Below are 230,686 nucleotides of genomic sequence, written 5' to 3' on the forward strand. Positions count from 1 at the left end.
AAGCGGTACTTAAGAATAATTTTTTCATTGGTTTTTGTTTTAGTGTTTTTATTGATTAATAATTTAATCAAATTCTAATTATATACGTAAATAATTAAGTATTTGGATGACAGCACCTTTGTTCTTTTCAATATAAACCGAATTATTTTTCCCTGTTTCCAGTCTTTTGCTTTGATTTTTAATTAATTCAATTAAAATTTCATCAAATTCTTTTTGATTAGAAATAGAAAACATACCGTGATTATCAATCAAAGCTTGGGCTTCAGGAAATTTAGAATGATTATTTCCAATAATAATAGGAACTCCAAAAACAGCTGGTTCTAAAGTGTTGTGTAAGCCAGAATTTCCTAGAGCACCTCCAACATAAGCGATGTCGGCATAATTATATATTTTAGTTAGAATTCCAATAGTATCTATAATAAATACCTTCGCATCAGTTATATTAACACTTTCTTTTTCTGAAAACAAAACAGTTTTTACATTCAGTTTGTTTTTTAAATTAGTTATTTGAGCGCTTTTGATATTATGAGGAGCAATAATAAATTTTACATCATTTAATGAATTGGAGTTTATATAATTAATAAATAAATCTTCTCCTTCTGGCCAAGTACTACCCGCAACAACGCATAGTTTATCTTGTTTAAATTCCGAAATAAAATTTAATGTATTGTCTTGCTCTAACTGGCTATAAACACGATCAAACCGAGTATCTCCAGAAACGGTAACGTTTTTATAATTTATCGATTCAAGTAATTGTTTTGAACTTTCGTTTTGAGTAAAAATATGTTCGAAAGCAAAAAGAGCTTCTCTTAATTGTTTGCCATAAAACTTGAAAAACGATTGATTTTTTCTAAAGGCAGCAGAAATTAAAATAGCACGTAATTTCCTTTCTTTTAATTGCTTTAAAAAATTTGGCCAAATATCATATTTAACAAATACGGTAAGTTCTGGATTAACAATGTCTAAAAATAATTTTGCGTTTTTTTTAGTGTCTAATGGCAGGTACACAACAACATCTGCAATAGGTGTATGTTTTCTTATTTCGTAACCAGAAGGAGAAAAAAAGCTAAGTACAATTTTATGGTTTGCATAATGTTGTCTAAGCGCTTTAAAGACAGGTAGACCTTGTTCATATTCTCCTAAAGAGGCACAATGAAACCATAGTGTTTTATCGTTCTTGGTTAATTTGTTTTTTAGTATATCAAAGGTATTTGAGCGCCCAATATTACCTTTTCTTATTTTCGAATTAAAAGGTGAGACACATTCTAATCCAAAATGTGTTAAATGTATGCCTATGTTGTATAATAAACTCAAATTTTTTATTTGTTGCTAAAATACATTTCTTTAAAATAATTTCTTTATTAAATTAATATTATTCATAAATGTTTCATTGGTTAACGTTATTGAATTTCGTAATTTCGTAAGCTACAAATCACCCGATAAAGGGTTTTCATTAAAAGAGTCTTAATTACTGAATTTAGACTATAATTTTTTTTAGATGAAGAAAATTCAAATGGTTGACCTAAAAGGTCAATATGAAGGAATTAAAGACGTGGTAAACACATCTATCCAAGAAGTTTTAGAAACAACATCATTTATAAATGGACCTAAGGTCCATCAATTTCAAAAGAATTTAGAGCAATACTTAGGCGTAAAACATGTCATTCCATGTGCAAATGGTACAGATGCATTACAAATAGCTATGATGGGTCTAGGTTTAAAACCAGGTGATGAGGTTATTACTGCCGATTTTACATTTGCTGCAACCGTTGAGGTTATTGCTTTACTTAATTTAACACCTGTTTTGGTTGATGTTAATGAAGATGATTTTAATATAAGTATTGAAGCCATTGAAAAAGCTATTACTCCTAAAACCAAAGCAATAGTGCCTGTACACTTGTTTGGACAGTGTGCTAATATGGAGGCGATTATGGAATTAGCAAAAGCCCATAATTTATATGTAATTGAAGACAATGCACAAGCTATTGGTGCTAACTACACATACAAAGATGGTTCTAAAGCTAAGGCTGGTACTATTGGGCATGTAGCATCTACGTCATTTTTTCCATCAAAAAACTTAGGTTGTTATGGTGATGGTGGTGCTATATTTACAAATGATGACGATTTAGCTCATACCATAAGAGGTATTGTAAATCATGGGATGTATGAACGTTATCATCATGATGTTGTTGGAGTTAATTCCAGACTAGATAGTATTCAAGCGGGCGTTTTAGATGCTAAATTACCAAATTTAGATACTTATAATAAAGCAAGGCAAAACGCTGCTAGAAAATACAATAAAGCATTTCAAGGTATTGATGCTATTATTACTCCAAAAGTATCCAATGGATGTACTGATATTTGCGATACTTGCGATTGTCATGTCTTTCATCAATATACATTAAAAATAAAAGGAGTAGATAGAGATGCATTAGTAAAGCATTTAAATGAAAAAGATATTCCTTGTGGCGTTTATTATCCAATTCCGCTTCATAATCAAAAAGCTTATGCAGACGAACGTTATAATGAAGCAGATTTTACTGTAACCAATCTGTTGGTTAAAGAGGTTATATCGTTACCTATGCATACCGAATTGGATGATGACCAAATAGATTACATAACTTCAACAATTATAAACTTTATAAATGGATAAAATTTTAGTTACTGGCGGATTAGGCTTTATTGGATCTCATACCGTTGTAGAATTACAAAATGAAGGCTACGAGGTTGTTATTATTGACGATTTATCAAATTCTTCAATAGATGTTTTAGATGGTATAACAGCCATAACAGGTAAAATGCCAACTTTTGAAAAAATTGATCTAAAAAATAAGTTAGACGTAGAGAATTTTTTTCAACGCCATAGTGATGTAAAAGGAGTGATTCATTTTGCTGCTAGTAAAGCTGTTGGAGAAAGTGTTAAAGAACCTTTGTTGTATTATGAAAATAATATAAGCACCTTGGTTTATATTCTTAAAGAATTAAAAAAATTACCTGAGGCAAGTTTTATTTTTAGCTCATCTTGTACTGTTTATGGACAGGCGGATGAATTACCAATAACAGAAAACGCACCTGTAAAGCAAGCTGAATCGCCTTATGGAAATACAAAACAAATAGGAGAAGAGATTATTAGCGATACCTGTAAAGTAACACCATCATTAAAAGCGATTGCATTACGATATTTTAATCCAGTTGGGGCTCATGAATCTGTTGAGATAGGAGAATTACCGATAGGAGTTCCTCAAAATTTAGTGCCGTTTATTACTCAAACCGCCATTGGTCTTCGTGAACAATTGTCTGTTTTTGGTGATGATTACCCAACTCCAGATGGTACTTGTATTCGTGATTATATTCATGTGGTCGATTTAGCCAAAGCACACGTTATTGCATTGGGGCGTTTACTTAATAATAAGAACAAAGAAAATTACGAAACGTTTAACTTAGGAACAGGAACAGGTAGTTCTGTTTTAGAAGTTGTTCAAGCTTTTGAGAAGGTTTCTGGTAAAAAATTGAATTATAAAATTGTAGATAGGAGAGAAGGCGATATTATTTCGGCGTATGCTGATACCAAAAAAGCTAATGAAGAGTTAGGTTGGAAAACCGAATTGTCTTTAGATGATGCAATGCGTTCTGCTTGGAAGTGGGAGCAGAAAGTTAGAAGCAAGTAGTGTAATTGATATTTATAAATTAAAAAAGGCTATCTAAAATTATTTTAGATAGCCTTTTTTAGTGTCATTTTATTTTATGATTGTTCTTTCTTCTTCCTAAAACTAACAATAACTAAAATTATCATACCTGTTGTAACCGATAAATCAGCCATATTAAAAATGCCTGTTCTAAGAACATCGTTTAGTCTTATATAAAAGAAATCTGTAACAGATCCAAAAGCTACTCGATCAAAAACATTAGCTATACCGCCACCAATAATACTTGCAAAAGCAAAAAGTGACCAGTTGTCTAAGTTTTTGTCTTTTAAAATATATCGTAAAATATAGCCTAAAACAACAATAGGTAAAATAAGTAATAGTATGATTCTTAAGGTTGGGTTTAAATCACTTCCCATACCAAGAAAAGCACCTTCGTTTTCTACATTATGAAGAGAAAAGTACTCGCCAATAAGGTTTATTACTTCTTTTGAATCTATATATTTTCTAACAATAATTTTAGAGATTTGATCGATTACGATAGTAACAATTATTGTTGAAAAGATATAGAGCGATCTTTTAGATAAGGTCATTAGTTATTAGTTTCAAAAGTTGCAGAAACAGTTTCAGACGTTCTGTTAATTTTCTTTACTAAGCCTTGTAATACTTTTCCTGGACCAACTTCGGTAAATAGTGAAGCGCCATCTGCTATCATTTGCTGTACAGATTGTGTCCATCTTACAGGAGCCGTTAATTGAGAAATTAAATTTGCTTTAATAGCCATTTCATCAGTTATAGCACTTGCTGTTACATTTTGATAAATTGGACAGTTTGGTTTGCTAAATGTTGTATTTTCAATAGCAGCAGCTAACTCTTCGCGAGCCGGTTCCATTAGTGGTGAGTGAAATGCGCCTCCAACAGGTAGTACTAAAGCACGACGTGCTCCAGCTTCTTTTAAACTTTCACAAGCTCTGTTAATAGCATCAACTTCACCAGAAATAACTAATTGTCCAGGGCAGTTATAGTTAGCAGCTACAACAATACCTTCAGTTTCAGTACATATTTTTTCAACAATAGCATCTTCCAAACCTAAAACGGCTGCCATAGTACTTGGCTGTAATTCACACGCTTTTTGCATCGCTAAAGCACGCTGCGATACTAATTTTAAACCGTCTTTAAAGTTTAAAGCGCCATTAGCTACTAAGGCTGAAAATTCTCCTAGGGAATGACCGGCAACCATATCTGGTTTAAAGCTGTCTCCTAAAGTTTTAGCTAGAATTACAGAATGTAAAAATATAGCGGGTTGGGTTACTTTAGTTTCTTTTAAAGCTTCAGCAGTACCTTCAAACATAATATCAGTGATATTGAAACCAAGAATTTCATTGGCTTGTTCAAATAGTTCTTGTGCTAAAGTGGAATTTTCATAAAGGTCTAAACCCATTCCTGAGAATTGTGCACCTTGACCTGGAAATATATATGCGTTCATAGTTGGTTTGTTTTTAGAGCTGCAAAAATAAGAATTTTATAAGACTTTAAAGATATGAAGAATTACTTTGTGAAATAGTTGTTACGCAGAGTTATACAGAGTTATTGGAGTTTCACAGAGGAGTCGATATTAAATATTAAACTATGGATTTTGATTAGTGAAATAACAACAAAGATTAATACTATTTTTTTATAATTACAGTTACAAACCAACAATAGCTGCTTCGGCGCATCGTTCTCCATCCATAGCTGCCGATACAATACCACCAGCGTAACCACCGCCTTCGCCACATGGAAATAAACCTTCAATTTGCGGGTGTTCTAATTGTTCGTTTCTAGGAATACAAACAGGAGATGAGGTTCTAGATTCTACACCAACAATATTTGCTTCTTCGGTATAATAACCTTTCATTTTTTGCCCGAAAGCAGCAAAGCCTTTTCTAAGTCTGCTACCTATTAATTTAGGTAAAAGCGAATGTAATGGTGCCGAATTTAATCCTGGTTGATAAGAGGTAGGATTTAAATCTGCTGACAATCTGCCTTCAACAAAATCGGTTAAACGTTGTGCTGGTGCTACTTGACTTCTACCACCTGCAGTAAATGCCATACGTTCAAGATTTTTTTGATATTCTAAACCTTTTAAAGGACCAAATTGTTCGTATTTAGGCAAATCTCTATGTACATCAATTTCTACTACTATACCAGAGTTTGCATATAAATTATTTCGTTTGGAAGGTGACATCCCATTTACTACTACTTCGCCATTTGCAGTTGCTGCAGGTACAATAAATCCGCCTGGGCACATACAAAAAGAATATACACCACGTTCGTTAACCTGTTGTACTAAGCTGTACGAAGCAGCTGGTAATAACTCATGACGATTACCGCTACAATGATATTGAATAGAGTCAATTATATGTTGCGGATGTTCAACACGAACACCCATAGCAAACGATTTTGCTTCTAATGCAATTTCTTTTTTATGAAGTAAATAAAAGATATCTCTTGCCGAATGACCGGTTGCTAAAATAACACGGTTAGCAACCATTTCTTCACCATTTAATAATTGAATGGCTTGTATTTTATTGTTTTTAACGGTGAAGTCTGTAACTCGTGTTTCAAAATGTACCTCGCCACCATGCCTTAAAATAGTTTCTCTTATATTCTGAACCACTTTTGGGAGTTTGTTAGTCCCTATATGTGGGTGTGCATCTACTAAAATTTGGTCGGTGGCACCATGAAATACTAAGTTTTCAAATATGCGTCTAACATCACCACGTTTTAAACTTCGGGTGTATAGTTTACCATCGCTATAAGTTCCTGCACCACCTTCACCAAAGCAATAATTAGAATCTTCGTTAACAAAATGGTCTTGATTGATGGCTTTTAAATCGCGACGACGGTCCTTTACATTTTTACCACGTTCTAATACAATAGGTTTAAAACCAAGTTCTATACAACGTAAAGCAGCATACATGCCTGCTGGTCCAAACCCGATAATATGAATGGGTTTTGCTTTTGAAACATCTTTATAATCAAATTTGTATTCTGAAGTTTTAGGTAATACTTCTCTAATATAAACGGCTACTTTATAATTGAAGATAATTTTAGGTTTTCGGGCATCAATAGACTTCCTAAGTACTTTTACGCCTGTAATATCTTCTTTGTCAATATCTAATGCAAGTGCCGATTTTATTACTAAAATATCACTGCGTTCTTCTTCTTTAAGTGAAATACGAAGTTGAAGTTCTTTTACCATAATGCAAAATTAAACAAATAGTAGCATTTAGATATTTATTTTCTTCAAATTAAGCTTTGAAGTAAGGATGTAAATGATTGGAAATAAATACTTTAATTGTTTTTACTAATAATTTAAGGATTTAATCAATTGACAATGAGTCTCTTGTGAAGTTATTTTTAATTAATCTAAATAAATATTGTGTATAGGTATTTAGTTTTTTAGATTTGTCCAATAATTTATAATCAATCTAAATAATAATGAAAAATACGCTTCGAATTTTATTAGTAGTTCTATTTTTTGGTCTTCAAATACATGCTCAAGAAACTAAAAATATTAACGGAAAAGTCTTCTCTACATCAAAGCAACCTATTGAAGGTGCTACGCTTATTACAGAGCATTCATAACTAAATTTTCTATACCCAAGGAAATGAATTAAATGAATGTTACATATGACCTATAAAAAACAATAATTATAAACACATGAAAACAAAACAGCTAAGAGCTATTCATAGAGATTTAGGCTATTTTTATGTCGGACTTATTATTTCATTTGCCTTTTCTGGTATTTTAATGAATCATCGCAGTACTTGGCATCCCGATAAATATACGACGGAGATTAAGGAGATTCAAGTACAATTACCTGAAAACAAAAGTGATATTTCTGATACTTTTGTTGAGAATTTGGCTAATAGTTTACACATAGACGATAAGCTAAAAAGACACATGGTAAGAAGAGGGGCATTGCGCTTAATGTTTAATAATACCGAGGTTGAAATTGATGTAAAGACAGGTAAAGGTGAAATAATTTCGTTTATAAAAACACCATTTATTAGTCAGACTATGATTTTGCATAAAACCAATTCTAATTGGTGGATTTATTATTCTGATATTTTCGGAATTTCCTTAATCATTATAGCCGTTACAGGTATACTACTTATAAATAAAGGGAAGTTTTCTTTTAAGAATAGAGGTTGGAAACTTGCTTTAGCGGGTCTTGTTTTTCCTATTGTGTTTTTATTGTGTTTTTTGTGAAAGAATTAAACAATTCATTTATTTAAAGAAGGAGGCGATAAGTATGTTTTAAAAAAATCATAAAGTATATTTAAATCTTTTGATGTTTGAGGTACTGAATGTCCCGTTCCATAATTAATAAGTGTTGACGTAGGCACTTTTAGTGAATCTAATTTTGCTTTAAAATGAATAAATTGATCTTGATAGTAAGGTGCATCGTCTGTATTGTGAAAAAACAAAGTAGGAGCAGTAGCCGATGATTCAACCAAATAAGAAGCGCCCATAGTTTCCCATAGTTCAAAATTATCTTCTAGACTACCCCAAGCCCATTCGCATCGGGATTCTAAATTAGAGTCGCCATCATCTGTAGTATTGTAAATTTGAGTGTAATCAAAAACTCCAGGACCTAATGCAGCAGCTTGTATATCATCAGAAACACCTATATTAAAGCCTGCATTCTCAAATTCAGGAACAGATTTATCTCCAATAGCTAAAGATCCAGCAGTGGAGCCTCTAGAAAATCCGTAAACCCCAATATTTCCAGATAAGCCTAATTCATCACTCATTTTACGTAAAGTACGAATAGCAGACTTTATTTTTTGAGTGGCATCAGGATTCGTTTGATATGATTTATAAGTGTCGTTTTTGCCATTTACAGGTTTACCGCTTCCCCAAGGGCAATATTTTGGATGATCGGCAATAGCCCAAGCCATGCCATGTGCGGGTAGACCATCTAAAAAAGAATCGTTAAAACCTGCAAAAGTATATGGTAAAAACATTCGTAAATCTTTATGAGCATCAGTAAGTTGCCCTTTATCACTATCATAAGTTGCGTAACTATTACTGTATGAGAAAGATAAAATGGTAGGTGCCGTTACCGAAGCATTTGCAGGATAGATAATATCCATTCGTAACTCGTCTCCTTTAGTATATTCTTTAGGCGTATTATAAATTTTAGGATTGTCTATAAAATAAGGGACATCTCGTGAAATTCTATAACCTTCAAACAATACATACGATTTGTTAAGAGAGCAGTTTGTATATCCACAGAATGATTTGTTAGCAATATCATTATTAATGGCAATAATATCTTGGTTTATGCTTGTTGCCGAAGCTTTTTTATCGTGATTATAATCGAGTTCAATAACGCGATAGCCTTGAGATAGTAACCAAGCTACATCTTCATCATTTGTGTTTTGTCCTATTTTTTCAAACCCTAAATTTTTAAGATATATAACGGTTATATAGTTGCCAGTAAAATCTTTTAAAGGTGATTTGGATTCTCTTATTTTACATGGAATATCAGAGCTTATAACTTTGCTTGTCCATTTTTTTGTTGAAGAACAAGAAGTAAGAGATAAAAATAGAAGTATATAACAAATTGTTAATAATTGAAATCGTGATGATATTGCTTTTATCATTTATAAAAATTAACAGAAACTATTTCCTTTCATAAGTCAAAAATGAAAATTCATAATCATGTTTTTCGTCTTTTTTATGAAATGTATTTGCTGTTTCTTTCCAAATAGTTGTGTCTATTTTTGGGAAAAAAGTATCAGCTTCAAAATTTTCATGTATCCGGGTTAGTTCAATTTTATCGGCAATAGCTAGTGCTTGTTTGTAAATTTCTCCTCCACCAATTACAAAGGGTTGCAATTCATTTTTTGTAACATCAATTGCAGCTTCTAAACTGTTAACAACAATGACGCCTTCTGGCACTTTGTAATCTGCTTGTCTTGTAATAACTATGTGGGTTCTATTTGGTAGAGGCTTTGGGAAACTTTCAAAAGTTTTACGTCCCATAATAATATGGTGTCCGTTAGTAAGATTTTTAAAGCGTTTTAAATCGTCACTTAAATGCCAAATTAATTTGTTTCCTTTTCCAATGGCATCATTTTCTGCAGCAGCAACAATAATAGTAAGTTCAGACTTTCTTTCCGGATTAAGCGATTCATTATAAATTTCGCTTTTAGCAATATGAGGCATTTCTCTTTTAAGTTCAGTTTTAAGTTTTTCTATTTTTATTTTTTGTTTTGCTACTAGTTTTTCAAGTTGTTCTTGTTCCCAAGCCTTACCCATGAATTTATGAGTTATAAAAACATTGAAAATGTGGTAGATTAAAAAGAAAAGCCAAATAAGTATAGCAAAAACAAACCAATCAATATCAAATGGTTTAAATTTTTCACCAATTTTTAAAACGGTATTGGCAAGAATTAAAAAGACAGCACCTATTAAAAAAATAACAAAGTGAATGTATAAACGCTTTTTTTGTTTAATACGTTTTTGAGCATTTTGTATAAGCTCTAACTGGTCTTTATCTATTTGTGGGACTATTTTCTTTTTTCCGAACATATTACTAAAATAATGATTGTAAAGTTAAAGTTTTTTGATGACATGTTTAAGTTTAAATTAAGGCTTTAAAATATTGAAATACCGAAAACGTTTTCGGTTAAAAAGTGCTGAAAATCAGTTAAAAACAAGATTTAGCCACTGATAATATTACAATTTACTTCTTGTTTTTTTTTAATTCATAAAATTAAGGCAAGGCTATATTAACAAATCGATAATTCTTTATCCTAAAGCCATTAAAATGAATTTTCTCAGAAATTGTTTTCTAAATTTGTACTATAAACAACACGTAAAACATTTAAATTATGGCTATTAAAAAACAATACTTAAAAAGCAAACCAGTTTGTAAAGTTACTTTTTCTATACTTGCTGAGGAAGCGAAAAAAGCTTCTGTTATTGGAAGTTTTAATGAATGGAATACTAAAGCAACGCCTCTTAAAAAATTAAAAAACGGAACTTTTAAAGCAACTGTAGATTTAGATGCTGATAGTTCTTATGAATATAAATATGTTGTAGACGGTGCTTATGTTAATGATGATGCTGCCGATGCCTATGCATGGAATGATTACGCTGCAGCTGAAAATAGTGTAGTAAACGTTTAGTTAAATCCTGAGAAATTAAACGAAAAGGACTTTCATTTAGGAGAGTCCTTTTTTTAATTTTTCTTTTTTCTGCTTTTTTTTGAGCTATTATCAACCATAAAATTAATTGGTAAAGAGTAAGGTACTGTTACAGGTTTGCCTCTTTGAATTCCAGGTCTTTCCATGTCAGGAATTAATTTTATAACACGAATAGCTTCTTTTTCTAGTTCAGGGTGGGGTGCTCTTGAACTAATTTCTGTAACTTTTCCATGTTTGTCGATTTTAAAAATTACATTAATTTTTACCAGTCCATTAGGTAAACCAATTTTATTTGCTATTCTAATATTGAAATTTTTTGAAATAAGTTCTGAGATTTTATAACTCATGCATTTTTTTATTTCTGCATTAGAAAGAGTTTTATCACAACCCTTATAAACAGGAACATTTTCAATTACCTCAAAAACTAGCTCTGGATTTTCTTTTATTTCATTTTCTTGTGCAATAATAGAAGAGCTAATCAAAATTATAAGTAATGTATAGATATATTTCATTTCAATTTTAAACTGCCACAATACCTTTAATATGTGGGTGTGGATTATAATCTTCTAATGTGAAATCTTCAAAAGTAAAATCTAAAATATCTTTTACATTAGGATTTATTTTCATTTTTGGTAATGGACGTAAGTCTCTAGATAATTGTAATTCCAACTGCTCAAAATGATTGCTATAAATGTGAGCATCACCAAAGGTATGAATAAATTCTCCTGCTTCATAGCCACATACTTGAGCCATCATCATGGTAAATAATGCGTATGACGCAATGTTGAAAGGAACGCCTAAAAAGATATCGGCACTTCGTTGATAAAGTTGGCATGATAATTTTCCATTGGCAACATAAAATTGAAAAAATGCATGACAAGGCGGAAGTGCAGCTTTACCATTTGCCACATTTTCATCAAAAGATTTTGAAGTATCTGGGAGCACTGAAGGGTTCCATGCAGATACTAACATTCTTCGGCTATTTGGATTGTTTTTTAAAGTATCAATAACTTCTTTAATTTGGTCGACTTCATCGCTATTCCAATTACGCCATTGATGACCATAAACAGGTCCAAGATCACCATTTTTATCTGCCCAATCATTCCAAATACGTACACCGTTTTCAGTTAAGTACTTAATATTAGTATCGCCTTTTAAAAACCAAAGCAGTTCGTATATAATAGATTTTAAATGTAGTTTTTTTGTAGTAACCATTGGGAAACCTTCACTTAAATCAAATCGCATCTGATAACCAAAAACGCTTTTAGTTCCCGTTCCTGTTCTATCTCCTTTTTCATTTCCGTTCTCTAAAACGTGTTTTACTAAGTCGTGATATTGCTTCATAATATTCCACATGAAAATGTGGATCTTTTTTAATTAAACTTGATTTTGTAATCGAAATCTTTACTAAAAGGTGTTTCGACTGCGTTCAGCATGACAAAATGCTGACGATAAAAATAGATAAAATATGGAAAGGTGAGGGGTCGTTTTTCAAATAAAATATTAGAAAGTTATCAACGATTTTAATTTGTGTTTAGGGTTCCCCTTTGGGGGATTAAAGGGGCTTATTATCCTATTATCATTCCTGCAATTGTAGCAGAAATTAAAGACGCAATAGTACCACCAATTAAAGCTTTCATACCAAATTTAGATAGGGTTTTGCGTTGCCCAGGTGCTAATGAACCAATGCCTCCTATTTGAATACCAATAGAAGCAAAATTAGCAAAGCCACATAGCATATAAGTTGCCATGATTATTGATTTTTCATAGGTCAAATGAATAGTGCTGGCAGCGTTTTTTAAATCTGCTAGCTGTATGTATCCTATAAATTCACTAGCGGCTAATTTAATACCTAAAAGCTGCCCCATTAAAGCCATATCTTCGCTTGCAACACCAATAAGCCACATAAGAGGTGCAAAGGCGTAGCCTAAAATAAGTTCTAGAGAAAGACTTTCGTAAGATGTATTGTTTGCAACCCAACTATTAACGGAAGATATATCTCCTACCCACCCTAAAATACCATTAAACATAGCAATAAAAGCGACAAAAACTAAAAGCATGGCGCCAACATTTACGGCAAGTTTAAGTCCTTCAGTAGTACCATTGGCAATAGCATCTAAAAAGTTAGAACCAATTTTATCTTGTGAAACAGAAACATCTGTATTTACATTTTCTGTTTGAGGGTATAATATTTTTGAAATAACGATAGCTCCAGGAGCTGCCATTACTGAGGCTGCTAATAAATGTTTTGCATAAAATAATCTTAAAACAGGATCGTCACCTCCAAGAAAGCCAATATAGGCAGCGAGTACAGCGCCAGCTACAGTAGCCATACCTCCAATCATTACTAAAAGCATTTCTGACTTATTCATTTTTTCTAAATAAGCCTTAATTAAAAGAGGTGCTTCGGTTTGACCTAAAAAGATATTTCCAGCAACGCTTAAACTTTCTGCTCCAGATATTTTTAAAGCTTTAGAAAGTAACCAAGCCATGCCTTTAACTACTTTTTGAATGATGCCTAAATAAAATAAAACTGAAGTTAATGCCGAAAAGAATATAATGGTTGGTAATACTTGAAATGCGAAAATGAATCCAAAAGTATCCATATCAACCACTAAACCTTCAAATAAAAATTTACTTCCAGCTCTTGTAAAATCTAAAACACTAACAAACAAGGCTCCTATAAATTCAAAAATGATTTTTATAAATTCAACTTTTAATACGCCTATTGCAATTAGTAATTGAAAAGCTAAACCAATACCAACAATTTTCCAATTAATAGCTTTTCTATTACTACTAAATAGAAAAGCAACAAAAATGAGTGACAGCATCCCTAAAATACCACGCCATAAGCTATTAATACTAAAGCCTTGACTAGGAATGATGATATTTGTAAAGTCCTTTATGTTAGATGACTCAGCAGTATTCTCAATTGTTGTTTCAAGATTACTTGTTTGAATTGAATCTGATACTAATGCTTGAGATGTTAATACATTTTCGACGGAATCAATCTGTACTGTTTTATCTAAATCTTGTGCTATAATCGATGAAGTTGAAACTAAAAAGATAACAGCAAAAAATAAAAACAGTTTTTTCATATTTTAATATAAAGAATTACTCTCGTTTGGAGATTTCATCGCGAATGCTTGCTGCTTTTTCATAATCTTCATTAGCAACAGCTTCGTTTAATAAGTTGTTAAGTTCTTCTAAGCTTTTGCTTTTGAAATTTTCGCGTGGTTCGTTTGGTTCTAACTCATTTGCAACCAATTCGTCCATTAATATACTGTCTTGAGTTTCTTCATTCTCCTCTTCTTTTTTAGGATTCACTTTTAAGTAAATACCTGCTTTATCAAGAATGTTTTTATAAGTAAAAATAGGTGCTTGAAAACGTAATGCTAAAGCAATAGCGTCACTAGTTCTAGCATCAATTATTTCTTCAATTTTATCACGTTCGCAAATTAAACTTGAGTAAAATACACCATCAACAAGTTTGTGAATAATGACTTGTTTTACTACAATATCAAACCGATCTGCAAAATTTTTAAATAAATCGTGAGTTAATGGTCTTGGTGGGCTAATTTCTTTTTCTAAGGCTATAGCTATAGATTGTGCTTCAAATGCTCCAATAACTATAGGGAGTTTACGATCGCCATCTTCCTCGTTTAAAATCAGGGCGTAAGCACCATTTTGGGTTTGGCTATACGATATTCCTTTTATGTTTAATTTTACTAAGCTCATAATTTATGAAAACGCAAAGAACTGTTTAAATTAGGACTTTACCAAACCACCTAAGGCAGATTTATGAATAAAAATGCTAATTTAAACAGTTCAATACTAAACCAACTAATTTATGAAAAATAATTTATTGTTGGGCTTTAAAAGTCTTTAATTTTTCGATAAGTTGTGGTACAACTTCAAAAGCATCACCAACAACACCGTAGTCTGCAGCTTTAAAGAAAGGGGCTTCGGGATCGGTATTTATAACAACTTTTACTTTTGATGCATTTATACCAGCTAAATGCTGAATAGCTCCAGAAATACCAATGGCTATATATAAATTAGATGCTACAGGTTTTCCTGTTTGTCCAACATGTTCGCCGTGTGGTCTCCAACCTAAATCTGATACTGGTTTAGAGCAAGCTGTGGCAGCACCTAAAACATCTGCAAGTTCTTCAATCATTCCCCAGTTTTCAGGACCTTTTAATCCGCGCCCTCCAGAAACTACAATGTCGGCATCTGCAATAGTTACTTTATCGGTTGCTTTGTCTACTGATTCAACAGTAACTCCTAAATTAGAAATTGAAGGCGAAAAATCTTCCGCGGAAGCGCTACCTGTATCTTCAACTATTCCGAATGAATTGTTTGATACCCCTACTATTTTAATATCGGTATTAATTTGTAACGTTTCAAAAGCTTTATTAGTAAATGCAGGACGTTTAACTGTAAAAGGAGAAGTGCTAGTTGGGGCTTCAATAACGTTTGAAGCATAACCAGCATTTAAACCTACTGCTAAAAGAGGAGCTAAATATTTGCTGTTGGCACTAGAACTTACTACAACTACTTTTGTGCCTTCTTTTTCGGCTGCCTGTTTAATAGCTTCGGCGTAGCCATTAGCATTAAATTTTTCTAACGCCGCATTTTTTATACTTAAAACCTTATCAACACCATAGTTTCCTAATACTGAGGTGTCATCAACATTTAAAGCAACAGCAGTTACTGTAGTGCCCAATTGAGTTGCAACAGCTTTAGCATAAGATGCTACTTCAAATGCTGTTTTTTTAAATTTTCCTTGTTCTGATTCTGTATATACTAAAACTGACATACTATGATTATTTTTTTGTTATTCTCATGAAAACGAGAACCTTATTAATTTTTCTGTTAGCATTAAGAGACCTTGAAATAAATTCAGGGTAATTTAGCAAGCTAAATCACTTTTGCTTCATTATGAAGTAAATTTATTAACTCATCTAAATTATCTGGCGATACTAATTTTATAGCACCTTTAGGAGCTGGTTTCTCAAAGGAAACAGAACTTGTTTCTGTACTAGTTTCTATAGGTTCTAAAACTGTTAGTGGTTTTTGGCGTGCCATCATAATACCTCTCATATTTGGTATGCGTAAATCACTTTCTTCTACTAATCCTTTTTGACCACCAATTACTAAAGGCAAACTTGTTGATACGGTTTCTTTACCGCCATCAATTTCTCTAATAGCTTTTACCGAAGTACCATCTACGTCAAGATTTATACAGTTGTTTACAAAATTAGCTTGTATTAATCCAGCAATCATACCAGGAACCATACCGCCATTATAATCTATGGATTCACGACCTGCAATAACAAGATCGTAAGCCCCTTCTTTTGCAACATTGGCAATTTGTTTTGCAACCGAAAAACCATCACTTGCAGGTGTGTTTACGCGTATAGCTGCATCGGCACCAATAGCTAAAGCTTTTCTAAGCGTAGGTTCTGTTTCTGCTCCTCCAACATTTACTACAGTAACATGAGCACCCTGTTTTTCCTTAAACCACATGGCGCGTGTTAAACCAAACTCATCATTTGGATTAATAACGAACTGTACACCATTGGTATCAAATTTAGTGTCTCCATCGGTAAAATTAATTTTTGATGTGGTGTCGGGAACATGACTAATACACACTAATATTTTCATAATCTTTATATCTTAAATAACTTATTTTTTTCAATATGCGAAGTTAATTATTTTATTCTGATTATTTACTATGCATGCATAGTAAATTTTTGTTTAATAGAGAATTAGTCAGTTTCAAAAGACGAATTATTGTATTTTTATTTCATAAAGAGTTCTTTTGGTAACAATTTGGAGTAAAATGTAAAAAAGAATTAAGACTAATATAAAGTAGGATATCCTCATAATTTGAGTGTTATATCTGTAAAAACAACAAAAACTTTCTTGTGGGCAATTTTACTGTTTATTTTTATGGTAAAATATTATCAATAATTCCTATTTTTGCAATTCGAATTAAAAACAATCTTAATGAAGACAATTCAATTTAGAGAGGCTATTTGTGAAGCCATGAGTGAAGAAATGCGCAGAGATGAAAGCGTTTATTTAATGGGTGAAGAAGTTGCTGAGTATAACGGTGCTTACAAAGCATCAAAAGGAATGTTAGATGAGTTTGGTGCAAAACGTGTAATCGATACACCAATTGCCGAACTTGGTTTTGCAGGTATAGCTGTTGGTTCTACAATGACAGGTAATAGACCTATTGTAGAATACATGACCTTTAACTTCTCTTTGGTTGGAATTGATCAAATTATAAACAATGCTGCAAAAATCAGACAAATGTCTGGTGGGCAATTTAAATGTCCGATTGTATTTCGTGGACCTACAGGTTCTGCAGGACAATTAGGAGCTACTCACTCTCAAGCTTTTGAAAGTTGGTTTGCTAATACGCCTGGTTTAAAAGTTGTGGTACCATCTAATCCTTACGATGCTAAAGGTTTATTAAAAGCCGCTATTCGTGATGATGATCCAGTTATTTTTATGGAAAGTGAGCAAATGTATGGCGATAAAGGCGAAGTGCCAGAAGGCGAATATATTATTCCGTTAGGAGTTGCAGATATAAAAAGAGAAGGAACCGATGTTACTATTGTGTCTTTTGGTAAAATTATAAAAGAAGCATATAAAGCTGCAGACGAATTAGAAAGAGAAGGCATTTCTTGTGAGATTATAGATTTACGTACCGTGAAGCCTATGGATAGAAAAGCTATTTTAGATTCGGTTAAAAAAACGAATCGTTTAGTTATTTTAGAAGAAGCATGGCCGTTTGGAAATGTTGCTACCGAAATTACTTATCTAGTGCAAAGTGAAGCATTTGATTATTTAGATGCTCCAATTGTTAAAATTAATACTGCAGATACACCTGCACCTTACTCACCAGTTTTATTAGCAGAATGGTTGCCTAATAAGGACGAAGTTATAAAAGCTGTTAAAAAAGTATTGTACAAATAAATTAGTGTATTTTTACGTTATATAAACTTCATTAGCACAATTGTTGATGGAGTTTTTTTATATTATGAATTTAAGATTACTTATTACATTTTTATTTTTTGGAATTTTATCTGCCTTTGCACAAACCAAAGTTAGTGGTTATGTGTTTGATGAATATAACGAACCTGTTTCTTTTGCAAACGTCATATTCAAAGGCTCCACTCATGGAACTATAACCGATGAAAACGGAAAGTTTTATTTAGAATCTGATGAGACTTGGAATACTTTAAGCGTGTCATTTATAGGCTACGAAACTTTAAATATTTCATTAACAAAAAAAGTGAATTACGATTTAAAGTTTACACTTAAAGAGGAAGCTGGGCAATTAGATGCGGTTGTTATAGTTTCTGGAAAGCAATCTAAAAAGAACAATCCTGCCATTGATTTGCTTAGAAAAATATGGGAACACAAACGTAAAAACGGGTTAATTTTATATAAGCAATACGAATACGATAAGTATGAAAAAGTAGAGTTTGATATTAATACTATTGATAGTGCTCTAATAAAAAGTAAGCTGTTTAGAGGTATGGAGTTCGTTTTTGAACAGGTTGATACATCTAATGTTACAGGTAAAACCTATTTACCCATGTTTATTAACGAAGCGGCTTCAAAAGTATATGGCGATAATACTATTAATAAAGAAAAGGAAGTTTTAAAAGGAAATAAAAACTCAGGATTTAGTGATAATCAAGTTATTATTGATTTTGTAGACGATTTGTATTCAGACTATAATGTGTATGATAATTATTTACAGTTTTTCGATAAAAGTTTTGTTAGTCCGTTATCAAAAACAGGAATAAGTACTTATAATTATGTTTTAAGTGACAGTGCGTTTATTGATAATAAATGGTGTTACAATATTATCTATTATCCAAGGCGTAAAAATGAATTGACTTTTAAAGGCAATTTTTGGGTAGCCGATTCAACCTATGCTATTAAAGAAATTAACCTTCAAGCATCAAAAAGTGCCAACATAAACTGGGTAAAAGATATTTATATAGAGCAAGAATTTGAAGTTTTAAATGATTCGCTATTTCTGGTAAAACGCGATTATATGATGTCTGATTTTGCATTTAGCAAAAAGGAAAAATCTCGTGGTATTTATGGTAAGCGAACTACGCTATTTAATAATTATAAATTTGATATAGAGAAAGATAAAAAATTCTATGACGAAGAAGTTTATAATTATGATCAAGATATTTATGATAGAGATGATACCTTTTGGGCCGATAATAGGTTAGAGGATTTAAATAAAGACGAACAAGGCGTTTATAAAATGTTGGACACCTTAAAAACGGTTAAAAAATTTAAACGCCTTTACAACTTAGGAAGTATTTTATCATCTGGTTATATAGAATTTAATTCATTGCCATTAGATTATGGGCCTATTTTTTCAACTTTTGGTTATAACCAAGTTGAAGGACTGCGTTTACGTGTAGGTGGGCGTACTTATTTTGGTAGAAACGATCTTTGGAGGTTGCAAGGGTTTTTAGCCTATGGGTTTGATGATGATAAATTTAAATATGGTATTTCAGGAAAGTGGTTATTGGATAAAAAAAGCCGATTGATAATTTCTGGAGGGAATAGGCGCGATGTTGAGCAAATAGGTGCCAGTTTAACGACAAGCACCGATGTTTTAGGTCGTAGTTTAGCCTCGTCTTCGGTTGTTGGAACAGGCGCAAATGATAAGCTAACATCTATTAATTTAACCAGTTTAGCAGTAGAGTTAGAACCTTTGCGGAATCTTATTTTTAGATTAAGCGGAAATTACCGAACCTTAGAGTCGGCATCACCAACCTTTAGTTTAGATTATAATAGTCCAACAGGTGTTGCATCTGAAATAAAACAATTTGAAACCGCAATGTCATTATCTTATTTTCCAAAACGAAAAATGACAGGTTTCGGAGTAGAACGTCTTAATGCAAACGATGATTATGCGCGGGTTTTTGCACAGGTAAGTCGAGGTGATAAAAGTATGTTTAATAGCGATTTCGATTATACAAAATTACAATTTTCGTATACTCAGCCTATACAAGTTGGTGGTTTTGGTAGATTAACAACAAGTCTTGAAGCAGGTAAAACTATTGGAGAAGTGCCTTTGGGCTTGTTAAGTGTTATTCCAGGAAATCAATCGTATTTCTCAATTTATAATACGTTTTCACAGTTAGATTTTTACGAGTTTGTATCAGATACCTATGTGTCTATGCATTTAGAACATAATTTTAACGGACGTTTATTTTCTAGAATTCCATTCTTAAGAAAACTTAATTTACGTGAAATTGTTAGTTTACGTGGCGTTTGGGGAGAAATCTCGGATGAAAATATAGCGCTTAATACCACTAATAACCCCAATACTATTCCTTTAATAGCACCAAGCGATACCATGTATTATGAATACAGTTTAGGTGTTGGAAACATTTTTAAAATATTTAGAATAGACTTTAATTTTAGAGGCAACTATTTAGATAAAATTAAAAATCCTGATGCCCGTAAATTTGGTGTTACAGGTACTTTTGGATTTTATTTTTAGGAAGGTTTGTTTATTAGTTTTCTATACCTGTGTAGTTAAGCAACTAATTTGGTAATTAATTTTAGGTGTAGGGATTTCGTTATTTTTTTCAGTATACTGTAATTGAACTTTTTTACTGTTTAGCCTTTATTTCAGATTCTAAAAGTTTAAGAATCTCTTTGTTCAAGCCCATACAATCATTATATCTGTCCTTTACGGTGTTAAAAAACATGATTTGGTTTTCTATTCTATTTTCAAATTCAGGTAATTTTAGCATTTGGTTATTGTTAATAGAAAAGCCTGATTGTGGCAATTCTATATTCAAGCTGTTATTGAAACCTATAACTTTATCAACATTCAACCAGCTACCATTTTTCATAATAAAATCAATCAAGGCAAAATCAGATTTTTCAGAAGCGTCTTCCCTTAAAGTCAATTCATTTAATTTACTAGGCCATGAAGATAACAGATTTCGTAATGCACTATTTTTTATTAAACCAAGGTTTCCTGAACTGATTAAGTCATTTAAGAATCCGTTTTTAGCAACGTAATCTGGGGATGCTGCCGCATCATTTAAGTATTTGTCCAAAATAAAATCTTCTTTATACCTTTTTCCAGTATGGCTAAGTATGAGTAAGCAAGACTTAATGTTTTTCGTGTTCACACTATCAATTTGAATTAACTCAGATAAATTAAAATCAAAATCTTCTTTTAAGTTTTTTAAAGCTTCTAATTCTAATTTGTTTCGGGCCGAATTTTGATTCCAATTATTGATTGTCAAGGCTATTAAAATTCCAATAACAACAAGTACAATTTCTCCGATTGCATATTTAATATATTTTCCAGTTTTGCCTTCTGAAAGTAAGTTTTGTCGAATTTTTCTAAAGAATTTCATCATTGGTCATTGATTGATCATATATGAAGTGTATCTAGATAATATGAAATCGTTTTAATGTTTTATATTACTTTTTAAACGAAGGTAGTGGAAATTTTTTGCAAAATCAATTAGCTATAACGATTCAATAAAAATGAATTCTCACTCTTTTTGAATTTTATATAATCAAATTCTAATTTGTTTTCAAAATTTGGAAACCATTGTTTGTCATGTCAGTATCGGCAAATTCAAAATTTTAGAGTAAATATACTTTAGAGTCTTAATAAATGTTTTAGGCTTTTAATAATACATGAAAATCTATATTATTATTGTTGTTTTAAGTTTATGGGTTCAGTACATTTGCAACCCTAAATAGTAAGAATAAAATGAGCAAAGAAGAAATATTAACCTTTGATGTATTAATAGAAATACCAAAAGGAAGTAGAAATAAATACGAATACGATTTTACTTTACATAAAATCCGTTTCGATCGTATGTTGTTTTCATCCATGATGTACCCTGGTGATTATGGGTTTATTCCAGAAACGCTTGCATTAGATCAAGATCCTTTAGATGTATTGGTTATGGGAACAGAACCTACTTACCCTATGGTAGTTATGGAAGTAAGACCTATAGGTGTATTTCATATGACGGATGAAAAAGGACCTGATGAAAAAATTATTTGTGTACCTGTATCAGATCCTATTTGGAGTAACAATAAAGATATTAGTGATTTAAATCCGCATAGATTAAAAGAAATTGAACACTTTTTTCAAGTATATAAGGATTTAGAGAAGAGAAAAAGTAGATACAGGAGGATGGGGCAATGCAGAAGAAGCTGTTAAAATTTATCACGAATGTGTAGAGCGTTATGAAAATAGCGAGCATAAGAAAAAACGCACGTTCACAATCTAATTATCATATTCTTAAAATAATGATATATAAATGAACCATCTTTAGTTAAAGGTGGTTTTTTTTATCACTTATATTTCCCTATTTTTAGCCTCATTAAAAAATATATTAACTTTTAAACTAACTAACTAATATGGAATTAATAGTAAAATTTTTACCGTTGTTTGGAGTTCTTGCACTTGTATTTGTATTTATAAAAAGTGCTTGGGTAACTAAACAAGATCAAGGTGATGAAAAAATGATAAGAATTGCTAAAAACATTGCAGATGGTGCCATGTCTTTTCTTAAAGCAGAATACAAAATATTGTCAATTTTTGTAGTTGCAGTAGCTATCTTATTATATTTTAAAGGAAATGCAGAAATGGGATCGAACGGTATGGTTGCTGTGTCATTTATAGTTGGTGCAATATGCTCTGCTTTGGCTGGTTTTATTGGTATGAAAGTAGCAACTAAGGCTAACGTAAGAACAACTAGTGCAGCTAGAACTTCTTTAGGGAAAGCTTTAGAAGTCGCTTTTGCTGGAGGTGCTGTTATGGGATTGGGTGTTGTTGGTTTGGGCGTTTTAGGCTTGAGTGGTTTATTTATGATTTATCAAAACATATGGAGTGGCCCAGAGAATTTGTCGTTAGTACTTAATGTGCTTTCTGGATTTTCACTTGGAGCATCGTCTATCGCTTTATTTGCACGTGTAGGTGGTGGTATTTATACTAAAGCGGCCGATGTAGGTGCCGATTTAGTTGGAAAAGTTGAAGCGGGTATTCCAGAAGATCATCCTCTTAACCCTGCAACTATTGCAGATAATGTTGGAGATAATGTTGGAGATGTTGCTGGAATGGGAGCCGATTTATTTGAATCTTACGTAGGTTCTATTATAGGAACTATGGTTTTAGGTGCTTTTATTATTACACCAGATTTTGCTGGTTTAGGTGCTGTTTATTTACCCTTAGTTTTGGCTGCCGTAGGAATTATTATGTCAATTATAGGAACATTCTTTGTTCGCGTTAAAGATGGCGGAAATCCACAAACTGCATTAAATATTGGAGAATTTGGATCTGCAGGACTTATGGTTATAGCATCTTATTTTATAATTAATGCTTTAATACCAGAATCTGTAGAAGGTTTACCTTCTGGAGCAATGGGTGTATTTTGGGCAACTATTGCAGGTTTAGTGGCAGGTTTAGCTGTTGGTAAAGTAACTGAATATTATACTGGTACAGGTAAAGGACCTGTAAACTCTATTGTTAGACAATCTGAAACAGGTGCGGCAACCAATATTATTGCTGGTTTAGGTATTGGAATGATGAGTACAGCAATTCCAATTTTATTAATAGCTGCAGCTATTTTAGTTTCTCATCATTTTGCAGGATTATATGGTATTGCTATTGCTGCCGTTGGTATGTTAGCAAATACAGGTATTCAACTAGCGGTTGATGCTTACGGTCCAATTTCAGATAATGCTGGAGGTATAGCTGAAATGGCAGAATTACCTAGTGAAGTTCGTGAGCGTACCGATAAATTAGATGCTGTTGGTAATACAACTGCTGCTATTGGTAAAGGTTTTGCTATTGCTTCTGCGGCGTTAACAGCTTTAGCTTTATTTGCTGCTTTTATGAAAACTGCTGGTGTAACAGCTATTGATGTATCTCAACCAGATATTATGGCAGGTTTGTTAGTTGGAGGTATGTTGCCATTTGTGTTTTCAGCCTTATCAATGAATGCCGTTGGTCGTGCTGCTATGGCAATGATAGAAGAAGTACGTCGCCAATTTAGAGATATTCCTCAATTAAAAGCGGCTTTAGAAGTAATGAGAGCTGTTGATTCAGATATGTCTAAAGCGACAAAAGAGCAAAGAGCTATTTTTGATGCAGCAGATGGTTATGCCGAATATGACAAGTGTGTAGATATTTCAACAAAAGCTTCTATTAGAGAAATGGTATTACCAGGTTTATTAGCTATTGCAGTTCCTGTTGCTGTTGGATTTATTGGAGGAGCAGAAATGCTTGGGGGCTTACTAGCAGGTGTTACTACTTGTGGTGTACTTATGGCTATTTTTCAATCGAATGCTGGTGGTGCTTGGGATAATGCGAAAAAAACTATAGAAGAACAAGGTAAAAAAGGTACCGATGCTCATAAAGCCGCTGTTGTTGGTGATACGGTAGGCGATCCTTTTAAAGATACTTCTGGGCCTTCTTTAAATATTTTATTAAAATTAATGTCGGTTGTAGCCTTGGTTATCGCGCCTAGTATTGCTTTAGATTCCGAAGTGGTTACAGCTTATGTTTCTGAAGGAAATGATACGGAGTTAGTAGCGATTTCTAAAGAAGTTAAAGTGGATATGATTAATAATGAAGATGGTACTGTAAAAGCTGTAGTAACTACGGTAACTACTGAGAATGGTGAAAAATCGACGACTTATGAAACGTTTGAAGGTGCTGAAGCTGAAGTGAAAGCGGCTGTTGATGCTTTAAAATCAAACGATAAGATAGTTAGTGTAGAAGTGAAAAAAGATATTGAACAAGAGGTGATTAATTAAGTCTCTTAAAACTATATACCAAAAAAACCACGCTATTAGCGTGGTTTTTTTGGTATATAGTTTTGCGTTAAGGATAGAAGCGGCATCCTTTTGTTTTCTTTTAGAATAAAACGAACTTAAAAAAAAGTTTATGACTTTTTATGGATTCCTGCCTTCGCAGGAATGACAAAACAAAAGATATAGCGAATAGCCTGACCAAGCTTTTTTGCTTGGGAACGCCATAATAAACATAATTTGTTAATTAAAATAAGCCATTAATTTCGGCATCAATAGTATTTATAACGCTTCCTAAGTCTTCTGGGTTGTCTACAAAATCTAAATCGTCAACATCTATTATTAATAGTTTTCCTTTGGTATAGCCATGTATCCAGGCCTCATAACGTTCATTTAACCTGCTTAAATAATCAATACTTATAGAGTTTTCGTAATCGCGTCCGCGTTTGTGTATTTGCTTTACTAAATTGGGTATGGTGCTGCGTAAGTAAATTAAAACATCGGGTCCTTTTACTAAAGATTCCATTAAATCGAAAAGTGATTTGTAGTTTTCATAATCACGATTGGTCATTAACCCCATAGCATGTAAATTGGGAGCAAAAATATGCGCATCTTCATAGATGGTCCTATCTTGAATAATGTCTTTACCACTTTGACGAATTTGTAAAACTTGACGAAACCTACTGTTTAGAAAGTACACTTGTAAATTAAAACTCCAACGCTCCATTTGATTGTAAAAATCGTCAAGATATGGGTTGTCTACAACATCTTCAAGTTGTGCTTCCCATTTATAATGTTTTGCTAGTAATTTAGTGAGAGTTGTTTTTCCAGCTCCAATATTTCCGGCAATAGCAATATGCATAATCTCAGATGGTTTTTATTTTGTATTTGTAAATGGTTTCATTGTCGTAAATATACAAGGTTTCGTTGATTACAAAAAACTGTTTAATTAATAAATTTGGAGTTGATATAGGAATAGGGTTTCCTGTATTTTTTTTCAAATAGTATAATGTGTTATCTTTTTTTAAAACAATATTTTGATTGCTTTCTGCTAAAGAGGTAAAACCATCGTTTTCCATTTTTTTTAATAAGCTTCCAAAATAATTATATACATATAGATACTTTTTGGTGAGTAGCCAACAGGTATTGTAATTACTTTTTAAGTCTAAAACTTCGGTCTGGATAGGTAATGTTTGAGTTCTTGAGCTATTTGTTTTATAATCGTAAAGTTCAAGTTGTTGTGTGTCTTGATTAAATATCCAAATGGTGTTGTCGTATCCTGTTGTAATATGAGAAACATTTTTATAATCAGAAATGGTGTTGAAATCAATTTTAAATATTTCGGCTAGTCTATTGTCTAGAATGATAACCGTATTAAAATCTTTGTAAAAAAGATTGATTTTTAATGGGTTAAAAGGATTAGCGCTTTCTAGATTACCTAATTGTAAATTGTTATAGGTTATTGTTTTGTTTGTGTTTGCTTTATTGAAAATATTATTATTAATGTAGTATTGGGTGTTAAAATTGTCGACTGCAACAAGTGTTTCAACCTGAAGTGATGATTTTTTAATAAATATAGGCTCAATAATTTCTTGAGAAAAAATTGAAGATGACAAAAATAAAAAGAAGTATACTAGATGTTGCATGCGACTAGAAAAATACAAAAATCAAACCAATTTATAGCATATTAGTTTTTTAGCAGCATTTATTATTTTTTATGAACATTTTTACGCTTCATGATTAAACTAAGTCGTGTGATTTTAGTCTAAATACAATCTAAATATTAGTTTAATATCTAAAAAACATTATTGTCTATGCAATTCAATTCTTTAAAAACAGTAATAACGTGTTTATTGCTTTTTGTTTCCTTAGCTTCTTTTTCTCAAAATGATTTTCAAGGAAAAGCGTTCTATGAATCAAAAACCACCGTAGATATGAACAATTTTGGTGGTGGACAATTAAGCGAGGAACGTAAAAAACAAATTGCTGATCGTATGAAAGGCGCTTTAGAAAAAACTTTCATTTTAACTTTTAATCAATCAGAATCTGTATATAAAGAAGAAGAAAAATTAGAAGCGCCAGGACAAGGAGGCGGTATGCGTTTTGGAATGATGACTGGAGCAGGAGGTACACAATATAAAAACGTAAAAGAGCAAAAGGTTTTAAAAGAACAAGATTTTTTTGGAAAACAGTTTTTAATAAATGATAGTTTACAAAAGTTAGAATGGGAATTAGGTGCCGAAACAAAAACTATTGGAAAATATACTTGCTTTAAAGCAACTGCAATTAAGACTGTTGAAGGTTTTGATATGACTCGTTTTAGAAGAAGAGATGACAATGAAAAACCAAAAGATTCTACAAATACTAAAAATGAAGAAACTAAAGATGCTGATGCTCCTAGAGAAATAGAGGTTACGGCTTGGTATACACCACAAATACCAATTAATCAAGGACCCGACGTGTATTGGGGTTTGCCTGGGTTAATTTTAGAAATTAGTGCCGATAGAACCACTATTTTATGTTCTAAAATAATATTAAACCCTTCAGAAAAAGAAACCATAAAAGTGCCATCAAAAGGTAAAGAAGTTACTCAAAAGGAGTATGATGCCATTGTAAAGAGAAAAAACTGAGGAAATGCGCGAGATGTTTAGGAGCCGCGGAGGTCGTGGGGGCGGAAGACCTAGGTAGTAATTAAGTCAATCAATCTAAATAAAAATGAAAAAAACAGCCTTATTAATGCTGCTTTTAGTAGCTGGTTCTGCCTTTTCTCAAATAAAAATAGAAGGTGTTGTAAAGGACAGTATAGGAGAGCCGCTTGAGTTAGCAAATGTTATTGCCATAAACCAAGAAACTCAAAAATTAGATTCATACGGTATTACAAATTCAGATGGTCGCTATAAATTGTCCGTAGAAAAAAATACGAGTTACAAATTACAGGTGAGCTATATCGGTATGAAAACGGGACAAGAAGATATAAAAACGTTAGAGACCAATATTACTCAGGGTTTTTCATTACAAAATGATAATACTTTAGATGAAATTGAATTGGTTTACGAAATGCCAGTAACTATAAAAGGCGATACCATTGTTTATAATGCCGATTCTTTTAATAAAGGAACAGAAAGAAAATTAGCTGATGTTCTTAAAAATTTACCAGGAGTTGAAATTAATGATGACGGACAAATAGAGGTTGAAGGAAAAACGGTTGGTAAAGTAATGGTTGATGGAAAAGATTTTTTTGATGGCGATTCTAAATTAGCCACAGAAAATATTCCTGCGAATGCCGTTGATAAAGTACAAGTACTTAAAAATTATGCTGAGGTTGGTCAGTTAAGTGGTGTCACTAATAATCAAGATAATATTGCCATTAATATTAAATTAAAAGAAGGTAAAAAGAATTTTTGGTTTGGTAATATCACAGCAGGAGGCGGAACGTCAGATAAAAACGAGCTGTATTTATTGCAACCAAAATTATTTTATTACAGTCCAGAATACAGTATTAATATTATTACAGATTTAAATAATTTAGGAGAAGTCGCGTTTTCGCGTCGCGATTATTTCAATTTTACAGGTGGTTTTAGAAACCCGAGTCGAAGTAGCGGTACTAATATTAATTTGGGGAGTAATAATTTAGGGTTTTTAACAGCGCAAAACAATAGAGCTAAAGATATTAATACCAAGTTTGGAGCAGCTAATTTCAGCTGGTCGCCTAATAAAGCTTTAGATTTAAGCGGATTTGCTATTTTTTCTAATAGTAAAACCGAATTACAGGAAAATAGAGATATTCAATACACCAATAAAGATTTAGGAATTCCAGACGAAAGTACCGAAAGTAACACGTTACAGCGTAGTGATTTAGGTATGGTGAAATTATCGGCTAAATATAAACCGAACGTTAATAATCAATTAGATTATGATATTTTAGGTCGTATATCAAAAGAATCGCAGGATCAAGATTTTTTCTCTACAGTTAATGGTAGTATCGCTCAGTTAGAAAATTCAAGCCCATATAGTATTAACCAAAATTTAAACTATTACTATACGCTTAATGAAACGAATATTTTTGCTTTAGAAGTTCAACATTTATTACAAGATGAAGATCCGTTTTATAATGCTATTTTAGAAGATAAAGATAATTATGAAGGAACTGCAAATAATTTAGGTTTAGACGGTGCTCAAATAGGCTATAATATTGGTCAAGATAAACGTGTAAAGTCTAATCAAATGGATACCAAGTTAGATTATTGGAATATACTGAATAATAAAAGTGATATTAATTTTACCGTTGGAACGATACTAAGTAGTCAACAATTTGATTCTGATATTTTTCAGTTTTTAGATAATGATTCAAGGTTTAATCCAACTCCAACAATTAATGATGGATTAGACTTTAACGCTATTAAATATAATTTTAGTGATATTTATTTAGGAGCTCATTACAGGCTGAAATCAGGAATTTTTACATTCACTCCAGGAGTTTCTGCCCATGCTTATAGTGCAAAAAACACTCAGTTTAATACCACAGTTACCGATAATTTTTTCAGATTATTACCCGATTTTAATATGCGTATGCAGTTGAAAAAGAGTGAGCAAATAACTTTAAATTACCGTATGCAAACTCAATTTACAGATGTTTCCAAGTTCGCTCAAGGTTTGGTGTTAAACAGTTATAGTTCTTTGTTTTCGGGTAGTCCAGATTTAGAAAGCGCGCTATCTCATAACGTAAACCTGTCTTATTTCAGTTTTAATATGTTTAATTATACGAATGTTTTTGCAAGTCTTAATTACAATAAAAGTATAGATAATATTAGAAACACATCTATTTTTGAACCAGGAAGTGTTGTGCGAGTTAGTTCGCCTTTTAATTCTGGATTTGCTGATGAAAGTGCCAGTGCTAATGCAAGATTTCAGCGAACTTTTGGTAAATTAAGAGCTTCGGTAAGAGGAAATTTAAATTACTCTAAGTTTAACCAGTTTGTTCAAAATGTACAATCTGTGAGTGAGAGTTTTTCTCAAACCTATAGAACTGAATTACGAACAAATTTTAAAACAGCACCTAATATTGAATTAGGGTATCGTTATACTATTCAGGATAATAATCAAGGAAATAGAGACTCTAAGTTTTATACAAAATCGCCATCGGTAGAATTTGATGCACTTATATTTAAATCATTTACATTAAAATCTGATTACTCCTATAATAATTTTAGTGATAATGATAAAACCATTAATAGTTACGAATTTTGGAACGCCTCATTAGCTTACAGAAAGGATAAAGATGCTAAGTTAGAATACGAAATTAAAGCTACTAACTTGTTCAATACCAAGGCTCAAAATAATACGAGTACAAGTGCGGTTTCGGTTAGTGCTACCGAGTATTTTATACAACCATTATTTGTCTCGTTTAGATTGCGATACGAATTGTAAAAATTGCAAGTTTTATTTTGCATACTTAATAAACTATAATATATTTGCCCTCGGTTTTGGGGAGATACTCAAGCGGCCAACGAGGGCAGACTGTAAATCTGCTGACTACGTCTTCGCAGGTTCGAATCCTGCTCTCCCCACTTAAACTTAAAAAGTCTGCAATTATGCAGACTTTTTTGATTTGTGATTTTAAAAGGTTCGTTTAACGTTTAAGCTATGAGTAGTGTGGAGGCAAGGAAACCTTTTTCGTTTCCGTCTACGCACGTAGCAAAAGCTTTTTGTTTTGGTTTATTTTTTTATCGTTAGAGAAAATCCTAAAGATTTTGCGGACATTTTAAATATACGCTTACTTTGGATTAAACACCAAACTCCGCATTATTTATAGGTATTGTTGTAAAGCGTTATATTTTCATTGCCGCCATTTGTTTATATAAGAACTCTTGAATTTCTTGGTTATGTCTAGTTTTTGCAGTTCCACTAATTCTTCCATTTTTTTCCATTTCCGATATTTCATCTTCCTTTTTTGGAAAAGGAAAGCGACCAGCCCAGCTAGTGTAACTTTGAAAATTGTTTAAAAGTTCAATTTCTTTTTCAGACAACTCTATTTTATAATGGTTTACTATATCCATGTAACCATGACCATCGGTATTTTTTGATTTCCATTGATTCATAAATTCCTTAAATGAAGAAATTTGACCACACAGAATATTGTCCTTTTCCTCAAATAAAGCTCTAGCTTTTAAAATTAATTCCAAACTAACTGCATACATAAGCATACTACCTCTAAACAAGCCAAGTGCATGAATTCGTTCATTTTGTTCCCTAATTTGCATAACTTCTTTTCCTTTTTCGAACGAATCATCAGCAGCAAGTTTTAGACTTAAAGCGTGTTCTTCATAAGTTAACCATGAAAGTGAAGGCCTTATCTCGAAGTATTTTTTGATGCTCAATATTTTCTAAATTTTGGAATTGGTTTTAATTCTTTACAACTACGTTGATATGAAATCGTTTTAATGTTTTTATATTATATGTCAAACGAAGTTAGCTATTTTTTTCTGACAAAGTCAAGTTGGGCAATACAAAAAGACTGCCACAATCTAGCTGTCTTTTTATGAGATATTAAAGTTTTTTAGAAAGACCTGCTTCTGTCCGTTCAACTGGTTTAATGGTGCCATCTTCATTAAAATATAAATATTCAGCGCAAATTTTACGTTGCTTTTTATTGCAATCAAATTCGGTGTCTACCCATCGGTGGTAAAATAAAATCCACTGACCGTTAAATTTAACAATAGAATGGTGATTGTTACTGGCGTTTTCCTCATTCATAATCTCTCCTTGGTATTTCCATGGACCTTTTGGTGAATTAGAAGTGTAGTAGGTGAGGACTCTATTATCTTCTGGCATGGTATAATAGTAAATGCCATTTCTTTTAAAAACCCAAGGACCTTCTCTTTTAGGTTTGTAGCCACCCATATCCATTTTATAAAGTTCTCCTTTTACGCTAAGTAAATCGTCTGCCATTTCAGCAACTAAATAATCGCCACCACCATTAAAATAGATATAACCTTTATCATCATCATCTATAAAAAGACAAGGATCGTTTGCATAGGGCTCTGTCCAAAGTGGTTTTCCAATAGCATCTTTAAATGGACCTGTTGGTGAATCGCTCACAGCAATGCCTAAACCCATCCATTTGGTGCTGTTTTTAGGGTTTTTACGATCTTTAAACCCCGTTCCAACAGGAAAGCAGAAATAATATTTTCCGTTTTTATAAGCGGCATCTGGAGCCCAAGCAAAATTATCAGCCCATGATAAATCGTCAACTGAAAGACATGCACCATGGTCGGTCCAGTTTATTAAATCGCCAGACGAAAAAACATGCCAATCTTTCATCCAAAAGTCTTCTTGACAAGGCTCGTCATGAGACGCATATATATACATTTTGCCATCTTTCCATACGTGAGCCGATGGATCTGCCGTTAATATGTCACTACCAAAATTTAATGGGTTTTGTGAGAAACATGTTGAGGTTAGTAATACATAAATCCATATTGTTTTAATTTTAAACAGTTTCATTTTATTTAATTTTAGTTGGTTTTGAAATTTAATAAATTAGATTCTTTTAGTTTTTGCACCACTAATTTCTTTTTGCAAATGATCTAAATACAAAATACCATTTAGATGGTCTATTTCATGCTGAAAAATAACAGAGGTGAAATCTTCAATCATTTCTGTTTTATGCTCACCTTGCATAGTATCGTATTCTATTAAAATAGCGTAAGCTCTGTTGTTAAGTGTATCCGTTCTATTTGGGATTGATAAACAACCTTCTTTACAGGTTTGTTTCTTTTTAGAATATTTTGTGATTTTTGGGTTTAAATAGACTTCAAACGGAAAGTTTTCTTTATCAAAGCGTTGTACCCAGATAATGTTTTTTAAAACACCTACTTGTGGCGCTGCGATACCAACACCCATTGATATACTATCTCTAACGGTAGCATACAACCGTTTTACAAATGTTTGTAATATGTCATCGTTTGGATTGGATTTTATAAAAGTGCTTTTTGTTCTAAGTAATAGAGAGTCTTTTACGTTGTTAATTTTGTAGACACGCATAGGTGTTATGCTATCGGCACTCATAATCAATTTAATTTCTTCAGTAGAAAAAGAGTTTTCAATAATATTTTTAGTGCTAGAACAGCCAAAAATCAAAAAAAAGGAGAATATTAAAAAGATTAATTTCTTCATCTAAGTTAGATAATTAAATGTCGATTATCGACTTACCATTCATTGATTCTATTGGAATCTAATTTAATAAAAATAAAGATTAAAATAGTAAAAGCCCAAAGGCCTGAGCCACCATAGCTAAAAAGAGGTAATGGAATACCAATGGTAGGGATTAATCCCATAACCATACCTATATTTATAAGAAAGTGTATAAATACAATAGAGGCAACACCATAACCGTAAACGCGACTAAATTGAGATTTTTGCAATTCGGCTAAATGAAGTATACGCAATAAGAGTAAAACAAAAACGATAACGACAAAAGTACTTCCTAAAAAACCCCATTCTTCGCCAACGGTACTAAAAATATAATCGGTATGTTGTTCTGGCACAAATTTACCTGTGGTACGCGTACCTTCCATAAAACCTTTGCCGGAGAATCCGCCAGAGCTTATCGCTTTTTCAGATTCATTTAAATTATAGGCAAATGTTTTTTTCATTTGTTGCAGTTTAGCGGGGTCTTTTTCTAAACGTAACCACAAACTTATTCTGTCTTTCTGATGGGGTTGTAATATACTTTGATAAAAGAATTTCACACCAAATGAAATAATTATTGAAACTATTAAAATGAAAATGGATTGGAGAAATGGTGGTTTTTTCTTTTGAAGAAAACGAGATCCCAAAATAAGAATAGTGGTAATGATAGAAGTTATTAATGCTCCAAATTTTAAAGATAAAAGCGATAAAATGATAACCGAAATTCCAATAATTAGATAGTGTTTTGGTAAACCCTCTCGGTATAAAACAAAAAAGAAAGCGCCATAAACAATAGTACTACCTGTGTCATTTTGTAACAACACTAATAGTGCAGGAGTTATAATGATAACAAATACTTGAATTTGATCTTTTAGTGATTTAATATTGGTATTTAAATCGCTAATGTATTTTGACACAGCAAGTGCTGTAGCTGTTTTTGCGAATTCACTAGGTTGAATGGTCATACCTCCTATACCGTACCATGACGTTGCGCCATTTACATTTTTACCAAATATAAACAGCCCTACTAACGAGAGCATGGATATGATATATATAATACTGGAAAAGCGTTCATAAAATTTTGCGTCAATAGATAATAAAATAATTATTAATGCAAACGTTAAAAAAATAAAGATAAGTTGCTTACCATAAGATTGAGAAAAATCTAAATAGTCTATAGTTTCACCTGTATGAGAAGCCGATATAATATTTAACCATCCAAAACCTACTAAAAGAAAAAAAGAATGATGGTTATCCAATCAAATTTAAAATGCCTGTTAGTTGTTCTAACCATTAATTTTGCGGTTTATTTATTTCTTTTAAAAGGCTTTTTAGTCTATTATATTCTTGATCATCAACAATTTGTAATATTGCTTTATCATTTATATTGAAAGGTTTTCCAGAATATGGTTTAGCATATTCATCTTCTAAGCTATGTTTTAAAATCCATTCTTCTAAATCTTTTCTAGTAATATGTCCTTTTATATGTTTTTCTATAAGTAGACTTGCCATTTTTCCAGCAAACCGACTTCCCCAATAGCCATTTTCCACAAAAACGGCAATTGCTATTTTAGGGTTGTCTTTTGGTGCAAATGCCACAAAAATAGAATGATCTGTTAGTTGTGTTCTTAGGCTATCAATAACAGCAAAGTTTTCTACAGTCCCTGTTTTTCCACAAATATCAATATCTTTTACTTGTAAAAATGACGCAGTACCCTTTTTGTAAACTTGAAGCATGCCTTCTATAACGGGTTCAAAATTTTCTTTGTCTATGGTGGTTTGCTTTGGCTTTGTAAATTGATCTGGAAGGGTTTCTCCTTTTATATCTTTTATTATGTGTGGTGTGTAATAATGACCTCTATTTGCTATAGCAGCAATCATATTTGCTAATTGTATGGGGGTTGTAGCAACTTCACCTTGTCCTATAGCATTAGAAATGGTATATGTAGAATAAAATGTTTTAGGGTAAATATGCTTATAATAATCTCGATCTGGGATCCTACCTTTTTGTCCAACAAATAAATCGTTGTTTAAAAATTGACCTAACCCAAAACTTTTTGCATGTTTACTCCAATTATTAATACCATGTGATGCGTTGCCATCCTTATCTAAAATTTTACGATAAGTTGTTGCGAAATATGCATTGCAGGACCTTTGAATACCTGTAATCATATTGTTTCTAGTACCGTAGTTACAATGGCATTTCATAAAACGATTACCATATTTATAACCTTTATAGCAGGTAACTGTTTCGTTTGGAGAAATAACACCTTCTTGTAAACCAATTAGTGCATTCATTAATTTAAAAGGTGAACCAGGTTCGTATACGCCTTGTAAACTTCTATTAAAAAGTGGGTTTGCTTTATCGTCGTTATAAAGTTTTGTGAAATTTTTAGAGCGGTCTCTACCTACTAACAAGTTAGGGTCGTAGGTAGGAGCTGCAACCATAGTAAGTATTTCTCCTGTACTTGGTTCAATAGCAATGATACCACCGCGTTTATTTTGCATAAGCAATTCACCGTATGCTTGAAGCTGTGCATCAATGGTAATGGTAATATCTTTTCCTTGTTCAGGGATGGTGTCAAATTTTCCATTTTTATAGGGACCTATATTTCTATTAAATCGGTCTTTTTGTATAAATTTAATACCTTTAGCACCACGTAATGTTTTTTCATAAGAGGCTTCAATACCTTGTCTGCCAATTAAATCGCCCATTTTGTAATAGGCATCCTTGTTAATATCTCTATTGTTTACTTCACCAATATCACCTAAAACATTAGCACCAATAGTAGTCTCATAATGTCTTAAAGAACGTTTTTGAATATAAAAGCCAGTATACTTGCGCATTTTTTCTTGTAATACGGCATAGTCTTCCTTAGAAAGTTGAGGTACAAAAACCGATGGTAATCTAGGAGAATAATTTCTAGCTTTATTATAAGTTTTAATAAACTGATTTTTGTCAATTTTTAATAAATCACAAAACTCAAGCGTGTCTAAAGTTTCTACTTCTCGAGGAATCACCATAACATCGTATGATGGTTCATTAGCGACTAAAAGGCTGCCGTTTCTGTCGTAAACAAAGCCTCTTTTAGGATAATCATAAACGGTTCTAATAGCATTGTCATCATACAAACTATGCTCATCATAAGAATATATTTGTAAATAAAAGAGCCTTGATATAAATAGAAGCCCGACAAAAATTATAGAAAAGAAAAGTAAAAATTGTCTCATTTAGTTTTTCTACTAAAAATAATAGTTATTAACATGCATAATAAAATAGTAAATATACTTGAGAATAACGTTTTTTGAAGGATTAAAATTATCTTAGAGACGCTAAATATTTCTAAATAAAATAAAACAGTATGATGTATTATTGTTAGTAATGAGATATAAACAAGTTTTGAACCAAATTCTAAATTTTCAAACTTAAGCGCATAGTTCTCATATTGAACTCCAAAAGAAAATCTTAATAATACAGGCCTGGCATATGCTATTAATACCGAAGCTGCCGCGTGAATACCACCAGAATCTGAAAATAAATCGATAGATAAGCCTAATAAAAAGCTTAGTAAAATAAATAAAATACGATTGTTTTTAGTTGGATATAAAACAATAAATAAAACGTAAATATATGGGTTTATATAGCCTAAAAAGTTAACGTGGTTACATATTAAAACTTGAATAAGAATTAAAACAAAAAAACGGATGCTATTTATTGAAACGACACTGTTCATTTAGTTTGTATTTAACAAGTTGGTGATTTCATCGGTGTCTAAGTTTTCTATAATATAGACATGCTCAATATTAGTCATATCGTTAAATAGTGCTACATTGATCTCATAATAATTTTCGGCAGCATCTAGTTTAAAATCTTTAATAGTACCAACAGGAATTCCTTTAGGAAAAATTGAAGAACGTCCTGAGGTAATAATTGTGTCACCTTCAATAACAGGCGCTATTTTTTCAACATCAATTAATTGAATGATGTTTGGTGATTTTCCGTTCCAAACCAAAGACCCAAAATGATTTGTTTTTTTTAATTGAACACTAATCTTACTAGTGGTGTTTAAAATAGAAACTACTGTTGCGTAATTAGAGCTTGTTTCATCAATAATGCCTAAAATACCTTTACTAGTAATAACACCAAAATCTTGCTTAATACTATCTTTTTTTCCTTTATCAATTAATAGGATATTGTTTGTTTGCGAGTAGTTGTTTCTTAAAATGTTACCTGTAATTAACTTGTAATTATTGTTAAAAGAAATACTGTCAATATAAGTAGAGTCTTTATTGTTTTTAGTATTGTATAATAATGATTTTAATTTTTTATTTTCTTCTGCCAGCAGTTCATTTTGAGACTTTAAATTAAAATAGTCTGAAATGTTATTTAAAGAATTATAGATGCCTCCAGTTAAAAAATTAGCCGAATTTATAAATTTACTTTTGTGGTAAGAATGTGACTGAATGGTAAATAAAATAGAAATAGAAAACAGCAACAAGAATAACAAAAAGGTTTTGTTTCTTATTATAAAATTTATAATCTGTTGCATGCGTTATTAGCCTGTTTTATGCTTTTATTTTATCAATACACTTTTGTATTTAGGTAGGTTTTTAAGTGTAATACCAGTACCTCTAACAACAGCCCTTAAAGGGTCTTCTGCAATGTAAACAGGTAAATCTGTTTTTTGTGATAAACGTTTATCTAAACCACGAAGCATTGAGCCTCCACCAGCTAAATAAATACCTGTATTGTAAATATCGGCAGCTAATTCTGGAGGTGTTTGCGATAGGGTTTCCATAACCGCATCTTCTATTCGTAATATAGATTTATCTAAAGCTTTTGCAATTTCTCTATATGAGATAGATACTTGTTTTGGTTTTCCTGTTAATAAATCACGCCCTTGAACACTCATGTCTTCTGGAGGTAATTCTAAATCTTCTGTTGCGGCACCAATTTGAATTTTTATTTTTTCAGCAGTACGTTCACCAACATATAAATTATGTTGTGTTCGCATGTAGTAAACAATGTCGTTAGTAAATACGTCTCCTGCAATTTTAACCGATTTATCACATACAATACCACCAAGAGCAATTACTGCTATTTCGGTTGTACCACCTCCTATGTCAACAATCATATTTCCTTTAGGCTGCATGATATCTACCCCAATACCAATGGCCGCCGCCATAGGCTCGTGTATTAAATAAACCTCTTTACCATTAACACGCTCACAAGATTCTTTTACAGCACGCATTTCAACTTCAGTTATGCCTGATGGAATACAAACAACCATTCTTAGTGCTGGTGTAAAAAATTTCTTTTTTAAAGCAGGAATGTTTTTAATAAACATACTTATCATTTGCTCAGAAGCATCAAAATCGGCAATAACACCATCTTTTAATGGGCGAATGGTTTTAATGTTTTCATGGGTTTTTCCTTGCATTAAACTGGCCTCTTGTCCAACGGCTATTATTTTACCAGAAACTCTGTCTCTAGCAACTATAGAAGGGGAGTCAACAACTACTTTGTCATTGTGTATTATAAGAGTATTTGCAGTACCTAAATCTATTGCAATATCTTCACTTAGGAAGTCAAAAAAGCCCATGTGCTATAAGTAAATTTTAGAGGTTTAAAAACTAATCTTGTAAATGTAATAAAAGTTGAGAAATATATTCGTTTTTATTGATATGGATATGTCTTTGAAGATTAATCTTTTAAAAACCTGATGATTTTATCGGTTTTTTTATTCTCACTTATGCTAAAAGAACATGTAGCATAAGTGAGAATTATATTTTGGAGTGATTTATTAATGTTTGAAATGACGTGTTCCAGTCATTACCATAGCCACACCATTTTCATTACAATAATCAATGCTTAATTGGTCTTTAATAGAACCTCCTGGTTGAATAACGGCAGTAATACCAGCGTTTTTAGCAATCTCAACGCAATCAGGAAATGGAAAAAATGCATCACTTGCCATAGCAGCACCGTTTAAATCAAATTTAAAAGTTTGTGCTTTATGTATCGCTTGTTCTAAAGCATCAACGCGACTTGTTTGCCCTGTTCCAGCAGCAAGTAGTTGATTGTTTTTAGTCAATACAATTGTGTTAGATTTTGTATGCTTACAAATTTTTGAAGCAAAAATTAAATCGTTTAATTCGCTTTCAGTCGGATTGGTATTTGTTACATTTTTTAAACCTTCAATAGTATCTGTAACATTATTTCTGTCTTGTAATAAAACACCATTTAAACAACTTCTAACATTCATTTTTGGCATTTCAATATCATGAAGCGTTAAAATGATTCTGTTCTTTTTGCCTTTAAGAATTTCTAAAGCATCAGCGGCATAACTAGGTGCAATTACAACTTCACAAAATAATCCATGAATTTCTTCAGCAGTAGCTAAATCAATTTCTGTATTACTAATTAAAACACCACCAAAAGCAGATACAGGGTCGCCAGCTAATGCATCAATATAAGCTTGATGTAAAGTGTCTCTTTGAGCTAAACCACAAGCGTTATTATGTTTTAAAATAGCAAATGTTGGGGCGTCGTTTTTAAATTCTAAAATTAAATTAACAGCAGCATCAACATCTAAAAGGTTATTATAGCTTAATTCTTTACCATGAAGTTTTGTGAAAATTTCATCAAAATTCCCAAAGAAAAAGCCTCTTTGGTGTGGGTTTTCACCGTAGCGCAACACTTTCCCTTTTGTTTCACTTATTTTTAAAGCAGCTTCATCATGGTTTTTGTTGAAGTAGTTAAAAATAGCAGTATCGTAATGAGATGATACGTTAAATGCTTTTCCAGCAAAACGTTTTCTGTTTTCTTCAGAAATACTTCCGTTATTTTCTGAAATAAGTGCTAAGAATTCAGCATAATCGTCTACCGATGATACACAAATAACATCAGCATAATTTTTAGCAGCTGCACGAATTAAAGAAATACCACCTATATCTATTTTTTCAATAATATCTTGTTCGCTAGCTCCAGAAGCTACCGTTTTTTCAAAAGGATATAAATCTACAATAACCACATCAATCTGCGGAATGTTATATTCAGCTAATTCGGCAATATCACCATCATGATTTTGTCTGTTTAAAATACCACCAAAAACTTTTGGGTGTAATGTTTTTACACGACCACCAAGTATAGAAGGGTATGAGGTCACATCTTCTACAGGAACAACTTTTATGCCTAAATCGTTAATGAATTTTTCGGTTCCACCAGTAGAATAAATGGTTACACCTTGTTTGTCTAGTTCTTTTACAATAGGCTCTAACCCCTCTTTACTAAATACCGAAATTAATGCCGATTTAATGGTTTTTTCGTTGCTCATTTTGTTGTGTTCTATTTTTAAGGATGTGAAATTTGCAATTATTTGCAAAAGTACTTATTTACTTTAAAAAAGGAGCTTAGATTCGTTAAAAAAGAGGGCGTTTTTTTAACTAAAATAAAGAGTTGTTAACAACTATAATATTTTAGCAACTTCAGCGCAAACAAATTCTAAAAAGCGTTCATCTTCTTTGGTGAATGGGTCTGGGGTGTTAGAGTCGATATCTATTTGTCCAATATTTTCACCATTCACAAAAACAGGAACTACTATTTCAGCTTTAACGGTAATACTACAGGCAATATAATTATCTTGAGCAGATACATCGGGCACTACAAAGTTTTTATTGCTTACAGCCACTTGTCCGCAAATACCTTTCCCAAACGGAATTACAGTATGGTCTGTTGGTTCTCCTACATAAGGACCTAAAAGAAGTTCTTCTTTTAACCCATTTCTAAAATAAAATCCCACCCAATTGTAGTACGCTACATGTTTTTCTAACAATTCACAAATATTTAAAAGGCGTTCGTTTATTGTCTTTTCTGTTTGAAAAACAATCGTTTCAATTTGTGGTTTTAGAGTTTCAAAAATCATATAACTAAAAGTTTTGGTAAAAGTATTTAAAAAGCTGTAATTTCGATATTCAGTTTTAATAAATTTAACAACTAGAATATATAAGTTTTTTTGAAGTTACTCTTTATAAAATACAAATTGATTATAAAATTTATACTTACTTTTTTAGTGGTATATATCTCTTTCTCTGTGTTGTATAAATTTTATTTGGAATATTCGGGTGGTTTCAAATTTCATCCAGATTACATGACGTATTTGGTTTCGAAACAAAGTGAAGCTTTGTTAGATACGTTTGGTTATAACGCACAAGTTCTACCACATCCTAACGAACCCTCTATAAAACTTATGGTTAATGGAAAATATTTAGCTAGAATTGTTGAAGGCTGTAATGCTATTAGCGTTATTATTTTGTTTATGTCGTTTATAATTGCTTTTTCTGGGAAACTGAGAACTACTTTTTTTTATATACTTTCTGGAAGTATAATAATTTATTCAGTTAACTTATTACGTATTGCTGTTTTGAGTATAGGGTTATATCATTATCCACAACATTCAGAATTTTTACATACGGTTGTTTTTCCTGCTATTATATATGGTATGGTGTTTTTATTATGGATTTTTTGGGTGAATCGCTTCTCTAAATTGAATAATAAGCATGAATAAAACTGTAAAATACATCGTGATATTTATCCTTTTTGGGTTGTTGGTTTTAATCCGTTTTTTTGAGAATGAATTGTTTTACGACCCTTATTTAATGTTTTTTCAAAACGACTATTTGTATATTGATAGTCCTCGGCGCGAAGTGTTTAAGCTTACTGTGTTTACAACCTTACGCTATGGATTAAACTCCCTTATTTCATTAAGTATATTATACGTTATTTTTAAAGATAAGAGCATTGTTAAATTCTCATCTATTATTTATTCAATTGCTTTTTTTGTTTTGATATTAATCTATTTGTATTTTGTTGTAAACCCAAGGCAAGAAGATTATTATTTGTTTTTTAATGTACGTCGTTTTTTAATTCAGCCTATTATTTTAATTCTTCTACTACCTGCGTTTTACTATCATAAGCTTAAAAATTAATGTTAATCATTTAATAAAAGTAGAATGTTTGATAGTGATTTTAGTACTTTTGTGTTGTGTTAAAACAATTTTTACATAAAGGATTTTCGATGCTTTTAGCGTTACTCGTATTGTTTTCAACAGTATCTTTTACTATTGAAAAGCATTTTTGTGGTGATGTTTTGGTAGATATTTCTGTTTTTTCTGAAGCTCAAAAATGCGCTACGGAAACTATGGAAATATTAATGAAGAAAACATGTTGTAAAGACGAAATAGAAGTTGTTTTAGGTCAAGATGAATTGAAGTTTTCTTCTTTTGAAGATTTGCATTTTGAACAGCAACAGTTTGTCACAGGCTTAGCATATTCTTATATCAATCTTTTTGTAGGATTAGAGCAACTGTTTATTCCTCATGAAGATTATTCTCCTCCCAATTTGGTTACCGATATTCAGGTTTTAGACCAAGTTTTTATTATTTGATACCTAGATTTTTTTTTGTTATTCCCTTGTATGAGCAATGTCAGTTTTTTCGTTTTCACGAAAAAAATGGAGTTTAAGTGTTCAAATTATATTTCAAAATGAAACATATGTTTACAATTGCAGGTATGACTTGTAATGGTGGTAAAACATCTGTTGATGATAAACTCGGCAATTTAAGAACTACATTAAAGAAGACTAGAATCAAAGCGACTTTTGTCAATAATAGTATTGTGATAGTTGTGTCAATTATTATGATACTCATAACCTACAATTAAAGTGAAAAAAATATTATATATAATACTAATGCTTCCTGTGTTTTCAACTTCTCAAGAGAAGATTACGGGAATGATTATGGAAGCAAATGAGAAAAATGAACCTATAGGATTGGCAGGTGCTAATGTGTATTGGCTTGGTACATCTATTGGTGTTGTAACCGATATTGACGGGAATTTTTCAATTTCATATTCAGAAGAATATACAAAACTGGTTATTAGTTATATTGGTTTTAAAACGGATACACTTACTGTCACTAAACCAAAAACGGTACACCATTGGTTGCAACCAACCGATAATTTGGATGAAGTAACAATTACCTCAAGAAAGCAAGCTACAGCGAAATCATATATGCAAGCATCTAATGTTTTTACAGTTAGTAGCGATGAATTATTAAAAGCGGCATGTTGTAATTTATCAGAAAGTTTTGAAACCAATCCATCTATCGATGTTAATTTTGCCGATGCTATTACAGGAACGCGTCAAATTAAAATGTTAGGGTTAACAAGTCCGTATATTTTAATTGCTACAGAGAATATTCCTTCCATTCGTGGAGCCTCACAAGCATTCGGGTTGAGTTTTATTCCAGGAACTTGGGTGAGTAGTATTCAAATAACAAAAGGCGCTGGTAGCGTTGTTAATGGTTACGAAAGTATAGCAGGACAAATAAATGCAGAATTGGTAAAGCCTACTACAGATAATACATTATTTGTTAATTTATTTGGAAATGTAGCAGGACGTTTTGAGTTAAATACACATATTAATACTAAAGTTTCAGATAGATGGAGTACTGGTTTGTATTTACATGGAAATGCACATAACGAAAAGCATGATGTTAATAATGATAATTTCATGGATATGCCTATGTATAATCAAATAAATATGATGAATCGATGGCAATATACAGATACAGAAAAGGGGTTCGTGAGTTTTATTAATTTGAAATTTTTAAATGATGAAAAACAAACAGGACAACTCGATTTTAATCCGAATACAGATAAATTAACAACAAATAGCTGGGGCAGTGAAATAGATACGAAGCGCTATGAAATTTCTGGAAAATTTGGTTATGTAAATCCAGAGATACCATACCAAAGTTTGGGTGTTCAAACAGCATTTAGTAATCATAAACAAGTCTCCTATTTTGGGTTAAATCAATATGATATTACGCAAAATAGTTTGTATGCAAATGCCATTTATAATTCTATTATTAGTGACTCCAGACATAAAATAAAAACAGGAGTAAGTTATACTTATGATCATTATGATGAGTTTGTAAATACAATGTCTTATGAAAGAACAGAATATTCTGTAGGTGCTTTTTTTGAATATAATTATGATAATTTAGATAGATTGAATCTAACTGCTGGTGTGCGTGTAGATAACCATAATCTATTAGGAGCTTTTGTAACACCTAGATTGCATGCGCGGTATACGCCATGGGAAAAATCGGCTTTACGAGCTTCCATTGGTCGAGGAAAACGTAGTGCTAATATTTTTGCCGAAAACCAAAAGATATTTTCAACATCAAGAGTTATTAATATTATAGATAGTAGTGGTAGTGTTTATGGATTAGATCCAGAGGTTGCTTGGAATTACGGTGTGTCTTTTCTACAAGGATTTAATTTGTTTAAAAGAAAAGCAGATATTACTTTAGATTATTATAAAACAGATTTTGAAAATCAAGTAGTGGTAGATTTTGAAAACCCACAAGAAGTTAGTTTTTATAATCTCGATGGAAAAAGTTATGCGAATAGTTTGCAATTAGAGTTTAATTATAATGTTTTTCAGTATTTCGATTTGCGTATGGCCTATAAATATTACGATGTGCAAACCCAATATAATTCTGATAAATTAGAAAAGCCATTAGTTCCAAAACATCGCTTGTTTGCCAATGCGTCTTATGAAATATATGAGAAAGAAGGTGCCGGGCAATGGAAGTTTGATGTGACTTATAATTGGTTGGGAGAACAGCGTTTTTCATCAACAGCATCCAATCCTTTACAGTATCAATTAGCGGCTTATACGCCAACACTGGCTACCTTAAATGCTCAAGTAACTAAAGTGTTTTCGCCTAAGTTTGAAGTGTATTTAGGAGGTGAAAATATCACCAATGTGAGGCAAAATAACCCTGTTTTAGGAGCCGATAATCCTTTTGGTTCAAATTTTGATACCACATTTGTATATGGTCCTGTTTTTGGAAGCAATTATTATGCAGGATTGCGATTTAAAATAAAATAAGTAAACCGTCATTATTGAAATGACATTAAAAATCAAATAAAAATAATCAGATGAAAAAAATATTAGTACTAGCAGTTATGCTAATTGGAACAACAACATTCGCACAAAACAAAAACGCAAAAACCACTATGGAAGTAGATGGTGTTTGTTTAATGTGTAAATCTAGAATTGAAAAAGCGTGTTTAAAAACAAAAGGAGTTAAGTCTGCTGTTTGGAATGTAAAAACTCATGAATTAAAGTTAATTTATGACGACCGAAAAACAAGTATTGAAACCATTCAAAATAGTGTAACTAATGCAGGACATGATACAAAAGAATTAAAAGCGACAGAAGAGGCGTATGCAAAAGTACATCCATGTTGTAGATATCGAGATGTTGCTGTTCTAGAAGACCATAAGGTTGATGAAGAACACGATCATAAAGATTAAAAAGAAAATGCCCAAATGATTTTAGTTTGGGCATTTTCTTTTTAATAATATATTTCTAAATTGATGTCAGTGTTTTAATATGGTAGTGTCATGTTTTTTTAAAAATATTTTATTGAAATGCTGTATATTAGTGACTTATACAATATGTTAACTTCTAATAACCATCAATGAAAACTATTTTAACAATTATTTTATGTTTTTTTACTTTAACAATTTTAGCTCAATTAGAACCTGTAAAAGCTGGAGTGTATAAATGGACAGATCATCCAGTAAAAGCCAGTAAAGATAGGGAGTCTAGGAAAATATTAGAAGGTGTGTCTCCTCATTTTGAATATTTAGAAATCCATGCTACTACTCAATTTCCTGGAGCTAAACCAGGTACTGCTCATGCTAATGATGATATAGAAGAATGTATTATTGTAAAAGAGGGGTTAATGAAAGTCACTCTTGAAGGCGAAAGTACGGTTTTAGGTATAGGAGGTGTTTTTTTATTAATGCCAAAACAAATGCATTCACTTGAAAATATTGGAGATACCAATCTTACTTATTATGTAATGCGATATAAATCTAAAAAGAAAATGAATATTGAAAGGGGAGAAATTGCGGGTGGTTCCCTTTTGCTAAACCCACAACATTTAGTTTCTAAACCAAGTTCTCGTGGCGCAGGACGCGCTTATTTTGACCGTCCAACAGCTATGTGCGAACGATTCGAAATGCATGTTACTCGATTAGATTCGAAAGGGCTCAGTCATCAACCTCATAAGCATATTGAAACAGAAATTATTTTAGTGTTATCAGGAGAAACAGCTATGATGATTGAAGGAGAAAATTATAAAGGAATAGCAGGTGACTTTTATTTTATGCCATCTCAGTTATTTCATGGGGTAAGTAATGCATCAGATAAACCATGCTCTTATTTTGCTTTTAAGTGGAATTGATGGGTTTTCATAATATCTTAAAACCCTTTATTAATTTTATCCAACTAAATTTTTATACTATGTTTTCTAATTTCACGAAATCAATTATTCCCTTTTTGTTGTTATGTTTTTGTATTATGTCTTCATGTAAACAATCAAAAAAGAAGGATAATATTCAGAAATCTAATTTTGTCTCCTTGGTAAAAAATGATTCGTTAAATACACTTGATGTTTTTATTGATAGAAAATATTTTACATCCTATATGTATGCCGATAGTATTTTAAGAAAACCAGTACTATTTCCAATTTTTACAGCTAGCGAAAAACGGATTACGCGAGGATTTCCTATAAATCCAAATCCTGGTGAGCGTATGGATCATCCTCATCATTACGGACTTTGGTTTAATCATGGAGTTGTTAATGATATAGATTTTTGGAATAGTGCCGTTATTCCAAAGGATCCAGAAATGCGTTACGGAAGAATAAATCATGTTAAATTTTTAAAAGTAGAATCTGGAGAAGTGGGTACTTTGAAAATTGAAAAAGAATGGCGTAGTGATATTGAAGAACTTTTAATTAAAGAACAAACACGCTATGTTTTTAGTGGCGATGAAAATAAAAGAATAATTACGCTAACAACAATGCTTACAGCACCAGAAGTTGATGTATTATTTACAGATTCTAAAGAAGGTATGTTTGCTATGAGAATGAGAAGAGAATTAGAAATAGCTTCTGATGAGCCAGCTATTCTTTTTGAAAATAATCAGGTTACTTCTAAAAGCGATGTTCTTAAAAACGAAGGCGTTTCAGGCCACTATCGCAATAGCAATGGGATAGAAGGTTATCCTGAGGTATGGGGAAAAAGAGCTAAATGGATGCAGCTTGCTGGTTTAGTAGATGGAGATAGTATTTCGGTTTGTATTTTTGATTCTCCCAAAAACCTTAATCACCCTCCACATTGGATGACACGAGATTACGGGTTGTATGGGGTTAATCCTTTTGGTAGTAACGTATATACTAACGGGGAAGAACAGTTTAATTACACACTTAAAAAAGGGGAGTCTACAACTTTTAAATATCAGGTTGTTATTGTTGATGGTGTATATCCAAAACCTGAAAAAATTGAGACACTCTATAGTAATTTTATTGCTGAGGGCATTTAAATTTACATGAAGTAGTTAAGCATGACTTTAAATAAATAAAAACGCCTCAAAATTAATTTTGAGGCGTTTTTTAGTTTATATGTATAGTTATACTATTACATCATTCCTGGCATACCGCCACCTCCCATTGGAGGCATTGAAGCAGATTCTTCTTTAATATCTACTAAAGCACATTCGGTAGTAAGAATCATTCCCGCAACAGATGCTGCATTTTCTAAAGCCACACGTGTTACTTTTTTAGGATCTATAATACCAGCTTTAAGCATATCTACATACGTATCAGATTTGGCATCAAAACCAAAATCTTTTTTACCTTCAAGAATTTTGTTTATAACAACAGAACCTTCACCACCAGCATTTTCTACGATGGTACGTAAAGGTGATTCAATAGCACGTGCTACAATTTGAACCCCTGTTGTTTCGTCTAAATTATCGGTAGTAAGTTTCTCTAAAACCGACTTTGCTCTAACTAAAGCAACACCACCACCAGCAACAATACCTTCTTCTACTGCAGCTCTTGTGGCATGTAAAGCATCATCAACACGATCTTTTTTCTCTTTCATTTCAACTTCACTAGCAGCACCTACATAAAGAACAGCAACACCACCAGCTAATTTAGCTAAACGCTCTTGAAGTTTTTCTTTATCGTAATCGCTAGTTGTTGTTTCTATTTGTGCTTTAATTTGATTGACACGCGCTTTAATATCTTTAGCATCGCCAGCACCATTTACTATAGTTGTATTGTCTTTATCAACAGTAACTGTTTCTGCAGTACCTAGCATGCTTAAATCGGCATTTTCTAAAGTAAATCCTCTTTCTTCAGAAATAACAGTACCACCAGTTAAGATAGCAATATCTTCTAACATGGCTTTACGTCTGTCTCCAAAACCAGGTGCTTTTACAGCAGCAATTTTAAGTCCACCACGTAATTTGTTTACTACCAATGTAGCTAAAGCTTGTCCATCTACATCTTCAGCTATAATTAATAACGGACGACCAGATTGTGCCACTGGTTCTAATATTGGAAGAATTTCTTGTAAGTTAGAAATCTTTTTTATCAAATAATAAAATGTATGGATTTTCTAAATCGGCAATCATTTTATCAGCATCTGTTACAAAGTAAGGTGATAAATAGCCTCTGTCAAACTGCATGCCTTCAACAACATCAACATAAGTTTCCATTCCTTTAGCTTCTTCAACAGTAATAACACCTTCTTTACCAACTTTATCAAAAGCAGTTGCAATTAATTCGCCAATGGTATCATCATTATTAGCAGAAATAGCAGCCACTTGTTTAATCATTTCTGAAGAGTTACCTACTTTTTTAGCTTGTTTTTCAAGATCGGCAACAATAGCTTCAACAGCTTTGTCGATACCACGTTTTAAGTCCATTGGGTTTGCACCAGCGGCAACGTTTTTTAAACCTTCTTTTACAATAGCTTGTGCTAAAACGGTAGCAGTTGTTGTTCCATCACCCGCTAAATCGTTGGTTTTAGAAGCGACTTCTTTTACCATCTGAGCGCCCATATTTTCTAGAGCGTCGTCAAGTTCAATTTCTTTAGCTACAGATACACCATCTTTTGTTACTTGAGGAGCTCCAAAGCTTTTGCCAATAATTACATTACGTCCTTTTGGTCCTAATGTTACTTTTACTGCATTTGCTAATGCATCAACACCACGTTTTAATCCGTCACGTGCGTCAATATCAAATTTTATATCTTTTGCCATAATATGCTTTGTTTTTTATTTCCGCGAAGGCGGAAAACTGTATAATTAAAATCTATTTTGTTTGATGAGATTCCCGTTTTCATGGGAATGGAAGAACTATTTATATAATAGCAAGTATGTCGCTTTCGCGCATAATTAAATAATCTGTTCCTTCTAGTTTAAGCTCTGTTCCTGCATATTTACCATACAAAACAGTGTCGCCAACTTTTACCGTAATAGGCTCGTCTTTAGTGCCTTTTCCAGCAGCTATAACAGTTCCTTTTTGTGGTTTTTCTTTTGCGTTATCTGGAATTATAATTCCTGAAGCTGTTTTAGTTTCAGCGGCAGCAGGTTCAATAAGAACGCGGTCTGCTAATGGTTTAATGTTTAAGCTCATTGTTATATTACTTTTAATTAATTAAATTATGATTTATGTTTAAGGATGAAGCTAAAAATGTGCCAATACTTGATACCTGACAAACTTGCAGAAACAAAAAATGCCAACTGTAATAGTTGGCATTTTAAATATGTTGTGAAAAGAATATTATTTATTTTCAGTACTTTCATCTGTTGAAGTTGCAGGTGCTGCATCTTGTGTTTCAGGTAAAGCTGCTGGTAAAGGTTGTGTTGTTGTTGCATCTGCATCTAATGCTTTAGAATCGATGCTATCAGACCCTCTATTTATTGCAACGTTAGATAGTAAAATTAATACTAATAATAGTGTTGCTAAAGTCCATGTGCTTTTGTCTAAAAAATCTGTTGTCTTTTTTACACCACCTAATTGTTGGGTTCCGCCACCTCCAAAAGAAGAAGATAATCCGCCTCCTTTAGGGTTTTGCACCATGATTACTACGATTAATAAAAATGCTACTACAACAATTAATGCTAAAAATATTGTAAACGTACTCATTATTCTTTGTTATTATGTTCTTGTAATTGTTCTACTGCCTTAATTTGGTTTGCAAAGAAACTACTTTTTTCTGGATATTTCAAACTTAAAATTCTATAAGATTGAATTGCCTTTTTATAGTTTTTTTGTTCTACATAAATACGTGCTAAAGTCTCAGTCATTAAAGACTCTGGTTGTATCATTTGCGCTTTAGCAAGATTGCCTTTTGAGGATGTAGATTTTTTTGGATTTATTTTCGGATTTTGAGTAATAAACTTGTCGATTAACTCAAACTTTTTGACTTTGTCTTTAGAGGTAGAAGTCTTTTTTGTTTTTACAATTTTTAGAGGTTCTTCTATTTCTTCTCGTATTATAGGCTTAAAACTTGTTATTTTTAGCCATTCATTAAAAGAATGTGTTTCTTTTTTTTCAAATTGAAGAGGTTTTCCAAGGCTTAATATCTCGGAAGCAGAAACGTCTTGTGTTTTTGTTTCTTCAGTAACGGTTTCAATAGATTCAGATTCATCTAAAACAAAAGCGTTACTACTTAGCCGCTTTTCTTTTGCTTCAAATAAAGCTGGGTCTAAAACGCCATCAGTATCTTTTATTTGCTGTCTTAAAGCATCATCGATAGTAACGCTTTTGTTTATAGAAATGTCTTCAATATCAACATCTATATCTTTTAAATGTGATGTATTTTTTTTGATGAATTGCGAAATTTCATTTTGAACAAATTCATCAGAAGTAATATAATCAAATAAAATACTTCTATCAGTAGTATAAGCAGCTGTAGTTTTAAGCTCTTGATTGTATTTAAAACTACTCTGGTTTTTTAGACCTTTAAGATATACAGCTCGTGCCGATTGAAAATAGGGAAATTCATCAATAATAGATTTTATAGCATCAGTTTGTTGATGCGCTATAGCTTGTGGATGCTGAAGTATGTATGTAAAATCTGTTTGATTCATTGGCTAAGCCAAATTTAATATATTTTTGTTTTTAATTACCATTTTGCTAATGTGGCGTTAAAAATATCTTGAGTTAAGCGTTCAAAAATTTCTTCGTGTGCTGTGGTTTTTTGTGAGCCAGATAGTAAAGAGCTGCCACCGTAATCATAAAAAAATGAAAAGGATTGCTCTAAATCGTCATCTTCTTTTTTTCTGTTATAAAATCTAACTTTCACACTAATTGTTAGTCTGTTTTGTGCCGCAGTATTTTGCGAGGTAGCTGTAGTTGGTGAAATTCTGTAATCGGTTATTTCGCCTTCGTAAACTAAATCGCCATTAGATGGAACAAGGTTTAAATTAGTTTGATTTTGAATTAAATCTTCTAACGCCAGTTTAAAATCTCGTTCTAAGCCAGGCTCAACTAAAAGCGCATTGTTTTCAAAACGATTTACTTGATAGGTTTTAACATCTGCAGGAATGGATGCTCCGGTAAACGAATAGAAGCCACAACTTGAAAGTAAAAAGCTAAAAGCTAATAGAGAAAAGTAGAGGAAATATTTTTTCATATAATATATAAAACACTGCGAATGTGGTCAGTGTGACATTTAGTTAATATTAGTTCAACGAGCAGTTATTAGTTTTGTTGCGTTTTAAACGGTTTCTTTTTTAAAGATTGTATTGTTTAATTTTTCTATACAATGTACGTTCACTAATACCTAGTTCGGCAGCTGCTAATTTACGCTTTCCGCTGTGACGTTCAAGCGATTTTTTTATTAATTCTAATTCTTTATCGTGTAATGATAGGGTTTCTTCTTCTTCAATCTCTTCGGCAAAATGATATTTATCTTGAATATTTATAACGTCATCATGCTTTGATGAGTGCTCAGGGATTGATAAAACTTCTGTGTTCTCTTGTGTTTCTTCAAAATCTGTATCTTCTTCTTCTTCTTCATTATCACCATAAATTTTTTGAATAAGGGTTTCATGATCTTTTTCAACATCTTTTACATTGCCACTTTTCATGAGCTCCATGGTAAGCTTTTTTAAATCGTTAAGATCGCTTTTCATGTCAAATAAAACTTTATATAAAATTTCACGTTCGCTACTAAAATCGCTTTCAGATTTAGATGTTTTAATAACAGCAGGTAAATTAGTACCCGATTTAGGTAGGTAACCTCTTAATGTATCTGCACTAATAATTCTGTTTTGTTCTAAAACAGAAACTTGTTCGGCAATGTTTCGTAACTGACGAATATTTCCGCTCCACCGATGTTTTAAAAGGACTTGTATAGCGTTATCGGTAAGTTTAACCGTTGGCATTTTATATTTTAATGCGAAATCGCTGGCAAATTTTCTGAATAATAAATGAATATCATCTTGTCTTTCACGCAAAGGTGGTAAGTGTATGTCTACGGTGCTTAATCGGTAATATAAATCTTCACGAAATTTTTCTTTTTCAATGGCTTCAAACATATTTACGTTTGTTGCAGCAACAATACGTACATCGGTTTTTTGAACCTTGCTCGAACCTACTTTTATAAACTCACCATTTTCTAAAACACGCAGTAAGCGTACTTGTGTAGTTAGTGGTAATTCTCCAACTTCATCTAAAAAAATAGTACCACCATCGGCAACTTCAAAGTAACCACTTCGAGTTTGTGTAGCACCTGTAAAAGCGCCTTTTTCATGGCCGAAAAGTTCACTGTCTATAGTGCCTTCAGGAATTGCACCACAGTTTACGGCAATATATTTATTGTGTTTTCTGTGTGATAATTGATGTATTATTTTAGGGATACTTTCTTTACCAACACCGCTTTCGCCAGTAACCAATACCGAAATATCGGTAGGTGCTACTTGAATGGCTTTTTCAATAGCACGATTTAGGGATGGTGTATTTCCAATAATACCAAAACGTTGTTTTATAGCTTGAACTGATTCCATAAGCCCCTTAATCCCCAAATGGGGAGTTTAAAACGTTAAATATTGTATGTTGTTTCATTTTGTTTTTTTTAATTATTTTCACTCAACCCAATCGCTTCTCCAATTAGAGTGGCACTTGTGCAATCTGTTACATTAACATTAACAAAGTCTCCAATTTTATAGCTTTCTTTAGGGAAAACAGCAACAACATTTTGAGATGTTCTTCCAGACCATTGTGCATCAGATTTTTTAGATTCTTTTTCAATTAAAACTTCTACAGTCGTATTTAAAAAAGCTTTGGTTCTAATTTCGCTATGTGCTCTTTGTAAATCTACAATATCTTGTAGTCTTCGTTTTTTTGTTTCTTCAGGAACATCATCTTCCATATTCCGTCCTGCCATTGTTCCTGGACGTTCTGAATAGGTAAACATATATCCAAAATGATATTTTACATAGTCCATTAATGAAACGGTGTCTTGAAAATCGGCTTCAGTTTCCGTTGGAAAACCAACAATCATATCTTGGCTAATAGTGCAATTTGGAATAATACGACGGATATTATCAATTAATTCCATGTATTCTTCCCGTGTATGCAAACGATTCATTGCTTTTAAAATGCGATTACTGCCACTTTGTACAGGTAAATGAATATGATTGCAAATGTTTTGATATGTTGCCATGGTTTTAATCACATCCAATGTTAAATCTTGTGGATTTGATGTTGAAAAGCGAATACGCATTTTAGGTTGTGCTTGGGCGCATAACTCTAATAAATTAGAGAAGTTTACAGCTGAGGCTTTTTGTAAATCACTGGCTTTATCAAAGTCTTTTTTTAGTCCGCCACCATACCACAGATAACTATCTACATTTTGTCCTAGAAGTGTAATTTCTTTATATCCTCTATTCCATAAATCGTTAACTTCCTCAATAATACTTTGTGGGTTTCTGCTACGCTCTCTACCACGTGTAAAAGGTACTACGCAAAAGGTGCACATGTTATCGCAACCACGAGTAATAGATACAAATGCTGTAACACCGTTTGTGTTTAGGCGTACAGGTGAAATGTCGCCATAGGTTTCTTCTTTAGAAAGAATAACATTTATAGCATCTCTACCTTCATCAACTTCGGCTAACAAATTTGGTAAATCTTTGTAAGCATCAGGGCCAACTACTAAATCAACAATTTTTTCTTCTTCAAGAAATTTTGTTTTTAATCGTTCTGCCATACAGCCTAAAACACCGACTTTCATTTTAGGATTAAGGTCTCTTTTTATAGCATTATATTTTTCTAAACGTTTACGAACGGTTTGTTCGGCTTTATCACGAATAGAACAGGTGTTTACTAAAACTAAATCGGCATCTTCAAGGTTTTGAGTGGTGTTATATCCTTGGTCTTGCATGATAGAGGCCACAATTTCGCTATCGCTAAAATTCATAGCACAACCATAACTTTCAATAAAAAGTTTGCGGGTGTTTTCTTTTTTTTGTTCAAGAATTAAAGCATCTCCTTGTTTGCTTTCGTCTATTGTTTTTTCCATAGTTTACTAGAAATGAACCACATTAATCTTAGTGTAGATCGAGGTTTTTAATGGCGAATGACTTCTGAAAAAAAATAAAAATCACCAGATTAAACATGTATGGTTCAATAAGCATGCAAAGATACAATATATTTATGTTTTATGACAAAGTGTCAGACACAAAATGTATTATAAATTTTGTTAAATATTATATAAAAGGTTTCCTTTGATTGAAACATTAATCAGCATTTTAAAAATGAATACACTTGATGGTTTACTAAAGAAAATAGATAATGCTCCAGCTTTAGATTTTGGAACAATTATTAATGATTGTGTTGAACTATATAAAAAAGTTTGGCTTAAAGGGTTTTTAATGGTTTTGTTTATTGTAATTGCTGGAATACTTATAGGTCTTTTCTTCTCAGCAATAGGCCTTGGCACTCAAACAGATTTATTTGAAAATGGGTTTAATTTTAAGTCTTTTTCAAAGTTTTATTCTATGAATGCGATATATAGTCTGCCTCAAACTATTTTAACAAGTACATTAACACTCCTTTTTGTTGGCGCTTTTTATAGAATTTGTAAACAGGTAGATTCAGGAATAAATGAAAATGATGATTATTTTTATTTTTTTAAAAAGGAATACTTTAGTAAAATTTTTATGCTTGGTATTATTTACGCTGCAATAGCAACTGTTGCTCAAGTATTATTTATGATACCTTATATTTATGTGTTTGTACCTTTGTCTTATTTTGCAATAGTTCTCGCTAATAATCCTGATTTTACTGAAACTGAAATTATAAAAGCAAGTTTTGCGATAGGGAATAAAAAATGGCTTATCACTTTTGGGACGATGTTTATTGCAGGGATAATTGCAATGTTGGGGATTTTGGGTTGTGGAATAGGACTTTTATTTACGTTGTCTATCGTTTATTTTCCAGTGTTTTTTATTTATAAAGAAGTAGTCGGGTTTGAGGAAACTAGTGAGATAGATCAAATAGGAATGCATGAAGATGAATCGAGTTTTTAACAAATAAGTATGTGATATAATTTTTGATCAAAATTATGTTATTGTTGAAATAGAAAAAATATCAGTATAAAATATATACATTTTTAAATAAAAAGAGTTGTGTTTTAAGTGTTAAATAGAGCTCTTTTTGTTTAAATAATAAACAGATAATCTCGAAAATTAGGCAGATAAACTTTTTTTCACATACATTTGTAGCTTCAAAAATTGAAGTATGGCGAAGAATTTAGTGATTGTTGAGTCACCTGCTAAGGCAAAAACTATTGAAAAATTTTTAGGAAAAGATTTTAAAGTAGAATCTAGTTTTGGACATATATCCGATCTTCCTTCTAAGGAATTAGGGGTAAATGTAGACGGTGATTTTAAACCAACATATGAAGTTTCAAAAGATAAAAAGGCAGTTGTAAAAAAACTGAAAGATTTAGCTAAAAAAGCAGATTGGGTATGGCTAGCAAGTGATGAAGATCGCGAGGGTGAGGCTATAGCATGGCATTTAGCTGAGACTTTAAAATTAGACAAAGACAAGACAAAACGTATTGTTTTTCATGAAATCACTAAATCGGCTATTCAAAAAGCTATTGAAAACCCAAGAGGTATAGATTATGATTTAGTAGATGCGCAACAAGCACGTCGCGTATTAGATAGGATTGTAGGTTATGAATTGTCGCCAGTACTTTGGAGAAAAGTAAAAGGAGGCTTATCGGCAGGTCGTGTACAGTCTGTTTCTGTGCGCTTAATTGTAGAACGAGAACGAGATATTCAAAACTTTACACCAGAAGCTTCTTATAGAATTGATGCAGAGTTTTCAAATGAAGACGGACAATCTTTTAAAGCAAAACTACCTAAGACGTTTTCATCTAAAGAAGCTGCTTATAAATTTTTAGAATCAAATAAAGCAGCTAGTTTTAAAGTTGCAGATTTACAAAAAAAACCTGCAAAAAAATCACCAGCAGCACCGTTTACAACTTCTACTTTACAACAAGAAGCATCGCGTAAATTATATTTTTCGGTAAGTAAAACCATGACTATGGCTCAGCGCTTATATGAGGCTGGACTTATTACTTATATGAGAACAGATAGTGTAAATTTATCTGATGAAGCAAGAAATGGAGCGCAAGCAGAAATAGAAAGTGCTTATGGTTCTAAGTATAGTAAACCTAGAAATTACAAAGGAAAAGCAAAAGGAGCACAAGAAGCGCATGAGGCTATAAGACCTACTAACTTCGCTGTGCATTCTGTAGATATAGATTATGATCAAGCACGATTATACGATTTAATCTGGAAACGTGCTATTGCTTCTCAAATGAGTGAAGCAGAGCTAGAGCGCACCAATGTGAAAATTAGTGCCTCGACACATAAAGAAACATTTACAGCTAACGGTGAGGTTATTACTTTTGATGGCTTTTTAAAAGTATATTTAGAAGGTACCGATGATGAAGATGCTGAGCAAGAAGGGATGTTGCCAGCAATGAAAACTAATGAAACTTTACTAAATAGTTATATTACTGCCACAGAGCGTTACACACGTGCGCCAGCAAGATTTACAGAAGCATCACTAGTTAAGAAGTTGGAAGAATTAGGTATTGGTCGTCCGTCAACTTATGCGCCAACTATTTCAACTATTCAAAATAGAAATTATGTTGAAAAAGGAGCTGTTGAAGGTGTGGAGCGTGAATATACTCAACTTAAATTACAGAATGATAATTTAACAGATACCATGCTCTCTGAAAAAGTAGGTTCTGATAAAGGAAAACTAGTGCCGACAGATATAGGGATGATTGTTACCGACTTTTTGGTAAATCATTTTGAGAATATTTTAGATTATAATTTTACAGCTAAAGTAGAAGCTGATTTTGATGATATCGCAGATGGAAAAGAGGATTGGATTAAAATGATGAAATCGTTTTATAAAGATTTTCATCCTATTGTAGAAGATGTTAAGGAAAATGCTGATAGAGAATCTGGAGAGCGTATTTTAGGAACCGATCCAAAATCGGGGAAACAGGTTAGTGTGCGTTTAGGTAAGTTTGGACCTATGGTGCAAATAGGAACGGTTGATGATGAAGAAAAACCACAATTTGCAAGTTTAAGTCCAGACCAACAATTAAACACGATTACTTATGAAGAAGCTATGGATTTATTTCAGCTTCCAAAAAGTTTAGGTGAATATAAAGGAGAAGATATACTCGTTAATAATGGGCGTTTTGGACCTTATGTTAAGTTTGGAGATTCTTTTGTGTCACTTCCAAAAGGTGTTGATCCTTTAAGTGTGGAGTTGGATGATGCTATTGTTTTAATTAAAGAGAAACAAAAAGCTGATGCTCCAATATATATGTATAAAGATTTACCTGTTCAAAAAGGTAAAGGGCGTTTTGGACCATTTATTAAATGGAACAATATGTTTATAAACGTAAATAAAAAATACGATTGGGATAACCTATCTGATGAAGACATTATTGAGTTAATTGAAACTAAAATTCAAAAAGAAATCGATAAGGTCATTCATAATTGGGAAGATGAAGGTATTCGTGTTGAAAAAGCACGCTGGGGCAGACATAATGTTTTAAAAGGAAAAATAAAGGTTGAATTACCTAAAACTGTAGATGTTTCTGAGATGACTTTAGAAGAAGCTAAAGCAATAATAGAAGCAAAAACACCAAAAAAGAAAGCTACAAAGAAAAAAACAACGGCTAAAAAGAAATAAATTTCGTTAAAACGTCAAATTATCAACGTTTTGTGAATAACATTGTTTTTTAGTTTTGTTGTAAAATCGTTTTTTCTGTTGATATTTGTAAAAAAAGAACAAGAAGTAATTATACATATTTAATGAATTTTAATTTTCTGTCTCCTGTTTCAGATTTGGTTTTAGCTCATAATGAGTTGCTTGAATCGCAGGCTTTAGGTAGGAAACTTCGAATTCACTCTACTCAAAATGGAATACCTGATTTAGAAAATGTTAACATTGCTATACTAGGTGTTTTAGAAAACAGAAACGATGTTAACTACATTGGAGAAGAATTTCAGTTAAATGAAATTAGAAAATCTTTTTATGGTCTTTTCCCAGGAAGTTGGAATACTACTATTGCCGATTTAGGAGATATTAATAAAGGAGAAAGTATTGAAGATACTTATTTCGCTTTAAAAGAGGTTATTAGTATTCTTGTGAAAAAAAATATCATTCCCATTATTTTAGGTGGGACACAAGATCTTACTTACGCAAATTATCGAGCTTATGATAATTTAGTTCCAATGGTTAATATTGTTAATGTTGATAGTAAGTTTGATTTAGGAGATTCTGCAAAGCCCATAAAGAATAATAGTTTTGTTGGTAAAATAATTTTAGATGAACCTTATAATCTCTTTAATTATGCTACTATAGGTTATCAAACCTATTTTAATTCGCAAGAAGAAATAGATTTAATGGATAGCTTGTATTTTGAGTCGTATAGATTAGGACAGGTTTCAAGTAACATAACCATTGTAGAACCAGCGTTAAGAGATGCTAATATTGTTAGTATTGATTTAAGTTCGGTTAAAGGCGCTGAGGTAAGTTTAAATCAAAAGTATTCTCCAAATGGCTTAGATGGTAAAGAAATTTGTGCCATTGCACGATATGCTGGTATTAGTAATAAAGTATCATCTTTTGGGATATATGAATATAAACCATCAAAAGATGATGAGATTACATCCATGTTAGTGTCGCAAATACTGTGGTACTTCATTGAAGGTGTTAATTTTAGAGTAAACGACGATGATTTTTCAGATGAAAATAATTATCAAAAGTTTATAGTTTTAGTAGATTCAGAAGAATTGGTGTTTTATAAGAGTAATAAAACAGGCAGATGGTGGATAGAGATTCCTTTTTTATCTGAAGTTAATAATAAATTAAAGAGACACACGTTATTACCTTGCATGCATCAGGATTATCTCGATGCATGTAATAATATAGTGCCTGATCGTTGGTATAAGGCGTTTCAGAAAAATAGTGTTTAAAAGATAAGTTAAGGTTGAAACGTTGTTTTCATCGGTAAAACGTTATTTTTTTACGATGAAATGTAATTTTTTTTGATAAATAGTTGTTTTTTAAAAAATATATAAATATGTTTACGCTTTGAAAATGAAGCTTAAAAAAATTAACCTCGAGTTTTCTATGGATATGAAGAAGTTTATATTATTAACCGCAGTATTAACAATGCTAGCTAGTTGTGGCTCTAAAGATAGAGGTGAATTAGTTGGTGTACAAGGAAAAAAATGGCATCCAGAAAAGCCATATGGAATGGAGCTAATCCCTGGTGGTTCATTTATAATGGGTAAAGCTGATGATGATTTGGCTGGAGTTCATGATGCACCTGCAAAGACTGTAACAGTTCGAGCAATTTATATGGATGCTACCGAAATCACAAATAGTGAATACCGTCAATTTGTCAATTGGGTTAGAGATTCTATAGTTAGAATGAAACTAGCTGTTTTAGCAGATGAAGTAGCAAAAGTACCTGAAGATGGTGGTATTGGAGAGTATGCATTTAAAGATGCAGATACAGCTAATATGTCTGTTTACGAAAAATATATGTTCGAAAACTATACTGGATTAGGACCAACAGGATATGAAGGTAGAAAAATAAATCATGATATCGATTTGATTTTTGATACATCAGAATATCCAGACGAATACTATGCTGAAGTTATGGATACCATGTATTTACCTTTAGAGGAGTCATATAATGGTCAACGTACTTGGGATGTGAAAAAGTTTAAGTTTCAGTATAATTATATGGATATACAAGAAGCTGCAAAAAATAGAAGCATTACTCGTAAAGAAGCTATTAAGAAAGAAGAAATTGAGATTTATCCAGATACAACAGTATGGATAAGAGATTTCGCTTATTCTTATAACGAACCAATGCATAACGATTATTTTTGGCATGATGCTTATGGAGATTACCCCGTAGTAGGTGTAACTTGGAAACAAGCTAAAGCATTTTGTGAGTGGAGAACAATCAATAAAAACTCATACCAAAAATCTAAAAAAGGATCTGCTATGGTAAATACTTTTAGATTACCTTCTGAAGCAGAATGGGAGTATGCTGCAAGAGGAGGACTGCAAGCTGCAACGTATCCTTGGGGAGGTCCTTATGCAAAGAGCGATAGAGGATGTTTCATGGCGAATTTCAAACCAGTGCGTGGAGATTATGCAGCAGATCAAGCTTTATATACCGTTGAAGCTAAATCTTATGAGCCTAATGATTATAACTTATATAATATGGCGGGTAATGTTTCAGAATGGGTAGATGCGTCTTATGATCCTAATTCTTACGAATATATATCTACAATCAATCCGAGTGTGAATGATAAGAATAATAAACGTAAAGTAGTAAGAGGTGGTTCTTGGAAAGATGTTGCTTACTTTTTACAAGTAAGTTCTAGAGATTACGAATATGCAGATTCTGCAAGAAGTTTTATAGGGTTCAGAACAGTACAAGATTACATGGGGACAAAAGTAACAAAGTAGTAAGAACACCTAAAGTTTAATCAAATCAAATCAATAACCTATTAATTAACCTACTTAAGTAGAAATACTTAAAAATTTAAAATCAAGAAATTATGGCACAGTCAAAAGCAGGTAAGAAGTTCATGAACATGGCTTACGGATTAGGAGCAGCAATTGTAATTATTGGAGCGCTTTTTAAAATCACTCATATGGAGTTTGGATTCATCACAGGTAACTTTATGTTAACATTGGGTTTAGTAACAGAAGCAATTATTTTTGCACTTTCAGCATTTGAACCAGTTGACGATGAGTTAGATTGGTCTTTAGTGTATCCAGAATTAGCTGGAGGACAAACTGGTAAAAAAGAAGCCAAAGAAGACGCGCAAGGATTATTATCTAAAAAATTAGATGAGTTATTAAAAGACGCTAAAATTGATGGTGAATTAATGGCTAGTTTAGGCGACAGCATTAAAAATTTTGAAGGTGCTGCAAAAAACATGTCATCTACTGCAGATTCTATTGAAGCTACAAAAAAATATGGTGAAGAATTATCTTTAGCAGCAGCACAAATGGAATCATTAAACAGTTTATATAAAGTACAATTAGAAAGTGTTAATAAACAAGCAACTATTAACGAAGAGTCTATTGAAAACGCAGCTAAATTAAAAGAGCAAATGCAATCTTTAGCATCTAATTTATCTTCATTAAATGGTGTGTATGGCGGTATGTTATCTGCAATGAATAAAAGCTAATTAGGGGTTAATCCCAAATTTAATATTAACCAAAAACCTAATTAGAAATGGCAGGAGGAAATTTATCACCCAGACAGAAAATGATTAATCTGATGTATTTAATATTTATAGCAATGCTAGCTTTAAATATGTCTAAAGAAGTGCTTTCAGCCTTCGGATTAATGAACGAAAGACTTGTAGAATCTAACGAGTCTGCAGAAGAACGTAACAATAATTTTGTTGATAACCTAAAGTTAAAAGCTGAGGAACAACCAGAAAAATACGAGCCTTTAAAAGCTGATGCTGAAAAATTACACAAATTAGCTAAAGATTTTGATTCTTATTTAGCTGAATTAAAAGGTAAAATGACAGCAACAGTTGATAACCCTACCGATTATGAAATTATGGATAAAGGCGATTACCTTGATCAAAATTTCTTTAAAGGAGCAAAACTGAAAGATGATGGACAAAAGTTTTTAGACCATATAAATGGTTTTAGAGAAGGTGTTATTAGCTTGCTTTCAGGAAAAAAAGGTATGGAAAGTATCATCGCAGGTGTTAAAGATAAGTTTAATACTGATCCAGTGAAACGTGGAGCAGGAACTGTTGAATGGTTAGATCATAATTATAAAGGATTCCCTTTAGTGGCTTCTTTAACTAAAATGACTCAAATTCAGGCAGATATTAAAACTACTGAATCAGAAGTATTATCTAACATGCTTAAAGGAACTTTAACTGATGAAGTTTCTATGAAAAATTATGCAACTTTAATGGAAACATCTAAATCGGCTTACTTTAACGGTGAGCAATTTGATGGAGAAATTGTGTTAGGTCGTACAGATGCTTCTACTAAACCTAATAGAGTTGAATTAACTCTAGATGGAAGAAAATTAGTTGAAAATAAAGATTTTACTATCGAAGGTGGTAAAGTGAAATTGAAAGTAGGAACGGGTGGTGTAGGAGAGCATAAAATCTCAGGAAATCTATATTTTTCTCAAGAAGGAGAAGAGGTAGTAGTGGAAGTTAAGCAATCATTTGCAACTGTTTCTAAGCCAAATTCAGCAACTATTTCTGCCGATAAAATGAATGTCGTATATCGTGGTGTAAAAAACCCAATGACTATTTCATTTGCTGGTATTCCAGACAATAGAGTTACCGCAAGTGCTCAAGGTTTATCTAGAGCTGGTGGAAGTACCTATGTTATGGATGCTACACAAATAAAAGGTAGAGAAGTTACGATAAATGTTACAGGAAAGTTGCCTGATGGAAAACCAGTTAGCGATAGAGCTACTTTTAGAATTAAAGATTTACCAAAACCAACAGGTACTGTAAGAGGTGAAGATGGCGCTATTAAAATGCAAAAAGGAAGTCTTAAAATTTCAACTATTGGAGCTAAATTTGACGATTTCGATTTTGAATTACCATTGCGTGTAACAGGATTTAAATTTAAAGTTCCTGGACAACCAACAATAAATGTTAAAGGCAATAAATTAGATAGCAGGTCTCAAGCAATATTAGCTAAAGCTAAGCGAGGATCTGATGTTACAATATTCGATATTGAAGCAAAAGCTAGTGGTGTTAGCGTTATACTTAAAAAAGTATCACCAATCATTATTGAGCTTACAAATTAAATTCATTAGGGATATTTCCTAATAATAATTAAAGTAAATTGAGATGAAATTAAAAAGTTTTTTATTAACCGTTGTAGCTGTTTGTACAGTGTCTGGTATGTTTGCTCAAGCAAATATATTAAATGCTAAAAGCCCTGAACAAATTGGTGTTAGAACAGAAGCGCAAAAGGCAATCGATAATGACAAACCGTTAGAATATGGTTATGTTGACGATAGAGATATTCTTTTTTCTAAAACAGTATGGGAAAAAATCGTTTTAGACGAGCGTGCAAATTTCCCACTTTACTATCCAATAGATACAAATAATATTGGAAAAGATAGACGTTCATTGTATGATGTGCTTATGAAGAATATCAAAAACGGTAATATCAAAAACATTTATGATGATTCTTATTTTACAACAAAAAGAACTTTAAAGGACATTGAGTCTGCATTGGTTAAAATTGACACTACCGAGTTAGGTATTGAGCAATTAAATGCTGGTGAAGAATTATCTGCTGAATATATTAACAGAAGAGATATTACAGCTGCAGATATTACCGAATATCATATTAGAGGACTTTGGTATTTTGACAAGCGTCAAGCTGAAATGAAATACAGACTAATAGGTATTGCTCCTGTAGCACCAGATGTTAACTTTATTGAAGATGAAAATCCAGATTTAGTACCACTTTTTTGGATATTTTTTCCAGATTCAAGAGAGGTGTTACATGAAGCCAAAGCTTTTAACAATGAAAATAGTTCAATTCCTTTTTCTTTCGATCATATTTTAAATTCTAGACGTTTCCAAGGTTATATTTTTAAAGAAGAAAATGAACAAGGAGATAGAAAAATTACTGAATATGTGTCACAAAATGCGTTGATGCAATTGTTAGAATCTGAAAGAATTAAAGATAAAATTAGAGATTTTGAATTAGATATGTGGACATATTAATACATTCAATATTTTAAAAAGTAAAAAAGACTATCTGAAAATGATAGTCTTTTTTTTTGTCATTCTAAGTATCTTTACTGCCTTATGCAAGTAGATTATATTATTGTTGGAATCGGGTTAGCGGGTATTAGTTTTTGTGAACAGTTAAAAGCTAATAATAAAAGTTTTATGGTGTTTGATGATACATCGCAGCAATCATCAGCTGTAGCAGGAGGGTTGTATAATCCTGTTGTTTTAAAGCGTTTTACTTCTGTTTGGAAAAGTAAAGAGCAATTAGATATTGCGCTTCCAATGTACAATCGATTAGAGGAAACATTAAAAGTAAAACTTGATTATAAAATACCTGTATATCGTAAATTCGCATCTTTAGAAGAACAAAATGATTGGTTTGCAGCATCCGATAAGCTAACACTTGCCGAATACCTTTCAACAGATATTATTAAAAATGAAAATGAATCAATTCAGGCTTCTTTTGGTTTTGGTAAAGTTTTAAAAACAGGAAGAATAGATGTGAAAACTTTAATTGATGCTTACAAAACAGATTTATTAAATAAGAACATATATATTAATGAATCATTTAATTATGATGATTTAAAAGTTAGCGATGCTACTATTCAGTATAAAAATATAACATCAAAGTGCATTGTTTTTGCCGAAGGTTTTGGAGTTGTTAAAAACCCTTATTTTAACCATTTGCCTTTAGTACCAACAAAAGGCGAGTTACTTATAATTCATGCACCTAATTTGAAAATGGATTATGTTTTAAAAGCAGGCGTTTTTTTAATTCCGTTAGGTAATGATTTATATATTGTTGGTGCTACATACGATTGGGATGATACAACGCATGCTGTTACACCAAAAGCAAAAGACGAGCTTTTAAATAAATTAGATAAACTTATTAGTTGTTCTTATAAAGTAGTGAGACAAGTTGCAGGTATCCGTCCTACAGTTAAAGATAGACGCCCTTTAGTTGGGCAACATCAAGATTACACGAATATGTATGTGTTAAATGGTTTAGGTACACGAGGTGTTATGATTGGACCTTATGTTGCAAAACAACTCTTTAATTTTATTGAAAACGAAATACCTCTAGAAGATGAAATTGATATTAAACGGTATAATTAATTATTTCTTATCTAAAGATTTATCATAATGCATAAAGATATTAATCCAGATATTTCTAGATACTCTTATTATTACTGGTAAAAAAGCCATTAAAGTGGCAACAATAGAAATAAAAACAATATTGATGTTAGCGTTAAAGAAATAAAATGAAATTACAAAAGCCGCTACAGCAAAAGCTATACCTACAGCGTAGCTAACATACATAGCGCCATAAAAAAATGAAGGTTCTATCTTATATTTAGTGCCACAATTGCTGCATGTTTCATGCATATCTAAAACTTCAGAAATTATATAAGGATTCTTGTTTTTATACATGGATTCTTCATGACATTTAGGGCAAGTTCCAGTAAAAATACTATATAATTTTGTTCCTTTTTTAAACATATATTTTAACGTATTTTTGCAATCGCAATTACAGGACAAAAATAAGATTTTAATAATTAAAGTTCTGTAGCTTAAGTAACATTTCTATGATGAACATTCATAATTTATCGGTTTCATTTCAAGGAGAATACCTATTTGAAGATATTACATTTAAACTTGGTAATGGCGATAGAATTGGCCTTATTGGAAAAAATGGTGCAGGTAAATCTACCATGTTAAAAATTCTATCTAAAGAGATGGAACCAGATACAGGACAAATAGCTGCTGATAAAGAACTTAAAATTGGTTTTTTAAAGCAAGACATTGATTTTATTTTAGGAAGAACGGTGTTAGAAGAAGCTTATGAAGCTTTTGTAGAAATTAAGGAATTAGAAGCTAAAATGGATGCTGTTAACACTCAAATGGCAGAGCGTACCGATTATGAAAGTGATGGGTACCATCAATTGATGGTTGATATAAACGAGCTTCAACATCAATATGAAATTTTAGGAGGCTATAATTATCAGGGAGATACTGAAAAAATTCTTCAAGGATTAGGATTTAAAAGGCAAGATTTTAATAAACTTACCGATACGTTTTCTGGTGGTTGGCGCATGCGTATTGAATTGGCTAAGTTATTACTTCAAAATAATGATATATTACTTTTAGATGAGCCAACAAACCATTTAGATATTGAATCGATTATTTGGTTAGAAGGGTTTTTGAGAAATTATACTGGAGCTGTAGCCATTGTGTCGCATGATAAAATGTTTTTAGATAACGTAACCAATAGAACTATTGAAATTTCATTGGGTAGGATTTATGATTATCCCAAGCCGTATTCAAAATACTTGGTACTTCGTGAAGAGTTGAGAACACAACAATTAGCGTCTCAAAAAAATCAACAAAAACAAATTGAACAAACCGAAAAACTGATTGAAAAGTTTAGAGCCAAAGCATCAAAAGCTACTATGGCGCAATCGCTTATTAAAAAACTTGATAAAATTGATAGAATAGAAGTTGATGAAGATGATAATAGTGTTATGACACTTAATTTTCCTGTTTCAATTACGCCAGGAAAGGTTGTTGTGGAAACAGAAAAGGTGTCAAAAAACTATGGTGATAATCAGGTTTTAAAAAATATAGATTTACTTATTGAACGTGATAGTAAAACAGCTTTTGTTGGACAAAACGGACAAGGGAAATCTACTTTGGCAAAAATAATTGTAGGCGATATAAAGTATGATGGGCATTTAAAATTAGGACATAATGTTCAGATAGGATATTTTGCTCAAAATCAAGCAGAGTATTTAGATGGTAGCAAAACGGTGTTAGATACCATGATTGATGCTGCTAATGAAACCAATAGAAGTAAAGTAAGAGATATTTTAGGATCTTTTTTATTTAGAGGTGATGAGGCAGAGAAATATGTACGTGTACTTTCTGGAGGAGAACGTAATCGTTTAGCTTTAGCAAAATTAATGCTTCAACCATTTAATGTTTTAATAATGGATGAGCCAACAAATCACTTGGATATAAAATCTAAAAATGTTTTAAAAGAAGCGTTAACACGATTTGAAGGCACTTTAATTTTAGTGTCGCATGATCGTGATTTTCTACAAGGATTAACGAGTAGTGTTTATGAATTTAAAGATCATAAGGTAAAAGAGTATTTAGGTGATATAGATTATTATTTAGATCAACGTAAAGTAGAAAACTTAAGAGAGGTAGAGAAGCGAACGGTTGTAAAGAAAGAAGCTCCTAAAGAAAAGAAACAACAATCATATGAAGACCAGAAAAAAATAAAGTCTTTAAATAATAAGTTGAGTAACGTTGAGTCAAAAATAAATCAGTTAGAGCGAGACATAAAAGCGATAGATTTATCGCTAGAAATTAATTATGAAGAAGTAACCTCACAGCCAAATTTCTTTGATAATTATCAAAAAAAGAAAGCAGATTTGCAGGTTTATATGCAAAAATGGGAAGATATTCAACTGGAAATTGAGGAGTTTGCTGTTTAATTATTTTAAGTTTTTTTTAACTTTTAAGCCATAGTTATTAGGTAATTTTGCGCACTAGACCACCAAAATCACTAGCATGCGTAAAATTATACTTTCCGTTATTGGAATTTTATTAATAGTGCTTTCTTTTTTATTTGCCAAAAAACTTATTGCAGACAAACATAAGCCTAAACCTGTTAAGGAAAAAGTTGTAAAAACTGTATTTACAGATACCGTTTTAAATGGGACTGTTCAAATTATTATTCCAGCAAATGGAAGTTTAGTTGCAAAGCGACGTATAGAACTTTATGCAGAAGTACAAGGTGTTTTTAAAACAGGAAGTAAACTCTTTAAACCTGGTCAAAAGTATAACCAAGACGAAAATTTAATTCGAATAGATGCTTCTGAGCATTATGCAAGCGTCCAGTCTTCAAAAAGTAATCTATACAATACTATTGCTGCAATTATGCCAGATTTAAGGTTAGATTTCCCCGAAGTTTATCAAAAATGGCAAGACTATCTTAATAGTTTCGATTTAAGTAAAACAACACCAGAATTACCTAAAATGACTTCCGACAAGGAAAACTATTTTATTACTGGACGAGGTATTGTTTCAAGTTATTACAATGTTAAAAACTTAGAGCGGCGTTTATCTAAATACAATATAAAGGCACCATTTTCAGGAATTTTAACAGAAGCTTTAGTCACAGAAGGTTCTTTAATACGAAGTGGTCAAAAATTAGGTGAATTTATAGATACATCGGTCTATGAAATGGAAGTGGCCTTAAGTAAAAGTTATGCAAGTTTATTAAAAGTTGGTGAAGCCGTTGTACTTTCTAATTTAGATAGAACAGAAACTTATAAAGGCAATGTTGCTAGAGTAAATGGGAGTATAGATGCTGCAACACAAACCATTACCGCTTACATAGATGTTAAGGATGATACCCTAAAAGAAGGTATGTATTTAGAAGCTAGATTGAATGCAAAAGAAGAACAAGATGTTATAGAAATAGATAGGAATCTATTATTAGAAACAAACGAGATTTTTATTGTGCGTGATAGTTTGTTAGATGTTATACCAGCAAAACCAGTTTATTTTTCAGATACTAAAGTCGTATTGAAAAATATACCAAATGGAACAATTATACTTAAAAAACCAGTTCCGGGAGCATTTGCAGGCATGCTTGTTAAACCTTTTGAAAATTCAGTTAAAAAGGCAGATAAATAATGAGAAAGTTAATCGCTTATTTTATTAAGTATCACGTAGCCGTAAATATTTTTATTATTGCCTTTTTTGCGTTTGGTATTATTGGTGTGTTATCGCTTAAGTCTTCTTTTTTTCCTTTAGTAGATTCTAAAATTATTAATGTTAATGTTGCATATCCAGGTGCCTCACCACAAGAAATAGAAGAAGGTGTGGTCCTTAAAATAGAAGATAATCTTAACGGATTAAGAGGTGTAGATCGAGTAACATCGGTGTCTCGTGAGAATAGTGGGACTATAACGGTTGAAATTGAAAAAGGCGAAAATATAGATTTTATGCTTTTGGAGGTTAAAAATGCGGTTGATAGAGTGCCGTCTTTTCCAACAGGTATGGAACCCCTTATTGTTGCAAAACGTGAAGAAGTACGACAAACAATTTCTTTTGCTTTAAGTGGGAAAGCTATTCCATTAGCTACTTTAAAGCAGTTAGGTAGACAAGTAGAAAATGATTTGCGTGCCATTGATGGGATTTCGCAAATTGAGGTTACGGGTTATCCTGAAGAAGAAATTGAAATAGCTGTTAACGAAACAAGTTTGCTAGCTTATAATATAAGTTTTACAGATGTTGCACAAGCAGTTAGCGCGTCAAATATATTAGTAACTGGAGGAAATATAAAAACAGATGCTGAAGAGTATTTAATTCGAGCAAATAACAGGTCTTATTATGGTAATGAGCTTTCAAATATTATAATAAAAGCGTCTAATGATGGTAAAATAGTACGTTTAAAAGATGTCGCTATTATTCGAGACCGTTTTTCTGAAACGCCAAACGCCACTTATTTTAATGAAGAATTAGCTGTTAATATAACCGTTACAAGTACTAATAATGAAGATTTAATTTCTTCGGCAGATAAAGTTAAAGACTATATAGAAGGCTATAATCAAAGCCATAATAATGTTAGACTAGATATTGTTAGAGATTTATCAGTTACCTTAAATCAGCGTACAGAGTTGCTTGTTTGGAATGCCATTATGGGAATTATTCTTGTTTTAACATTCTTGTCTTTGTTTTTAAACACACGTTTAGCATTTTGGGTAGCATTTGGGCTTCCAATATCGTTTTTAGGTATGTTTATTTTTGCAGGTCAATTTGATGTGACTATAAATGTATTATCGCTTTTTGGGATGATAATTGTTATTGGTATTTTGGTTGATGATGGTATTGTAATTGCCGAAAATATTTATCAGCATTACGAAAAAGGGAAAACACCTATTCAAGCTGCTATAGATGGAACTATGGAAGTTATTCCTCCTGTTGTTTCAGCTATAATAACGACGCTTTTGGCGTTTTCATTATTCTTGTTTCTTGATAGTAGAATAGGTGAGTTTTTTGGTGAAGTTTCTGTTATTGTGATTCTAACTTTGCTAGTTTCATTAATTGAAGCTTTAATCATCTTGCCAGCTCATTTAGCACACTCTAAAGCTTTGAGAAAGCCCGTTGAGGTAGAGAATCCATCTAAAATGAAGCAATTCTTCTCTAAAATGAGGTTTGTTAATAAGATAGGAGATAGTATCATGTCTTTTTTAAGAGATAAAGTGTATAGTCCAACTTTAGATTTTGTTTTGAAATTTAAGATGTTATCATTAGGGATTTTTATAGGACTCTTAATACTTACTTTTGGATCTATTGGAGGCGGTATTATTGGAGTGACTTTATTCCCATCTGTAGCTAGTGATAGGGTTTCGGTAGAATTAGATATGCCTAATGGGACAAATGTTAAGGTTACTGATTCTATTATTTCTATGATTGAACAAAAATCATATTTGGTTAATGAAGAATTATCGGAAAAATATTTAAAGGGTACAGGAAAACAGTTGTTTGAAAATACAATTTTGACTTTAACGAGTTCGTCTAGTGCAAGGTTGAATATAAATATGTTACCAGGAGAAGAAAGGCCAGATGCCATAAACTCAAGCCTAGTTGCTAATAAACTAAGAGAGGCTGTTGGTCCTATAATTGGCACAGAACGTTTAATATTTGGTTCAGGTGGTAATTTTGGAGGTAGTCCTGTTTCAGTATCTTTATTAAGTAATAATATTAATGAATTGAAAGCTGCCAAGCTAGAATTAAAAGAAGTATTGCAAACGAATCCGTTGTTAAAAGATATTGAAGATAATGATCCGGCAGGTATTAAAGAAATTAGGTTAGAGTTAAAAGAAAGTGCTTATTTATTGGGTTTAGACTTAAGAACAGTTATGATCCAAGTACGTGCTGGTTTTTTTGGTACACAGGCGCAACGTTTTCAACGCGGTCAAGATGAAATTCGAGTTTGGGTGCGTTATGATAAAACGAATAGAGCATCTATAAATAATTTGGATGATATGCGCATTGTTACGCCTTCTGGAGTTCGTGTAACTTTAAAAGATATTGCTAATTATAGTATAGAAAGAGGTGATGTTGCTATTAATCATTTAATTGGGCAACGTGAAATAAAAGTATCTGCAGATTTAAAGGATCCTAGTGCAAGTGCGACTGATATTTTAGAGGATATTAAAACAAATATTATTCCACAAATACAGTCAAGATATCCTACTATTTCTGCTTCTTTTGAAGGTCAAAACAGAGAAAAAGATAAGTTAACAAGTTCCCTCGCAAGTGCAGGAATTCCAATTTTATTGCTTATTTATATTACTATTGCTTTTACTTTTAGAAGTTATAGTCAACCTCTTTTACTATTATTATTGGTGCCATTTAGTTTAACAGCAGTTGCATGGGGACATTGGTTGTTAGGTTTCTCAGTAAATATATTGTCGCTTTTAGGGATTATTGCTTTAATAGGCATTATGGTAAATGATGGTTTAGTATTAATAGGTAAGTTTAATTCGAATTTAAAAGAAGGGATGACCTTTGATTTAGCACTTTCTGAAGCAGGAAAATCCCGTTTTAGAGCTATTTTCTTAACCTCGTTAACAACGGTTGCGGGTTTAGCCCCGCTACTACTTGAAAAAAGTAGACAAGCACAATTTTTAAAACCTATGGCTATATCTATTTCTTTCGGGATTGCTTATGCAACTATATTAACATTATTAGTTTTGCCATTATTTTTAGCTTTTAGTAATGGTATTAAAAAGAATGTAAAGTGGTTGGCAACCGGAAACACCATTACAAAAGAAGAAGTAGAACGCGCTATTAAAGAACAAAAAGAAGAGCATGAATATTAAGTTTGTTTTTTTAAGTATGTTATTAATGCTGCAAGCATCTGTGTTTGCACAAGAATTGCTAAGCCCGGAAAAAGCAGTAGTCTTAGCTTTGAAAAATAATTACGGCATTAAGTTAGCTCATACAGATGTTGAAATTGCTAATAATAATGCAGGTATTTTAAATTCAGGTTATTTACCAACGTTAAACGGAAATGCTGGAGCAACTTATAATTCAAATAATACAGAAGCTGAGTTTTCAGATGGACGGGTAACTACTTTAAAAGGTGCTGAAAGTTCTAGATATAATGCTTCAGTCGATTTAAATTATGTTTTATTTGATGGTTTAGGGCGTGCATATAATTATAAACAACTTAAAGAAACCCAGCAGCTTACCGGATTACAAGCACGTGAAACAATAGAAAATACTATTTTACAGCTTTTTACTGTGTACTATAATGTAGCAGAACTTACTAAAAACATTGATGCATTAACCGAAACGCTAGCCATCTCGAAAGACAGATTAATACGATCTCAATATCAATTTGATTATGGGCAAAGTACAAAATTAGCAGTACTTAATGCTGAGGTAGACATTAATAACGATAGTATTAATTTAATGAATTCGAAACAGCAATTACAGAATTATAAGCGCGATTTAAATCTTGTATTGGGAAATACAATATTAGGAGATTTTGACGTGCACACACAAGTTTCGTTTAATACATTATATAGTAGAAGTGAGCTTTTAGAAAAGACAAAAGTTAATAATATTAATTTATTGCAAATAGATAAAAATATAGCAATTAACACTTTAGGAGTCAAGTTTCAAAAGTCTAATTATTTGCCAACTGTAGGCTTAACAGGAAGTTATGGTTGGAATAAAAGTAATAATAATGCAGCATCTTTTGTTGCGGTATCAACTAATACAGGGTTCTCTGGAGGTTTGAACTTAAGTTGGAATTTATTTGATGGAGGAAGCACTATAACCCGAGTTAAGAATGCAAAAATAAATTTAGAGGCTCAAAACATTCAAAAAGAACAATTAGTTGTGTCTGTAGAACGTGATTTTAGTAATGCCTGGGACGATTATCAAAATAAATTAAGGATATTTAAACTTCAAGAAGAAAATATTAATACCTCTCAAAATAATTTTGACAGAACTCTGGAAAAGTTTAAACTCGGACAAGTAAACTCGATTGAGTTTAGACAGGCTCAACTTAATCTTCTCAATGCTGAATTAAGTAGAAATCGAGCAAAATATTTAGCTAAATTAGCTGAGTTTTATTTACTTCAATTAAGTGGCGAACTTCTAAATATCAATTTCTAAGTATATAATTTGGATTTGTTTTCTAAACCAAAAGTATTTTTTGACAGGGAATTTGGTCGTTTATCGAGAAGTAATTGTTAAAATTTATTGCAGTTCATCGAATAAAACGGGTTTTAGTCTATTAATGAGTTATCTTCGTTAAAGAATTAATCCCAAATTTATTCAAAAATGAAAACCTTAAAATTTATAGCTGTCTTTTTCTTTGTTTCAGCATACTCTTTTGCAAACGTATCGTCAAATGATAAAGATGCATTAATTGCATTATATAAAGCAACTAACGGTGCCGAATGGAACACAACGTGGGACTTAAAGGCTTCAATTGATACTTGGTATGGTGTTAAGATAGAAAATAATAAGATTGTTGAAATTAACTTGCAATTCAATAATTTACAAGGAACCTTGCCACAAGAAATAGGTAGTTTAGTTAATCTTAGAAAGATTAATTTAGGGTTTAATAAATTAGAAGGAACACTTCCCTCATCTATTAAAAACTTAAAAGAATTAACGTCTTTAGAGCTATTCATGAATAGATTTGAAGGTAATATCCCTTCAGAATTAGGAGAATTAACAAAATTAGAATCATTAAAATTATATAGTAATAAGTTTGAAGGAAATATTCCTCAATCTTTAATGCGTTTAATTAATTTAAAAGAGCTTTTATTAGGAAGTAATTTTTTAACTGGAACTATTCCAAATAATATATATGCTTTATCTAAATTAGAAAAGCTTAGTTTAATGGATAATAAATTAGAAGGTGAGATTCCAGTTGAAATTGCACAATTAACTAATTTAGAAGAGTTAATTTTGTCTACCAATAATCTTACAGGTGATTTACCATTAGAGTTTATGAATCTATCTAATTTAAATACGATTATGGTTAGCGATAATAATTTAAATCGAGAGTACGTTAGTATTTCGGGAAAAAACCCACCTAGCTTAATGATGATTGATATGGAAAACCCTACAGCTACTGTGGATATTGAAAAAGAATAGGATGTTAAATTAATTTTTTATATTTCAATTTAAGAAAAACAGATGGCAAAAATGTCTATCTGTTTTTTTTTAGTTTTATACTTATGTTAGAAAAATTTTTTACTTGTCCTTATTGCTGGGAAAGCATATCAATGTTATTAGATAATTCAATTCCTGAACAGTCTTATATTGAAGATTGTGAGATATGTTGTAATCCAATTCAAGTAACTATTAAATTTGTTAATTTAGAATTGCTACATTTTCAAGTAGATAGCATTGAACAGTAATATTTTCTAATTTTATGCTTGTAGAAACATAAAAATGATTGTATATTTGCAGTCCGAAATAATTTGGTCGGTATTATGAGCCGAAAGTTAAAAGCTAAGTAAGTTGTTTTAGGAATTAAATCGCGGGATAGAGCAGTAGGTAGCTCGTCGGGCTCATAACCCGAAGGTCACTGGTTCGAGTCCAGTTCCCGCTACAAAGTATAAAGTCAATAAACAAGCGGTTTAGTTTTCACTAAACCGTTTTTTTTATGCTTACCATTACTCAATTTCTTACATTTGCATACGATAGTGAATACGAAAGTGCATACGATTTGTCTCAAAAAAGAAATTTTTCCAATCCAAAAATCTATACTGCTAAAGGTAATTTAACCAAGCGTTGGTATGTCTATTTTTCATTTCGAGATCCTAAAACTGAAAAATTAAAACGTATCACCCCTTTTTACGGAAATGCCAACACTTATAAAACCAAAGAAGAACGTATGGAAGTTCTTATGGTTTATAGAAAAGTATTATTAAAACTTTTAATACAAGGCTTCAATCCTTTTTCAAATAATACAGAACTGTATAATAAATTACATTCTAAAAAAGTTTCTAACGACTTACCTGATACAGTTGAAGCAAAAGCAATAACACCTATCGAAAGCACAAGTGTAGAAGAACCAAAAATAAGGTTAAGAGAAGCTTTTGATTTTGGTTTAAAGTTAAAGGAAAAACTTATTAGCGAACGCACTAAAAAAGATTACGAGAATAAAATTGATAGCCTATTAAAATGGCTTGAGATAAACCATCCAAATTTAAATACTATTGATGGGCTTAATAAAAAAATCGTTTCTGGTTTTTTAAACCATATCTTAAACAAAACGTCACCTCGTAATAGAAATAATTATAGAGCAGATTTAAGCAGTATAGTACAAGTTTTAGAGGATAATGAGATTATCAAATTAAACGTTGTTAAAAAAATACCCGTTTTAAAGTCAATACCACAACGCCACAAGACTTATACTCAAGAAACACAAGAGGCTATATTTAAACACCTACAAGATACGGATCCTATACTTCTATTGTATATTAAGTTTATTTCTTATGGATTTTTAAGACCCATTGAAGTCTGTAGATTGAAATTAGAAAACATCAATTTAGATAATAAAACTATTCAATTTAAAGCAAAGAATAGTCCATTAAAAACAAAAATAATCCCTAAAATATTATATGATGCTTTACCTGATTTATCTGGATTAAAACCAGACGATTCTTTATTTACTCCAAAACAGATTGGAGGCGTGTGGGAAACAGATGAAGATAGTAAAAGAGATTATTTTACTAAACGTTTTAAAAAAATAGTAAAAGATCCTTTTAAATTAGGACTTGATTATAGTTTATATAGTTTCAGGCATACCTATATTACAAAGGTTTATAGAGCATTGGTTAAAGAGTTTGCACCATTTGAAGCTAAGAGTAAGCTCATGTTAATTTCGGGACACACATCTATGTCTGCATTAGAAAAGTATCTAAGAGATATTGATGCCGAATTACCGTCAGATTATTCAGAAATGCTAAAGAGAACTAATGAGTAAAAAATCGTTACATAAGTTTTACCTTGATTTAATTCCAAATCTAATAACGGAATTATTTTTTTTCCTACCAGAAAAGGAAATTCGAGTAGATATTATTGAAAAGCTTGATTTTTTAAAAAATCAAAATGTTCTAAACAAGGTTTATGTTTTTGATCATTATGTAGGTCCAATGGAATACAAAAAGGGTAGAAGCAATAAAAACATTTTTCTAAAGAGTGGTAAATTAGAGCAGAATATATTTCGTTTAGTAGAAAAGAAATCCGAAGTTAAGAAACAAGAGTTTTATTATGTCTTAAATAAATATTTTGAATTGGTTGAAACTTTATTTTACATGACAAATTGGATGAATACAAACTTGGTTCAAGTTGTAAAAAAGGATGATGGTATTATTGGGTTATTTCATGTGCAGTTTTTAAACTTTAAAAAACACTTCGAAGAACTAGTTAGAAATTTTTATCCTAATAGAGAAGCTATTCCCAAAGGAAATTTTAATGCACATGAGATTATAGAAACTTATTTTCCTGATATTACAAAAAGTTTTAAGCCTGCGACGAACTCAGTTATTGTTCCTAATTTTAAGGCAAGAACAAAGTCCGTCGAATTAAACCATATAGAAAACACCACCACACCACCACTACCACCACCACTCCAAAAAGCGGATAAAAAGGACAAGAAACAACTCGTTACAGAGGAAGAAGTAGAAAAACTTTTGCTTGAAACGTTTTTCAATATCAAGTAATAATATTAATTTAAGCGTAAATTAAACGTTTAAATTACGTATAATAATGAAAAAAACAGAAATTTGTTTGGAATGTGGTGATGATTTTATCCCCAAAAGGCGAGGTGTTCAAAAATTTTGCAGTAACTCTTGTAGAAGTAGGCATTGGTTATTAAAACAAAACAAGACAAAGGTTTCTAAAATACTGGAAAAACAAAAAAATCAATTGCCTGATGTAAAAAGTGGAAATAAAGCAGACGGTATGTCTTTAGCTGGAGTTGGAAATGCAGCAGTTGGAGTAGCCGTTGTAGAAGTTGTAAAAAACATATTGAAAACGGAAGATAACAAACCTGCCACTAAAAATGATATAAGAGAACTAAAAACACTAATTAATGGTGGACGATTTCTTCCCGTAAATAATGTTCCAAAAGATAGCTTTGGCAGACACCCCTACTATGATATTGAAACTGGTAATGTAGTTTTCTTTTTTATTTAAAAACATTAATATTTGTACTATAATGTTCTGCGTTATGTAACTTGAGCTTTGCTTAAAAGCGAATTTGTTACTACTTTTCTTGAAAAAATTTATTCTCTAAAGTTTCTTCTACTATGCAAATGGAACACTTTTTATGCGACGACGTAGGAGGGAAGCGTAATGTGTGTGAAATGGAATTTAGCGTTATCTTTAAGTAAAAATATATTATGACTCTTATTGTAGGATTTGTAAATAAAAAAATGGCAGTTTTAGCAGCTGATACTCAAATTTCAAGCTACAATGGTGCTCAAGAAATAATCAATAGAGCAGTAATACATAAAATTGATTTAGTAGATCATAATTTATTGTTTTCGTATTTAGGCAAGTGGGATATTTTAAACGAGGATAAGTTATCCGAGTTTAGAAAAAAACTAACTAATCGAAAAAATAAGGTTTTTTTCGCTTTTAGATTTGTGAGACGTTTAAACAGAGATGCTCTAATAATTGGCTTTTGGAATTTCGGACTAATATGGCGTTTAGTTTTTAAAGGTAAAAAAGAAAGTAAAATCAAAAAACTTGTTATAAAGAAGGGATCTTTTTATTTCAATGATCCAAACGCCAATCTTTTAAATTATGTAACAGTAGAAAGTAGAATCAAAGGTTATTTAGACGATACTTCTACTGCCTTAGAAAATTATCTATTCACAATAAATAACACAATACTTTCTGAAATTGCACAAGGTAAAGATTTGGTTATTCCAGGCTTAGTTTTAAACAATAATCGAAATACTGTAGGTGGTTATGTTACAATCTGTATCTTATTAAAAGAGACAAAATATACATTAAGAATCTTCAATAAAACAAGAGCTCATTGCTTTTTTAAACATTATCAAAATGGTAATTTACTTGATAATAATTCAAATCCATTTGGTTTAGGATTAAATCATAGCCAAATTATATATATAGATAATTTAGCAATGATATTTAAGTCAATAAATGATTCTGAAAATGAAGCTATCAAATCAAGTTTGCTGATTTTGTTACAAAATCAAATAAATCATTTGAGAGAGAATGATTTTCTCGCATGTTTTTTATTAAGACAATTAGTGATTTACATGAATAAAAAGGCTAATTTAAATCTAAACAATGTGACCTGTAATGAAGAATTTATTATTGCCGATGATAATGACCTTGAGATTGATTTCTGTAAAACTTTTTTTGATTAACTAAAACTATTTTAAAAGGTAGTGTATGCTTTCTATGACACGACGTAGGAATGAACGTAATATGTGAATAATAGTTAATTGCTATAGATTATATAATATGTTATAATTAATACTTAAAAAGGCCACACCTTCTTTTTTTTAATTTATATATTTAGTCTTTAAAATTCATATAATTTTTTTAAAGAGAATGACAAAAATTAATAGAGAAGCAGGTGATAAAACAAAAGGGTTTACTTTACAAAAACAAAGGGCTCTGGCCTTATTTTTTGACACAATAAAAAGTCATCCTAATTCTCATGTTAATGTTGCGATTGAATACCAAGGAGATGTTTTTCTACAAAATGATGAAGTTGGTTATATAGAAGAACAAAAGAATTATGAAGAATTTAGTACTTTTTCATTTAATTCTCCACAAATACTAAATACGTTAGTTTACTTTCTTGAAATATGGATCTCAGAAAAACAAAGCAATTCAATTCAATTTGGTTTTTATTCTACAAATAAAACAACTAAAGAAAATAATACTGAAAGAACTAAAAAACTTGAAATTGAATTACCCGATGACGGTTTACTAAACTTATTGATAGCCAAGGATTATGACGAAAAGAAACTAGTTCTTGATTCTGTTAGAAAATACTTAGTTGATGAATATTCAAACCAGTATTCTGAAGATGTTAATGAAGCTTTGGATGATAAATCATTAACCAATTTTTTAAATTCAATAGATTGGTTTTTTGAACAAGACAATGAAAAAGATTATGAAGAAGATATATTAAAAAAAATTAAAGATTCCGAGTTCGCTTCGAACTTAAAAAACAGTTATCATCCAAATTTTGTTTATGCAGCCTTAATGGTAGCCTTAGAAAAAAAGCAGGATGAGACAGATCCATTACTAAAATTTTTAAAAAAAGATAGTGTAGAACTTTGCTTTTTAAAAGTTTCTGCTGATGAGGAAATTAATATTAGAGCTTATAAATATTTAAACTTTAATTTTCAAGAAATAAACAAGAAAACAAAAGAATGGTTAGAATCATTCCTAAAGACTAAATATTTTTCTAATGTTAAAAACAAAAAATTTCCAGAATTATTAAAACGAAAAGTAGCAAAACATAACAATGAAGTTAAAATTATAAGAGAGAACTTAGAACAAACTAATCCCGATAAAGCTAGAAACTTAGAGGTTATAATAAAAGAGTTAGGAGATTTAATAAACGATGTGAGACCAACTTTTTTATTTGGAGAGGTTGGAAGTGGTAAAAGTACTTTGCTTGCTCACTATTATTTGCATGAAACGTCTAAGAGTGAGCTTCCAATATTTATAACATCAACATATTTAAAAGGAAAGATACCAGTTGATATTAACTCCCTAAAATCAGTATTTAATGAGTTCGTAAATAATGAATTGAATCTAGTTAATAAAATTTTTGATTTAGATTCAGTAATTCTATCGAAAAAAGAAATAACGTTAATTATTGATGGGCTTGATGAGTTTGATAGAGGTGAGGCATTTAGATTGTTAAACCATTTATTAACACTTTCAAAAGAATCAATTAATCTTAGAATAATTGCTTCTGGAAGACCACTTGAATTACAAGATGTTGTAAACTTCAATGAATGGAATTGTCTGACAACATTAGATTTAACAGAGGATGAAATAAAGCAATTACTAAAAAATGAAGCTATTGCATCGGGATTGTCTGATACTGATTCTAAAACAGATGCTTCACATAGGTTAAATATTCTAAAAACTAAACAAGAGTTATTAGCAAATGCAACAACACCATTAATTGTTTGCTTGATAAGAGATTTTCTAGATGAAAACCTTAGCTCTATGACTTTAGGAGATATTCTTTATGAAGTTGTAAAAAGAAGATTAGATTGGCATAAAGAAGACCAAAAGGAAAACTTTAAAAGATTTCTTGAAGCTTACCCAAATGTTATCCAACGAGAAATTTTTATTGCAGAAATTGCATATAAAATTCATCATTCAAAAGATGGCAAGATAAATGAGGATACTTTATTTCAAATTATAAACTCAGAAAAATTAATTCCAAAACTAACTCCAGAAAGGAATATAATTGTCAATGAGGCTATAATCTTTTTTAAAAGTAATTTTTTACAAAAAATAGGTGAAAATTATACGTTCCAATCTCATCAGTTGTTTCAATTAGCAATAGGCATTCATTTATTTAATCAAACTTTAACTGGTTCTGAATTTATATTTAAACAAGATCGCACAAATTATTGGCGAGAAATATCATATGCTAGTGCGATTGCACGAACCAAAGGTGAGAGTGCTAATCTAACTGTATATCTAAATGAATTTTTAAATGATTTAGTCACTACAAATGATAATACAGCAGCTACATCTGTTTTACTAGCAGAAGCACAAATTACTGAACTAAATATTAATTTTTTAGAAAAACTCAAGAATTTAGATTTTAGACCATTAAAATTTTGGGGTCTATCAGATTCTCTTGTTCCACACGCATATGCGTATATTTTTAAAGATATTGGAGAAGATGGTTTTAATTGGTTTTTTGAAAATTATTTAAATCCTATTCATCCTTCAAGAACAGGACATGATGATATTGCTGTTGTCGTTTTGCGATACTACTTTATTCGATTCGACTTTAATTTATCAGCTCATGACAAAAATAAATTAGAAGCTATTATTCCATTTCATCTTGCAGCAAAAACATATTCATGTAATAATTTGTTACCAGTTTTATCTTTAGGTATTCCTGATTATTTTGATGTTAAGGATAGATGTATTTTGTTAGCGACTTCTCTTAAACATGAAATAACTTACACTAGAACTAAATTATTATTAAAAAAAGAACTTGCAAAAGGAAATAATGAAGATGTTATTAATGCACTTGAAATAGCATCTACAAACAAAGACTCCAAGCCTGAAAACGCAATTAAATTATGGTTTGAATTAATTGATGTTGCTATTCCAAAATTAATATTAGATAATTGTATAGTTTTAATTTCAAAAGGTAATGATGACCTTTTTGATTCTGTTAATGATAGAATTGGAATAGAAAGGTTTTTAAGTTATTGTAGATATAATGCTTTATATGAAACTCCTATTTCGGATGCTGCAGCAATTATATTATTTAATAATAACGAACAAATTAATACTAGATTAATTGGATATCCAATTATGAAAAAATCTTCTTGGTTTGATTTTAAAGATGCTCAACGAGAAACAATCTTAGATAAAATCATTTATGACGACGAGAGAGGAGAAGAGTTTATTATTAATAATTTACCTTCTGCTAAAAGGGATTTAGGTATTCCTGAAATATATATTAAATATTTTTTAACCACATTAGTTAACTCAAATAATCTTTATATAAATGAATTATTATATGTAATTAAAAATTTAAACAAGTATTCATTATCAAGGTATCCAGCAATAAGAGAAAGCTTTATTAAGTTATTAATAAAACAGGAATACTATAATTTATTAAAAGAAACATTAAATGGTATTGATTCACATTTAAGATATAAATCAGCTTCTATATTGCTTATTTGCAATCCTGAAATGGAAAAGGAAGCTTTAGAAATAATTATAAGGTCTTCTCATAAAAGACCAAATGATTATCATGAGTGGCTAAGGTTTTGTATGAAATTGAATTTTAGTAATTCTATGCTTGATTTCATCTATAGTTTACTTGATGATCTTCCAGAGGTTTCAAAAGTTTTTGCAATCAAACTTCTTTATCATAATAATGAATATAAGCTTAATGATGAATTATTGGATGAAATGATTTCTGGGCTTTTAGGAAACGCAAGTTTTCTTGATTGGAGTGGGAATTTAAATGATGATGGAATTAAAAGAGTCCTTTCTGACGATAAATTTTATGAAGTTTTAAAAATTAAGTTGAACTCTGATAATTATAAATTAAAACAAGCAGCTGCAGATAGTTTAATCTATTATCATCAATTGAAATTAAGCTTAAAAGAAAAAGCACAATGCTATTTATTACACATACAACATTCCGATTATTCGCTAATTAATTTTCATTATAATCATCAAGATTTATTTGAAGAGAAGAGTTTTATAACTGAGTTAAAAAAATGTGTTCTAGAAATTGAGGAATTAAAGGATATTAGAAGTTTTGTTTTTTTTGAGTATTATAATGTTATTAAAGAGAATGGAAGTTGGAAAGATTTCTTTCTAGCATTGTTAAATAAAGAGAAATATTCAAATCATCATTGGATAGAAACTTTATATGGATTCTTTATCAAACTAGGTAATAATCAAGATTACAGAAATAAAATGGGTAAAGCAATTAAAGAAATAATGGATTATCCTGCTTACTCACAAGATAAGTATAACAATTTTCTTTTTCCACAATTAGCAATTTTAGCACATGAATTTGGCGAATTAACAAACTCTGAGTTAAATGATATTATACTGAACTATGTATTACCGCAAGATGAGATTGCTTGCTCTTTATTATCCAGATTGAATAATCTTCCAGAAGATTATGTTGCTAGAGGCAGAATGATTAGTCATATCCCACTTTTCTCAAATAATAATGTTACTCCCTATATTCAAATGAGTAATGAGGAACTATATGCTTTACTTGAAGATGGTGAGGATATACCTAATAACTTAATTGAGGCAATTGAAGATCAATTATTATATGGCAGCTTAACATTAGATGACTTAACGAAACTATCTACTAAAACTAGTCTATCACTCTATTTTGCAATTGTTATAGCGTTTTTTAGAAATGAAAAATGGGAAAATATAGATTTCATGAAAGCTGAAGATATTGGCAGTTTAAAGTTAGATTCAAGACAAGTGTCTCAATTTCATAAAAATATTCTATACAATATTAAGCTCATAAATATTACTGATATTAAAATAAAAGAAAAATACATAGCTTCTATACTGAAAGATATAAGTAATGTAAATACCTCTAAGGATATTGTCGATTTGTTTCACGAACTGTTTGAATTAAAGGTAGATTTCAAACCTAAGTTACTTCCGATATTATTTAATGCATTTATAGATGTTCCATATAGAATAAATCTGAGTTTCATTTATAATATAAATTCTTATTTATTAAATCATGAAAATCAAAGTGACAAAAAGGATTTGGTAATCCCTTTAAAAAAATGCTTAAAAACAATTAATAGTGGAGGAGAAGAAAGACGAGAAAACCAATATGAATTAATCTCTTGGACACTTTCATTAATTTTAATTTACTTAGAAGGAAAGTCTGATATTGATACAGAAAGAGGGTTTCTTATTGGTTTGAAAAATGCTTTTATGCAGAAAACAGGAGGTAACATATATGTAAAAGAGAATAATCAAAACCAAAGTTTCTATGGAAGAGATATATTTATACATAGTGAAATGATAATAAATCAAATTGACAATAATATTATTCAAAACATCATAAAGAATGGGGTAGATAGTAATATTCGAGAGTTAAGAGCTATTTGTAAAATTGTCTCAGCAGTAGCTGGGGAATTAAATTAAAATAAAAAATAAATTTTAAAATATAGTTTCAATCGCTATTAAATGACAATATGTCTAAAGCTAAAAGAAAAAAACAAAGAATAAAAAGACAAAAGTCAGATACTCATGTTTCCTATTCAATAGACGAGGATTTAAACATAGCTTTAAATAATTTAGCAAAAAAAAGGGTTGGAGGTGCAATAAATTTTAGAGGAATAGGTTTTCAGTTGCTTTATTCTTGTTGCACACTTTTAAATGAGTTGGATAGTTCAAACCCATCTAAATCAATAAGATTGGAAGGTATTGAAGATGTAGATATTATTACGGTTGATAACAATCAATACATTCAGCTCAAATCATCAATCAATACTATAGATGCAGGGAGTTTCTGGAAAATGGGAGTTTTAAAAAACTTCCTTGAAGCATTTAAAGTTAATCCCAATTGTATTTTAAAACTTGTCTATAACTTTAAGTTAGCAAAAGGGAAGCTTAATGATTTAGCAATTAAGAAAACAACAAATGAAACTGTTGCTTTTTGGAGACAAAAATTTGAAGATTCATCACTAGATGTATCTAATATAGACTTTGATTTTTTTATTAAAAACATAGATTTTATAAAAGTTTCTGAATCTTCTTTAATAAAAGATTGTATAAGTAACTTGCTAAAAAAGCATAATGTTAATTTAGGCACAGAAAATCAATATCTAAAAGCTCTTTTTTATAGTTCTTTTAATTGGTCAAAAGAACGTACATCAGTAAAGTATTCAGATTTAAAAATAATATTTCAATCTGTAACTGATTCTTTTTCCAAAAGCCCAACTAATCCAGCAATTGAATATAATTGGATAAAAGTAGTGAATTTTGAAAATACCGAATTGGAAGAAAAGAGTGAATATTTTGATGGAAAAGCTGCTAGACCAATTCATATTATTCAAAATTTACCAGTAAGAAGAGAAGAATGGGAAATCAAAATACTTAATAATGTGCTTGATTTTAGTACCACTATTATCAGGTCTTCTAGTGGACAAGGGAAATCTACTCTAGCTTGGTTAACAAGTCTAAAATTAAAACTTAAAGGTTTTACTATTTATGAATTAAATTATTGCAAAGAGAAAAATAATGTAGCTGGTTTATTTGACTTTATTAAATCAAGAGTTTTGATTGGGCAGTTACCAATTATTGTTATTGATGGGTTAAATAATATTGTGTCAGAATATCAAGAGTTAATATATCTAACAGCAAATTTACCTGTTAAATTCTTAATTACTATAAGGCAAATAGATTGGTATAGATATGGTCTGGATTTATCAAAAACAAGCGCTCAAATCACAGATATATCTCTATCTATAAATGAAGCAAAAAATATATTTTCAGAATTAAAAAAAAGAAATAAACTACATCATAGTGTTATCGACTGGCAATCAAATTGGGAAGCAATAGGTGCAAAAGGCTTATTGATAGAATATGTATATCTATTGACTAAAGGCGAAATGATTTCTAACCGATTAAATCAACAAATCAAAGAATTGAATTTAGAGAAAGATTCTAATACCAAACTAGAAATCCTACGACTTATTGCTATTGCTGATATTCTTAATTTAAAAATAAAGTCTATTCAATTAATAAACTATGTTCAGGAGAATATTGGTTTTATTACTGATAGAGGAGAAGTATTAAAACAACTTGAGAAAGAATACTATTTGCGATTTGATGATGAATTTATTGAAGGACTACATCCTGTTCGTTCTCAACATTTGGTAAATATATTAAATGATTATATTCCTATATCAGATACACTATTATCACTTTATAAAATCCTCACTGAAGATTTTATTTATGATTATTTTATTTCTATTCCTTTTAATATAAAGAATGAAGAAAAGGAAGATTTCTATGAAAAATTAGCAAAACTAGTCTCAAAACAAAAATTTTCTGAAATGGTTTTTGCTATTGATGGCTTAATGCACAGTGAACCTCTAAAATATTGGGAGGAAAACAAAGTAATATTTGATGAAGTTTTTGAGCATGGTGGATTAGAAATTTTTGTTAGTGATACGCTTCCATTTACCAAATTGGACACATTAGGAAATCTTGGTGAGACTTTGAGAGATAAATATCCGAGTTTGATTTTTTTTAGAGACAAAATAAAGGAATTAACCAAATACAATATAAAAGATTCTGATGTAGTTATGTTTGCCAAAAGTCTTTCCAGTCAGATTGAAATTCATAAACAAAATATAAACTCATATGAAGGTTTAGGATTCCTGATTAAATGGCTTAAACAGTTATCTGTTGCGATACCATCAACGATCGAATTTAATGATAATGAATTAATACAAGTTTTAGAAAAAGGTAATATTAATGAAGTATCAGAATTATTTAGTTATTTTCATTTATCAAATTCGAAAAGATATAAGAAATTTACTTCCAAATATAAAAATTCAATTATTGGAATACTTAAAAGAGAAACAAACACTTTAACCATAAGTGAAAATAGGAAAAATGTTCATATAGAATATTTGTTAGATAAAAATGCAGATAAAGCTAATGATTATAGTGTTTATAGAATTCAAACTGTTTATAACCTTCTTCCTTTTTATGAAAAGTATTGCACAAAGGCAATAATTCTTCCTTTTCCAAATGAAGAAATGTATAAGATAATTATTCAAAACTCAATAAAGGCAATGCCAAAGGAGAATATAGTGGATACATTTGATGTACATATTAACCAAATTTGGAATAACACAATATTAAACAACTATCGTTCAACTTCTTCTTATGAATGGCAAAATCAATATAAAGTGATAAGGGAAGAAGCTCTTAATTTTACTAAATTATGTGTTCGATATTTTGAGGCAACCATGGAAGGAAACTCATCAAAGTTTAAATCATCCTTAAATAGACTTATTGATCAAATTACAAAATTAACTACTTTATTAATTCAAAGAAAAAGTTACCCTAGACAGTCAATAAAATATTTTTATAAAGCAAAATTTATAGAAGAAGAGAATGCTATTAATGATTGGTGTTTTTCATTAAACAATACCTTAAATCAATTAGGAGACATAATTAAACCAAAGGAATTACATGATAGAAATAGGGCTTTCTTAAACTTAAAAGCAGTTAATTTTAAGTTACCATTGATGCAAAAATCTTTTCAAAAAGTTTTAGAATCATCATTTATCTATTTTAACACAACTACATTGAAATTAGATGAACAAGTTTGGTATGGAAGGCTGTTAAGTACTGTTACATTTTATATTGAATCTTTTATTAACTCTGAACGTAGTAAAGTTTTTAATTCGAAAACTACAATTAGTAATTGGTGGGAATTCCGTAATAAAAAAAGATTGGAAGAAATTCATAAAATATTAACTGATTTTGAAATGGAATCCAATTTTAAATTTTACTTGCCAAATAAAATAATTGTTGGTGAAACTATTAATGAAATTGTTATAGGCATTAGCGGAATGGATTTAGAAAATTTTGAAGATGATTTATTCTATTTAATTAAAGGATTAATAGATTTTACATCAACTGATATTGATTTTTTTAATTTTATAAACATTAATAATACAGAAGCTATTGGAAGTGGTTTTAGAGTTCAAAAAGCTTTCTTCGAAAGATTCAAAAACTTCATTGAAGTAGGGGAGTTTGAAGAAAGTGATTATGGTAATCCTATTCCAATAATTCCTGATGAAACTTTATTAGAATCTTTAGACGGTATTTTCCTTAAAAAAGTGATAGTTAATGAAAACGCGGAAGCTTTTACTAATATGATGTTCTGTGTATGGAAATTATCAGAATATAGAAATAGACTTAATAAGAAAAATGATATTGAAAATAGGTGGTTAGAAGAGAACGAAAAAGAATTTAAATTGAAGATAGAAAATCACCTTTCACAAGTAGAAATAACTAGTGATTTTAAAGATTATATAGAAGAATTCGTTGAGAATAAATTAAGTATAAATAATGAGATAATAGTTAATCATTTAAATGATCATTTAGTTTCATTAAATTAATATATTATGCAAAATAGAACCTCGATTTTAACTCGGCCTCATAAAATTTTGGTTAAGGCAATAGGAGAAATAAGCGTTGATATTTTAGGGGTTTAGTAATACATAATCTAAAGAGATTTTATTTTACAAGGGATTTCAAAGTATTGTTTACCAGTTCTAATGTTTCCTAAAATATAGCGAATGAGCCGTTAATTGTTTCCAAAATTATATGCAGCCTTGATTTTTTTGTTTCTTTTTTTATTAAGAAAAAAAGATTAGAAACATTAAAAAAGAAAACTTCAATTAAAAGATTAAATATAATAAGTGTATAGAAATTTATATTTCTTAAATTTTATACTCTTGTGGCAATCCACGAGAATCTCGTAAATTTTTTTATTACGTACATTTTATCGAATACGCGATTTTTAATAAGAGCAAAAAGGCTAGCTTTTATTTTGGCGTTGGCAAGCGATGGAAGTTATTCGCTGGTTTTTATTGTTATAATAAGGAGCTCATGAATGCTACGCATTTGTGTATAAATAAATTGCAATAAGCAATTTGATTTTATAAAAGCAATCGAGCGTTTGGCAGTGGCTATTTTACATAACGACTAATTATAGATACATAATGTTTTAAAAACTCTGCGAAGCAAACCTATTAATAGTTTAATGACCCAAGTTCCAATTATTCTTATGAAAACGACTGCTTCTGGGATATTTTACATAATACTACATTATAGCTTACAATTCGTTAAGCATCATAATACTGCAAATCTCTATTTTAATTATGAATCATCCACTGGATAATACATAATTAAAAATGTACTATAATTGTTCTTATGTTTAATTTACTTTTTTAAAGTGAAACCTCCAAAATGCATGCATCATCGGATTTGATTTTTAAATGATTTATACTTGCAGGCAATAATATTGTTTCTCCTTTTTCCAAATGATAAACTTCATCATTACAGTCTAAATTGAGATTTCCATCTACACATATATAAATTACAAACGAATCTAACCCAGAATAATCCATTTGGATATCCCCTTTAATATTTACAATGTTAGTTTTAAAAAAAGGAGAGTGCACTAATTTATTTGAAGTATTAATCTTGGTGTCATAGACTGTTCTATATTCATTGTAATAATTAAAGTCAATAGCATCCAAAGCTAAATCAGTATGTAATTCTCTTTTTTCTCCAGTTTTCTTGTCAATTCTATCATAATCGTAAATTCGATATGTTATGTTGGATGTTTGTTGAATCTCAGCTAATAGTACACCTGCTCCAATGGCATGTACTCTTCCTGTAGGAATATAAAATGTGTCTCCTTTTTTAACCTTTTCTATATTTAATATTTCGCTTAAAGCTGAATTATTAAGATACTCAGTATAGGTCTTTTTTTCAAATTTTTGATTAAAGCCAACAATTAACTCAGCATTTTCTTCTGCTTGCATAACATGCCACATTTCGTTTTTGCCAAACGAATTATGACGTTCCTTTGCTAACTCATTACTGGGATGCACTTGAATTGATAATGGGGTTTTGGCATCAATAAATTTTATCAATAAAGGAAAATTATCACCAAAGGTTTTGTATACCCCATGACCAACAAAATCACCTTTAAATTGATTTATCAAATCTTTTAATGTCTTTCCCTTTAAATCACCTTCACTCACATGAGTTTCACTGTACTCTATATCCGAAATCTCCCATGATTCTCCAATACTTTCTTGATTGTGATTTTTATTTAATACTGTTTTTAATTTATCTCCACCCCAGATACGATAGCTATAAACTGGATTAAATTTTAAAGGGTATAGTTTCATGTTGTTTTGAGGTTATTTAATAATAGCGTATTTATTAGGTTCAATCGTTAATTCTCCGAGTAAAATGGTTTCGCCCTTTTCTAAAGTTATTTTCTTGGAGTTTTTGCCAAAATTAAAGTAGCATTTAATTGTATCACCATTAAATGTTCTGACTAAGCCTATAATATCATTTAAAAAAGACAATTGTTTATATTTACCATATTGCAGAATTGGCTCTGAATTTCGCAAAGCAATGAGTTTCTTATAATTATTCAACAACGAATTTTCATTTTTCTCTGAAGATACTACATTTAAATATGTTTTATTTTTATTAACCTTTATCCAAGGAGTTTTATTTGAAAAACCCGAAAATTCAGTGTCATTCCATTGCATGGGACTTCTAGATTTATCTCTATTATGATTATTTCCAACTATAAGTGCTTCTTCATTAGATTTACCATTTTTCAAAGCTAAATTATAATGTGTACGTCCTTGAATATCCATTATTTCATCTATTGAATTTGCCTCAATGTTTTCCATCCCAATTTCTTCCCCATAATATATAAAAGGAACACCTTTTGCTGTTAGTATTAAAGCTGCTAAAGCTTCTGCTCTTTCAGTATTGCCATTAGCCAAACGACTTATGAGACGTGGCATGTCATGACTCCCAAAAAATAGGGTTGGATAGTTGCTCATGTTTTTCTCCATGCTTTGCAACTCATCAAATATTCGATGTGCTGAAAACTCAGAAATACTCCCAAAATTAAAATTGAATACCACATCTAATAATTCAGTCCCTTGGTATTGTTTTAGCACTTCAATGTTATCACTTCCTATTTCACCAACTATGAAACGGTTGTCATATTCATTAACCGTTTTTCTAATAATTTTCATGGCTTTTTTTACACCTTCTTGATTGATGTCATATAAATGATCTTGCTCGCCTTCTTCATTTATTGGATTGTTAGAAGCAATTCCATCAGTAGTCAAAAAATTGATAACATCCAATCGATACCCATCTACTCCTAAATTTAACCAAAATCGAAGCACTTTTTGAATTTCTTGAATAACCTTAGGGTTGCCCCAATTAAGATCGGCCATTTTTATATCAAACTTATGGTAATAATATTGGTTTGTAATACTATCAAACTCCCACGCAGAACCTCCAAAAAAAGATTCCCAGTTGTTAGGTTCATCTTTCCAAATATAATAATCTCTGTAAGGATTGTCTTTGGATTTTTTAGCCCCTTTAAACCATTTAGATTCTGTTGATGTATGATTTACAACTAAATCCATGATTATTTTTATGTTTCTTTTATGCGCCTCACTCAAGAAAACTTTAAAATCTTCCAAAGTCCCATAAGTTGGGTCAATTTTGTAATAATCTGAAACATCATAACCATTATCAACTTTTGGTGATTGCAAAAATGGGGTTAACCATATTCCTTTAACTCCTAAATCTTGAATAAAATCTAGCTTTGATGTTAATCCCTTAAAATCACCATAACCATCTCCATTACTATCTTTATAACTGGGCATATAAATTTCATAGAACACGGTTTCTTTCCACCAGATTTTACCGTTGTTTTTAGTTGCTTTTGTTTTACATGAAAATATGGTAAAAAGGAATAGAATTAATGAGGTTGTCTTTAAGAGCTCCATTTTATTTTTTAAAGTCAGGATCCATATCCGGAGTACGAAGTCCTGCTACTTCATCTGCCATTAGTATAAACACATTCCAACATAAACCTCGGGTTGATTCCCACCAAGTATCTGTTGTAGTCCATTTTGTTGGAATAAACTCTTTACTATATGGCCAATTTGGGTTAAGATTAATTTCTGCCCACGCCCTATTTTCCATAAGTGGTTTAGCTTTTTGCCATCCATGACGTAAACCAACTACATAGCCACAATATTCTGGACGCATCCAACTACCACCATTATAATAAAAGCCATCTCTTGCACCATCTTTATAATTGTTTTCTCCAAACTCTCTGAAAGGCTGATAATCTGGCGTTAAATAGGAATATCCTTTTTCACTCTTATCTAATCGAACACAAACAGGAGCGGTTGTACCATACTCTGGGTGTGGCGAATTTGGAACTTTATTAAGTATTGGTATCTGCTCTAAATGATTTATAGCCATTTCATCGGTTAGCATTGGTTTATTAAACAACCACAGAGAGAAAAATTCTGGTTCTAAATCGGTCATTGTAATCACATCTGGAAAATCTCTATCAAACAACAAATGTTTTCTTTCTATATCATAAAAATTAAGATAGGCCGCTTCTGCTTTTTCAATATATGCATCAGATATCTCATACCCTAATTCCTTAATAGTTTTTAATGCAATAGCAAACATACCTTGATTTACTGCCAGTTTATCAGTTTTAGGTTCATATTTGTTTATATCGACCTGACTTAATGTAAAATGTGATTTACAGATACCATCTCGGTCATCATCAAACTCATTTAAAACATAATTTACGGCTTTATCAATTTTGTCTTTAGAGGGTGTAACATCATACCGTCTTTTATTCATCATAGCCCAGATTAAAAATTGAATAGTAGCCTCATTATCCTTACATTCTATAGTTCCCATATAAGGTGTTATAATAGTTGCTACAGCGCCATTAGAATTTTGGGTTTTAGCCCATTGTTGCCATATTTTTATATTCAATTCTTTGTTATAACTAGAAACTATGGAAAAAAACGAATCCCTATTGTACATATCTGGAGCATAGTTCATGTTGGGAACATTCAAAGGTGTAAAATCATTAATTGATGTTATCCATGTTAACATGTTGAAGTTTGCATATAATATTTTTTCTATCAAAGACCCTTTAAATCCTTTTCCTTCAGCAAGACGTGATTGAGAAGACACCACAAAATCGTGATGATTGGTCCATGGCTCCACAAATATATAGCTTGTTTTGGTATCCTTTTCACCCATATCCATCCTATTGTAAGGCTGGCTTAAAGGTTGGTTCTCTACAATTTTTAAATCTTTAATTTGTATAGTAGCTTCTTTTCCTGACTGTGTTCCTAGAAACATAGACACACTATCATTTTCGATATATGGAACCAAAACACTTCCTTTAAAAAGCGTCCACTCATTTTCTTTTATGGGAAATTGATCAATATATTTGATACCGTCTTCCAACTCAATGGTTTTTTGCCCATTTTTAATTCTGAAAAGCTTAAGAGCTATAGGTGAATTCCCTTTAGAAAGAAACGAGATAGTATAAGTCTTTTGGTTTTTAAAAGGTGCAATTATTTCAAACCCTGAACGATTTGAAGGTTCACAGTTTAGTGTAATTAGTCCAGATTGTCTTTTAATTTCAATAGCGCCAACTTTTTTAAAATGGTCACTAATTTTTAATGGTAATTCTTTTCCTGCATCAAGGTTGTGCATTTCTCCAAACTTTTGTTGGATATATTGTTGTCCTTTTGCTCTTTCTTCTGATGTAGCCACTGAAACTAATTCAGGGTCAGGTAATTTTCTCATACCCACAAAACCGCCACCATGGCCATTAAACCTCCGACGAGTTGTTCTAGTATAATGATTTTTATAGCCAGCATCCATTAGAACTCCAACTAATTGATTGTTTGGTGTAACAAAACCAGCGGATGGAAACATTTCATGAACAAAACCACCAGGAAAATTATCATACTCAAAAGTGACATATTTGGAAGGTGTTTCTGAAGGCTTAAAATTTTCTTCAATAGTATAATATAGCGACGGCATACCTGATTGAAATAAATCAATACTCTTTTTAACCACATTCGAGTTTACAACTTCATAGGTTACTGTGATTGATAAATTCAAATCAAAATCCGATAAATAAGTCTCTTTTGATAGTTTTACAATAGTTTCATTTCCTGTCCATTCTGAACCTTTCCAATCATTAATTTGGGTTGTTTCACTTAAATCTAAATTGGCGACTTTAAGTTTGAATTCTTCTGTATTATGAATTAGTAATTGGGTTCCATTATAAATATCTACATTAAAACCCTCTTCTGTATTTCCAACTACTTTAAAGTTAATGCTTTGACTCCATCCACTGATACCAATAAAACAGAACACTAGAATCAGAAGTATATTTCTAATTTTTATATATAATTCAGTCATTTTTAATTGTATTATTTAGCGCTAGAATATCTATAATCTATTACAACATCATTAGCATATAATTTGCCATTCTTTTCTGATATAACTGCCTCTTGAGGGACCCACACTAATAGTGAAGCCTGTTCTTCAGCTATAGTGAATGTGAAACTATTGTTTACACTTTCTGCTATAAAGGCTCTTTTTATAGCATCATAAATTTTTAAGTTATTTTCACCCACTGAAATCGTGACTTCTTTTGCTTCTGGATTTGGATTATAATATAAAAAGGAAGGAAAAGCTCCATTTCGATAAAAATCGGTTGCCAATAAATTTAATTGAAGAATATTTTCAACATTTGTTTTTGAAATAATAGCACCTGCAATACCTACATGGCCACTTCCATAAACGCTAAATTGAGATACATCCGGATTTCCTTTTACCCAATGGGGGCCATCCCCTATGGCGACAGGTGCTTCCAGATGCTCATATTCTTCAAAATGAGCTTTTTTAATTAATCCTTCATAAGCTATAACGCCTTTGGTATGTTTTTTCTGTTCTGGAATGGTTTGATGATCCTCGGGCATTTCATAAGGATAGAAAAATTTCAAGGCATTACTCGCATTCAACATCCATTTTCCTATGGCACTGGCGTATCTTTGATCATACCTTACCATGGGCACTAATGGCCACATTGCATCATACGTATTCATTAAAAAACCAAAGCCGCCATGATCTACAGTACTTCCTACTATTCCAGAGATATCATATCCATTCCAATTACCAACTAATACACCCCAACCTTCTCTACACTCTGGTGTTCCATTAAAAGTCCATTCAAGTATTTTACTGTAATCATAATTTGTGTCTTCTTCAGCATTTAAACGTGCAGCTACATATGCTCCAAAGGGCATTAATATTTCATAAAATCTATTATCGTTTTGTGCCAAAAGAGCTTCTAAAGAAGATTTTGCACCTTTTAAATATTTTGGATCTTGAAATTTTTGATAGGCAGCATACAAGACATAGGCATGTCCTGCCGCTGCATCTTCTTGCTTACAAATCCAGCTATCTTTAGGCTCTAGCTTAGCATAGTCAAAATAGGAGTGTGCATAATTACCTGCCATTACAGAGTCTGCTTCATAAAATTTATCGGCAATCGAAAGCATGATTTCTGAAAAGTCCTGTTCTTTAGGGTGAAAATTTGCTAATCCATAAAACAATACATTTGGATACACATCATACCACCAGTCTCTAGCATAGCCACCTCCTAGTAATGCTACCTCAGGACAGGTGTTATTCATCATAATATTCCAATTGGTATCAGAATTAAAATAATTCTTCAACATGGAAACATAATTTTTCCCGTTTTGGTTTGACTTATCGATTCCTACAAGAGTTGCTCCAAAAACTGAGCCTATAGTTGCTAATGACTCATGAAAAATTCCGTTATTATGTTCAGCTCCTTGTCTTAAGTCACCCATAGCTGTATAAATTCCAAACGTTTCTTGATTGAAATTTTTACGAGAATCATCCTTCCAAATTAAAGGCCAATAATCACCTGTTTGGGTGTCATCAAAAACCAAAGAGTCAAATCCTTTTGCCAAATTTTTAAAATCTATGATTTTAAAGGGATTGGGTAAATTGGGCATAGAGTCAATCTGGCTAAGTTGAATCTGATGTATTGGGTTTTCTGTACTTATTTCAGTTGGTTCGGTTTTACATGAATAAGAAACTAAAACAACTAGTAGAACTACTATATAATTTAATTTATACATTTTCTTGTGGGATTACATTTTTTGTAATTATTGATTCATTTTTTAAAGCTTGGTCTTGTAAAGTTTTATTTTCCAATGCTTCCTGCTGCCTTAAAAGTTGTTTAGCAATAAATATGGAAATTAATTGAAGAACACCTATAATTAACAAAGCATATCTCAAGGCAATATCTGTATTTATATAAAATGCAATCACTAAAAAAGTGCCTGCTCCTAAAAAACGACCGACAAATAACCCGAATTCATGATTTAGAATATAAGAAAACTCATTTCTGTTTTCAATGGAAGAAAGTAAATCTATTACTTTTAACTGAATAGGAAAGTAAGCAATATCAAGAACTGGTCTTGATATTAATAATAAAAACATGAATATAATAACTCCAGTGGTATTAAAAAGTAATCCATTAAAAAATGATGCTAAGAAAAAGCAGATCAATCCAATGCTAAAAATTACTAATCGGTGTTTAGGTTTTGAATATTTCCCTAGAATAAGCATAATTATTGCTGCTATAACCGCACCAATAGATATTGCCGAACCAAGAGCACCTTCTGAATGAAAAAATTTCATCATTAGCATGGCAGGTGCTGTCACAATAAAACCTTGAGCCAACCCTTTTAATACTGCTAATTGAAGCATTTTTTTCCAGAGTTTATGAAATTTAAAGTATAAAAACTTTTCACTCTTTGGTTTTTCATACTTCCCAAAATGAAATACAATAGACGCTAAAACTGTAATTGCAAAAACTATCATTGTTATCACTCTATATGCTGAATTAACACCTTCGTTCGAAGCTTGATCTCCTTCTCCATTACCGCTCATTAGAAACAATCCTATAAGCACTGGCACTGTAGATGCAATTATGGTATAAAGAAATGTTTCCAAGCCATAATAAAAATTTCGTGTTCTATCTTTGGTTGTGGCAAGTACCAAATAATCTCTATTGGCCCAATACAAGCCAAAAGACATTCCCATAATTAAGCCTGCAGCAATGAGTCCAAAATAATTTATGTCTTTCAAAGACATCATAAAAACCATGGAAACACCACTTAATAACATGCCCAAAGAAAATAATCTTTTGATATTAATTTTGTTTAATAAATAGCCATTTATAAAGAATGTAATTGGAATACCTATATAAATTGCTAATTGATATAAGATAACTTTTGACGGATCATTAGAATTTCTCATGATATAAGATGCCACAAAAATATCGATTACGGGTAATACAAAAGCATAAATTGTATTAGTAATTATTAATATTTTCGCACTTCTTGTAAAATCTTTTAGTCCTACTTTTGCTAAATCTATCATTAGTGTCCTAGGGTTTTTAAAATCTCTTTAATGGAGAATGTTGCTAAGGCAATAAACTCATCTGCCGCTCCGTAATACATTTGAATTTCGTCCCCTTTAACTATATGACCATTCGTAAAAATAACTTCACCAAAAAATCCTTCAACTTCAAATATTTCCTGAGGTTCCATTATAGGTGCTTGAGACCTTCCAATAACCATTGATGGGTCATTTAAATCTAATAAAATAGCTCCTAAACAATATCTATGCTTGTCGGTTGCGCCATGATAAATTTCCAACCAGCCCTTTTCGGTTTTTATAGGTGCAGCTCCAGCACCAAGTCGTTTACTATCAAATTTGTCCGCTCGTGTTTTTGCAATGCATATATGATTCCCCCAGTGAACTCCATCCGGTGACTCTGCCAACCAGATATAATTTCCACCGAGCTGAGGACTACTAGGTCTATGTAATGCATAATATTTGTTGTTTATTTTTTCCTCAAAAATGGCGCAATCTTTATTATGCGGACTTAAAATCATTCCTTTCTTTTCAAATTTCTTCCAGTCCTTCGTAGTTTTTAAACCAACTCCAACCCCGTTAGAAGACACCATGGTGTAAGTTAAATGATAAACATCTTCTATTTTGGCAACACGGCAATCTTCTATGCCATAAGCCTCATATTCACCTTCACCACAAATAAAAGGATAGTCATTATGCTCTGAAAAACGGATTCCATCCTCACTAAACATTATACGCAAATGAGAAATAGTTGTTAAGTAATCCACTCCATCATAAGTGATTACTCTGGCATCAGACGCATCTAATTTCGGGTCTTTAAGATCAAAATCTATTATTTCAACATTACCATTATTATTATAGATGGGTACGGATAGAAATCCATCCTTTTGAACTGTTCTTTCAGCAACCCTAACTAAAAGGCATATTTTTCCATCGAATTCAAATACTCCAGGATTAAGTAAACATTCTATAATCATGTTTTCATTACTCGGACTTAAATCTTTCGGAGATAAAAGCGGGTTCTGACTATGTCGTTTTGATATATCTTTCATAAAAGTTTAATATTATTATCAAAATATTAAGGCGTGCCTATTTTTTAATTTTTTCAATTTCTATTAGCATGAGTAAGGTTTCAAGGGTTGATTCTGCCCCTGAATTCATATTAATTTCATTAGGACCTACAATGCCATCAAAGCAAACTCCTGTATCCGGATTATAAATGGCTTTATTAGCAGCATTTTCACCTGACAGCCATACTCTTAGTTTATTTGCAATTGTCAAGTACTTATCATCCTTCGAATAATAATAGGCTTCTGATGCCGCCCAAAGCATTGGCCTGACTCCATAAGCAATTTGAGGATACTCATTTCTATTCACCTCAATAAAATTATTATTCATTTTATTTATCCAAAATGCTTCGGCAAATCCATTCTGTAACATCCATGGGTAAAAGTTTTCAATCTCTAATAAAGCACTATCAATATATTCTTGATTATTAAAAGCTTGACCTGCTCTTAATAATGAATAAGCTTGATCATTTCCCCAAGCATGCCATAAATTCTCAGAGCTCAAAAAAGCACCGTAAGGATAATTATTGGCATCACCTTTTTGCATAAACATAATACCTTTAGCCAAATGATCAATTATTAATTTGGAATCCTGATCTCTAGTTCTTTTATAATTATTTAGCAATCCCAGAATTAATATAGCTGATTGATCTGCAGCTGATTTTCCTGGCAGCCATGTTGGTAATTCTATAGTGTTAATAATTTCAGTAATTAAATAAGATGTTGGAAGGTCGCTTTTAATGTTTTTTATCAATTTTTCTGAAGCCGCCGCTATCCTATTTGCCATATCTAAATCAGATTTCAAAAAAGGATATGATGATTCTATGGCCCATAACGCCCTAAACGACCACCAATCAAGAACTGCAATTGATGTTCGATATTTGGTGTTTATAGTAAGATCATTCCATAAAAAATTATTAAAATAACCATTTTGGTTTTGCATCTGTAAAACAAACTCGGTAAGATTTTTAAGTTTTTCTAATGCTATATCATCATGACCATACAATTCTAAATATTTTGTCAACATCACAATGGCTCTTGAAACATCATCTACACAAGTAAAGCCTTCTTTTGGTTCAATTGCATACGTATAATTTGGGTATTCACTGTAGATATTGATAATTCCCACCTTTTTTTCATTAAAATTAATCTCATTATAAAGATGATTAAAATGACTAAAATTTATGGCACTATTTGGTAGTGGCTCTGAAGGAATAATTTCAATATCGGAATTTTGATTTATTTCTACAGACACCTTTTCAGGAAAAGGGGTATCGCTTTCGTTGCATGAAACAAATAAAAAAAGCAATTGAATTAAAAGAAAAGTATTTAATCTCAATATAAATATCATGTTTCCAGATTTATATTTGTTCTAGTTATTATTTAGATAGATGGTATGATTACAATTATGGTTCTTTCAGGCAAAAAACATTGTTAATTTTGATTAAAAGAGAAGTAGTAAACTAACAAACTACTTCTCTTTAAACAAATAAACTAAACTTCAAAATCAACTATTGTGAATGCTTTTAATAACCAGGATTTTGAACGATTGTTCCTCCTGATTTATCGACTTCCCCTTGAGGAATTGGATATAAGTAATTTTTGTCTTGAAAATTCTTTCCAAGTCCAGTTAATACTGTTTTAGCTGTTCCCCATCTTTTTAAGTCGTTAAATCGTTGGGACTCAAAACCTAATTCTACTCTTCTTTCTGACATTAGCCATCCTTTTATTTGAGTGGCATCAGTTGAATTAGGTCTATCGGCTAAAGTTCCTAGCGGAACAATTGAACCATCTGCGGTTGCAGTAGTTCTAGCTCTACTTCTTATATTATTAATTATTGTGATTGCTCCGCTATAATCACCAGTTTCATTCATGGCTTCTGCTTTCCATAATAACACATCAGCATATCTTATAAAAATTTTATTGCTAGGTGCATCATCATTTCCTTTGTTATCACCAACTGTATTGCCTAATAATTTTGAAACATTTTGATTAACTACGTCAACTGTATATAACAATCTTGGGTCATTTGATTCAAATGCATTTATAAAGTCTGCACTAGGTGCAATAAAACCCCAACCTATTAACGCACACAAGCCATTACCATTTCTTGGATTTTGATCTGATACATGGTCGTAAGCAAAAATCACTTCATTATCAGAAAACTCTTTTGTCGTATCAAAACTGTCAAAATAATTAGTATTTAAACTATAAAAACCAAGACCATCTAATTCTGATATAAGACTTATTACAGTTCCCCAGTCTTCATTAAATAATGCTGCTTTAGCTTGCAATGCAATTACTGCGCCTTTTGAGGCTCTCCATGGTTCGGATGGAGATGGATATTTTGCATTTGGCAATAATGCTTTTGCTTCAGCTAAATCGGAATTTATTTGTCCCCAAATTTCAGTACTTGGAACTCTTATTGCAACATCAAAAGCTTCTTCAAACGATTTTAATGGAACCGTTAACAGTGGTACATCACCAAAATTATTGACTAAATCAAAATAATAAAAAGCTCTTAAAAAGTAAGCTTCTCCCAATAATTGATTCTTACGTGAATCAGAAATACCGACTGATTGAGTTACTTCCGGATTCGTTAAATAACTTATGGCAAGGTTTATTCTATTAATACCTTCATAATCATAAAGCCACAAACCATTAAATGCGCCGTTGTCTGCTGTAAAACTGAATGCACTTAATTCATCCATCCATGCTTGATCACCATCAGGATTCCACTTTTTATTCATATCATTGGCGGCGATATCTTGTAAAATAAAATCATTCCTTAATACAGCACCACCATCCCAATTCCATTCACCAATTAGATTTAAGGTGCTAGAAAGTAGCTGATAGGATGAACTTACTGAAGACTCCAAAGTTGTTATTGTTGGACTAGAATCAATTTGATCTAAAGTAAGAAGCCCTATAGGATCTTTTGTTAATTCATCATCACAACTCACTAAAGTAGTAATGACAAATAATGCGATTAAACTATTATATATATATTTCATAATTAATGCTTTTAAAATTTAACATTTAAACCAAACAAAACGGACGTTGACGAAGGATAAGTCCCTCTGTCGATTAAATCGGTAGACTCGGGATCCATACCTGTATAGTCCGTTAGTGTGAATAAATTTTGACCAGAAACATAAAGACGAATATCTTGAACACCCTTTATGCCATTTATTGTATATCCAAACTCAATATTTTTGAGACGCAAATAAGAGGCATCTTCAACAAAAATGCTCGATATTTTACTGCTTCCATTATCTTCAAATGCTACTCTTGGTGTCGTATTACTACTGCCTTCACCATCCCAAGCTCCTAAAATATTGGTAGTATAATTGAATGGACGTGTATCATAATCTAATATTTGTTTTGAGTCATTATATCTGTCTACACCTTCAACACCTTGAAAAAGAAATGAAAAGTCAAAGTTTTTAAATGATGAAGTAAATGCTATTCCATAGGTTAAATCAGGTATCGAACTTCCAAGAAACTTCCTGTCATCAGAATTGATTATTCCATCATTATTTATATCTTCAAATTTAATATCTCCTGGTTTCACACTAGGGTTTAATGTTCCACTTAAATGATTATCAATCTCGGATTGGTTTTGATAAATACCAACCATTTTATAACCGTAATAAGCATTTAATGGTTCTCCTACCTCTGTTCTGGTAACCTGTCCAATTAAATTTGGAACATTAGGATGCAATTTTTCAACATTATTTATTACTGTTCCTAAATTTGCATTAATACTATATTTGAATTCATTACTAGATTCTCTATAGTTTAATGAAAACTCGAATCCTTTGTTACTTACTTCACCAGCATTTACAATCGTTGGCGAAACATCTCCTACAATGCTTGGTAATCCAATTGGCAATAAAATATCTGAAGTATTTTTCACATAATATTCAACTGAAACATTCAATTTGTTATTTAAAAAACCCATGTCAACACCTACGTTTGTTGATTCAGAACTTTCCCATTTTAAATCTTCATTACCATATCGATTAACAACAACTTTTCCGTTTGTTTGACTTATTAAAGTTAAAAAAGCGTAATTATCAATCTCTTGATTTCCTAATTTACCCCAACCTGCTCTTAATTTCAAGTTAGACAACCATGTTGCATCTTTTAAAAAACTTTCATCTGAAATTTTCCATCCTGCTGAAATAGAAGGAAAATAACCCCATCTATTTTTTTCTGAAAATCTTGAGGATGCATCTGCTCTTATATTAGTTGTAACCATATATTTACTATCAAATACGTAAGAAGCAGACCCAAACAAAGAGAACAAAGCCCATTCCGAAGCACTTCCACCATTCCATAAATCAGCTTCTGTACCACCATAGTCAATATATCTAAAAGTTTTATCAGTATTATCAAAACGTGCACGACTTGCTCCAATTGATGAGCTATAATTATTAATGTATTCTGTACCTACTAATGCACTAATATCATGTTTATCATTTAAGGTTTTAGCATAGTTTAGTGTATTATTAAATGTTATTGTACGTGCTTCACCTCGTTCTTCATTCAAATTATTTGGACGGTTTTGTCTTCCTAATCCTTTATCTGTATCATTCCCGCCGCCGTCATCATCACCATAATTCTCTCCAAATGTTTTATTATGAATGAATGATAAATCAATACCAACATTGGTTCTAAATGTTAGTTCTTTATCTTTTAAAAAAGCATACTCAGCAAATATATTTCCAAATGTTCTAAAATCCTTTCTTACATCATCTGTAAAATATGCTAATGCCACTGGGTTTGATGCCCATTCATATTTATCACTTTCCCAACCACCATTGTCTCTATCATTATTTAAATAGAAAGGTAAATCTGTAAAAGGGTCTCTTTGAGAATATGTAGGATCATTAACATCTTTATAAACACTTATAATTGGAGGTCGTAATAGTGCGTGTCTAATAATTCCTGGAGCATCTCCTTTTGAAGATAATTTATCTTGAGTCCCATAGGTTAACTGAAGATTAGTTCCAATTTTTAAACGATTTGTTAATTCAACATTAAGATTGGTTCTGTAACTTAACCTTCTATATTTATCATTATCATATATTACAATTCCATCTTGACCGTAATAACCTAATGACATTAAAAATTGAATTTTATCACTTCCACCACTTGCGGTAAATTGTAAATTTTGCGATTTTCCAGTTTCGAATAATTCATCTAGCCAATCTGTATCAGAAAAATCAGCTCTACCTTTATCCGCCGTATAAGGATTTGTACCAGTTCTATCTGAATTATTCCAAGCCTTCTCAACAGTATTCATATACTGATCTGCATTTAACATATTAGGAAGGTTCGAGGCATAATGCAATCCTGTAAAATAGTTTACATCAAAACTAATTTTTCCTTCTTTTCCACTTTTTGTAGTAATTAAAACGACACCACCAGAAGCTCTTGATCCATATATAGCCGCCGCAGAAGCATCTTTTAAAACAGTCATAGTTTTAATATCTGCTTGATTTAAAAAACTAATATCTCTTGTTGGAATACCGTCTATTACATATAATGGATTATTGTCACCAATAGTTCCTAACCCACGAATACGGACTTCAATAGGATCGCCAGGAGCACCCGTACTGGATGTTACCTGTACACCTGCAATTTGTCCTTGCAAGGCTTGGGTAACATTTACTACCCTTGTTTTTTCTAAGTCTCCCATATCCACTACAGAAACAGCTCCTGTTAAAGTAGATTTTTTTCTTGATGAATATCCAACAAGAACTACCTCGTCTAAAGTCTCTAAATCTTCAGATAAGAAGACATTAATTTGACTTTGACCATTAACTGGAACCTCTTGAGTTACAAAACCTACCATACTAAAAACTAATACAGCATTAGATTCTACGTTATCAAGAATATACTTTCCATCAAAATCAGTTGCTGTTCCTATCGATGTTCCTTTTATAATAACATTTGCCCCTGGTGTGGGACCATTATTATCGGATACAATTCCAGTAATGGTTTGTGCAAATAAAACACTTCCAAATAACATGGTTCCTATTAAACATAGGTTATATATTAAGCGCTTTTTCATAATAAAAAAGAATTAAATTGATTAATAATTTGAGTAATTTTTTTCATGGTGTTAAATAGTTTAGTGAGTTAATATTTTAATAAAAGATGATATAAAATCATATGATAAATGTAGACCAACAACCTAGCAAACGGTGTACACTATATCTTCAAAAGTGTACACTAACTACTAATCACCTAATTTAAAGGTTATTAAAATATATTATTCTTGATTTTTTTCTGAATTATTCTTGATTTGATAATTCTTAGGAGTGCTGTTATACATTTTTTTAAACTCCCTATAAAAGTAAGACCGATTATTAAAACCTGACTGATAACAAACCTGTGAAACGGTAAAATTACTTTTTCTTAAAAGTTCGGCAGCATACTGTAGCCTAGTAGTTCGTATTAAATCTCCAGGAGAAAACCCAAAGTTTTGTTTAATCTTTCTATATAACTGTGAATTACTTATTCCTAACTTTTCTTCAATAAATTGACTTTGCAAGTTCTCATTCTCTATATTATTACGTATTAATTCAATAACATTTCGTAATAATACCTTATCATCATTATGTACTTCAAGATCTTTAATATTTTCAATAAGTGTATCTTGAGCTAAATGTTTTAGTATAAGTTCTCTTTCTTGTAAAAGTTTTTTAACCCTAATAAGTATATGATCTGGATGAAATGGTTTTGGAATATAAGAGTTAGCTCCGCTTTCTAAACCTTCAATACGATGTAAAATAGAACTCTTAGCCGTAAGCATTATCACAGGTATATGACAGGTTCTGTCGGTCTCTTTTACCTTTTTACATAACTCAACGCCATCCATTAAAGGCATCATAACATCAGTAATAATAATATCTGGAAGTTCTTTGTCAATTCTTTCTAATGCTTCCAGTCCATTATTTGCAATTACAATCTTATATTTTTCGTTTAATAATTCATTTAAAAATAATTGAATTTCTCTTTCGTCTTCTACAATCAATATCACCTTTCTATTCTCTAAAACAGCTTCAAGGGATGACATTTTATTTAATTTGTCATCAGAGTCATTTGGTACTTCTTCAAGAATATTTTTGAGGTAATCTGAAATTAAAATCTGATTTCCTTCTACATCAATTTCATTGTCTTTATATGATTCTTTACTGCAAGGAAGTATGATTTTAAAAACAGTAATTTTATTTAGCTTACTTGAAACTTCAATTTCACCTCTCAATACCGTAATCAATTTTTTTATATATGCTAAGCCAATACCTGTTCGAAACAAATCTGTATCTGATTTCTCTCCAGAATCAGTTAAGAAAAACCTATCAAACAATGATTCTAGTTTTTCTTTGGGTATACCCTTCCCTGTATTGGATACTTTAATAGTTAGTTTTTTTATTCCATTATCTTGCTTGTCAAACTTCAGTTTTATGCTACCATTATTAGGTGTATATTTAAAGGCATTAGACAATAGATTAAAAATTATCTTTTCAATTTTATCCTTATCATACCACCCAACCAGTTCTGTTGGTAACTCTAAATTATACTCAATATTTTTTTCTAATGCCCATTCATCAAACAACTCCGCTATTTGCTCAATCAAATTAACTAAATCAAACTGCTTTACCGTGACTTCTAAATAATCGTATTCAGCTTTTCTAAATTCGAGTAATTGCTGTGTTAAGAATAAAAGCCTAGACGAATTTCTTTGAATCATGTCTATAAACTTTTTACTGCGTTCCCCTAGATTTTCCGATTCAGCAAGTTTTTGTATAGGTCCCACGATTAAAGTTAAAGGTGTTTGAAATTCATGAGCAATATTTGTAAAAAACGTTAGTCTATTTTGGTGAATTTCTTCCTCACGTTTTTGAAAAAGAATGTTTTGCCTTAATCGATACTGTTTATTAAAATAGCTCCACACAAAAAGCAGAAATAGAAGACATAAAATAAAATAAACAAATATTGCAGCATTTGATTGCCAAAAAACAGGTTTGATTTTAATATCGACAGCATGAACTGCATCACTCCAAACACCATCACTATTAGACCATTTTATCCATAAAGAATAACCACCCTTTGGCACATTAGTAAAAGAGATAATTTTTCTGTTATTAATAGAGTTCCAATCTTGATCAAAATTATTTAATTTATACGCATATTGGCATTTTTCACTGTTTATATAAGTTAAAGCAGCCAATTCTACATCAAAAAAGTTTTGATCGTGCTCTAAAACTATAGAAGGAAATGTTTTTGACTTTGGAGATACAACTAGTCCTTGATAATATGGAACTTCTTGATTTTGACCACTAATTTTATCAATAAGAATATCTGGTACAACTTGAGATTCTTCTATTTTAGAGGGTAAAAAATAATTAAAACCTTTAATTCCTCCTACAAAAATGAAATCTGTATTATCATTTTGATAAAAAGCACCATCTGCAAATTCATTATTTTGCAAACCTTCATTTTTAGTATAATTAATGAATTTTAATTCTTTAAATATAAAATTAGATAATCCAAAATTTGTACTTATCCAAAGATTGGACTTATTATCTGAAACAATTCCATGAACGGTATTATTAGGAAGACCATCTTTTACCGTAAAGTTTTTAAATCTAGGTTCTTCGCCGTCATTAAATTCTTCTAATACATTCAAACCAAAACTTGTTCCAATCCAAAGTCTTTTTTCAATGTCTGTATGAAGACACAAAATGTCATTGTTTGATAAACTTTGCGGATCGTTTTTTATATTTTTAAAAGTTTTAAATCTGTTTATTCTTTTATCAAAAAGATTTAGTCCACCTAACCTCGTTCCTATCCAAAGTTCATCATTACTTTTTGGAATTATAGAAAAAATAATATTACTACTTAAAGACTCTTTTGATCCATTAGCCGCTAAATATTGTTTAAAGTCAGTTATTTTTAATCTTTCTCCATAACGTGAAATTTTAAAACTAACCATTCCATATCCGTTTGTACCTAACCAAATAACCCCATTTTCATCTTGATAAATGGCATAGGTAGACTTAAAATAAGAGCAAAATTCATTTCCAATAATATCTGACCAACCAATAAGTTTTGATTTTTTTAAATCAAAAACATTAATTCCCTTGCCATCTGTCCCAACAAAAATAAGATCATCCTGCCCCTTACAAAGCGCAAATACCGCATTATTTATGGAGCTATTACTCTCATTGAAGTTTTTATAGGCTAATGGATTGTTAGTGTTTAGGTAGAATTCTGAAGGAAAGCGGAATAACCCGCTTCCTTTTGTACCTACCCAAAATGAATTCCCTTCTTCTTCTAAAAAAGCTCTTACAATACCTCCATCAATTTCAGGAACTTGCGTTTTAGAAACTAAATTAAATACTTTTTTCTGTGGGTACATTTTAAAAAGTCCATCACCATCTGTTCCCTTCCAAATCACATTTTCAGTTCCTTGTAATAAGGCTGTTATTTTCTGATCCTTTAGTTTCTTAGTCCATGCATTACTTACCGTTCTTCCTAAACTATCGACAACAAAATACCCCGATTCATTATATAATAAGAGGCCTTCTTTAGTTCTAGCTATAATATTATGACTACTGGCTTTATCTATTATTATCTCAGTTTTGTCATCAAAAGAATACAATACAGGATTTCCAGAAACCGTTATAAAACACATTTTGTTTTGCGACAGAATACCAAAATCGCTCACATTAGTTAAAATCTGCTTTACTTTAGAAACTGTTTTTGAACCATCCTCTTTAATTTTTATTTTTAAAGAATAAAGTTCATTATTATCAAAAAGTAAAAGTAATTCGCCATTTTGTGAAAACACCATCTTACTAACAGCATTACTAGGTAGGTTTTTAATTTCCAATAATTGAAAAACATCACCATTAAAGTATCCAATCCCCCAGTCTTTAACCGCACAAAATACTGTTTTCGAACCATCAAGAGTCATATTGAATTCTGATTCTGAAAAAGGAGGTTTGTCTTTTCTAGAAAAATAATATCTGTTAAACGTGTTTGTTTTTTTGTTATACCTATTTAAGCCGTGTACAGTCAAAACCCAAATATCTCCATTATGATCTTCATCAATTTTAAGGATTATCTGGTTGGTAAGACTGTTTTCATTATTCAGCTCAGGTCTGAATATTTTAAAACTATGACCATTATATCTATTTAATCCATCCCAAGTACCAATCCATAGCAAATTTTCAGAATCTTGAAAAATAGTATTTACAGAACTGTTGGAGAGTCCATTTGTATTATCTAATTGCTCGATTGAATATTTAGCATCAAAAAGATATGATGTATTAAGAGGCTTATTAAAAGTATTATTGATTTTTTCTTGAGAATCTGATTTAATATTTTCGGGAATGCTATTTATTATAGAATGTTCATGCTTTTTATTGCAACCAATTATTGCAATGAAAATAATTAATATAAAAAAATATTTATTTCTAAAGTCAAGATTTTTAACCAAAGTATAACCTGTTTTTTAAATGAAATATTGGGCTAATTTTATCAAAATAAAACTTATGTAGTTAGAAAATTAAAACCTAATTATAAATTATAAATTGTTCGTACAAGTTATATAATAATATGTGATATTAATAAAATAAGGCTTGTGAATTTATTCATGATTTTACAAATGCGACAGTATCGTAGTTTTTAAATTGTAAAAAAAGAATTAAAAAAACGCTCTTTTTTTAAATAAATGACTAAACGTTGCTAATCAACAACTAAGAAACCGTAACACTTTATAATAAAGTTATTACGTTTAATGTTGTACTCAAAGCGCTACTTGATCCGGTCATTTTATTAATAATGTTTTCAAAATTAAATTATGAGAATGTTAATGAAAACCGAGGTTTAGTAAAATTAATTTTGATTATATTGCATTAAATAATTTAATAATCAGAAAACTAAAAACTGCATACGTTTTTGCATACGATTTTATAATTTGATGGCTTGTGAGCCCAGCAAACGTGTTTGAAATTTGATTAGCACGGAGCTCATAACCCGAAGGTCACTGGTTCGAGTCCAGTTCCCGCTACAAAGCTTCACGCTAATAAACTCAACGGATTGTGTTCTCACAATCCGTTTTTTTATGTCCTCAATTTTCTTACTTTTACAGAAAGTACTCGATTCCGTACACGTTTTGGGCTTGATCTCTTTTGTTCGTGAAACCTATTTTTGTTACAAGGTTATGGATGCTAAAGAAATATTATTTAGGCGAACTTTACAGGTATAGATAATTAAATTTGATAAAATCTGTGCTGTGTACTACATATAGATACAAATCCATGTGAAGTCGAATAATAAAATTAAAAAGCTGAATATGAGATATAGTTCTGGGAAATTTCTCTGACTTGTTGTTGCAACTCTAGAATATTTCCATACATATGATTAATATGTCTATGTAATAATTTACAATTATCTTTAACTTCACATTTTCAAATTCTAATAGGTTTATAAATTATTATATTTTAATATGAAAAACTTCATTTTCTGCGTACTCGTAATTCTTTGTCAAAATACATTTAGTCAAAACGATTGGGAGAATCCAAGAATGTTTCAACAAAATAAAGAAAAAGCAAGAGCTTCTTTTTTTACATATTCAACATTAGAAAAAGCCAAGCTCAATGATCCGAAAAATGAAGAAAACATTAAGTGTTTAAACGGCAATTGGAAGTTTAATTTTACAGATCATTCAGATCAAGGTATACCAGATTTTCAAAAGGTTGGTTTTGATGACAGCAAATGGGATGAAATTCCTGTGCCTGGTAATTGGGAGTTAAATGGATTTGGATACCCTAATTATACTAATATGGATTACCCATTTGAGAAAAATCCACCTTTTATAAAAGCATCACAAAACGCAGTAGGATCATATATAACGTATTTTAACGTAGATAAAAATTGGTTAAAAAGTGACGTTTACATTCAATTAGGTTCTGTTAAATCGGGTTATTATTTATGGGTAAATGGAAAAAAAGTTGGTTACAATCAAGACTCTAAACTTCCTGCAGAATTTAATATAACACCTTATTTGAAAGAAGGAACTAATAAGTTAGCAGTTAAAGTTTTTAAGTTTACAGATGGTAGTTATTTAGAGGATCAAGATTTTTGGAGATTATCAGGAATTCAACGCGATGTATATCTTTTTGCCAGACCAAAAATTCAAATAAGAGATTTTTTTGCCAAAGCATTATTAGGTGCTAACTATAAAAACGGTGCATTTAGTTTAGAAACCGAAATCAAGAATACTTCTAATAAAAAAGCATCTCATTTAAAATTACAATATCAAATTCTAGATGCAGATGGAACAGAAATACTGTCAAATGAATCTACTTTTAATTCTAAAGGTTCTAGTGTCAATACGCTAAATTTTACAGGTGAAATACTAGATGTAAATAAATGGTCTGCCGAAAATCCATATTTATATACATTATTGATTGATCTAAAAGATAGCAAAGGCAAAACCATTGAAGCCTCTTCAATAAAAATAGGGTTTAGAACTACCGAAATAAAAGGTGGGCAATTGTTGGTAAATGGTAAACCAATTCTGTTAAAAGGGGTAAATCGTCATGAACACAATCAAGATTTTGGACATGTTGTTAACAAAGAAGATATGTTGGCAGACATCAAAATGATGAAACAGAATAATATTAACGCGGTTCGTACTTGTCATTACCCAGATATGCCATTGTGGTATAAGCTATGTGATCAATACGGTTTGTATCTGTATGATGAAGCGAATATAGAATCTCATGGTATGGGCTATAATCCAGAAAACACACTAGCCAACAATTCAGCTTGGAAAGCAGCTCATGTAGAACGAATTACCAATATGGTAAAGCGAGATAAAAACCATCCGTCTATAATTGTTTGGAGTATGGGTAATGAAGCAGGTGATGGACCTAATTTTTTAGCTGGTTATAAAGCTATTTTAGAACTAGACAAAAACAGACCAATACATTATGAGCGTGCTGAGAGATTATCGGACGTTAAAGAACAGCACACCGATATTATAGGTAACATGTACCAATCTATAGAAGGTGTTGAACAATGGTTAGAGACAGATGCTAAAAGGCCTTTTATTTGGTGTGAATATGCACATGCTATGGGAAATAGTAGTGGGAACTTTAAAGAATATTGGGATCTAGTAAGAAGTAATAAACAATTACAAGGTGGCTTTATTTGGGATTGGATGGATCAAGGTTTAACAAAATATAATGCTGAAGGTGTTAAATTTTGGGCTTATGGCGGACATTTTGAACCAGAAGGTGTGCACCATGATAATAACTTTTGTTTTAACGGATTGGTCGATCCAGACATGACGCCACACCCAGGTTTGTTTGAAGTTAAAAAAGAATATCAAAACATCCATTTTAAAAATCTAAAAGTTTCGGAAGGTATTATTACTATAGAAAACGAAAACTTTTTTTCTGGTTTAGAAGATTATATCATTCGTTGGGAGTTATTGGAGAACGGTGCCGTAATACAAAAAGGTGTTTTCAACCCAACAGGTGTTTTGCCACAAACGGACAAAGAATTCAAATTAGGATTAAAGGATTTTAATCAAAAAAACGGAAAAGAATATTTTTTAAATATTTATGCATTACAAGGAGAAGAAACCGAATTGATTCCTTTTGGACATAGAGTAGCTACTCAACAGTTTGCTTTAACAACATTTGATAAAATGGTTGTTAAAGCAATAACTTCAAATCAAATACAGGTTATAGATGCATCAGAAGTAATCCATATTACTGGCGAGGATTTCGACATCCAGATATCTAAAAAAACAGGTGCTATCTCATCTTACAAATTGAATAATTATGAACTGATGAATGAGCCTTTGGTGCCAACGTTTTGGAGAGCTCCAACAGATAACGATTTTGGTAATAAAATGCCAGAACGTTGTGAGGTGTGGAAAGAGGTCGTGAATAATACAATGCTAGTAAGTATCAATTATAAAAAAGTATCTTCATTTGAAGTAATAGTTAATTCTAAGCTTAAATTACCAACTGTAGAAGGTGATATAGATATTGAATATACTATTTATGGTAACGGGAAAATAGATGTGAATTATAAATTTAAAGCCTCTAAATCTGATTTATCTGAAATACCACGTATTGGTATGGTTTTCAGAATGCCTAAAGAATTTGCTAATCTTGAATACTATGGTCGCGGTCCTTGGGAAAATTACATTGATAGAAATACAGCAGCTTTTGTAGGTAAGTACAGTTCAAAAGTAGCAAATCAATATGTTGCTTATGGTAGACCACAAGAAAACGGCCATAAAACAGATGTTAGATGGCTTAGTTTGAAAAATCAAATAGGTTTAGGCTTTGAAATTGAGGCAAACGGAGAAACGATAGAGTTTAATGCCTTGCACCATAGTACTAATGATTTTGATCCTGGAAAGAAAAAACTATTAAGAACCCCAGCAGATATAAAAGATAGAGATTTTGTTGAAGTTCATATAGATCATAAAATGATGGGTGTTGGCGGAGATACGAGTTGGGGAGCCAAACCACATGCGTCATATATGTATTATGCGAATAAAACGTATCAATATTCGTTTTCTATAAATCCCAAGTTTTAATTGAAAAACTTTAAATGAGTTCATAGATAAAAAATAATTCAATAAAAAGTAAATGATGATTAAAATTATTAAACGATTAAAAGTACTTCAAAAGGTATCATATTTATGCTTTCTATTTTTAATAATATTCAGTTGCAAACAAAAAGCAGAATCTAAAAAAGTAGAAAAGCCTGCATTAGTAAAAATAACCAACCCTATCGTTGACGGTTTTTTTGCAGATCCAAGCATGGTTAAATTTGATGGCAAGTATTATATGTATGCCACTATAGATCCTTGGGGAGGCGATGAGTTAGCTGTATTTGAATCATCAGATTTTAAAAATTGGGAACAAAAGCATATTAATTGGCCAACTAAAGAGGCTTGTATATCACCAACATCCAATAATAGTAGGGTTTGGGCTCCTAGTGTAATTCAGGCCAATAACGGAAAATTTTATATGTACATCTCTGTAGGGAGTGAAGTTTGGGCTGGTGTTAGCGATAAGCCATTAGGGCCTTGGAAAAATGCTAAAGAAGACAAAACTCCATTTATAAAAGGAGATATGTTTCCTGAATACCACATGATAGATGCTGAGGCTTTTATTGACGATGATGGACAAGCTTACCTATATTGGGGTTCTGGTTTAAATTGGGTAAATGGACATTGCTTTATTGTTAAATTGAATAGCGATATGGTGTCTTTTAATGAAGAAGACATAAAAGATATTACACCGCCTCATTACTTTGAAGCGCCATTTATGTTAAAGAGAAGCAATAAATATTATTTAATGTATTCAGATGGGAAATGTACAAATAGTACATATAAGGTTAGGTATTCAGTAGGAGAAACTCCTTTTGGTCCATGGACAGAAGGTAAGAATAGTCCAATATTATCAACATCAAAAGATTCTACAACCTTAGGCCCTGGACATCATGCTATGTTTAAAGAAAACAATCAAGATTATATTTTATACCATAGAATTAAAGATAATAAAAATGATACCCTTTTAAGAGAAATAGCTGTGGATAGTTTAAACTTTGATTCAGAAGGCAACATGTTAAAAGTAGTTCCGCAAGATGGTATAATTAGTTTTATAAATAATTAGATAATAAAAGAGTCAACTTTTTTATTGTTTTAGTAGCTACCATTATATTAAGTTCTTGTGGAAAGACAACCTATATGATATGATAGTTGAGATTATTATGGGACAACAAATAGATCTAGATGTTTTTTAGATTCTGTTTTAGAATGAATTTTTTGCATTTTGGAAATATTTATATATAGGTTTTTCTGAATTAACAAAAAGATAGTTTCTGTACAAGGAACTATCTTTTCTTGGTAGTATTGATTTTTAGATAGCACATTTAGTCAAGGTATAGAAAAGGAATCTACTTGTTTTTACAGTCGTCAAGACGATGCAATAAGTCTGTAATTGCCATTTTTTAATATGCCAATGCCTATGTGTTTAGCAAAAGTAATAGCGAATACTACTTTTTTTGATTCTCAGAATAATACACAAACTTCAAATACTTTTATAGGTAAATCAGTATTTCACCTTACTGAAGGTGTTGCACAATTCTCAACATCAACTTAATTCTAAATAGTATCCTAGATTTACATTTAGCATAATTGTAAATAAGCGATGTGATGTAAGTCCTATGTACTTAATGAAGTGTAAATGTTGTAAATGTAATTCAGGTTTCTAAAAAATAGAATGGATTAAGCCTCGTAAAGGATAAAATACAATTTGTCTATGTTTTTGATTAATGTGTCCATTTCAAAACGAATCATTGGTTATAAATTTATCCTAGTTAATAAAGTTTAAATAAGAAGGATTAGTTACCCTTCTTTAAGGCATAAAAAACATGATATTTATTTAGATATAACATTTCTATGTTATTGTTATAAAAAATAAAACAGTTGTTTTTTATGTAAATAGTAGTTGTTTGGTTTAGTAGGGAGATGATTTATTCTACAATAATTTATTCTCCCTTTTTTTTACAATTTTTTGAGTAGCATAACTGTCATTAATTTTTATAAAAAGCTTTAATAAGATTCCAATTTAATTGTATTATCAAAATGAGAGAACACCATTTAAATAAAAATATATATAATTCGCTTAAAATTAATTTTCAAATTTTGATAGTCTTGTTTTTGTCATGTTTTAATATGTCATGTAAAAATACTGAAGAAACAAAAAGTTCATTTGCCGTTATAGAAAAACTTATAGGTAATCGTGCAAATGAATTTGAACTAAGTATTATAGAAAAAACACAGTCTAATAATGAAGATTGGTTTGAGGTTAAAACAACAGACAACAAAGTTACTATTAAAGGAACATCTAACACAACTATTTGTTATGCAGCCTATAGTTTTCTTAAAGATATTGGAGCTGTTTTAGTGAGTTGGGAAGGTAATAGAATTGATTTACCTAAAACATGGCCTACATATTCTAAAAAAGGAACAACGCCTTTTAAATACAGAGAATATTTAAATGCTTGTGTGTTCGGTTATACAACGCCTTGGTGGGATTGGGAGCGTTGGTCTAAGGAGATAGATTGGATGGCATTACATGGCATTAATTTACCAACAGCACTTGAGGGGCAAGAAATTGTTTGGCAACAATTATGGAAAGAATACGGGGTGTCTGATGGTGAATTACAGGAACATTTTGCGGGACCTGCATTTTTACCTTGGCAACGCATGGGTAATATAAATAGTCATGAAGGTGTATTACCGCAAGAATGGATTAATAAAAAGTCAGATATTCAGAAAAGAATATTGCAAAAAATGAGGGCACTAGACATGCATCCTGTTGTACCAGCTTTTAGTGGCTATGTGCCAAAAGCATTTGCAGAACAACACCTTGATTCAAAAATAAGTGAATTAAGTGCTTGGGCCGGTGGTGGTTTTGAAAGCACTTATTTATTAGATCCAAAAGACCCTCTATTTAAAGAAATAGGTATACGTTTTATTGAATTATATACTAAGTTATACGGCGAGTCAAATTTTTATTTAGCCGATTCTTTTAATGAAATTGAACCTCCTGTATCCAAAGAACACAAGAATGAAGAATTATCAGATTATGGGAAAATTATCTATGAAACCATAGATGAAGCTGCTCCAGGGGCAACATGGGTCATGCAAGGTTGGCTTTTTGGTAATGATAAAGAATTTTGGACAAAAGAAGCTACCAAATCTTTTTTAAACAAAGTGCCTAACGACAGACTTATCATTCAAGACTATGCTAATGATAGATATAAAGTTTGGGAAAATCAAGAAGCCTTTTATGGTAAGCAATGGACCTATGGCTATGTACATAATTATGGGGGTTCAAATCCTGTTTATGGCGATTTAAACTTTTACAATCAGGAACTTAAAAGCTTATTGAGTCGCTCTAATAAAGGGTATCTAGTGGGTTATGGTGTTATGCCAGAAGGGTTAAATAATAACTCTGTAGTTTATGAATATATTTATGATCTTCCTTGGGCACAAGGGCAAGAACCAGTGAAAAATTGGTTAAAAACGTATTTAAATGCTAGGTATGGAAAAACGCCTAAACCCGTTTTTAAGGCTTGGCAATTACTCATAGAATCTGTATATAGTACAAAATATTGGGAAACACGTTGGTGGGATAGTAGAGCAGGAGCATATTTGTTTTTTAAACGACCTACATTAAAAATATCAACGTTTAAAGCAAGCCCAGGCGATAAAGAAAAGTTAAAACAAGCTTTGGATATTTTGGTTAAGGAATCAAAAAACTATGATAAAAACAGTCTTTTTCATTATGATTTAATAGAAGCATCCAGACAGTATGGCTCTTTAATTATTGATGATTTATTAATAGAATGTGTTAAAGCCTATAATGATAAAAATATAGAAAAAGCAGATGCTCTATTTAATGATATTGAGAAAAAAGCTTTAGAATTAGATAACATGCTTTCAGGGCAACCCTTAAACAATCTAAACTATTGGTTAACATCAGCTTGGGATTATGGAGAGTCTCCTGAAATATCAAAAATTTATTTAAAAAATGCTAAAATGCTAATTACTATGTGGGGTGGTAATGATCATTTAAATGATTATGCATCTAAATCATGGCAAGGGATGTATAAAGAATTTTATTGGCCAAGGTGGAAAATGTTTTTGCAAGCACTTAGAGTATCCGCAGTAAATAATAAACCTTTCGACGAATTAAAAGAAAGGCAATTAATAAAAGAATGGGAAACAAATTGGTGCAAAAATGATGACATGCATTACTTAAATACTAAAAATTTCCAATCACATTAAGAAAACCAAAAGGGTTTTAAAAGAAATAATATATTTATGAAACAGACCACTATTTCATCCAATAATACGTTAGTTCCTATCATCATTATTGCCAGTCTATTTTTTATTTTCGGTTTTGTCACTTGGATAAATGGTGCATTGATACCATTTATGAAAACTATTAATGAACTAACCGATGCACAATCTTATTTTGTAGCTACAGCGTCCTATATTTCATTTGTTGTTATGGCGTTGCCTGCTTCTTATATTCTAAACAAAATCGGATATAGAAAAGGGATGTCTTTAGGCTTAATTATAATGGCTATTGGAGCTATGGTATTTATACCTGCAGCAGAAGCAAGAACCTATTGGGTATTTTTATCAGGTATTTTTATTCAAGGAATAGGAATGACTTTGTTACAAACAGCCGCCAACCCTTATATCACCATTTTGGGACCTATTGAAAGTGGAGCAAAACGTATTGCTATTATGGGTATTGCAAACAAAACGGCAGGAGCTTTGGGCTCATTGATTTTTGGAGCTTTATTACTCTCTGGAATAGATGACGTAAAAGAGAAATTAGGAAGTGTATCTATTCAAGAAAAAAATGTCCTTTTAGACACTATGGCCGATAGTGTTTTTATGCCCTATTTAATTATGGCAATTGTTTTATTTGTTTTAGGACTGTTGATTAGAAAGGCACCATTGCCACATGTAGAAGCAATAGAAGCTAAAGAAATAAAAGAAGGAGAAACAACAAAAACCAGTATTTTTCAATTTCCTAATTTATGGTTAGGAGTACTAACATTATTCGTTTATGTAGGAGCAGAAGTGATAGCTGGAGATACTATTATTGCGTATGGAATATCTTTAGGGTTCTCTGCCGTAGATGCAAAATTCTTCACCACATTTACCCTTTTAGCGATGGTGGCTACTTACGCTTTAGGAGTTATTTTAATTCCTAAATATTTAAAACAGGGTATGGCTCTTAAAATTAGTGCTGTATTAGGAATAGTTTTTAGCATATGTATATTATTTACATCAGGGTTTACATCGGTACTTTTTGTCGCATTTTTAGGTATTTCAAATGCTTTGGTTTGGCCAGCTGTTTGGCCTTTAACTTTGGATGGTTTGGGCAAATCTACTAAAACAGCATCTGCTTTATTAATTATGGCAATTTCAGGCGGAGCCATAATTCCTCCATTATACGGAAGGTTGGTAGATGCTAATACAAAACAACTTATTGTTAATGGAATGAATGAATCTGAAGCCATAGCATCAGCTGCTACAAGTAGTTATTGGATTTTAATTCCCTGTTATTCCATCATATTGTTTTTTGCTGTGTGGGGACATAAATATAAAAGTTGGTCTAGAGAATAGTTCATTAGAATAAAAATAATATATAATCAATAAATAAAACAAAAGCAATGTTAAATAGTAGTATAGATAAAGCAACAAGTTTTGAAAAGCGATTTGAAAATGTAGAAACTATAGTTTACGAAAATTCAACAGAAGCTTCTAAGTCTGTAGCCAGAGAAATAGCAGATCTAATAAGAGTTAAGCAAAACCAGAAACAGCCCTGTATATTAGGATTGGCAACAGGATCTTCTCCTAAAGGATTGTATGCCGAATTAGTAAGGTTGCATAAAGAAGAAGGTTTAAGTTTTAAAAATGTGGTATCATTCAATTTAGATGAATACTATCCTATGGAGCCAGATTCTATAAATAGTTATGTCCGTTTTATGAAAGAACAGCTGTTTAACCATATCGATATATTGCCGGAAAATTATCATGTGCCAGACGGTTTACTTTTAAAGGAAGAAATAGCCGAATATTGTAATGCTTATGAAGCAAAAATTGAAGCTTTAGGAGGTTTAGATTTGCAGATTTTAGGCATTGGTGGTAATGGTCATATTGGGTTTAACGAATCAGGATCACTTCAAAACTCAAAAACTAGATTAGTAGCTTTAGATCACATTACAAGAGTAGCGGCTAGTAATGATTTTTCTGGTTTGAATAATACACCAAGAACCGCAATTACTTTAGGTGTTAAAAAAATAATGGAAGCTAAACGCGTAATTTTATTGGCTTGGGGCGAAGGAAAATCAAATATAATAAACGCCTCGGTAGAAGGAACGGTTACCAATCTGGTACCAGCTTCTTTTTTGCAGGAACATAACAATGCTACATTTGTACTGGATAAATCTGCTGCATCAAAATTAACGCGTATCAATACACCTTGGCTAGTTGAAAAGGTGGATTGGTCAGATAACCTCATAAAAAAGGCTGTTTTAGGCTTAGCGTTACATTTAAAGAAACCTATCTTGATGCTTACCGATGCTGATTATATTGAAAATGGAATGAGCGATTTATTAGCAGACTCAGGTCCAGCTTACGATATTAATATTCAAATATTCAATAAATTACAAAATACCATTACAGGTTGGCCAGGTGGTAAACCGAATGCAGATGATAGTAAACGGCCAGAGCGTGCCGAACCAGCCAAAAAGCGAGTACTCATTTTTAGTCCTCACCCAGATGATGATATTATAAGTATGGGTGGAACATTTAAGCGTTTACAAGAGCAAGGACATGAAGTACATGTAGGATATCAAACTTCTGGTAATATTGCGGTAGCAGATGATGAAGCATTAAGGTTTGCAAGTTTTGTATGTGATTATAATGACAAATTTGGAATTGAAAGTGAAGATGCAGTAAACATCTATAAAAAAGCAATTACTTTTCTTAAAAACAAAAAGGCTAGTGAGATAGATATTGAAGAAGTAAGATATATAAAAGGTCTAATAAGAAAAGGAGAAGCCCAATCTACTTGTTATTTTGTTGGTTTACCAGATAGTCAAATTCATTTTATGGAGCTTCCTTTTTATGAGACAGGCAGTATTGAGAAAAAACCTTTAGGAGAAAAGGATATACAATTAACCATGGATTTGATAGATAAAATTAAACCTCACCAAATTTATGCGGCAGGCGATTTAGCAGATCCTCATGGAACCCATAAAGTATGTTTAGATGCCATTTTTGCTGCAGTAAAAGCATTAAAACCTAAAAAATTTATGAAAGATTGTTGGGTTTGGTTGTATAGAGGTGCATGGCAAGAATGGAATGTCGATGAAATTGAAATGGCCGTACCAATGGGGCCAGATCAAGTGCTTGAAAAGCGTAAAGGAATTTTTAAACATCAATCACAGAAGGATGGCGTCGTGTTTCAAGGAGCAGATAGTAGAGAATTCTGGCAACGTGCCGAAGACAGAAACAAAGAAACTGCACAAATATACCATCAATTAGGATTATCGCACTACGCAGCTATGGAAGCTTTTGTGAGATGGGACTATTAGCCTAATAAATACAAGGGGTAATCAAAATGTCCATATTTTGGAATGATATATCCATCTTGTAATGAGGCTTTAACAATAAATTAGCACAACTATAAACTAAAATTAAATAATATGGAGAAAATTAAACTCTTAATGATAGCCTTAATAATAGGCTTTTCATCAACATCATGGGCGCAAATAGATGTCTCTGGTGTAGTAACAGACAATCAAAATATTCCTATTCCAGGAGTTAATGTTGTTATTAAAGGTACTTCAACTGGTAGTGCCACAGATTTTGATGGTAAATATGAAATTAAAGCCAATGTTGGAGACGTACTTGTGTTCTCCTATTTGGGTTATCAAACATTAGAACTTGCTTATAGTGGAGGGGCTACTTTAGATGCAAAGTTAAACGAAGATGCGGCTCAACTAGATGAGGTAGTCGTAATTGGATACGGTTCTGTAAAGAAAAGTGATTTAACAGGATCTGTTGTGCAAATTAGTTCTAAGCAAATAGAACAAGCTAATAAAGTAGATGCTGTTTCTGCTTTACAAGGTCAATCAGCAGGTGTTGTTATTCAACGTACGGATAATAAACCTGGAGGAGGAGGTTTTAATATTCGTATTCGTGGAGCAAGTACTATCAATTCTAATGATGCTAATGGATTTAATCCTGGGCAAAATCCATTATTTATTGTAGATGGGATTTTCGTAGATGATATTTCATTTTTAAATCCTGCGGATATTAGCAGTATGAACGTGCTTAAAGATGCTTCTGCAACTGCTATTTATGGATCTAGAGGTAGTAATGGTGTAGTTTTAATTGAAACTAAGCGTGGTAAAAGTGGTAAAACTAAAGTAGACTACAGTAATTATGTTGGATTTAAACAAGCTTATCATTTACCATCAGTTTTTAATGCTGCTGAATATGTTAAATTTGTTAAAGACGCTGCTGTAGGAGGTCAATTTGTTTCAGGAAATACAAGTTACAGAGCAAGTGATGTAGATGTAACAGATGGTATATTTGATGCAGAAGAACAGCAAAATATTGCCGAAGGTATTGATACTGATTGGATTGATCTAATGCTTAAAAACGGTTTTCAAACGAATCATACTTTAGGTTTAAGTGGTGGAAATGATACAACTACGTATTCAGCTGGTTTAGCTTATACAGAAGATGAAGGAACTGCAGAAGGAGAAGATTATACTAGATATAATATTAGAGGAAGTTTAAGTAGTGATCTTAATGATTGGTTGAATATAAGTGTTAGTAACTATGTTACTTCAGTTGTTCAAAATCAAGGAAGTTATGAAGGGTTTAGAAGTGCTTATAGATTAAAACCAATTGGTCGACCTTATAATGACGATGGGTCTTTACGGTTTTTTCCAACAAATAAAGAAACTCAAATTACAAATCCTTTATTTGAAGCAGGTGGAGAAATTAGAGAGACTAAATTTTTACAATACATAGGAGATATTGCTATAGAAGTTAAACCAATAGAAGCTTTAACAATTACATCTAAATTTTCACCTAATCTAAAATATACAAGATTTGGTGAATATCGTTCATTGTATACAAAAAGTGTTAGTGGAAATGCGTCAAATAGAAGAGCTCAAGTAAATAACTCTAACTATTTTTCTTATGCATGGGATAATATTTTTAACTATAAGTTTAATAAAGGTGATCATGCTCTTGATGTTACCGCTGTAATTTCTAGATTTTTAGAACGTCGTGAAGGATATTATAATCAAGTTAGAAATTTTACTACTGATGAATTTACCTTCTATAATTTAGATGCAGGTTTAGATATTAGAGATGTTTCTAGTGATTTTTCTAAACAAACTTTAGAATCTTACACTAGTAGAATAAATTATACCTTAAAGGATAAGTACTTGTTTACTGTTACTGGACGTTATGATGGTGCTTCTATTTTGGCAAAAGATAATAAATGGGCATTTTTCCCATCAGCAGCTTTTGCTTGGAAAATTATAGATGAGGGTTTCATGCAAAATCAACAAACTTTTTCTAATGCTAAGCTTAGATTGAGTTACGGTGAAACAGGTAACAATGGAACAGGAGGAGGATTGTATCCTCTTGGATCTCAATCTCTATTAGGAGCAAGTGCAACTAATTTAGGAGACCAAGCAGTATCTACTACATATGTTACTGGTATAGCAAATAAAGATCTTACTTGGGAAAGAACGACTGAGATAAATTTAGGTCTTGATTTTGGGTTTATGAATAACAAAATCAACGGATCTATTGATATTTACAATAGAGATATTGATGGTATTATTTTTGAAAGACAATTACCTACATTAACGGGGCTTAATCGTCTTGGAGTATTTGAAAACATTGGTTCTTCTAATAATAAAGGTATTGAAATTGCATTAAACACAATTAACGTAGATAATGGTAATTTTAAATGGACAACTAACTTTAATTTTGCATCTAATAAAAACGAGTTAAAAAAACTAGCTAATGGAAATATAGATATTCCTTTTAATGTAGGAGGTACTAGCCTTATTCATAGAGTAGGTGAGCCAATAGGTGCTATTTATGATTATGAATTTGCAGGTATATGGCAATTAGATGAAGAAGCTGAGGCAGCATCTTATGGTCAAATTCCTGGACAAGTTAAGGTAACAGATGTTACAAATGATGGTCAAATTACTTCTGCTGATAGAAAAATAATTGGTCAAGTAACACCAAAGTGGACTGGTGGTTTTACTAGTACTATGAATTATAAAAACTTCGATTTTTCATTCATGATAAATACAAGTCAAGGGGCTAAAATGAGAAGTAATTTCCATGCTAACTATGCTTGGGGATGGCAAGAACAACCTCAAAGAACATTTAATGGTTATAATGTTGATTATTGGACACCAGAAAACCAATCAAATGATTGGAATCAACCTGGAAACCCTGGACCTTTCGGTCATGCTATTCAATATAAAGATATTTCATTCACTAAAGTTGGTTTTATAACATTAGGCTATAAGCTTCCTTCTACAATATTAGAAAAGCTTAAAATTAGTAACTTAAGAATTTATGCAACAGTACAAAATCCTTTTGTATTTACAGATTATGATGGATGGGATCCTGAAAATGCCGGGAGAAACCAATGGGGTGCAGCTTATATGTCACGTACATTAATGACAGGTATTAATTTAAGCTTTTAACTAATCATTAAATTAAATTTAAGAAAAATGAAAAATATTAATAATAGATTAATTTTAATATTACTTACAATTGGTGTGTTAAGCACAAGTTGTGAGAGTTACTTAGAAGAAGAGAATAATTCTTTTTTAACTATAGAGAACACAAGTTCTAACCCAGATACTTTCGACCAGTTAGTAGCAAGAGTTTACGAGAGAGCAAGAGAAACTACAACGCATTATGCACCTGATATGTACTATACGCTTGAAGATTTGGGTACAGATATAGTTACCAGAGGTTCTGCAATATCAGGAGTTAGCGATATTAATGATTATGTAAATTTTACACCTTTAAACGGTGTAGTTGCTACATATTGGGCGAATCAATATAGCATAATTTCTGCAGCTAATACTGCTATAGATAATGCTGAAATAATTGAAGGAATTGAATCAGCAGTTAAAACAGTTGGAACAGGAGAAGCTAAATTTTTTAGAGCAATGTCTTATTTTAATTTAGTGGAAAATTTTGGTGGTGTACCATTAATAGTTAATCAAATTACAGATGCAAATGCCGAATATTCACGTGCAACTGAAGAAGCTGTTTACACGCAAATAGTATCAGATCTTCAAGATGCTTTAGCGGGTGTGCCTCCTACAGCAAGTGTTTATGGACGAGTATCTAAAGATGCTGTAAGGCATTTAATGTCTAAAGTATTATTAACTAGAGGTTATAAATCTTTTGGTTCGGGATCTGATTTTACAGATGCTGCTGCATTAGCAGATACAGTGATTTCAAATCACCCTTTGGTGCCTTCATTTGCTAGCTTAGTAGATATAACTAATCAGAGAAACTCTGAAGTTGTATTTTCATATTTATTTGGAAGTAATTCAGTAAGTAGAGGTTGGGGTAATTCTAGACACATGTTATACCAGTTTAGATTTTTTGATTATCCAGGTTTAACTAGAACACGTAAAGGTTTAGATCCTATGCCAACACCATTCTTTTATAGTCTTTTTGATGATGATGATGAAAGAGCAGAAGCTACATTTACAAGAGAGATTTATGCTACTGAAGATTATACAGGTAAAAACGGTGAAGCAGTATCTGCTGGAGAGTTAGCGATATTGTTACCAAAAACGGCTTGGACTCAAGCTGAAATAGATGCTGTGCCATATGCAGTAATTAACCCAGATACATATTTTACAAGTGATGGTATTACACCAGTACATTACCCTCAATTTATTAAGTTTGCTGATCCTTCAGTACCATTTACACAACCAGATCAATCTTCACAAGGAGAAAGAGATATGGTTATGATGCGATCTGGAGAAGCATATTTAATTGCTGCAGAGGCTTATTTTAAATCAAGCAATTCTATTGATGCAGCTGCACGTCTTACAACATTACGTTCTAGAGCGGGTATAACTATACCAGTAGTAGCTGGAGATGTAGATCTTGATTTTATTCTTGATGAAAGAGCTAGAGAATTAACAGGCGAAGTTAATAGATGGATGGATTTAAAAAGAACTGGAAAGTTAATTGAAAGAACTTTAATGCATAATCCGCATGCAAAATTTAATGATGCCTTAGAAGCAAAGCATCTCTTAAGACCTATTCCTCAAGGAGAAATAGACATTACTGGAGGAGCTATTACACAAAATCCAAATTACGATAATTAATAGCAGAATATTTATATAGTTTAGTTTTTAAATATAGGCAGGCGAGTAAATTGCCTGCTTATATTTTTTTAAACCAAATATTATCAAATTTAAGGGTTGTTTTGTCATTCTTAATTCTATAAAATTCCCTTCAAAGATTAACGTCATCAAAGATTAGAAGTCAATGAAATTGAAAAGAATTCACATTATAAAAAATATTGGAATAGGATTGTTTTTTCTTTTTTTCATTTCCTGTAAAGAAGAAAAAATAACAACTATTAAAAATACACAATTTGTCGATAATGTTTATCCATTACTTGATACAGATAATTCAAGATGGTTTTTCTTTTCTTCAGCGAGTCGTCCTTTTGGGATGGTTAATTTAAGTCCAGATACAGAAATAGATGGTGCATGGGGATCTGGGTATAGATATCAAACCGATACAATAAAAGGTTTTAGTCACATTCATGCGTGGCAAATATCAGGCTTGTCTATTATGCCTGTAACCATTTCTAAGGAAAACAAAAAACATATTTTCACCGATTTTTATTCATCATTCAATCATCAAAACGAAATAATAACTCCAGGCTATCATTTCTTAGAGTTAGATAGATATCAAATTAAGACAGAGTTAACAAGTACAAAAAGAGTAGGTTTACATAAATACTCTTTTCCAAAAAATAAAGAGGCAGGTATCCTTTTCAACTTAAATACCATTTTAGGTCCGTGTGAAAATGTAGAAGGCGAATTAGAACAAACAGGAGAACGTGAGTTGTCTGGCAAATTAGTTGCCGCTCCCACACACAGACGGCCAAAGCCATTAACCATATATTTTAAAGTTCAATTAAATGTTTCAGTACGTGCTATTGAAAGAGATATTAATACAGGTAATTATCTAGTTAGCATAAACAAAACAGATAAAGAAGTCTTATTAAAAACAGGAATTTCTTATACATCCATAGAAAATGCAACGATTAATATTCAACAAGAATTACCTCATTGGAATTTTAACAAAATAGTACAAGAGTCTAAACAAGAGTGGAATTCGTTATTAGGAAGAATTGAAGTTGAAGGCGGAACCACTGCTGAGCAAAGTAGATTTTATACAGATTTATGGCACGCGCTACAAGGTAGACGAATTATTAGCGATGTTAATGGAGCATATCCAGACAACACAGGTGAAACATTTAAAATAGGTCAATTACCATTAAACACTTTTGGGGAACCATTATTTAATCATTACAATTCCGATTCGTTTTGGGGTGCTCAATGGACAATTAATACGCTTTGGGGATTGGTGTATCCAGAAATTATGAAAGAGTTTACGCTTTCTTTAAATCAATATTATAAAGATGGCGGTCTTATTCCTCGTGGCCCATCAGGGGGCGATTATACATATGTTATGACAGGTGCATCTTCTACTCCTTTCCTGGTGAGTGCTATTCAAAAAGGCATCATAAAAGATGATTTGGAATCTATTTACTTAGCTCTTAAAAAAAATCATATGCTAAATGGTATTATGGGAAAAGCAGGATATGAGCATCATACAGATATTGGAGGTGGTTTAAAATATTATTTAAAAAACGGTTTTGTACCTCATCCTTTACCAGAAGATGGTAATTATGGTTTGCATCAGGATGGTACGAGTCAAACTATGGAGTATGCTTATCAAGATTGGACTTTAGCGCAATTGGCTAAAAAGTTAGGGTATGTTGATGATTATAATTATTTTTTGAAGCGTTCTGAAAATTATAAAAATGTATTTAATGAAGAAATAGGTTGGATGTCACCTAAAGATATAGATGGTACATGGAAAGTGGATTTTGATCCTTATCAATATGAAAATGGATTTATAGAATCTAACGCAGCACAATCAACGTGGTTTGTGCCTCATGATATTGACGGATTAGCTAATTTAATGGGAGGAAAAGAAAATGCAGTAGAAAAATTAAATAGTCAATTTGAAATGGCTCAAAATCTAAAATTCACATCAGGGACATCACATGATGCCGAATTACATCCTGAACACAGTCGTATTCCAATTAATTTCGGAAATCAACCTTCTATACAGACGTCATTTATTTTTAATCAACTTGGTAGACCAGATTTGACACAATACTGGACAAGAAAAGTAATTAAAGAAACTTTTAATGGATTAGCCACTAACACAGGTTATAATGGCGATGAAGACCAAGGTTTAATGGGGAGTTTAAATGTGTTATTAAAAATTGGTTTGTTTCAAATGAATGGAGGCACTGAAGAAAATCCAGAATATCAAATTGGAAGTCCTATTTTTAATAAAGTGACTATAAAATTAAACCCAGATTATTATTCGGGTAAGGACTTCGTAATTAAAGCAGAAGGAAATTCAGAAGAAAATATTTATGTAAATAATATTGAATTCAATAATACTGCTGTTAGTAATTACACTATAAAGCATAATGATATTACTAAAGGAGGTACATTAGTTTTAAAAATGTCTAAAGAAACTAATAATAAGTCAACGCTTTTACTTACCGAAAAAAGATAACTTAATTATGAAAAAAAAGATATTATTTATAGGGTTAATTGCAGTGTGTTTCAATATAATTTCTGCACAAAGTCAGTATCACAATTATGTAGATCCAATGATTGGTTCCGAAGGAACAGGAAGAGTGTTTATTGGTCCTTCGTGTCCTTATGGCATGGTAAAACCTAGTCCAGATTGTACAGTTAGCCCAAATAGTGGTTGGTTGCCAATGCCAAAAGAAGTAACAGGGTTTAGTCAGGTGCATGTTAGTGGTACAGGTGGTGGGCCAAAATATGGGAACATTCAAATTATGCCTTTTTCGGGTGATTTAAATAAAATAGATCAAACCTCATACAGAGAAGAAGAAAACGTAAAACTTGGATACTATGAGACTGTTTTTAAAGAGAATAATATAAAAACAGAAATAACCACAGGAGAAAAGGTGTCTTTTTATAGAATCACATATCCTGAAAATGCAACTAAAGATCTAAAGATTGATCCAGGTTTCTTTTTAGGAGAACCAAAAGAGCCAAATCCAGATGCTAGAGAAGCACAACAATTTGTAGGCTCTCAAATTGAAGTAGTTTCAGATACAGAGGTTAGAGGTTACAGCAGAATTAGAGGAGGTTGGAATAATGGTCGTGCTTATACTGTTTACTTTTGGGCTACTTTCGATCAGCCAATAGCAAATTATGTCACTTGGAAAGATGGTGAGTTTTATGTTAATCAACCATCCCAATTTGATTCTGGTAAAAAAACAGGTGCTTTACTCTCTTTTGGTAATCAAGGAAAAAAAGAACTTAATGTTAAAATTGGTATTTCGTTTTTAAGTTCATTAAAAGCAAAAAATAATATTGAAGTAGAGATTCCACATTGGGATTTTAATGCCGTTTTGTTAGCGTTAGAAAATAAATGGGAACACTTGTTAAGTCGTATTACGCTATCAGATGATACTTCTGAAACGTATAAAAAAATGTTTTATACGGGTTTGTATCATACCATGATAATGCCTGTTGATAGAACGGGAGAAAATCCTTTATGGACTAATAATGAACCTTATTACGATGATTTTTATTGTATTTGGGATACCTTTAGAACATCTAGTCCATTAATTACACTCATAGATCCTGACCGAGAGGTTGAGATTATTAATGCGATGTTAAATATTTATAAACGTGATGGCTATTTGCCAGAAGGCAGAAGTGGAAACGAAAATGGACGAACCCAAGGTGGTTCTAATGCCGAAACAGTTATTGCCGATGCATTTGTTAAGAATTTAAAAGGGATAGATTATGAGTTAGCCTTAAAAGCTATGCTTAAAGATGCCGAAGTACCTCCAGGAGGTAATGAAGAAAAAGAAGGACGCGGCGGATTAGTTGATTATTTACAATTAGGCTATATCCCTTATGGAGTAGATAGAGCAGGTAATAGAACTATTGATTATGCTTATAATGATTACAATATAGCTATAGTTGCCAAGGGGTTACATCACGATGGTATTTATGATAGATATATAAAACAATCTGAAAATTGGAAAAATTTATGGCGTGCAGATTATGAAAATAATGGTTCTACAGGATTTATTATGCCTAAAGATGCTTCAGGTAATTGGCTGGACGAGGTAGTTTTCGGGGAATCAAAAATTCAAAAGCCTACATTTAAGTATACGCCAACAATTACAGAGTCTCCATGGTATGTTTGCCATTGGTGCGTGTTTTTTTATGAAGGGACGTCTTGGGAGTATTCTTTAAGTATTCCTCATGATATTCCTGAAGTTATCAGTAGGTCTGGAGGAGATTTAGCTTTTAAAAATAGATTAGATACCTTCTTTGATGAAGAATTATACGATGTGTCAAATGAACCTTCTTTTTTAACACCTACTATGTATCACTGGATTGGGCGTCCAGATTTAAGTAGTGATAGAATTCGACATATTATTAACAATAATTTTAATAGTTCGCCAAAGGGTTTGCCTGGTAACGACGACTCTGGAGCCATGTCTTCTTGGTTGGCTTTTCATATGATGGGATTGTATCCAAACGCAGGACAACCTTATTATTTAATAAATACCCCGTTAGTAAAAGAGGTGACTTTAAAATTGAAGGGTGATAAGTCTTTCAAAATTTCTGCTAAAAATTTAAGCGATAAAAAGAAGTATATTAAAACAGCCTCATTAAACGGGAAACCATATAATAAAGCATGGATTTTACATGAAGATATTGTTAATGGTGGGGAATTAATATTAGAAATGTCAGCAAAACCATCTTCTTGGGGAACAACTATGTTGCCACCAACAAAATAATTAAGATATGAAATCCCAACAAATTTAATTTGGTTTATCAACCAATGATGAATATGGGGATTACATCTGACAATTAAAAAACAATAAAAATAAACAGATGAAAAACATCATTATAATAATCATTTTTTGTACGACGTATCATGTGTGTTTGGCACAAAATAATATACCATCAATTAAAAATAATACGGCTTTACATTATATCTGTAAGTTGCATGGACAAACAAGAACGTTGTCTCTTATTAAAGAAAAAATTTCAGATACTTTAGTGTTTCATTTAGAAACACGAGGCGTAAAAAGCAGTATCAGAATGATGCCGGAAGCGGTTAAAAGCGGCACGGAATTGAGTTTTAATCAAGGTGAAAATGCACCCATTTTAGTTTTGAAACCTACGGAAACGTTTTTTATGATTTCGCAATCAGCTTACCAGGATTTATTAAAAAACGACCAATTTGTTTATAATAATACTACGTATGTATTAGATAAAAGTGAAGAAACGGATCCTGTGATTATTGACGGAATAGCACTATCAACTTTGCACGTGGTAGCACAAATTGATAACACGGAAATGTGGATTTTACAAAATCCTAAACTTCCCTTACTATGTAAAATGACTAAAAACCCATTGGGGATAAATTTTACGCTCACTGACATTGTTAGTGAATGAAGTTTTGCACTTTATAAGTGCATCTTAAGTATTTATCAACAGAAGATACATGTTAACCTAACAGATTAAATACCATGACGAACGGGTAATATTTGAAGTGATTAAATAATAAATCGAATGAATCGTACGATACTAAAGTTTTATCTTTTTCAAATTATAATAGCGATATCTTTTTGTAGTTGCAATAATAATGACACACATTTAAATGATATACAGGTGATAGGAAGTCATAATTCTTATAAAATAGCCATTGAAAAACCTTTATTCAATTATATATTTCAATTAGATTCTTCCAAAGCAAAATCATTACAATACACACATTTATCATTAGAGAAGCAATTAGATTTAGGTTTACGGAATTTAGAATTAGATGTTTTTTACGATCCCAATGGTGGTTATTATTCGAATCCTAAAGGGTTGGAAATAGTGAGATCTTTGGGAGAGGAACCCCAAGTTTTTGATAAAGAGCAGAAACTTAATGCGCCAGGTTTAAAAATGTTTCATATTCAAGATATTGATTTTAGAAGTCACTATTTGCTGTTTAAAGATGCTTTAGTTGCTCTAAAAAAATGGTCAGATACTAATCCAAATCATACTCCAATTTTCATTTTAATGAATACAAAGGATCAAGTGATAGAAAATTTGCGAGAGCCATTACCATTTTCGGCATTGGCTTTAAGTAGTATTGATACCGAGATTAAAAGTGTGCTTCCGCAAAGTCAATTAATTACCCCCGATTTGGTAAGAGGCAATTTTAAAACATTAGAAGAAGCAATTCTTAAAAATGGTTGGCCTGAATTGACTGGTGTTAAAGGGCGTTTTCTTTTTGTCTTAGATGAAAAAGAAGATAAAATCAATAGGTATTTAGAAGGGCATCCTTCGTTAAAAGATAGGGTTTTATTTGCAAATAGTAAAGAAGGACGCCCAGAAGCAGCCTTTAGAATTATAAACGACCCTATTAAGGATTTTGATTATATAAAAGAATTAGTTGCCAAAGGATATATCGTTCGTACAAGAGCTGATTCTGGTACTAAAGAAGCGAGAACTAATAATTATATCCCTTTTGAAAAAGCCAAAGAGTCTGGTGCACAAATAATTTCAACGGACTATTATATACTATCAACCTTATTTCAATCCAATTTCATAGTATCCTTCGATAATGATACTTTTGAAAGAATAAAAAAATAACCATGAAGATATTTAAAGTTTTTATCCCCTTGCTATTGTTTCAAATAGCTTTTCTTAATGCTCAAAATGCCCTTGATTTTTCAATTGTAAAAGCGACGGAGTCCTGCAGTATTGTCATCGATAAAAAAGATGCGAAAGTGGTTGAGATTGCCGCGAAAATGTTGGCATCCGATATAAAAAATACCACAGGGAAAACTATTAAAGTTTTGAATGAATTAGATGATAATATTATTCTAGCTGGGACTATTGACAACAATAAGCTTATAGAGAACCTCATTAAATCGAACAGAATAGATGTTTCAATCATAAAGAATACTTGGGAGCGTTTTAGTATTCAAGTGGTTAAGAATCCTTTTAAAGGCGTCAATCAAGCCTTGGTAATTGTAGGGTCAGATAGAAGAGGAACAGCATATGGTATACTCGAAATCTCCAGAATGATTGGTGTTTCCCCTTGGGAATGGTGGGCAGATGTAACTCCAGAAAAACGAGATGAAATAATACTTTCAGTTGAAAATGAAGTTTCTAAAGAGCCATCCGTGAAATATCGTGGAATTTTTTTAAATGATGAAGATTGGGGGTTGCAACGATGGGCAGCTTTAAATTTCGAACCCGAAATTGGAGATATCGGACCAAAAACCTACTCCAAAGTATTTGAGCTTTTATTGCGTTTACGAGCAAATACCATTTGGCCTGCAATGCATAGAAGTACAAAACCCTTTTATTCGTATCCTGAAAATAAGCAAAAAGCAGATGATTATGCCATTGTTATAGGCACATCGCATGCGGAGCCCATGTTGAGCAATATCAATACAGAATGGAATCATGAAACAATGGGTGAATATCGCTATGATACCAATTCTGAAATCATAAAAGGCTTATTTACAAAACGCGTAAAAGAAGCCGCAAAATTTGAAAATATTTATACTACAGGAATGCGTGGAGAACATGATTCCCCAATGATTGTTGGAGAAGATGATACAGACCAACAAGTGCAATTATTAGAAAATATAATATCAGACCAAAGGGCGATTTTAAAAAAGGAAACCAAGAAGCGTCCTAATACAATTCCACAAGCCTTTGTACCATATAAAGAAGTTTTGACTTATTATCAGAAAGGTTTGCAATTACCGGAAGATATTACGCTGGTATGGACTGATGATAATTATGGTTACATGCGTCAGTTTAGTAACACTGAAGAGCAAAGGCGTTCTGGTGGAGCCGGCGTGTATTATCATACGTCCTACTGGGGGCGTCCTCATGATTACTTATGGCTAAATTCTACGAATCCTGTTTTAATGTGGGAAGAAATGTCTAAAGCTTACGAATTTCAATCTCGCAATTTATGGATTTTGAACTGTGGCGACATCAAACCTCACGAATACAATATAGAATTGTTTTTAGATATGGCTTGGAATATGGACGCTTTTGATAAAAGTAGGTCTATAAGAACACATCTGAAATCTTGGTCAGCCAGAGAATTTGGAAGCGAAAATGCTACTGAAATCACAAATTTAATGTTTGAAAATAATCGACTGGCTTATATGCGTCGTCCGGAGTTTATGGCTTGGAGTCAGGTAGAACCAGTTACGAAAGGTGGCGAAACAGAATTGACGCAGTATCATTATGGTGATGAGGTAACGAGTAGAATTAACGCCTATGAACATGTAGTTGAAACCACAGAACGCCTATATAATACGATCTCAGAAAGTCGTAAAGATGCATTTTATCAGTTAGTATATTATCCAGTAATTGGTGCTTCAAAATTAAATCAGAAATGGCTCTATCATTATAAAAATAAGTTTTCAGCACAACAGGGAAAAGCAAGTGCTCATTTTTATGGAGAGCAATCAGCAAATGCTTATAATCGCATTTTAAAAGAAACCAATTATTATAACAAAACGCTAGCGCAAGGAAAATGGAATCATATCATGACGATGCAACCTAGGTTTTTGCCAGTGTTTTCCAAACCTGTTTATTCTGTTGTTGATTCAAAAGAAAAACCCGCATTAGGTCTTGCTTTAGAAGGTTATGAAATGGAAGTCAATCATGATATAGTAAATAGTTATGCCGATGTTTTACCTGTTTTTAATAGTTATACAGACAACCATTATTTTATTGATGTCTTTTTAAAAGGTAAAGGCAATGTAGAGTGGAAAGCAATTCCGAAAAATGATTGGATTAAAATTTCAGAAACAAAAGGTGTTTTAACAAATGAATCTGGTAAACAACAAAAACGTTTATGGGTAAGTATTGATTGGGATAAAGTGCCTAAAGGAGAAAACCAAAAAGAAGCGCCTTTAGGTCATGATTTTCAATTGATTCCTCCAAGTTACAAAGTGAATAGCGCTATAGATTTTGTTAGTGGAGATCATACTGTAACTATAGGGGTATCTGTCTATAATCCTAAATTTGAAGCGTTGGAAGATTTCTCAGGTTTTGTTGAAGATAAAGGTTTTGTATCCATAAATGCTGAAAATTTTTCAAGAAAAGTAAATGGGTTAGAAGCTTCTTGGGAATTATTTGAAGGTTTAGGGTATACAGGAAAAGTAATTACAGCTTTACCTAGAAGCGTAAATTCTGAAACAGATTTAAAATTGATTCAGCAAAATAGTCCATTACTGGAATACGATTTTTATGCCTTTAATTTTGGTGAGGTTGATGTAAAAGTACAAGCAGTTCCTACTCACGCTAACTATGAAGGAAGAGGTGTTCGTTGTGCTGTCGCAATCAATGATGCCGAGCCTGTAATAGTTGATTTTCAAACTTTTGGAAGAAGTGATGCATGGAAACAAAATGTGCTTAAAAATGCTAGTGTACAGAGCGTTAAACAAATTGTAAATAAAGCAGGAAAGCATATATTAAAAATTTGGATGGTCGATTCGGGTGTCATGATAGATCAAATTTTAATTGATTTGGGTGGTTGGAAAAAATCATATGCTTTTCCGAAAGAAACAATAAAGAAATAAATCAATTATTGATGGCATGAAATTTCAAAAAAACCTTGTATTTGTAATAATCTTACTAATACTGGTTTCTTGTAAAACAAATCAGGAAGCTGTATATGATAATGCGCGCATTGCTTTCATAGCGGATGCTCATTTACAAGATATTTTTGGAGAATTTCAAGACAACGATTATAAGGGGGTTAAAAACCCTCTAACGGGAGAGTATGCAAATATTAGAACTATGGATTCACAATTGCAATCCACCCGAATTTTCAATGAAAATTATTTTGCTTTAATCTCAGCATTAAATGATGTTGCAAATAGAGGAATAAAAACGGTAGTCCTTCCTGGTGATTTTAGTGATGACGGGCAACCTATACATATTAGAGGATTAAGACGAATACTTAACGAATTTACCGATACGCATGGTATGTCTTTTTTTGTTACTACAGGAAATCATGATGCGGTAAGACCTTTTTCTCAAGATGCCACTAAAACAGATTTTTTAGGTAAAGATGGAAAAGAACAGATTCTTACTAGTTCAAAAATGAATTTGGTTATAAATGAAAATCAATTAGAACCCATTGTGACATCTGATATTAAAAACTGGGGCTATAAAGAAATGACGCAGGAAATGGCTGATTTCGGATTCTTTCCTCAAAAAAAATATGTGTACTGGGAAACCCCTTTTTCAAAATATAATTATCAAGATTATAATTATGAAAAAGCTTTAAAAGAATCTTCATTAACAAGAAGAAAATATGCCATTAATAACACTAATGTATCACTTCCAGATGCTAGTTACTTGGTTGAACCTATAAGCGGAGTTTGGCTCTTAGCTATAGATGCCAATGTATATGTTCCTAATACAAATTTATCAGGATTGAAAGAGAATCCTAAAGATTTTTCAGGAGCTAGTATAGGCTATAATAATGTGCTTTTGTATAAAAAACATTTAATAGATTGGGTTAAGAAAGTTTCAGAAAAAGCAAAACAAAAAGGAAAGATTTTAATTGCTTTTAGTCATTACCCGATGGTTGATTTTAACGACGACGCGTCTTCAGAATTAAAACGTCTTTTTGGAGTTAATAAAATGCAATTGCATAGAGTCCCAAATGAAGATGTAGCCAAAGCATTTGCAGATGCGGGTCTTCAAATTCATTTTGGAGGACACATGCATATAAACGATACGGGTATTAGAACAACAGAAAAAGGCAATACGTTGTTTAATATTCAAACACCCTCATTGGCGGCTTATATGCCAGCTTATAAAATACTTACAATCCTTTCTGCTTCAGAGTTTGAGGTGAAAACCATTGTTTTAGATTCGGTTAGAAATTTTAATAGTTTATTTCCCTTTTATGAACAGGAGTATGCATATTTGAAAAGTATAAAAAATGATAAAATTTGGAATAGAAATATTCTGAATTCTTTAAATTATAAAGATTTTACAGCATGGCATTTAAAAGAATTAGTAAGACTTCGGTTTTTATCAAAGGATTTTCCAGTTGATTTTTTAGAATCTTTTTTAAAACTTACAGGAAAAGATTTGTTGGAAATAAATAGTAATAGCTCTGAAATTCATAAATTGTTGTCATCTAATGATTTGACTATTGGTGATTTTGAAAATTGGACGGGTTTTGATATGATATTTGATTTTTATAGGTTGAGAAATTCTGATGAATTAGCCATTCCAGAAATTGGACTTAGTAGGTTAAAACAATATCAAATGGTGTGTAAACAATTGGAAAATGTTGATGATGAAAAGTTAGTTTTATGGGCGAAAATATTTCAAAAAACCCTAAAAGGACAACCTTCAAATCACTTCAAAATAAATTTAAAAACAAATAATCTAGAACGTTTAGATCCTTAAATGGGATTAAGATTGACTTTGTGATTTAAAAAAATTAAATTGCATTTAGAATTCATTTTATGAGACAGTATTCATTTATTTTAATCATTTTTTTATTTACTTGTTATTATTCTAATGCGCAGAATATAAAATTTGAGCATTATAATGATGATAGTGGTTTGTCTCATAATTCAGTTAGGCATATTGTTCAAGACAAAAATGGTTTTATATGGTTTGGCACCTTTTCGGGGCTAAATCGTTTTGATGGGTATCAATTTAAAAGTTACTTAAGTTCGTCACTAGGTGAAAATAAAATTTATAATGATGACATAACGGCATTAGAACAAGATGAAGATTCTAATAATTTGTGGATTGGAACACGAAAAGGATTGACACTTTTTAAAACTGATACAAATACTTTTAGTACTTTTTTGACAGAAAAAGGAAATCCAAATAGTTTGCCAGATGAAGAGATTCGATCTGTCCATGTGGATAAATTTAAAAGAGTATGGGTAGGAACCAAAACAAAAGGAGTTTATTTGTTTTATCCAGAAGAGAATAGGTTTGAAAAAGTTTCTATAAATGGTTTTGAATATGTTAAAGAAATTTTTGAAGATAAAAAGGGACATATTTGGATTGGTAGTTTTGGGACTGGGTCCGTCGCAAAAATTACTTTAGATAAAGGAGGAGCAGTTGTTAAAATTACCAACTATACGCTTTCTATTCCGAATTCAGATGAGAAAAATCCATATATTAATTTTATTTACGAAGATGGGAAATCTGATATGTTTGTTGGTACCCGCGAAGGTTTATATAAATTAGATAAAGGGACAAATTCATTTATAAACCTTTATATCGAAGATGCAGGGGTTAGAGGTAGTTTAGGTCCCTATTTTTTGTCCGTTGCTCAAGCACCAGATGGTAAATATTGGGTTGGTACTTTAGGGGGTTTGTTAGAATGTGACCAACTGGAAGATATAAATAAAGGTAATTATAAATGGTATTATTCAATTTTATCAGATGATACATCTTTAGTTGATAATCTGGTTTCGGCACTATATTTTGATGCATCTGGAGTCTTATGGATAGGAACTGAAGATGGATTGGATAAATATGACCCTTATGAAAATCAGTTTATCCTCAATAAAGATATTTCTCGTTACATTGGTAATCAAGCTCCTCGTATTCGTGGTTTTGAAAAAACGCATGATGATAAGATAATTGTGGCAACCAGACATAATGGGCTTTTTATTTCTAATAACGAAAGTTTTATACCTCTTTATAATAATAGAAAAGATATAGCCAGTATTTATTCTCATGATGGAAAGACGTTTTATTGTGGCTTATGGAATGGTAAAATATTAATTTATAATTATGTAACAAATAAATCTAAAGAGATTAATGTTGGTTTTGAAGATGTAGCTGTATTTGCCTTTGCTAAAATATCAGATAATACTATTATGGTTGGTTCTTTTGGTCAAGGAGCCGTTATTATTAACATCAATAATTTACAAAGACAAGATACCTCAAGTAGATTGTTGCCAGGTTATTCTATAAACTCTATAGAAAAAGATGGTGCAGATAATGTTTGGTTCGCAACGCAAACAGGCATATTGAAATACAATATTAAATCAGGTAATATCGAAACATATAATTTATTAACAAACAAAGAAAATGGACTTGTTAATGATGAAGATGTAAGCGATGTTATGGTAGATAAGCAAGGAAAAGTATACGCATCTAGCCGTACTGGGTTGAGCTGGTACGATGCTTTAAATAATAATTTTAAATATATCACAGAGCCAAAGGAACTTGTAGGAAAATGGATTACTGATATGGTAACCGATACTAATGGGGATTTATGGTTAAATATAAATAACAATAGTGTTGCAAGACTTAAAAGTAATTTAAACGATATTAATGTTTATCAGGTAAATAGTGGGAACAGATTAGATGTTTTTAGTTCTAGCGGGTTTTATAATTTTGATAATTCTTATATTTATTTAGGCGGTAAAAATGGCGTTATTTATTTTTCTCCTCAAGCCATTAATGAAAATCAATGGACGCCAATGCCTATTATTACGGAATTTAAGATTCAGAATAAAGAAGTACGTCCGGGAATGGAGATTAATGGGCAAATACCTCTAGTACAGGATTTGAATTCCAGCAAGAATGTAGAACTTAATTATAAAAATCGCAATTTCTCGTTGCAGTTTTCTGTGCCTTCATTTTCTGATACAAAACTTAATAAGTTTGAATACATGTTGGAAGGCTTTGATAAGAATTGGATCTCTGCTAATAGTAATTCAAGAACCATTCAGTATACAAATCTTTTTCCAAATAATTATGTTTTTAAATTAAAGGCTAGCAATAATTATGGGTATTGGAGTGACGTAGCTTCTTATCAAATAAAAATAACACCTCCTTTTTGGTTAACGCCTCAAGCATTTATCTTATTCGCAGTTGTTTGCTTCTCTATTTTCTATTTTATAAGAAGAGAAGTCAAAAACAGAATTAAATTAAAACAAGAATTACTTACAGAGAAAGTAAATAGAGAACGGGATGTTAAATTGAATAATGAAAAACTCCGGTTTTTTACAAATATCTCACATGAATTAAGAACACCTTTAACGCTTATTTTAGGGCCTGCTAAACAATTATTAGAGGAAGGTAAAGAAGCTGCTACCGATTATCAAAAAAGCAGATACAATCTTATTCATCAAAATGCGATTAGGTTATTGACTTTAGTAAATCAAGTGCTAGATTTTAGAAAAGCGCAGACAGGAGAATTAAAACTTAAAGTTTCAAAAACTGATATTATTACTTATTCAAGAAACATTTATGAATCGTTTAAAGAACTGGCTTACAATAAGAAAATTCAATTAAATTTTATTTCAGAAAACGATGATATTGTAGGTTGGATAGATAATGATAAGTATGATAAAATTCTCTACAATCTTTTGTCAAATGCATTAAAATTCACAAATAAATACGGGAATGTAGACTTGTTTATTAGGCTGAAAAATGGAAAAAATGGAGATTATTTAGTTGTTGAAGTCATTGATGATGGAATAGGAATTCCATTAAAGAGTCAAAAAAAGATCTTTACACGATTTTATCAAGCTACAAATAGTAAGGAAAATAATACAGGTTCAGGTATTGGTTTATCATTAGTAAAATCGTTAGTTGAACTCCATAAAGGAACGATAGAAGTAGAGAGCGAACCAAACAAAGGAAGTGTATTTACAGTAGAGATTCCCATAGATCGAAATTTTTATAAAAGCAAAGAAGTTTTTGAATATAGTATAAAAGATGACAGAAAACCAACAATGCCTATTGTACCTGCTAAGAAAATAATTCAGAGTACAGAATTAAAGCAAAAAATATTAGTTGTTGAAGATAATGATGAGCTTAGAAAATATTTGGTAGATTATTTATCTGATTATTACAAGGTTTATAGTGCGGGGAATGGAGAAGAAGGTTTGCGAGTTTGCAGACAAATTAAGCCTATTATTTGTGTCGCCGATATAATGATGCCAGTTATGAACGGACTTGATTTTTGTGAAGAATTAAAAAGTGATGAATTTATTAGTCATATCCCTGTTGTTTTATTAACAGCACTTTCTGAAAATGAAGATAAAGTAAAAGGCTATGGTATAGGGGCAGATGGCTATTTAGTAAAGCCTTTTGATCCTTCATTATTAAAAACGGTTATAGAAAATATTATTAAGTCAAGATTAGAATTAAAAACTAAATTTTCAGGAGAAGTAGAAAGTGAAATAGGGCTGCTTACGCATTCACCAATTGATGAAGAATTTATGCAAAAAGTCACAACTTTAATAGATGATAATTTAAGTGAATTAGACTTATCTACTTCATATTTATGTAATGAATTGGGAGTGAGTTCTTCAAAGCTATATCGAAAAATAAAAGAATTAACCGATTTGGCACCCAATGAGTTTATTAGAACCATGCGTTTAAAAAAATCGGCTCAACTTTTAAAAACAAAAAAATATAATGTTTCAGAAGTTACAAGTTTAGTTGGTTTTAATGATCCCTTATATTTTAGCAGATGTTTTAAAAAACAATTTGGTTTTCCTCCAAGTAAGTTGATTAATTAGTTTTTTCTAGGAAAATAATAAGGTTTGTCTCAATACATCCATGTTCTTGATGTATTCATCCATTTCCTTTAATCTTATAAATTTTATTTTCGTAATCAATAATAAGCCTTTTTAATCATTGAGCTTTTAGAATCACCATTTATAGTTTTGGTTATTATAAAAGATTTGAAAATAAACTTGATAAAATGAATAAAACATTACTAAGCCTTGCCATAGTGGTTGCTATGGCTTTTAAAACCTCTGCACAAACAACAAATACAGCAACCATAGATGCCACAAGTGGCAATATCAATATTATTAGCAAATACATTTATAGTCAGTTTTCTGAACATTTAGGCAATTGTATTTATGATGGTATTTGGGTAGGGAAGGATTCTAAAATTCCAAACCAAGCAGGTATTAGAACGGATGTTGTGGAAGCTCTAAAAAAACTACATGTACCAGCATTGCGTTGGCCTGGTGGTTGTTTTGCTGATGAATACCACTGGAAGGATGGTATCGGTTTAACAAAAGACAGACCAAAAATGATAAATACCAATTGGGGTGTTGTAACAGAAGACAATAGTTTTGGAACCGACGAATTTATGGATTTGTGCCAAAAGCTAGATTGTGAAGCTTACATAAGCGGAAACTTAGGAAGCGGAACGGTTCAAGAAATGTCTCAGTGGGTTGAATACCTTAATTCAGATAACGTGAGCCCAATGACTGATCTGCGTAAACAGAACGGTCGAGAAAAATCATACGGTGTTAAATTTTGGGGTGTTGGTAATGAATCTTGGGGTTGTGGTGGAAAAATGAAAGCACAATACTATGCAGACAAAGCACTCCAATTTTCTGCATTTCTTAAAAATTATGGTTCCAATAATTTAAAGCAAATTGCAGTTGGTCCAAATGCGACCGATTACAATTGGACCGATGTTTTGATGCGAGAAACAGGTACTCATTTTTGGGGAATATCACTTCATTATTACACAACTTTGAATGGTTCGGCCACAAATTTTAAAGAAAGTGAATGGTTTAAGGTGATGCAATCTACGCTTAAAATGGAGGAAATTATAGAAAAACATGCCGCGATTATGGATACGTATGATCCCTATAAAAAAGTAGGACTTGTGGTAGACGAGTGGGGGACTTGGTTTGACGTCGAGCCAAATACAAATCCTGGATTTTTGTATCAGCAGAATTCATTACGTGATGCTTTAGTCGCAGGCGTCAACCTAAATATATTTAACAATCATAGCGATCGCGTTAAAATGACTTGTATTGCGCAAGTCGTTAATGTGCTTCAGTCCATGATACTTACCAAAGGAGAAAACATGGTGCTTACACCAACATATTATGTTTTTGATATGTTTAAAGTTCACCAAGATGCTTATTTGGTGCCGTCAGAATTGAGTTGTGAAAATTATATGTATGAAGGTGCATCTGTTCCTGCACTTAATATGTCATCTTCAATCGATAATGATGGTAAAATGCATATTTCCATTTGTAATTTGCACGCCACCAAAAACGAAAAATTAGTATGCAATTTAAAAGGATTCGATCCGCTAGGCATAACAGGTAAAATTATAACAGCCAATAAGCTGAATGCCTACAATAGCTTTGATGATCCTATTCAAATTAGTGATAAATTATTCTCAGATTTCAGTTTTAAAAAGAATCAGTTAACTATAAATATACCACCACATTCAGTAATAACACTGGAGGTAGATGGTGACTTAAATGTAGGTAACGAATCCGTTAAACTTAAAAAGCCAGTAAAAGGCATTAAGTACAAACTTTATGATGGTGATTGGGAAGTGATTCCCGATTATAAAAATTTACAACCTATAAAAACGGGCTTGGTAAACAATATTGTATTTCCTGAAGATATTCCTGGAAGTAATTTTCTATTGATTTATGATGGTTTTATTAAAATTGAAAAGGATGGATTATATAACTTTTCATTAGCTTCAGATGATGGTGCTAAACTGTTTATAAATAATAATATGGTCATTAATAATGATGGTCGTCATGGGACAGTAGAACATGAAGGAATCAAATATTTAGGAAAAGGATTTTATCCTTTCAGGTTAGAATATTTTCAAGCAGGTGGAGGTAAAGTTTTAGAATTAAATAAGCTTGTAAAAGTGAACAATAGTTATGAGCCCGTGAAATTTAAAGATGAAGACTTTTGGCATGAGAAGTAGATTATAAGCTGTTTTTTAAGGGTAATTAATTGAATGGTATGGTTTTAATCGAAAAGAATTCCTCGACGCTCTGCGTCGGGGTTTCCGTTGAAATTGTCATTCCCGTGAAAACGGGAATCTAAATAACATAATTTCGATTTTTGACCCTAAGGTCAAAATGAAACGAGCGAAATACCTCTATGGCTCTGCCTCGAGGATAGTTCGTTTCAAGAAATTATTTTATTTTAAATTTTATCCATGTTTTTGATGGAATTATCCATTGTAATATTTATTTCAATTTATAATTTGGTCTTCTAACCTTTTAATGTAATTCTTATGAAAAAACCAATAGATACAGACAATCCATTACATAATTTAGATGCGTGGGAAGATGATTTACTAATGAGATATCCAGATCCATCTGTTAAGAAAAAGGAAAAGGAGGAATTTAGAAATTATGTAGATTCTGATAGACAGGAAATAGTCAAAGAGTTTTATAGAATAAATCACACCTATCAAACCTATGATTTTGTTTGTAGTAAGGAGGAAGAATTTTTGAAGTTTAACAAAAAGGAAATGTCCATTTGGGAGGCCGTAGAATTTTTAAACACGTTGGTAGATGATAGTGATCCAGATATTGATTTAGATCAAACACAACACCTATTACAAACTTCAGAAGCCATTAGAGCCGATGGTCACCCAGATTGGTTTGTGTTAACTGGGTTTATACACGATTTAGGAAAAGTTTTATGTCTTTTTGGAGAACCACAATGGGCTGTTGTTGGCGATACGTTTCCGGTAGGTTGTGCCTATTCAGATAAAATAGTGTATCCAGAATTTTTTAAAGATAACCCAGATTATTCAGATAAGCGATTTAATGGTAAGCTTGGTGTTTATTCTGAAAATTGCGGATTGGATAAAGTGAAGATGAGTTGGGGACATGATGAATATCTATATCAAATAATGAAAGATTACTTACCTGAACCAGCTTTATATATGATTAGATTTCATTCTTTTTATTCACAGCATAGAGATAATGCTTATGCACATTTAATGAATGATAAAGATGTTGAAATGTTTGAGTGGGTAAAAAAGTTTAATCCTTATGATTTATATACAAAAGCACCTGTTAAACCAGATGTTAATGCTTTGCTTCCGTATTATAAAGAATTAGTAGCTAAGTATTTACCAGAAAAATTAAAGTTTTAAATTAAAAAGCTTCTATATTTTTTTGTTTTATATGTTTAGATAAAATCATTTTTTATCTAAACATTGTATTATAAATTAAACCAACTAACCATGTATACAGTTATTACTTTTGTTGCCTTTACGGCTTTTGTTGCCTTCTATTCTTGGTATAAGCTAAGAAAGGAAAAGTTAAGTTCAAAAGACGGATATTTTCTTGGAGGAAGAAGCTTGACAGGTGTGGTTATTGCGGGGTCCATGTTACTTACTAATATTTCGACAGAACACCTAATAGGTATGAATGGATCATCTTATAAAAATGGTTTCATTATTATTGCATGGGAAGTAACTTCGGCTTTAGCGTTAGTAGCTGCAGCTATTTATTTTATTCCTAAATATCTAAAAATGGGGCTTACTACAATTCCTCAATATTTAGAAAAAAGATTTGATAGCACAACCCGAACTTTAGTGGCATTATTTTTAATGATTTCATTTATTGTAACTCTAATACCAATAGTACTTTACACAGGCGCCATTAATATTGAAAGTATATTTAATGTTTCAGAAGTATTTGAAGTTTCTAAAGATCAGGGTTTATGGATAACAGTAATATTAATTGGAATATTAGGGTCTATTTATGCCATTTTTGGAGGATTAAAAGCTGTTGCCGTATCAGACACTATAAATGGTTACGGCCTTTTAATTGGGGGGCTTCTTATCCCTTTATTGGCGCTAATAAGTATTGGAGATGGAAATCCTTTGGATGGTTTAAGTAAAGTGTATTTAAATAGTCCAGAAAAATTTAATGTAATAGGAGCAAAAGATTCTGTTTTACCTTTTGAAGTTCTTTTCACGGGGTTGATTATAAATCAACTTTATTTTTGGTGTATGAATCAAACTATTATTCAGCGTGCATTTGGTGCTAAAAATTTAGTCGAGGCGCAAAAAGGATTACTCTTTACTGGGGTTTTAAAAATATTAGTTCCAATCATTATTATTTTACCTGGGGTTATTGGGTTTTATTATTTTGGTGATTCACTTTACGAAAATCAAGATATGATTTACCCTGAGTTAATAAAGAAAGTATTACCTGTTGGCTTAGTGGGTGTTTTTGCAGCTATTGTGTTAGGAGCCGTTTTGAGTACTTTTAATAGTGTCCTTAATAGTGCTGCAACTATTTTTAGTATAGATATTTATAAAAGGCATTTAGACAAAACATGTAGTGATAAAAAATTAGTTAGAATTGGAAGATTAACCTCTACCATTTTAGCTGTTTTCGGAATCTTAGCAGCTCCTATGGTTGCCGATGCGCCAGATGGTTTGTATCAATTATTACAACAATTAAATGGCATCTTTTTTATACCCATAGCTTCTATTATGTTAGCCGGCTTTTTTCTGAAAAAAATATCGGCTATGGGAGCAAAAGTAGCGCTTTTTGTAGGCCTTGCATTTTATATATTAACAACATTTATTTTTAATGTAAATATTCACTTTGTACATATATGGGGTATTGAGTTTGTGTTGAATTTAGCTGTCATGTTCGGCGTTTCTCATTTTTATCCACCAAACTCAGAATTTAAACAAGAAGATTTACATATAGTAGATATGAAATCATGGAAATATACTAAGCCAATGGCAATGTTACTTTGTGTTATTACGATTTTTATTTATGTGCTATTGGGAAATAATTAAATTATAATATTAGATGAAAGAAATGATTTCTAAAGCTTCTACTCGCTTTTTATCTTTGGATGTATTTAGAGGGTTAACCATCTGTTTAATGATTGTTGTTAATACACCTGGTACAGGGGCTAATTTATATCCTTATTTAGTACATGCCAATTGGTTTGGATTTACACTAGCCGATTTGGTATTCCCTTCATTTCTTTTTGCTATGGGTAATGCTATGAGTTTTTCAATGGAAAAGCTAAAATCTGCCTCTCCAAGTTTTGTTTGGAAAAAAATATTAAAACGCACATGTCTTATATTTTTAATTGGGTATTTAATGTATTGGTTTCCATTTTTTCAACATACCAATGGCATGTGGGAATTGAAACCAATAAGCGAAACCCGTATTATGGGTGTATTGCAGCGTATTGCTTTATGTTATTTTTTTGCTTCTATCATTTTATATTATCTATCACAAAGGGTTGCTTTAATTTTATCAGGTGTTATTCTATTAGCTTATTGGCTTGTTTTATATTTATTTGGAGATTCTGAAGGTGTTTTAGATATGGCAACAAATGCGATAACAAAATTAGATTTGAATATATTAGGAGATGGTCATATTTATAAAAAAGATAGTATTCCGTTTGATCCTGAAGGAATTTTAAGTACGTTACCATCAATCGTAAATGTACTGGCTGGATATATAGCAGGGGTTTTTGTTCAACAAAAAGGTAAGACTTATGAAGGAATTTCTAAACTGCTTATAGCTGGATTCCTCCTAGTTTCATTGGCTCTTTGGTGGGACTTGGTATTTCCAATTTCAAAAAAACTTTGGACAAGCTCATTTTCACTATACACAATAGGGTTAGACTTGTCTATAATGGCAATTTTAATTTATGGTATTGAATTTAAAAACATAAAGTTAGGGGTTAAGTTTTTTAATGTGTTTGGAAAAAACCCTTTGTTTATTTATTTGTTTTCTGAGTTGTTTTATGTCGTTTTATGTCAGATTAATATAAGTTCTAGTATGAATCTCTTTGAATGGATAAGTGAAAATATTTTTCAAAATGTTTTTCCAGGATCGTTTGGAGCTTTAATTACAGCTATAGTATTTATGTTATTGTGTTGGATTTTAGGGTGGTGGCTTGATAGAAAACGTATTTATATAAAAATATAGTTATAGTTTCTATAAAGTTTTTTCAATAGCTTCTAGGAAGCTACTTAATTAATTTTAAATCATTAGAAGAATTAAACTGCCAGTTTTTTTCTGTTTACAGAAACCAATAAAAATGAAATTATTATTGGTATACATAAGGCTGAATTAACTTTTTGAAGGTTTATTATCTTGATGTTATTGGGTGTATCAAATAATATATATAGGCATTAATAGTTAATATATTTTTTCTAATATAGGTATATATTCTTAGTGGATTGCTAGTAATTATAATCAATAAAAAAAATAATGATCTATTTTATATATTGTATAACTGCAACCTCAAATGACAGATGTGATTTATTTTTGAAGCATTCTTTTGGATTATTGTGTACTTCTTCCCAAATAAGTTTGAGGAAAAAGAAATGCATGAAAGGAAGTTTAAAGGATGATAAGAATGACTTTTAAAGTTCCATTCGCTCTAAATCTTTGTTCAAATTTTTAAAAACATATTCGTGTTGTTGTTGAATACCGATCTTTTCTAAGGTTCTCCAGTAAAATCGCGGGTATAGTTCAGAAGTGTAGGTGGTAGATCGGATGAGTTTACAATATCCAACGCCTATATCTTCAAAGATATATGAGGCCTCTTTAAATCCCAACCACTTTTTTCCATTAAGTTGGTAATCAATAATATCCATTTTTAAAATTTCACCCTTTTTAAGTTCGGTAATACGTTCAACAATTTTGCCTCCTTTAAAATAACAAGTCCTTAAGGCACCTACTTTCTCTGCTACCAATACACATTTTTGGGGGATGGGTAAATCCAATCGCATTAAAAAGGGTTTTTCGGCATCTAGGGTGTCAACCGATTTAATATGGTCATAGACCTCCATAGGGGAATAAGGGAGTATAATTTCAGAAGTCACATCAATCACATAAGAATCGTTTTTTGTTAATTGCTCTTCAGCAAAGCCAAAGACCAGAAAGATTAAAAAGGGAATGATAGTACTCTTAATCGTATTTTGTTTTTCTGTGTAAGGTCTAAAAAAGGTTTTAATAATATACTTGATAACGATCCCAAAGGCTATAGCCAAAACAATTAAGGGTATGGCCATGAGGATACAAACCATACCTTCTAGACCACCAAAATATAACAAAACAAAAAAGATACTTAGTGAAATTAAGTGCCCCCAAATACTTATGGTTTGGATGGTGGAATTCCCAGAAATATAACCTATTATAAAAGGTAAAAATACAAAAAAGGAGATACCGTAATTTATTTGTCCGTAATGCAAAAGCAGAAATCCCAATGATAAAAACACCAAGCTAATTATGATAGATATGGCAAATTCGCTTCTCATAGTGAGTCTAATATACTTAAAACTATCGGTTTTTTCCTATAAAATAGACGAAAAAAGCATGTTTTTTTTCTAGTAAATGTATTTTGGCGATAATTTTTAGGTCTATAAAAAAAAGCTTACGTTGCTCTCATGGAGTTAAATTCGATTAGATTAGAAAATAATAATTTCATTTTTTTATTCATAAGTATAATTATTTTAAATAAAACCAAAGTTTATTAAAATTGACTTTGCTATATACTTGTTAAAGATGTTTTTTTTTAAGAATATCTTTTTAAATGAGCCCCATCTTATACAAGTTCAGAACAAATTGTTTTATAGTCAGTAGTTGCTTTTTAATGCTGTAGAAGATGCGACTTTAGAGAAAGATAAATTATTTCTAGTAGAAGATAGCTCTGGAGATAAGTTTGATCAAATTCAAAATTTTGGAGGTAAAACTTGGGGTGCTGGTACTGCTGATAAATAAATGGCTGTTAACCGTTTCAAATTTAGGGTGGTTCTTTCCCTGTTGATGCAATTCCTTGTTTTAGCTATTTGTATTTTCCTGTTACCACCCCCCCCCCGTTAGTGTAAAGTTTTGGTTTAGATCAGGTAGTGGTGCTGATCTTACTTTTTATATTTCTGATGGGACTACTGTTATTAATTCTTTTGATGCTATTGTAGCAAATTATACAGGTACTGTTGGAAATATATATATATTTATATGATTCAAACTCTTTTAATTTATATAAAATTGCAGTAACTGGATCTAGAGCCACCTATTTAGTAATAGGTCTTGATGAAAAAGAAATTGTTTCAACAAATGTAAAAAAAGGTTAATAATAGAGTTTATATATCTAATGTAAAATCTTCAACAGAAGTAAATATATATAGTATTACAGGAGTTCTAGTTGAGTCTTAAAAAGTTAACGAAGCCACCATTTTAGTCTTAAGCAAGGTGTGTATATAGCTACAGTTAAAACTTTAGAAGGACAAAAATCTGTTAAATTATTATTGTAATAAAATAGGATACAGTAATAACTTTTAAAAGGGGGATATGAATTTCATATCGCCTTTTTTTAGTATCTTTTTGTCTATGGTTATATATTATATATATTTACAAAGTTTAAAAGGAATTTAGTATTTGAAAAATTGGTAAATTTTAAAATATAATTGGATGATTTTTTTAATATTTTATATACCTTTGCGTAATCGATTACAATTTATAATTTCCACCTAGTATTTTAGATAAAAATCACGAAAATAATTTAAAATATAATAAGCTTATTATGAGCAAAAAATTTATTAACGACAATTTTCTTTTAGAAAATAAATATGCTGAAGAGTTATATCATAATTACTCTAAAAATCAGCCAATCATAGACTATCACAATCACTTATCACCACAACTAATAGCAGAAGATAAAGTTTTTGATAACATCACTCAGGTTTGGATAAACGGTGATCATTATAAATGGCGTGCTATGCGTACATTAGGTATAAATGAAAACTTTATTACAGGTGATGCTGCCGATAAAGATAAGTTTTTAAATTGGGCTAAAACAGTGCCTTATACCATGCGTAATCCTTTGTATCATTGGACACATTTAGAGTTGGCTCGTTATTTTGATGTATATGATTTATTAAACGAAAAATCTGCTGAGAAAATTTATGAAGAAGTTTCAGCAAAAGTAAACACTAAAGAATATAGTACTCAAAATTTACTTCGCAAAGTTAATGCAGAGTATGTATGTACTACCGAAGATCCTACGGATACTTTAGAATATCACCAACAAATAATAAAAAATAACTTAGATATAAAAGTAGGTACTTCATTTAGACCAGATAAGGCTATTTTAATTTCTAATGATGGCTATAATGATTATGTTGATTCATTAGCAAATGCTGCTGGTGTAGCTATAAATACTTACGACGATTTATGTGATGCTCTTAAAAATAGAATTGACTTTTTCGATAAAAACGGATGTAGCGTTTGCGATCATGGTTTAGATCAAATTTATTTTGAGACATATACAGAAAGTGAAATAAAAGCGATTTTCAAAAAGAAAAGAGAAAATCAAGCTATTTCTTCAGAAGAAGCTTTAAAATTCCAAAGTGCTATTTTAATATTTTTAGCAGAAACCTATCATGAATATGGTTGGGTGCAACAATTCCATTTAGGAGCTTTAAGAAATAACAACGCACGTATGCACCGTATTTTAGGTCCAGATACAGGTTGGGATTCTATTGGCGATTATCCGCAAGCTCAAAAATTATCTGCATTTTTAAATGCTTTGGATTCTAAAGATAAGTTAACGAGAACAATTATTTATAACTTAAACCCTGCCGATAATGAAGTCATGGCTACCATGATTGGTAATTTTAACGACGGTAGTGTGAAAGGGAAAGTACAGTTTGGTTCTGGTTGGTGGTTCTTAGATCAAAAAGATGGTATGATAAAACAATTAAACGCACTTTCAAATATGGGTTTAATTAGCTGTTTTATTGGTATGTTAACAGATTCAAGAAGCTTCTTATCATTCCCAAGGCACGAGTATTTCAGACGTATTCTTTGTAATCTTTTAGGAGATGAAATAAAAAGAGGTGAATTACCAAACGATATGGAGTGGATTGGTAAAATGGTTTCTGATATTAGTTATAATAACGCCAAAGAATATTTTAAAATTTAAATAAAAGCTTTGCAACTTAAATTTTATATACACAAAGTATAAGTGTATATTTAAAACCAATAAACTAGAAAATTATGAATGAAACTAAAAAGATAGGAAACTATCGGTACAGGATTTTAGCACTTTTAATGTTTGCTACAACCATTAACTATTTTGATAGAAGTATCATTGGAGTATTGGCACCAACTTTAGAAAAAATGTTTGGATGGTCTAATAACGATTATGCAAATATCATGATATCATTTAAGGTGGCTTATGCTCTAGGGATGCTTTCAATGGGAGGTTTGATAGATCGTTTAGGTACTAAAAAAGGATATACATTGTCAATTGCTATTTGGAGTGTTTTTGGAATGATGCACGCTTTGGTTCGCCCAGGTTTTAGTGTTATTGGTTTTGCTGCTGCCAGATTTGGTTTAGGTTTTGGTGAGTCTGGGAACTTTCCAGCTGCTATAAAAACAACAGCAGAGTGGTTTCCTAAAAAAGACCGTGCTTATGCCACCGGATTATTTAATGCGGCAACTAGTATAGGTGCTATAGCAGCGCCGTTTGTGGTTGCTTGGATTGTAGAAGAAGATGGTACTAACTGGCAAATTCCGTTTTTAATAACAGGGGCATTAAGTGCTCTTTGGGTATTCTTATGGTTCCGTATGTATAAAAAACCAGAAGTACATCCTAAAGTTTCAAAAGAAGAGTTGGATTATATTCAAAGTGATTCTGAAGCAGAGAATGAAGAAAAATTACCATGGAAAAGTGTACTTGATAAACGCCAAACTTGGGCTTTTGCTTTAGCTAAAGTAACCGATGCTGTATGGTGGTTCTATCTTTTCTGGGGAGCTAAATTTTTAGCAGATACTTTCCAAGTAGATATTCATAACATTGCACTTCCATTCTTTGTAATTTATATTTTAGCCGATGGTGGTAGTATTTTAGGAGGATATCTTTCTGGAGCTTTCATTAAAAAAGGATGGGCTATAAATAAAGCCAGAAAAGTAACATTACTAATTTGTGCTTTAATTATTTTACCTGTATGTTTTGTAGCAGTTACAGAAAATAAATGGGTAGCTATTATACTTATTGGTATTGCAGCAGCAGGACATCAAGCTTGGTCTGCGAATATTTTCACATTAGTATCAGATGTATTTCCTAAAAAAGCAACCGCTTCGGTTGTTGGTATCGGAGGTATGGTTGGTGCAGTAGCTGGTATTCTTGCCGATAAGGCTTTAGGTTCTGTACTAGATACAGCTGGTAATTCAGGGTATTTTTGGGCGTTCACTATTGCAGGTTCATGCTATCTTATTATACTTGGGTTGGTACATTTATTAATGCCAAAAATGACACCTTTAGATGAGAATTTAAATCCAGTTAAAGAATAGAAAGAAGGTTTTATAAATTAAAAATGATAAAGAATTAAATTAATCTTATACTTTTTTTAGATTAATTTAATTTTTTAATTATAGTAAAAAATAATGAAAAAATTAAACAGAGTAAATGTTGGATTAGAAGAGAAGCTTCCAATCAAAATTGTGCAATTCGGAGAAGGTAACTTTTTAAGAGCCTTTATAGGTTATGCGTTTCAAGAATTAAATAAGGCTGCAGATTTTAATGCAGGAATAGCTGTTGTACAACCTATTGATAGAGGTCTGGTTAAGATGCTGAATGATCAGGATGGGTTATACACTTTGTTTATGAAAGGTGTTAAGAAAGGTGAAGAGATTCAAGATATTGAATTGATTTCAAACATTGTAAAAGCCGTAGATCCTTATGCTAATTTTAAAGATTATTTAAGCATAGCAAGAGAAGAATCATTAGAATTTATGATTTCTAATACTACAGAAGCTGGCATTGCTTATGTTGGTTCTGATACTCCTGACATGCAACCACCAAGTTCATTCCCTGCAAAATTAACAGTGCTATTATATGAAAGATTTAAACATTTTAATGGTGATGCAAGTAAAGGGTTAACAATTATTCCTTGTGAGCTAATTAATCATAATTCTGAAACCTTAAAAGATATTATTTTAAAGTATATTTCAGATTGGAATTTAGGTGATGATTTTAAAACTTGGTTGTTAGAAAGTAACTCTTTTCACAGTACTTTAGTTGATAGAATTGTTCCTGGATATCCAAAAGATGAAATTGAAGCTTATAACGCTCAGTTAGATTATTCAGATAATTTAATTGTAGCTGCTGAAGCTTTCTTATTATGGGTTATTGAAGGAGGAGACGATTTAAAAGCAAAATTACCATTTGATAAGACAAATTTAGATGTTAAGATTGTTGATGATATGCAACCGTATAGAACTAGAAAGGTTCGTATCTTAAACGGTGCACATACCGCAATGGTTCCGTTTTCTATACTTTACGGCAATAAAACGGTAAAGCAATCTGTTGATGATTCATTTACTGGACCATTTATCCAAAAGGCTGTATTCAATGAAATTATTGATACATTGGATATGGATAGAGATGAGTTAAATAGTTTTGCTGATGAAATTTTCGACCGTTTTAGAAATCCATTTATTATTCATAACTTATCGAGTATTGCTTTAAATACGGTTTCAAAGTTTAAAGTACGTGTATTACCAAGTTTGTTAGGTTATGTAGAAGTAAATAATAAAATACCAACAAATTTAACTTTTGCTTTTGCTGCGTTAATCCGTTTTTATAAAGGCACTTTTAATGGTGAAGATTTACCAGTACAAGATAGTGACGATATTGTTGCTAATTTTGCTAAAATTTGGGAATCTAGTGATTATTCAGAAATAGCAAATGCAGTATTAAGCAATGAAGAATATTGGGGTGAAGATTTAACAAAAGTTAAAAATTTATCTGAAGCTGTAACGTTAGCTTTAAAAGAAATTGATACTAACGGAATTGAGGCAGGTTTTGCTAATTATAGTAAAACGTATTAGTTTATAAATTAATTATTAAGATGCAAAACAAAATCATAAAAGTAAATGCAACCGATAATGTTGCCGTTGCTTTAATAAATTTAAAAGCTGGGGATGTTATTCCTTTTGAGGGAGAAGACATAAAAATTCTTTCAGATACAAAATCAAAGCATAAAATCGCTTTACAAAAATTTGAATCTGGAGATAGAATTATTATGTATGGTGTTCTTGTAGGCTCTGCAAATGGGGTTATCGAAAAGGGAGATGTTTTAACCACAGAAAATGTTAAGCATCAAAGTGAAAAGGTTTTTGGAAGAACAGAACCGTTTACTTGGACAGCGCCTAATGTTGAAAAATGGAAGGATAGAACCTTTAATGGTTACCACAGAGAAGATGGACAAGTAGGAACCGAAAATGTTTGGTTATTTTTTCCTTTAGTTTTTTGTGAAAATAGAAATATTGAGATTTTAAAAGATATTTTTGAAAAAGAGCTTTTAAAACATAAAGTAAACCCACATCAAATGTTGCTACGCTCACTTGTGAGTGGAAGTGAAGAAACTGAAGTAGCCGATAAGTCTGCAGATGTTTTTGGTAATATAGATGTAAAATTTATTACACATCCAGGTGGTTGTGGTGGTATCAGACAAGATTCAGAAAGTTTAGCAAAATTGTTGGCTGGTTATGTAAATAACCCTAACGTTGCAGGTGCTACTGTATTGAGTTTAGGTTGTCAAAACCTTCAAATTAGTATTTTTAAGGATGCCTTAAAAGCTATTAATCCTAATTTAAATAAACCTGTTTTAATATACGAGCAACAACAAATGGGCACGGTAGACGAGATGTTGTCTGCCATTGTTAAAGATTCTTTTAAAGCCATAACAGAAGCTAATAAAGCAGAACGTAAACCAGCTCCATTGTCAAAACTTAAAGTTGGTTTAGAGTGTGGTGGATCTGACGGTTTTTCTGGCATATCTGCAAATCCAACTTTAGGTGCAGTATCAGATTTATTAGTAGCTCTAGACGGTACAGCTGTTTTAGCTGAATTTCCAGAATTATGTGGTGTTGAACAAGAATTAGTAAATAGATGTGTTGATGATGCTGATGGAGAAAAGTTTTTAAAATTAATGAAAGCTTACGAAAAGTCTGTTGTTGATGCAGGTTCAGGGTTTGACATGAATCCTTCACCAGGTAACATTAAGGATGGTCTAATTACCGATGCCATGAAATCTGCTGGTGCTGCTAAAAAAGGTGGGACTTCTCCTGTTAAAGATGTATTAGATTATGGTGAGTATATTACTAAGCCAGGTTTAAATTTATTATGTACACCAGGTAATGATGTGGAAAGTACAACTGGTTTGGTTGGTTCTGGGGCTAATGTTGTATTGTTTACAACAGGTTTAGGAACTCCAACAGGAAATCCAATTGCACCAATTATTAAAGTGTCTTCAAATACAGAAATGGCACTTAAAATGTCTGATATTATAGATATTGAAACTGGGGCTGTTATTCGTGGAGAGAAAACCATTGATGAAATGGCGGAAGAGATGTTAGAATTTATAATTAAAGTTGCTAGTGGTGATATTCAAACCAAAGCAAAGCTATTAAATCAAAATGATTTTATTCCTTGGAGACGAGGTGTATCATTATAAATGATATTTATTTTAAATATTTTGAAGAAACCAAGCCTTTGTGCTTGGTTTTTTTTATGAAGAAATTTAATGTCTTTTAGTTCATATTAAAATCCATGTTACTTATAGGAAGTATAAAAGTATTATAAAAACAAGGGTTATAGTAATTTGTCTTGTAATGTATTTAGTCGATAATTGATCACCACATTTAAAAAAGAAAGTAATCGATTATATTTTAAACTAAATAAATTTTATAAATAAGTTATTATGAACACACTTAAATGTTTACTGCTATTTGTTGGTCTAATTTTTTTAACAGGCTGTAGTAGCGATAGCCCTGTAGAAGAATCTTCTAATAAAATTCTAATAAAAAGTATTATAATTAATGGTAGTAATATTGAAGATGGTACAGCCAAACAATTACAACTGGTTATATTACCAAATAATGCATCAAATAAATCTGTAACATGGAGTGTTTCAGATGAAACAATAGCCACAATTTCGTCAACAGGATTATTAACACCTATTGATAACGGAACAATAACTGTAACTGTGTTAGCGAATGATGACTCTGCAATTTCGGTAGAGAAGACTTTTCAAATTTCAGGAGTAACAGGACCACCTGTACTTGTTAATAATATAATAATCTCTGGTAACGATATTACCGATGGAAATCCTCAACAATTAACGGTAGAAGTATTGCCAGCCGAAGCCACTAACAAAATTGTTACTTGGACCGTATCTGAACCTCTTATGGCTGATATTACAAGTGAAGGACTCCTTACTCCAAAAGATAACGGTACAGTTACAATTACTGCAACTGCAACTGATGGGAGTGGAACAAGTAATCAGTTCATAATGAATATTTCTGGAGTAACTCCAGTATATGCGACTATTTTAAAAGCAGAAAACATGTTATTATGGCAACGTAGTAATGGAGGTTGGCCAAAAGAACCTTATAATAATTTTTCAGGGTATGAGAGAGAGCAGACTGCTGGTGAGATATCAACAGCGAATAGCACTAAAAATAATACAGATACTACAATTGATAATGGTCATACACACGGAGAAATAAGAGTTTTGTTAAGCGCATATAAAGCAACTAATAATCCTGAATATTTGGCCGCAGCGGAAAGAGGTATAGATTTCTTATTTGAAATGCAATACGATAACGGAGGTTGGCCTCAGTATTATCCGTTACGGAATAACTATAGTCGTCATATAACCTATAATGATAATGCCATGGGCGATGTAATGTACTTAATGAGAGATATTTTCTTAAAAAGGAGTAATTTAGATCTTATAGACGAAAGTTATGTGGCTGCAGCGCAAACTGCATTTGATAAAGGTATTCAAGTTATTTTGGACACTCAAGTTACAATTAACGGTGTAAAAACAGCGTGGTGTGCTCAACATGATGCTATAACTTTATTACCAGTAGATGCAAGGGATTATGAATTAGCCTCTAATAGTGGGTCAGAATCGGTAAAAGTGGTGGAGTTATTAATGTCTTTAGATAATCCTTCATCAGAAGTGATTGATGCTGTTAATAGTGCTGTAGCTTGGTTTGAATCGGTTAAAATAGTTGATTATGCGTTACAAACTATAGGTGGTGATAAAGTATTGGTAGCATCTCCAGGAAATGTGATGTGGGGAAGGTTTTACACTTTAGGTGACTACACAGGTCATAAATATGAGGCATTATTTAACACATTTGGGCCTAATGAGCCATTTTTCTGTAGCAGAGTTGCAGATACCGAGGGGGGTGGTCCAAGAAAAACGATTGCGGAGATCTCATACGAAAGAAGAAATGGATATTCTTGGTATGGTGACTGGCCTGCTAGATTAATAGGTTCTGATTATACTAATTGGAAAAATAAAAATGGTATTTAATATATCATTTGAGTTAGTCAATAAAAAGGGTGCTAATAAAGCATCCTTTTTATTAAAATTTCCATTGAGTATTTATGTCAAAGATATTTTCTAAAGTATATTTTTTAGCTTCTTCCTTGGATAATTGATGTGACCAAGGTATTCTTTCTTCAGGTTTAAAGCCTTCACCAGTACATTGATATTCAGTAAAAAAAGCTGTTTCTTCATTTTCAGGATTCCCCCAATTATGCCAGCCTTCTGGAGTTATTTGAGCGGGTAATTTACAATGAATAAAAACAGATTTTGCCCAATAACGCCACGGTCTTCCTAAGTATAGTTTAGTAACATTTTTAGAAGTTGTTACTTTACAATCTATAAAAACAAAACCAAATTTTTTGTCTTTAGGTGTATTGGGTGCAGTAATATATGAATTGGATTTACAATGTATTATGCAGTCTTTAAAAACGGTCGTTGCTGGACCAAAAATAAAATCGGTTGTCCCTTCAATATAGCAATTTTCAAAAAGCTGTCTTGAATTTTCACCACCAAGGTAAATAGTGTCTTGATTGCCTAAAAACTTGCAATTTTTAAAAATAGCTTTATCTGCATCAACATTTAATGCTACTGCCTGCCCCACAGATCCAGCAGAATTTTCGAAAGTTATGTTTTCTGCTTTAAAACGGTTTCCTGAAATTTTAGCAGTATGAGAATTAAAAGTACCTATGTTTTTCCCTCTACCAGAATAATCATTAAAAGTAATAATTGTCTTATCTACACTTTCGCCTATAAAAGTAACATCTGTATTGTTTATAGATACTTCTATTTTTTCCGTATAAACCCCGTTTTTTATATATAATGTAATTGGAGCTAAAGGGAAAACGCGCATAGCATCAATAGCATCTTGAATGTATTTATAATCTCCGCTTCCATCTTTGGAAACAACAAAATGATATTTGTATTTTTCTGGATTTGATGTTTGTGCAAACAATGATTGTGAAATAAAAATAAAGAATATGATGAATTTGAATACTTCTGTTTTTTTCATGATTTAAAATAATTTACTAATTAAAAACTTTTATTAAAAAATTATCTATAAAATTAACGGCTTTATTAGTCCAAGGGTTATATAACCAAAAGGTATGGATCTTGTTATCAAATTTATGGACCTCAGTATATATTTTCCATTCTTTCATCATGCCAATTAATTCATCTTGACCAGCATGAAATCTTGGGTATCCACTGTTTAAAAATAAAATTGGTGGAGAATTTTCATTTGCCCAAAATATTGAAGATGCATCTTTCCAAATTTCTGGTTTTTCATAAAAAGAACCTCCAAGCCATTCTATGTCTGGAGAGTTAGGTTTTCTATTTAAATTAAGCGATAAAGGAGCCATAAAGTCTACAACACCATCAATGTCAATAATGGCTTGTATATGACTACTTTGATCTAAGTTACCATAATTACCTTCTTTATTATCAATACCATTTGTTAAACCAACAAGCATAGCTAATTGACCTCCCGCAGAACATCCAGAAACGGCTATTTTATCTTTATCAATACCATACTTTTCTGCATTAGCTCTCATCCATCGTATAGCGCTTTTTATATTGTAAACAGCTGCTGGATATTTTGCTTCTAATGAAAGTTGATATTCTACACAAACCGTTACATAACCTCTTGAAGCAAGCTTTTGTGCCATGGGTATTTGTAAAGATTTATCGCCAGCTCGCCATCCACCACCATGAACCATAATTAACGCTGGATGTTTTCCTGTGGTTTTAGGAGAAAAAATATCTAAATGTAAATCTCTATCTCCAAAAGGAGTATTTTTTAATGTAGTATAGATAACATTTCTGTTTTCTGTAACATTATTAGGTAAAGTGTCTTTTGCAGGTGTTATGAATGGAAAATATTTTAAATTCTTTTTATAATCTGAAATTATATTAAAGGATGTGTCTTTAGGGATTTCAACTTTTGAGTTTTGAGCTTGGATTTGTGAAATTGATAAGCTTAAAAAGAAGATGAATATTATAACGTATTTTGGTTTTTTCATAATAATATTATTATTTAATAAAAAAGAAATGGAAAGGTATAATTAAAAAAAATATTACCACATGCATTTTATAGATTTATAGAATACATGGGTAATATTTAAACTAACTAACTCAAAAACTAACTAACTCAAAAACTAACTCAAATACTAATTGTCATAACCTAGATTTTGATCCAAGTTTGGATTTGCAGATCTTTGTATTTCAGGAATTGGATAAACACCTCTAAAGGCTTCAGTTGTAGTTGTTTTAAAAGACCAAGTACCTGTAAAGTATGTTCCGAAACGAATCATATCTCTTCTTCTATGACCTTCCCATAAAAATTCTCTTGCTCTTTCATCTTCAATATCTTGTATAGTTAAACTATTAAGAGGGGTTGCATTACTACGTTCTCTTACTCTGTTTACCAAACCTAAAGATACACTAGGAGTTGTATTACTATCTCTAAATAAAGCTTCTGCTTTAGTTAATAATATATCTGAATAACGCATTAAAACAAGATCATTATCAGCATTATAACCAGCAAATGATGCTCCAACTGGTGTGTATTTAAGTACTTTATAGCCTTCGTTATCTGCTGCACTTACTAAATCTTGTACAGGAATAATATCTAATTGTGTGCCATCTGGGTAAGTTAAAGGAGTAACACCATCTAAGTAATATTGTGGACCATATTCTATTAACAGCTTACGGTTATCTTGATCTTCATACCTATTAAGTGCCTCTGGAAATGTACTAAAACCATTTGCTGGTGTAAATGGTAAATTATATTTTACTTTGTCTGGCGAATGGTTTGTATACAATATAAATTGATTGTTTCCTGCATTTTTAGTTGGATCTATAGAAAATGATGAAAGCAATTCAATAGAATTTTCCTCATTAGTAGATTTAAAGTTATCAACTACATCAGCTTCTAAATCATATGCATTTGTGTTTATAACTTCATTACACATAGAAACAGCATCAGACCATCTTGGTGTTCCTGTATACACTTCGGCATTCAGATACATGGTAGCCATTGCAGCTTGTATCGCTTCTTTAGTAAATCTTGGATAGTAACTCGCTTTATCTACCTCAGTAATTGAAGGTAAATCTTGAATTGCGGCTAGCATTTCACTCTCAATAAACTCAAATACTTCTGCTCTTGGTCTAGTTGCAGGTAAGTTGTTTGGATCTATTCTTGCTACCGTTACAAGAGGAATATTACCCCAAAGATCCATGGCAAAAAAGTATCCATATGCCCTTAAAGCTCTAGTTTCGGCTATTAAACTTTTTAGGTTTTCGCTATTTGGAGAAGCTTGTAAGCTTTCTAAAACAGCATTTGCTATACCAATTTCTTGAAAAAGAGAGTACCAAGCACGATTTACATCAGCATTTACAGGAGTTGTAGTATGCGTAACAATATCTATCACATCTTGATCAAACCATCCACCACTTGCTCTTCCTGGAATAACAAATTCATCCGTTCCATATTCCTGTAGTCTCCAAGGACGATCTATACTAGATACGCTAGATAATGCTTGATAAACACCAACTACTGAAGACAGTGCTTCTTCTTCTGTATTATAATAGGTATCTGGCGATAAACTTCCAAATGATTCTTCATCTAGATTTGTACATCCAATCGAGCATAATGCTAAAATAGATATTGTAAATATTAGTTTTATTTTATATAATTTCATGATAATTTCTGTTTAAATTAAGTTATTCTTAAAACGATACGTTTAGTCCAAGACTTACAGTTTTAGCTTTAGGATAAGCTAAATAATCGACTCCAAGAGGTGCTATACCTGTTCCTGAAACATCTGAGTTTACCTCAGGGTCTAAACCAGAATAGTTTGTGAACAATAATAAATTTTGACCTGTAATAAAAATTCTAGCACTTGATAATGCAGAAGTAGTTTTAAGATCGAAGTTATAACCTAAAGTAACATTGTCTAATCGCACAAAAGATCCATCTTCTATCCAACGAGATGAATATTGTTTTGGCTGACTTCTTAAAACACCACTAGTTAAGGCTTCTTTAAATACATTTCTACCAGGAAGATTACTTAGATATCCAAGATTATTTCCTGTTAAATTAAATACATCATTACCAATTGATCCTCTGAAATTAAAACCTAATGATACGTTTTTGTATGTAAGTGAGTTACTAAAACCAAAAGTAAAATCTGGCTGCGCAGAACCAATTACTTTTTCCTCATTGTCAATTATTTCTTCTCCATTTTCAATACCAATAAATTCTCTACCATAAAAAGTACCTACGGCTAAACCTGGTTTTATTAATTGAGCATAAATACCTGATAAACCTTGACCTTGTAATGGTGCTACTTGTATATTGTCTCCTTGGTATTGATCGTTTGACAGACTTAATACTTTGTTTCTATTTCTACTGTAATTAAATGAAGATGTCCATGTAAAATCATTTTTATCAATAATATCTGCAGAAATCTCTAGTTCTATACCTTTATTTTCAACACTACCAACATTTGCTAACTGAGTGCTAACAGCTGTAGGTGAAGGAACAGGTAAGCGTAGTAAAAGGTCGGTTGTTTTCTTTCTGTAATAATCTATACTTCCACGAATTCTATTATCAAGTATCGTATAATCAACACCTATATTAAATTGAGATGTTTGTTCCCATTTTAAATCTGGATTGGCGTATTGCTGTGGTAATACAGTAGTAACTCTTTGTCCTCCTACTATATAACCTGCATTAGTAGCACCTAGTGTTGTAACCGAGTTTAAATTTCCTATTTCTTGGTTTCCTGTTACACCATAACTCATTCTAATTTTTAGATCTGAAATGGTGTTAGATTTGAAAAAATCCATATTTGAAACTCTCCATGCTAAAGAACCAGATGGAAATATACCCCACTGATTTCCAGATCCAAATCTGCTTGAACCATCTCTTCTTACAGTTGCTGTCGCTAGTATTTTATCGTCAAAGTTATAATTTGCTCTACCGTACATAGAAATTAATGTATTACTCCCTTTAAAAGTAGATACATTGCTTATTGTACTAGCTGCTTGTAAACTATACCATTTAAATTCATCTGATAAAAAACCTGAAGCCGTATTGCGCAAGCCTTCATTAACAAAATATTGCCAAGAATAACCTGCAAGTGCATCAATACTATGTTTACCATATGTTTTATTAAACCTTAATATAGTTTCTAATAATTTACTATAATCTTGTAATTTTTGAACACTTGCATAACCACCCATACCTTCTCCTAATGGATTGGTTTTGTTTATGTAAGAGTTTCTATTTATAGTTTGATTTGTATAACCTAAATTGATGTTAATACTTAAAGGATCTATAATTTTATATGTGGTAGACAAATTACCTAAAAAGCGATTATTAGTAACTTCATCTATAACATCATTTGCAAAAGAAACAGGGTTAACTCTATAAGGTGGTACATGGTTATAATTCCCATCAGCATCGAAGATAGGGTATGTAGGATTAAATACATATGATTCGTAGTTGATACTTGTTCCTGCTTCACTACCTACAGTATTAGATACTGGTGAGTTATTAGAAAACGTGTTACCATAGTTAAGTCTTAAATCAAAAGTTAACTTATCATCAAGGGCAGAATGGTTTATATTAATTCTTGCATTACTTCTTTCTAATTGAGACCCTATTAAAACACCTTCTTGATTACCATAACCTAAAGATGCTCTATAATTTGATTTTCCAGATCCACCAGAAAATGATAAATTATAATCTTGTGTTTGTGCAGTTCTATAAATCTGATCTTGCCAGTTTGTGTTTCCACCCAAATCAGAAAATGTTAACCCTAAATCTGTGTTTACTTTTCTATATTCATCAGCAGTTAAAACATCTAATTTATTTGCAACTGTTGAAATACCACCTGTGACATCAAGTGTAACTTTTAAATTACCTGAACTTCCTTTTTTTGTAGTAATTACAATAACTCCATTAGCTCCTCTAGATCCATAGATAGCTGTTGAAGAGGCGTCTTTTAAAACGGTAATTGATTCAATATCGTTTGGATTAATGGTCATTAAAGGATTGGTAGGTTCTTGATCAAAAAAATCGGTTCCATTTGATCTAATATTTGCAGAACTTACACCCGCAGTTGTAGAAATAGGAACTCCATCAATAACATATAAAGGATCGTTAACACCTGTTATTGAGGTGCCTCCACGTACTCTAACAGTGTTAGAACCACCTGGTTTACCACTATTTTGAGCAATTACAACCCCTGCCATTTTACCTTGCATGGCCTGTTGTGCACTTAGTTGTGGACCTTTATTAAAATTTTCAGATTTCATTGAAGATACAGCTCCTGTTAAGTCTTTTTGTCTTTGAGAACCATAACCTACAACTACAATTTCATTTAACTTAGCAACATCTTCTTTTAGAATAATATTAATGGTAGAGCTTTTAGAAACGGTAATTTCTTGGGTTAAAAAACCTAAAAAAGAAAATACTAATATGGTGTTTTCATCTTGTACTTCTATTTCATAATTACCATCAAAATCAGTTTGAGTACCAATAGAACTACCTTTAACAAGGATGTTTACTCCGGGTAATGGTGCATTATTATTGTCTTTAACAGTACCACTAATTTTGATAGCTTGTTGCTCTTTTTTACTAGTATCTGTATCCTTTTTTTTGCTGTTTTCTATTGTTTTTGATTTATCAATAGTCAAAATAATTTGACGATCATTGGTGTTATAAACAACAGGCGTTTCTTTAAAAAGTAAGTCTAAAATATAGGATATTTTCTTTTTATCTACATCTAGAGAAACTATGCGATTTAAATCTATTTGATTGCTTTCAAAAAGAAATCTAAATTCTGTTGTAGATTCTATTTCATTAAAAATTTCACCTACTGTAGCATTTATGACATTTAAGGAAATTTTTGTGTTTTGAGAATACGTACTAGCATTAATTTGAAGTAAAGACACTAATAGTAAAAGTGTTGTTAGTTTCATTTTTAGTGAAATTTCAGGAAAAAATAGATATAACCATCTTCCTTTAATTAGTTTTTTCATAATTTAGTTGAGTATTAAATAATTAATTTTTATTGGATTGTTTAATTCACTTAATAAATCGGGAAATACTGGTACTATTTTCCGATTTTCTGTTTTTAAGTAATTTTTTTTGTTCACTTTATTAATTCATTGGCATATCGTTTTATTGGTTAATTATTATTTTATTATCCATATGGGTATAGGTGAAAGGATGTATCTCACCTATTGAAGTCATTATATCATCAATAGTTTCAATATTCTTATTAAAGCTAGCATTAAACCTTTTAAGGCTCAATTCATTATATTTATTTTCTATAATAACATTATAATTACGTTCTAATTTTTTTGTTATTTCTTTAAAAGTTGAGTTTCTAAAAATAACATCACCATGCATCCACTCTGTGTAAATTCTGGTATCAACCTTTTTAAAGGAGATTTTAGATTGCGATTTATCCAAACTTCCTTTATATCCAGGTTTTAGTAACGATGCGTCATTTGGTTTGGTATCGCTTGATAGACTAACGGAACCTTCTACCAACACGGTGTTTATTTCCGAATCATCATTATAGGATGATACATTAAATTTAGTGCCTAATACTTTGATATTCATCTCGTTTGCGTTTACAATAAAAGGGTGCATCTCATCTTTACTAACTTCAAAATAGGCTTCACCTTCTAGAAATACTTCTCTGTTTTTACCTTTGATAAAATTTACTGGATATTTTAGAGTGGTTCCGGCATTCAGAAAAACTTTTGTTCCGTCAGATAAAAAGATATTAAATGTTTTTCCATAAGGCACCCTTAGCTCATTATAAACTAACTTTTTCGATGGTGTTTTTGAATCATAATTTATGATATTACCTTTTTGAGATCCAATTACTTCCCCATTATTCTTGACTATTTTCGATTCGCCATTGGTGTAGAGTATTTTTTTATCACCGCTTTCTAATATTAGTTCAATAGCATCAGATGAGATTTTAAGGTCATTATTATTAACCTTAAATTTGTTGATAAGAAAAAAAGAACACCCTAAAAGAACAACGATTGTGGCAGCATATTTAAAAGCTTTTTTCCATAATGGTATGCTGTGTTTTTCTTTTATTGATAGTTTCTTTTTAAGCAATTCCCAACTGTTATCAACTTTAAGAGAATTTAAAAATTCTAAAGCATCATTTATGAGTCCGTCTTGGTGTAAGTTGTTAATCAATTCTTGTTCTTCAATACTTAAATCCTTTATTTTATCAGGGTTGATAATACCCGTTTTGACTATGTCTTGAAGAATTTCTAAAATGGTCTTACTCTTATTCATAAATATAAGTTGTGTTATTATTAGGTTATTGTAATGTTAATTTAGGGTGACAAAAATTATGTTTTTTTTAATATGACTCTTAATTTTTTTTATATTTGGCATAATTCACTAGGTTAAATTTAAGATATAACTATTTTCATCTTGTTAAGAAATGATATTTCAAAATGATTTAATAAAATTCGAGAAGTTGTATAAAGATCATTTTAACTTCTTATGTTTAGTTTCTTTTCAAATCACAAAAGATAGAGAAGCGGCTAAGGATATTGTTCAGGATTTTTTTATTTATTTATGGAAAAAGGAAAAAAAACTAGAAATTACTGTATCGTTTAATTCTTATGCAACAAGAGCTGTTAAAAATTTAAGCCTTCAACATATAGAAAAGCTTAAAAGGATTGATTTAAATAAAAGTAAATTATCAATTCCTGAATATGATGAACTTGATTTGTTTGATAAATCTGAAGAAAAGAAGACATTTAAAATTAGAGAATTAGTCAATCAAATTCCTGAATCTAGAAGAAATATTTTTATCTCACATGTTGTAGACGGATTAAGCTATTCTCAAATTGCCGAAAATTATGGAATTTCTATAAATACTGTAAAAACACAAATGAAACGATCTTATGCTTTTTTAAGATCTATTGAGAATAGTGATTTAACAGCAGTAATCTTATTGTTCTTATTTTATAGAAATTAAATAATAGCGAAATTAACCAACAAATCTTTTAGGTACTCAAATTTTAATAATGATTAAGCTTAATTTTTAAGTTTTATTTTTTAAAATACGGCTTAACAACATGATTTGCCAATTCTAAGTTTTGTTCTATAATACCTTGTAAGACTAATTCAGCCATTTTTCTTGCTCCAAATTCATTAAAATGTGTATTGTCTTTATAACCATTAGGGTAACGTGGTAATTCTCCTGGTTCAAAGTACATATATAGATATCTTGAAAATGTAGGTCCTAATTTTTCAAGCAGTTCACGGCTTTTAGTGTCTAAATCTATAAAAGGCACTTGGTATTCTTTTGCTACTTCTGTAACTGCTTTTAAATAGGGCGCATGCGATTCTAAGACTTTTCCTTTTTTGTCAAATTTCATACGTGTTACTGGAGAAATTAATATTGGATTAGCCTGTTTTGCCTTAGCTTCATTAATGTATTTGCCTAAATATTTTTTGTAATCTTCGGGAGAGGTGTATCGGTTAGGATGATTTTTAGAGTTGGCAGCATCATTATGTCCAAATTGAATTAAAACATAATCTCCAACTTGAAGTGAATCTAAAATAGGTTGCCACCGATTCTCATCTATAAAGGACTTAGTACTTCGACCTCCTTTGGCGTGATTTTCTATATCTACAGTGTCATCAAAAAAATTAACAAAAGGCATACCCCAACCTTCTTGAGGAAATCTACTGTCATCATATAAACACATGGTAGAATCACCTACAAGATAAATTTTTACTTTTTTGTTTTGAGAAAACATGAATGTTGTTGATATTAAAAATATCAAAAAGAAGCTAAAAGCTTTTTTATTATTGTTAAAGGAAATTTTATTTTTCATCTTTCAATACTTTGTTTAAAAAATTAACGGTATAACTCAGGGTTGTTTCAAACCAAGGATGCATTAACCAAAAGGAGTGAGGTGTTTCTGGAATGGTATGTGTTTCATTATAAATGCCATGATTATTTAAAATAGTGAGCATATCATCTCGTCCCGCATGAAAACGTGGTTGTGCACTATTTATAAATAAGGTAGGTGGTGTATGTTCATTTACGTACTCCAGAGGTGAAGCCTCTTTCCAATTTTTCCAGTTTTCTTCTTTAGAGCCGTTTAGCCAAATATCAGCCATGGATACTTTACCACTTTTAGATTCTGCGGCAGCTTCAGGGTGGATAAAGGATACGACACCGTCTATATTAACATACGCTTGTACAGCATCTGAAATTTTTGAATCTGGTTCATATAACGATGAGTTTGGTGTTACAGCCAAAAGACCAGCTAACTGTGCTCCAGCTGAGGCACCTAAAACAGCAATTTTATCAGGGTTAATGTTGTATTTTCTTGCGTGTTTTCGTAACCATACTATGGCATCTTTTAAGTCGTTTACACCAGCAGGATATGGTGCTTCAAAACCTAATCTATAAGCAACGGACACTCCTATGTAACCATTTAAAGCTAAATGCTGCGCCATAACACGTTCATTTTCTTTGCTACCAACTAACCAACCGCCACCATGTATTAAAAGGACTGCTGGATATGTTTTTTTACCCTTTTCTTTAGGGGCATAAACATCTAATTTCAGTTTTGAAGTGTTTGTTTTTTTATAAACAATGTTCTCTTTATACTTTATTTTATCTGAAACTAATGGAGTAATAGGTGTAATAAAGGGATAATCCTTTTTTAACTTTTTATATGTTAATTCAATAGTATATGACGGAAATTGTGGCTTTTCTTGTGCGTAAGCAATTTTACCACAAAGTAAAATCAAACAAAAAATATTAAAAAAATGCTTCATAATGTATGTTTTAATTTTCAATTACTGAACTTAGTTCTTGCAGTCCTTCATAAACAAGTCGTGCTATTTCTATAGCTCCTTTGGGCTGAAAATGAGTGTTGTCTTTTTGACCTTTAGGATAAGCTTCATATTTATTCGCAGGAAGATTCATAAAATAATTTTCAGTCACAAAAGGTTGGCCTTTTTTAGTAAAAAAGTCTCTAGATTTCTTGTTCAAATCTATAAGCATAACTTGTAATTCCTTAGCGACATCTTTTGGTGCTTTATCATAATCACCATGCACGTCATTTAAAACACCGTCTTTCCAAGGGTAGTTTCTCGCAACAGGTGTTAAAATAATAGGAATGGCGCCTTTTTCTCTGGTTTGTGAAACATAAAGCCTTAAAAACTCTTTATAACCCTCGATATTTACATAGCGATCAGTTTGGTCTTTGGAAGCGTCGTTATGTCCGAATTGCATGATGACGATATCATCTTTTTTAAGATTCTCAAACACAGCACGCCATCTACCTTCTTGAAAAAAGGTGCGGGTACTACGCCCGCCTTTCGCTCTATCATCAACTAGAGCACTATCTGTTTTAATGAGATTTGTTAATTGCTTTAAACTATCTGAAGAAAGAAAAGGTTGAAATACTTGTCCCCAACCTGTTTTAGGATATCGGGTTTTCATATAATCTTTACCTATATCATAATCTATTGTATAATCTGTCATAGTGGAATCGCCAATTAAATAAATTGTTGTAAAAGCAGGTTCTTTTTCTTCTTCTGTATTTTCTTGCTGTTTGTTAGAATTACAAGAAGAAAAGTTTAGTAAGCATAATATAGCTAAACAATAGGTTAAAATTTTAATATCCATAATTTTATTTTTTAGCATGAAATTCATAAATCTTGCCTTTTTCAGTCTTAATATCATAAATGTTATATTCTGGAAGTTCTAAAGGTTTTACTGAAGCTTTATCAGAAATTAGTGGTGTTTTAATATCAGGTGTTTGGTAGAATGTATTTTCGTTCTCTCCAGAAGCTTTGGTCAAGACATTTCCATTGGAATCAACCAAAACGTCGGCTGTTCTAAGTCTTAAGTTTCCACCTAATTTCGATTCAATTTTTACTGAATTCAAATGGCTGTTATTCCAATTTAAATCTACTTCAAAACCACCTCGAGCTACTAGTCCTTTTACTTCCCCCTTGCTCCAAGTGTCAGGTAGAGCAGGTAATAGTTGTAAAGCTTCGTCATGAGATTGTATGAGCATTTCTGCAATTCCAGCAGTACAACCAAAGTTGCCATCAATTTGAAAGGGTGGATGTGCATCGAATAAATTTGGGTAGGTGCCACCAGATTTAGTACCATCTTCAACTAAAGTAAGTTGCGTTTTTATGAGTTTAAATGCTCGATTTCCGTTAAGCATACGCGCCCAAAAATTAACTTTCCAGCCCATTGACCATCCTGTAGATACATCGCCTCTGTATTCAAGGGTTTGTTCGGCAGCTTTAAATAAATCAGGGTTTTTAAAAGGTGATATTTGTGCAGAGGGATACAAGCCATAAAGGTGTGAAATATGGCGGTGCTTATCATCAGGTTTGTCCCAATCTTTAATCCATTCTTGAAGTTGATTAAGTTTACCAATTTGCATTGGGGGTAATCTTTTCTTTAATTCTTTAATGGTATCTGAAAAGTCAGAATCTGTATTTAATATTTGCGAAGCCCTAATAACATTACTAAATACATCAAAAACCAATTGGTTATCCATGGTTGTACCATAAGTCACGCCAACTCCACTGATATATTTATTTTCGGGTGACATAGATGGTGCTACCACTAACCATTTATTTTTTGGTTCTTCTTGCAATACATCTGCATAAAATTGTGCAGCCGATTTTAAAATAGGGTAGTACTTGTTTAAAAACTCTTTATCACCAGTAAAGAGGTAATGTTGCCATAAATGTTGACTTAACCATGCGCCACCCATAGGCCAAAGTCCGTAAAAACCACCATCAACAATACCAGCAATACGCCAAATATCGGTGTTGTGATGGATATTCCAACCACGTGCATGATACATGTTTTGAGCACTCTCCTGACCTGTTACCGATAAATCCTCTAACATTGAAAATAAAGGTTGATGTAACTCTGAAAGATTAGTAACTTCTGCTGGCCAATAATTCATTTCGGTATTAATATTTACCGTGTATTTACTATCCCATGAAGGTGATAATTTATGGTTCCAAATACCTTGTAAGTTTGCTGGTTGTCCTCCAGGTCTTGAACTGGAAATAAGTAAGTAGCGACCAAATTGGAAATATAACGATACTAATGATAAATCTTCTGCCGTAGCAAAGTTTTCTAATCGTTTATTAGTTGGTATTTTATCGTTTATGTTTTCGCCCAATTCAAGAGATACACGGTTAAAAAGTTTTTGATAATCTTCAATATGGGCTTGTTTTAGTGTAGCAAAAGATTTTGATTGACTTTGTTCTAAATGAGTTTTTGCACTTTGTTCAGCAGAATTACTTAAATCTTTATAATTTTTAAAATTGGTGCCAATACTTACTAATAAAGTAACTTCATCTGCATTTTTTATTTCAATATTTTCTTCATTTTCAATCAATTCTCCGCCATCAAGTTTTGGAGCAACCAATGTGGTAAACTTTATTTTTCCTTCTTTATTATCTACATTTCCACTGGTTCCTGCTAAGGTGATAATTCCATTTTCATATGAAATAGAATGCTCAACTTGAGGGCTGTCCATAGATAAATTAAAACTTAAGCTTTTAGGCTTACTAGTTGTAAGATGAACAACCATAACTTGGTCTGGAAAAGACACAAAATACTCTCTTTGGTAATCCACACCATTATTTGTATAAGTAACTGTAGAAACAGCATTTCCTATATCTAAAGTTCTTTTGTAATTAGTAGTATTTTGATGGTTTGAAAAATTTAAATTTAAGTTACCTACTGTTTGGTATGGCATGCCGTAATTATTGTCTTCTTCAGCAGCTCTAGGAAATACGCTATTAGCCATTTCTTGAGCCTCTTTGTATTTTCCACTAAACAATAAGGTTCTTATAGCTTCAACTTCTTTGTAATAATCTTTTGGTACATTGTTTCCTGGTTCACCTGCCCAAACAGTTTCTTCATTTAGTTGAATTTTATCGTACTCAATTCCACCAAAAAGCATACCTCCAATACGACCGTTTCCAATAGGTAAAGCTTCATTCCAATTGTTCGCAGCACTTTCATACCATAATGTATTATTGTTTTGCGCCTTTACAAATGTTGTAATTAGTATTACAAAGTATAGGATTTTGTATTTTTTGAAACTACTTTTCATCTGTTTATATCTATTGCTTTTTAATGCTCAGATGGTGCTTCCATAATTATGCTTTTAAGTGTTAAAAGTATTTTTAATATGGATGGTTCATTTTATTATGTTTATTTCTTTCAACCATTTAGTACAAATAGTTTTCCATTCATCTGTTAAAGACGATGCATTATAAATGCCAATGTTGTGCTTCCCTTTAGGAAATATATGAAGAGAGCCTTTAACCTCATGCTTCATCATCTGTTCATAAAACAGTAAACTATTCATAGGGTTTACAGTGGGGTCATTTTGAGCATGAAACAGAATGGTAGGCGGTGTGTTTTTGGTGACATGAAATTCATTTGAATATTCATGAATATTTTCTGATGTAGCATGCTCTCCTAAAAAATTCCCAAGACTACCTTTATGTGTATAGTCGCCTAAACTAATTACAGGAGATACTAAAATCATAAAATTTGGTTTGAATTTATAGGAGTCCAGATTGTCATTTATTTTAGATAAATCATCATCATGTGTCGCTATAGTTGAAGCTAAATGACCACCAGCCGAAGCACCAAACACACCAACTTTGTTAACATCTAAATGCCACTTCTCTGCATTAAGTCTAATTAATTTTAAAGCACGTTGGGTATCTTGTATAGGGCCATTTTCACTAATTATTAAATCTGGTGAAGTTGGAAGTCTGTAAAGAAGTACAAAGGCTGTTATGCCTTGTGTATTAAACCATTTTGCTAACTGTATGCCACCAAGATTATATGTAAGATGGTGATAACCTCCCGAAGGTAAAATTAAAATACTACTACCATTTTGTTCTTCTTTTGGTGGGAAAAACGACAACATATTAGGTGAAGAAACTTGAGTGATACGTTCCCGTTCTTCAATATGTTTTAGGGTTAAGCCTTTAGAGTTTGGTATTTTGCCTTCTGGCCATAAAGGGGTGACTTCTTGAGCAGAAAGTATTGGAGAAGAGAATAAGCTTAATGATATTAAGAACAAAAAAAATCTCATAATTTATAGTTTTATAGTGTTTTTAAGTACTTCGTCTCCTCTTATAATTTGTTCTTTTGGATTTGAAAAATCTTTTTTATCAAATTGAATGTTTTCACTTTTTGTTCCTAAAATTTTCACAGGTAATTTACTGTTTTTAAAGGCAAAGTCGGTCACAATAATATTTTTACTGTTATATAAAGTAAGTGCATAACCATTGGAAGCAGTAATATTTACATTTGATAAAGTAATACCTTCTGCATCAATAGCAGTAATACCTTTTTTAGTTTCAAAAACGGAGTTTTTAAGTGATACATTTTTTAGGCTCATTTCTGGTAGTCCCATAAAAAACACAGCTGTGTTAGAGTTTGATACTCTTATGTTTTGCATGTGTATGTTTTTAAAAGAAGGGGTTTTTTCGGTTACCGCCATTAGAGTTTCGTCTCGTTTTTCATCGTCGGCATTTTGATCGTCTTCCAAAACAGGCGAGTTACCTCCGTAAAACATATTAAACCGTATAGCTTCGGTTGGAATATGTATCATATCAATATTAGAAATATAAATATTTTCAACAATGCCACCTCTTCCACGAGTGCTTTTAAATCGTAAACCAACATCTGTACCAATAAAAGTGCAATTAGAAACATGCACATTTTTAACACCACCAGACATTTCGCTACCAATAACAAATCCACCATGAGCATGATATACGATGTTGTTTTTTACGATAACATTTTCGGTAGGCATACCTCGATCTCTGCCATCTTTATCTTTGCCCGATTTAAAGCAAATAGCATCATCACCAACGTCGAAAGTGTTATTGTAAACCAAAGCATTTTTACAGGATTCTAGATCTAAACCATCACCGTTCTGCGAATACCATGGGTTTTTTACGTTAAGATTTCTAATAATGACGTCTTCACACATTAAAGGATGGATGTTCCATGCCGGTGAATTTTGAAATGTTGGGCCATCTAAGAGAACTTTTTTACAGCTTACAATACTTACCATAACCGGACGAAGAAAATCTTTTACTGATTGTAATTCGTCATCGTTTATTAAGTCTGGAACATTAAAATTAGTACTACTTTCATATCCTTTTTTTGAGCTTTGAGACGGGAACCAAATTTTACCATTTTGAGATAAAACACCACCTGAATTAACAAGGTTTTTCCATTGGCTATCTGTCATTTTACTTCTTTTTACAGGACGCCATGCATCACCGCTGCCATCAATAGTACCATGGCCAGTAATAGCTATATTTTCAACGTTGTTAGCGTTAATTGGTGATATGCACCTAACTGTATTTAAGCCTTCAAAACTTGTTTTAACAATTGGGTAATCATCAAAATCATCACTAAATACAATTAAAGCACCATCTTCCAAATGCAAATTTATATTACTTTTAAATGTAATAGGGCCAGTAAGCCAAATACCTCGTGGCACAATAATTTGACCACCACCTTTAATGGATACATCATTTATAGCCTTTGCAAAGGCGTCTGTATTTTTAACGATTCCACCTGTAATGGCTCCAAAGTCTGTAATACTTACTTGATAATCGGGAAAACTGGTTGTATTTACTTTTGGCATTGAAAATTCGATACCTTCATAAATATTGGTTTCATTAATAGAGATAATATTTTTTTGGGCACTTATAGGTAGTGTAATTGCCAAAATTATCAGTACTAAAAAAGTGTGTAACTGTATATTTTTCATTTGTTTATTTGGTAATTTTAAAGTATTCTACATCGGCATAACCACCACGTTTTGCTTCTTGAGCGCTAACACTAAATAAACCCACTTTGGCACCAATCCATTTTCCTGGCTGTGCTTTAAAAGGTTTACCTATTTTCTTGAATTTTTTCCCGTTTTCTGAATATAAAAATTGACACATAGCATCTGGAGCCGATACTTCAACTTTAAAATAAGCAGAATTTGATTTTAAACGTTTTTCATCATTTATTTTTTCATCAGCACCTTTTATTGCCAAAATAGCTTCAGTTTGTTTAATAAAATAACCTTTATCATCGTGTGAAATACTTAAAGTAGCATAATCCATTCCCATAATAATTAGACCAGCAGTTTTACCACTTTTTGCTTCCTCTGGAACTAAAGTAATTTTAGTTGAAGCTGTAAAGTTTGGTGCAGGAAATTTTTGAAGTAATAAGTTAGGAACCATCCATAGGTTTTCTGAATCTTCAACAGATTTAATTGAGAACAACCTTAAATAATCATTTCCTGGAAGTTTTGCATGCCAAACAACATTAGAATTTGCTTGCCATTGCCATTGCAGTCCAATATTAAAACCATCAAAAACATCTGTTTCAACAGGTGTTTCAATAGGATATGTTTTACCAACATTTGGTTTTTTATGAGACATTACAGGCTCTCCAATACCATTTTTATCAAAATCTTGTCCCATAACTGGCCAGTCATTTTTCCAAGACATAGGTTGTAAGTGAACAATTCGACCATAAGCATCTACATCCTGAAAATGATAAAACCAAGATTCACCATCAGGAGTATCTACCCAAGCACCTTGATGAGGACCATTAATTTTTGTGCTACCTTGTTCTAATACCACTTTTCTTTCGTAAGGACCATAAACGTTTTTAGACCTTAAAATAACTTGCCAACCAGTAGAAACACCACCAGCAGGAGCAAAAATATAGTAATAACCATTTCGTTTGTAAAATTTAGAACCTTCAATAGTATCATCGATATCGTGTCCATCGTATACATGAATGCCGGCATCTATTACTTTAGTGCCTTCTGGATTCATTTTATTAACGGATAATAAACTTTTAACACCAGCGCGACTTCCTGCATAGGCATGTACTAAATAAGCATCACCATTATCATCCCAAAGCGGACAAGTATCTATAAGTCCTTTGCCTTCCATAACTAATATAGGTTTGTCCCATACGCCATAAGGATCTTTTGTTTTTACCATATAAACACCAAAGTCTGGATCGCCCCAAAAAATGTAAATTTCACCTTTATGGTAACGAATAGCGGGAGCCCAAACACCATTACCGTGTTGAGGTATGTTAAAAGTTTCTGCTGGTACTTGTTCTAGTAAAGCATAGTTTATTAATTTCCAGTTTACCATATCTTTAGAATGTAGTATTGGTAATCCTGGAGCGGTATTAAAGCTAGAAGCTGTCATGTAATAGTCGTCTCCAACTCTTACAACATCAGGGTCTGAGTAATCGGCGTGTAAAATTGGATTTTTATAAGTGCCATTGCCTTGATCGCTTACCCAAACATCAGAAACGTAAGGGGGTTGATTTTGAGCAAATGTTAAGGTTGTAAATATTACGAGTGATAATAGGATTTTTATAAATTTCATTTATATCTGTTTTGTTGTGTTAGGAGTAGGAGTGAAAAGTCCATAGCAAAACGCGAGCGAGGATTTGTAATGAAAATCCTGACTCTAGAGGTAATGCCCTAATTCATGTTGTTTTATTTGTTTAATTCCAAGCTAGCCATTATGAAAGGACCAGTTCCTTTAGGATCATTTGATCTTATGGTTTCTCCAATGTAGTATTCATAAGAGCCATCTCTATATGGATTTCCGCCTAATCCTGCTACAGCACAACATTTATTTAGATTAACAACACCGTTTTCTTCAACAGATACTAAATTATTAATAAGTGCCGTGTAGGCTTTATTAGCAACATCTAAATATTTTTTATCTAAGTAACCTTTACGCACACCTTTAGCAAATGCATAAGTGAACATTGATGTTCCTGTAGCTTCTAAATAGTTACCTTCTCTATTGCCTTGATCTAAAACTTGCCACCATAAACCAGACTCATCTTGCACATTGGTTATAGCTTCAGCAAATTGATTTAAGTAAGTAATTATTTTTTCGCGTCCTGGGTGATTTTCTGGTAAAAAGTCTAATACATCTACCATCGCCATTCCATACCAACCCATGCCACGAGACCAGAAGTGTTGTGAATTTCCTGTTTCTTTATTAGCCCATTTTTGTTCTTTGCTTTCATCCCAACCGTGGTAAAGTAAACCTGATTTTTCATCACGACTGTGCTTCTGAATTAAATCGAATTGAAGGACAACGTCGTTATAAATTTTTTGTTTTTGGGCTTCATCTTCAATGTATTCTTTAGCATAACGTGTATGAAAAGGTTCTGCCATATACAAACCATCTAACCACATTTGATAAGGATATCTTTTTTTGTGCCAATACCCTCCATCAGACGTTTTCGGTTGAGATTCTAATTGACTGTTTAAGGTTTCCATTGCTTTTAAGAAACGTTCTTCTTTTGTAATAGGATATAAAAACAATAACACGTCCCCAGACTTAATCATGTCTAGATTTTGGTTTGATAATTTATAAGTTGCTATGGTTCCTGTGCTGTCAATTAGTGTATTGGCATAATCGTAAATATAATCGTAATATTTTTGATTTTTTGTTTGTTCGTAAACTCTTGAACAGGCACTTAGTACTAATCCAGGAGTGTATGTCCAACGTGCTTTTGTTGCAAAATCGAGCTTCGTGGCTTCAGGAAAACGTTCTATTTCTGAAAGCATCATTCTTTCAGACCATTTTAAATTTTCTGGAACTACTTTCTCAATTTTAACTGTTTCTTGAGAATTTTCTTTTTTTGCTTCTTTGCAAGATGTTATTGATAAACCTAATGCAATTGCAAATAGAGTAATGTACTTAGTTGTAGTTTTCATTCTTAAATTAATTAATGGTATTTATATGGTTTCGTTGGATAGTACTAGCTTTTTATGTTTTTAATAAAATTAGCTATGATGTACATCTATAGGTTATTAAAAACCTGATAAAGGGTGACAACAATTAACAGACTTTTAGTTTTATATATTAGTTTATAGCGTTTGATGTTTCTAAATTTTCTAATTTTTTGTTTAAATCTGTTATAAAAGCTTCTTCTGTTTTTATACCATTTGATTCTTGTTCCCAAGCACCTAAAAAGTAATAGGTTAAGGTTTTAGTAGAGGGTTTGAAAATAACTAAATGGTCATCAATACCATCTTTTTGTTCTGCAACTTCGTCCAATTTATAAAATAGTGCCATCCCTAAATTATCTGGAGGACTTACTAAAGTTTGTTTTCCATAAGTAGCTATATAAGCCCATTTTTCACCTTCCTTTTTCTTAAGTTCTAAACCATGTTTTACAATACCTGTGCATAACCCAGTTATTTCTTTTGATGGTGTTAGTTCTGCTTGGGTAAACCTGTCTTGTGGATAAATAGTAAGCTTTGATTTTAAATCGATACTTTCATTACCAGATTCCCATCCTGTATATGAGATGTTTACTGAAGAACTACCACCTTCTGAGTTTTCAACGTTAGCGAATGTGCTTTTTACTTTTTGAAAATGAACAACCGTATCGGCAACAATACGACCATAACCACCAATTCCCATTGATTTTCCAGCCTTTAATATATCTTGTCCCCAATCTGCTGGTTCATGATATGAATCAAATCCTTTTTGACCTACATAAGGAAGCACTAATGAATCTACTTTTTTCCCGAAAATGTCAATAGCATTTCTCCAATCTAAATACAAACGGTATCCTATTTGACTATTTTCCCAACCTGGCCCTTCGTAGCGAATAAACCAAGAATGGTCGGTATGTTCTGAAGGTACTTGAAGTGAATCTACATTTTTGAATGTTCCGTCTATATATTCCTTATGTCCTCTATTGCCATCAACCCATTTTCCTCCTTCTGCAATAGAAATTTCTGCATAAGTTGTTGAAGCTGTTTTTTCTTCTGAAACCTCAATATTACTAGATTCAGAATTTATCTTGGATTGTTTTTCTTTACAAGAAAATAGACTTAAAAGGGCAATTGATAAAACTGCTATTTTTTTCATATTAAGTTCGTTTTTAATATTGTTTTCCGTTAATAGTTGTATTTTTAAATACTAATGGCTCTGAGTTTTCTATAGATAAATCTGTTTTAGCACCTTTGATATGAACATTAGTTAATGTGACATTTTTAACTGGATTTTCTGCTCTTCCTTTTATTAAAATTCCATATTTTCCGCCATTTTCTACTTCAATATCTTCAAGGTGTATATTTTTTATAGAAGGAATAAAATCACCTTCTTGATTCGCATAAATCCCATAATAGGTGTTAATTTTTAAAACAGCTTCTTTTACTTGACCAACATGAATGTTTTTAACATAAACATTCTCAACAAAGCCACCTCTTAATGTATTTGTTTTTATTCGAATAGCTCGATCTAAATTAGGACTATCCATTTTACAATTTCTAACATACACGTTTCTTACACCAGCCGAAATTTCACTACCCATTACAACGCCTCCATGACCATCTTTCATATCGCAATTTTCAACGACTATATTTTCACTTGGAATATTAATACGTCGGCCTTCTTCATTTCTTCCTGACTTAATAGCAATACAATCGTCGCCAGTATCAAACGTACAATTTGTTATGTGTACATATTTTGAATATTCTGGGTCGCAACCATCGTTGTTTGGACCGTGGCTACTTACAGTTACACCATCAACTCTTACGTAATTACATTTTATAGGATGTAAAACCCAAAAAGGAGCGTTTGTAAAAGTAACGCCTTGTATCAATACATTATCACATTCGAAAGGTTGAAAAAATAATGGACGTAACTGGTGTCCTTCTCCAAAAGTACGTTCTGCAACAGGTGTTGCGTTTTCGTTCATAGTACGTAATCTAGGTAAATTATGGTCGTCTTTTTGCTTTGGAGTTCCTTCTATGTGCCCATAACGTTCTGCACCACACCATGGCCACCAATTCTCTCTATCTGCTTGTCCATTAAAAGTTCCTTTACCAGTAACAGCAATATTATTTTGCTTGTATGCATAAATAAGCGGGGAGTAGTTCATTAATTCAACAGCTTCATAAGATGTATGAACTGCTGGTAAATAAGCACTTTTGTCTGTTGTAAATAAGACATTAGCACCTTCTTCTAAATGTAGGTTAACGTTACTTTTTAAAACAATTGGCCCAGTTAAAAAATTACCTGAAGGAATAATAACTTTTCCTCCCCCAGATTTATTACAAGAATCAATTGCTTTTTTAATGGCTTGTGTATTTAAAGTTTTACCATCTGCAATAGCTCCTAAATCAACAATATTGATAGTGTTATCTGGGAATTCTAATTTTTTTATTTTGCTAATAATTTCATCAGCAGTATCAAAGGGATCTATTTCTGTAATTTTTTCTTCTTTTACTTTGTCTTTACAAGAGTTTAAAGTAATTGAAAAAATGGCGATACATAATAATAGGTTTAGTGCTTTTTTTGTGTCTAGTTTCATTGAATTTATTTTGATTACAATCGATTGTACTAAGGTAATAAAGTTGAAATACGTGGCATAATTTTTTTTGTTGGAATATTTATAATTTATAAAGATATTATTCTTTTTTTAAATTAAATATTTGGTATCCAATTATCTGAGCCTTTTAATACATTTTCTAAGCTAAATTTTTTACTTTCTTTTTTAGATAATTTTTTAGCCCATTTTACTCGCTTCATAGAAGCTCCAGGTCCAGAAGAATTATATTCTGCATAGCATGTTGTTTGTTCTGCATTTGGTTTGTTCCAATTATGCCAGCCTTCAGGTTTAATATGTTTGTCCATATAGCAGTTAATCCATATTGTCTGAGCATAATCACGCCATGGTCTGCCTAAAAAAAACGTATTTTCTAAGGCGTTTCCTGTTAATTTACAATTATTAAAAACCATGCCGTAAGCCGTTTCTTTATTGGTTGAAGCAGCGGTTATATAACCATTACTTTTACAGAATATTTCGCAGTTTTCAAAAAATGCTGTAGACCAACCAAATATAAAATCGACCGTGCCTTCTATGTAACAATCTTTGTAATATTGTCTGCTTTGGTTTCCGTGAAGATAAAGCGTGTCTTGGTTGCCTAAAAATTTGCAATTTTGAAATACAACCCTATCTCCATCAACTCTTACAGCAACGGCTTGCCCAATAGGACCTGCACTATTTTCAAAGGTTATGTTTTTTGCTTTAAAATCACTTCCAAATACATAGAAAGATGTTGAACCAGTGGTACCTACTTCTTCTCCAAATCTGTTGTGTTTTTGAGCAAAATCATCATAGGTTAAAATGGTCTTGTCTTTATCTTCACCAATAAAAGTGACATTGGTTTTTGAAGTTGGAAGCACTAATTTTTCTTTATATATTCCGTTTTTTATAAAGATTTTTGTTTCATTTTTTCTAAAATCGGGTACTGCATTTACGGCGTCTTGAACCGTTGAAAAATTGCCGCTTCCTTTTAAATCTACTACAAAATGATACGATTCACCATTAATTATTTTAATTTTTGAAATATTAGAGGTTAATGAATTGGCGTAAAATTCAATATTTGTGTACTCATTATTTAGAGTATTTGAATTGGCATCGTTAGCATTTGGGTTTAAATTATTTTCTTTTTCCCAACTGTCTGGAATACCATCTTTATCTGTGTCTTTTTTTGCTTTTTCAAATTTAATTATTGGCCAGCCACCAACATTGTCTTGAGAATCGATAATACCATTTTTGTAATTGGTACTTCCTTCTTTAGTATTGTGTACAATTCTTGCATCTACAGCATCTCTATAAAGGCTTGCTCCAGCTTCTTTTAAAACAGTTTCATAGGCTTGTACTGCGTTTTGTGTTGTTATGTTGTTTGAAATGTTAATTTCGGAATCTAATTTAGCTTCTAGTGGATTATCACATTGCACACCTCCATCCCAATTGTTTTTTGAGATAACATCAAAACCATTGACATAATTTCCATTGACATAAAATTTACCATAAGGCTCTGATGGACTAACAATTCTATCTAATTTTGAAGAAGTGGTTGCTGGACCCGATTTAAAATAATTGTTAATCATATTGTAAGTGCCTTTTTCTCCACCATAAATGCTGTTTTCTCCCCAGTTGTAAATGACGTTATTTCTAAAATCTACAAATTCATTTTCTGAATTTTCTGTTGTTTTAGAACCACTAAATCTTGGGTTTCTACTATTGTTATTAGCAATTAAATTATGATGAAATGAAGCTCGAATGCCACCCCAAATGCCTCCATAACTATGTGCGCCTTTTTTGTGTACAGAATTGTTTAATGCTTCTGAAATGATACAGTATTGTAATGTAAAATCTTTATTGTTGTAAAACGAAGCGTTTTCATCTGTGCCCCAACTGATGGAACAGTGGTCTATGATTACATTTTTAGTATTGCCACAGCCTAAAGCATCTCCTTCAAATTTATTTACATCTCCCATTCTAAATCTTAAATAGCGAACAATGACATTGTCTGCTTTTATTGTAAACGGATAGCCTTTAATAGTGATGCCTTCTCCAGGAGCTGTTTGCCCCAGAATACTTAAATTACCTTTGCCTTGGTTAACGTCGAGTTTAGATTTTAATTCTATAGTTCCTGAAACACCAAAAACAATGGTTCGCGCTCCTTTTTTTACTATACCTTTTCTTAAACTTCCTTCTCCATCGTCATTTAAATTAGTTACGGTATAAACCAAACCACCTTTACCACCAGTTGCAAATTTTCCATAGCCTTCTGCTCCAGGAAATGCTGCTTGTTGTGCTTGTGTAGTAATATGCATTAGTGTTAAAAAAACAAATAAGAATTGAATTTTATTATTCATGTGAAAATGGTGTTTATGTTTCAATAGTCATTAATTGAGAGAATGTTAATATAAGGGTATAGAGACTTAATATTAAAAAAAGTGAATAGTTAAAGATTTTTAAAATCTTTAACTATTCACTTTTTTTAATTTAAAACACTAAAGTTTTATTTACAATGTCAATCTCCATCTAGGGTCTCCAGAGGAATCTTTTCCTGGAAAACCTGTGTTTTTGATAGTAAAATCATTGTTTTCTGGGTCTAACCAAAGGTCTGCTTGAGTACTTCCTGCATTACCAACTGTAATATTTGGAATTGGATTTATTGGCTCTCCAGTAGTAGCATCTGATACCCAACTAAAATCTGAAACTGTAAATGTGTTTGTTACATTGAATAATGTAGCTTCAAGACCATCAATACCTTTTATTTTAGATTTGCCATCATTTGCTCTATCCCATCCTAAACCTATAATAGTATTAGATATTGTAACACCGTTACTAATATTATTTTGACCAGCTTCTCTCCAACGTAGCATTTGTCTTCCTTCTTCATTTATGTTAGCAAGTGTACAATCTTCAATTATAAGTGATTCAGAATTGTTTTTAGAAGCTAAAAAGTAAATAGTATGATTAAAACTACTCTTAGATAGTTTAATATTATTTAAGACACTTCCACTTTTATCCTGAGTAAATACTCCATAAGAACCTATACTATCAACAATTGAATTGTTAATAGTGAAATTGTTTAGGGTTACACCGTCAGTTTTGATTCTGCCTATACCTCTAAAGTTAGTAATAAAACAATTATCAAAACTTAATTCGTTTAATGTTCCAACTTTACTAATGTTAATAACATATTTACCCCCCCAATCAGTACCTCTTAACTCTAAGTCGATAAATCTCATATAATTAACAGTTGCGTTTTCTGTTAAATCTAAATTACCAGAAAATAATAATCTGGCTTTTTGAGCTCCAAAGCCATATGCACCTCTTATAGTAACTGATTTATCTAAATATGTTGTAGGTCCTGTATATTCAATACCTCTTTTTACTAAGATAATATCTCCTTCTGAAGCAGAAGCCATAGCATTTACTACGGCACCTGGGTCTTCATTAGTTGTTAAATCTATAACTCCTGGAGTAGTAGGATCTAAGTCTGCAACCTTTGTATTGTAATCTATCCAGCCTCTAAGTTCTGTTCCACTATATATTGCAATTTGGTAACTTGTTTTAGGTTCTAATCCAAAAACAAAAGATTCACCTGCGGCTTGTTCTATGTCTGAAACAACAGTTTCATTGAATAAAGGAGTTGTTAAACGTAAATCATCGGCAGCAAATACTTTTATTCCAGTAATAGGAAGCCCTGCTACAGCCCAAGAAACTCTTGCAGCTACATCTGTAACATCAAAAACATTTGGGATATTTAAAACACTTGGAAAACGATTAGTTTTTACATTTCCTAAATCGGAAATCTTACTGTTAAATTCTGTATCAGGTTCTAAAGCGATTGCTCTAACTTGGTATAATGTATTCCAGAATAATTCTTCTCCTACAATATCTTTATTGATTTTAACGTAGTTTGTATCAGATTGAATCGTATACTCAATTGTTTTAAAAGTGTCTCTACTTACTTCTAAGTTATAACCAATGGCAGATTTTAGTTTTGCCATGTCTACTATTATAGTATTACCTTCTGCAAATAAGTCTTGATTTAAAACAGGACGAAATAAACGCGTTTTTTCAAATGTTTCAGTATGGTTATCGTCACAAGCATTAAACATGATAATGCTTAAACACAAAAACAAAATTGTTTTAATGTTAAATATATTATTATTTTTTTTCATTTTAAATGTCTTTTAGTTTGTTTAAAAATCGTAACCATCGTTCTTAAGTTTACCTTGACTACTTGATATTGCTTTCGCAGGGATTGGAAAAATATATCTAGCAACACCAGGTTTTGTACCATTATAGTAATTATACCAGTTACCAGTAATCCAATCATCATAGGTTAGCACATCGTCATGTAATTTTAATAAAAATTGATCTTCATTCCAGGTATCATCTGGTGGAGCAGGTAATTTTGTGTCTGGATTTAAAATTATAAAGTCTCCATTTTCATCTACTTTCCAATAGATGTAATCTGGGCCTGTTCCAGTTCCATTAAAAGCACGGTCTGCTAAATTTTTAAGACCCTCTACTGTTTCTTTAACTTTATCAGAATAAATACCCCAACGAATTAATTCGTACTTACGAATCATTTCACCACCAAATTCCCAAGCACGCTCATCTACAATGGCATCAAAGAATGTTTCTTTTGATGAAGAAATACTAGCGATGTAACCATCAACTTTTGTTGGCCAAACATCAGGATTAAAGGCTCTTTGACGAACTCTTTTTTAATGCTTCTTTAGCGTCTATAGTAGGGCCGTTTAATTCGTTTTCTGCTTCAGCATACATTAATAATACATCTGCATAACGCATCATAGGCCAGTTAATACCAGTGTCTTTAGTCGAAGCTTTTCCTGGAGGAGTAGTTAATTTAGTTCTATCCCATTTAGCTTGTGAAATACCAGAACCATCAATAAAGTGTTTTGTTAATGTGTTGTCGTATCTAAATAAACCACAAGTTACGTCTCTACGAATATCACTACTATCGAAAGACATATAGTAAGTATGTGGCATTTCCATATAGTTTGAACATTGTCCGTAGTTGTGAGTGGCGTTGTCAAAATTAACTTCAATTCCTATATTCCAAGCGACATCTCCATCGTTAATTGAAAAAGGAATTTCAAATAAAATGTCTTCGTTAACAGGGGAGGTGAATTTAACTTGATTTAAGAATATTTGTCTAAAATCTGTTGGTAATTCTCTGTCTTTTAATTGAATTAATTTATGAGAATAAGTTTTAGCAATTGTGTAATAGTCTAAATAATCTCCTTTTCGAACCATATTCAACTCTGGAGTTAAATAATAACCACCACGTTGTAAAGATAAACGAGCGATCATCCCAAGGGTGTATTCTCTATTTACTTGTTCAATACCATAAGGGAGTTGATCTGCCCATTGCATATTTTCTTCAACATTGATTAAGTTTTGAATTTCATTAGCAAGAATGGTATTTCTATCTGTTTTTGGTAAGCTAAATTCTGCACCAGCTACAGGAGCTTCAATAGAATAAGGAACATCCCCAAAATAATAGATTAACATGCTGTACCAATAAGCTCTTATTGTGTAAGCTTCACCTAATAAATGGTTAAAGGTATTTTTAACAGACACGTCTGTGTTTTCTAAATTACCACTATTCGTTAAACCTTTAATAGCAATATTGGCATCTCTAATGGCTTTATAAGCAGCCGTCCATAATTTATCTAAATCGGCATTTCCTTCAGATGCTTGCAAGTCCCATATTTGATATCTGTCACCGGCATTACCCCAACCAGATTGTGTTTCAATATCAGTATTCCCAGTAAGGTTACTTGATAAACGAGAAGTAAAAGCGTCTTCGTTAAATTGCGAATAAACGGCATTAACACCTGCTCTTGCATCATCAACATTAGAATAGATGTAATTGTCATCAAATGTTGAAAGTGATTCGGGTTCTAAAAAATCCTTTTGGCATGAAGCTATTAAAATAGCGGGAATAATAGCTAATATATGTTTGAGTTTCATATTATTATATTTTTTTTTCATGTTAAAATGTTACGTTAAGACCTAAGGTGTACGATCGGCTTCTTGGGTAAGAAGAGTAATCTAAACCAGGTGTGAAAGGGTCACTATCTGTATTAACTTCAGGGTCATAACCCGAGTATTTGGTCCAAAGCGCAAGGTTTCTTCCTGTTGCAAATACTCTGAATTTAGATAACCCGAACCTTGAAATTAATTTTTCAGGTAAATTATACCCAATTGTAACGTTGTTTAATCTTAAGAAAGACCCATCTTCAATACCATTAGAATGAACAGGTATTCCAGATCCTCTAAAACTTGTGTGAGACCACATGTTTTTACCTTCATTTAATGTTGCGAGTTCGCTTAAGTCTGTTACAATACCTCCTGCGGTTCCTGTAATAGAACCATCTACATCTAGATATGTAAATCTGTTATCAATACTCATGTTATCTAACATGTTACCATACTTTGTATCAACCCTTCTTAAAGAGTTAAATTGTATTTTTCCAGTATTATAAACATCGTTTCCTACTTGGTAATTAAAGAATGTTGATAAATCGAAGTTTTTATATCTAAAGTTAAACCCGAAACCACCTTGAAAATCAGGAAGTGCATTACCTATTACTTTTCTATCGTCGTCGTCTATAACACCATCTTCTTTAACATCTTTTAATTTTAAATAACCAGGAGCTAAATCATCATCTCCTCTACCTAATATTCTTGCACCATTGGCTACATCAGATTTTAAAATATATTTTTCTGTCACTGGGTCGTAACTCTCAAAATCATCAGTAGTATAAAAACCATCAGTAACAAACCCGTAGATATTCCCAATTTTACCACCTGTCTCTAAGTAGTAATCATCAATATTTCTAAGGTCGGTACTTGCCCAGTTAGATTGAGAAAAACGACTGCTAGTGCCGTCTAATTTCACAATTCTTTGGTCGTTTAAACCAATGTTGAAATTAGCAGAAAATGTAAAATCTTTTGAATCTATTATATAAGCGGTTAAACCTAACTCAATACCTTCGTTAGAAGTAGTTCCTACATTATCCCATTGATCAGCAAAACCTGATGTTTGGTCAATTCTAGATTTATAAAGTAAATCACGAGTTTCGTTTTTGTAATAATCAAAACTACCATTTAGTCTCTTATTAAACATAGTGAAATCTAAACCAAGATTATTGGTAGTTGTTGTTTCCCATTTTAAATCAGGATTGTATAGTGTTTTGCTATTAGGGGTGTAATAGTTGTTGTCTATGTTGTTAAAACCAGCGCCTCTAGTAGGAACAGATTTAAAAGTAAAAACAGTTGAACCAGCAGGGATTCTATCATTTCCAGTTTCACCATAACTAATTCTGAATTTTAACTCATCAACAAAGTTTACACTTTTCATAAAGTTCTCTTTGTCTATTTTCCAACCAAATGCAATCGCAGGGAAAATTCCTAAATTATTTTTACCTTGAAATTTACTTGATTGATCTGCTCTTGCTGTTAAAGTCCAAATATATTTGTTTTGTAGTTGGAAATCGAATCTACCAAAATACGATTTTCTGTTAAAATCTGTATTATCAGTTGTTTCTATTTGAATTTCTCCAGTACCTAATTGCATGTTTGCAAATAATTCTTGTGGCGTAATAGATTCTCTAAACTCTTCAGCTCTAACGAAATTACTTTTTCCTTGTACAGACGATATTTCTTGACCTAACAAAATGTCTATTTTAGAATCAACCCATTCTTTTTTGTAGTTTAAAGTATTTACCCAACGATATGAAGATGACTCGTCATTTGTTTTTTGTCCTAATGGTAAACTACGACCTCTTTGTCTAGACTCACCAGTTAATGGCCCGTAAAACCTTAATTCTTCTTCAAATTCTCTAGAAGTGTTAATAGTTGTTTTGAATGTTAAGTCTTCTAAGATTTTCCATGTTAAAGCTGCATTAAAAACATATTGATTAGAAGTTCCTTTTCTCCAATCTTGTTCAACCAGTTTTCTAGGATCAATTAAGTCTCTAATAAAATTCGCAAAATCATCATCATCTGAAACTTGAGTCAAATCTAATTCTAATTCATCAGAAAGTCCATTTATTGGTCTTTGTTGAATGATGTCTTGCAATTTTACTTGTGCTTTTGAAGACGTACCTGCTCCATCTTTAATTGAGTTTGTAATTCTAGTTGAAACATCAAGGCTTAGTTTTTCAGATATTTTTTGGTTTAATTTAAAGTTAATAGCTGTTCTTTCGTAAGCAGAGCCTTCTAATAAACCTTCATCATTATTGTGTGAGATGCTCAGGTTCATTTTAGTCATTTCTGTACCTCCACTAATATTTAAATTATGAAGTTGAGAAAGTCTAGATCCTCCAAAAAGTTCTTCTTGCCAGTCGGTAGCAGCTCTGTTTTTATAAAGTTCTAAATCTCCATAAGCACCATATAGTTTTTGAAAACGATCTAAGCTAGTTTGGCTTTGTAAAGCGGCAAACTCGTAATTAGCTAAAGTGTATTCATAAGGGGTTAAAACATTATATTTTCGGTTTTCTGGCAATTCGTTATATTGAAAATAGTTATTATAAGCTATAGTTGTTTTACCTGCAACTGGATTCTTAGTTGTAACAACTATAACTCCATTTGAAGCTTGAGCACCATAAACAGCAGTTGCAGAAGCATCTTTTAAAACAGTTATAGATTCTATATCATTAACAGGAACATCTTCCATACTACCAACAATAAATCCATCAACAATAATAAGAGGATTGTTGTCTTGTGATAAAGAAGTTCCACCACGTACTCTAATTCTAATAGCACTGCCTGGCTCACCATCTGCAGTTGTAATGTTAACACCAGGGAGTCTTCCTGAAATAGCTTCAGAAGCACTAGAAACAGGTATTTTCAGAAGTTCTTTACTGTTAATACTTGCAGAAGCACCAGTCATGTCAGTCTTTTTAACTTTTCCATAACCATAATTAACAATGACAATTTCATCTAATTGGCTAACATCTGTTTCTAAAGTTATATTAATAGATTTTTGGTTGTTTACTGGTACCTCTTGTGTTTTGTAACCAATATAAGAAAATACTAATACTGCATTAGAAGCAACATTATTTAAAGTATAATTTCCATCAAAATCGGTAGAAGTTCCATTTGTAGTTCCTTTTATTAAAACAGTAACCCCTGGAAGTGGTCCGCCTAATTCACCGCCATCTGTTACTAACCCACTAATTTGATTTTGTTGTTTGACTTTGGTAATAACAATTTTATTGTTGGTACTAAAGTCAAAATTAAAATCTACACTAGAAAGGGTTTGTTTTAATAATTTATTAGTTTTAATAGTTCCTTTTTTTATTTGCACTTTAGGTGTGTCTTTAAAAAGGTCTTCTTGATAAATAAACGTGTAATTTGTTTGTGTTCTTAATAAATCAAAAATTTCATCAATAGTTACAACATCATCTTTTTCTATTTCGATTTTGCTGTCCTGCGAAAATATATCGCCTGAAGAAAGACTAAAAACTGATGTGCAAAACAAGAGTATAAAAGTTTTCATAATTAGGTTTAAATTTTTTTTCTTAAAAAAGAAAAAAAAGTTAGTAAGTTTAATTTGCATAAATTTGCTTGTTAATTGATTATACATTTAGTGATAGTTAGTTAATAATATTAAAGGGGGAAGAAAAGTTCGTTACTGTCCAGGTATTAACTTTATTCCCTTTTTTTTACTTAATAATAATTTGTTTATTTTTTATTTCATAGGCTTTTATAAAGTTTGTGTTTTTAATTGTTTCTAGTATATCTTCCATGTTGTCATTCTTACTTAATACGCCGTTAAATTTTACTTTTTCAAGTTCTAGATTTTCAAAAACTACTTTAACATCGTACCAACGAGATAATACAATCATAATATCTTTTAATGATTTGCTTTTAAAACTAAAGAATCCTTTTATCCACGCAGTTTCGCTATAAACATCAATAGTATTAATAGTAATTTCTTTGTTTTTAAGGTTTAATATAGATTGCTGATTTGGTAGTAAATTTTGTTTGAAACTAGAATTGCTAATTACAACTTTACCTTCTACCAAAGTTGTATAAACGTTGCCTTCATCTTTGTACGCCTTTATATTAAACTCCGTGCCAAAAACTTCTACTTCTTGGTTTTGGTTTATTACTTTAAATTTAGCACCATTATGATTGGTGCTTGGAGATACATCAAAATAAGCTTCGCCATATACCAGCTCTACTTTTCTGGGTTCTCCTTTAATAAATGATACAGGATATTTTAGTTGAGACTCTGAATTTAACCAAACTTCTGTGCCATCAGATAGCTTTACATAAAATTGGCCGCCAGTTGGTATGGTTAAATAATTATATTTTATTTCTAGTTTATTGTTTTTTTCTTCTGTATAAATTAATTTTTTACCGTTACTAGTAACCCTATTTGTTTTGAATGTTTTGTCTTTTTCTAAAGCTATATTAGACCCATCTTCAAGGGTTAAAATCGCTTTGTCCATTCCTTCTTCTATACTGTTTTTTACAATAGTTAAAGGCGTTTCAGTTTTAGGAGTAATAACTTTTAAATCCTCAGATGTACTGCTTTTAAAGAAATAAGTTGTTGCTAGTATTCCAACAATAATTGCTGCTGCATACTTAAACACATTAAATCTATTCAATTTATAAACTAATGTTTTTTCCTTTCTTATTTTACTAAGCAATTTTTCAATAGTTTTTTTTGCTTCAGGGTTATTCATGCCATAGTTTATTGCATAATGAATTTGAACGTAATCTTTAAATACTTTTTCATTATCAGGCTTTTCAATCCATTTAGAAAGTATGTCTAAATCGCTGGCGGTAGCAGATTTTGTTACATACTTTACTATAAGTTTTTCAATTTTTTTGTTCATCCTTAAGGGCTGTTCACAATATACAACAAGGCTAATTTTAAGAACCCTTGTTTTTTTATTAGTTTTTTTTATTTTTTTGTTGTTTTTTTTATAATATTTGAAAATAATATAATTCTCAATATTGTCAACTTTATTTAATGATAATACAATTCTAATAAGTCATCTCAAAAAAGGTGATGAGAGTGCTTATGCTTATTTAGTTAATACTTATAATAGACCACTCTTTGTTTATGTTTTAAGTTTAACTAATGATCATGACCAATCGGAAGATATTGTACAAAATGTTTTTTTTAAGGTTTGGCTTTCTAGAAAAAAACTAAATTTAAATTATTCTATAAAAAGTTTTTTATACAAAGCCGCATACAATGAATTTATAAATCAATATCATAAAAATAGAGCTATTTCTAATTTAGAAAAAGTATATATAGAGGCTCTTGAAGAAGTTGTTGACGATAAAAATTCAGATTTATTAGAAAGAAAAATTGCTTTAGTTAATAAAGGGATTAAGCAATTGCCAAGAAAATGTAAAGAAACGTTCTTGTTAAGTAAAAGAGAAGGACTTACTAATATTGAGATAGCAGAACATTTAGGTATTTCAATAAAAACTGTTGAAGGGCATCTTACTAAAGCATATTATTTATTACGTGAAAATGTAGGAAATCAGTTAAGTAGTATATTGTTTTTGTTATTTATGAAACCAAATAAATTAAGGTTTAATTAATATGCGTCCTAACATTTTTATGGGTGTAATTCCTATATTATAATTTGTTCTTTCTTCAGTTGAAGTTCCATTCTTAGTTTTTAGTAATCATTATATGAATATTCTGAGTCGGGATATTTAGATTAATATTAGGGAGTTTCTGTTGAAATTTTTAACATTGTAATCGATTACTTAAAATATTTATATATTTTTATAAAGTATTTGTTTTCTGTGAATCATTTCTTTATTGATAGATGAAAATGTCTAAATCAGTAAAGTGGATTCGTAATAGATGAATTAATTATCTATTAGTTTTTCTATTATCAATAACAGGAGTTGAAAATAGTATTATTGATCATTGTTCTATTAGTTAGACAATTGACGGAGCATTTAGTTTCAGAGGTGTATATTAATATTGGAAGCTTTAAACTCTAAAGGTATTTTTGTCTTAAAGGTTTTAGAATCTGAAACAGAACAGCTGTTGCATACTCAAAAAGCAATTATAGAATAGGTGAAAATTAAAGTTATTAAGGCATGAAACTAAGATGGGCAAACAATTTACGAATCTATGTAGTATTGATGGTTTTTGTTTGCCCATCAATTGCTTTTATACATTTTAAAACGACACCAGACTCACCAATACATATAACTGATAATCATAAATTAGAATATAAAATTCAACCAAATGGCGATAGAGTGCCTGATTATTCCTATTGTGGTTATATGGCTTCCGAAAGTTCATTACCAAATGTCCCCGTTAAATTAATTATTTCAGAAACAAAAACTGATGCAACACTATTAATTCAATCGGCGATTAATTATGTGTCTAGTTTACCATTAAATAAGAATGGATTTAGAGGCGCTATTCTTTTAAGTCAAGGGACTTATAAAATTAGTGGAAGCTTACTTATTTCAGAAAGTGGTGTTGTAATAAGAGGTAGTGGAAATAAAAACACGGTATTATTGGCAACAGGAACTAATCGGGAAACTCTTATTCGAGTAGCGGGGAAAAGCAATCGTAAATTAGGTAATCCAATCACATTAGAAAAAAAATATTTTCCTGTAAATACAACAACCTTAACTTTTTCTGAGCAACATTCGTTTAAAAAAGGGGATAAAATTATTATTAAACGCCCTTCAACAAAAGAATGGATTGAGAGTATTGGAGCTGATAAAATTGGCGCTTATGTAGATTATCCGCTTACAGTTTGGGAACCGGGTGATTTTGATATGAATTGGGATAGAACTATAGTTGACGTGTCTTCAAATTTCATTACCATTGATGCGCCTTTAACTAATAGTATAGATCCGAAATATGGAGAGGGCACAGTGTCTCGTTATGATTGGGATGGAAGAATACAACATGTTGGTGTCGAAAATGTACGATGTGTTTCAACTTTCGATGAATCAAATACTAAAGACGAAAACCATCGTTGGATGGCAATTACTATGGAAAATATTTCAGATTCATGGGTTCGAAGAATGGATGCAGAAAACTTTGTCAGTTCTGCAGTAGCAATTTGGGAAACAGCAAATCGTATAACAGTCGAGGATTGCAAATCATTGAATCCAATTGGGGAAATTGGTAATTATAGGCGTTATTCTTTTCAGACATTAGGTCAGCAAGTGCTTTTTCAACGTTGTTATGCCGAGTATGGTTATCATGCTTTTTCAGTAGGTTTTACAACGCCTGGTCCAAATGCCTTTGTGCAATGTTATTCTTATATGCCTTATAATTTTAGCGGAGCTGTTGGTGGTTGGTCAAGCGGTATTTTATTTGATAAAATGACAGTTGATGGGGGTAATATTAGTTTTGATTTTAGAGATGTTGATGGTCAAGGTGGTGGATGGAGTACTGCAAATTCATTTTGTTGGCAAGGTAGGGCGGCTCAAATTCATTTATGCAAACCTCCAGAAGTACAAAATTGGGCTTATGGTAGTTGGGCACAAGGTTATGGAAAAGGACATCACGAACTTCAGCATACTTTTATAAAACCAGAGAGTCTTTACTACGCACAGTTGAAAGCTCGAACTGGAAAAAAATCTGATGAAGAAGATAAAATACTTTTATACCAATCTAGCGAAACAACAGCGCCAATAACTGAGTTGACTGCAAAATATAGTGAACGTTCGAAAAGTCCAGATTTGATAATGGATGTTTGGATTGAAAAAATGATTGAAAAATATCCTATCGATTCAGATGTTTCCAATGCTGAGATTTGGAATGAAGCTAAAGTCACTAAAGCTGAAAAAACGAGCGAAAAAAATCATCAAGTCGAGTTAATTAACGGAAAAATTTCATTAAAAGGCAAAATGATTTCAGAAGGTAGAGACAGAACGTCTTTATGGAGAGGGTCTACACGTCCGTCACAATTAAAAAGATCTACACCAAATTTAGTCCGGTTTGTACCAGGAAGAATAGGTCGTGGATTGACAGATGATTTAGATACTTTGGTTGCTGATATGAAATACAAAAATGTTTCGATTATGCAAAGTTTTCCTTCACTATGGTATGAGCGTAGACGCGATGATCATGCTCGTACCCGACGTGCAGATGCCGATGTTTGGGCACCCTTTTATGAACAACCATTTAGTCGCAGCGGACAAGGAGAGGCTTTTGATAGATTGAGTAAATATGATTTAACCAAATGGAATTCATGGTATTGGATTCGTTTAAAACAATTTTCTGATTTAGCTGATAAAAATGGATTGTTATTTGTTCAAGAGCATTATCTACAACATAATATTATTGAAGAAGGGGCGCATTGGGCAGATTATCCATGGCGGACAGCTAATAATATTAATCGGTCTGGGTTTGCAGAGAATCCATCTTATGCTGGTGATAAGCGTATATACATGGCTGAGGCTTTTTACGATACAACAAATACCTTAAGGAAACAACTTCATAAAGATTACATTCGTAAAAGTCTCGATAATTTTAAAGATAATACTAATATTATTCATCATTTAGGTTGGGAATATACAGGACCTGTACATTTTGTAGAGTTTTGGTTAGATGTTATTGCCGAGTGGGAAAATGAAAATAATAAGAAAGTGTTAGTCATGTTACCTGGAACAAAAGATGTGCAGGATGCGATTCTATCCGACCCTAAAAGAACCTCGATAGTAAATGTTATAGATATTCTACAATGGAAATATAGAGCAGACGGTACATTGTATGCGCCTCCTGGAGGTGTTAGTTTGGCAGGACGACAATATGCACGAATTTATAATCCAGGAGATACATCTTTTGACCAGATTTATAGAGCAGTTAGGGAATATAGATTGAAATATCCAGATAAAGCTGTTGTTTATTCACAACGTGGTTCTAAATATTCTAATTGGGCAACATTTTTGGCAGGTGGCTCGTTAATGGCGTTACCAAAAATTGAAAGCAATCAGTTTTTTAAAGATGCATTTAATATGGAATATTTAAGTAATAATGAATTATTAGATAATGAATATGTTCTGGGCAAAAAGGGACTTGGTTATATTGTTTTTTCTTCGAATTCAGAAGTGAAAATGCCTTTGAATAATGATTCAAATACCTATAAACTTGATTGGATTAATCCAGCGACAGGTGAGTTAATTAAAACCAATACCATATTAAAAGATATTACAGCAACATTAAAATCACCAATAAGAGGTGAGGTTGTTGCATGGCTTCATAAGTAATAATTAAACAAAAATGGAGATGTTTAAAAATCTACTAATTAAAAAATCATTATTAAGCAGTCTAATGTTTTTTTGCTTTTTTACAATTGTTTATGCTCAACATCATATAGGGAAAACTTATGAAAATTTAGAATTCAATGGAAGTTACATCATTTACAAAGATGTAAAAATTGAACTAGGACCTAAAGCCTTTTTTATTGATGGGGAACTGTCAAATGAAGAAGTTTCAAAATACAAATATGTTTATAATTCTATAGTGGAAGCGTCAAAGTATCTTACTCAAGGTACAGAAAGCTCACCAATGGTGTTATACATAGCACCATGGGTATATTGGATTGATAACCCAGACGATCCAGAAATTAGAATGCCAGATAGAGTGGGAGGTTCGCCTATTGGACTTGAAATTTCATGTGAGTGGCTTAAGTTTCAAGGACTGTCAGAGCATCCTGAAAATGTTATTTTGGCCTCTAATCGCGGACAAACTATGGGTTCTAAAGGTAATTTTACCATGTTTAGAATTAATGGAGATGGTATCTGTTCAGAAAATATCACCTTTGGGAATTATTGTAATATCGATTTGGTATATCCACTAAACCCTGAATTAAATAGAGAAAAACGCGGATCGGCAATTGTGCAGGCTCAACTCATATTTTCTAATGGGGATAAAGTAGTGGCTCGAAATTCACATTTTATAAGCAGACTAAACTTAGGACCGTTTTGGGGTAGTAAACGCACTCTTTTCGATAGTTGCCATTTTGAAATGACAGACGATGCACTAAATGGAAGTGCCGTTTACCTTAATTGCACTTTTGATTTTTATTCATCTAAACCCTTTTACCGAACTGATGGCACTGGATCTGTATTCTTAAATTGTGATATTCAAGCTTATACAAGAGGTAATCAATATTTTGAAAAAGCGAATGGACCTGTCACGGTTATAGATACTCGGTTTTCTGCTAAAGATTTAAGTTATATAGGCTGGCGAGATATTCCAGATAAAGAGGCTCGTTATTATCAATACAATGTAAGTTTGAATAATAATCCAATCGATATTGGTGAAAATGATGCTTTTGCAACTGTTGATATGACAGATAAAAATATTTTAAATGCATATCGTTTTGAGCATGATAATAAGGTTGTTTATAATACTTATAATTTACTGCGAGGTAATGATGATTGGGATCCAATGGGAGTTAAATGTATTGTTGAAAAGGTTGAAAATGAATCTGGTAAAAACTATTCAAATATACCAACACAATTGATTGTTAAACCTACACAACAAACATTAGAAACTGGAAAAGATTCTTTGCTTCTTGAAACAATTGTGAATCGTTTTGGGAACTTTGAAATTAAAAATGAAAACGTATATTGGGATATTGCTTCAGAATATAAATCATTAGTTGCCTTAAAACCTCAAGAAAACGGTGCCTGTTTAGTGATGCCAACAAACAATAACAACGAAACAAAAGAGGTTGTTATAAGGGCTTTTACTGATTCAGGGTTAGAAACTGCTAGTGTATTATATATAGCACCTTCATTTATTGATCCACCGGCATTCAAAAAATTCCCCAAAATAAGCAAAGCCAAAGATGGAAAGTTACAAGTTGTCTATGATTTAGATATGACTTTTGAAGACAAATCTTTAATTAGTTGGTATCGATGTCATGATGATCAAGGTAACCATCCCATTGAAATTGCTGTTTCAAGGTTTAGCAAACCGATGAAAACCTATCAACTTTCTGCTGGAGATATTGGTTATTATATTATGGCTAGAGTATCGCCTAAGCATATACGTTGCGATGCTGGATCGCCTCAATCTACAGTTTTTAAAAAAGTAATTTCAGCTAAAGATATTATGAATCAATCCCATGTTTTAATTCCGAATTTGGAAAATATGTCGGGGAAATATCAGCCTGAAATATGTCTAGGTTTTTGGTCGCTTGATAGTTATGCACCGTCAGATACTCAAGAATATAATTGGGAAGCAGATAATAGTCGTGATCCTTGGTATTATGGAGAAGGTATTAATGGTGCTGCTGGAACAAAAGGATTTGTGCAAAACACAAAAGGTGCACGTTTGCGTTACACACCAGTTGGAGATGTTTTTGGAGATATGAAAATTAGTTTTACCGCTATTCCATCTAAAACAGCAGGACAAGGGTTTAGCAGTGCTAGAGCCCAATATTTGGATATTGGTATAAAAATGGATATTAAAAATATGAATGGTTATGCATTGCGATTAATTAGAACTACAAAATATAGCGATGCTACAGATTTTGTTATAATGAAATATGAGAATGGAAATGCGACTCCAATAAGTGAATCTGTTTCCGCATCGTGTTTCCGTCCAAATTGTAAAATTATAGTTGAAGTAAAAAATAATAAATTAATAGTTCATGCTGAAAACACTAATGAGTATTTTTCAGCACACGAAAATGATGAAGTTGTTAAAGTTGTAGATATGCAAGCTGAAATTACTCCTAATAAATTTGGGGGCTTGAGTTTTCAACATACGGGAACTGTGAGAAGTGGCGCGACTTTGATAAAAGATTTAAAAATAGAATGGTTGTAAAAATGTTAAAAAGATGAAAAAAATAATATTTAGTAAACCCTTTATTTTAATAATTATAGCTTTATTCTCTCTTGCTTTTTTTCAGTGTAAAAATGACAATCAGCAAATAAAAAAAATAATAGAAGAACCTACATATTCAAACCCTATTTTAGGAGGTGATTATCCAGATCCATCCATTGTACGTGTTGGAGCTGATTATTATATGACGCATTCTTCTTTTAATTATTATCCTGGATTGATTATTTGGCATTCTACAGATTTAATTCATTGGGAACGTATTTCTCATGCACTTATAAAAAATGTGGGGTCTGTTTGGGCGCCAGATTTGGTTTTTGTAAATGATAAATACTATATTTATTTTCCGGCTGGTGGCACTAATTGGGTAGTGTATGCAGATACTCCAAAGGGTCCTTGGAGCGAACCAATCGATTTAAAATTAAATGGATTTATTGATCCAGGTCATTTAGTTGATGCCGACGGGAATCGTTTTTTATACCTTTCGAAGGGCTATGTTGTAAAATTAACAGATGATGGACTTGCAACAGCTGAAACACCTGTTTTTAATTACGAAGGTTGGCAATTTCCTAAGGAATGGAGTACGGAATGTTTTTGTTTGGAATCTCCAAAATCAACCATAAAAGATGGATATTATCATTTAATAACTGCCGAAGGTGGAACTGCTGGTCCAGCAACAGCACACATGGTGGTTTCTGCTCGCGCTAAATCACCTTATGGACCATTTGAAAACTCACCTTATAACCCCATTGTGCATACAGAAAATAGAGGTGAACGTTGGTGGAATCAAGGACATGGTACTTTAGTTGATGATATAAACGGTGATTGGTGGATTATGTATCATGGTTATGAAAAAAACTTTCAAACATTAGGAAGGCAGACTTTAATGTTGCCAATAGGATGGACTGAAGATGGCTGGTTTAGAGTGCCTGAAGGTGTCAATGCATCGGATAAAATTCCTGTTCCAGATTTAAAAATGTCTGATGCATCTCATAGTCTTAATGATAATTTTGATAATTCAGAATTAAGTCTTCAATGGCAATTCTATAAAGACTACAACCCAAATCGATTTAAATTAAAAAACAGCAAATTACTTTTTAAAGCAGAAGGGAAATCGTTCCTAGATAGTTCACCAATTCTTGTTAATAGTTCAGACAGAAAATATGAAGTTCAGGTTGAATATACCGTTGAAAAAGGAGTTGAGGTAGGACTTTGTTTGTATTATAACGAAGTAGCAAATATGCATATTTCTGTAACTGAAGATAAATTTACTGTTTATAATCGTCAAAAACGAAAAATTAGCGAAGCAAACACTTTTGGTAATCATGGTTTTTTGCGCATTTTAAATGATGAAAACGAAGTTAGTTTTTATTATAGTGCAGATGGTGAGAATTGGTCTCGTTTAGAAAGAAGCATTGAAGCTAGCGGATTTAATCATAATGTTTTTGGTGAGTTTTTAAGCCTTCGTGCAGGAATATTTGCTTTTGGAGAAGGTAGCGTACAATTTGATAATTTTATTTATAAAACTTTAGATTAATCAAACAAAAACAGATGAAAATGCTAAATAAAAAAAATAAATACGGAATGTTATTCCTTTTTATCATGCTATTGTCGTTTTCAAATAGCCGTTTAAATGCTCAGTCAACGACTAAACAAACCGAAAAAATTAGTACAAGACCGTTTGGTGATGGTGTTAGGCATTGGTACAATATTAAAGACAAGAATAATATTGTAGACCCAGTTCCAAATCAACCTAGATATGATGAATCTGATTACACTAAAATAGCTGATAATATTATCCGATTTCAGCGAAATAATGGAGGTTGGCCAAAAAATTACGATATGCGAGCTATTTTAACTTCAGAACAAATAAATCATGTAGTTAAAACAAAACATATTTTAGAAACTACCTTTGATAATGCAACTACGTTTACTCATATCTATTACCTGGCCCAAGTTTATACTGCAACCAAAATCGAAAAATATAAAGATGCTTTTTTAAAAGGGCTTGATTTTATATTTAAAGCACAATACTCTAATGGAGGTTGGCCACAATATTATCCATTAAAAAATAATTACAGTCGCTATATTACCTTTAATGATGAAGTTTATATGGGTATAATGAATTTGCTAAAAAAAATTATTGATAATGACCTAAATTTTATCTTTGTAGATAAAAAGCTAAAAAAGAAAGTGATTTTAGCATACAATAAAGGATTAGACTGTATTTTAAAAATGCAAATTGTTAATCAAGGGAAGTTAACTGTATGGTGTCAGCAACACAATGAAATTGATTTATCACCAGCTTGGGCACGTGCTTTCGAGCCACCAAGTATTTGCAATAAAGAAAGTGCTTCTGTGGTTTTGTTTTTAATGAACATAAACAATCCTAATGATGATATTATTCAATCCATACAAAGTGCAGTAAAATGGTTTGCAGATTCTAAAATTTACAATACCAGAGTAGAATCATTTAAGATTGTCCCAGTAGAGTCAAAATTTAAAACTATAAATTACGACCGCAAAGTAGTAATAGATTCATCAGCACCTCCTATTTGGACTCGCTATTGTGAATTAGATACAGGAAGACCTTTATTTTGTGATAGAAATAGCAAATACTTATACGCAATGGCAGAAGTTAGTCAAGAACGACGAAATGGTTATGCATGGTACACTTATGCGCCTCAAGTGGTATTAGATGAATATTCAGAATGGCAAAAAAAATGGGCACCTAAAAATAGTATTTTAAAATCTTAAATAGAGCGTATGAAAAAACAGATTATAATTTTAGTAATGCTATTTGGAAGTATCTTGATTTACGGTCAAACACAAGATACTATTTCATATTTTGCTACTATTATTAAATCTAATGTTTATAAAGATTACAAAAAAATGTATCGCCCAAGTAGTGGTTCATTAGTTTATCCGTTTTTAACTCCAGGAAGTAACCAATACGCTAATGTTTTATGGGATTGGGATTCTTGGTTAAGCAATATTGCACTCAGACAAATTTTAACTGATATAGGTTCAGATAAAGACAAAAAAGAAGCTGTTAAATATGAACAAGGTTGCGTGCTTAATTTTCTGCATTATGGCGATTGGGATGGCTATTGGAGTAGATAATGATCCTGCTACTTTTTTTAGACCAGCAAAAAGTTCTGGTTCTATATATTTAAATTGCTTGATGTATAAAGAGCTGTTGGCAATGGTTTATTTATCAAATCAGTTAAATCAGTCAGAAATAGGTAAAGAATTTGCTGAAGATGCTAAAAATTTGAAATCTGCCATTCAAGAACATTGTTGGGATGAACGTGATGGATTTTTCTATAGTGTCGATTTAAACTTAACACCAGCTAAAAACCGACTTGATAATACTTTAGGTAAAGATTTTATGATTCATAGTGGTTACCCTCGAGATTACGATTGCCTTATTCAACGTATTGAAGTATGGTCTGGGTTTCTGGCGCTTTGGGCAGGAATAGCAACACCAGATCAAGCTAAACGTATTGTAAAAGAACATTATTCTAATCTTAAAACGTTCAATTCTCAATCGGGTGTGAGAACACTTTCTAAAATGGAAAAAATGTATAGCATGCGTGCTAGTGCAAACCCATCTAATTGGAGAGGTCCTATTTGGGGTATTTCAAATTATATGGTATTTAAAGGTTTAAAAGATTATGGATTCAATATTGAAGCTAAAGAATTAGCATTGAAAACAGTGTGGCTTTTTGGTAAAGATTTTGAAACGAATGGAGCTTTACACGAATATTACGAGCCAGAAACTGGTGAACCTTTGTTAAACAAAGGCTTTCAAAACTGGAATTATTTAGTTTTAAACATGATTGCTTGGCTGGAAGGAAATCAAGTTGTTGAAGAATTTTAATATATAAATTAATAAAAAAAGAGTCGATGAAAATATTACTATTGAATTTAATATTGTTATGTGTATTAACTGTAAATGCTAAAGAATCTAAAGAAGATCTTATTTTAAAAGACGAATATAATATGGTGGTTGCGAAAGATGGTAGTGGTGATTACACAACTATTCAGGATGCTATATATGCTTCAAAATCATTTCCGTATCAACGCGTCATTATTAATATAAAAAATGGTGTATATAAAGAAAAAGTGCATGTGTATTCTTGGAACACTTATGTAACATTAATTGGTGAAAGTAAAGAACATACAATAATTACTTTTGATGATTATTTTAGTAAATTAAATTTAGGACGAAATAGTACATTTCATACTTCAACGGTATTAGTAGAAGGTAATGATTTTGTTGCTAAAAATTTGACTATTAAAAACGCATCAGGTCCTGTTGGACAAGCCGTAGCTTTATCTGTTAATGCAGATAGGTGTTATTTTGAAAATTGTTCGTTTTTAGGATTTCAGGATACACTTTATACAGCAGGAGAAGGTTTTAAACAATACTTTAAGAATTGTTATATTGAAGGAAGTGTCGATTTTATTTTTGGTGAAGCTACTGTGCTTTTCGAATCTTGTACATTAAATAGCAAAACTAATTCATATATTACAGCAGCCTCTACACCAAAAAATCAAAAATTCGGGTATGTTTTTAAAAATTGTAAGTTAACTGCAGATGAAAAGGTTGCGGCTGTTTATTTAGGACGACCATGGCGCTTGTATGCAAAAACGGTATTTATTAATTGCGAAATGGGTAAACATATTAAACCAGAAGGCTGGCATAACTGGAATAAAAAAGAAGCAGAATCTACAACATTTTATGCCGAATATAATTGCTCAGGAGAAGGCTATAAACCAAATAGTAGAGTAGCGTGGTCACATCAATTAAAAAAATGTCAAGCCAAAAAATATAAAATAGAGGTCATTCTGGAATCTAATTCAGGAAAAGAGAAAAATAAGTGGTATCAAAATTTGTAATAAATTTTAATGCCACTTTATTTATAATATTATTCTTTTTTTAAGCCCAACTTATGACCAGCAATAGCATAGTATAAAATGATGATATAACAAGGTAATAAAATCCAATACCCTTTAGTTGATGCTGTTGCTGTCGCTAATGATTCATTCATACCTTGTGCTAAGTATGCTGCTTTATTTCCATCAACGAATCGCCCGTATAAGGGCGGAATAATAGCGCCTCCAGAGATAGCCATAATTAATAATGCGGAAGCTGTTTTTGTAAATTTACCTAAACCTTTTAATGTTAAGGGCCATACCGCAGGCCAAACTAAAGCGTTTGCTATTCCTAAAGCAGCTACAAATAAAACAGAAGTATATCCTGTTGAATAAACAATGCAGAAAGACAAAACAATACCAATAAATGCACTTACTTTTAAAGCAGTCGTTTGGCTAATAAATTTCGGAATTAAAATAGCGCCCAAAGCATAGGTAGCAACCATGGCCATTAAGGTAAAGGTTGTGAAAAATTTGGCATCTGTAGCAGGAATACCTAAAGAAATCCCATAAGCTATAATGGTATCTCCTGCAATAACTTCAACACCAACATACATGAATAATGTTAACACGCCTAGCCAAAGGTGAGGAAACTGAAAAATACTGGTTTTAGTCGTAACGCCATCTTTTGATGCTTCGATAGGTTCTGCTTCAACATGTGGTAATGGGGCTTTTCTAATTAAAATACCTAATACAAATAAAACAATCGCCATAACAATATAAGGCATTACAACGCTGTCTGCCATAGTATCTAACAATTGAACTTTTTCTGTGTTGGATACAGTTGCTAGTTTTTCATTAATATCGTCGATGCCTGATAATAAAAGTGCTCCAAAAATAAGAGAGCCTAAAGCACCTGCTACTTTGTTTGCTATTCCCATAATCGAGATGCGTTTTGCAGCACTTTCAATAGGACCTAAAATAGTTATATAAGGGTTTGATGCTGTTTGAAGTAATGTCATTCCTGCGCCTTGAATAAAGATTCCGCCTAAAAACATCCAATAAGTTCTTGCCTCTGCAGCTGGAATAAAAACTAAAGCACCTAATCCCATAATAAATAACCCTAGAGACATCCCTTTTCTATATCCAATTTTTTCCAAAATATAAGAAGCAGGTAATGCCATGACTACAAATGAAATGTAAGAAGCTGATGCTACTAAAAGTGATTGAGCTGATGTTAATTCGCTTATAGTTTTCATGAAAGGAATTAAGGCACCATTAATCCATGTTACAAATCCGAAAATAAAAAATAGTCCTGCTATAATTATAATGGGAATTAGTGTATTGTTTTTTTGTTCTGCAGATTGGTTTGTGTTCGACATATATTAATTATTATAAACTAACTTAAAAAATACGTTAAATGTTTTTTGTTTGTAATTATGAGGCAATTTAAACTATTCTAATTTATCATTAATATTGAAAACTATAAAGGATTAAATTTATGAATACTATACTTATCTGCAAAACCTCTATTAAAAGGATGTTTAATATGGGGTTTTGACTTTTCATTATAAAGTTTTTTTGTTTTTATATGCCTTTTTAATTTGTTAACTTCACGCAGTTTTAAAATTTTATAAGAATGAAACTTTATATGAAAATTAACCTTATTGTTTTGTTGTTAATTGCAACAAGTTGTATGGCACAACAAACTACAATTTATACCATTGGAGATTCAACAATGGCAAATAAAAAGAACCCTGAAACAAATCCAGAACATGGTTGGGCGCAAGTTTTACAACAATTTTTTAATGATAATACAATTATAGATAATAGAGCTGTAAATGGTAGAAGTAGTAGGAGTTTTATTGGAGAAGGTCGTTGGGATTCAATACTTAAAACATTAAAAAAAGGCGATTATGTTTTTATACAATTTGGACATAACGATCAGAAATTTAAAGCACCTTCACGTTATACAAACCCGCATTCTGGATATCGTCATAACTTAATTAAGTTTGTTGAAGAGACTAGAGAAAAAGGGGCAACTCCAATTTTGTTTTCATCTATTGTTAGAAGAAATTTTAATGAGCACGGAACTTTGATTGATACGCATGGAGAATATCCTTTAGAAACCCGTTTGGTTGCTTTAGAGTATAATGTACCATTTATAGATCTTCAATATTTAACAGAGGTCTTAGAAATGTCTTATGGTGTTGAAGGCTCTAAAAAACTACACTTGCATTTTGAGGCAGGAGAAAATCCATATTATAAAAACGAAAAACATGACAATACACATTTGTCAAAATTAGGTGCTACAGAAATAGCCAAACTTGCAGTAAATGAATTGAAAAAGAAAGCTTCATATTTATCAAAATTGATAAAGTAACAAGTAAGTTTTATAAATACCACTTATTAATAATAAGGTGAATATTTCAAAGGGTTTTAGTGATTATAATAAGACGGTTTCTTGTTAAAAAAAATAGTAGCGCTATCCATTTTTATTCTGGGTTTTAATTTGCTACTTTTGGATTCAAAATAATTTAAACTAATATAATGAAAACAATTAAAATTTTAAGTATCGTACTTGGGGCAGCAATCATGTCATCTTGTAATAATAAAAGCATTACAAATAAGTCTTTAAAAACTGAAATTGATTCAGTAAGTTATGCTATTGGAATGGATGTTGCAAGAAATATAAGTACAACTGCTACTGAAATAGATAAGGATATTTTAATACAAGGATTAGTTGACGCTTCAGATTCTACCGCTTTAAAAATAGAAAAAGATAAAGTACAACAAATTATAAGTACTTATTTTCAAAATAAACAAATTGCAGATAGAAAAAAGCAACAGGAAGAAGCTGCGAAAAAAGCAGAAGAACAGTTTGCTGATGTTAAAGCTGCTGGAGAAAAGTTTTTAGAGGATAATATGACTAAAGAAGGTGTTGAAATTACTGAAAGTGGTTTGCAATATGTTGTTGAAAAACAAGGAGCTGGAGACAAACCAACAGCAGCATCTACTGTAAAAGTACATTACCATGGGACATTAACAGATGGAACTGTTTTTGATAGTTCTGTTGATAGAGGTACACCAGCGCAATTTGGAGTAAGTCAAGTTATTCCAGGTTGGACTGAAGGTTTGCAATTAATGGCTGTAGGTTCTAAATACAAATTTTTTATTCCTCAAGGATTAGCTTATGGAGCAACTCCACGTCCAGGAGGGGCTATCAAACCATTTATGCCACTAGTATTTGAGGTAGAATTATTAGAGATTGTTAAATAAGATTTTTATTTATTTAAATTAAAATATAAAGGCGGAGAATTGTAATTCTCTGCCTTTTCTTTGTTAGAGAAAGAGCGTACTTCTTAAATCACTCTAATTTAGAAATAGTAGCAAAGAAGTGACAAAAGTCACATTTATATAATTTGGAAGTATTATTTTTGGCACAGTGAAAATAGTATCTTCTATATTATCTTTATTTTTAATTGCAATTATTTTGTTTAATTGCTTGCGGGTATCTTTTACGTATGCTTATTATGTTATAGATACAGCTAATTTTATTGAAAGGCTTTGTGAAAATAAAGACAAACCAATAATGCAATGTAATGGCAAATGCCATTTAAAAAAGGTTACCCAAAACAACAATGCGAATGATGACAAAGTGCCTAATAAAGGTATAGATTTTAAGGAAGTTATCTTATATGTTGTTAATCCGTTGTCATTCAATTTTATAAATACTACAGTAAGAAAAAAGGAAATAAGTAATTATAATAATTTATATGCTTATTTGTTAATTTCTATTTTAGATTATCCTCCAGAATTATCGTTCTCACATCTTAAAATTAAAAATTCAGAAGCATAAGTAAGCTTCTGAAAATCTATTTATTTCAATTTTAAACATAAAAAATGAGAACATTTTGCAGTATGCTATGTTGCATGCTTATTTATGCTATGTCTTTTTCTCAAGAAAAAAAAGATATAGCAACAGATTCGATTGTCCAAAAAACAGTACAACTTGATGAGGTTTTGGTAAAAGGAAATGCTATTACAGATCCTATTCTTACTAAAGTTTCTAATGATTATCAAAAAAATATTGTTCAGCCTAAAAACGTGGCCGATTTATTTAACAATATCAATGGGTTTTCGGTTATAAAACGAGGTAATTATGCTATCGACCCTTCATTTAGAGCATCACAATATGAACAATTAAATATTCAGTATGATGGAGGTACAAAAGCAATGCATGCATGCCCAAATAGGATGGATCCTATAACAACGCATATCATTCCAGAAGAAGTTTCAAAAATAGAAATTATCAAAGGTCCTTATACGGTACGCTATGGCGCGACTTTTGGAGGCGTTATTAATATTGTAACCAATAAACCTAGTTCTGAAAACACAGGTTTTCATGGAAAAGTTTCTGGGGGTTATGAGTCTAACGGAGATTCGTATGTAACCATGTTGCAATTGCAACAAGTAACAAGTAAATATGATATTGTAGGCAATATAGGGTATAGAGATTTTGGTAATTATGAAGATGGCGACCAAACAGAAATTCCATCATCATTCCGAAGTACAGATTATGGAATTAAAGCGGGTTATAATTTTACAGATAACCAACGTTTACAAGCGCATTGGAGACAGTCATTTGGTAGAGATATATTACATGCCAGTTTGCCAATGGATACCAATTATGATAACAGTAGTGTGCTATCATTAGATTATAAATGGTCTATGATGGGCGACGTTTTAAAATCTATTACAGCAAAAGCTTATTACAGTTATGTAGATCATTTAATGACTAATAAGGACAGACCTATGTTTATGATGATTGAGGCAACATCTGTGGTTGAAGCTACAACAATAGGAGGTAAGTTAGAACTAAATTGGAAGCCATTAAAAAAACTTAACCTGTTTTCTGGTATTGACATGTTACATATTGCTAGAGATGGTAATAGAGATCGATTGGTGAAAATCATGAATGGAAATATGTTGCCAACACCAAAATTGTTTAATGATAAAATATGGCAAGATTCATATATAGATGATATCGGTATGTTTACTGAGGCTAAATGGTCGGTAAATAAATCGACTGTTGTAACGGCAGGAATTCGTGCAGATATTGTAATATCTGATATTAAAGATCCCGAAGCAGATTTTGAAGCGATGTATGATTTAAAAAAACGTACCGAAGAAAATATAAGTACAACCGTTTCTGTTAAAAAAATAGTATCAGATGATTTTACGCTTGAAGCGGCTTACGGACGAGGTGTACGTTCTGCTAATATGATGGAACGCTATATTAATCATTTTACTGTTGGGCAAGATTCGTATGAGTATATTGGGAATCCAAACTTAAAAGCAGAAGTTAATAATCAATTTGAAATTGGGTTTAAAGGACATGAAGATTTAAAGGGAAGTTTAAATACATTTAAATATGAGACGTCTTTTTATTATTCTTTTTTTCAAAATTATATTGTTGCCGTTGAAGACGCTAGTTTAACTAGAAAATATATGCCTTCACAACAACCTGTTCATCCAAAGGTGTTTCAAAATATAGATAAAGCATATAAAACAGGTTTTGAAGTAACGGCACAATTAGATTTTTTAAAGAATTATTATTTTAAATCAGAAGCATCTTATGTGTATGCTAAAAATAAAGATTTTAATGAATCTTTACCACTTATACCACCATTTAAGGCAACACTATCAGCTGGTTTTGAAAAGACTAAGTTTTGGGCTAATGCACGCTATAATATTGCTAGTAAGCAGGACAATATTTCTAAAACTTTTGGAGAAACAAAAACAGATGGTTATCAAACTTTAGACTTTCGTTTAGGCGTAAAGCCTTTTAAAAATGTATCTTTAGGAGTTGCGGTATTAAATGTGTTTGATGAAACATATCACAATCATTTAAATTTTTCATTTAATAATCAAACTAATTTTGGTAGAGTTCCAATTAATGAAATAGGAAGAAATGTAACGGTATTTTTACAAAAGAAGTTTTAGTTTAAAAGAGACTGTTTGAGGGATTAGTTGTCAAGTCGGAATAGTTTTTCAGACAGCCTCTTTTATTTAAATACTAAATTACTCCTCGGGATTTTCTTTTTTCTTGCCTCCCATCATAAATTTTATAAGGAAACCTATCAATGTCAGGCAAACAATTCCAAATATAGCTATCATGATTGCTCCATTTGTCCAACTATAAAGTGATATATTTTGAGTTAGCATAATTTTAAAATTTAAGTAAATGTAGAAATCGAAATGGAGAATAAATATGACTTTTGTTAGATAATACTATTTCTAACGTGAAATAACCCAATAAAACAACTTCTTTTTCATCTGAATAAAAAATAGCTCTATTTTAAATGTGCAATTTTACATCAGAACTGGTATCATTGAAAATGATTTTTGTTTAAAACTTTAGCATAGTGTAAATAACAAACCAAGGTTGTAACTTTGCATTCTTAATTAATTTGTAAAAATATGAGCCATAAAGCTGGTTTTGTAAATATTATAGGAAATCCTAATGTGGGTAAATCTACATTAATGAATGCCTTTGTTGGTGAAAAATTATCAATTATAACTTCAAAAGCGCAAACAACACGCCATAGAATATTAGGTATTGTTAACGGAGATGATTTTCAGGTGCTTTTTAGTGATACGCCTGGTATCATAAAACCAGCATACGAGTTGCAAGAGTCTATGATGGATTTTGTAAAGTCGGCTTTTGAAGATGCCGATATTTTACTTTACATGGTTGAAATCGGAGAGCAAACATTAAAAGATGAATCATTTTTTAATAAAATAACCAACTCTAAAATTCCTGTTTTACTCCTTTTAAATAAAATTGATAAGTCTGATCAAGGTCAACTTGAAGAGCAGGTACAGCTTTGGGCAGAAAAAGTACCAAATGCCGAAATTATAGCGATTTCAGCTTTAGAAGGTTTTCAGGTAAAAGAAGTGTTTGATAGAATTATTGAGTTGTTACCAGAATCGCCAGCGTTTTATCCAAAGGATCAATTAACAGATAAGCCAGAACGTTTTTTTATAAATGAAACTATTCGTGAAAAAATTCTAATGCATTATAAAAAAGAAATACCATATGCTGTAGAAATAGAAACAGAGGAGTTTTTTGAAGAAGATACTATTATTAGAATTCGTTCTGTAATTATGGTAGAACGAGAAACTCAAAAAGGTATTATTATTGGGCACAAAGGAAGTGCCTTAAAACGTGTAGGTGTAGAGGCTAGAAAAGATTTAGAAAAATTCTTCGGAAAACAAATTCACTTAGAATTATATGTAAAAGTGAATAAAAATTGGAGAAGTAATCAAAATCAATTAAGACGTTTTGGTTACAATAACTAATAAAGAAATAATACTAGTTTAATTATTAACTAACATTGAAGTAAAGTAAAAAGATAATCTTTGCTTGAAGATATATAGTTAGTTTTGAGTTAGTTTAGTTTTAAAAGCTTTAGTTGAATTATTTCAATTAGAGCTTTTTTTGTTTAAAACGCGATGCATAAAATCATTTAACTCGTGCATTTCAGTTTTACTTGACGCTTTTCCTATTCTACCACCAAAATATAATGCAAACCAAATTATTACCATAAGTAGCATAAGGCTAACTTGTATAGTATAATTACTTTTTAACGATAAATTGGTATAAGCCCAAACACCAAATGCAATAAATAAACCCGCTACCATAAAATGGAGAAACATAAAAAGCGTCCAAACGGTTGGACTGGGACCAAACAAACCATGAAGCAAACACGTATTTTTATTAACTTCATTAATTTCTAAATGTAATTGAGGCGACCAAAAATGTTGCTTGTGTTTAGGGAACTTAATAAACACATGGTCGTCTATTACAGTTACTATAAAATCAGATTGCTTATTTTTTTCTGACTCGAAAGATTTTAAAACAGTTTCGTTATTTTGGCTTAATTCAAGCTTAAATCGAGGTCGTAAAACAATGTCGTTAGTTATTGGCATTATTGTATTTAATTGGTATTGTAAAGTACTATTTTTTATTTAAAACCAAAAGTGCTTCAATCTTTACTAAAAAACAGGTATTCGTCGCTTATATTTTCTATTTTTGCAAAATATTTCAAATTAGGAATATAAATAAATCAGTTTTAAGCTGTTAGATAAATTAGAGTATGAGTAATATAGTAGCTATTGTAGGAAGACCAAATGTAGGTAAATCAACGTTTTTTAATCGTTTAATTCAGCGAAGAGAAGCCATCGTTGATGCCGTTAGTGGAGTTACTAGAGACCGCCATTATGGTAAAAGTGATTGGAATGGGAAAGAATTCTCGCTTATAGATACAGGTGGATATGTATTAGGAAGTGATGATGTTTTTGAAGCAGAAATAGATAAGCAAGTAGAATTAGCTATTGATGAAGCTGATGCTATTATTTTTATGGTAGATGTAGAATCTGGCGTAACAGGAATGGATGAGGATGTTTCTAAATTACTTAGAAAAGTTAGTAAACCAGTATTTCTTGTTGTGAATAAAGTTGATAATGGTAAAAGAGCAGAAGATGCTGTAGAGTTTTATGCTTTAGGTTTAGGTGAATATTATACCATTGCAAGTATTAATGGAAGCGGTACTGGAGAATTGTTGGATGCACTTGTAGAAGCATTACCTGAAAACGAAGAGAAAGAGGAAGAAGTTGAAGCTTTACCACGTTTTGCTGTAGTAGGACGACCAAATGCAGGGAAATCTTCTTTTATAAACGCCTTAATAGGTGAAGATAGATATATTGTTACTGATATTGCGGGAACAACTCGTGATTCTATCGATACAAAATACAACCGTTTCGGATTTGAATTTAATTTAGTCGATACTGCGGGTATTCGTAGAAAATCTAAAGTAAAAGAAGATTTAGAATTTTATTCGGTTATGAGAAGTGTAAGAGCTATCGAGCATAGTGATGTTTGTTTAATAGTTCTAGATGCCACTCGTGGTTTTGACGGCCAAGTACAAAATATATTTTGGTTAGCAGAGCGTAACAGAAAGGGCATTGTTGTTTTAGTAAATAAATGGGATTTAGTAGAAAAAGATCATAAGTCTGTTAAAGAATACGAAAAAGCGATTAAAAAACAGATGGAGCCGTTTACAGATGTTCCAGTTATATTTATTTCGGCACTGTCTAAACAGCGTATATATAAAGCAATTGAAACAGCTGTTGAGGTTTACCAAAACCGTGCTAAAAAAATTAAAACAAGTAAGCTTAATGAAATCTTTTTACCGATAATAGAAAATTATCCACCGCCAGCATATAAGGCAAAATATGTGAAGATTAAATATATTATGCAGTTGCCAACACCGCAACCGCAGTTTGCTTTTTTCTGTAATCTTCCGCAATATGTGAAAGAACCTTATAAACGTTTTTTAGAAAATAAACTACGTGAGCATTTCGATTTTAAAGGCGTGCCTATTAGTGTTTATATGCGTAAGAAGTAAAATTTCAAATATTTTTATAAAATTAAAAAAGGTCTATACTTTAATAAAAGTATAGACCTTTTTTTTAAGAGAATAATAGCTTTTTAATTTGATGTTTTTTTACTCATCATAGTATAAAAACCTATTGCATTAATATTTATGTAGTTATCTTATTATTTTGTGAGATAATTAGTCTATTTTTATAGTAATTATCATCAATCAAATAAACTATTATGAAAAAAATCATTTTTGCATGCTTATTAGCGTTTTTAACTATTAGTGCTTTTGCACAAAAAACTATTGAAAACCCAGAATACAGATTAAGTTCAATTCCTGGTTCAATAACTAAAATTGAATTATTAGATACAACAACCGTTTTGCATTTTCATATCAAAACGTACCCTGGAAGGTGGGTTTCTATTCCTAACAAAACCTTTATACAAGATTCTAATGGAGGTGATCAGCTTTTTATAATTAAGGCGGAGGGAACAAAAATAAATAAACGACATATTATACCTGAGTCAGGTGAAATATTTTACACCTTGTATTTTCCGAAGTTAAATTCTAATATAAATACTATAGACTATGGTGAGGCAAATGATGGCGGTAATTGGTCTGTTTATGATATTTTAGTAAATGAAACTGAAGACACTTCAGTATTGCCAAAGGTACTTAGAGGTAATTGGTTGTTAGCAGATGGTAGTAATCTATTTAATTATGGGTTTTATGTTAATAATGCTATTGTAGACCGTGCCGTTTGGAATTATCAATCAGTTAAAAATAAAGGAAAAAAATACGAAATAATTTTAGAAAGAAACGGAGCATTAAAAACCATTCATGCAAAACTAGGTAAAAAAGGATTGGTAGATTTTGGAAGTAATGTAAAGGACTTGAAACCTTATAGTTTGGATCGTATTTATAATTCTAATTATAAAATAGTAGATAATAAACCATATAACGAATCCATGTTTCAAATAGATTCTACAACGTATTCAGGAGTTATAAAAGGATACACTAGTAAGATAGAAGAGAAAACAGGAATGGTATACGTAAACAACGTTTTCGCAGGTAATCAAGATTCTTATATGATAAAGGTTGCTGATGATGGAAGTTTTTCGGTTAAATTCCCAGTAAATTATCCACAACCTATTTTTGTACGATTACCATATGCTAATATATCTGTTTTTGTAGAGCCTGGAAAAGAAACATTTCATGTAATAAACGGAGATAAATCTTTCTTTATGGGAGATTGTGCTCAGGTAAATACAGATTTAGATTTAATGAAATCTATTAGAGACACAGGATTTAATAGTATACAGAAAAAAATAGGAGAATTGTCTCCAGAAGAATTTAAGAAACTATGTTTTGAAAGTAAAGAAAAGCAGTTGAAGGAATTCAATGAATTTCAGATAAATAATATTATAAGTAAAAAAGCAATACAAATAAAAAAAAATGATATTGAGTATAATGCTTTAGATAAACTTTCAGGTTATGGTTTGTATAGAAGAAGTATTGAAAGAAGAAATAAATCAGTTAAAAAAGAAGAAGATAAAATGCCTTATAAAGCGTTTAAAGTAGATGCTTCTTTTTATGACTTTATTTCAAAAGATAATTTAACTGATAAATTTCCTGTATTAACCACCAATTACTATTATTTCATTAATAGATTGATGTATGCAGATATTTTTAAAAATAATGCACAAACTAATTATACCACATCTGAAATTGTAGGTTTATTACTAAAAGATAATAAAGATTTGAGTGTTGATGTATTGAAAATGTCTGAAATGAGTAAGGAAATAGAAACACCGGAAATTCAATTAAAGCAGGCAGAATTTAAAAAAGCACATGGTGATACCCAACAGGCGTTTTATAAAAAATATATGAAAGATTATAATGCCTATGTAAAAGATAATAATATAAAGCTTATACATAATGATTATATTTTGAATGTAGTTGATTATTTGAAAATTAAAGGAGAAGAATTAAATCACGAAGAGCAAGAGCTTGTAGAAGCTTTCAAAAATATACGAACAGATGAAGAAACAAGAAAAACAAAAAAATTCAACGATACTTATGGTTTTATAAAGGCAGAGTTATATAAGAAATATAGTAAAGAAATTAGTGGCTTTTATAGAAATAAATCATCTATAGAAATAGATAATAGTATGAAGTCGTTTTTTGGTGTTTCAAATAGCTTTTTGTTCGATATTATTACTTCTCAGAGAGCTAGTAGGATTTTAAACGATTTTAATGTTTATAGCGATAATGATCTAAAGCTACTTAAAAAAAATATTAAAGACCCTTTAGTGTATAATTGTTTAGTAGCTGCAAATGAATTGACTAAACTAAAAATAGAACGAAACAAGACTTTAGGTGGTTATACAGTTAATACGGTTAATAAAACAGAAGGAGACGAATTGTTTGATACTATAGTTAAAAAATTCAAAGGAAAAGTAGTCTATGTCGATTTCTGGGCAACATGGTGTGGTCCATGTATATCTGGTATAAGAAAAGTTGCGTCTTTGAAGGAAGAAATGAAAGGTGATGATGTTGTGTTCTTATATATAACAAACCAAACGTCTCCAGAAGGAACATGGAAGAATAGTATTCCTAATATTAAAGGCGAGCATTATAGAGTTTCAGCAGATGAATGGAATTATTTGTCTGATAAGTTTAAAATTTCTGGAATACCTCATTATGCTTTAGTTAATAGAGAAGGCAAAGTAGTGAGATATAAATTAGGACATAGAAATAATACTAGTTTAAAAGTGCTTTTAAAAGAAGAGTTAGAAAAGTAAAAGCATTGAATGTTTAAAAAAAGAGGGATAGATTTTTATTAAAATCTATCCCTCTTTTTTTGTTTTCGATAAAACTAAATGATTACCAACCACCAGAGGAACCGCCGCCTCCAAAGCCACCACCGCCGAAGCCACCGCCAAAACCGCCACCACCAGAACTTCCAAAACCACCAGAAGAACCTCTTCGGTAATTGCCACGTCCCATATTGCTTAAAATAATGGCTTCTAAAATATCAATGCCTCCAGACCTATTACCTCTATTACCGCCACCACCACGTCTATTTTTAGAAATAGAAATAAGAATGATAATAAATATAAAAAAGAGAATAAATATAAGTTCAGTTGGGAACTTTGTATTAGATTTTCGAGTTCCTTGATATTCTCCGTTAAGTACTTCAAAAATAGCATCTGTACCACGATTTAAACCACCGTAATAATCGCCTTTCTTAAAATATGGAATAATGTCTCTTTCAATAATACGTTTAGATAAGGCGTCCGTTAAAAGGTGTTCTATACCATATCCTGTATTTATAGCAATCCTTCTGTCGTTTTTAGCCAGTAAAATTAAAATACCATTATCTTCTTTTTCTTGTCCAATGCCCCATTCTTGACCCCATTGCGCACCTAAAAAATTGATATTCTCCCCTTCGGTTGAATTGATAATAGCTATAACTATTTGAGTGGAAGTGGTGTCAGAATATTTTATTAACTTTTGTTCTAGACTGCTTTTTTGTGCTGATGAAAGTAAATTAGAATAATCATAAACACTAGTTTGAAAATCAGGTTTTTTAGGAATTTCAAATTGTGCATAGGAAAGACTAAAGCATAAAAAAGTAATAAACAAAAGCAGTAAAGCTTTTGTTTTTAAATGCAAATGAAGACTGAAGACTGAAAACTGCATATTATACACTATCCTTTAGAAATTTCATTAGATAATTCATCAATATCGCCATCTTGCCAAGGGAAATGTTTTTTTAGTTGTTCGCCAGATTTTATAATGCCTTCAACTAAGCCTTGTTTAAAGTTGCCTTGTTTAAAATAGGATTGCATAACATCTTTAGTGCTATCCCAAAAATCATTTGAAACCACATCATTTATACCTTTGTCTCCATAAATAACAAAAGCTTTTTCTTCAATAGCAACATATATTAATACGCCATTTTGGAGTTTGGTATTATCCATTTTTAAGGTATAAAATAACTCTAAAGCACGATTTGTAGCATCACCATTAGATGTTTTTTCTAAATGGACTCGTATTTCACCAGAAGTATTTAACTCAGCAATTCTAATGGCTTCAATAACTTCTTGTTCTTCTGATTGTGTTAAAAAATCTTCGATTTTAGACATTAAAATTCTACTTTAGGAGCATTTTCACTTCCTGAATCAGATTTGTATAAAGGCATTCCTTCAAACCCTCTCATACCGGCTATAAAATTGGTTGGAATTTTTTTGATAATAATGTTGTATTCTCCAGCAATTTGATTAAAACGATTTCGTTCTACATTAATTCTATTTTCTGTTCCTTCAAGTTGTGATTGGAGTTCTAAAAAACTTTTATCTGCTTTTAATTCAGGGTAGCGTTCTACAGTAACTAATAATTTAGATAAAGCACCGCTTAAACCCTGTTGTGCTTGTTGGAATTGAGCCATTTTTTCTGGTGTTAAATCACCCGCGTTAATGGTCGTTTTTGTTGCTTCAGAGCGTGCTTTGATAACGCCTTCTAAGGTTTCTTTTTCATGAGCGGCATAACCTTTTACTGTAGCTACTAAGTTAGGTATTAAATCAGCTCTTCTTTGATACGAACTTTCAACATTTGCCCATTGTGCTTTTGCTAAACCTTCTTTTTCAACGAGCATATTGTTTGTCCCAATTCCCCATTTAAATATTAAAAGAATTACAGCAATGATAATAATTAATGGTAGCCATTTTTTCATAAGAGTGAGTTTTAAAAGATGTTTTTTAATTGTTAATATGTAAGACACATAACTTATATAAAAGTTACATATTCAATTGTTTTTTTTAAGTAGATACTTAAAGATGTTCTTTTATTTTAATAAGTTGATTTCTTATGTCCTCTAGTTTGCTAACTATTTCAAAATTATTAAGAGTATCTTTTTTGCCTTCTTTTAAATGTGTTTTTGCTCCTTCAAGCGTAAAACCACGTTCTTTAACAAGATGATAAATGAATTTAAGATTTTTAATGTCTTCTGGAGTAAATTTCCGATTGCCTTTAGCGTTTTTCTTTGGTTTTAAAACATCAAATTCTTTTTCCCAAAAACGAATTAATGAGGTGTTTACATCGAAAGCTTTTGCAACTTCTCCAATAGCATAATAACGTTTTTCAGGTAAATTTATATACATATTAGTCTAAAGATTGGTTTTCTAATGAAGCATGCTCCAGTAGTTTGCTGAATTCTTCAGCAGTTAAACTTCCGTAATAAAAGTTTATAGGATTAATTCTTTGTTTGTCTTTAAAAACTTCATAATGGCAATGCGGTGCTTCAGAGCGACCAGTGCTACCAACAAAGCCGATAAGATCTCCCCGTTTAACTTTTTGGTTTTTTCTAACATTGTATTTATACAAATGGGCATAAAGGCTAACGTATCCAAAACCGTGATCAATTCTAATATGGTTTCCGTAGCCTGTTGCTCTATTATCTGCTCTAGCAACTACACCGTCTCCAGTAGCATAAATGGGTGTGCCTCTTGGGGCCGTAAAATCCATGCCCCAATGCATTTTTCGAGTTTTGTTAAAAGGATCTGTTCTCATACCATAACCTGACGCCATTCGGGTTAAATCTTTATTACTAACTGGCTGAATAGCTGGGATTGCAGCTAATAATTTTTCCTTTTCTTCAGCAAGTTTGGTTATTTCATCTAAAGATTTAGATTGTACAACAATTTCTTTTTGAAGAATATCTAAACGTTTGTTGCTTTCTATAATAAGTTTAGAATTGTCAAATCCTTCAAATTTTTTATATCTATTTACACCACCAAAACCAGCTTTTCTTTGTGCTTCTGGAATAGGGTTTGCTTCAAAATAAACACGATAAATATTATTGTCTCTATCCGCTATATTAGCTAAAACAGCCTCAGCTTCATCCATTTTTTTATTCAATAATTCAAATTGTAATTGCGTATTTTGTAAATCTCTTTTTAAAGCACGTTCTTTAGGTGATTCAACATATTGACTTGCTATAAAAACAAATAAAAAACCGAATAGCGCAGAAGCTAAAAGAAATACAGCAGCATACTTAAAAGTAGTTCGCTTTCTGCGTTCTATCTTTTTATATGAAAGCGATTCGGAATCGTAATAATATTTTACCTTACTCATTACCTAAAATATACTATTTTTGCAATTCATAAAATTCAACCTAATAGTTGTATTTTATATGTAAACGACCAAACCTACAAAAAATTATTACAATACTACTTATGTTAGTATAGTTGTAGGTTCGCTCTCTCCATCATTTAAATTGGAAAATGGAGAGTAAAGATAAAAATTGTTTTGTAATTAATATAATTTAATAGAAAAGAGAATACATAAATGAAGTCTCAAGATATTCGATCTAAGTTTTTAAGTTTTTTCAAAGAAAAACAACACACTATTGTATCATCTGCACCCATGGTTTTAAAAGATGATCCAACTTTAATGTTTGTAAATTCTGGGATGGCACCTTTTAAAGAATATTTTTTAGGAAATGCTCAGCCTAAAAGTAATCGAATTACCGATACCCAAAAATGCTTGCGTGTGTCTGGTAAACATAACGATTTAGAAGAGGTTGGTTATGATACCTACCACCATACACTCTTTGAAATGTTAGGGAATTGGAGTTTTGGTGATTATTTTAAGAAGGAAGCTATTGCGTGGTCTTGGGAATTACTCACAGAGGTCTTTGGTATTGATAAAGATATATTATACGTAACCGTTTTTGAGGGTAGTAAAGATGATAACCTTGAAATGGATAATGAAGCTTACGATTTATGGAAACTGTTTGTCTCTGAGGATCGTATTTTAAAAGGCAATAAGAAAGATAACTTCTGGGAAATGGGCGATCAAGGACCCTGTGGACCTTGTAGTGAGATTCATGTAGATATTCGTTCTGCAGAAGAAAAAGCTAAAGTTTCTGGAAAGGATTTAGTAAATATGGACCACCCACAAGTTGTCGAGATTTGGAATTTGGTGTTTATGCAATACAACCGTAAAGCTAATGGCTCGTTAGAGTCTTTGCCAAATAAGCATATTGATACCGGTATGGGGTTTGAACGTCTGTGTATGGTTTTACAAGGTGTACAGTCTAATTACGATACCGATGTGTTTACGCCTATAATTAAAGAGGTTGAAACCATAACAAATAAAAATTATGGTACAGACGAAAAGATTGATGTTGCAATTCGTGTTATTTCCGACCATGTTCGTGCTGTAGCATTTTCAATTGCCGATGGGCAGCTGCCAAGTAATACAGGAGCAGGATATGTTATTAGAAGAATCTTGCGCCGTGCTGTGCGTTATGGGTTTACGTTTTTAGATAAAAAAGAACCTTTTATATATAGATTGGTTGATATATTGAGTAAAAAAATGGGAACAGCATTTCCAGAATTAAAAGCTCAAAAACAACTTATAGAAAATGTAATTAAAGAAGAAGAGCAATCATTTTTAAGAACGCTAGATCAAGGTCTTATTTTGTTAAACAGGATTGTTGAAGAAACAAAAGGAGATACTGTTTCTGGTGAAAAAGCATTCGAATTGTATGATACTTATGGCTTTCCAATAGATTTAACAGCTTTAATTCTTTCTGAAAAAGGGTTGAAATTAGACGAAGAAGGGTTTAATAAAGAATTGGAAAAACAAAAGAAACGTTCTCGTGCTGCTAGTGAAATGACCACTGATGATTGGACGATATTACATAATGATGCAGAAGAAGAATTTGTTGGATATGATACCTTAGAAGCCAACGTAAAATTAACTCGATATAGAAAAGTAACCTCTAAAAAGGATGGTGAAATGTATCAATTGGTCTTTAATTTAACCCCTTTTTATGCCGAAGGAGGAGGACAAGTAGGAGATAAAGGCTATTTGGAAGATGCACATGGCGATGTGGTTTACATATTAGATACCAAAAAAGAGAATAATGTTATTATTCATTTTACTAAAAATTTACCTAACGATATTAATAAAAGTTTTAAAGCAGTTGTAGATGCTAAGCAACGTTATAGAACAGAGTGTAATCATACAGCAACACATTTATTACATCAAGCTTTAAGAGAGGTTTTAGGAACGCATGTAGAGCAAAAAGGATCTGCGGTACATTCTAAATATTTACGTTTCGATTTTTCACACTTTTCTAAATTAACTGTTGAAGAATTACGAGATGTAGAAAACTTTGTGAATAGACGTATAGAAGGTAAACTACCACTAATAGAAAAACGAAATATTCCAAAAGAAGAAGCTATTGCAGATGGTGCCATGAGTTTATTTGGTGAAAAATATGGAGATACTGTTCGTGCTATTCGTTTCGGACAGTCGGTAGAGCTTTGTGGAGGAACACATGTTAAAAATACAGGAGATATTTGGCATTTTAAAATTGTGTCTGAAGGTGCTGTAGCAGCAGGAATTCGTCGTATAGAAGCTATTACAAATGATGCTGTTAAAGATTTTTATTTTGAAAATAACCGCGCTTATTTTGAAATGAAAGATTTACTTAATAATGCTCAAGAGCCTGTTAAAGCATTACAGAATTTACAAGAAGAAAATACAAGCCTTAAAAAGCAAATAGAAGTTTTATTGAAAGATAAAGCTAAAAACATAAAAGGAGAACTTAAATCTGAATTGCAAGAAGTAAACGGGATTCAGTTTTTAGCAAAGAAATTAGACTTAGATGCTTCAGGAATAAAAGATGTGGCTTTTGAGTTGGGAAGTCAGTTTGAAAATTTATTCTTATTATTTGGAGCAGAACAAAACGGAAAAGCATTATTGTCTTGCTATATTTCAAAGGAGCTAGTAGCAAGTAAAGGTCTTAATGCAGGATTAGTAGTTCGCGAACTTGGAAAATATATCCAAGGCGGTGGTGGCGGACAGCCATTTTTTGCAACAGCAGGCGGAAAAAATCCTGATGGAATTGATGAAGCTTTAGAAAAAGCGAAGACCTATTTGACTTAGTCTCGAAAAGGCGCTAAGAAACAAAAACGACGTTAAATAACTGTGTTATTCCTGCGGAGGCAGGAATCCAATATGAATCTTCAAACCAAAATACCATTAGAAAAGCAGTCTAATAACCTTATAGACTACAATTCTAATATGCTTTTGTTAGGGTCATGCTTTGTTGAAAATATAGGAGAGAAGTTAGATTATTTCAAGATTCAAAATACTCAAAATCCGTTTGGGGTTTTATTTCATCCTAAAGCTATAGAAACTTTAATAGAAAAAGCAATTAAAAGAGAGCGGTATTCTGAAGACGATTTGTTTTTTTATAATGAACAATGGCATTGTTTTGATGCACATTCTAAATTAAGTCATGCATCTAAAGATAATTTGTTGAATGGGTTGAATTTTATTTTAGAGGCGACAGATAAGCAAATACAGAAATCTTCACACATTGTTATTACACTGGGTACATCTTGGGTTTATCGTAATAGTGAAAATAATAGTATTGTAGCTAATTGCCATAAAGTGCCTCAAAAGCAATTTAAAAAAGAATTGTTGTCTGTTGATGAATTATCAGAATCTTTAAAAAATATATTGAGCTTAATTAGAAGTGTTAATTATAATGCTTCTGTGATTTTTACGGTTTCTCCAATTCGTCATTTAAAAGATGGATTTGTCGAGAATACTCAAAGTAAAGCACATTTAGTTACTGCAATTCATCGAGTTGTAAACAATCGATCATTTTACTTTCCATCATATGAAATTATGATGGATGAACTTCGCGATTATCGTTTTTATTCAGAAGACATGATTCATCCTAATCAAACAGCGATAAATTATATTTGGGAAAAGGTTAAAGATGTTTGGGTTTCTACCGATACTTTGCAAACGATGGAAGACGTTGATGCTATCCAAAAAGGACTTCAGCATAAGGCATTTAATCCGCAATCTGAAGCACACCAAAAGTTTCTTTTAAATATCAAAGAGAAACAAATTCAACTTCAAAAAAAACATAAACATATAATGTTTTAAGTATATATGAGATTGTTTTTGCTTTTTAAATAATCCTGAGGCGATAAGTCCGTTACTTTTTTGAAAGCAATATAGAATGGATTGTATGAGGCAAACCCTGTTTTATATGCTAAAGATTCTAAAGTATTTAATTTTAAATAATCATTTTCTATTAGATTAATACTGTCTTTAATTCTACTTTGAGTACGATATTCATGAAAAGATATTTTTGAATGGTATTTAAATAAATACACCATGTGGCTTGTTGGAACACATAATTTTAGTGCAACATCTGAAATGGAAGTTTTTGGGTTTCTAAAAATTTGATTATTGTAGCTTAACTTATCGACTTCTTGAATATAGCTTACAATATTAGAATTGATTTTTTCTTGCAATTTTAAATCTGGATTGTTGCTTTTTGTTTTATTATCATCTATAATCCAATTATCATTTATTGAAAAGCTACTTTCATTGTTTTCTTCTGATATCGAACCGAATTTTAATATCTTTTTATTGAGAATAGGAATTCCATATAATATTTCTGGAGTGAATAAAATTTTAAAATAAATAAACAGCCAAAAAAATAATATTGGTAAAGGCATCGATTTTCCAGAAATGGTGTTTCCATTAATTATTTCAGTATAAATTGCTATTAATAGCATACTAGCAGTTAGAATATTAAAAGAGAATAAGTAGATAGTCCATTTTTTTATTAAAACAAAATGGGTATTATTTACGAGCATATTTTTTTTGAACCATATATTTTTACTTAATACTTTATATGTAATAAAAATATAAAATGCTGTAAAAAGTAAAATAAAAATAGCGTTAGTTAATTTACCGTAGAAGAAAATAAAGCTGTTTGCAAAATAAGTATTTGTATTTATTAAATAGAGAAGACCAATACATATAAAATGTTTTAAATCTTTAAGGTTGAAAAATTTATTTTGAATAGCTAGATTTTTATGATAAAGATAAAAGCAGGGAATAATACTCAAATAAAATATTGAACCAAAATGTTTATCTGGTTTAAATAAATTTTGTAATCCTAATTCGTAAGAACCTTGAATTAAAAATCGATGGGAAATAATAATTATAATAAAAAGTAAAAAGACATTAGAAAAAGGATTAGACTTATATGAAGTTACCATTAAAGCGATGGTAATCGTGCCAATAATACCAGTGAATAAAAATAAAAAGGATTCTATCAATTTGTTATATGGTGATTTTTAATAATCAAAAATAATGAATTAATATGGAGTTTTTATAAAGGAATAATGAGAGGGTAATGTTTATCAGTATATTACTTTTTTGAATAGATATTTTTGTTTTCTATTTGTGGTCTAAATAGTATATTTCTAGATGTTTCTTGCCCTAAAAGAAAGTGTCATTTTTTTTACTATTCAATTTATATAGTTATTGATTTACTTAAATAGTTATTGATTTGTCTAAAACTCGTTTCTAAATAATTGATTAGCTAGAATTCATCTATTTTTTCTATATGTTTACATTGCTATTATTGTAAAAGCTATTTATAATATTTGCTATTTATATAGAGATTTCTTGCTCTATTATGCGTTAGGATTAAATTTATTGAGGGTGATTTTTTAAAGAAGTGATTCTAACGACGTTTAAAGTTAAGGTTGTCTAGGAGAAGGCAACCTTTCTTTTTTATATCTACTAAATTACAAATGGAGTAATTCGTTGTATTTATTATATTCAAGGAAAAAGAAAATGCAACAGGTTGAGGTAATAGATAAAGGACTTTTACTTACTTCAGATCATAATGTTATGATACTTGTTTTTGATGGTTCAGAAAAATTTCATAAAATATTATGGTGCATCAGGTAAATGGACACATGAAGTTGATGAAATAGGTGGGTGTTTATATTTTTTGTTAAATGACACCACTGTTTATACTTACGGTCTTAAAAAACAAATTTTTTTGTTGATATTTTGTTTGATTAAGTGTAGTACTAACACTACTGCTCTTAATCTTTTTTTAATAACGGTTTGTCGAAAAATTACTTGGTATTCAGTCTTTTAGGTTAAATTTAAAATGCTATTAATCAGTTTATATTAAAAAACATCAGCTATTCGAAATCGATAAAAAGATTTGTGGTTGGTGTTTTTTTACATCAACTTATTTTTTAACTAGAAATAGAAAATCTAATCCATAATAAGTTAGAAGCGGTGCGAAAAGTAAAAAGCAAAAAGGAATAACTTAATATAATATTAGTTTAACGTTGTCTTAATAAGAAAATCGAGTCAGTGCTATATATTTGTAGTGCTATTAAATTAGAGTTAATTACATTAGTTAGACTTCATATGTCGAAGATAAGCTAGTGTTTTTTGCTTTATAAGAAATCCTTAAAGGTAGAAGTTAAAATATAACGAAAACCCAATGCTATCTATAGGTAATTTTCAAGATTTAAAATTATAGTTTATTGTTTAAACTACTCCAGCCACCACCATTCATACTCTCAATACCATTGCTTTTTAAAATAGCTGCTGCACTGCCAGAACGCATACCACTAGCACAACAGGTAATTACAGGTTTGTTTAGTTTTTTTATTTCTTGAATTTTAGAGTTAATGTTTTGTAATGGAATATTTTTAGATCCAGAAATAGCTCCTTGACTGTATTCTGCTTTAGTGCGTACATCAATAATAATAGCGCCTCTTTTTTTGAAAATCATTAATCATATCTTTTTTGTTCCCAAATAACATATTGAATAAACCCATAGTTTTATTTTTTTAGCAAATATCCTTAACTTATAATAAAAGAATGTAACATCTGTTACTAACAAATTTTATGTATATTTCAATCAGTAAATTTATTATTAAAATGAAACATTTATACTAGATTTTTGTTGCCCAAAGGTATGATTAAGTGGGTGTTACATGTGGTCAATAAAAAATAATAATTAAAAACATATGAAAGCATACGTTACTTTAAAGATAGAAAACAAAGTTGGATATATTGAGTTTTATCATCCCAATAGAAACTCGATGCCAAGTGATGTGCTTTCTCAATTAGAACAAACAATTATTGATGCTGGTAAAAATGATGCTATTAGAGTACTTGTTTTAAAAAGCGGAGGTGATAGAACTTTTTGTGCAGGAGCTAGTTTTAATGAGGTTGTTGAGATTGAAGATGAAGATGCTGGAATACAGTTTTTTTCTGGGTTTGCAAAAGTTATTAATGCGATGCGTAAATGCCCTAAATTAATTATAGGTCGCGTACAAGGAAAAGCTGTAGGAGGAGGCGTAGGTTTGGCAGCAGCAACAGATTATTGTTTAGCAAACATATATGCTTCTATAAGATTAAGTGAATTAAGTATTGGTATTGGGCCATTTGTTATAGAGCCTGCCGTGTCAAGAAAAATTGGAAAAACAGCAATGGCAGAAATGACTATAGATGCCGAATCCTTTTTTTCTTCAGAATTTGCTAAAAATAAAGGGTTATATGCTGAGGTTTTACCAACTACAGAGGCACTTGATATGGCTGTGAAAACTTTAGTAAGTAAATTAGCTAGCTACAATCCTGAAGCTTTAAGTCATATGAAACAAGTACTTTGGGAAGGTACAAGTCATTGGGATGTGTTGCTTCTAGATCGTGCTAAAATTAGCGGAAAGTTAGTGCTAAGTGATTTTACTAAGAAAACTTTAAAGCGCTTTAGGTAGTTGCTGCCGAAACTTTTTATGTGATTTCTGATCTATACATAATTAAAAAGCAACTCTTTCAAGTTGCTTTATGTATCTTATTAATTATGTGTTTTATTGTTGCGCTCCTGGAGGGTATTTTGCCATAATTTCAGTTACAAACTCTTTTATACGTTCTTCTTTTTTCTCCATATTTCGGCTTAAATATCCAGTTCCCATTCCTTGCCATACTAATTCCTTTTTCTTGGCATCAATAAGGTCTATATATAAAACACCTTGTGTTGTTACAGAGGTACTAGGTAGGTTGTTCCAACCCCAGCCCCAACCAGGTCCGAAACCTCCCCAGCCCCATGCGCCGTAGCCCCAAGAATTGTTGTAAACATCAACACGCTGTTGAGATTTTGTAAATAAACTTATTAATAAATCAGGATTTTCAGATTTTGTAAAACCTTTTGCTAAAAGTTCACTTTCAATAGCTCTAAGTATTCTACGTTTATCTAAATCGCTAATTTCGGCTTTGTCAATGCCTGTTTTAAAGAATGCAAAGGTTTTGTATTCACTAAATTTTGCGTTTTTATCATAATCGGCAGCTACTTTAACCGAGCTGCAAGATGTTACTACAATTAGCAATGCTAAAAGTGGTAGTATTTTTAATAAATTTTTCATAAAGCATTTTTTTTATGGTTATATGGAGTTTGTAAAACTTAATAATAACAGTACTTAACCTGATAATATTCTAATAAACAACCGTAATTATATATATCAATAATCATACCAAGGCTTTAGTAAAAAAAGTTAAAAGTATGGTTGTTATTTCTTTACAGCGTTGGTTTTTTTATCATATCCAAAGGGGCAATGTCTACATCCGCTTTCACAACAATATCCGCGTTTTAAGTGGTATTGCTCGGTAAAACATCGATAGCCTTCTGGTGTTAGGTAATAATCGCCTTCTTCTACTGGGATTAATTTCTTCATAATTATAACAAAGATAATGCATTTTGGATTGATTTTTGAAAGCTATAAGGTGGGATTTTTATTTCAAAATATATAGTGTCTAAAGGTTATTCAGGACTTACTGTTTTTTCGTTTTTATTGTTAAAAACAGAGGTTTAAAATGTAATAAAGTATTGTTGAATCATGAAAAAAATCATTTAAGACAATAATTAGAGATGTTTATTTTGCCTTTTTATCTGTTTAATGTTGTTGAGTTTTTAATTAGATTATTACAATATAAAAATTGGCATAAAGCTTATAAGAAAATGTCTTTTGAACGTAAAACATACTACAATGAATCTAATTCTAGATTATTTAAAGCAACGCGTATTTTGGTGTTTTTTGAAGTATCTTCGCGATTATGACTTTTAAGCTTCAAAATAGCGTTAACCAGCAAGTGAAACTACCTGAGGAATTGGGTGTTGAATTGTTTGTAAAGCGAGAGGATACAATACATCCGTTTGTGTCTGGAAATAAATATAGAAAGCTTAAATATAATATAACAGAAGCGCAAAAATCAGGATGTAAAACCTTACTCACTTTTGGAGGTGCTTATTCAAATCATATTGCTGCAGTAGCTTCTGCAGGACAAATTTCTGGTTTTAAAACTATTGGTGTTATAAGAGGTGATGAGCTTGCTAATAAAATAGATAGTAATCCAACATTGCGTTATGCTAAGCAATGTGGTATGACATTTAAGTTTATTTCTAGAACACTTTATAGAGAAAAAACATCAGAAGAATTTTTAAATAATTTAAAAGAGGAATTTGATGATTTTTATCTCGTTCCAGAAGGTGGTACTAATCACTTAGCTGTTAAAGGATGTGAGGAAATTTTAACTTCTGAAGATGCTTCTTTTAATTATATATGCTGTGCCGTTGGAACTGGAGGTACTATTTCTGGACTCATAAATTGTTCAGATCCTAGTCAAGAAGTTTTAGGATTTCCTGCCTTAAAAGGGGACTTTTTAAAGCAAGATATTAGTAAATTTGCAATTAAGAATCATTGGAAATTAATAACAGATTATCATTTTGGTGGTTATGCTAAAATAAATGAAGATTTAGTAGCGTTCATTAATCAGTTTAAAAATGATTATAATATTCCTTTAGATCCTGTTTATACAGGGAAAATGATGTTTGGTATTTTAGATTTAATCGAGAAAAATTATTTTCCTAAAGGTTCAAGAATTTTAGTAATTCATACAGGAGGCTTACAAGGAATTGATGGAATGAATGCTGTGTTAAAAAATAAAAATTTACCAATAATAAAGTAGTTTAATGAATAGAGTTTTATTAATAATATGTTTAGGTATAGTACTTTATAGTTGTAAGGCTAAAAAAACAATAGTTTCAAAGCGGCCTACAATAACGGCTAAAGAAGTAATTAAGGATAAGGAAATTGTTACGCCAAAAGTATATGCTAATAAAACTGAAAAATATGTTGACACCTATAAAGATATTGCTAAAAACGAAATGGATCTTTATGGAATTCCAGCAAGTATAACATTGGCACAAGGTGTTTTAGAATCAGGTTCTGGTCATGGAACACTTTCAGTAAAAGCAAATAATCATTTCGGAATTAAATGTCATGATTGGACAGGAGCTAAGGTGTATCATGACGATGATAAAAAGCAGGAATGTTTCAGAAAGTATAAAGATGCTAAATATTCGTTTAGAGATCACTCTTTGTTTTTAACGCAAAGGAAGCGTTATGCTAATCTTTTTAAATTAAAAAAAGAAGATTATAAAGGTTGGGCTAAAGGATTAAAAGCCGCAGGTTATGCTACCGATAAAAAATATCCAAACAAATTAATAAGTCTTATTGAACGCTATGAGTTGTATGAATTTGACAGGGAAGTCCTTGGGGAAAGTTATACTAAATATGAAGCTCCTATCGTGGTGAATAATGAAGATAAGGACATTATAAAAAGCAATAGCTCAACTTATATTGTAGCAAAAGGGGATACCATGTATTCTATTGCTAGAAAATATAATATCACAGTTGATGAACTCAAAGCTATTAATGGATTAAGTCATACTACACTTAGCCTTGGACAGGAATTACAAGTAAAAAAGGGTTTAGTCGATATTAAAGAATCTGTAAACGAAGAAATTACAGCTAGTCATATTGTTATAAAAGGAGATACGTTGTATTCCATTTCAAAAAAGTATAATATGACTGTAAAAGAACTTCAAAATATAAATGGTTTAAGTGATTTAGTCCTTAGTATCGGGCAGGAATTACAGGTAAAACCAACATCAAAAAATTAAATAGTAATGAATTATCAAAGAAGTAGTGCTTTGTTTTTAGAAGCAGAGAAAGTTATTCCAGGAGGCGTAAATTCTCCAGTTAGAGCCTTTAAAGCTGTAGGCGGAACTCCCATTTTTGTTAAAGAAGCAAAAGGTGCTTATTTATATGATGAAGATGGTAATCGATTAGTTGATTATATTAATTCATGGGGTCCAATGATTTTAGGTCATGCGCATAAACCTGTTGTTGATGCTGTTGTAGAAAAAGCAAAAAAAGGAACATCATTTGGTATGCCAACCGAAATTGAAACTAAAATCGCTGAGTTAGCAGTTTCAATGGTTCCTAATATTGATAAAATACGATTTGTAAATTCAGGAACCGAAGCTTGTATGAGTGCGGTGCGTTTAGCACGAGGTTTTTCAGGAAAGGATAAAATTATCAAATTTGCAGGTTGCTATCATGGGCATAGCGATTCGTTTTTAATACAAGCGGGGAGTGGTGCTGTTACTTTTGGTTCGCCAAACAGCCCTGGAGTTACAGAAGGAACTGCAAAAGATACGTTGTTGGCACGTTATAATGATATTGAAAATGTAGAAGCATTAATTACTGCTAATAAAAATGAAATTGCTTGTATTATTATAGAGCCTGTCGCGGGTAATATGGGCTGTATTCCACCTAAAGAAGGTTTTTTAGAAGCGTTAAGAAATTTGTGTGATGCCAATAATATATTATTGATTTTTGATGAGGTTATGACGGGGTTCCGTTTAGCAAAAGGTGGTGCTCAAGAGTTGTATAATATAACCGCAGATATTGTGTGTTTTGGAAAAGTTATTGGTGGCGGATTGCCAGTAGGAGCATTTGCAGCAAGAAATGAAATTATGAATCATTTAGCGCCACTAGGACCTGTTTATCAAGCTGGGACTTTAAGTGGGAATCCGTTGGCTATGGCAGCAGGTTTAGCAATGTTAACAGAGTTGAATGATGATGCTGGAGTTTATAATAGTTTAGCAGAAAAAACAGCGTATTTACATAGAGGTATAGCTGAAGTTCTGAATGAAAATAATATTTCACATACTATAAATAGAGTAGGGTCTATGATTTCTGTGCATTTTGATGAAGCACCTGTAACAGATTTTGAAACGGCAGCAAACGGTAATAATGAAGCCTTTAAAACTTTTTTTCATGGCATGCTAAACGAAGGTGTTTATATTGCTCCAAGTGCTTTTGAAACTTGGTTTCTAACCGATGCTTTAACTTATGAAGATTTAGATTTTACTATAGCTGCCATAAATACAGTAGCAAAATCATTATAAAGTAAAAAGCGCATTTCTTATTTTAAGAAGTGCGCTTTTATTAACAAACTATAATCAATAAACTAACCAAACTAAATCATCTTTGTTTTTTATTTTCTCTCATGCCATCTTTTTTATTTTGAGCCATTTTAGCTTGCGCTTTTTCCCATTTAGCATATTGTTCTCCATTTAATATTTTTTTCATTTTTGCTTTAATAGCAATTTTGTGGTCAAGTCTGGCATTCATCATTTTAAGGCGCTCTTCTTTTGATGGTTTTTGAGCTGTTCCAGCCTCTTTTCTTGCTTTTCGTTCTGCCATTTGGGTTTTTCGAAGTGTAGCATTTTCTAAATTTATCTTATAAATGTCATCTTGTTGCGACTTGTTTAAATCTAAATGCAGAGTCATTTTTTTTGTTTGTAATGTCGCCATTTCTTCAG

At 31.5% G+C, this 230,686-nt stretch carries 161 protein-coding genes, 2 tRNA genes and 3 pseudogenes (2 of these 166 running past the window's edge); 88 read left to right on the forward strand and 78 right to left on the reverse strand.

Annotated elements, in window-relative coordinates; all coding sequences use genetic code 11:
• Nucleotides 1–28, reverse strand: partial view of a hypothetical protein gene (locus RHP49_09125; GenBank protein WNH11086.1) — the start only. Its footprint begins 194 nt before the window's first position; 28 of the gene's 222 nt are visible here — the first part of the coding sequence; its start codon is at nucleotides 26–28; the stop codon falls past the left edge of the window.
• Nucleotides 29–78: 50 nt separating this feature from the next.
• Nucleotides 79–1,314: a glycosyltransferase N-terminal domain-containing protein gene (locus tag RHP49_09130; protein WNH11087.1), complete on the reverse strand. Its 1,236-nt coding sequence runs from the start codon at nucleotides 1,312–1,314 to the stop codon at nucleotides 79–81.
• Between the two features lie 184 nt (nucleotides 1,315–1,498).
• Between RHP49_09130 and RHP49_09135 the strand changes: the two genes are divergently transcribed.
• Together RHP49_09135 and galE are read left to right on the forward strand one after the other, a co-directional pair.
• Nucleotides 1,499–2,653 carry a DegT/DnrJ/EryC1/StrS family aminotransferase gene (locus tag RHP49_09135; protein WNH11088.1) on the forward strand — a complete coding sequence of 385 codons (1,155 nt, stop codon included), beginning with the start codon at nucleotides 1,499–1,501 and terminating at the stop codon, nucleotides 2,651–2,653.
• On the forward strand, nucleotides 2,646–3,668 hold the full coding sequence (gene galE / locus RHP49_09140; protein ID WNH11089.1) for a UDP-glucose 4-epimerase GalE: 1,023 nt from the start codon (nucleotides 2,646–2,648) through the stop codon (nucleotides 3,666–3,668). The genes RHP49_09135 and galE overlap by 8 nt, the downstream gene beginning before the upstream one ends.
• Before the next feature lie 74 nt (nucleotides 3,669–3,742).
• Here galE and lspA read toward each other — a convergent pair whose 3' ends face one another.
• The 3 genes from lspA to RHP49_09155 form a co-directional block, all read right to left on the reverse strand.
• On the reverse strand, nucleotides 3,743–4,237 hold the full coding sequence (gene lspA, locus RHP49_09145; GenBank protein WNH11090.1) for a signal peptidase II: 495 nt from the start codon (nucleotides 4,235–4,237) through the stop codon (nucleotides 3,743–3,745).
• Nucleotides 4,237–5,130, reverse strand: a complete 894-nt coding sequence (fabD, locus tag RHP49_09150; protein WNH11091.1) for an ACP S-malonyltransferase — start codon at nucleotides 5,128–5,130, stop codon at nucleotides 4,237–4,239. Before fabD ends, lspA begins: the two co-directional genes overlap by 1 nt.
• A gap of 201 nt (nucleotides 5,131–5,331) precedes the next feature.
• Nucleotides 5,332–6,888: an FAD-binding protein gene (locus RHP49_09155; GenBank protein WNH11092.1), complete on the reverse strand. Its 1,557-nt coding sequence runs from the start codon at nucleotides 6,886–6,888 to the stop codon at nucleotides 5,332–5,334.
• 239 nt (nucleotides 6,889–7,127) lie between these two features.
• Between RHP49_09155 and RHP49_09160 the strand changes: the two genes are divergently transcribed.
• Both RHP49_09160 and RHP49_09165 read left to right on the forward strand, forming a co-directional pair.
• Nucleotides 7,128–7,274, forward strand: a complete 147-nt coding sequence (locus tag RHP49_09160; GenBank protein WNH11093.1) for a hypothetical protein — start codon at nucleotides 7,128–7,130, stop codon at nucleotides 7,272–7,274.
• 76 nt (nucleotides 7,275–7,350) lie between these two features.
• A complete protein-coding gene (locus RHP49_09165) occupies nucleotides 7,351–7,902 on the forward strand; it encodes a PepSY-associated TM helix domain-containing protein (GenBank protein WNH11094.1) in 552 nt (183 codons plus the stop codon).
• Between the two features lie 14 nt (nucleotides 7,903–7,916).
• Here the strand turns inward: RHP49_09165 and RHP49_09170 are convergent, their stop codons facing one another.
• The gene (locus tag RHP49_09170; protein ID WNH11095.1) at nucleotides 7,917–9,302 is read right to left on the reverse strand and encodes a hypothetical protein; all 1,386 of its coding nucleotides are present in this window, start codon (nucleotides 9,300–9,302) and stop codon (nucleotides 7,917–7,919) included.
• A gap of 19 nt (nucleotides 9,303–9,321) precedes the next feature.
• The gene (locus tag RHP49_09175) at nucleotides 9,322–10,233 is read right to left on the reverse strand and encodes a dihydrofolate reductase (GenBank protein WNH11096.1); all 912 of its coding nucleotides are present in this window, start codon (nucleotides 10,231–10,233) and stop codon (nucleotides 9,322–9,324) included.
• A 302-nt stretch (nucleotides 10,234–10,535) separates the two neighbouring features.
• Here RHP49_09175 and RHP49_09180 point away from each other — a divergent pair, with 302 nt between their 5' ends.
• On the forward strand, nucleotides 10,536–10,832 hold the full coding sequence (locus RHP49_09180) for an isoamylase early set domain-containing protein (protein ID WNH11097.1): 297 nt from the start codon (nucleotides 10,536–10,538) through the stop codon (nucleotides 10,830–10,832).
• Between the two features lie 53 nt (nucleotides 10,833–10,885).
• On the opposite strand, the gene RHP49_09185 is transcribed toward RHP49_09180, so the two are convergent.
• The 6 genes from RHP49_09185 to RHP49_09210 form a co-directional block, all read right to left on the reverse strand.
• A complete protein-coding gene (locus RHP49_09185) occupies nucleotides 10,886–11,362 on the reverse strand; it encodes an energy transducer TonB (GenBank protein ID WNH11098.1) in 477 nt (158 codons plus the stop codon).
• A 7-nt stretch (nucleotides 11,363–11,369) separates the two neighbouring features.
• On the reverse strand, nucleotides 11,370–12,194 hold the full coding sequence (locus RHP49_09190) for a thymidylate synthase (protein WNH11099.1): 825 nt from the start codon (nucleotides 12,192–12,194) through the stop codon (nucleotides 11,370–11,372).
• A gap of 224 nt (nucleotides 12,195–12,418) precedes the next feature.
• Nucleotides 12,419–13,948, reverse strand: a complete 1,530-nt coding sequence (locus RHP49_09195) for a nucleoside transporter C-terminal domain-containing protein (GenBank protein ID WNH11100.1) — start codon at nucleotides 13,946–13,948, stop codon at nucleotides 12,419–12,421.
• Between the two features lie 16 nt (nucleotides 13,949–13,964).
• A complete protein-coding gene (locus RHP49_09200) occupies nucleotides 13,965–14,588 on the reverse strand; it encodes a DUF151 domain-containing protein (protein ID WNH11101.1) in 624 nt (207 codons plus the stop codon).
• A gap of 124 nt (nucleotides 14,589–14,712) precedes the next feature.
• Nucleotides 14,713–15,672, reverse strand: coding sequence for an electron transfer flavoprotein subunit alpha/FixB family protein (locus RHP49_09205; protein ID WNH11102.1), 960 nt, complete (start codon nucleotides 15,670–15,672; stop codon nucleotides 14,713–14,715).
• A 101-nt stretch (nucleotides 15,673–15,773) separates the two neighbouring features.
• A complete protein-coding gene (locus tag RHP49_09210) occupies nucleotides 15,774–16,520 on the reverse strand; it encodes an electron transfer flavoprotein subunit beta/FixA family protein (protein WNH11103.1) in 747 nt (248 codons plus the stop codon).
• Between the two features lie 345 nt (nucleotides 16,521–16,865).
• On the opposite strand from RHP49_09210, the gene RHP49_09215 reads away from it, so the two are divergent.
• Nucleotides 16,866–17,843, forward strand: a complete 978-nt coding sequence (locus RHP49_09215; protein WNH11104.1) for a pyruvate dehydrogenase complex E1 component subunit beta — start codon at nucleotides 16,866–16,868, stop codon at nucleotides 17,841–17,843.
• 64 nt (nucleotides 17,844–17,907) lie between these two features.
• The gene (locus tag RHP49_09220) at nucleotides 17,908–20,412 is read left to right on the forward strand and encodes a DUF5686 family protein (protein WNH11105.1); all 2,505 of its coding nucleotides are present in this window, start codon (nucleotides 17,908–17,910) and stop codon (nucleotides 20,410–20,412) included.
• A 112-nt stretch (nucleotides 20,413–20,524) separates the two neighbouring features.
• On the opposite strand, the gene RHP49_09225 is transcribed toward RHP49_09220, so the two are convergent.
• A complete protein-coding gene (locus tag RHP49_09225; protein ID WNH11106.1) occupies nucleotides 20,525–21,286 on the reverse strand; it encodes a DUF6090 family protein in 762 nt (253 codons plus the stop codon).
• A gap of 365 nt (nucleotides 21,287–21,651) precedes the next feature.
• On the opposite strand from RHP49_09225, the pseudogene RHP49_09230 reads away from it, so the two are divergent.
• Together RHP49_09230 and RHP49_09235 are read left to right on the forward strand one after the other, a co-directional pair.
• Nucleotides 21,652–22,180: pseudogene (locus tag RHP49_09230) on the forward strand (inorganic diphosphatase).
• A gap of 130 nt (nucleotides 22,181–22,310) precedes the next feature.
• Nucleotides 22,311–24,710, forward strand: coding sequence for a sodium-translocating pyrophosphatase (locus tag RHP49_09235; GenBank protein ID WNH11107.1), 2,400 nt, complete (start codon nucleotides 22,311–22,313; stop codon nucleotides 24,708–24,710).
• Between the two features lie 241 nt (nucleotides 24,711–24,951).
• On the opposite strand, the gene RHP49_09240 is transcribed toward RHP49_09235, so the two are convergent.
• On the reverse strand, nucleotides 24,952–25,566 hold the full coding sequence (locus RHP49_09240) for a deoxynucleoside kinase (GenBank protein WNH11108.1): 615 nt from the start codon (nucleotides 25,564–25,566) through the stop codon (nucleotides 24,952–24,954).
• Between the two features lie 4 nt (nucleotides 25,567–25,570).
• Nucleotides 25,571–26,350, reverse strand: a complete 780-nt coding sequence (locus RHP49_09245) for a hypothetical protein (GenBank protein ID WNH11109.1) — start codon at nucleotides 26,348–26,350, stop codon at nucleotides 25,571–25,573.
• A gap of 168 nt (nucleotides 26,351–26,518) precedes the next feature.
• Between RHP49_09245 and RHP49_09250 the strand changes: the two genes are divergently transcribed.
• From RHP49_09250 to RHP49_09260, 3 genes are all read left to right on the forward strand, one after another.
• Nucleotides 26,519–27,334, forward strand: a complete 816-nt coding sequence (locus tag RHP49_09250; GenBank protein WNH11110.1) for a GLPGLI family protein — start codon at nucleotides 26,519–26,521, stop codon at nucleotides 27,332–27,334.
• Between the two features lie 85 nt (nucleotides 27,335–27,419).
• Nucleotides 27,420–30,131, forward strand: a complete 2,712-nt coding sequence (locus tag RHP49_09255; protein ID WNH11111.1) for a TonB-dependent receptor — start codon at nucleotides 27,420–27,422, stop codon at nucleotides 30,129–30,131.
• A 58-nt stretch (nucleotides 30,132–30,189) separates the two neighbouring features.
• Nucleotides 30,190–30,271, forward strand: a tRNA-Tyr gene (locus RHP49_09260).
• Nucleotides 30,272–30,532: 261 nt separating this feature from the next.
• On the opposite strand, the gene RHP49_09265 is transcribed toward RHP49_09260, so the two are convergent.
• The 10 genes and pseudogenes from RHP49_09265 to RHP49_09310 form a co-directional block, all read right to left on the reverse strand.
• The gene (locus RHP49_09265) at nucleotides 30,533–31,081 is read right to left on the reverse strand and encodes a hypothetical protein (GenBank protein WNH11112.1); all 549 of its coding nucleotides are present in this window, start codon (nucleotides 31,079–31,081) and stop codon (nucleotides 30,533–30,535) included.
• A gap of 169 nt (nucleotides 31,082–31,250) precedes the next feature.
• Nucleotides 31,251–32,207, reverse strand: a complete 957-nt coding sequence (locus RHP49_09270; GenBank protein ID WNH11113.1) for a family 43 glycosylhydrolase — start codon at nucleotides 32,205–32,207, stop codon at nucleotides 31,251–31,253.
• Nucleotides 32,208–32,243: 36 nt separating this feature from the next.
• Nucleotides 32,244–32,879: a peptide deformylase gene (def, locus tag RHP49_09275; protein ID WNH11114.1), complete on the reverse strand. Its 636-nt coding sequence runs from the start codon at nucleotides 32,877–32,879 to the stop codon at nucleotides 32,244–32,246.
• Nucleotides 32,880–32,911: 32 nt separating this feature from the next.
• Nucleotides 32,912–34,188 (reverse strand): annotated as a pseudogene (gene rodA, locus RHP49_09280) (rod shape-determining protein RodA).
• Nucleotides 34,188–36,125, reverse strand: a complete 1,938-nt coding sequence (gene mrdA / locus RHP49_09285; protein ID WNH11115.1) for a penicillin-binding protein 2 — start codon at nucleotides 36,123–36,125, stop codon at nucleotides 34,188–34,190. Before mrdA ends, rodA begins: the two are co-directional and overlap by 1 nt.
• Nucleotides 36,122–36,628, reverse strand: coding sequence for a rod shape-determining protein MreD (locus RHP49_09290; GenBank protein WNH11116.1), 507 nt, complete (start codon nucleotides 36,626–36,628; stop codon nucleotides 36,122–36,124). The genes mrdA and RHP49_09290 overlap by 4 nt, the downstream gene beginning before the upstream one ends.
• Entirely contained in the window at nucleotides 36,629–37,444 is an 816-nt protein-coding gene (gene mreC / locus RHP49_09295; GenBank protein WNH11117.1) for a rod shape-determining protein MreC, read from the reverse strand.
• A 24-nt stretch (nucleotides 37,445–37,468) separates the two neighbouring features.
• On the reverse strand, nucleotides 37,469–38,497 hold the full coding sequence (locus RHP49_09300) for a rod shape-determining protein (protein ID WNH11118.1): 1,029 nt from the start codon (nucleotides 38,495–38,497) through the stop codon (nucleotides 37,469–37,471).
• Nucleotides 38,498–38,698: 201 nt separating this feature from the next.
• Entirely contained in the window at nucleotides 38,699–40,231 is a 1,533-nt protein-coding gene (purH, locus tag RHP49_09305; GenBank protein WNH11119.1) for a bifunctional phosphoribosylaminoimidazolecarboxamide formyltransferase/IMP cyclohydrolase, read from the reverse strand.
• Between the two features lie 132 nt (nucleotides 40,232–40,363).
• Nucleotides 40,364–40,819 carry a GAF domain-containing protein gene (locus RHP49_09310; GenBank protein WNH11120.1) on the reverse strand — a complete coding sequence of 152 codons (456 nt, stop codon included), beginning with the start codon at nucleotides 40,817–40,819 and terminating at the stop codon, nucleotides 40,364–40,366.
• A 90-nt stretch (nucleotides 40,820–40,909) separates the two neighbouring features.
• Here RHP49_09310 and xrtF point away from each other — a divergent pair, with 90 nt between their 5' ends.
• The 7 genes from xrtF to RHP49_09345 all read left to right on the forward strand — a co-directional run bounded on the left by xrtF (nucleotide 40,910) and on the right by RHP49_09345 (nucleotide 47,362).
• Nucleotides 40,910–41,461: an exosortase family protein XrtF gene (gene xrtF / locus RHP49_09315; protein WNH11121.1), complete on the forward strand. Its 552-nt coding sequence runs from the start codon at nucleotides 40,910–40,912 to the stop codon at nucleotides 41,459–41,461.
• A complete protein-coding gene (locus tag RHP49_09320) occupies nucleotides 41,454–41,882 on the forward strand; it encodes an exosortase F system-associated protein (GenBank protein WNH11122.1) in 429 nt (142 codons plus the stop codon). The genes xrtF and RHP49_09320 overlap by 8 nt, the downstream gene beginning before the upstream one ends.
• Before the next feature lie 89 nt (nucleotides 41,883–41,971).
• Entirely contained in the window at nucleotides 41,972–42,340 is a 369-nt protein-coding gene (locus RHP49_09325) for a hypothetical protein (protein WNH11123.1), read from the forward strand.
• 276 nt (nucleotides 42,341–42,616) lie between these two features.
• Complete coding sequence (locus RHP49_09330) at nucleotides 42,617–44,854, forward strand: TonB-dependent receptor (protein ID WNH11124.1); 2,238 nt, start codon at nucleotides 42,617–42,619, stop codon at nucleotides 44,852–44,854.
• A gap of 50 nt (nucleotides 44,855–44,904) precedes the next feature.
• Complete coding sequence (locus RHP49_09335; protein ID WNH11125.1) at nucleotides 44,905–45,282, forward strand: heavy-metal-associated domain-containing protein; 378 nt, start codon at nucleotides 44,905–44,907, stop codon at nucleotides 45,280–45,282.
• 167 nt (nucleotides 45,283–45,449) lie between these two features.
• Nucleotides 45,450–46,220 carry a cupin domain-containing protein gene (locus RHP49_09340; GenBank protein WNH11126.1) on the forward strand — a complete coding sequence of 257 codons (771 nt, stop codon included), beginning with the start codon at nucleotides 45,450–45,452 and terminating at the stop codon, nucleotides 46,218–46,220.
• Nucleotides 46,221–46,336: 116 nt separating this feature from the next.
• The gene (locus RHP49_09345) at nucleotides 46,337–47,362 is read left to right on the forward strand and encodes a PmoA family protein (GenBank protein WNH11127.1); all 1,026 of its coding nucleotides are present in this window, start codon (nucleotides 46,337–46,339) and stop codon (nucleotides 47,360–47,362) included.
• Between the two features lie 95 nt (nucleotides 47,363–47,457).
• Here RHP49_09345 and groL read toward each other — a convergent pair.
• From groL to miaB, 7 genes and pseudogenes are all read right to left on the reverse strand, one after another.
• Nucleotides 47,458–49,090: pseudogene (gene groL / locus RHP49_09350) on the reverse strand (chaperonin GroEL).
• 100 nt (nucleotides 49,091–49,190) lie between these two features.
• Complete coding sequence (locus RHP49_09355; protein ID WNH11128.1) at nucleotides 49,191–49,466, reverse strand: co-chaperone GroES; 276 nt, start codon at nucleotides 49,464–49,466, stop codon at nucleotides 49,191–49,193.
• Between the two features lie 147 nt (nucleotides 49,467–49,613).
• Nucleotides 49,614–49,979, reverse strand: a complete 366-nt coding sequence (gene secG / locus RHP49_09360) for a preprotein translocase subunit SecG (protein WNH11129.1) — start codon at nucleotides 49,977–49,979, stop codon at nucleotides 49,614–49,616.
• Complete coding sequence (locus tag RHP49_09365) at nucleotides 49,979–50,926, reverse strand: hypothetical protein (protein ID WNH11130.1); 948 nt, start codon at nucleotides 50,924–50,926, stop codon at nucleotides 49,979–49,981. The genes secG and RHP49_09365 overlap by 1 nt, the downstream gene beginning before the upstream one ends.
• A gap of 35 nt (nucleotides 50,927–50,961) precedes the next feature.
• Nucleotides 50,962–51,471 (reverse strand): LptE family protein, encoded by a 510-nt coding sequence (locus RHP49_09370; GenBank protein ID WNH11131.1) that lies wholly within the window; start codon nucleotides 51,469–51,471, stop codon nucleotides 50,962–50,964.
• Nucleotides 51,472–51,571: 100 nt separating this feature from the next.
• On the reverse strand, nucleotides 51,572–52,846 hold the full coding sequence (locus RHP49_09375; protein WNH11132.1) for a sigma-54 dependent transcriptional regulator: 1,275 nt from the start codon (nucleotides 52,844–52,846) through the stop codon (nucleotides 51,572–51,574).
• Between the two features lie 68 nt (nucleotides 52,847–52,914).
• Nucleotides 52,915–54,363: a tRNA (N6-isopentenyl adenosine(37)-C2)-methylthiotransferase MiaB gene (gene miaB / locus RHP49_09380; GenBank protein ID WNH11133.1), complete on the reverse strand. Its 1,449-nt coding sequence runs from the start codon at nucleotides 54,361–54,363 to the stop codon at nucleotides 52,915–52,917.
• 205 nt (nucleotides 54,364–54,568) lie between these two features.
• Here miaB and RHP49_09385 point away from each other — a divergent pair, with 205 nt between their 5' ends.
• From RHP49_09385 to RHP49_09420, 8 genes are all read left to right on the forward strand, one after another.
• On the forward strand, nucleotides 54,569–55,372 hold the full coding sequence (locus tag RHP49_09385; GenBank protein WNH11134.1) for a hypothetical protein: 804 nt from the start codon (nucleotides 54,569–54,571) through the stop codon (nucleotides 55,370–55,372).
• A gap of 211 nt (nucleotides 55,373–55,583) precedes the next feature.
• Nucleotides 55,584–58,073, forward strand: coding sequence for a type I DNA topoisomerase (topA, locus tag RHP49_09390; protein WNH11135.1), 2,490 nt, complete (start codon nucleotides 55,584–55,586; stop codon nucleotides 58,071–58,073).
• A 122-nt stretch (nucleotides 58,074–58,195) separates the two neighbouring features.
• Nucleotides 58,196–59,362 (forward strand): formimidoylglutamase, encoded by a 1,167-nt coding sequence (locus RHP49_09395; protein ID WNH11136.1) that lies wholly within the window; start codon nucleotides 58,196–58,198, stop codon nucleotides 59,360–59,362.
• 163 nt (nucleotides 59,363–59,525) lie between these two features.
• Nucleotides 59,526–60,878 carry a gliding motility lipoprotein GldK gene (gene gldK / locus RHP49_09400; protein WNH14407.1) on the forward strand — a complete coding sequence of 451 codons (1,353 nt, stop codon included), beginning with the start codon at nucleotides 59,526–59,528 and terminating at the stop codon, nucleotides 60,876–60,878.
• Nucleotides 60,879–60,970: 92 nt separating this feature from the next.
• Nucleotides 60,971–61,609: a gliding motility protein GldL gene (gldL, locus tag RHP49_09405; protein WNH11137.1), complete on the forward strand. Its 639-nt coding sequence runs from the start codon at nucleotides 60,971–60,973 to the stop codon at nucleotides 61,607–61,609.
• Between the two features lie 47 nt (nucleotides 61,610–61,656).
• A complete protein-coding gene (gene gldM / locus RHP49_09410; GenBank protein WNH11138.1) occupies nucleotides 61,657–63,219 on the forward strand; it encodes a gliding motility protein GldM in 1,563 nt (520 codons plus the stop codon).
• 43 nt (nucleotides 63,220–63,262) lie between these two features.
• Nucleotides 63,263–64,153 (forward strand): gliding motility protein GldN, encoded by an 891-nt coding sequence (gldN, locus tag RHP49_09415; GenBank protein ID WNH11139.1) that lies wholly within the window; start codon nucleotides 63,263–63,265, stop codon nucleotides 64,151–64,153.
• An 84-nt stretch (nucleotides 64,154–64,237) separates the two neighbouring features.
• Complete coding sequence (locus RHP49_09420) at nucleotides 64,238–65,278, forward strand: FAD-dependent oxidoreductase (protein WNH11140.1); 1,041 nt, start codon at nucleotides 64,238–64,240, stop codon at nucleotides 65,276–65,278.
• Here RHP49_09420 and RHP49_09425 read toward each other — a convergent pair whose 3' ends face one another.
• Entirely contained in the window at nucleotides 65,279–65,662 is a 384-nt protein-coding gene (locus RHP49_09425) for a DUF983 domain-containing protein (protein ID WNH11141.1), read from the reverse strand.
• Nucleotides 65,663–65,748: 86 nt separating this feature from the next.
• On the opposite strand from RHP49_09425, the gene RHP49_09430 reads away from it, so the two are divergent.
• The 13 genes from RHP49_09430 to RHP49_09490 all read left to right on the forward strand — a co-directional run bounded on the left by RHP49_09430 (nucleotide 65,749) and on the right by RHP49_09490 (nucleotide 88,131).
• Nucleotides 65,749–67,662 carry an ABC-F family ATP-binding cassette domain-containing protein gene (locus tag RHP49_09430; protein ID WNH11142.1) on the forward strand — a complete coding sequence of 638 codons (1,914 nt, stop codon included), beginning with the start codon at nucleotides 65,749–65,751 and terminating at the stop codon, nucleotides 67,660–67,662.
• 76 nt (nucleotides 67,663–67,738) lie between these two features.
• Nucleotides 67,739–68,869: an HlyD family efflux transporter periplasmic adaptor subunit gene (locus RHP49_09435; protein ID WNH11143.1), complete on the forward strand. Its 1,131-nt coding sequence runs from the start codon at nucleotides 67,739–67,741 to the stop codon at nucleotides 68,867–68,869.
• Entirely contained in the window at nucleotides 68,869–72,066 is a 3,198-nt protein-coding gene (locus RHP49_09440) for an efflux RND transporter permease subunit (protein ID WNH11144.1), read from the forward strand. The genes RHP49_09435 and RHP49_09440 overlap by 1 nt, the downstream gene beginning before the upstream one ends.
• Nucleotides 72,056–73,372, forward strand: coding sequence for a TolC family protein (locus RHP49_09445; GenBank protein WNH11145.1), 1,317 nt, complete (start codon nucleotides 72,056–72,058; stop codon nucleotides 73,370–73,372). The genes RHP49_09440 and RHP49_09445 overlap by 11 nt, the downstream gene beginning before the upstream one ends.
• Before the next feature lie 168 nt (nucleotides 73,373–73,540).
• Nucleotides 73,541–74,365: a Two component regulator three Y domain protein gene (locus RHP49_09450; GenBank protein WNH11146.1), complete on the forward strand. Its 825-nt coding sequence runs from the start codon at nucleotides 73,541–73,543 to the stop codon at nucleotides 74,363–74,365.
• An 83-nt stretch (nucleotides 74,366–74,448) separates the two neighbouring features.
• Complete coding sequence (locus RHP49_09455; protein WNH11147.1) at nucleotides 74,449–74,631, forward strand: CPXCG motif-containing cysteine-rich protein; 183 nt, start codon at nucleotides 74,449–74,451, stop codon at nucleotides 74,629–74,631.
• Nucleotides 74,632–74,752: 121 nt separating this feature from the next.
• Nucleotides 74,753–74,825: transfer RNA gene (locus RHP49_09460), tRNA-Met, on the forward strand.
• 54 nt (nucleotides 74,826–74,879) lie between these two features.
• Nucleotides 74,880–76,205 carry a site-specific integrase gene (locus RHP49_09465; protein WNH11148.1) on the forward strand — a complete coding sequence of 442 codons (1,326 nt, stop codon included), beginning with the start codon at nucleotides 74,880–74,882 and terminating at the stop codon, nucleotides 76,203–76,205.
• Nucleotides 76,198–76,944, forward strand: a complete 747-nt coding sequence (locus RHP49_09470) for a hypothetical protein (GenBank protein ID WNH11149.1) — start codon at nucleotides 76,198–76,200, stop codon at nucleotides 76,942–76,944. Before RHP49_09465 ends, RHP49_09470 begins: the two co-directional genes overlap by 8 nt.
• Before the next feature lie 46 nt (nucleotides 76,945–76,990).
• The gene (locus tag RHP49_09475; GenBank protein WNH11150.1) at nucleotides 76,991–77,419 is read left to right on the forward strand and encodes a hypothetical protein; all 429 of its coding nucleotides are present in this window, start codon (nucleotides 76,991–76,993) and stop codon (nucleotides 77,417–77,419) included.
• A gap of 206 nt (nucleotides 77,420–77,625) precedes the next feature.
• Nucleotides 77,626–78,624, forward strand: a complete 999-nt coding sequence (locus RHP49_09480) for a hypothetical protein (GenBank protein ID WNH11151.1) — start codon at nucleotides 77,626–77,628, stop codon at nucleotides 78,622–78,624.
• A 187-nt stretch (nucleotides 78,625–78,811) separates the two neighbouring features.
• Nucleotides 78,812–84,130 (forward strand): hypothetical protein, encoded by a 5,319-nt coding sequence (locus RHP49_09485; protein WNH11152.1) that lies wholly within the window; start codon nucleotides 78,812–78,814, stop codon nucleotides 84,128–84,130.
• 50 nt (nucleotides 84,131–84,180) lie between these two features.
• On the forward strand, nucleotides 84,181–88,131 hold the full coding sequence (locus RHP49_09490; GenBank protein WNH11153.1) for a hypothetical protein: 3,951 nt from the start codon (nucleotides 84,181–84,183) through the stop codon (nucleotides 88,129–88,131).
• Between the two features lie 834 nt (nucleotides 88,132–88,965).
• Here the strand turns inward: RHP49_09490 and RHP49_09495 are convergent.
• The 10 genes from RHP49_09495 to RHP49_09540 form a co-directional block, all read right to left on the reverse strand.
• Nucleotides 88,966–89,937 carry an AraC family ligand binding domain-containing protein gene (locus RHP49_09495; protein ID WNH11154.1) on the reverse strand — a complete coding sequence of 324 codons (972 nt, stop codon included), beginning with the start codon at nucleotides 89,935–89,937 and terminating at the stop codon, nucleotides 88,966–88,968.
• Between the two features lie 12 nt (nucleotides 89,938–89,949).
• Entirely contained in the window at nucleotides 89,950–91,578 is a 1,629-nt protein-coding gene (locus RHP49_09500) for an alpha-glucosidase (protein ID WNH11155.1), read from the reverse strand.
• A 1-nt stretch (nucleotide 91,579) separates the two neighbouring features.
• Nucleotides 91,580–94,048 (reverse strand): hypothetical protein, encoded by a 2,469-nt coding sequence (locus RHP49_09505; protein WNH11156.1) that lies wholly within the window; start codon nucleotides 94,046–94,048, stop codon nucleotides 91,580–91,582.
• An 11-nt stretch (nucleotides 94,049–94,059) separates the two neighbouring features.
• The gene (locus RHP49_09510; protein ID WNH11157.1) at nucleotides 94,060–95,802 is read right to left on the reverse strand and encodes a hypothetical protein; all 1,743 of its coding nucleotides are present in this window, start codon (nucleotides 95,800–95,802) and stop codon (nucleotides 94,060–94,062) included.
• On the reverse strand, nucleotides 95,795–97,111 hold the full coding sequence (locus RHP49_09515) for an MFS transporter (GenBank protein ID WNH11158.1): 1,317 nt from the start codon (nucleotides 97,109–97,111) through the stop codon (nucleotides 95,795–95,797). Before RHP49_09515 ends, RHP49_09510 begins: the two co-directional genes overlap by 8 nt.
• Nucleotides 97,111–98,160: a glycoside hydrolase family 130 protein gene (locus RHP49_09520; protein WNH11159.1), complete on the reverse strand. Its 1,050-nt coding sequence runs from the start codon at nucleotides 98,158–98,160 to the stop codon at nucleotides 97,111–97,113. The genes RHP49_09515 and RHP49_09520 overlap by 1 nt, the downstream gene beginning before the upstream one ends.
• Nucleotides 98,161–98,197: 37 nt before the next feature.
• Nucleotides 98,198–99,526 (reverse strand): hypothetical protein, encoded by a 1,329-nt coding sequence (locus RHP49_09525; GenBank protein WNH11160.1) that lies wholly within the window; start codon nucleotides 99,524–99,526, stop codon nucleotides 98,198–98,200.
• Between the two features lie 175 nt (nucleotides 99,527–99,701).
• The gene (locus tag RHP49_09530) at nucleotides 99,702–101,189 is read right to left on the reverse strand and encodes a RagB/SusD family nutrient uptake outer membrane protein (protein ID WNH11161.1); all 1,488 of its coding nucleotides are present in this window, start codon (nucleotides 101,187–101,189) and stop codon (nucleotides 99,702–99,704) included.
• An 11-nt stretch (nucleotides 101,190–101,200) separates the two neighbouring features.
• Nucleotides 101,201–104,257, reverse strand: coding sequence for a TonB-dependent receptor (locus RHP49_09535; GenBank protein ID WNH11162.1), 3,057 nt, complete (start codon nucleotides 104,255–104,257; stop codon nucleotides 101,201–101,203).
• A gap of 201 nt (nucleotides 104,258–104,458) precedes the next feature.
• On the reverse strand, nucleotides 104,459–108,694 hold the full coding sequence (locus tag RHP49_09540) for a response regulator (protein WNH11163.1): 4,236 nt from the start codon (nucleotides 108,692–108,694) through the stop codon (nucleotides 104,459–104,461).
• 1,011 nt (nucleotides 108,695–109,705) lie between these two features.
• Here RHP49_09540 and RHP49_09545 point away from each other — a divergent pair.
• The 19 genes from RHP49_09545 (at nucleotide 109,706) to RHP49_09635 (ending at nucleotide 147,002) form a co-directional block, all read left to right on the forward strand.
• Nucleotides 109,706–112,822: a glycoside hydrolase family 2 TIM barrel-domain containing protein gene (locus RHP49_09545; protein ID WNH11164.1), complete on the forward strand. Its 3,117-nt coding sequence runs from the start codon at nucleotides 109,706–109,708 to the stop codon at nucleotides 112,820–112,822.
• A 52-nt stretch (nucleotides 112,823–112,874) separates the two neighbouring features.
• Nucleotides 112,875–113,906 (forward strand): family 43 glycosylhydrolase, encoded by a 1,032-nt coding sequence (locus tag RHP49_09550; protein ID WNH11165.1) that lies wholly within the window; start codon nucleotides 112,875–112,877, stop codon nucleotides 113,904–113,906.
• A 327-nt stretch (nucleotides 113,907–114,233) separates the two neighbouring features.
• A complete protein-coding gene (locus RHP49_09555) occupies nucleotides 114,234–114,395 on the forward strand; it encodes a hypothetical protein (protein ID WNH11166.1) in 162 nt (53 codons plus the stop codon).
• A gap of 575 nt (nucleotides 114,396–114,970) precedes the next feature.
• A complete protein-coding gene (locus RHP49_09560) occupies nucleotides 114,971–117,091 on the forward strand; it encodes an alpha-N-acetylglucosaminidase (GenBank protein ID WNH11167.1) in 2,121 nt (706 codons plus the stop codon).
• A gap of 36 nt (nucleotides 117,092–117,127) precedes the next feature.
• Nucleotides 117,128–118,450 (forward strand): sugar MFS transporter, encoded by a 1,323-nt coding sequence (locus RHP49_09565; GenBank protein WNH11168.1) that lies wholly within the window; start codon nucleotides 117,128–117,130, stop codon nucleotides 118,448–118,450.
• 47 nt (nucleotides 118,451–118,497) lie between these two features.
• Nucleotides 118,498–120,426, forward strand: coding sequence for a glucosamine-6-phosphate deaminase (gene nagB, locus RHP49_09570; protein WNH11169.1), 1,929 nt, complete (start codon nucleotides 118,498–118,500; stop codon nucleotides 120,424–120,426).
• Nucleotides 120,427–120,537: 111 nt separating this feature from the next.
• Nucleotides 120,538–123,588 carry a TonB-dependent receptor gene (locus tag RHP49_09575; GenBank protein ID WNH11170.1) on the forward strand — a complete coding sequence of 1,017 codons (3,051 nt, stop codon included), beginning with the start codon at nucleotides 120,538–120,540 and terminating at the stop codon, nucleotides 123,586–123,588.
• Nucleotides 123,589–123,615: 27 nt separating this feature from the next.
• The gene (locus RHP49_09580; protein ID WNH11171.1) at nucleotides 123,616–125,244 is read left to right on the forward strand and encodes a RagB/SusD family nutrient uptake outer membrane protein; all 1,629 of its coding nucleotides are present in this window, start codon (nucleotides 123,616–123,618) and stop codon (nucleotides 125,242–125,244) included.
• Between the two features lie 163 nt (nucleotides 125,245–125,407).
• Nucleotides 125,408–127,753: a GH92 family glycosyl hydrolase gene (locus tag RHP49_09585; protein ID WNH11172.1), complete on the forward strand. Its 2,346-nt coding sequence runs from the start codon at nucleotides 125,408–125,410 to the stop codon at nucleotides 127,751–127,753.
• Nucleotides 127,754–127,760: 7 nt separating this feature from the next.
• Nucleotides 127,761–130,034, forward strand: coding sequence for a GH92 family glycosyl hydrolase (locus RHP49_09590; GenBank protein ID WNH11173.1), 2,274 nt, complete (start codon nucleotides 127,761–127,763; stop codon nucleotides 130,032–130,034).
• A gap of 97 nt (nucleotides 130,035–130,131) precedes the next feature.
• Nucleotides 130,132–130,698: a hypothetical protein gene (locus RHP49_09595; GenBank protein WNH11174.1), complete on the forward strand. Its 567-nt coding sequence runs from the start codon at nucleotides 130,132–130,134 to the stop codon at nucleotides 130,696–130,698.
• A gap of 117 nt (nucleotides 130,699–130,815) precedes the next feature.
• A complete protein-coding gene (locus RHP49_09600) occupies nucleotides 130,816–131,886 on the forward strand; it encodes a phosphatidylinositol-specific phospholipase C1-like protein (GenBank protein ID WNH11175.1) in 1,071 nt (356 codons plus the stop codon).
• 2 nt (nucleotides 131,887–131,888) lie between these two features.
• The gene (locus RHP49_09605) at nucleotides 131,889–134,852 is read left to right on the forward strand and encodes a glycosyl hydrolase 115 family protein (protein ID WNH11176.1); all 2,964 of its coding nucleotides are present in this window, start codon (nucleotides 131,889–131,891) and stop codon (nucleotides 134,850–134,852) included.
• Between the two features lie 16 nt (nucleotides 134,853–134,868).
• On the forward strand, nucleotides 134,869–136,704 hold the full coding sequence (locus RHP49_09610; protein WNH11177.1) for a metallophosphoesterase: 1,836 nt from the start codon (nucleotides 134,869–134,871) through the stop codon (nucleotides 136,702–136,704).
• Nucleotides 136,705–136,763: 59 nt separating this feature from the next.
• Nucleotides 136,764–140,804: a two-component regulator propeller domain-containing protein gene (locus RHP49_09615; protein WNH11178.1), complete on the forward strand. Its 4,041-nt coding sequence runs from the start codon at nucleotides 136,764–136,766 to the stop codon at nucleotides 140,802–140,804.
• 185 nt (nucleotides 140,805–140,989) lie between these two features.
• Nucleotides 140,990–142,993, forward strand: a complete 2,004-nt coding sequence (locus RHP49_09620; GenBank protein WNH11179.1) for an alpha-L-arabinofuranosidase C-terminal domain-containing protein — start codon at nucleotides 140,990–140,992, stop codon at nucleotides 142,991–142,993.
• Between the two features lie 315 nt (nucleotides 142,994–143,308).
• The gene (locus RHP49_09625; GenBank protein ID WNH11180.1) at nucleotides 143,309–144,181 is read left to right on the forward strand and encodes an inositol oxygenase family protein; all 873 of its coding nucleotides are present in this window, start codon (nucleotides 143,309–143,311) and stop codon (nucleotides 144,179–144,181) included.
• A gap of 90 nt (nucleotides 144,182–144,271) precedes the next feature.
• On the forward strand, nucleotides 144,272–145,849 hold the full coding sequence (locus RHP49_09630; protein ID WNH11181.1) for a solute:sodium symporter family transporter: 1,578 nt from the start codon (nucleotides 144,272–144,274) through the stop codon (nucleotides 145,847–145,849).
• Nucleotides 145,850–145,862: 13 nt separating this feature from the next.
• The gene (locus RHP49_09635; GenBank protein ID WNH11182.1) at nucleotides 145,863–147,002 is read left to right on the forward strand and encodes a heparan-alpha-glucosaminide N-acetyltransferase domain-containing protein; all 1,140 of its coding nucleotides are present in this window, start codon (nucleotides 145,863–145,865) and stop codon (nucleotides 147,000–147,002) included.
• Nucleotides 147,003–147,442: 440 nt separating this feature from the next.
• Here the strand turns inward: RHP49_09635 and RHP49_09640 are convergent, their stop codons facing one another.
• Entirely contained in the window at nucleotides 147,443–148,339 is an 897-nt protein-coding gene (locus RHP49_09640) for a hypothetical protein (GenBank protein ID WNH11183.1), read from the reverse strand.
• Between the two features lie 325 nt (nucleotides 148,340–148,664).
• Between RHP49_09640 and RHP49_09645 the strand changes: the two genes are divergently transcribed.
• From RHP49_09645 to pelA (RHP49_09675), 7 genes are all read left to right on the forward strand, one after another.
• Entirely contained in the window at nucleotides 148,665–148,802 is a 138-nt protein-coding gene (locus RHP49_09645; protein ID WNH11184.1) for a hypothetical protein, read from the forward strand.
• Between the two features lie 215 nt (nucleotides 148,803–149,017).
• Nucleotides 149,018–149,155 (forward strand): hypothetical protein, encoded by a 138-nt coding sequence (locus RHP49_09650; GenBank protein ID WNH11185.1) that lies wholly within the window; start codon nucleotides 149,018–149,020, stop codon nucleotides 149,153–149,155.
• 449 nt (nucleotides 149,156–149,604) lie between these two features.
• Nucleotides 149,605–151,005 (forward strand): glucuronate isomerase, encoded by a 1,401-nt coding sequence (uxaC, locus tag RHP49_09655; protein ID WNH11186.1) that lies wholly within the window; start codon nucleotides 149,605–149,607, stop codon nucleotides 151,003–151,005.
• A 74-nt stretch (nucleotides 151,006–151,079) separates the two neighbouring features.
• Nucleotides 151,080–152,378: an MFS transporter gene (locus tag RHP49_09660; GenBank protein ID WNH11187.1), complete on the forward strand. Its 1,299-nt coding sequence runs from the start codon at nucleotides 151,080–151,082 to the stop codon at nucleotides 152,376–152,378.
• Nucleotides 152,379–152,471: 93 nt separating this feature from the next.
• A complete protein-coding gene (locus RHP49_09665) occupies nucleotides 152,472–153,917 on the forward strand; it encodes a tagaturonate reductase (GenBank protein WNH11188.1) in 1,446 nt (481 codons plus the stop codon).
• Between the two features lie 20 nt (nucleotides 153,918–153,937).
• Complete coding sequence (locus RHP49_09670) at nucleotides 153,938–155,545, forward strand: altronate dehydratase family protein (GenBank protein ID WNH11189.1); 1,608 nt, start codon at nucleotides 153,938–153,940, stop codon at nucleotides 155,543–155,545.
• Between the two features lie 246 nt (nucleotides 155,546–155,791).
• Entirely contained in the window at nucleotides 155,792–157,417 is a 1,626-nt protein-coding gene (pelA, locus tag RHP49_09675; GenBank protein WNH11190.1) for a pectate lyase, read from the forward strand.
• Between the two features lie 52 nt (nucleotides 157,418–157,469).
• On the opposite strand, the gene RHP49_09680 is transcribed toward pelA (RHP49_09675), so the two are convergent.
• The 5 genes from RHP49_09680 to RHP49_09700 all read right to left on the reverse strand — a co-directional run bounded on the left by RHP49_09680 (nucleotide 157,470) and on the right by RHP49_09700 (nucleotide 165,767).
• Nucleotides 157,470–158,441 (reverse strand): pectinesterase family protein, encoded by a 972-nt coding sequence (locus RHP49_09680; protein ID WNH11191.1) that lies wholly within the window; start codon nucleotides 158,439–158,441, stop codon nucleotides 157,470–157,472.
• A 16-nt stretch (nucleotides 158,442–158,457) separates the two neighbouring features.
• Complete coding sequence (locus tag RHP49_09685; GenBank protein WNH11192.1) at nucleotides 158,458–159,450, reverse strand: alpha/beta hydrolase; 993 nt, start codon at nucleotides 159,448–159,450, stop codon at nucleotides 158,458–158,460.
• A gap of 147 nt (nucleotides 159,451–159,597) precedes the next feature.
• Nucleotides 159,598–161,130 (reverse strand): RagB/SusD family nutrient uptake outer membrane protein, encoded by a 1,533-nt coding sequence (locus RHP49_09690; protein WNH11193.1) that lies wholly within the window; start codon nucleotides 161,128–161,130, stop codon nucleotides 159,598–159,600.
• Between the two features lie 28 nt (nucleotides 161,131–161,158).
• Nucleotides 161,159–164,479, reverse strand: coding sequence for a TonB-dependent receptor (locus RHP49_09695; protein ID WNH11194.1), 3,321 nt, complete (start codon nucleotides 164,477–164,479; stop codon nucleotides 161,159–161,161).
• Between the two features lie 142 nt (nucleotides 164,480–164,621).
• Nucleotides 164,622–165,767, reverse strand: coding sequence for a FecR domain-containing protein (locus RHP49_09700; protein ID WNH11195.1), 1,146 nt, complete (start codon nucleotides 165,765–165,767; stop codon nucleotides 164,622–164,624).
• A 187-nt stretch (nucleotides 165,768–165,954) separates the two neighbouring features.
• Here RHP49_09700 and RHP49_09705 point away from each other — a divergent pair, with 187 nt between their 5' ends.
• On the forward strand, nucleotides 165,955–166,461 hold the full coding sequence (locus RHP49_09705; GenBank protein ID WNH11196.1) for a sigma-70 family RNA polymerase sigma factor: 507 nt from the start codon (nucleotides 165,955–165,957) through the stop codon (nucleotides 166,459–166,461).
• Nucleotides 166,462–166,534: 73 nt separating this feature from the next.
• On the opposite strand, the gene RHP49_09710 is transcribed toward RHP49_09705, so the two are convergent.
• From RHP49_09710 to RHP49_09785, 16 genes are all read right to left on the reverse strand, one after another.
• Nucleotides 166,535–167,326, reverse strand: coding sequence for a rhamnogalacturonan acetylesterase (locus tag RHP49_09710; GenBank protein WNH11197.1), 792 nt, complete (start codon nucleotides 167,324–167,326; stop codon nucleotides 166,535–166,537).
• A complete protein-coding gene (locus RHP49_09715) occupies nucleotides 167,316–168,281 on the reverse strand; it encodes an alpha/beta hydrolase (GenBank protein WNH11198.1) in 966 nt (321 codons plus the stop codon). The genes RHP49_09710 and RHP49_09715 overlap by 11 nt, the downstream gene beginning before the upstream one ends.
• 10 nt (nucleotides 168,282–168,291) lie before the next feature.
• Complete coding sequence (locus RHP49_09720; protein ID WNH11199.1) at nucleotides 168,292–169,137, reverse strand: rhamnogalacturonan acetylesterase; 846 nt, start codon at nucleotides 169,135–169,137, stop codon at nucleotides 168,292–168,294.
• A 4-nt stretch (nucleotides 169,138–169,141) separates the two neighbouring features.
• Nucleotides 169,142–171,610, reverse strand: a complete 2,469-nt coding sequence (locus tag RHP49_09725; GenBank protein ID WNH11200.1) for a glycoside hydrolase family 95 protein — start codon at nucleotides 171,608–171,610, stop codon at nucleotides 169,142–169,144.
• A gap of 87 nt (nucleotides 171,611–171,697) precedes the next feature.
• A complete protein-coding gene (locus RHP49_09730) occupies nucleotides 171,698–172,609 on the reverse strand; it encodes an alpha/beta hydrolase (protein WNH11201.1) in 912 nt (303 codons plus the stop codon).
• 3 nt (nucleotides 172,610–172,612) lie between these two features.
• Entirely contained in the window at nucleotides 172,613–174,307 is a 1,695-nt protein-coding gene (locus RHP49_09735; protein WNH11202.1) for a glycoside hydrolase family 28 protein, read from the reverse strand.
• A 4-nt stretch (nucleotides 174,308–174,311) separates the two neighbouring features.
• Entirely contained in the window at nucleotides 174,312–175,943 is a 1,632-nt protein-coding gene (locus RHP49_09740) for a glycoside hydrolase 43 family protein (GenBank protein ID WNH11203.1), read from the reverse strand.
• 113 nt (nucleotides 175,944–176,056) lie between these two features.
• Nucleotides 176,057–177,298, reverse strand: a complete 1,242-nt coding sequence (locus RHP49_09745; protein ID WNH11204.1) for a glycoside hydrolase family 88 protein — start codon at nucleotides 177,296–177,298, stop codon at nucleotides 176,057–176,059.
• Between the two features lie 148 nt (nucleotides 177,299–177,446).
• Complete coding sequence (locus RHP49_09750; GenBank protein WNH11205.1) at nucleotides 177,447–178,463, reverse strand: DUF4861 family protein; 1,017 nt, start codon at nucleotides 178,461–178,463, stop codon at nucleotides 177,447–177,449.
• 13 nt (nucleotides 178,464–178,476) lie between these two features.
• On the reverse strand, nucleotides 178,477–179,910 hold the full coding sequence (locus RHP49_09755; GenBank protein WNH11206.1) for a glycoside hydrolase family 28 protein: 1,434 nt from the start codon (nucleotides 179,908–179,910) through the stop codon (nucleotides 178,477–178,479).
• Nucleotides 179,911–180,023: 113 nt separating this feature from the next.
• On the reverse strand, nucleotides 180,024–182,267 hold the full coding sequence (locus tag RHP49_09760; protein ID WNH11207.1) for a pectinesterase family protein: 2,244 nt from the start codon (nucleotides 182,265–182,267) through the stop codon (nucleotides 180,024–180,026).
• A 150-nt stretch (nucleotides 182,268–182,417) separates the two neighbouring features.
• Nucleotides 182,418–184,088 carry a DUF5123 domain-containing protein gene (locus RHP49_09765; GenBank protein WNH11208.1) on the reverse strand — a complete coding sequence of 557 codons (1,671 nt, stop codon included), beginning with the start codon at nucleotides 184,086–184,088 and terminating at the stop codon, nucleotides 182,418–182,420.
• 21 nt (nucleotides 184,089–184,109) lie between these two features.
• Nucleotides 184,110–184,580 carry a RagB/SusD family nutrient uptake outer membrane protein gene (locus RHP49_09770; GenBank protein ID WNH14408.1) on the reverse strand — a complete coding sequence of 157 codons (471 nt, stop codon included), beginning with the start codon at nucleotides 184,578–184,580 and terminating at the stop codon, nucleotides 184,110–184,112.
• 34 nt (nucleotides 184,581–184,614) lie between these two features.
• Entirely contained in the window at nucleotides 184,615–185,913 is a 1,299-nt protein-coding gene (locus tag RHP49_09775) for a RagB/SusD family nutrient uptake outer membrane protein (GenBank protein ID WNH11209.1), read from the reverse strand.
• A gap of 22 nt (nucleotides 185,914–185,935) precedes the next feature.
• Nucleotides 185,936–189,448 (reverse strand): TonB-dependent receptor, encoded by a 3,513-nt coding sequence (locus RHP49_09780; protein ID WNH11210.1) that lies wholly within the window; start codon nucleotides 189,446–189,448, stop codon nucleotides 185,936–185,938.
• A 166-nt stretch (nucleotides 189,449–189,614) separates the two neighbouring features.
• Entirely contained in the window at nucleotides 189,615–190,796 is a 1,182-nt protein-coding gene (locus RHP49_09785; GenBank protein ID WNH11211.1) for a FecR family protein, read from the reverse strand.
• A gap of 121 nt (nucleotides 190,797–190,917) precedes the next feature.
• On the opposite strand from RHP49_09785, the gene RHP49_09790 reads away from it, so the two are divergent.
• The 8 genes from RHP49_09790 (at nucleotide 190,918) to RHP49_09825 (ending at nucleotide 202,663) form a co-directional block, all read left to right on the forward strand.
• A complete protein-coding gene (locus RHP49_09790; protein WNH11212.1) occupies nucleotides 190,918–191,517 on the forward strand; it encodes a sigma-70 family RNA polymerase sigma factor in 600 nt (199 codons plus the stop codon).
• 513 nt (nucleotides 191,518–192,030) lie between these two features.
• A complete protein-coding gene (locus RHP49_09795; protein ID WNH11213.1) occupies nucleotides 192,031–195,171 on the forward strand; it encodes a DUF6298 domain-containing protein in 3,141 nt (1,046 codons plus the stop codon).
• A 64-nt stretch (nucleotides 195,172–195,235) separates the two neighbouring features.
• Entirely contained in the window at nucleotides 195,236–197,743 is a 2,508-nt protein-coding gene (locus RHP49_09800) for a hypothetical protein (GenBank protein WNH11214.1), read from the forward strand.
• Nucleotides 197,744–197,756: 13 nt separating this feature from the next.
• Complete coding sequence (locus tag RHP49_09805; GenBank protein ID WNH11215.1) at nucleotides 197,757–199,295, forward strand: family 43 glycosylhydrolase; 1,539 nt, start codon at nucleotides 197,757–197,759, stop codon at nucleotides 199,293–199,295.
• A gap of 20 nt (nucleotides 199,296–199,315) precedes the next feature.
• Nucleotides 199,316–200,515: a pectate lyase gene (gene pelA, locus RHP49_09810; GenBank protein ID WNH11216.1), complete on the forward strand. Its 1,200-nt coding sequence runs from the start codon at nucleotides 199,316–199,318 to the stop codon at nucleotides 200,513–200,515.
• Nucleotides 200,516–200,524: 9 nt separating this feature from the next.
• Nucleotides 200,525–200,881 carry a hypothetical protein gene (locus RHP49_09815; GenBank protein WNH11217.1) on the forward strand — a complete coding sequence of 119 codons (357 nt, stop codon included), beginning with the start codon at nucleotides 200,525–200,527 and terminating at the stop codon, nucleotides 200,879–200,881.
• Entirely contained in the window at nucleotides 200,850–201,641 is a 792-nt protein-coding gene (locus RHP49_09820; GenBank protein ID WNH11218.1) for a trehalase family glycosidase, read from the forward strand. The genes RHP49_09815 and RHP49_09820 overlap by 32 nt, the downstream gene beginning before the upstream one ends.
• 26 nt (nucleotides 201,642–201,667) lie before the next feature.
• A complete protein-coding gene (locus RHP49_09825) occupies nucleotides 201,668–202,663 on the forward strand; it encodes a pectinesterase family protein (GenBank protein WNH11219.1) in 996 nt (331 codons plus the stop codon).
• A gap of 29 nt (nucleotides 202,664–202,692) precedes the next feature.
• Here RHP49_09825 and RHP49_09830 read toward each other — a convergent pair whose 3' ends face one another.
• Nucleotides 202,693–204,021 (reverse strand): sugar MFS transporter, encoded by a 1,329-nt coding sequence (locus tag RHP49_09830; GenBank protein WNH11220.1) that lies wholly within the window; start codon nucleotides 204,019–204,021, stop codon nucleotides 202,693–202,695.
• Between the two features lie 269 nt (nucleotides 204,022–204,290).
• On the opposite strand from RHP49_09830, the gene RHP49_09835 reads away from it, so the two are divergent.
• The 5 genes from RHP49_09835 (at nucleotide 204,291) to era (ending at nucleotide 210,004) form a co-directional block, all read left to right on the forward strand.
• Nucleotides 204,291–205,022 (forward strand): rhamnogalacturonan acetylesterase, encoded by a 732-nt coding sequence (locus RHP49_09835; protein WNH11221.1) that lies wholly within the window; start codon nucleotides 204,291–204,293, stop codon nucleotides 205,020–205,022.
• Nucleotides 205,023–205,189: 167 nt separating this feature from the next.
• Nucleotides 205,190–205,918 (forward strand): FKBP-type peptidyl-prolyl cis-trans isomerase, encoded by a 729-nt coding sequence (locus tag RHP49_09840; protein WNH11222.1) that lies wholly within the window; start codon nucleotides 205,190–205,192, stop codon nucleotides 205,916–205,918.
• Between the two features lie 226 nt (nucleotides 205,919–206,144).
• Nucleotides 206,145–206,498, forward strand: a complete 354-nt coding sequence (locus tag RHP49_09845; GenBank protein WNH11223.1) for a hypothetical protein — start codon at nucleotides 206,145–206,147, stop codon at nucleotides 206,496–206,498.
• A gap of 44 nt (nucleotides 206,499–206,542) precedes the next feature.
• Nucleotides 206,543–208,645 (forward strand): TonB-dependent receptor, encoded by a 2,103-nt coding sequence (locus tag RHP49_09850; GenBank protein WNH11224.1) that lies wholly within the window; start codon nucleotides 206,543–206,545, stop codon nucleotides 208,643–208,645.
• 477 nt (nucleotides 208,646–209,122) lie between these two features.
• Nucleotides 209,123–210,004 (forward strand): GTPase Era, encoded by an 882-nt coding sequence (era, locus tag RHP49_09855; GenBank protein ID WNH11225.1) that lies wholly within the window; start codon nucleotides 209,123–209,125, stop codon nucleotides 210,002–210,004.
• Between the two features lie 123 nt (nucleotides 210,005–210,127).
• On the opposite strand, the gene RHP49_09860 is transcribed toward era, so the two are convergent.
• Entirely contained in the window at nucleotides 210,128–210,634 is a 507-nt protein-coding gene (locus tag RHP49_09860; protein WNH11226.1) for a GTP-binding protein, read from the reverse strand.
• Nucleotides 210,635–210,801: 167 nt separating this feature from the next.
• Between RHP49_09860 and der the strand changes: the two genes are divergently transcribed.
• Both der and RHP49_09870 read left to right on the forward strand, forming a co-directional pair.
• The gene (gene der, locus RHP49_09865) at nucleotides 210,802–212,112 is read left to right on the forward strand and encodes a ribosome biogenesis GTPase Der (GenBank protein WNH11227.1); all 1,311 of its coding nucleotides are present in this window, start codon (nucleotides 210,802–210,804) and stop codon (nucleotides 212,110–212,112) included.
• A 212-nt stretch (nucleotides 212,113–212,324) separates the two neighbouring features.
• Entirely contained in the window at nucleotides 212,325–214,892 is a 2,568-nt protein-coding gene (locus RHP49_09870) for a TlpA disulfide reductase family protein (GenBank protein ID WNH11228.1), read from the forward strand.
• An 82-nt stretch (nucleotides 214,893–214,974) separates the two neighbouring features.
• Here the strand turns inward: RHP49_09870 and RHP49_09875 are convergent, their stop codons facing one another.
• The 5 genes from RHP49_09875 to RHP49_09895 all read right to left on the reverse strand — a co-directional run bounded on the left by RHP49_09875 (nucleotide 214,975) and on the right by RHP49_09895 (nucleotide 218,226).
• Entirely contained in the window at nucleotides 214,975–215,793 is an 819-nt protein-coding gene (locus tag RHP49_09875) for a TPM domain-containing protein (protein ID WNH11229.1), read from the reverse strand.
• 8 nt (nucleotides 215,794–215,801) lie between these two features.
• Nucleotides 215,802–216,239, reverse strand: a complete 438-nt coding sequence (locus RHP49_09880) for a TPM domain-containing protein (protein ID WNH11230.1) — start codon at nucleotides 216,237–216,239, stop codon at nucleotides 215,802–215,804.
• The gene (locus RHP49_09885) at nucleotides 216,239–216,826 is read right to left on the reverse strand and encodes a LemA family protein (GenBank protein ID WNH11231.1); all 588 of its coding nucleotides are present in this window, start codon (nucleotides 216,824–216,826) and stop codon (nucleotides 216,239–216,241) included. The genes RHP49_09880 and RHP49_09885 overlap by 1 nt, the downstream gene beginning before the upstream one ends.
• 97 nt (nucleotides 216,827–216,923) lie before the next feature.
• The gene (locus tag RHP49_09890) at nucleotides 216,924–217,253 is read right to left on the reverse strand and encodes a MerR family transcriptional regulator (protein WNH11232.1); all 330 of its coding nucleotides are present in this window, start codon (nucleotides 217,251–217,253) and stop codon (nucleotides 216,924–216,926) included.
• Between the two features lies 1 nt (nucleotide 217,254).
• Nucleotides 217,255–218,226 (reverse strand): M23 family metallopeptidase, encoded by a 972-nt coding sequence (locus RHP49_09895; GenBank protein ID WNH11233.1) that lies wholly within the window; start codon nucleotides 218,224–218,226, stop codon nucleotides 217,255–217,257.
• 213 nt (nucleotides 218,227–218,439) lie between these two features.
• Here RHP49_09895 and alaS point away from each other — a divergent pair, with 213 nt between their 5' ends.
• Both alaS and RHP49_09905 read left to right on the forward strand, forming a co-directional pair.
• The gene (alaS, locus tag RHP49_09900) at nucleotides 218,440–221,052 is read left to right on the forward strand and encodes an alanine--tRNA ligase (GenBank protein WNH11234.1); all 2,613 of its coding nucleotides are present in this window, start codon (nucleotides 218,440–218,442) and stop codon (nucleotides 221,050–221,052) included.
• A gap of 72 nt (nucleotides 221,053–221,124) precedes the next feature.
• Entirely contained in the window at nucleotides 221,125–222,069 is a 945-nt protein-coding gene (locus RHP49_09905) for a GSCFA domain-containing protein (GenBank protein WNH11235.1), read from the forward strand.
• On the opposite strand, the gene RHP49_09910 is transcribed toward RHP49_09905, so the two are convergent.
• Nucleotides 222,066–222,791, reverse strand: coding sequence for an AraC family transcriptional regulator (locus RHP49_09910; GenBank protein ID WNH11236.1), 726 nt, complete (start codon nucleotides 222,789–222,791; stop codon nucleotides 222,066–222,068). The genes RHP49_09905 and RHP49_09910 overlap by 4 nt on opposite strands.
• Before the next feature lie 1,694 nt (nucleotides 222,792–224,485).
• Nucleotides 224,486–224,746: a rhodanese-like domain-containing protein gene (locus RHP49_09915; protein ID WNH11237.1), complete on the reverse strand. Its 261-nt coding sequence runs from the start codon at nucleotides 224,744–224,746 to the stop codon at nucleotides 224,486–224,488.
• Nucleotides 224,747–224,984: 238 nt separating this feature from the next.
• On the opposite strand from RHP49_09915, the gene RHP49_09920 reads away from it, so the two are divergent.
• A complete protein-coding gene (locus RHP49_09920; GenBank protein WNH11238.1) occupies nucleotides 224,985–225,734 on the forward strand; it encodes an enoyl-CoA hydratase/isomerase family protein in 750 nt (249 codons plus the stop codon).
• A 93-nt stretch (nucleotides 225,735–225,827) separates the two neighbouring features.
• On the opposite strand, the gene RHP49_09925 is transcribed toward RHP49_09920, so the two are convergent.
• Both RHP49_09925 and RHP49_09930 read right to left on the reverse strand, forming a co-directional pair.
• Entirely contained in the window at nucleotides 225,828–226,379 is a 552-nt protein-coding gene (locus RHP49_09925; protein ID WNH11239.1) for a DUF4136 domain-containing protein, read from the reverse strand.
• A gap of 144 nt (nucleotides 226,380–226,523) precedes the next feature.
• Nucleotides 226,524–226,688 carry a DUF5522 domain-containing protein gene (locus tag RHP49_09930; GenBank protein WNH11240.1) on the reverse strand — a complete coding sequence of 55 codons (165 nt, stop codon included), beginning with the start codon at nucleotides 226,686–226,688 and terminating at the stop codon, nucleotides 226,524–226,526.
• A gap of 379 nt (nucleotides 226,689–227,067) precedes the next feature.
• Here RHP49_09930 and RHP49_09935 point away from each other — a divergent pair, with 379 nt between their 5' ends.
• From RHP49_09935 to hemL, 3 genes are read left to right on the forward strand one after another with little or no spacing between them, the layout of a single operon-like run.
• Nucleotides 227,068–227,979: a pyridoxal-phosphate dependent enzyme gene (locus RHP49_09935; GenBank protein WNH11241.1), complete on the forward strand. Its 912-nt coding sequence runs from the start codon at nucleotides 227,068–227,070 to the stop codon at nucleotides 227,977–227,979.
• Between the two features lie 4 nt (nucleotides 227,980–227,983).
• Complete coding sequence (locus tag RHP49_09940) at nucleotides 227,984–228,976, forward strand: LysM peptidoglycan-binding domain-containing protein (protein WNH11242.1); 993 nt, start codon at nucleotides 227,984–227,986, stop codon at nucleotides 228,974–228,976.
• A gap of 6 nt (nucleotides 228,977–228,982) precedes the next feature.
• Nucleotides 228,983–230,269, forward strand: coding sequence for a glutamate-1-semialdehyde 2,1-aminomutase (hemL, locus tag RHP49_09945; protein WNH11243.1), 1,287 nt, complete (start codon nucleotides 228,983–228,985; stop codon nucleotides 230,267–230,269).
• A 76-nt stretch (nucleotides 230,270–230,345) separates the two neighbouring features.
• Here the strand turns inward: hemL and RHP49_09950 are convergent, their stop codons facing one another.
• Nucleotides 230,346–230,686 carry the 3' portion of a hypothetical protein gene (locus tag RHP49_09950; GenBank protein ID WNH11244.1) on the reverse strand. The gene runs 118 nt beyond the window's last position, so 341 of the gene's 459 nt are visible here — the last part of the coding sequence; its start codon lies off the right edge, out of view; the stop codon is at nucleotides 230,346–230,348.

The sequence above is a fragment of the Flavobacteriaceae bacterium HL-DH10 genome, from assembly GCA_031826515.1.
In the GTDB taxonomy this organism is placed as follows: Bacteria; Bacteroidota; Bacteroidia; order Flavobacteriales; family Flavobacteriaceae; genus Thalassobellus; species Thalassobellus suaedae.

Bases quoted from the DNA above. Each gene is read 5' to 3' on its own strand.
- RHP49_09135 (WNH11088.1), top strand. From the start codon at position 1,499: ATGAAGAAAATTCAAATGGTTGACCTAAAAGGTCAATATGAAGGAATT.
- galE (WNH11089.1), top strand. From the start codon at position 2,646: ATGGATAAAATTTTAGTTACTGGCGGATTAGGCTTTATTGGATCTCAT.
- lspA (WNH11090.1), bottom strand. From the start codon at position 4,237: ATGACCTTATCTAAAAGATCGCTCTATATCTTTTCAACAATAATTGTT.
- fabD (WNH11091.1), bottom strand. From the start codon at position 5,130: ATGAACGCATATATATTTCCAGGTCAAGGTGCACAATTCTCAGGAATG.
- RHP49_09155 (WNH11092.1), bottom strand. From the start codon at position 6,888: ATGGTAAAAGAACTTCAACTTCGTATTTCACTTAAAGAAGAAGAACGC.
- RHP49_09160 (WNH11093.1), top strand. From the start codon at position 7,128: ATGAAAAATACGCTTCGAATTTTATTAGTAGTTCTATTTTTTGGTCTT.
- RHP49_09165 (WNH11094.1), top strand. From the start codon at position 7,351: ATGAAAACAAAACAGCTAAGAGCTATTCATAGAGATTTAGGCTATTTT.
- RHP49_09170 (WNH11095.1), bottom strand. From the start codon at position 9,302: ATGATAAAAGCAATATCATCACGATTTCAATTATTAACAATTTGTTAT.
- RHP49_09175 (WNH11096.1), bottom strand. From the start codon at position 10,233: ATGTTCGGAAAAAAGAAAATAGTCCCACAAATAGATAAAGACCAGTTA.
- RHP49_09180 (WNH11097.1), top strand. From the start codon at position 10,536: ATGGCTATTAAAAAACAATACTTAAAAAGCAAACCAGTTTGTAAAGTT.
- RHP49_09185 (WNH11098.1), bottom strand. From the start codon at position 11,362: ATGAAATATATCTATACATTACTTATAATTTTGATTAGCTCTTCTATT.
- RHP49_09190 (WNH11099.1), bottom strand. From the start codon at position 12,194: ATGAAGCAATATCACGACTTAGTAAAACACGTTTTAGAGAACGGAAAT.
- RHP49_09195 (WNH11100.1), bottom strand. From the start codon at position 13,948: ATGAAAAAACTGTTTTTATTTTTTGCTGTTATCTTTTTAGTTTCAACT.
- RHP49_09200 (WNH11101.1), bottom strand. From the start codon at position 14,588: ATGAGCTTAGTAAAATTAAACATAAAAGGAATATCGTATAGCCAAACC.
- RHP49_09205 (WNH11102.1), bottom strand. From the start codon at position 15,672: ATGTCAGTTTTAGTATATACAGAATCAGAACAAGGAAAATTTAAAAAA.
- RHP49_09210 (WNH11103.1), bottom strand. From the start codon at position 16,520: ATGAAAATATTAGTGTGTATTAGTCATGTTCCCGACACCACATCAAAA.
- RHP49_09215 (WNH11104.1), top strand. From the start codon at position 16,866: ATGAAGACAATTCAATTTAGAGAGGCTATTTGTGAAGCCATGAGTGAA.
- RHP49_09220 (WNH11105.1), top strand. From the start codon at position 17,908: ATGAATTTAAGATTACTTATTACATTTTTATTTTTTGGAATTTTATCT.
- RHP49_09225 (WNH11106.1), bottom strand. From the start codon at position 21,286: ATGAAATTCTTTAGAAAAATTCGACAAAACTTACTTTCAGAAGGCAAA.
- RHP49_09235 (WNH11107.1), top strand. From the start codon at position 22,311: ATGGAATTAATAGTAAAATTTTTACCGTTGTTTGGAGTTCTTGCACTT.
- RHP49_09240 (WNH11108.1), bottom strand. From the start codon at position 25,566: ATGCATATTGCTATTGCCGGAAATATTGGAGCTGGAAAAACAACTCTC.
- RHP49_09245 (WNH11109.1), bottom strand. From the start codon at position 26,350: ATGCAACATCTAGTATACTTCTTTTTATTTTTGTCATCTTCAATTTTT.
- RHP49_09250 (WNH11110.1), top strand. From the start codon at position 26,519: ATGCAATTCAATTCTTTAAAAACAGTAATAACGTGTTTATTGCTTTTT.
- RHP49_09255 (WNH11111.1), top strand. From the start codon at position 27,420: ATGAAAAAAACAGCCTTATTAATGCTGCTTTTAGTAGCTGGTTCTGCC.
- RHP49_09270 (WNH11113.1), bottom strand. From the start codon at position 32,207: ATGAAACTGTTTAAAATTAAAACAATATGGATTTATGTATTACTAACC.
- def (WNH11114.1), bottom strand. From the start codon at position 32,879: ATGAAGAAATTAATCTTTTTAATATTCTCCTTTTTTTTGATTTTTGGC.
- mrdA (WNH11115.1), bottom strand. From the start codon at position 36,125: ATGAGACAATTTTTACTTTTCTTTTCTATAATTTTTGTCGGGCTTCTA.
- RHP49_09290 (WNH11116.1), bottom strand. From the start codon at position 36,628: ATGAACAGTGTCGTTTCAATAAATAGCATCCGTTTTTTTGTTTTAATT.
- mreC (WNH11117.1), bottom strand. From the start codon at position 37,444: ATGCAACAGATTATAAATTTTATAATAAGAAACAAAACCTTTTTGTTA.
- RHP49_09300 (WNH11118.1), bottom strand. From the start codon at position 38,497: ATGGGCTTTTTTGACTTCCTAAGTGAAGATATTGCAATAGATTTAGGT.
- purH (WNH11119.1), bottom strand. From the start codon at position 40,231: ATGAGCAACGAAAAAACCATTAAATCGGCATTAATTTCGGTATTTAGT.
- RHP49_09310 (WNH11120.1), bottom strand. From the start codon at position 40,819: ATGATTTTTGAAACTCTAAAACCACAAATTGAAACGATTGTTTTTCAA.
- RHP49_09320 (WNH11122.1), top strand. From the start codon at position 41,454: ATGAATAAAACTGTAAAATACATCGTGATATTTATCCTTTTTGGGTTG.
- RHP49_09325 (WNH11123.1), top strand. From the start codon at position 41,972: ATGCTTTTAGCGTTACTCGTATTGTTTTCAACAGTATCTTTTACTATT.
- RHP49_09335 (WNH11125.1), top strand. From the start codon at position 44,905: ATGAAAAAAATATTAGTACTAGCAGTTATGCTAATTGGAACAACAACA.
- RHP49_09340 (WNH11126.1), top strand. From the start codon at position 45,450: ATGAAAACTATTTTAACAATTATTTTATGTTTTTTTACTTTAACAATT.
- RHP49_09345 (WNH11127.1), top strand. From the start codon at position 46,337: ATGTCTTCATGTAAACAATCAAAAAAGAAGGATAATATTCAGAAATCT.
- RHP49_09355 (WNH11128.1), bottom strand. From the start codon at position 49,466: ATGAGCTTAAACATTAAACCATTAGCAGACCGCGTTCTTATTGAACCT.
- secG (WNH11129.1), bottom strand. From the start codon at position 49,979: ATGAGTACGTTTACAATATTTTTAGCATTAATTGTTGTAGTAGCATTT.
- RHP49_09365 (WNH11130.1), bottom strand. From the start codon at position 50,926: ATGAATCAAACAGATTTTACATACATACTTCAGCATCCACAAGCTATA.
- RHP49_09370 (WNH11131.1), bottom strand. From the start codon at position 51,471: ATGAAAAAATATTTCCTCTACTTTTCTCTATTAGCTTTTAGCTTTTTA.
- RHP49_09375 (WNH11132.1), bottom strand. From the start codon at position 52,846: ATGGAATCAGTTCAAGCTATAAAACAACGTTTTGGTATTATTGGAAAT.
- miaB (WNH11133.1), bottom strand. From the start codon at position 54,363: ATGGAAAAAACAATAGACGAAAGCAAACAAGGAGATGCTTTAATTCTT.
- topA (WNH11135.1), top strand. From the start codon at position 55,584: ATGGCGAAGAATTTAGTGATTGTTGAGTCACCTGCTAAGGCAAAAACT.
- RHP49_09395 (WNH11136.1), top strand. From the start codon at position 58,196: ATGAATTTTAATTTTCTGTCTCCTGTTTCAGATTTGGTTTTAGCTCAT.
- gldK (WNH14407.1), top strand. From the start codon at position 59,526: ATGAAGAAGTTTATATTATTAACCGCAGTATTAACAATGCTAGCTAGT.
- gldL (WNH11137.1), top strand. From the start codon at position 60,971: ATGGCACAGTCAAAAGCAGGTAAGAAGTTCATGAACATGGCTTACGGA.
- gldM (WNH11138.1), top strand. From the start codon at position 61,657: ATGGCAGGAGGAAATTTATCACCCAGACAGAAAATGATTAATCTGATG.
- gldN (WNH11139.1), top strand. From the start codon at position 63,263: ATGAAATTAAAAAGTTTTTTATTAACCGTTGTAGCTGTTTGTACAGTG.
- RHP49_09420 (WNH11140.1), top strand. From the start codon at position 64,238: ATGCAAGTAGATTATATTATTGTTGGAATCGGGTTAGCGGGTATTAGT.
- RHP49_09425 (WNH11141.1), bottom strand. From the start codon at position 65,662: ATGTTTAAAAAAGGAACAAAATTATATAGTATTTTTACTGGAACTTGC.
- RHP49_09430 (WNH11142.1), top strand. From the start codon at position 65,749: ATGATGAACATTCATAATTTATCGGTTTCATTTCAAGGAGAATACCTA.
- RHP49_09435 (WNH11143.1), top strand. From the start codon at position 67,739: ATGCGTAAAATTATACTTTCCGTTATTGGAATTTTATTAATAGTGCTT.
- RHP49_09440 (WNH11144.1), top strand. From the start codon at position 68,869: ATGAGAAAGTTAATCGCTTATTTTATTAAGTATCACGTAGCCGTAAAT.
- RHP49_09445 (WNH11145.1), top strand. From the start codon at position 72,056: ATGAATATTAAGTTTGTTTTTTTAAGTATGTTATTAATGCTGCAAGCA.
- RHP49_09450 (WNH11146.1), top strand. From the start codon at position 73,541: ATGAAAACCTTAAAATTTATAGCTGTCTTTTTCTTTGTTTCAGCATAC.
- RHP49_09455 (WNH11147.1), top strand. From the start codon at position 74,449: ATGTTAGAAAAATTTTTTACTTGTCCTTATTGCTGGGAAAGCATATCA.
- RHP49_09465 (WNH11148.1), top strand. From the start codon at position 74,880: ATGCTTACCATTACTCAATTTCTTACATTTGCATACGATAGTGAATAC.
- RHP49_09470 (WNH11149.1), top strand. From the start codon at position 76,198: ATGAGTAAAAAATCGTTACATAAGTTTTACCTTGATTTAATTCCAAAT.
- RHP49_09475 (WNH11150.1), top strand. From the start codon at position 76,991: ATGAAAAAAACAGAAATTTGTTTGGAATGTGGTGATGATTTTATCCCC.
- RHP49_09480 (WNH11151.1), top strand. From the start codon at position 77,626: ATGACTCTTATTGTAGGATTTGTAAATAAAAAAATGGCAGTTTTAGCA.
- RHP49_09485 (WNH11152.1), top strand. From the start codon at position 78,812: ATGACAAAAATTAATAGAGAAGCAGGTGATAAAACAAAAGGGTTTACT.
- RHP49_09490 (WNH11153.1), top strand. From the start codon at position 84,181: ATGTCTAAAGCTAAAAGAAAAAAACAAAGAATAAAAAGACAAAAGTCA.
- RHP49_09495 (WNH11154.1), bottom strand. From the start codon at position 89,937: ATGAAACTATACCCTTTAAAATTTAATCCAGTTTATAGCTATCGTATC.
- RHP49_09500 (WNH11155.1), bottom strand. From the start codon at position 91,578: ATGGAGCTCTTAAAGACAACCTCATTAATTCTATTCCTTTTTACCATA.
- RHP49_09505 (WNH11156.1), bottom strand. From the start codon at position 94,048: ATGACTGAATTATATATAAAAATTAGAAATATACTTCTGATTCTAGTG.
- RHP49_09510 (WNH11157.1), bottom strand. From the start codon at position 95,802: ATGTATAAATTAAATTATATAGTAGTTCTACTAGTTGTTTTAGTTTCT.
- RHP49_09515 (WNH11158.1), bottom strand. From the start codon at position 97,111: ATGATAGATTTAGCAAAAGTAGGACTAAAAGATTTTACAAGAAGTGCG.
- RHP49_09520 (WNH11159.1), bottom strand. From the start codon at position 98,160: ATGAAAGATATATCAAAACGACATAGTCAGAACCCGCTTTTATCTCCG.
- RHP49_09525 (WNH11160.1), bottom strand. From the start codon at position 99,526: ATGATATTTATATTGAGATTAAATACTTTTCTTTTAATTCAATTGCTT.
- RHP49_09530 (WNH11161.1), bottom strand. From the start codon at position 101,189: ATGAAATATATATATAATAGTTTAATCGCATTATTTGTCATTACTACT.
- RHP49_09535 (WNH11162.1), bottom strand. From the start codon at position 104,257: ATGAAAAAGCGCTTAATATATAACCTATGTTTAATAGGAACCATGTTA.
- RHP49_09545 (WNH11164.1), top strand. From the start codon at position 109,706: ATGAAAAACTTCATTTTCTGCGTACTCGTAATTCTTTGTCAAAATACA.
- RHP49_09550 (WNH11165.1), top strand. From the start codon at position 112,875: ATGATGATTAAAATTATTAAACGATTAAAAGTACTTCAAAAGGTATCA.
- RHP49_09560 (WNH11167.1), top strand. From the start codon at position 114,971: ATGTCATGTAAAAATACTGAAGAAACAAAAAGTTCATTTGCCGTTATA.
- RHP49_09565 (WNH11168.1), top strand. From the start codon at position 117,128: ATGAAACAGACCACTATTTCATCCAATAATACGTTAGTTCCTATCATC.
- nagB (WNH11169.1), top strand. From the start codon at position 118,498: ATGTTAAATAGTAGTATAGATAAAGCAACAAGTTTTGAAAAGCGATTT.
- RHP49_09575 (WNH11170.1), top strand. From the start codon at position 120,538: ATGGAGAAAATTAAACTCTTAATGATAGCCTTAATAATAGGCTTTTCA.
- RHP49_09580 (WNH11171.1), top strand. From the start codon at position 123,616: ATGAAAAATATTAATAATAGATTAATTTTAATATTACTTACAATTGGT.
- RHP49_09585 (WNH11172.1), top strand. From the start codon at position 125,408: ATGAAATTGAAAAGAATTCACATTATAAAAAATATTGGAATAGGATTG.
- RHP49_09590 (WNH11173.1), top strand. From the start codon at position 127,761: ATGAAAAAAAAGATATTATTTATAGGGTTAATTGCAGTGTGTTTCAAT.
- RHP49_09595 (WNH11174.1), top strand. From the start codon at position 130,132: ATGAAAAACATCATTATAATAATCATTTTTTGTACGACGTATCATGTG.
- RHP49_09600 (WNH11175.1), top strand. From the start codon at position 130,816: ATGAATCGTACGATACTAAAGTTTTATCTTTTTCAAATTATAATAGCG.
- RHP49_09605 (WNH11176.1), top strand. From the start codon at position 131,889: ATGAAGATATTTAAAGTTTTTATCCCCTTGCTATTGTTTCAAATAGCT.
- RHP49_09610 (WNH11177.1), top strand. From the start codon at position 134,869: ATGAAATTTCAAAAAAACCTTGTATTTGTAATAATCTTACTAATACTG.
- RHP49_09615 (WNH11178.1), top strand. From the start codon at position 136,764: ATGAGACAGTATTCATTTATTTTAATCATTTTTTTATTTACTTGTTAT.
- RHP49_09620 (WNH11179.1), top strand. From the start codon at position 140,990: ATGAATAAAACATTACTAAGCCTTGCCATAGTGGTTGCTATGGCTTTT.
- RHP49_09625 (WNH11180.1), top strand. From the start codon at position 143,309: ATGAAAAAACCAATAGATACAGACAATCCATTACATAATTTAGATGCG.
- RHP49_09630 (WNH11181.1), top strand. From the start codon at position 144,272: ATGTATACAGTTATTACTTTTGTTGCCTTTACGGCTTTTGTTGCCTTC.
- RHP49_09635 (WNH11182.1), top strand. From the start codon at position 145,863: ATGAAAGAAATGATTTCTAAAGCTTCTACTCGCTTTTTATCTTTGGAT.
- RHP49_09640 (WNH11183.1), bottom strand. From the start codon at position 148,339: ATGAGAAGCGAATTTGCCATATCTATCATAATTAGCTTGGTGTTTTTA.
- uxaC (WNH11186.1), top strand. From the start codon at position 149,605: ATGAGCAAAAAATTTATTAACGACAATTTTCTTTTAGAAAATAAATAT.
- RHP49_09660 (WNH11187.1), top strand. From the start codon at position 151,080: ATGAATGAAACTAAAAAGATAGGAAACTATCGGTACAGGATTTTAGCA.
- RHP49_09665 (WNH11188.1), top strand. From the start codon at position 152,472: ATGAAAAAATTAAACAGAGTAAATGTTGGATTAGAAGAGAAGCTTCCA.
- RHP49_09670 (WNH11189.1), top strand. From the start codon at position 153,938: ATGCAAAACAAAATCATAAAAGTAAATGCAACCGATAATGTTGCCGTT.
- pelA (WNH11190.1), top strand. From the start codon at position 155,792: ATGAACACACTTAAATGTTTACTGCTATTTGTTGGTCTAATTTTTTTA.
- RHP49_09680 (WNH11191.1), bottom strand. From the start codon at position 158,441: ATGAAAAAAACAGAAGTATTCAAATTCATCATATTCTTTATTTTTATT.
- RHP49_09685 (WNH11192.1), bottom strand. From the start codon at position 159,450: ATGAAAAAACCAAAATACGTTATAATATTCATCTTCTTTTTAAGCTTA.
- RHP49_09690 (WNH11193.1), bottom strand. From the start codon at position 161,130: ATGAAATTATATAAAATAAAACTAATATTTACAATATCTATTTTAGCA.
- RHP49_09695 (WNH11194.1), bottom strand. From the start codon at position 164,479: ATGAAAAAACTAATTAAAGGAAGATGGTTATATCTATTTTTTCCTGAA.
- RHP49_09700 (WNH11195.1), bottom strand. From the start codon at position 165,767: ATGAATAAGAGTAAGACCATTTTAGAAATTCTTCAAGACATAGTCAAA.
- RHP49_09710 (WNH11197.1), bottom strand. From the start codon at position 167,326: ATGAAAAATAAAATTTCCTTTAACAATAATAAAAAAGCTTTTAGCTTC.
- RHP49_09715 (WNH11198.1), bottom strand. From the start codon at position 168,281: ATGAAGCATTTTTTTAATATTTTTTGTTTGATTTTACTTTGTGGTAAA.
- RHP49_09720 (WNH11199.1), bottom strand. From the start codon at position 169,137: ATGGATATTAAAATTTTAACCTATTGTTTAGCTATATTATGCTTACTA.
- RHP49_09725 (WNH11200.1), bottom strand. From the start codon at position 171,610: ATGAAAAGTAGTTTCAAAAAATACAAAATCCTATACTTTGTAATACTA.
- RHP49_09730 (WNH11201.1), bottom strand. From the start codon at position 172,609: ATGAGATTTTTTTTGTTCTTAATATCATTAAGCTTATTCTCTTCTCCA.
- RHP49_09735 (WNH11202.1), bottom strand. From the start codon at position 174,307: ATGAAAAATATACAGTTACACACTTTTTTAGTACTGATAATTTTGGCA.
- RHP49_09740 (WNH11203.1), bottom strand. From the start codon at position 175,943: ATGAAATTTATAAAAATCCTATTATCACTCGTAATATTTACAACCTTA.
- RHP49_09745 (WNH11204.1), bottom strand. From the start codon at position 177,298: ATGAAAACTACAACTAAGTACATTACTCTATTTGCAATTGCATTAGGT.
- RHP49_09750 (WNH11205.1), bottom strand. From the start codon at position 178,463: ATGAAAAAAATAGCAGTTTTATCAATTGCCCTTTTAAGTCTATTTTCT.
- RHP49_09755 (WNH11206.1), bottom strand. From the start codon at position 179,910: ATGAAACTAGACACAAAAAAAGCACTAAACCTATTATTATGTATCGCC.
- RHP49_09760 (WNH11207.1), bottom strand. From the start codon at position 182,267: ATGAATAATAAAATTCAATTCTTATTTGTTTTTTTAACACTAATGCAT.
- RHP49_09765 (WNH11208.1), bottom strand. From the start codon at position 184,088: ATGAAAAAAAATAATAATATATTTAACATTAAAACAATTTTGTTTTTG.
- RHP49_09775 (WNH11209.1), bottom strand. From the start codon at position 185,913: ATGAAACTCAAACATATATTAGCTATTATTCCCGCTATTTTAATAGCT.
- RHP49_09780 (WNH11210.1), bottom strand. From the start codon at position 189,448: ATGAAAACTTTTATACTCTTGTTTTGCACATCAGTTTTTAGTCTTTCT.
- RHP49_09785 (WNH11211.1), bottom strand. From the start codon at position 190,796: ATGAACAAAAAAATTGAAAAACTTATAGTAAAGTATGTAACAAAATCT.
- RHP49_09795 (WNH11213.1), top strand. From the start codon at position 192,031: ATGAAACTAAGATGGGCAAACAATTTACGAATCTATGTAGTATTGATG.
- RHP49_09800 (WNH11214.1), top strand. From the start codon at position 195,236: ATGTTTTTTTGCTTTTTTACAATTGTTTATGCTCAACATCATATAGGG.
- RHP49_09805 (WNH11215.1), top strand. From the start codon at position 197,757: ATGAAAAAAATAATATTTAGTAAACCCTTTATTTTAATAATTATAGCT.
- pelA (WNH11216.1), top strand. From the start codon at position 199,316: ATGCTAAATAAAAAAAATAAATACGGAATGTTATTCCTTTTTATCATG.
- RHP49_09815 (WNH11217.1), top strand. From the start codon at position 200,525: ATGAAAAAACAGATTATAATTTTAGTAATGCTATTTGGAAGTATCTTG.
- RHP49_09820 (WNH11218.1), top strand. From the start codon at position 200,850: ATGGCGATTGGGATGGCTATTGGAGTAGATAATGATCCTGCTACTTTT.
- RHP49_09825 (WNH11219.1), top strand. From the start codon at position 201,668: ATGAAAATATTACTATTGAATTTAATATTGTTATGTGTATTAACTGTA.
- RHP49_09830 (WNH11220.1), bottom strand. From the start codon at position 204,021: ATGTCGAACACAAACCAATCTGCAGAACAAAAAAACAATACACTAATT.
- RHP49_09835 (WNH11221.1), top strand. From the start codon at position 204,291: ATGAAAATTAACCTTATTGTTTTGTTGTTAATTGCAACAAGTTGTATG.
- RHP49_09840 (WNH11222.1), top strand. From the start codon at position 205,190: ATGAAAACAATTAAAATTTTAAGTATCGTACTTGGGGCAGCAATCATG.
- RHP49_09850 (WNH11224.1), top strand. From the start codon at position 206,543: ATGAGAACATTTTGCAGTATGCTATGTTGCATGCTTATTTATGCTATG.
- era (WNH11225.1), top strand. From the start codon at position 209,123: ATGAGCCATAAAGCTGGTTTTGTAAATATTATAGGAAATCCTAATGTG.
- RHP49_09860 (WNH11226.1), bottom strand. From the start codon at position 210,634: ATGCCAATAACTAACGACATTGTTTTACGACCTCGATTTAAGCTTGAA.
- der (WNH11227.1), top strand. From the start codon at position 210,802: ATGAGTAATATAGTAGCTATTGTAGGAAGACCAAATGTAGGTAAATCA.
- RHP49_09870 (WNH11228.1), top strand. From the start codon at position 212,325: ATGAAAAAAATCATTTTTGCATGCTTATTAGCGTTTTTAACTATTAGT.
- RHP49_09875 (WNH11229.1), bottom strand. From the start codon at position 215,793: ATGCAGTTTTCAGTCTTCAGTCTTCATTTGCATTTAAAAACAAAAGCT.
- RHP49_09880 (WNH11230.1), bottom strand. From the start codon at position 216,239: ATGTCTAAAATCGAAGATTTTTTAACACAATCAGAAGAACAAGAAGTT.
- RHP49_09885 (WNH11231.1), bottom strand. From the start codon at position 216,826: ATGAAAAAATGGCTACCATTAATTATTATCATTGCTGTAATTCTTTTA.
- RHP49_09890 (WNH11232.1), bottom strand. From the start codon at position 217,253: ATGTATATAAATTTACCTGAAAAACGTTATTATGCTATTGGAGAAGTT.
- RHP49_09895 (WNH11233.1), bottom strand. From the start codon at position 218,226: ATGAGTAAGGTAAAATATTATTACGATTCCGAATCGCTTTCATATAAA.
- alaS (WNH11234.1), top strand. From the start codon at position 218,440: ATGAAGTCTCAAGATATTCGATCTAAGTTTTTAAGTTTTTTCAAAGAA.
- RHP49_09905 (WNH11235.1), top strand. From the start codon at position 221,125: ATGAATCTTCAAACCAAAATACCATTAGAAAAGCAGTCTAATAACCTT.
- RHP49_09910 (WNH11236.1), bottom strand. From the start codon at position 222,791: ATGCTCGTAAATAATACCCATTTTGTTTTAATAAAAAAATGGACTATC.
- RHP49_09915 (WNH11237.1), bottom strand. From the start codon at position 224,746: ATGATTTTCAAAAAAAGAGGCGCTATTATTATTGATGTACGCACTAAA.
- RHP49_09920 (WNH11238.1), top strand. From the start codon at position 224,985: ATGAAAGCATACGTTACTTTAAAGATAGAAAACAAAGTTGGATATATT.
- RHP49_09925 (WNH11239.1), bottom strand. From the start codon at position 226,379: ATGAAAAATTTATTAAAAATACTACCACTTTTAGCATTGCTAATTGTA.
- RHP49_09930 (WNH11240.1), bottom strand. From the start codon at position 226,688: ATGAAGAAATTAATCCCAGTAGAAGAAGGCGATTATTACCTAACACCA.
- RHP49_09935 (WNH11241.1), top strand. From the start codon at position 227,068: ATGACTTTTAAGCTTCAAAATAGCGTTAACCAGCAAGTGAAACTACCT.
- RHP49_09940 (WNH11242.1), top strand. From the start codon at position 227,984: ATGAATAGAGTTTTATTAATAATATGTTTAGGTATAGTACTTTATAGT.
- hemL (WNH11243.1), top strand. From the start codon at position 228,983: ATGAATTATCAAAGAAGTAGTGCTTTGTTTTTAGAAGCAGAGAAAGTT.